Source organism: Streptomyces aureoversilis (assembly GCF_042657885.1).
GTDB classification, from domain to species: Bacteria; Actinomycetota; Actinomycetes; order Streptomycetales; family Streptomycetaceae; genus Streptomyces; species Streptomyces aureoversilis.
This window is the reverse complement of sequence record NZ_JBHSKJ010000016.1, coordinates 1-181,292: the sequence shown is the minus strand read 5'-3', so window position 1 is coordinate 181,292 and position 181,292 is coordinate 1. Positions and strand designations below refer to the sequence as shown.

At 72.3% G+C, this 181,292-nt stretch carries 148 protein-coding genes, 2 tRNA genes, 1 pseudogene and 1 riboswitch; of the genes and pseudogenes, 90 read left to right on the top strand and 61 right to left on the bottom strand.

What is annotated here, in order from left to right; all coding sequences use genetic code 11:
- The first annotated feature begins 395 nt into the window (after positions 1 to 395).
- Complete coding sequence (locus ACFPP6_RS26335; RefSeq protein ID WP_382047106.1) at positions 396 to 1,592, top strand: MarP family serine protease; 1,197 nt, start codon at positions 396 to 398, stop codon at positions 1,590 to 1,592.
- Positions 1,593 to 1,623: 31 nt separating this feature from the next.
- On the opposite strand, the gene ACFPP6_RS26330 is transcribed toward ACFPP6_RS26335, so the two are convergent.
- On the bottom strand, positions 1,624 to 2,472 hold the full coding sequence (locus ACFPP6_RS26330) for an HNH endonuclease family protein (protein ID WP_382047103.1): 849 nt from the start codon (positions 2,470 to 2,472) through the stop codon (positions 1,624 to 1,626).
- Positions 2,473 to 2,615: 143 nt separating this feature from the next.
- Positions 2,616 to 4,664: an MDR family MFS transporter gene (locus ACFPP6_RS26325; protein ID WP_382047100.1), complete on the bottom strand. Its 2,049-nt coding sequence runs from the start codon at positions 4,662 to 4,664 to the stop codon at positions 2,616 to 2,618.
- A 184-nt stretch (positions 4,665 to 4,848) separates the two neighbouring features.
- Here ACFPP6_RS26325 and ACFPP6_RS26320 point away from each other — a divergent pair, with 184 nt between their 5' ends.
- The 5 genes from ACFPP6_RS26320 to ACFPP6_RS26300 all read left to right on the top strand — a co-directional run bounded on the left by ACFPP6_RS26320 (position 4,849) and on the right by ACFPP6_RS26300 (position 9,884).
- Positions 4,849 to 6,024 (top strand): energy-coupling factor ABC transporter permease, encoded by a 1,176-nt coding sequence (locus ACFPP6_RS26320; RefSeq protein ID WP_382047097.1) that lies wholly within the window; start codon positions 4,849 to 4,851, stop codon positions 6,022 to 6,024.
- Positions 6,025 to 6,026: 2 nt separating this feature from the next.
- Positions 6,027 to 6,818, top strand: a complete 792-nt coding sequence (gene cbiQ, locus ACFPP6_RS26315) for a cobalt ECF transporter T component CbiQ (protein WP_382047095.1) — start codon at positions 6,027 to 6,029, stop codon at positions 6,816 to 6,818.
- A 66-nt stretch (positions 6,819 to 6,884) separates the two neighbouring features.
- Positions 6,885 to 7,718, top strand: coding sequence for an energy-coupling factor ABC transporter ATP-binding protein (locus ACFPP6_RS26310; protein ID WP_382047093.1), 834 nt, complete (start codon positions 6,885 to 6,887; stop codon positions 7,716 to 7,718).
- A 100-nt stretch (positions 7,719 to 7,818) separates the two neighbouring features.
- Positions 7,819 to 9,006 (top strand): serine hydrolase domain-containing protein, encoded by a 1,188-nt coding sequence (locus ACFPP6_RS26305; protein ID WP_382047090.1) that lies wholly within the window; start codon positions 7,819 to 7,821, stop codon positions 9,004 to 9,006.
- 65 nt (positions 9,007 to 9,071) lie between these two features.
- Entirely contained in the window at positions 9,072 to 9,884 is an 813-nt protein-coding gene (locus ACFPP6_RS26300) for an SDR family NAD(P)-dependent oxidoreductase (RefSeq protein ID WP_382047087.1), read from the top strand.
- 33 nt (positions 9,885 to 9,917) lie between these two features.
- On the opposite strand, the gene ACFPP6_RS26295 is transcribed toward ACFPP6_RS26300, so the two are convergent.
- The 4 genes from ACFPP6_RS26295 to ACFPP6_RS26280 all read right to left on the bottom strand — a co-directional run bounded on the left by ACFPP6_RS26295 (position 9,918) and on the right by ACFPP6_RS26280 (position 15,974).
- Complete coding sequence (locus ACFPP6_RS26295; RefSeq protein WP_382047085.1) at positions 9,918 to 10,769, bottom strand: EamA family transporter; 852 nt, start codon at positions 10,767 to 10,769, stop codon at positions 9,918 to 9,920.
- Positions 10,770 to 10,818: 49 nt separating this feature from the next.
- Positions 10,819 to 12,207, bottom strand: a complete 1,389-nt coding sequence (locus ACFPP6_RS26290; protein WP_382047083.1) for an acyltransferase family protein — start codon at positions 12,205 to 12,207, stop codon at positions 10,819 to 10,821.
- A gap of 165 nt (positions 12,208 to 12,372) precedes the next feature.
- On the bottom strand, positions 12,373 to 14,013 hold the full coding sequence (locus ACFPP6_RS26285) for a penicillin-binding transpeptidase domain-containing protein (protein WP_382047080.1): 1,641 nt from the start codon (positions 14,011 to 14,013) through the stop codon (positions 12,373 to 12,375).
- A 149-nt stretch (positions 14,014 to 14,162) separates the two neighbouring features.
- On the bottom strand, positions 14,163 to 15,974 hold the full coding sequence (locus ACFPP6_RS26280) for a dolichyl-phosphate-mannose--protein mannosyltransferase (protein ID WP_382047077.1): 1,812 nt from the start codon (positions 15,972 to 15,974) through the stop codon (positions 14,163 to 14,165).
- A gap of 161 nt (positions 15,975 to 16,135) precedes the next feature.
- Here ACFPP6_RS26280 and rsmI point away from each other — a divergent pair, with 161 nt between their 5' ends.
- The 15 genes from rsmI to ACFPP6_RS26205 all read left to right on the top strand — a co-directional run bounded on the left by rsmI (position 16,136) and on the right by ACFPP6_RS26205 (position 34,791).
- Positions 16,136 to 16,990 carry a 16S rRNA (cytidine(1402)-2'-O)-methyltransferase gene (gene rsmI, locus ACFPP6_RS26275; protein WP_382047074.1) on the top strand — a complete coding sequence of 285 codons (855 nt, stop codon included), beginning with the start codon at positions 16,136 to 16,138 and terminating at the stop codon, positions 16,988 to 16,990.
- Between the two features lie 195 nt (positions 16,991 to 17,185).
- Positions 17,186 to 17,698: a hypothetical protein gene (locus ACFPP6_RS26270; protein ID WP_382047071.1), complete on the top strand. Its 513-nt coding sequence runs from the start codon at positions 17,186 to 17,188 to the stop codon at positions 17,696 to 17,698.
- Between the two features lie 30 nt (positions 17,699 to 17,728).
- On the top strand, positions 17,729 to 18,643 hold the full coding sequence (locus ACFPP6_RS26265) for a TatD family hydrolase (RefSeq protein ID WP_382047068.1): 915 nt from the start codon (positions 17,729 to 17,731) through the stop codon (positions 18,641 to 18,643).
- Positions 18,644 to 18,754: 111 nt separating this feature from the next.
- Positions 18,755 to 20,383 carry a ubiquitin-like domain-containing protein gene (locus ACFPP6_RS26260; protein ID WP_382047065.1) on the top strand — a complete coding sequence of 543 codons (1,629 nt, stop codon included), beginning with the start codon at positions 18,755 to 18,757 and terminating at the stop codon, positions 20,381 to 20,383.
- Positions 20,380 to 21,255, top strand: coding sequence for a 16S rRNA (adenine(1518)-N(6)/adenine(1519)-N(6))-dimethyltransferase RsmA (gene rsmA / locus ACFPP6_RS26255; RefSeq protein WP_382047062.1), 876 nt, complete (start codon positions 20,380 to 20,382; stop codon positions 21,253 to 21,255). The genes ACFPP6_RS26260 and rsmA overlap by 4 nt, the downstream gene beginning before the upstream one ends.
- A gap of 64 nt (positions 21,256 to 21,319) precedes the next feature.
- Positions 21,320 to 22,240, top strand: coding sequence for a 4-(cytidine 5'-diphospho)-2-C-methyl-D-erythritol kinase (locus ACFPP6_RS26250; protein ID WP_382047059.1), 921 nt, complete (start codon positions 21,320 to 21,322; stop codon positions 22,238 to 22,240).
- Between the two features lie 51 nt (positions 22,241 to 22,291).
- Entirely contained in the window at positions 22,292 to 22,705 is a 414-nt protein-coding gene (locus tag ACFPP6_RS26245; RefSeq protein ID WP_382047057.1) for a hypothetical protein, read from the top strand.
- Between the two features lie 119 nt (positions 22,706 to 22,824).
- The gene (locus tag ACFPP6_RS26240) at positions 22,825 to 25,356 is read left to right on the top strand and encodes an ABC transporter permease (RefSeq protein WP_382047054.1); all 2,532 of its coding nucleotides are present in this window, start codon (positions 22,825 to 22,827) and stop codon (positions 25,354 to 25,356) included.
- Positions 25,357 to 25,418: 62 nt separating this feature from the next.
- The gene (locus ACFPP6_RS26235) at positions 25,419 to 27,230 is read left to right on the top strand and encodes an ABC-F family ATP-binding cassette domain-containing protein (RefSeq protein ID WP_382047051.1); all 1,812 of its coding nucleotides are present in this window, start codon (positions 25,419 to 25,421) and stop codon (positions 27,228 to 27,230) included.
- A gap of 263 nt (positions 27,231 to 27,493) precedes the next feature.
- Complete coding sequence (locus tag ACFPP6_RS26230; protein ID WP_382047049.1) at positions 27,494 to 29,314, top strand: outer membrane protein assembly factor BamB family protein; 1,821 nt, start codon at positions 27,494 to 27,496, stop codon at positions 29,312 to 29,314.
- 297 nt (positions 29,315 to 29,611) lie between these two features.
- On the top strand, positions 29,612 to 30,313 hold the full coding sequence (locus tag ACFPP6_RS26225) for a response regulator transcription factor (RefSeq protein ID WP_382047047.1): 702 nt from the start codon (positions 29,612 to 29,614) through the stop codon (positions 30,311 to 30,313).
- A gap of 112 nt (positions 30,314 to 30,425) precedes the next feature.
- A complete protein-coding gene (gene galT / locus ACFPP6_RS26220; protein ID WP_382047044.1) occupies positions 30,426 to 31,529 on the top strand; it encodes a galactose-1-phosphate uridylyltransferase in 1,104 nt (367 codons plus the stop codon).
- On the top strand, positions 31,526 to 32,500 hold the full coding sequence (gene galE, locus ACFPP6_RS26215; protein ID WP_382047042.1) for a UDP-glucose 4-epimerase GalE: 975 nt from the start codon (positions 31,526 to 31,528) through the stop codon (positions 32,498 to 32,500). The genes galT and galE overlap by 4 nt, the downstream gene beginning before the upstream one ends.
- Positions 32,497 to 33,687: a galactokinase gene (galK, locus tag ACFPP6_RS26210; RefSeq protein ID WP_382047039.1), complete on the top strand. Its 1,191-nt coding sequence runs from the start codon at positions 32,497 to 32,499 to the stop codon at positions 33,685 to 33,687. The genes galE and galK overlap by 4 nt, the downstream gene beginning before the upstream one ends.
- Before the next feature lie 306 nt (positions 33,688 to 33,993).
- Positions 33,994 to 34,791, top strand: a complete 798-nt coding sequence (locus tag ACFPP6_RS26205; RefSeq protein WP_382047036.1) for a response regulator transcription factor — start codon at positions 33,994 to 33,996, stop codon at positions 34,789 to 34,791.
- Here the strand turns inward: ACFPP6_RS26205 and ACFPP6_RS26200 are convergent.
- Positions 34,750 to 35,247: a MarR family winged helix-turn-helix transcriptional regulator gene (locus tag ACFPP6_RS26200; protein WP_336012083.1), complete on the bottom strand. Its 498-nt coding sequence runs from the start codon at positions 35,245 to 35,247 to the stop codon at positions 34,750 to 34,752. The two genes, ACFPP6_RS26205 and ACFPP6_RS26200, sit on opposite strands and share 42 nt — an antisense overlap.
- Positions 35,248 to 35,335: 88 nt before the next feature.
- Between ACFPP6_RS26200 and ACFPP6_RS26195 the strand changes: the two genes are divergently transcribed.
- Positions 35,336 to 36,127, top strand: coding sequence for a trans-aconitate 2-methyltransferase (locus tag ACFPP6_RS26195; RefSeq protein WP_382047032.1), 792 nt, complete (start codon positions 35,336 to 35,338; stop codon positions 36,125 to 36,127).
- A 677-nt stretch (positions 36,128 to 36,804) separates the two neighbouring features.
- Here the strand turns inward: ACFPP6_RS26195 and ACFPP6_RS26190 are convergent.
- Together ACFPP6_RS26190 and ACFPP6_RS26185 are read right to left on the bottom strand one after the other, a co-directional pair.
- The gene (locus ACFPP6_RS26190; RefSeq protein WP_168093821.1) at positions 36,805 to 37,497 is read right to left on the bottom strand and encodes a TetR/AcrR family transcriptional regulator; all 693 of its coding nucleotides are present in this window, start codon (positions 37,495 to 37,497) and stop codon (positions 36,805 to 36,807) included.
- Positions 37,494 to 38,474 carry an acyl-CoA desaturase gene (locus ACFPP6_RS26185; RefSeq protein WP_382047030.1) on the bottom strand — a complete coding sequence of 327 codons (981 nt, stop codon included), beginning with the start codon at positions 38,472 to 38,474 and terminating at the stop codon, positions 37,494 to 37,496. Before ACFPP6_RS26185 ends, ACFPP6_RS26190 begins: the two co-directional genes overlap by 4 nt.
- Before the next feature lie 194 nt (positions 38,475 to 38,668).
- On the opposite strand from ACFPP6_RS26185, the gene ppc reads away from it, so the two are divergent.
- Positions 38,669 to 41,404 carry a phosphoenolpyruvate carboxylase gene (gene ppc / locus ACFPP6_RS26180; RefSeq protein ID WP_382047027.1) on the top strand — a complete coding sequence of 912 codons (2,736 nt, stop codon included), beginning with the start codon at positions 38,669 to 38,671 and terminating at the stop codon, positions 41,402 to 41,404.
- A gap of 93 nt (positions 41,405 to 41,497) precedes the next feature.
- Here ppc and ACFPP6_RS26175 read toward each other — a convergent pair whose 3' ends face one another.
- The 9 genes from ACFPP6_RS26175 to ACFPP6_RS26135 form a co-directional block, all read right to left on the bottom strand.
- Complete coding sequence (locus ACFPP6_RS26175) at positions 41,498 to 42,208, bottom strand: class I SAM-dependent DNA methyltransferase (protein WP_382047024.1); 711 nt, start codon at positions 42,206 to 42,208, stop codon at positions 41,498 to 41,500.
- A gap of 81 nt (positions 42,209 to 42,289) precedes the next feature.
- On the bottom strand, positions 42,290 to 43,975 hold the full coding sequence (locus ACFPP6_RS26170; RefSeq protein WP_382047021.1) for an MDR family MFS transporter: 1,686 nt from the start codon (positions 43,973 to 43,975) through the stop codon (positions 42,290 to 42,292).
- A 118-nt stretch (positions 43,976 to 44,093) separates the two neighbouring features.
- Positions 44,094 to 45,224, bottom strand: coding sequence for a glycosyltransferase (locus ACFPP6_RS26165; protein WP_382047018.1), 1,131 nt, complete (start codon positions 45,222 to 45,224; stop codon positions 44,094 to 44,096).
- 74 nt (positions 45,225 to 45,298) lie between these two features.
- Positions 45,299 to 45,862 (bottom strand): hypothetical protein, encoded by a 564-nt coding sequence (locus ACFPP6_RS26160; RefSeq protein ID WP_382047015.1) that lies wholly within the window; start codon positions 45,860 to 45,862, stop codon positions 45,299 to 45,301.
- 70 nt (positions 45,863 to 45,932) lie between these two features.
- Positions 45,933 to 46,523: an aminoacyl-tRNA hydrolase gene (gene pth, locus ACFPP6_RS26155; protein WP_382047012.1), complete on the bottom strand. Its 591-nt coding sequence runs from the start codon at positions 46,521 to 46,523 to the stop codon at positions 45,933 to 45,935.
- A 98-nt stretch (positions 46,524 to 46,621) separates the two neighbouring features.
- A complete protein-coding gene (locus ACFPP6_RS26150; RefSeq protein WP_382047009.1) occupies positions 46,622 to 47,194 on the bottom strand; it encodes a 50S ribosomal protein L25/general stress protein Ctc in 573 nt (190 codons plus the stop codon).
- Between the two features lie 222 nt (positions 47,195 to 47,416).
- Positions 47,417 to 48,391 (bottom strand): ribose-phosphate diphosphokinase, encoded by a 975-nt coding sequence (locus tag ACFPP6_RS26145; RefSeq protein ID WP_058046637.1) that lies wholly within the window; start codon positions 48,389 to 48,391, stop codon positions 47,417 to 47,419.
- A gap of 73 nt (positions 48,392 to 48,464) precedes the next feature.
- A complete protein-coding gene (glmU, locus tag ACFPP6_RS26140; protein WP_382047006.1) occupies positions 48,465 to 49,919 on the bottom strand; it encodes a bifunctional UDP-N-acetylglucosamine diphosphorylase/glucosamine-1-phosphate N-acetyltransferase GlmU in 1,455 nt (484 codons plus the stop codon).
- Positions 49,920 to 50,026: 107 nt separating this feature from the next.
- Positions 50,027 to 50,097 (bottom strand) — tRNA-Gln (locus ACFPP6_RS26135).
- 161 nt (positions 50,098 to 50,258) lie between these two features.
- Here ACFPP6_RS26135 and ACFPP6_RS26130 point away from each other — a divergent pair.
- Positions 50,259 to 51,671: a sensor histidine kinase gene (locus tag ACFPP6_RS26130; RefSeq protein ID WP_382047003.1), complete on the top strand. Its 1,413-nt coding sequence runs from the start codon at positions 50,259 to 50,261 to the stop codon at positions 51,669 to 51,671.
- 105 nt (positions 51,672 to 51,776) lie between these two features.
- Here ACFPP6_RS26130 and ACFPP6_RS26125 read toward each other — a convergent pair whose 3' ends face one another.
- Both ACFPP6_RS26125 and ACFPP6_RS26120 read right to left on the bottom strand, forming a co-directional pair.
- Positions 51,777 to 52,286, bottom strand: a complete 510-nt coding sequence (locus ACFPP6_RS26125) for an SUKH-3 domain-containing protein (RefSeq protein WP_058046634.1) — start codon at positions 52,284 to 52,286, stop codon at positions 51,777 to 51,779.
- A 5-nt stretch (positions 52,287 to 52,291) separates the two neighbouring features.
- Positions 52,292 to 52,888, bottom strand: coding sequence for a YwqJ-related putative deaminase (locus ACFPP6_RS26120; protein WP_382047000.1), 597 nt, complete (start codon positions 52,886 to 52,888; stop codon positions 52,292 to 52,294).
- 381 nt (positions 52,889 to 53,269) lie between these two features.
- Here ACFPP6_RS26120 and ACFPP6_RS26115 point away from each other — a divergent pair, with 381 nt between their 5' ends.
- The 3 genes from ACFPP6_RS26115 (at position 53,270) to ACFPP6_RS26105 (ending at position 58,115) form a co-directional block, all read left to right on the top strand.
- The gene (locus ACFPP6_RS26115; RefSeq protein ID WP_382046998.1) at positions 53,270 to 54,247 is read left to right on the top strand and encodes an HNH endonuclease; all 978 of its coding nucleotides are present in this window, start codon (positions 53,270 to 53,272) and stop codon (positions 54,245 to 54,247) included.
- Positions 54,248 to 54,254: 7 nt separating this feature from the next.
- Entirely contained in the window at positions 54,255 to 57,014 is a 2,760-nt protein-coding gene (locus ACFPP6_RS26110; protein WP_382046996.1) for an SUKH-4 family immunity protein, read from the top strand.
- A 207-nt stretch (positions 57,015 to 57,221) separates the two neighbouring features.
- Positions 57,222 to 58,115, top strand: coding sequence for a coiled-coil domain-containing protein (locus tag ACFPP6_RS26105; RefSeq protein ID WP_382046993.1), 894 nt, complete (start codon positions 57,222 to 57,224; stop codon positions 58,113 to 58,115).
- A 311-nt stretch (positions 58,116 to 58,426) separates the two neighbouring features.
- Here the strand turns inward: ACFPP6_RS26105 and ACFPP6_RS26100 are convergent, their stop codons facing one another.
- Together ACFPP6_RS26100 and ACFPP6_RS26095 are read right to left on the bottom strand one after the other, a co-directional pair.
- Positions 58,427 to 60,238, bottom strand: a complete 1,812-nt coding sequence (locus ACFPP6_RS26100; protein ID WP_382046990.1) for a lytic transglycosylase domain-containing protein — start codon at positions 60,236 to 60,238, stop codon at positions 58,427 to 58,429.
- 119 nt (positions 60,239 to 60,357) lie between these two features.
- Positions 60,358 to 62,004, bottom strand: a complete 1,647-nt coding sequence (locus ACFPP6_RS26095) for an MFS transporter (protein ID WP_382047123.1) — start codon at positions 62,002 to 62,004, stop codon at positions 60,358 to 60,360.
- A 475-nt stretch (positions 62,005 to 62,479) separates the two neighbouring features.
- Here ACFPP6_RS26095 and ACFPP6_RS26090 point away from each other — a divergent pair, with 475 nt between their 5' ends.
- From ACFPP6_RS26090 to mfd, 3 genes are all read left to right on the top strand, one after another.
- Complete coding sequence (locus tag ACFPP6_RS26090) at positions 62,480 to 63,268, top strand: ABC transporter ATP-binding protein (RefSeq protein WP_382046987.1); 789 nt, start codon at positions 62,480 to 62,482, stop codon at positions 63,266 to 63,268.
- On the top strand, positions 63,265 to 65,838 hold the full coding sequence (locus ACFPP6_RS26085; RefSeq protein ID WP_382046984.1) for an ABC transporter permease: 2,574 nt from the start codon (positions 63,265 to 63,267) through the stop codon (positions 65,836 to 65,838). Before ACFPP6_RS26090 ends, ACFPP6_RS26085 begins: the two co-directional genes overlap by 4 nt.
- Before the next feature lie 267 nt (positions 65,839 to 66,105).
- A complete protein-coding gene (gene mfd / locus ACFPP6_RS26080) occupies positions 66,106 to 69,639 on the top strand; it encodes a transcription-repair coupling factor (RefSeq protein WP_382046981.1) in 3,534 nt (1,177 codons plus the stop codon).
- A gap of 27 nt (positions 69,640 to 69,666) precedes the next feature.
- On the opposite strand, the gene ACFPP6_RS26075 is transcribed toward mfd, so the two are convergent.
- A complete protein-coding gene (locus tag ACFPP6_RS26075) occupies positions 69,667 to 71,145 on the bottom strand; it encodes a DUF2079 domain-containing protein (RefSeq protein WP_382046978.1) in 1,479 nt (492 codons plus the stop codon).
- A 160-nt stretch (positions 71,146 to 71,305) separates the two neighbouring features.
- Positions 71,306 to 72,025, bottom strand: coding sequence for a hypothetical protein (locus tag ACFPP6_RS26070; RefSeq protein WP_382046975.1), 720 nt, complete (start codon positions 72,023 to 72,025; stop codon positions 71,306 to 71,308).
- A 210-nt stretch (positions 72,026 to 72,235) separates the two neighbouring features.
- Between ACFPP6_RS26070 and ACFPP6_RS26065 the strand changes: the two genes are divergently transcribed.
- The 15 genes from ACFPP6_RS26065 to ACFPP6_RS25995 all read left to right on the top strand — a co-directional run bounded on the left by ACFPP6_RS26065 (position 72,236) and on the right by ACFPP6_RS25995 (position 90,060).
- Complete coding sequence (locus ACFPP6_RS26065) at positions 72,236 to 74,314, top strand: N-6 DNA methylase (RefSeq protein WP_382046972.1); 2,079 nt, start codon at positions 72,236 to 72,238, stop codon at positions 74,312 to 74,314.
- A gap of 124 nt (positions 74,315 to 74,438) precedes the next feature.
- Positions 74,439 to 75,200: a hypothetical protein gene (locus tag ACFPP6_RS26060; protein WP_382046969.1), complete on the top strand. Its 762-nt coding sequence runs from the start codon at positions 74,439 to 74,441 to the stop codon at positions 75,198 to 75,200.
- Positions 75,197 to 76,735: a serine/threonine-protein kinase gene (locus ACFPP6_RS26055; protein ID WP_382046968.1), complete on the top strand. Its 1,539-nt coding sequence runs from the start codon at positions 75,197 to 75,199 to the stop codon at positions 76,733 to 76,735. The genes ACFPP6_RS26060 and ACFPP6_RS26055 overlap by 4 nt, the downstream gene beginning before the upstream one ends.
- A gap of 133 nt (positions 76,736 to 76,868) precedes the next feature.
- Entirely contained in the window at positions 76,869 to 77,489 is a 621-nt protein-coding gene (locus tag ACFPP6_RS26050; RefSeq protein WP_382046965.1) for a SurA N-terminal domain-containing protein, read from the top strand.
- A 130-nt stretch (positions 77,490 to 77,619) separates the two neighbouring features.
- Complete coding sequence (locus tag ACFPP6_RS26045) at positions 77,620 to 78,597, top strand: nucleoside triphosphate pyrophosphohydrolase (RefSeq protein WP_382046962.1); 978 nt, start codon at positions 77,620 to 77,622, stop codon at positions 78,595 to 78,597.
- 142 nt (positions 78,598 to 78,739) lie between these two features.
- A complete protein-coding gene (locus tag ACFPP6_RS26040) occupies positions 78,740 to 79,183 on the top strand; it encodes a DUF6479 family protein (RefSeq protein ID WP_382046959.1) in 444 nt (147 codons plus the stop codon).
- 112 nt (positions 79,184 to 79,295) lie between these two features.
- Complete coding sequence (locus ACFPP6_RS26035; protein WP_382046956.1) at positions 79,296 to 80,600, top strand: cytochrome P450 family protein; 1,305 nt, start codon at positions 79,296 to 79,298, stop codon at positions 80,598 to 80,600.
- Between the two features lie 113 nt (positions 80,601 to 80,713).
- Positions 80,714 to 81,838: a transglycosylase family protein gene (locus ACFPP6_RS26030; protein ID WP_382046954.1), complete on the top strand. Its 1,125-nt coding sequence runs from the start codon at positions 80,714 to 80,716 to the stop codon at positions 81,836 to 81,838.
- A gap of 260 nt (positions 81,839 to 82,098) precedes the next feature.
- Positions 82,099 to 82,279: riboswitch (cyclic di-AMP (ydaO/yuaA leader) on the top strand.
- 3 nt (positions 82,280 to 82,282) lie between these two features.
- The gene (locus ACFPP6_RS26025) at positions 82,283 to 83,038 is read left to right on the top strand and encodes a transglycosylase family protein (RefSeq protein ID WP_382046951.1); all 756 of its coding nucleotides are present in this window, start codon (positions 82,283 to 82,285) and stop codon (positions 83,036 to 83,038) included.
- Between the two features lie 256 nt (positions 83,039 to 83,294).
- Entirely contained in the window at positions 83,295 to 84,584 is a 1,290-nt protein-coding gene (eno, locus tag ACFPP6_RS26020; RefSeq protein ID WP_382046948.1) for a phosphopyruvate hydratase, read from the top strand.
- 163 nt (positions 84,585 to 84,747) lie between these two features.
- Entirely contained in the window at positions 84,748 to 85,212 is a 465-nt protein-coding gene (locus ACFPP6_RS26015; protein WP_058046614.1) for an FtsB family cell division protein, read from the top strand.
- Positions 85,213 to 85,299: 87 nt separating this feature from the next.
- Positions 85,300 to 85,830, top strand: a complete 531-nt coding sequence (locus ACFPP6_RS26010) for a DUF501 domain-containing protein (RefSeq protein WP_168091127.1) — start codon at positions 85,300 to 85,302, stop codon at positions 85,828 to 85,830.
- Positions 85,827 to 86,768, top strand: a complete 942-nt coding sequence (locus ACFPP6_RS26005) for a Ppx/GppA phosphatase family protein (RefSeq protein ID WP_382046945.1) — start codon at positions 85,827 to 85,829, stop codon at positions 86,766 to 86,768. Before ACFPP6_RS26010 ends, ACFPP6_RS26005 begins: the two co-directional genes overlap by 4 nt.
- A gap of 380 nt (positions 86,769 to 87,148) precedes the next feature.
- On the top strand, positions 87,149 to 88,540 hold the full coding sequence (locus ACFPP6_RS26000) for an NAD(P)/FAD-dependent oxidoreductase (RefSeq protein ID WP_382046942.1): 1,392 nt from the start codon (positions 87,149 to 87,151) through the stop codon (positions 88,538 to 88,540).
- A gap of 194 nt (positions 88,541 to 88,734) precedes the next feature.
- Positions 88,735 to 90,060, top strand: a complete 1,326-nt coding sequence (locus ACFPP6_RS25995; protein ID WP_382046939.1) for a class I SAM-dependent methyltransferase — start codon at positions 88,735 to 88,737, stop codon at positions 90,058 to 90,060.
- 55 nt (positions 90,061 to 90,115) lie between these two features.
- Here ACFPP6_RS25995 and ACFPP6_RS25990 read toward each other — a convergent pair whose 3' ends face one another.
- Positions 90,116 to 92,635, bottom strand: a complete 2,520-nt coding sequence (locus ACFPP6_RS25990; RefSeq protein WP_382046936.1) for an ABC transporter permease — start codon at positions 92,633 to 92,635, stop codon at positions 90,116 to 90,118.
- A 73-nt stretch (positions 92,636 to 92,708) separates the two neighbouring features.
- On the bottom strand, positions 92,709 to 93,491 hold the full coding sequence (locus ACFPP6_RS25985) for an ABC transporter ATP-binding protein (protein ID WP_382046933.1): 783 nt from the start codon (positions 93,489 to 93,491) through the stop codon (positions 92,709 to 92,711).
- Positions 93,492 to 93,919: 428 nt separating this feature from the next.
- Between ACFPP6_RS25985 and ACFPP6_RS25980 the strand changes: the two genes are divergently transcribed.
- Positions 93,920 to 94,002, top strand: a tRNA-Leu gene (locus tag ACFPP6_RS25980).
- Between the two features lie 181 nt (positions 94,003 to 94,183).
- The gene (locus ACFPP6_RS25975; RefSeq protein WP_382046930.1) at positions 94,184 to 95,056 is read left to right on the top strand and encodes a Bax inhibitor-1/YccA family protein; all 873 of its coding nucleotides are present in this window, start codon (positions 94,184 to 94,186) and stop codon (positions 95,054 to 95,056) included.
- 167 nt (positions 95,057 to 95,223) lie between these two features.
- Here the strand turns inward: ACFPP6_RS25975 and ACFPP6_RS25970 are convergent, their stop codons facing one another.
- Positions 95,224 to 95,454: a DUF4287 domain-containing protein gene (locus ACFPP6_RS25970; RefSeq protein WP_030365184.1), complete on the bottom strand. Its 231-nt coding sequence runs from the start codon at positions 95,452 to 95,454 to the stop codon at positions 95,224 to 95,226.
- A gap of 98 nt (positions 95,455 to 95,552) precedes the next feature.
- On the opposite strand from ACFPP6_RS25970, the gene ACFPP6_RS25965 reads away from it, so the two are divergent.
- Complete coding sequence (locus tag ACFPP6_RS25965) at positions 95,553 to 95,891, top strand: hypothetical protein (RefSeq protein WP_382046927.1); 339 nt, start codon at positions 95,553 to 95,555, stop codon at positions 95,889 to 95,891.
- 229 nt (positions 95,892 to 96,120) lie between these two features.
- Here the strand turns inward: ACFPP6_RS25965 and ACFPP6_RS25960 are convergent, their stop codons facing one another.
- The 3 genes from ACFPP6_RS25960 to ACFPP6_RS25950 all read right to left on the bottom strand — a co-directional run bounded on the left by ACFPP6_RS25960 (position 96,121) and on the right by ACFPP6_RS25950 (position 99,701).
- Positions 96,121 to 96,987, bottom strand: a complete 867-nt coding sequence (locus ACFPP6_RS25960) for a hypothetical protein (RefSeq protein WP_382046925.1) — start codon at positions 96,985 to 96,987, stop codon at positions 96,121 to 96,123.
- Positions 96,988 to 97,313: 326 nt separating this feature from the next.
- A complete protein-coding gene (locus tag ACFPP6_RS25955; protein ID WP_382046922.1) occupies positions 97,314 to 98,534 on the bottom strand; it encodes an acetyl-CoA C-acetyltransferase in 1,221 nt (406 codons plus the stop codon).
- Positions 98,535 to 98,660: 126 nt separating this feature from the next.
- Positions 98,661 to 99,701 carry an SGNH/GDSL hydrolase family protein gene (locus tag ACFPP6_RS25950; RefSeq protein WP_382046919.1) on the bottom strand — a complete coding sequence of 347 codons (1,041 nt, stop codon included), beginning with the start codon at positions 99,699 to 99,701 and terminating at the stop codon, positions 98,661 to 98,663.
- 220 nt (positions 99,702 to 99,921) lie between these two features.
- On the opposite strand from ACFPP6_RS25950, the gene ACFPP6_RS25945 reads away from it, so the two are divergent.
- Positions 99,922 to 101,325 (top strand): cystathionine beta-synthase, encoded by a 1,404-nt coding sequence (locus ACFPP6_RS25945; protein WP_168091118.1) that lies wholly within the window; start codon positions 99,922 to 99,924, stop codon positions 101,323 to 101,325.
- Positions 101,326 to 101,719: 394 nt separating this feature from the next.
- Here ACFPP6_RS25945 and ACFPP6_RS25940 read toward each other — a convergent pair whose 3' ends face one another.
- Complete coding sequence (locus tag ACFPP6_RS25940) at positions 101,720 to 102,148, bottom strand: hypothetical protein (protein WP_382046917.1); 429 nt, start codon at positions 102,146 to 102,148, stop codon at positions 101,720 to 101,722.
- 129 nt (positions 102,149 to 102,277) lie between these two features.
- Here ACFPP6_RS25940 and ACFPP6_RS25935 point away from each other — a divergent pair, with 129 nt between their 5' ends.
- Positions 102,278 to 103,636 carry an acyl-CoA synthetase gene (locus ACFPP6_RS25935; RefSeq protein WP_382047118.1) on the top strand — a complete coding sequence of 453 codons (1,359 nt, stop codon included), beginning with the start codon at positions 102,278 to 102,280 and terminating at the stop codon, positions 103,634 to 103,636.
- Between the two features lie 161 nt (positions 103,637 to 103,797).
- The gene (locus ACFPP6_RS25930) at positions 103,798 to 104,655 is read left to right on the top strand and encodes a MurR/RpiR family transcriptional regulator (RefSeq protein ID WP_382046914.1); all 858 of its coding nucleotides are present in this window, start codon (positions 103,798 to 103,800) and stop codon (positions 104,653 to 104,655) included.
- A 6-nt stretch (positions 104,656 to 104,661) separates the two neighbouring features.
- On the opposite strand, the gene ACFPP6_RS25925 is transcribed toward ACFPP6_RS25930, so the two are convergent.
- Positions 104,662 to 106,053, bottom strand: a complete 1,392-nt coding sequence (locus ACFPP6_RS25925; RefSeq protein ID WP_382046911.1) for an alpha/beta hydrolase family protein — start codon at positions 106,051 to 106,053, stop codon at positions 104,662 to 104,664.
- Positions 106,054 to 106,273: 220 nt separating this feature from the next.
- On the opposite strand from ACFPP6_RS25925, the gene ACFPP6_RS25920 reads away from it, so the two are divergent.
- Positions 106,274 to 106,876 (top strand): hypothetical protein, encoded by a 603-nt coding sequence (locus ACFPP6_RS25920; protein WP_382047115.1) that lies wholly within the window; start codon positions 106,274 to 106,276, stop codon positions 106,874 to 106,876.
- A 30-nt stretch (positions 106,877 to 106,906) separates the two neighbouring features.
- On the opposite strand, the gene ACFPP6_RS25915 is transcribed toward ACFPP6_RS25920, so the two are convergent.
- Together ACFPP6_RS25915 and ACFPP6_RS25910 are read right to left on the bottom strand one after the other, a co-directional pair.
- Positions 106,907 to 108,253 (bottom strand): type III PLP-dependent enzyme domain-containing protein, encoded by a 1,347-nt coding sequence (locus ACFPP6_RS25915; protein ID WP_382046908.1) that lies wholly within the window; start codon positions 108,251 to 108,253, stop codon positions 106,907 to 106,909.
- Positions 108,254 to 108,483: 230 nt separating this feature from the next.
- Positions 108,484 to 108,855, bottom strand: coding sequence for a MerR family transcriptional regulator (locus ACFPP6_RS25910; protein ID WP_382046905.1), 372 nt, complete (start codon positions 108,853 to 108,855; stop codon positions 108,484 to 108,486).
- Positions 108,856 to 108,914: 59 nt separating this feature from the next.
- Between ACFPP6_RS25910 and ACFPP6_RS25905 the strand changes: the two genes are divergently transcribed.
- Positions 108,915 to 109,820: an aldo/keto reductase gene (locus ACFPP6_RS25905; protein ID WP_382046902.1), complete on the top strand. Its 906-nt coding sequence runs from the start codon at positions 108,915 to 108,917 to the stop codon at positions 109,818 to 109,820.
- Positions 109,821 to 109,873: 53 nt separating this feature from the next.
- Here the strand turns inward: ACFPP6_RS25905 and hutI are convergent, their stop codons facing one another.
- The 5 genes from hutI to ACFPP6_RS25880 form a co-directional block, all read right to left on the bottom strand.
- Positions 109,874 to 111,043 carry an imidazolonepropionase gene (hutI, locus tag ACFPP6_RS25900; protein ID WP_382046900.1) on the bottom strand — a complete coding sequence of 390 codons (1,170 nt, stop codon included), beginning with the start codon at positions 111,041 to 111,043 and terminating at the stop codon, positions 109,874 to 109,876.
- Positions 111,044 to 111,077: 34 nt separating this feature from the next.
- Positions 111,078 to 112,418, bottom strand: a complete 1,341-nt coding sequence (locus ACFPP6_RS25895; RefSeq protein ID WP_382047112.1) for a formimidoylglutamate deiminase — start codon at positions 112,416 to 112,418, stop codon at positions 111,078 to 111,080.
- Positions 112,415 to 113,656, bottom strand: coding sequence for an allantoate amidohydrolase (locus tag ACFPP6_RS25890; RefSeq protein ID WP_382046897.1), 1,242 nt, complete (start codon positions 113,654 to 113,656; stop codon positions 112,415 to 112,417). Before ACFPP6_RS25890 ends, ACFPP6_RS25895 begins: the two co-directional genes overlap by 4 nt.
- Positions 113,653 to 115,311, bottom strand: coding sequence for a urocanate hydratase (hutU, locus tag ACFPP6_RS25885; RefSeq protein WP_382046894.1), 1,659 nt, complete (start codon positions 115,309 to 115,311; stop codon positions 113,653 to 113,655). The genes ACFPP6_RS25890 and hutU overlap by 4 nt, the downstream gene beginning before the upstream one ends.
- A gap of 191 nt (positions 115,312 to 115,502) precedes the next feature.
- On the bottom strand, positions 115,503 to 116,438 hold the full coding sequence (locus ACFPP6_RS25880) for an RNA polymerase sigma factor SigF (protein WP_382046891.1): 936 nt from the start codon (positions 116,436 to 116,438) through the stop codon (positions 115,503 to 115,505).
- 229 nt (positions 116,439 to 116,667) lie between these two features.
- Between ACFPP6_RS25880 and ACFPP6_RS25875 the strand changes: the two genes are divergently transcribed.
- The 5 genes from ACFPP6_RS25875 to ACFPP6_RS25855 all read left to right on the top strand — a co-directional run bounded on the left by ACFPP6_RS25875 (position 116,668) and on the right by ACFPP6_RS25855 (position 120,749).
- Positions 116,668 to 117,036 carry an STAS domain-containing protein gene (locus ACFPP6_RS25875; RefSeq protein ID WP_058046591.1) on the top strand — a complete coding sequence of 123 codons (369 nt, stop codon included), beginning with the start codon at positions 116,668 to 116,670 and terminating at the stop codon, positions 117,034 to 117,036.
- A gap of 256 nt (positions 117,037 to 117,292) precedes the next feature.
- Positions 117,293 to 117,811, top strand: a complete 519-nt coding sequence (locus tag ACFPP6_RS25870; protein ID WP_382046888.1) for an ATP-binding protein — start codon at positions 117,293 to 117,295, stop codon at positions 117,809 to 117,811.
- A 177-nt stretch (positions 117,812 to 117,988) separates the two neighbouring features.
- Entirely contained in the window at positions 117,989 to 118,801 is an 813-nt protein-coding gene (locus tag ACFPP6_RS25865) for an LPXTG cell wall anchor domain-containing protein (protein ID WP_382046885.1), read from the top strand.
- A 20-nt stretch (positions 118,802 to 118,821) separates the two neighbouring features.
- Positions 118,822 to 119,691, top strand: a complete 870-nt coding sequence (locus tag ACFPP6_RS25860; RefSeq protein WP_382046882.1) for a COG1470 family protein — start codon at positions 118,822 to 118,824, stop codon at positions 119,689 to 119,691.
- Between the two features lie 467 nt (positions 119,692 to 120,158).
- Complete coding sequence (locus tag ACFPP6_RS25855) at positions 120,159 to 120,749, top strand: hypothetical protein (protein WP_382046879.1); 591 nt, start codon at positions 120,159 to 120,161, stop codon at positions 120,747 to 120,749.
- A gap of 55 nt (positions 120,750 to 120,804) precedes the next feature.
- Here ACFPP6_RS25855 and ACFPP6_RS25850 read toward each other — a convergent pair whose 3' ends face one another.
- Positions 120,805 to 122,340 carry a peptide MFS transporter gene (locus ACFPP6_RS25850; RefSeq protein WP_382046876.1) on the bottom strand — a complete coding sequence of 512 codons (1,536 nt, stop codon included), beginning with the start codon at positions 122,338 to 122,340 and terminating at the stop codon, positions 120,805 to 120,807.
- A gap of 466 nt (positions 122,341 to 122,806) precedes the next feature.
- On the opposite strand from ACFPP6_RS25850, the gene ACFPP6_RS25845 reads away from it, so the two are divergent.
- Together ACFPP6_RS25845 and ACFPP6_RS25840 are read left to right on the top strand one after the other, a co-directional pair.
- Positions 122,807 to 123,487 (top strand): response regulator transcription factor, encoded by a 681-nt coding sequence (locus tag ACFPP6_RS25845; protein WP_058046585.1) that lies wholly within the window; start codon positions 122,807 to 122,809, stop codon positions 123,485 to 123,487.
- A gap of 103 nt (positions 123,488 to 123,590) precedes the next feature.
- Positions 123,591 to 124,844 (top strand): ATP-binding protein, encoded by a 1,254-nt coding sequence (locus tag ACFPP6_RS25840; RefSeq protein ID WP_382046873.1) that lies wholly within the window; start codon positions 123,591 to 123,593, stop codon positions 124,842 to 124,844.
- Positions 124,845 to 124,860: 16 nt separating this feature from the next.
- On the opposite strand, the gene ACFPP6_RS25835 is transcribed toward ACFPP6_RS25840, so the two are convergent.
- Positions 124,861 to 125,355, bottom strand: a complete 495-nt coding sequence (locus tag ACFPP6_RS25835) for a GtrA family protein (RefSeq protein WP_336005796.1) — start codon at positions 125,353 to 125,355, stop codon at positions 124,861 to 124,863.
- A 148-nt stretch (positions 125,356 to 125,503) separates the two neighbouring features.
- Here ACFPP6_RS25835 and ACFPP6_RS25830 point away from each other — a divergent pair, with 148 nt between their 5' ends.
- From ACFPP6_RS25830 to ACFPP6_RS25820, 3 genes are read left to right on the top strand one after another with little or no spacing between them, the layout of a single operon-like run.
- Positions 125,504 to 126,697: a 5-(carboxyamino)imidazole ribonucleotide synthase gene (locus ACFPP6_RS25830; RefSeq protein WP_382046869.1), complete on the top strand. Its 1,194-nt coding sequence runs from the start codon at positions 125,504 to 125,506 to the stop codon at positions 126,695 to 126,697.
- Positions 126,694 to 127,230 (top strand): 5-(carboxyamino)imidazole ribonucleotide mutase, encoded by a 537-nt coding sequence (gene purE / locus ACFPP6_RS25825; protein ID WP_382046866.1) that lies wholly within the window; start codon positions 126,694 to 126,696, stop codon positions 127,228 to 127,230. The genes ACFPP6_RS25830 and purE overlap by 4 nt, the downstream gene beginning before the upstream one ends.
- Before the next feature lie 14 nt (positions 127,231 to 127,244).
- Positions 127,245 to 128,456, top strand: a complete 1,212-nt coding sequence (locus tag ACFPP6_RS25820) for a dipeptidase (RefSeq protein WP_382046863.1) — start codon at positions 127,245 to 127,247, stop codon at positions 128,454 to 128,456.
- A gap of 266 nt (positions 128,457 to 128,722) precedes the next feature.
- Here the strand turns inward: ACFPP6_RS25820 and ACFPP6_RS25815 are convergent, their stop codons facing one another.
- Positions 128,723 to 130,063: a UDP-glucose dehydrogenase family protein gene (locus tag ACFPP6_RS25815; RefSeq protein ID WP_382046860.1), complete on the bottom strand. Its 1,341-nt coding sequence runs from the start codon at positions 130,061 to 130,063 to the stop codon at positions 128,723 to 128,725.
- Between the two features lie 194 nt (positions 130,064 to 130,257).
- Here ACFPP6_RS25815 and ACFPP6_RS25810 point away from each other — a divergent pair, with 194 nt between their 5' ends.
- The gene (locus tag ACFPP6_RS25810) at positions 130,258 to 131,418 is read left to right on the top strand and encodes an acyl-CoA dehydrogenase family protein (protein WP_382046857.1); all 1,161 of its coding nucleotides are present in this window, start codon (positions 130,258 to 130,260) and stop codon (positions 131,416 to 131,418) included.
- Between the two features lie 199 nt (positions 131,419 to 131,617).
- Here the strand turns inward: ACFPP6_RS25810 and ACFPP6_RS25805 are convergent, their stop codons facing one another.
- Positions 131,618 to 132,793, bottom strand: coding sequence for a tyrosine-type recombinase/integrase (locus ACFPP6_RS25805; RefSeq protein WP_382046855.1), 1,176 nt, complete (start codon positions 132,791 to 132,793; stop codon positions 131,618 to 131,620).
- 336 nt (positions 132,794 to 133,129) lie between these two features.
- On the opposite strand from ACFPP6_RS25805, the gene ACFPP6_RS25800 reads away from it, so the two are divergent.
- The 9 genes and pseudogenes from ACFPP6_RS25800 to ACFPP6_RS25760 all read left to right on the top strand — a co-directional run bounded on the left by ACFPP6_RS25800 (position 133,130) and on the right by ACFPP6_RS25760 (position 139,130).
- Complete coding sequence (locus tag ACFPP6_RS25800; protein ID WP_382046853.1) at positions 133,130 to 133,477, top strand: hypothetical protein; 348 nt, start codon at positions 133,130 to 133,132, stop codon at positions 133,475 to 133,477.
- Positions 133,478 to 133,569: 92 nt separating this feature from the next.
- Complete coding sequence (locus tag ACFPP6_RS25795; RefSeq protein ID WP_382047109.1) at positions 133,570 to 133,728, top strand: helix-turn-helix domain-containing protein; 159 nt, start codon at positions 133,570 to 133,572, stop codon at positions 133,726 to 133,728.
- Positions 133,725 to 134,252, top strand: a complete 528-nt coding sequence (locus ACFPP6_RS25790) for a hypothetical protein (protein ID WP_382046850.1) — start codon at positions 133,725 to 133,727, stop codon at positions 134,250 to 134,252. The genes ACFPP6_RS25795 and ACFPP6_RS25790 overlap by 4 nt, the downstream gene beginning before the upstream one ends.
- Before the next feature lie 250 nt (positions 134,253 to 134,502).
- Positions 134,503 to 134,673: pseudogene (locus tag ACFPP6_RS25785) on the top strand (helix-turn-helix domain-containing protein); the annotation flags it as partial.
- Positions 134,674 to 134,877, top strand: coding sequence for a hypothetical protein (locus ACFPP6_RS25780; RefSeq protein ID WP_382047126.1), 204 nt, complete (start codon positions 134,674 to 134,676; stop codon positions 134,875 to 134,877). It abuts the pseudogene before it with no gap.
- Between the two features lie 52 nt (positions 134,878 to 134,929).
- Positions 134,930 to 135,280 (top strand): hypothetical protein, encoded by a 351-nt coding sequence (locus ACFPP6_RS25775; protein ID WP_382046847.1) that lies wholly within the window; start codon positions 134,930 to 134,932, stop codon positions 135,278 to 135,280.
- A gap of 14 nt (positions 135,281 to 135,294) precedes the next feature.
- Positions 135,295 to 136,203, top strand: a complete 909-nt coding sequence (locus ACFPP6_RS25770; protein ID WP_382046844.1) for a hypothetical protein — start codon at positions 135,295 to 135,297, stop codon at positions 136,201 to 136,203.
- Positions 136,204 to 136,840: 637 nt separating this feature from the next.
- Positions 136,841 to 137,638 carry a hypothetical protein gene (locus tag ACFPP6_RS25765; protein ID WP_382046842.1) on the top strand — a complete coding sequence of 266 codons (798 nt, stop codon included), beginning with the start codon at positions 136,841 to 136,843 and terminating at the stop codon, positions 137,636 to 137,638.
- Positions 137,639 to 137,789: 151 nt separating this feature from the next.
- Positions 137,790 to 139,130, top strand: a complete 1,341-nt coding sequence (locus ACFPP6_RS25760; RefSeq protein ID WP_382046839.1) for a DUF3987 domain-containing protein — start codon at positions 137,790 to 137,792, stop codon at positions 139,128 to 139,130.
- Between the two features lie 56 nt (positions 139,131 to 139,186).
- Here ACFPP6_RS25760 and ACFPP6_RS25755 read toward each other — a convergent pair whose 3' ends face one another.
- From ACFPP6_RS25755 to ACFPP6_RS25730, 6 genes are all read right to left on the bottom strand, one after another.
- Positions 139,187 to 139,849, bottom strand: coding sequence for a class I SAM-dependent methyltransferase (locus ACFPP6_RS25755; protein WP_382046836.1), 663 nt, complete (start codon positions 139,847 to 139,849; stop codon positions 139,187 to 139,189).
- Between the two features lie 84 nt (positions 139,850 to 139,933).
- Complete coding sequence (locus tag ACFPP6_RS25750; protein WP_382046834.1) at positions 139,934 to 140,419, bottom strand: hypothetical protein; 486 nt, start codon at positions 140,417 to 140,419, stop codon at positions 139,934 to 139,936.
- Positions 140,420 to 140,519: 100 nt separating this feature from the next.
- On the bottom strand, positions 140,520 to 140,807 hold the full coding sequence (locus tag ACFPP6_RS25745; protein WP_382046831.1) for a hypothetical protein: 288 nt from the start codon (positions 140,805 to 140,807) through the stop codon (positions 140,520 to 140,522).
- A gap of 62 nt (positions 140,808 to 140,869) precedes the next feature.
- Positions 140,870 to 141,718 carry a helix-turn-helix domain-containing protein gene (locus tag ACFPP6_RS25740; RefSeq protein WP_382046828.1) on the bottom strand — a complete coding sequence of 283 codons (849 nt, stop codon included), beginning with the start codon at positions 141,716 to 141,718 and terminating at the stop codon, positions 140,870 to 140,872.
- A 22-nt stretch (positions 141,719 to 141,740) separates the two neighbouring features.
- Entirely contained in the window at positions 141,741 to 142,265 is a 525-nt protein-coding gene (locus ACFPP6_RS25735; protein WP_382046825.1) for a DUF6879 family protein, read from the bottom strand.
- A complete protein-coding gene (locus ACFPP6_RS25730) occupies positions 142,246 to 142,479 on the bottom strand; it encodes a hypothetical protein (RefSeq protein ID WP_382046822.1) in 234 nt (77 codons plus the stop codon). Before ACFPP6_RS25730 ends, ACFPP6_RS25735 begins: the two co-directional genes overlap by 20 nt.
- A gap of 367 nt (positions 142,480 to 142,846) precedes the next feature.
- Here ACFPP6_RS25730 and ACFPP6_RS25725 point away from each other — a divergent pair, with 367 nt between their 5' ends.
- On the top strand, positions 142,847 to 143,656 hold the full coding sequence (locus ACFPP6_RS25725) for a VOC family protein (protein WP_382046819.1): 810 nt from the start codon (positions 142,847 to 142,849) through the stop codon (positions 143,654 to 143,656).
- 47 nt (positions 143,657 to 143,703) lie between these two features.
- Here ACFPP6_RS25725 and ACFPP6_RS25720 read toward each other — a convergent pair whose 3' ends face one another.
- On the bottom strand, positions 143,704 to 145,020 hold the full coding sequence (locus ACFPP6_RS25720) for an LCP family protein (protein WP_382046817.1): 1,317 nt from the start codon (positions 145,018 to 145,020) through the stop codon (positions 143,704 to 143,706).
- 118 nt (positions 145,021 to 145,138) lie between these two features.
- Between ACFPP6_RS25720 and ACFPP6_RS25715 the strand changes: the two genes are divergently transcribed.
- Positions 145,139 to 145,684: an acyl-CoA thioesterase gene (locus ACFPP6_RS25715; protein WP_058047192.1), complete on the top strand. Its 546-nt coding sequence runs from the start codon at positions 145,139 to 145,141 to the stop codon at positions 145,682 to 145,684.
- Positions 145,685 to 145,858: 174 nt separating this feature from the next.
- Here the strand turns inward: ACFPP6_RS25715 and ACFPP6_RS25710 are convergent, their stop codons facing one another.
- Positions 145,859 to 147,388 carry an LCP family protein gene (locus ACFPP6_RS25710; protein WP_382046814.1) on the bottom strand — a complete coding sequence of 510 codons (1,530 nt, stop codon included), beginning with the start codon at positions 147,386 to 147,388 and terminating at the stop codon, positions 145,859 to 145,861.
- A gap of 208 nt (positions 147,389 to 147,596) precedes the next feature.
- On the opposite strand from ACFPP6_RS25710, the gene ACFPP6_RS25705 reads away from it, so the two are divergent.
- Positions 147,597 to 148,613: a glycosyltransferase family 2 protein gene (locus ACFPP6_RS25705; protein WP_382046811.1), complete on the top strand. Its 1,017-nt coding sequence runs from the start codon at positions 147,597 to 147,599 to the stop codon at positions 148,611 to 148,613.
- A 57-nt stretch (positions 148,614 to 148,670) separates the two neighbouring features.
- Here the strand turns inward: ACFPP6_RS25705 and ACFPP6_RS25700 are convergent, their stop codons facing one another.
- The 4 genes from ACFPP6_RS25700 to ACFPP6_RS25685 all read right to left on the bottom strand — a co-directional run bounded on the left by ACFPP6_RS25700 (position 148,671) and on the right by ACFPP6_RS25685 (position 155,030).
- Positions 148,671 to 150,539, bottom strand: a complete 1,869-nt coding sequence (locus ACFPP6_RS25700) for an LCP family protein (RefSeq protein ID WP_382046808.1) — start codon at positions 150,537 to 150,539, stop codon at positions 148,671 to 148,673.
- Positions 150,540 to 150,691: 152 nt separating this feature from the next.
- The gene (locus ACFPP6_RS25695; protein ID WP_382046806.1) at positions 150,692 to 152,488 is read right to left on the bottom strand and encodes an LCP family protein; all 1,797 of its coding nucleotides are present in this window, start codon (positions 152,486 to 152,488) and stop codon (positions 150,692 to 150,694) included.
- Positions 152,489 to 152,716: 228 nt separating this feature from the next.
- Entirely contained in the window at positions 152,717 to 154,165 is a 1,449-nt protein-coding gene (locus ACFPP6_RS25690) for an LCP family protein (protein ID WP_382046803.1), read from the bottom strand.
- Between the two features lie 112 nt (positions 154,166 to 154,277).
- Positions 154,278 to 155,030, bottom strand: a complete 753-nt coding sequence (locus ACFPP6_RS25685) for a TIGR03089 family protein (RefSeq protein ID WP_382046800.1) — start codon at positions 155,028 to 155,030, stop codon at positions 154,278 to 154,280.
- 128 nt (positions 155,031 to 155,158) lie between these two features.
- Between ACFPP6_RS25685 and ACFPP6_RS25680 the strand changes: the two genes are divergently transcribed.
- From ACFPP6_RS25680 to ACFPP6_RS25670, 3 genes are all read left to right on the top strand, one after another.
- Positions 155,159 to 156,580 carry a peptidoglycan recognition protein family protein gene (locus ACFPP6_RS25680; protein ID WP_382046798.1) on the top strand — a complete coding sequence of 474 codons (1,422 nt, stop codon included), beginning with the start codon at positions 155,159 to 155,161 and terminating at the stop codon, positions 156,578 to 156,580.
- A gap of 81 nt (positions 156,581 to 156,661) precedes the next feature.
- Positions 156,662 to 157,744: a mannose-1-phosphate guanylyltransferase gene (manB, locus tag ACFPP6_RS25675; protein WP_382046796.1), complete on the top strand. Its 1,083-nt coding sequence runs from the start codon at positions 156,662 to 156,664 to the stop codon at positions 157,742 to 157,744.
- 94 nt (positions 157,745 to 157,838) lie between these two features.
- A complete protein-coding gene (locus ACFPP6_RS25670) occupies positions 157,839 to 158,741 on the top strand; it encodes a DNA-3-methyladenine glycosylase family protein (RefSeq protein ID WP_382046793.1) in 903 nt (300 codons plus the stop codon).
- 12 nt (positions 158,742 to 158,753) lie between these two features.
- Here ACFPP6_RS25670 and ACFPP6_RS25665 read toward each other — a convergent pair whose 3' ends face one another.
- The 3 genes from ACFPP6_RS25665 to ACFPP6_RS25655 all read right to left on the bottom strand — a co-directional run bounded on the left by ACFPP6_RS25665 (position 158,754) and on the right by ACFPP6_RS25655 (position 161,731).
- Complete coding sequence (locus ACFPP6_RS25665) at positions 158,754 to 160,103, bottom strand: coenzyme F420-0:L-glutamate ligase (protein WP_382046790.1); 1,350 nt, start codon at positions 160,101 to 160,103, stop codon at positions 158,754 to 158,756.
- Complete coding sequence (cofD, locus tag ACFPP6_RS25660; RefSeq protein WP_382046787.1) at positions 160,100 to 161,071, bottom strand: 2-phospho-L-lactate transferase; 972 nt, start codon at positions 161,069 to 161,071, stop codon at positions 160,100 to 160,102. Before cofD ends, ACFPP6_RS25665 begins: the two co-directional genes overlap by 4 nt.
- A 63-nt stretch (positions 161,072 to 161,134) precedes the next feature.
- Positions 161,135 to 161,731, bottom strand: coding sequence for a cysteine dioxygenase (locus ACFPP6_RS25655; RefSeq protein WP_382046784.1), 597 nt, complete (start codon positions 161,729 to 161,731; stop codon positions 161,135 to 161,137).
- 691 nt (positions 161,732 to 162,422) lie between these two features.
- Between ACFPP6_RS25655 and ACFPP6_RS25650 the strand changes: the two genes are divergently transcribed.
- From ACFPP6_RS25650 to ACFPP6_RS25640, 3 genes are all read left to right on the top strand, one after another.
- Positions 162,423 to 162,686: a WhiB family transcriptional regulator gene (locus ACFPP6_RS25650; RefSeq protein ID WP_004952403.1), complete on the top strand. Its 264-nt coding sequence runs from the start codon at positions 162,423 to 162,425 to the stop codon at positions 162,684 to 162,686.
- A gap of 452 nt (positions 162,687 to 163,138) precedes the next feature.
- On the top strand, positions 163,139 to 167,014 hold the full coding sequence (locus ACFPP6_RS25645) for a glycosyltransferase (protein ID WP_382046781.1): 3,876 nt from the start codon (positions 163,139 to 163,141) through the stop codon (positions 167,012 to 167,014).
- The gene (locus ACFPP6_RS25640; protein WP_382046778.1) at positions 167,011 to 168,603 is read left to right on the top strand and encodes a DUF5719 family protein; all 1,593 of its coding nucleotides are present in this window, start codon (positions 167,011 to 167,013) and stop codon (positions 168,601 to 168,603) included. The genes ACFPP6_RS25645 and ACFPP6_RS25640 overlap by 4 nt, the downstream gene beginning before the upstream one ends.
- Positions 168,604 to 168,657: 54 nt before the next feature.
- Here ACFPP6_RS25640 and ACFPP6_RS25635 read toward each other — a convergent pair whose 3' ends face one another.
- Positions 168,658 to 169,074 (bottom strand): metallopeptidase family protein, encoded by a 417-nt coding sequence (locus tag ACFPP6_RS25635; protein WP_382046775.1) that lies wholly within the window; start codon positions 169,072 to 169,074, stop codon positions 168,658 to 168,660.
- Positions 169,075 to 169,439: 365 nt separating this feature from the next.
- Here ACFPP6_RS25635 and ACFPP6_RS25630 point away from each other — a divergent pair, with 365 nt between their 5' ends.
- The 6 genes from ACFPP6_RS25630 to ACFPP6_RS25605 all read left to right on the top strand — a co-directional run bounded on the left by ACFPP6_RS25630 (position 169,440) and on the right by ACFPP6_RS25605 (position 175,760).
- The gene (locus ACFPP6_RS25630) at positions 169,440 to 169,871 is read left to right on the top strand and encodes a DUF3499 domain-containing protein (protein ID WP_382046772.1); all 432 of its coding nucleotides are present in this window, start codon (positions 169,440 to 169,442) and stop codon (positions 169,869 to 169,871) included.
- Positions 169,872 to 169,979: 108 nt separating this feature from the next.
- Positions 169,980 to 171,338, top strand: coding sequence for a phosphomannomutase/phosphoglucomutase (locus tag ACFPP6_RS25625; protein WP_382046769.1), 1,359 nt, complete (start codon positions 169,980 to 169,982; stop codon positions 171,336 to 171,338).
- A 628-nt stretch (positions 171,339 to 171,966) separates the two neighbouring features.
- Entirely contained in the window at positions 171,967 to 172,152 is a 186-nt protein-coding gene (locus ACFPP6_RS25620; protein ID WP_168091692.1) for a Trm112 family protein, read from the top strand.
- Between the two features lie 102 nt (positions 172,153 to 172,254).
- Positions 172,255 to 173,436, top strand: coding sequence for an SIS domain-containing protein (locus tag ACFPP6_RS25615; protein WP_382046765.1), 1,182 nt, complete (start codon positions 172,255 to 172,257; stop codon positions 173,434 to 173,436).
- 42 nt (positions 173,437 to 173,478) lie between these two features.
- Positions 173,479 to 174,690, top strand: a complete 1,212-nt coding sequence (gene manA / locus ACFPP6_RS25610) for a mannose-6-phosphate isomerase, class I (protein ID WP_382046762.1) — start codon at positions 173,479 to 173,481, stop codon at positions 174,688 to 174,690.
- A 101-nt stretch (positions 174,691 to 174,791) separates the two neighbouring features.
- Positions 174,792 to 175,760, top strand: a complete 969-nt coding sequence (locus ACFPP6_RS25605) for a cation diffusion facilitator family transporter (protein ID WP_382046759.1) — start codon at positions 174,792 to 174,794, stop codon at positions 175,758 to 175,760.
- 530 nt (positions 175,761 to 176,290) lie between these two features.
- Here the strand turns inward: ACFPP6_RS25605 and ACFPP6_RS25600 are convergent.
- Entirely contained in the window at positions 176,291 to 178,261 is a 1,971-nt protein-coding gene (locus ACFPP6_RS25600) for a fructose-specific PTS transporter subunit EIIC (protein WP_382046756.1), read from the bottom strand.
- A gap of 386 nt (positions 178,262 to 178,647) precedes the next feature.
- Here ACFPP6_RS25600 and ahcY point away from each other — a divergent pair, with 386 nt between their 5' ends.
- Both ahcY and ACFPP6_RS25590 read left to right on the top strand, forming a co-directional pair.
- A complete protein-coding gene (ahcY, locus tag ACFPP6_RS25595) occupies positions 178,648 to 180,105 on the top strand; it encodes an adenosylhomocysteinase (RefSeq protein ID WP_382046753.1) in 1,458 nt (485 codons plus the stop codon).
- Positions 180,106 to 180,216: 111 nt separating this feature from the next.
- Positions 180,217 to 180,834 carry a hypothetical protein gene (locus tag ACFPP6_RS25590; protein ID WP_382046750.1) on the top strand — a complete coding sequence of 206 codons (618 nt, stop codon included), beginning with the start codon at positions 180,217 to 180,219 and terminating at the stop codon, positions 180,832 to 180,834.
- 179 nt (positions 180,835 to 181,013) lie between these two features.
- On the opposite strand, the gene ACFPP6_RS25585 is transcribed toward ACFPP6_RS25590, so the two are convergent.
- Positions 181,014 to 181,292 (bottom strand): hypothetical protein (locus tag ACFPP6_RS25585; RefSeq protein ID WP_382046748.1); only part of this gene is annotated, 279 nt, incomplete at its 5' end.

Below are 181,292 nucleotides of genomic sequence, written 5' to 3'. Positions count from 1 at the left end.
CACCCAGGCCATCCTCTGCCTCGCCAGACGACGCGTCGACGTCCTCTTCGCCATGCTCAGAGACGGCACCTTCTACGAGTCACGACCAGCCGTCCCGGCTTGACCAAACCCATAAGGGCACCCCCCCGGGGGCTGGGGGCCCTCCCCCAGGAAACGGTGAAAGGGCGGGCCAGGGGCCTCTTTCCCGCCGCGACGGCGAGCAGCCACCGTCAAGGAGCCCGGCGGTGCCGAGCGCACCGGGGTCGTACGCCCCGCGCCCCAGCGGCAACGTGGCGTACGCCATGAATTCGCCCGGATTGGGAACCGCCGCCCGCCGGAGCCGCGTTTTCCCAAGTCCACGGGCCAACGAACCCGTGGGCGCGTTCGGGGGCGCGCGCGAAGGAAAGGGCTCCGCGTTGAACCTGCTCGATCTGCTGCTGTTGCTCGTCGTCCTCGGCTACGCCGTCTCCGGCTTCCGCCGCGGCCTCGTGGCCAGTGTCGTGCTGCTCGCCGGCTTCCTCGGCGGAGCCGTCATCGGCGTGTGGGCGCTGCCGTTCGCCCTGGAGCCCTTCGAGGCGGGGACCGCCACCGCCGCGGTCGTCGCGGTCCTGGTCGTCCTCGTCCCGGCCGCGATCGGCCACGCCCTGGCCGCCCGCCTCGCCTACGCCCTGCGCCGCCGCCTGACGTGGGCCCCGGTCCGCGGCGTCGACGGCGTCGGCGGCGCCGCCGTGAACTCCCTCGCCGTGCTGCTGGTCGGCTGGGTCGCGGCGAGCGTGCTCGTCTCGGCGAATTCGCCGCTCCTGACCCGGCAGATCAGGGACTCGACGCTGCTGGGCGCCGTCCAGACGGCGATGCCGGAGCAGGCGCCGACCTGGTTCAGCCGCACCACGGACGCCCTGAACGGCGCGGGCTTCCCGCAGGTCTTCAACCCCTTCGAGAACGAGCCGGCCACGAGCGTGCCGAAGCCCTCGGGCGACGCCGTCACCCCCGCCGCGACGAAGGCGGCCAAGGAGAGCGTGGTCAAGGTCGAGGGCGTCGCGGACACGGGCGAGGGCCGCCGCGGCCAGGAGGGCAGCGGCTTCGTCTACGCCGCGCAGCACGTGATGACGAACGCCCACGTCGTGGCCGGGGTGAACAACCCCACCGTGCGGGTCGGCGGTGTCGGCAAGGCGTACGGGGCGAAGGTCGTCCTCTTCGATCCGAGGACGGACGTCGCCGTCCTGGACGTGCCGGGCCTGAGGGCGCCGGTGCTGCCGTTCGACAAGTCCGCGAAGCGCGGGGACGCGGCGGTCGTCGCGGGCTTCCCGCAGAACGGCGGCCTCGACATCCGCGCGGCCACGGTCGCCAACGAGGTCCGGGCGAAGGGCCAGGACATCTACGGCGACGGCGTCACCACGCGCACGGTCTACTCGGTCCGTTCCACGATCCGCCCGGGCAACTCCGGCGGCCCGCTGCTGACGCCCTCCGGCCGCGTCTACGGCGTGGTCTTCGCCCGCTCCACGGCGGACGCGGAGACGGGCTACGTCCTGACGGCGGCCCAGGTCGAGGAGGCCGCCGAGCGCGCGGCGACGGCGACGGCGACGGTGACGACGGGGAGCCGGGCGGCGCTGTAGCACCGCCCGGCCACCTCCGCCCGGCCTCCGGTCACTTCTTGCAGCCGGCCAGCACCTGCTGCAGTTTGGCCTTCTCCTTCCGGGTGACGGACAGCCCGTAGTAGTCCTTCACCCCGATCCACGCCTGGCTGTAGAGGCACTCGGCGCCGGCGACCGGCATCCACTTCTCCGGCCCCTTGTCGCCCTTGCGCCGGTTGGCCCAGGTGGACACCGCGATCAGCTGCGGCGAGGCGGCCAGGTCATTGGCGAACTCCTGCCGCTTCTTGGCCGTCCAGCTGCGCGCGCCGGACCCCCACGCGTGCCGCAGCGGCACGACGTGGTCGATGTCGACGTGCGCCGGGTCGGCCATGTCCCTGTTGTCGTACTCGCTGTGCCACCGCCCGCCGACGACCTTGCACCGGCCGTCGAGCGTCGCCGGGACGACGGACTGGAACTTGAGGGCGATCTGCCGGGTGGTGCACCGGTCGACGCCGTGCGGGACCCAGCAGGCGGAGCCGAAGTGCTTGCGGTGGTAGCCCTTGCTGCTGAAGGGCTTGACCTCCAGCTCGCCCAGCATGCGCACGGCCGCCTTGCGGTCCGGCAGGTTCCGGGGCCACTTCAGGGGGAGGGCGTGGCCGCGGCGGCGCGGGGGCGTGGTCGGCGGGTTCCCGGTCTTGGGGGGCCGCGTGTAGATGTCCCCCTCGTCCGCGGCCGGCCCCTCGCAGTCGTTCTCGTCGAAGTCCATCGGGGCCCGGTGCTGGTGCCGCCCGGTCTGCTGCCCGGCCTGCGGGGTGACGGGGTCCGGCGGGGGCGTGGCCCGGGCGGCGGTCCCGGGGAGGGCCGCCGGAACGACGGCGGCGGCGATGGCGAAGGCGATTCCCAGGCGTCTGTACCGGCGCATGACGCATCTCCTCAGGCTGTGCGCTGCTGTGCTGCGGATGCCGATGTGGCCATCATGAGGAATTGACCAAGAGGGGGTCAAATGTGCGTATATTCTGACTAATTCACCCGTCTGGGGAGGGAAACGCCTGCCTCCAGGGCCGCCTACACGGCGATCCGCTCCAGCCCCTCCTCCTCCGCGGCCTCCGCCTCCTCCAGCAGCTTCTCCGCCACCGCGTCCAGGGCGCGGTCGAGGCGGGCGCGGTCCTCGGGGCCGGCGACGTCCCAGTCCTCCAGGCGCGCGGCCAGCCAGGCGCGCCACGCCGTGCCCAGCCGCTCGATCTCCGCCTCGCCCGCGGACGTCAGCGAGAGCCGGTCGCCCTCCACGCGCGCGTACCCGGCCTCCGCCGTGCGGGCGAAGGCCGGCTTCAGCACCTCCGGCGGCATCCGGTGCGCGGCCGCCACCGACGACAGGGCCGCCTCGCCGCGCACCCGCAGGCGCCAGTGGATCTGGCCCAGCGTCCACGCCTCGGCCGCGCCGAGCGGGCTGCCCGACTCCGCCAGGACCTGGCGGCTCACCGGCCCCTTCGCCTTGCGCATGACGCTCGCCACCGCCCGCTCCAGCTGCCGCTCCGCCTCCGCGGAATCCGGGGCCGCGAAGCCCTCGCCCATGTCGGACGCACCGGCCCGCGCGCTGTCGCGCAGCGGCACCTCCTTGAGGAACCAGGCGGCGACGAAGCCCGCCAGCGCCACCGGCACCACCCACAGGAAGACGTAGTTCACGGTCTCCGCGTACGCGTCGACGACCGGCCGCGCCAGCTCCGCCGGCAGCGAGGCCAGCCCCTGCGGGCTGATCACGGCGGACGGCGGCACGCCGGGCGAGCGGGCCAGCGCCTCCAGCAGATTGGGCTCGAGCCGGCTGCTGTAGAGCGTGCCGAAGATGGCCGTGCCGAAGGCGCTGCCGAGCGTGCGGAAGAACGTGACGCCCGAAGTGGCCGTGCCCAGCTCGTGGTACGGGACGGTGTTCTGCACGGCGATCGTCAGCACCTGCATCGCCAGCCCGATGCCCACGCCCAGCACGAACATGTACAGCGACTCCAGCCACGCCCCCGTCGACGCCCCCATCGTCGACATCAGGTACAGCCCCAGCGCCATCACCGCCATGCCCGCGACGGGGAACATCCGGTAGCGGCCGGTGCGGCTGACGGCGACGCCCGAGAGCATGGACGCGCCCAGCAGCCCCGCGACCATCGGCAGGGCCCGCACGCCCGACATGGTGGCCGACACCCCGTCCACGTATTGCAGGTACGTCGGCAGGTACGTCAGCGCGCCCAGCATCGCGAAGCCGACGATGAAGCTGAGGAGGGAGCAGACGGTGAAGACGGGATTGCGGAACAGGTGCATGGGGAGCATCGGTTCCTTCGCCCGCAGCTCCACCAGGACGAAACCCGCCAGGAGGACGATCGCGCCCGCGAAGAGGCCGGTGATGACCGCCGAGCTCCACGCGTACGTGTTGCCTCCCCACTCCAGGCCGAGGACCAGCGCGGAGGCGCCGGCGGCCACCAGGGCGATGCCCAGGTAGTCGATGACGGGGCGCACCGCGGAGCGGACCACCGGGATCGTGCGGGCCGCCATGACGACCATCACGATCGCGACGGGCACGTTGACGTAGAAGCACCAGCGCCAGGTCGCGTGGTCGGTGAAGACGCCGCCCAGGGTCGGGCCGACGACCGTCGTCACGCCGAAGACCGCGCCCAGCGCGCCCTGGTACTTGCCGCGCTCGCGCAGCGGGATGACGTCCGCGATCAGCGCCATGGCGGTGACCATCAGACCGCCGCCGCCGATGCCCTGCAGGGCGCGCGCGGCGATCAGCATCATCATGGAGTTGGCGACGCCCGCGAAGACCGACCCGGCGGTGAAGACGACGGCGCTGAGCTGGAAGACGACCTTCCGGCCGAAGAGGTCGCCGAACTTGCCGACCAGGACGGTCGAGACGGTCTCGGCGAGCAGGTACGCCGTGACCACCCACGCCATGTGCCCGCCACCGCCCAGGTCCGCGACGATCGTCGGCAGCGCCGTGGAGACGATCGTCTGGTCGAGGGCCGCGAGCAGCATGCCGAGCACGATCGTGACGAAGACCAGGTTCGTGCGGCGGCGGCCGAGCGACGGCGGGGCCGCGGGGACGTCCGCCGGGGGCGCGGGGGCCGTGGTCATACTGCCCAGCATTCGGGCAGGGGGCCGGGGCCGCCACCGGGGGCCGCCGCCGTTGCCGCCGCCCGGGGCGGCGCGCGGGTGAGCGAGGGGCGCGCAGAAGCACTGCACAAGCTCTTGCGAGAGGTTTGCAGTACGCCCCTATCATCGAGCGGTTCCAGCCACGGTGGTGTGAAGGAGCGACGTCATGCACGTACCGGACGGATTCATCGACGCGCCCGTCTCGGCCGCCACGGCCGTGGTCGCCGCCGGCGCCGTCGCCGTGAGCCTGCGCGGCGCCCGGCGCGAACTCGACGACAAGGCCGCGCCGCTCGCGGGGCTCGTCGCGGCGTTCATCTTCGCCGTCCAGATGCTGAACTTCCCCGTGGCGGCGGGCACGAGCGGGCACCTGCTCGGCGGCGCGCTCGCCGCGATCCTCGTCGGGCCGTACACGGGCGTGCTCTGCATATCCGTCGTCCTGCTCATGCAGGGCGTCCTCTTCGCCGACGGCGGGCTGACCGCGCTCGGCGTCAACATCAGCGTCATGGGCGTGGTCACGACCGTCGTGGCGTACGCGGTCCTCCGCGCCCTGGTGAAGCTGCTGCCGCGGGGACGCACGAGCCTGACCGCGGCCTCCTTCGCCGCCGCCCTCGTCTCCGTCCCGGCCGCGGCCGCCGCGTTCACCCTGATCTACGCGGCCGGCGGCACGACGGACGTGCCGGTCGGCAAGGTCTTCACCGCGATGGTCGGCGTCCACGCCCTCATCGGCCTGGGCGAGGCCGCGATCACGGCCCTGACGGTCAGCGCGGTGGCAGCGGTCCGCCCGGACCTGATCCACGGCGCGCGGGACCTGATCCGGCCCCTGGAACTGCGCACGGCGCCGGCATCTTCTCTCCGCCGCGACGGCGACCAGCCCGAGCGGCGCGCTCCGGCGGTGCCGGACGGGCTTGAGGAGGGCGGGCAGGGGTTGGGCGCCGTTGCGGCGGATTCGGTGGGCGCCGGTGCGGAGCCGGCGGGGACGCAGGCGTCCCCCGCGCCCGCCGGCGCAAGGCCCGCCGCGGCGCCCCGGTCCGCGCGGCGCCTGTGGGTCGCCGGGCTCGGCGTCGCGCTCGTCTGTGCCGGAGGCGTCAGCTACTACGCCTCCTCCAGCCCCGACGGGCTGGAAAAGGTCGCGCACGACAAGGGCATCGACAGCAAGGCCGAGGAGCACGCCGCCAAGGATTCGCCCCTCGCCGACTACCAGGTCAAGGACGTCGCCGACGAGCGCATCTCCGGCGGGCTCGCCGGAGTGATCGGCGTCGGCGCGACCCTCGCCGCCGGCACCGCCGTCTTCGTGGTCGTGCGCCGCCGCCGCGCCGCCGCCCCGTCCGCCGAGAGCGCCTGACGATGGGCGCCGGTCACGCGCACAAGCTCTACCGGCACGCGCATTCCCCCGTCCACGCCCTCCCCCCGCACTGCAAGATCGCCGCGGTCCTCGCGTTCGTCCTCACGGTCGTGGCGACCCCGCGCGAGGCCGTGTGGGCCTTCGGCCTCTACGCCCTGCTCGTCGCGGCCGCGGCCGCGACGGCCCGCATCCCGGCCGGCTTCCTGCTGCGCCGCCTGCTGGTCGAGATCCCGTTCGTGGCGTTCGCGCTGCTGATGCCGTTCGTCGTGCCGGGGGAGCAGACGCGCGTGCTCGGGCTGTCGCTCAGCGAGCCCGGCCTCTGGGGCGCCTGGAACGTCCTGGCCAAGGGCACGCTCGGCGTCGCCGCGTCCGTCCTGCTCGCCTCGACGACGGAGCTCCGCTCGCTCCTCCTGGGCCTGCAGCGCCTGCGCATGCCCCCGCTCCTCGTCCAGATCGCCTCCTTCATGATCCGCTACGGGGACGTGGTCACCGACGAGATGCGCCGCATGCGCATCGCCCGCGAATCGCGCGGCTTCACGGCGCGCGGCGTGCGCCACTGGGGTGTCCTGGCCCGGTCCGCGGGCGCGCTGTTCATCCGCTCGTACGAGCGCGGGGAGCGGGTCCATCTGGCGATGGTGAGCCGGGGGTACGCGGGGACGATGCCGGTGCCCGACGAGGTCGCGGCGACCCGTACGCAGTGGGCGTACGCGGCGGCCCTCCCGCTGGCCGGGCTGGCGGTCTCCCTGGCGGCGTGGGCGGCGACGGCCGGCCTGCCCTGGACCGCCGGCGACTGACCCACTCCGTGCCCCGGCCCGTCCCGCCTCGCCCCGCCCCGCCCCGCCCCGACCAGAAGGACCCCCATGACCGCCGCCCCGTCGTCCCCGCCCTCCTCTCCGTCCTTCTCCCCGCCCTCCCTGGAGGTGTCCGGCCTGGCCTACGCCTACCCCGACGGCCACCAGGCCCTCTTCGGCGTCGACCTGGCGGTCGCCCGCGGCGAGCGCGTCGCGCTCCTCGGCCCGAACGGCGCCGGCAAGACCACCCTCGTCCTCCACCTCAACGGCATCCTCGGCGGAGGCCTCGGCCGCGTCAGCGTCGCCGGCCTGCCCGTGGAGAAGCGGAACCTCGCCGAGATCCGCCGCCGCGTCGGCATCGTCTTCCAGGACCCCGACGACCAGCTGTTCATGCCGACCGTCCGCGAGGACGTCGCCTTCGGCCCGGCGGCGGCCGGCCTGCGGGGCGCCGAGCTGGCGGCGTGCGTGGAGAAGGCCCTGGCGCGCGTCGGCATGGCCGGCTTCGCGGACCGCCCGCCGCACCACCTGTCCTTCGGCCAGCGGCGGCGCGTGGCCGTGGCGACCGTCCTGGCGATGGAGCCCGAGATCCTCGTCCTGGACGAGCCCTCGTCCAACCTCGACCCGGCCTCGCGCCGCGAGCTCGCGGACGTCCTGCGCTCCCTCGACGTGACGGTGCTCATGGTCACGCACGACCTCCCGTACGCCCTGGAGCTGTGCGAGCGGTCCGTCGTCCTCAGCGAGGGCGTCATCGCGGCGGACGGCCCGACCCGCGACCTCCTGTGTGACGAGGACCTCATGCGCGCGCACCGCCTGGAGCTGCCGTTCGGCTTCGACCCGCGAACGGTGAGGCCGGCACGGCCGGTACGGCCGGAGGCGGGCGCCCGCGGCGCCTCCGGAAGGTGACGGATCCGCCGGGTCCCTCCCACCCCGGTCTACGCGCATTGACGGACGCGTTGCACCATGGTGGAGGAATTTGCGGCAATCGGCACAGGAGCAGGCAACAGTGGTGGACGTCCAGGGCACGGTGGCGGACGGTTTCGAACCGGTCCGGGACGCCTTCGCGGAGAACTTCGCCCGGCGCGGCGAGCGGGGTGCGGCCGTCGCCGTCTACCGCGACGGGCGCAAGGTCGTCGACCTGTGGGGCGGCGCCCGGGACGCCGACGGCAACGGCGACGAGGAGCCGTGGCGGCGCGGCACCGCGCAGATCGTCCGCTCCGCCACGAAGGGCGTGGCCGCGGCGGTCCTGCTGCTCCTGCACCAGCGCGGACAGGTGGACCTGGACGCGCCCGTCGGCACGTACTGGCCCGAGTTCAAGGCAGCCGGCAAGGAGCGGGTGCTCGTCCGGCACCTGCTGTCGCACCGCGCCGGCCTGCCCGCGCTCGACGTGCCCCTCACCCCGGCGCAGGCCGTCGACGGCGTCAGCGGCCCCGCGGCGCTGGCCGCCCAGGCCCCGGCGTGGGAGCCCGGCACGGCGCACGGCTACCACGCGCAGACGTACAGCTGGCTGCTCGGCGAGCTGGTCGAGCGCATCACCGGGCGCTCGATCGGCCGCTGGATCGCCCAGGAGGTGGCCGGTCCGCTGGGCCTGGACCTGTGGCTGGGCCTGCCGGAGTCCGAGCAGCAGGCGGGCCGGGTCGGGCGCATCGCGGACATCGAGGCGCCGGCGGCCCCGTCGTCGGCGGGGCTCCGGGTGCGCCCGAAGCAGTCCGTCACGGACGCCTACCGCGACCCGGAGTCCCTGACGCGGCGCGCCTTCGCGGCGATATCCCCGGCGGCGGACGAGAACGACCCGGCGTACCGCGCCGCCGAACTGCCCGCCTCGGCGGGCATCGCGACGGCGGACGCGCTCGCCCGCTTCTACGCGTCCCTGATCGGGGACGTGGACGGCGTACGGCGCCTCTTCGCACCGGCGACGCTGACGCTGGCCCGCACGGAGGAGTCGGCCGGGCCGGACCGGGTCCTGGTCGTGAACACCCGCTTCGGCCTGGGCTACATGCTCCACAGCCCGTCCTCGCCCCTCCTGGCCCCCGGCTCCTTCGGCCACCCGGGCCGCGGCGGCTCCCTGGCCTTCGCGGACCCGGAATCGGGCGTGTCCTTCGGCTACGTCACGAACGGCATGCAGAAGAACGTCACGGCGGACCCCCGCGCCCAGTCCCTGGTACGAGCCCTCGCAAAGGCGCTCGCCTCGTAGGACCGCGGGCTGCTCCCGGCCGGTCCTCTTCTCCTCCGGGCGGTGGGCGCCTACGGTATCCACCCATGCAGCCCGTGCAACCCCCGGCGCCCCTGCCGCGCTTCGGCGGCTACGCCGTCCTCGTCACCGGCGCGGGCCGCGGCATCGGTGCCGCCACCGCGCACCGCCTGGCCGCCGAGGGCGCGCGCGTCCTGGTCACGGATCTCGACGGCGACCGCGCCGCCCGTTCCGCCGCCCGCATCCGCGCGGACGGCCTCGCCGCGGAGGCGCTGGCCTGCGACGTGGGCGACCGGTCGGCCGTCGAAGCGGCGGTGGCGCACGCCGTGGAGCGGTTCGGCGGCCTGGACGTCCTGGTCAACAACGCGTATTCGTTCCACCGCGACCCCCCGCTCGTGGAGGACGTCACCGACGACGCCTGGTCCCGGGACCTGGACATCACCCTGACCGGCGCGTTCCGTTGCGTACGGGCGGCCATGCCGCACCTGGCCGCCGCGCGGGACGGCCGCGGGGCGGTCGTCAGCATCGGCTCCGTCAACGGCGAGCAGGACTACGGCAATTTCGCCTACAGCGCCGCGAAGGCGGGCCTGGCGGGCCTGACCCGGACCCTGGCCGGGCAGTGCGCGGCCCGCGGCGTGCGCGTCAACCTGGTCGCCCCCGGCACGGTCCGCACGCACGGCTGGGACGACCGCCCCGGCGCGCTGGAGCGGGCGGCCCCGCTGTATCCGCTGGGGCGGGTCGGCGAGCCGGAGGACATCGCCGCCGCGGTCGCCTTCCTCGCCTCGCGCGACGCCGCGTGGATCACGGGCGTCACCCTCCCCGTGGACGGCGGCATCCTCATCGGCAACATCGGCCTGCAGCAAGCAATCAGAGCGGAGTGACACCCGGAAGAAGGGTCGTCGCCGCCCGCGCCGTCACCTCGCGTGCAGCATCATCCCGATCCCCGCCACCATCAGCCCCGCCGCAGCGATCCGCGGCGCCCCGAACCGCTCCTTGAAGAACAGCGCCCCGATCGCCGCCCCCACCAGGATCGACGATTCCCGCAGCGCCGAGATGGGCGCGAGGTCTGCGCGCGTCTGCGCCCACAGCACCAGCCCGTACGCGGCCACCGACAGCGTCCCGCCCAGCAGCCCGCGCACCGCGAACGGCCTGACCTCCGCCACGAAGACGCCCCGCCGCGCCACCATGGCGTACAGCGGGATGGGCGTCCCCTCCAGGATCATCAGCCACGCGATGTAGCCGAGCGGCGTGCCCGAGGCGCGGACGCCCAGGCCGTCGACGACCGTGTACGCGGCGATGGCCAGCCCCGTCGCCCCGGCGGCCACGACGGCCGCCCACTGGGGCCGGGTCCCGGAGCCCCGGATGCCCCACACCGCGAGCCCGACCAGCCCGGCGGAGGCGACGGCCACGCCCGCCGCCTGCCAGCCGCCGGGCGTCTCCCCGGCGAAGGCGGCGGCGAGGACGGTCACCGCGAGCGGTGCGGTGCCGCGGGCGATCGGGTACATCTGCCCGAAGTCGCCGAGCGTGAATGACCGCATGAGCAGCATCTGGTAGACGACGTGCAGGACGGCGGACGCCAGCAGGTACGGCCAGGCCGCCCCGTCCGGCAGCGGTACGAATCCCGCCATCGCCAGCCCGCACACCGCCCCGCCGGCCCCGACGAGCGTGAAGGCGAGGAGCTGGTCCTTGATGCCGTGCGCGATGGCGTTCCAACTGGCGTGGGTGACGGCGGCTATGAGGACGGCCGCGGCGACCAAAGGGGTCATGACCCTCGACGCTAGCGCTGCGTGCGGGGGGCACGCGATGTTGCGTGCCTCACGCCGTCGTCGCGGCCGTGCTCCGTCCCGCCCGCTCGACGAGCAGCCAGCCGGCGGCGCACATGGCGACGGTGACGGGCGCGGTGACGCGTACGGCGACGAGGACGGCGGAGTGCCCGTCCAGCAGGCCGCCGAAACCCACCATGGACAGCCCGAGCACGCCGAAGAGCGTGAGCGTGACCCCGAGGGCGGCGGCCGGTCCGGTGCCGCGGCGTACGGGGGTGGCGGGGCCGGCGGGGGCCGCGGCGGCAGGGGCCGCCGGAGCCGCCGGGCCCGGCGGCTGCTCGGCCTTGCGGAAGACCGCGACCAGGAGCGCCGTGAGCACCGCGGCGGCCGCGATGCGGAGCGGCACCTGCAACCACCAGGCCGCGCCCGCCGGTTCCGGCAGGGGCACGTGCAGCGCCAGCATCGCCCCGTACACGCCGAGCATCGCCGTGAGGTGCCACAGGAACGCCGTCATCGCCACGCCGTTCGCGGCGATGACGGTGCGCCAGACGCGGGGCCGGGCCACGAGCCGCGTCATCGGGCCGCGCAGCAGCTCGACCGCGCCGATCAGCCACATGCCGTGGCAGAGCAGGGCGGCGGTGGGCGGCGCCATGTTGCTGATCCTCTCGCCCGGCATGCCCACCATGGACAGCGGGTACGGGCCGAGCGCCACGAGGGCGACCGCGCCCGCGAGACCGGCCGCGGCGAGCGCCCACGGCACGCGGAGGCGCAGGCGTCCGTCGGCGCGCAGGAAGCCGAGCTGGTGGACGGCCAGCCAGACGAAGCCGAAGTTGAGGAACTCCACGTACGGGACACCGGCCGCGAACCGCAGCACGTCGACGGCCGCGGCCGCGGCGACCAGGGCGGCGAAGGCGCCCCAGCCGTACCGCTCGTGGAGGCGGAGGAGCGGCGGCGTGAAGGCCACCATGGCGAGGTAGATGCCGATGAACCACAACGGCTGGGCGACGAGACGCGCCGCGACGTCCGCGAGGGCGCCGCCGTGGCCGCTCAGCTGGAGGGCGAGCGCACCGGCGCCCCACACGGCGACGAAGAGCATCGTGGGCCGCAGGAGGCGCTGGAGGCGGGCGCGCAGGAAGAGCGCGTACGCGGGGCCGCCGGCCCGGCGCGCCAGGGAGCGGTAGGAGAGCGCGTGGGAGAAGCCTCCGACGAAGAAGAACACCGGCATGATCTGCAGGGCCCAGGTGAGCAGTTGCAGCTCCGGCTCGACCGCGAGCAGGTTGCCCACGGCGGCGCGGCCGTCGTCGTCCACGGTCACGGCGGCCATGAGCCAGTGCCCGAGCACGACGGTCCCGAGGGAGGCCACGCGCAACAGGTCGATGACGCGGTCGCGCGCCCCGGGCGTGGCCGCGGCGAGCTCTCGCACACTGATCTTCTGTCCCATACGGCCACCATCGGGCGCGGCCGGGCCACGACACCACCGCCGGGGTACTCAGATCGCAACTGAGTACCCCGCACGAAGAGCCCGCCGGTCACGCAATCATCGACCGGGCGCCGTCGCGGCGGAAGGAAAAGGCCCGGCACGAAGGCCCCCGCAGGGGCCGGCGCGCTACGACGCCCTCAGGACCGCCGCCACCACCGGGCCCGCCGAGTCGCCGCCGTGCCCGCCCTGCTGGACGTAGGCCGCCGCGGCCACGTCGCCGCGGTACGCGCTGAACCAGCCGTTCGGCTTGGCCTGGCCGTCGACCTCCGCCGAGCCGGTCTTCGCGCCGATGTCGCCGCCGAGCCCGGACATGGCCCGGGCGCCCGTGCCCGACGTCGCCGTCAGCCGCATCATCGAGCGCAGCTGCTCCGCGACCGGGCCGGGCAGCGCGCGCGGCGCGCGGGCGAGCTGCCTGTTGTCGAGGGACGGGTCGACGATGTAGGGCTGGTGGAAGGAGCCGGCGCGCACCGTGGCGGCCATGGAGGCCACGTTCAGCGTGGACATCTGCACCTTGCCCTGCCCGATCATCGCCGCGGCCTTGCCCGCCCCGGACTCGGCCGGCACGCTGCCGTCGAACGTGGCGAGGCCCGTCTTCCACTCCAGCCCGAGCCCGAAGACGTCCCGCGCCTCCGCCGCGAGCGCCCCGTCGCCGACCTCGCCGGCGAGCGAGATGAAGGCGGTGTTGCAGGAGGCCGCGAAGTCCTGCGCGAAGGTGGCGCCGGGGTTCTCGCTCTCCTCCACGTTGTGGAAGCGCATCCCGTACGTGGCGTACTTCGGGCAGGGCAGCGGCTTGCCGGGCGCGGCCTTGCCCTGTTCGAGCAGCATCGCCGACGTGATGATCTTCATCGTGGAGCCGGGCGCGGTCTGGCCCATCAGCGCGGTGTTGAACTCGGTCTTCCTGGAGTTGGCGACGGCCAGGATCTCGCCCGTGCTCGCCTTGACCGCGACGACGGACGCGTCGGCGTGCCGCTCGACGGCGGACTCGGCCGCCCGCTGCGCACCGGCGTCGAGCGTCGTCCTGAGCGTGGCGGGCTTGCCCCGCGAGACGACGTGCAGGGTCCTGGGGGCGATCCCCGCCAGGGCCGCGGCCTCCGCCCCGCCCTCCGGCACGGCCTGCACCTCCAGGCCGGGCTCGCCGCCCGCCTCCTCGCCGAACCGCTTGCGCAGCTGCGGCAGGACGGACGCGAGCGAGGGGTAGTCCTTGGCGTCCAGCTTCGTGCCGTTCCGGTCGACGGCGTCGACCTGCGGGGCCGCGCCCGCGTCGGTCCTCAGGGTCTCGTTGCGCGCAAGCTTGGGGTGGACGACCGAGGGCTGCCAGTCGACGAGCGCCTGCCCGGTGCTCTTGCCGCGGACGACTTCGAGCGAGGAGTCGTACGTCCAGGTCGAGCGCTGCTTGCCGTGGGAGATCTCGGCGCTCACGGAGAACGGCACCTTGGCGCCCTCCGGCGTGCCCGGCTTCAGAGCCACCTTCTCCACGTGGACGGTCTCGCGGTAGCCGGTGAGCGCGGTGGTCGCCGCGGCCGTGTTGTCGGTGAGGCGGGCGGCCTTGGCGGTGTCGCCGGACTCCCAGGCGGCGAGGAAGTCGCGCGCCGTCGTCCTGATCTCGTCCGCCGTCGGCGGCCCGGTTCTCAGCGGGGCGGGTTTCCCGTGCGCGCCGGTCGAGCCGTCACCCGCCACGGCGTCCACGAGGTTGTACGCGCCCATGCCGGCCGCTCCCACCATGGCCGCCGCCACGACGCCGATGGCGATCTTCGCACCCTTGTGCATGTGTCAGCCCCCTCCGAGCCCCCCGGACCGCCGGGCCCCCCAGGCCCGGGCCTCGGCCCGGTTTAATCATCCGATTAAACCTCTGCGTCGGCACTGTACGGGAAGGGTGGGGCGAGAGGGGGCGAAATGGCTGGAACCGGCCCCTCGGTTCAGATCCAGGAGTCGAACCACATGCGGTTCCGCCACGCCTCTATCGGAATCGCGTTCCCGGTGTAGATCGGCCAGAAGTAGATGAAGTTCCACGCGATCAGCAGCACCAGCGTGCCCGCACCGACCGCGCCCGCCACCCGCCGCCGCTCCGAGGACCCCGGCGGCCCCAGGAGCGCGCCGATCATCATGGCCAGCGCCAGGCACAGGAACGGCAGGAACACCACCGCGTAGAAGACGAAGATGGTGCGTTCCTGCCACATGAACCAGGGCAGGTACCCGGCCGCGACACCGCACAGCACCGCGCCCGCACGCCAGTCGCGCCGCAGCGCCCACCGGTAGAGCAGGTACAGCAGCGCGAAGCACGCCGCCCACCACAGCAGCGGGGTGCCCAGCGCGAGCACCTCGCGCGCGCACTTGTCGGCCGCGTCCGCCGGGCAGCCGTCCTCACCCGGCTTCGGCGACTCGTAGAAGTACGAGACCGGGCGCGCCTGGACCAGCCAGCTCCACGGGTTGGACTGGTACGTGTGCGGCGAGGAGAGCGTGGTGTTGAAGTCCCACACCTCCTGCTCGTACTTCCACAGGCTGCGCAGGGGGTTGAGGACCCCGGCGAGGAAACCGTCCGCGCTGTGGCCGCCGTCGTTCTCGGCCCAGTGCCGGTAGTAGCCGCTGTGCTGCCAGCCGTCCTTCTCGCTGTACGTGCCGCTGTTGACGAACCAGCCCGTCCACGACGCCAGGTAGACGCCGATCGCCACCGGCACCGTCGACAGGAACGCCCACGGCACGTCGCGCCGCAGCGCCGAACGGAAGGGGCGGCGGGCCCCCGCCGCCCGCCGCGCGCCCGCGTCCCACAGGACGATCATCAGGCCGAACGCGGCCAGGTACACCGCGCCGTTCCACTTCGTGGCGCACGCCAGACCCAGGAACACGCCCGCCGCGATGCGCCACGGGCGCAGGCCCAGGCGCAGGCCGTCACCGACCGCGTCGTCCGGGCGCGGCACGCCGTCCTCGCCGGCCGGCAGCGCCGCGGCCAGGCGGGCCCGCGACCTGTCCCGGTCCACCAGCACGCAGCCGAACGCGGCCAGCACGAAGAACATGAGCACCGAGTCGAGCAGCGAGGTGCGGCTCATCACGAAGTGCAGGCCGTCCACGGCCATCAGGGCGCCGGCCAGGCAGCCGAGGAAGGTGGAGCGGAAGAGGCGGCGGCCGATGCGGCACAGCATCAGCACGGACAGCGTGCCCAGCAGCGCCACCATGAAGCGCCAGCCGACCGGGTTCAGGCCGAAGAGCCACTCGCCGGCGCCGATGACCCACTTGCCCATCGGCGGGTGCACCACGTAGCCCGGCGCGTCCGGGACGTCCGTCCAGCCCGCGATGACCTTGTCGTTGATGTCGTCCGGCCACTTCGCCTCGTAGCCGTACTTCCACAGCGCCCACGCGTCCTTGGCGTAGTACGTCTCGTCGAATATCACGGCCTTGGGGCTGCCCAGGTGCCAGAACCGGATCAGGCCCGCGAACAGGGTGACCAGCAGCGGGCCGGTCCACCCCGACCAGCGCGCCAGCCGCTGCGCCGCGTCCGGGCGCAGGCCGAGCGTCGCCCACACCCGCGTCCCCGGCTCGGGAAAGGGCGGTACGAGCCGCGCCCGCACATCCGGCTGCGGCCGGGCCGCGTAGCCGAACCGGCGGAGTCTGAGCTGCCATGGTGGCGGTCGCTCATCTGCCGTCTGGCCCTGCGGGGCGTGGGTCGCGGTGTCACTGGTCACCGCGCCATCGTAGGGAACGACCCTGTCGGACGGCGGATCACGTAGGGGCATGTTCCCGGAGGGCGCGGCGACGAGGCGGGCCGGCCGTCTTCGCCGCCGGGCAAATCGTCCCCGCCGCGACGGCGACGAGCCCCACCGGGGTGTCCGGCGGTGCCGGACCGAGCCGCGGGTGGCCCCGGCGCGCCACCGTGACCCGGGCGCGGCCTGCGAGGATGGGAGGCGTGACTGGAACGCTCGTACTCGCAGGTACCCCCATCGGCGATGTCGCCGACGCCCCTCCGCGGCTCGCCGCCGAGCTCGCCGCCGCCGAGGTGATCGCCGCCGAGGACACCCGCCGGCTGCGCAGGCTGACGCAGGCGCTGGGGGTGCACACGACCGGCCGGGTCGTCTCCTACTTCGAGGGCAACGAGTCCGCCCGGACGCCCGAGCTGGTGGAGGCGCTGGCGGGCGGCGCCCGCGTTCTGCTGGTCACCGACGCCGGCATGCCGTCCGTCTCCGACCCCGGATACCGGCTCGTCGCCGCCGCCGTGGAGCGCGACATCAAGGTCACCGCGGTGCCCGGGCCGTCCGCCGTGCTCACCGCCCTCGCCGTCTCCGGCCTCCCCGTCGACCGCTTCTGCTTCGAGGGCTTCCTGCCCCGCAAGGCGGGCGAGCGCCTGGGCCGGCTCCGCGAGGTCGCGGCCGAGCGCCGCACGCTCGTCTACTTCGAGGCCCCGCACCGCCTGGACGACACCCTCGCGGCCATGGCCGAGGCCTTCGGCCCGGACCGCCGCGCGGCGGTCTGCCGCGAGCTGACGAAGACCTACGAGGAGGTCAAGCGCGGCCCGCTGGAGGACCTGGCCGCCTGGGCCGCCGAGGGCGTGCGCGGCGAGATCACGATCGTCGTGGAGGGCGCCCCCGAGCCCGGCCCGCAGGACCTGACCGCCGAGGAGCTCGTGCGCCGCGTGCGGGCGCGCGAGGAGGCGGGCGAGCGCCGTAAGGAGGCCATCGCGGCCGTAGCTGCGGAAGCAGGTCTACCCAAGCGCGAGGTCTTCGATGCGGTCGTGGCGGCAAAAAATGCGCCATAACAGGCCCCACCGCAAGGTAAAGGGATAATCTGAAAAGCAAAGCTTAGGTCTGGCAGCCTGGCACTTTGGGCAGTGCGACGCCAAGTTTGTCCCAATTCGGGGGATAGGCTGCTGCGTCTTCGCCGGGAAGGGCGTTCCCTGGATGTGGGACGTCCGGTCCCGGAGAGACTTGTCCTCAGGACAAGAGGAGCTGCCATGAGCGAGATCGCAGGAACCTCGAACGGTGTCCACTCGATAGCGGCCACCGCACCCCCCGCCGTGCCCGGGACCGAGACGGCGCACGAGTCGTACTCCTTCGCCTGCATGCGGTGCGGCCACGGCTGGGAGCAGTCGTACGAGATCGAGCACCACACGGACGCCGAGGGTCGGCCCTTCGTCATCTACTACGCGGACGGCGTGCGCGTGCCGTCCCCGCTGACCCGCCCCACCTGCGTGAACTGCGGCGAGCACGTCGTACGCATCATGCGGTCCGGCCGCGTCTCCCTGATCGCGGACGTCCTGCACCGGCCCGCGCACGAGGTTCCGGCCACGCAGCAGGCCCCCGCGGGGCCGCTCCACGCGGGCGGGCCCGAACCGTGGCACCGGGAACGGCTCCCCCGCGCCGAGCACCCCGAGAGCCCCGAGCCCGGTGAGCCCGGACGGGAACACCACTGGCACCTCTCGGATCTCCTCCACCCGGTCCGGGCCTACCGGGAGCACCACCGCTGACGGTCGCGGGCGCTGCCTAGAATCGCTCGCATGGCGTCAACAGCATCGAACAGCAGTGGCAAGGCCGGCGGCGGCAAGAATGACAAGGACGCCCCTCCGCCGCTCCCGGCCCCGCTCAACGTGCCTGTCGCCGATTCGCACACGCACCTGGACATGCAGTCCGGGTCCGTCGAGGACGCCCTCGCCAAGGCCGCGTCCGTCGGTGTGACCACCGTCGTCCAGGTCGGCTGCGACGTGGCCGGCTCCCGCTGGGCCGCGGAGACCGCCGCCGCCCACGACGGCGTCTGGGCCACCGTCGCCCTGCACCCCAACGAGGCGCCCCGCATCGTCCACGGCGACCCCGACGGCTGGTCCCGCCAGGGCGCCCGCCCCGCCGGCGGCGACGCCGCGCTGGACGCCGCCCTCGCCGAGATCGACGCCCTCGCGGCCCTGCCCCACGTCCGCGGCGTCGGCGAGACCGGCCTCGACTTCTTCCGCACCGGCCCCGAGGGCATGGCCGCCCAGGAGTACTCCTTCCGCCGCCACATCGACATCGCCAAGCGCCACGGCAAGGCCCTGGTCATCCACGACCGCGACGCCCACGCCGACGTCCTGCGCGTCCTGGACGAGGAGGGCGCGCCCGACGCCGTCGTCTTCCACTGCTACTCCGGCGACGCCGCCATGGCGAAGGTCTGCGCCGACAGCGGCTACTACATGTCCTTCGCCGGCAACGTCACCTTCAAGAACGCCCAGCCGCTCCGCGACGCCCTCGCCGTGGCGCCGCTCGACCTGATCCTCGTCGAGACCGACGCGCCGTTCCTCACCCCCGCCCCCTATCGCGGACGGCCCAACGCCCCGTACCTCATTCCGGTCACGTTGCGCGCCATGGCGGGCTTCAAGGAGATCGGCGAGGATGCGCTGGCCACAGCCGTAGCGGCGAATACCGCGCGGGCATTCGGCTACTGACGGTCACTCCGCACCCCCTCCCGTCGCGACACCGTGTGATGATCCGACTTTGGAGAGTGATGCTCCCTCCGCTACAGTCCCGGGCCGAAGCCCGACCCAGGGGAGCGTCACGTGACTCATGCACAGGGCAGCCCCCGCGCCGCACGCAGCGGTGCGGCGGAAGCACCGCCGTACGACCCGTATGACCCCTACGGTCCGTATGCGCCGTACGACCCGTACGATCCGCACGACGGCCGCTACGACCTGTACGCCGCCTACGTGGCCCCCGTCGGGCCCTACCCGATATACGAGCCTGTCCCGGTGCCGGTGCCTGCGGGCGGTACGCCCGGCGTCGCCGGTGGCCCCGGCTCGTACGACCCGTTCCTGCCCGAGCCCCGCGAGGGGGTCACCTCGCCGGCCGGCACCGGTCACGAGCGGCCCTACGAGGCGCCTCACCTGCCGCGGCAGCCCGTCAGTCCCGTCGGACCCGCCGGTTCCGTCGGTCCTGTCGGCCCTGCCGGTCCCGCCAGGGAGGCGTACGACGGGGCTGCGGCGGACCTGCTGCCGGACGCGGGCGCAGCCGTGGACGCCGCGGATCCCGCCGCGGACGAGCTCCCCGCCGCTCCCCGCCGCGCCGGCGGCCGCGGCCGCAAGCGCCCCGGCGACCGGCCCGACGCCCTGCGCCGGCTGCTCCCGCAGGCCCTCGTCGTCGCCTTCCTGGCCGGCGGCACCTCCGCCTTCGTCGCGGACGACAAGACCGTCCGCCTCAACATCGACGGCACCTCGCACGAGCTCCACACCTTCGCGGACGACGTCGACGAGCTCCTCGCCGACCAGGGCATGACCCTGGGCGAGCACGACGCCGTCTTCCCCGGCCACGGCCACGACCTCGCCCGCGGCGACGAGATCACCATCCGCTACGGCCGCCCCGTCACCCTCACCCTCGACGGCGAGCACCAGCGCATGTGGACCACCGCCCGCACCGTCGACGGCGCCCTGCGCCAGCTCGGCGTGCGCGCCGAAGGGGCCTACCTGTCGACCGACCGGTCCGCCGCCATCGACCGCGACGGCCTGGACCTCCACGTCCGTACGGAGCGCACCGTCACCTTCATGGCCGACGGACGCGAGCGCACCATCCGCACCAACGCCGCCACCGTCCACGAGGCCATCGAGCAGGCCGGCATCACCCTCCACGGCGAGGACACCACCTCCGTCAGCCCCGACAGCTTCCCCCGCGAAGGCCAGACGATCTCCGTCATGCGGATCACCGGCAGCGAGGAGGTCCGCGAGGAGCCCATCGACTTCACCACCGAGCGCCACGACGACCCGGACCTCTTCAAGGGCACCGAGGTCGTCGCCCAGCGCGGCGAGAAGGGCGTGGAACGCATCACGTACGCCCTGCGCACGGTCAACGGCGTCAAGCAGAAGCCCAAGCGCATCGCCTCCGAGACCGTCCGGCAGCCCCGCACCCAGATCGTCAAGGTCGGCACCAAGGCCCGGCCCGTATCGGTGCAGAGCTCGGACGGCCTGAACTGGGAAGGGCTCGCCCAGTGCGAGGCCGGCGGGCGCCCGAACGCCGTCGACCCCTCCGGCACCTACGGGGGCCTCTACCAGTTCGACACCCAGACCTGGCACTCCCTCGGCGGCACCGGCCGCCCCCAGGACGCGCCCGCCGCCGAGCAGACCCTGCGGGCCAAGAAGCTGTACGTCAGCCGGGGGGCGAGCCCGTGGCCCGTGTGCGGCCGTAAACTTCACGGGTGAGCTCCAGCCCCAGTACAGACGAGTCCGGCGCCCTGCTCGGCCCTGCCGACATCCGCGAGCTGGCCGCAGCCCTCGGGGTCCGCCCCACCAAGCAGCGCGGCCAGAACTTCGTGATCGACGCCAACACGGTCCGGCGCATCGTCCGCACCGCCGAGGTCCGGCCCGACGACACCGTCGTCGAGGTCGGCCCCGGCCTGGGGTCCCTGACCCTCGCCCTGCTGGAGGCCGCCGACCGGGTCGTCGCGGTCGAGATCGACGACGTGCTGGCGGCGGCCCTCCCGTCGACCATCGCCGCGCGCATGCCGGAGCGGGCGGACCGCTTCTCGCTCGTCCACAGCGACGCGATGCAGGTCCAGGAGCTGCCGGGACCGCCGCCCACCGCTCTGGTGGCCAACCTGCCGTACAACGTCGCCGTGCCGGTGCTGCTGCACATGCTCGACCGCTTCCCGAGCATCGAGCGCACGCTGGTGATGGTCCAGGCCGAGGTCGCCGACCGGCTCGCCGCCCGGCCCGGGAACAAGGTCTACGGCGTGCCGTCCGTCAAGGCCAACTGGTACGCGGAGGTCAAGCGTGCCGGTGCGATCGGGCGGAACGTCTTCTGGCCGGCGCCGAACGTCGACTCGGGGCTGGTGTCGCTGGTGCGGCGCGACAAGCCGATCGAGACGACCGCGACGAAGGAAGAGGTCTTCGCGGTGGTGGACGCGGCGTTTGCCCAGCGGCGGAAGACGCTGCGGGCGGCGCTGGCCGGCTGGGCCGGTTCCCCGGCCGCGGCGGAGGCCGCGCTGGTTGCGGCCGGGATCTCGCCGCAGGCGCGGGGGGAAGCGCTGACGGTGTACGAGTTCGTGGCGATCGCGGAGAACAAGCAGGGCTGAGGCGGGTGCCGTCTTCCGGCGGACGCTCGCATCCCCCGTACGATCGTGCGTGACCCCGTCCCGTATGACCCGAGGAGCCCGCTCCGTGTCCGTGACCGTTCGCGTCCCCGCCAAGGTCAACGTCCAGCTCGCGGTGGGCCCGCTCCGCCCGGACGGCTTTCACGACCTGGCCAACGTCTTCCTGGCGGTCGGCCTGTACGACGTGGTCACGGTGACGCCGGCGGACGAGCTGCGGGTGACGTGCTCGGGTCCGGACGCGGACAAGGTCCCCCTGGATCCCTCCAACCTGGCGGCACGGGCGGCGCTGGCGCTCGCTGAGCGGCGTGGGCGCGAGGCGAATGTTCACATTCACATTGAGAAGGACATCCCGGTCGCGGGCGGCATGGCGGGTGGTAGCGCGGACGGTGCGGGCGCGCTGGTCGCGTGCGACGCGCTGTGGGGCACGGGTGCCTCGCGCGAGGAGCTGCTGGAGATCTGCGCCGAGCTGGGCAGTGACGTGCCGTTCAGTCTGGTGGGCGGGACTGCGCTGGGGCGGGGGAGGGGCGAGCTCCTGACGCCGGTCGAGACGGGTGGCACGTTCCACTGGGTGTTTGCGGTTGCGGACGGTGGGCTGTCGACCCCGGCGGTGTACGGCGAGTGCGACCGTCTGCGGGGTGACTCGTTCGTGCCGGAGCCTGACCCGTCCCCTGCGTTGATGGACGCACTACGGGCGGGTGACGCGGTGGCGCTGGCGGGTGCGGTGAGCAACGATCTGCAGGCGGCGGCCGTGTCGCTGCGGCCGTCGCTGCGCGCGACGCTGGACGCGGGCACGGAGGCGGGCGCGCTGGCCGCGATGGTCTCGGGCTCCGGCCCGACGACGGCGTTCCTGGTGAGCGACGAGGCGGAGGCCGAGAAGGTCGCGGAGGCGCTGCGCGTGTCCGGTACGTGCCGGGCGGTACGGGTGGCGGCGGGGCCGGTGCCCGGGGCGACGATCACTGTCGGTTAGGCTCTGCGATTCCGCGCCCCGATGCGGGGCGCCCGAATCGGGGGTTTCACCGTGGCGACTCCGCCGCCCTATCAGCAGCAGAATCCGTACCAGGGCCAGAACCCGTACGGCTATCCCGCGCCGGGACATGCGCCCGCGCCCGGCCCGATGCCTGCGGGGCCCACGTGCCGCATGTGCGGCGGGTTCCCGGCCGTCGAGGCGACGATCCGGCAGCACCAGGGCATCCTCATCATGATGCGCTTCCTGCACGTGAAGGGGCCGTTCTGCCGGAACTGCGGTCTCGCGGTGGAGCGGGACATGACGGGCAAGACGCTGTGGCAGGGCTGGTGGAGCCCGTTCTCCCTGGCCATCTTCACGCCGTTCACGCTGATCTGGAACATGACGGTCCGTTCGAAGCTGAACCAGCTGCCCCCGCCGACTCCTGCACAGATGCCCGCTCAGGGCTCCGGCCAGCAGTGGCTCTAGTTCACCCTCTCACCCGTTCGGGCGGCGGAGCCGCCCTCGGGTAGGGCTACCCCCACCCCCGTTTCACCTGCTGATCCCATGGGGCGAAACGCTCCGCGTCCCTAGCGTTTAACCCCGTGATGGGCAAGCTCGCAGCGCGGTCGCTGCGCTACAGAATCGGCGGTTTCACCGCCACCTTCCTCGCGCTGTTCATCGGCGCCACGCTCGTCATGGCCTGCGGAGGCCTGATGGAGACCGGCATTCGTAATGTCGCGCCTCCTGAGCGACTGGTGGGCGCCGACCTGCTCGTCACGGGGGACCGTACGCACGAGGCCGCGACCAGCGGGAAGCACAAGAACAAGACGCCGCTGCCGGAGCGGGTCGACCTTCCCGCTGCCCTCGTGGACAAGGCGCGCGCCGTGCCCGGCGTCCGGTCCGCCACCGGCGAGCGGACCTTCGACGCCGCCGTGCTCGGCGCCGCCGAGGTCAAGGTCCAGGCCCACGGCTGGGAGTCCGCCGCCCTCACCCCGTACGGGCTGACCGCGGGCAGCGAACCGGTCGGCCGCAACGACGTCGTCCTCGACACGGCCACCGCCCGCCGCGCAGGCGCCACGACCGGCAGCCGTATCCGTATCGCCGCGCACGGCAGCACGGCCACGTACACCGTCAGCGGCATCGCCCGCGCCCGCGCCGCGGTCCCGCAGGCCACCCTGTTCTTCTCCGCGACGGAGGCGGCCCGGCTTTCCGGGCGCCCGGAGAGCGTTGCGGACATCGCCGTCACTCTCGCCCCCGGCGCGCGCCTCGATGACGTCCGCAAGGGCATGGAAGAGGCCTTCACCGGGAATCCCGTCACTCTCCTCTCCGGTGACGACCGGGGTGCCGTGGAGCACCCCGAGGTGGTGCAGGGCGGCGAGGACCTGATCGCCCTCTCGGGTGTCGTCGGCGGGCTCGTCATCCTTGTCGCAGCGTTCGTCGTCGCCGGGACCGTGGCCCTCTCCGCGTCGCAGCGGAGCCGCGAGCTGGCCCTGCTGCGGGCGATCGGTGCGAGTACCGGTCAGCTCCGGCGGATGCTGCTCGGGGAGACGCTCATGGTCATGGTGCTGGCGGGCGCCGCGGCCTGGCCCGCAGGGCCCGTCGTGGGGCGCCGGCTCTTCGACACGCTCGTCGGGAGCGGCATGGTCGCGGACACGGTCCGGTTCAGCCAGGGCTGGATCCCGGCGATGCCCGCGTACGGGGCGCTGCTGCTGACCGCCGTGGGCGGCGGACTGCTCGGCAGCGCGCGGGCGGTGCGGGCGAAGCCCGTGGAGGCGCTCGGGGAGGCGGCCGTGCAGAAGCCGGGCCTGCACCCCGTGCGGATCGCCGCCGGGCTGCTGTTCCTCGCCGGGACGGTCGCCCTGGCGCTCGTCACGGCACTGGTCCTGCGCGGGCCGGTCGCGGCCAGCACCGCAGGGCCGACGGTCATGTGCTGTGCCATCGCGCTCGCCCTCCTCGGCCCCTGGTTCGCGAAACTCGTCACTCTCCTCCTGCACTGGCCCGTGCGGGTCCTGACCGGGCCCTCCGGCCGTCTCGCCGCTCTCAACTGCCGTGCCCGTACGGCGAAGGTCGCCGCGATCGCGACGCCGGTCATGCTGGCCAGCGCCATCGCCACCGGGAACCTGTACCTGCAGACGACAACGGCCGCGATCGCCGACCGGGCGTTCGCCGACAACCTGCGGGCCGACGCCGTCCTCACCTCCGCCGCGGGCGGGGTGGATCCGGCGCTGCCGGCCCGCGTGCGGGCGCTGCCGAGCGTCGCGGGGGCCGGCGCGTACGTGACCAGCAGGGCGTACACCGAGAAGCCGCACGACGGCCAGGAGAACAAGAAGGGCCTGCCCCTGCAGGGCGTGAGCGCGGAGGGCGTCGGGCAGACCCTCGCGGTCAAGGCGAGCGCGGGCAGCCTGGACGGCCTGCGCGGCAACGCGGTCGCCCTGCCGGAGACCGTGGCGCACCGCATGCACCGCACCGTGGGGGACACGATCACCCTGCGTCTGGGCGACGGGGCGCGGGCGGACGTACGGATCGTGGCGCTGTTCAAGGGGCGCGAGGGGTTCGACACGGCGCTGACGAGCGTGGAGCTGCTGGCGCCGCACACGACGGCCGGGCTGCCGGCGCAGCTCCTGGTGCGGGCGGCCGGTGACCGCGGCCGGCTGATGGCCGACCTCGGCGCGCTCGCCGAACGGTACCCGGGGCTGAAGGTCGCCGGGCGGGACGCGGTGACGGCCGCGCAGGCGGAGAGCAACCGTACGCAGGCGTCCGTGAACTACCTGATCATCGGGATGCTCGTGGCGTACACGGCGCTGTCGGTCGTCAACACGACGGCCGTCGCCGTGGGGAACCGCCGCAAGGAGTTCGCGCTGCAGCGGCTCACGGGGGCCACGCGGGGGCAGGTGCTGCGGATGATGACGGTGGAGGGCGCCCTGGTGGCCCTGGTCGGTCTGCTGCTCGGCGGGGCGGCCGCGGCGAGCACGCTGGTGCCGTTCGGGTACGCGCTGGGCGATGCGGGGGCGATCTCGGGGCCGCCGTCGATCGCCCTGACGGTGATCGGCGCGGGGCTCGGCCTCACGCTGGCCGCCACGCTCGTCCCCACGTGGTGGGCGCTGCGGTCCCGGCCGGTGGAGGCGGCCCGGGCCTGACCCGCGGGAGACGTTTCCCGGCATGGGATCCTGGAAGCCAGGAACCCCACACAAGGAGCGGCATGGCAGCCAACCTCGTCAATCTGGAAGCCGTCGACAAGGTGTACGGCACCCGTGCACTGCTCGACGGCATCTCCCTCGGCGTGAACGAGGGCGACCGGATCGGTGTGGTCGGCCGCAACGGTGACGGCAAGACCACCCTGATCCGGATCCTCGCCAAGCTGGAGGAGGCGGACAAGGGCCGCGTCACGCACGCCGGCGGCCTGCGCCTGGGCGTGCTCACGCAGCACGACTCGCTGGACCCGGCCGCCACGATCCGGCACGAGGTCATCGGCGACCTCGCCGATCACGAGTGGGCGGGCAGCGCGAAGATCCGCGACGTGCTCACGGGCCTCTTCGGCGGGCTGGACCTGCCGGGCTTCGCCGACGGCCTGGACACGGTCATCGGCCCGCTGTCGGGTGGCGAGCGCCGCCGCATCGCGCTCGCGAAGCTGCTGATCGCCGACCAGGACATGATCGTCCTGGACGAGCCCACCAACCACCTCGACGTCGAGGGCATCTCCTGGCTCGCGGGCCACCTGCGGGCGCGCCGCTCGGCGCTGGTGTGCGTCACGCACGACCGCTGGTTCCTGGACCAGGTCTGCACGCGCATGTGGGACGTGCAGCGCGGTGTCGTCCACGAGTACGAGGGCGGCTACAGCGACTACGTCTTCGCCCGTGCGGAGCGCGAGCGCATCGCCGCGACGGAGGAGGCCAAGCGGCAGAACCTGATGCGCAAGGAGCTCGCCTGGCTGCGCCGCGGCGCCCCGGCCCGCACGAGCAAGCCGCGCTTCCGGATCGAGGCCGCCAACGAACTGATCGCGGACGTGCCGCCGCCGCGGGACAGCGCCGAGCTGATGAAGTTCGCGAGCTCGCGGCTGGGCAGGACGGTCTTCGACCTGGAGAACGTGACGATCCAGGCGGGCCCGAAGGTGCTCATCAAGCACCTGACCTGGCAGCTGGGCCCGGGCGACCGGATCGGCCTGGTCGGCGTCAACGGCGCGGGCAAGACCTCGCTGCTGCGGGCGCTGGCGGAGGCCGCGGGCAGTGAGGGCGAGAAGCAGCCGGCGGCGGGCAAGGTCGCGGTCGGCAAGACCGTCAAGCTGGCGTACCTCTCCCAGGAGGTGGCGGAACTCGACCCGTCCAAGCGGGTGCTGGAGGCCGTCCAGCAGGTGCGCGACCGCGTCGACCTCGGCAAGGGCCGGGAGATGACGGCGGGACAGCTGTGCGAGAAGTTCGGCTTCACGAAGGAGAAGCAGTGGACGCCGGTCGGCGACCTCTCCGGCGGTGAGCGCCGGCGCCTGCAGATCCTGCGCCTGCTGATGGACGAGCCCAACGTCCTGTTCCTCGACGAGCCCACCAACGACCTGGACATCGAGACGCTGACCCAGCTGGAGGACCTCCTCGACGGCTGGCCGGGCTCGATGGTCGTCATCAGCCACGACCGGTACTTCGTGGAGCGCACCACCGACCGCGTCTTCGCGCTCCTCGGGGACCAGGCGCTGCGGATGCTGCCGCGCGGCCTGGACGAGTACCTGGAGCGGCGGCAGCGCGTCATCGAGGCTGCCGTGCCCGCCGTCGCTCCGGCCGCGGCCGCGGCGAGCGCCGTGAAGCAGAAGTCGGCCGGTGACGCGCGCGCGGCGAAGAAGGAGCTGCAGAAGATCGAGCGCCGCCTGGACCGCATCAGCGAGCAGGAGGCGAAGCTGCACGCGCGGATCGCCGAGCAGGCGACCGACTTCGAGGCGGTGGCCGAGCTGGACGCGGAGCTGCGGGAGCTGGCGGGCGAGCGCGAGGAGCTGGAGCTGCGCTGGCTCGAACTGGCGGAGGACGCGTAGGCCTTGCCGGCGGTCACCCGAGCGGGGCGGTTCCGGTCGCCGGGCATGCCGCCGGGCGCCCCCGGCAGGTCAAGGATGCGTTCGCATCCTTGAATCCGCCGCGGCGGTTCGAAGGGTGGTGTGACCACCCTTCACGTGCCTGGCAGGCGGATGGTTGTGCGGCACCGGCAACAGTCTTGTCACGGCCCGGTATCGAGCCGTGTCCCGTCAGTACCGGGTGATAAAAAGAACATCCGCCAGCCCCGCCGCAACGAGGAAAGCTGATGTCAACACCGCCCCCGCCCCAGCCGCCCAACCAGCCGCCGCAGGGCTTCGGGGCACCCAGCCCCTCGTACGGCTACCCGCCGCAGCAGCCCGCGCCGACGCCCCAGTCCCCGCCGCAGCCGCCGCAGGCAGCCCCGCAGCCGCCCGGCTACGGCTATCCGCAGACGCCGCCCGCACCGCCCGCCGGGGCTCCGCAGACGCCGCCGCCCCCGCAGGGCGCCCCGCAGGGCCCGCCCCCGGGCGGCTACGGCTACCCGGGCCCGGGCCAGCCGCCCGCCGGCCAGCCCGCGCAGGGGTACCCGCAGTACGGCGCGTACCCGCAGCAGCAGCCCGGCCCGTACGGTGCGCCCGGCCAGTACCCCGGCACGCCCGGTGGCAACGGCGGTGACGCCGCCAAGAAGAAGCGCATGGCGATCATCGCCGGCGCCGTGGCCGCGGTCCTCGTCCTCGCCGGCGGTGGCATCTGGTTCGCCACCCAGGGCGGTGGTGACCACGACGAGCCCAACGTCTCCAGCAACGGCCAGACCGGCGGCACCGGCAACAAGGGTGGCAAGGGCGGCAACGGCGGCGAGAAGCCCAAGACCGGCGACGGCAAACTGCTCTTCAACGTCGAGCAGGAAAAAGTCGACGACATGGTCAACATGAAGGGCATGTGGGCCACCGACCAGACGGTGGCCAAGACCGACGTCTACAAGATCGTCGGCTACGGCCTGTCCGGCGGCAAGAAGTGGGAGCTCCCGCTCGACGGCGCCGTCTGCTGGGCCAACCCGAAGGCCACGGAGGACGGCAAGGCCGTCGTCCTGGTCAGCGACGGCAAGCCCAGCTCGGAGAAGAAGTACGGCGGCCCCTGCACCCAGGTCATCGCCTTCGACGTCAACAAGGGCAGCAAGCTCTGGCAGAAGTCCGCCAAGTCCGGTGACCGCGACGTGAGCTTCTCCGAGGTCACCATCGGCGGCGGCACGGTCGCCGCGGGCGGCATCAGCGGCGGAGCCGCCTGGTCCCTGGCGGACGGCAAGGAGCTGTGGGCGCCCAAGTCCGACGGCGACGACTGCCGCGACGGCGGTTACGGCGGCGGCAAGAAGCTCGTCGCCGTGCGCCGCTGCGGTGACATCGAGCGCGGCATCGTCGAGATCCAGACGCTCGACCCCAAGTCCGGCAAGCCGGTCTCCAAGTACAAGCTGCCGCCCGGCCTCTCCTGGCCGCACATCGCCTCCACCGACCCGCTGGTCGTCGGCGTCAACGCGGGCGGCAACAAGGGCAACGGCGCGTCCGACTTCTTCGTGATCGACGACAGCGCCGCCGAGGGCAAGCTCCGCAGCAAGATCTCCACGGACAACGGCAAGTACGAGCCGCGCTGCCCGGCGACCGAGGTCGAGGGCTGCACCAAGCTGGTCATCACCAAGGACACGCTCTACATGCCGACCGAGGATCACTCCTCGGGCGACCCGAACCAGGTCGGCCGCGTCAACGAGATCGTCGCCTTCGACCTGTCCAGCGGCCAGACCAAGGGCAAGACGGACGGCACTCCCGGCTCCAGCCTGGTGCCCCTCGGCGTCGACGAGGACGGCTACCCGATCGCGTACCAGATCCCGACGTACAACGCGGGCGGCAAGGTCATGCGCATCGACCCCAAGACGTACAAGGGCGACGTGCTGCTGAAGAACGCCGACGAGACGTCCCGGCCGGAGCGGGAGCTGTCGCCCGACTTCCAGCAGGGTCTGTGGGCCCAGGGCCGGCTCTTCCTCGGTACGAACTACGCGCACCGCACCACGTCCGGTCTCGGCAAGCAGTACACCATGATGATCTTCGGTGAGAGCTGACGCGCCAAGCTGACGCTTCCGTTGACACCACATGATCACGGCGCCGCCGTGACGGCGGTTTCCGACCGCTTGGCGCCGTGATCAAGCACAATTCTCGTCGTATCCCTGCCCGTCGCGCTGCCGTGCCTGAACGATCCGTTTCAGTCTCGAAGTACACGCGATTGGCAGGGATTTCGGCATTCCGGGGGACTTCTCACCGGTAAGGGGCGCGCAACGTCGAACAAGCGTGTAGCTTCCGGGGTCGAGGGGTCGACAAGGAGACGTAGAGACGTACGCGGGGCGACAGGGGGCAAGCGCATGGGCGTGCGGCTCATGGTGGTCGATGATCACCGACTGCTGGCCGAGGCGCTCGCCTCGGCCCTGAAGCTGCGCGGGCACCGGGTCCTGGCCGCGGCCGCGCCGAGCGCGGGCGCCGCCGACCTGGTGGTGAGCCGCGCTCCTGAAGTGTGCCTGCTGGGCACCGCCACCCCGGCCGAGCCGGGTGTCTTCGATCCGATCGTCCGCATCAAGCGCGACCGGCCGCAGGTGGCCGTCGTGGTGCTCGGCCCCGTGCCGAGCCCGCTCGGCATCGCCGCGGCCTTCGCCGCCGGCGCCTCGGGCTACGTGCGGCACAACGAGCGGATCGAAGGCGTGGAGCGCGCCATGATGAAGGCCCGGGCGGGTGAGGCCGCGGTCGATCCCCAGCTCCTGCAAGGGGCGTTCACGGAGCTCCTCAACCCCGCCGCCCAGCCGGACGACGAGGGCGCGCGGCTCCTGCAGCTCCTCACACCGCGGGAGGTGGAGGTCCTCGTACGGGTCGCGGAGGGCGAGGACACGCGGCTGATCGCGGCAGGCATGGGCATAGCGCCGAGCACGGCCCGGACGCACGTGCAGCGGGTGCTGATGAAGCTGGGCGTGGGGTCGAGGCTGGAGGCGGCGGCCCTCGCCGCGCGCACGGGCCTGCTGGACCGCGCGGCCGCCGGCCCGGTCCCGCTGCCCCCGCAGAGGGGCCCTGCCTGATTCAGCCCGTCCGGCGTTTGAGGACGAGCGCGTTCAGCGCGATACGGGGGTCTGGGGGCTTGCCCCCAGTTACGGGAAGGGGCGGGGTGGGGAGAAGAAACCCGTGAGCCCCGTGAGGAAGACGGCAACCAAGCTCGCCGACGGTCGCGAGCTCATCTACTACGACCTCCGCGCCGACCCCATACGCGAGCCCCCCGACCCCCGCCCCCTTCCCCCCGCCGCAACCACCGTCACCGAAGTCCGCCACGACCAGATCCTCGGCGACGACGTCGTCATCGCCTCCCACCGCCAGACCCGCACCTTCCTCCCGCCCGCGGAAGCGTGCCCCCTGTGCCCCTCAAGTCCCGGGCGCCCCACGGAAATCCCCGCCACCGACTACGAAGTCGCCGTCTTCGAGAACCGCTTCCCGTCGCTCGCGGGCCCCGCAGGCCGGTGCGAAGTCGTCTGCTTCACCCCCGACCACCACGCCTCCTTCGCCGGTCTCACCGACGCCCGCGCGGCCCTCGTCCTCGCGGTCTGGACCGACCGCACCGCCGAGCTGGCCGCGCTCCCCGCCGTGCGGCAGGTGTTCTGCTTCGAGAACCGCGGCGAGGAGATCGGCGTCACCCTCGGCCACCCGCACGGCCAGATCTACGCGTACCCGTTCGTGACGCCGCGCACGGAGCGCATGCTCGCCTCCGCCGCCGCACACGCCGCCGCGCACGGGACCCGCACGGGCGGCGGCCGCAACCTCTTCGACGTCGTCGTGGCCGGCGAGCGCGAGGACGGCCGCCGCATCGTCCTCGCCACCGACCACTGGACGGCCTTCGTCCCGTACGCCGCCCGCTGGCCGTACGAGGTGCACCTGTACCCCCGCCGCCGCGTGCCCGACCTGCTCGCGCTCGACGACGCGGCGCGCACAGAGTTCCCACAGGTCTACCTGGAACTGTTGCGCCGGTTCGACCGGATTTTCGATGGGCGGGAAGGCGGGGACGGGCACAGCACGGCCGTGCCGCCCGCCGTGCCGCCCACCCCGTACGTCTCCGCCTGGCACCAGGCGCCGTTCCAGGACCCCCGCAGGAGTGAATTCGCGCTCCACCTCGAGCTCTTCACCGTCCGCCGGGCTCCCGGCAAGCTGAAGTTCCTCGCTGGTTCCGAATCCGGCATGAACGTGTTCATCAACGATGTGCCGCCCGAGGCTGCGGCGGAGCGACTGCGAGAGGTAGCGAGCGAATGAGCGAGAGCAGCAGGAAGTGCCTGGTCACGGGCGGCGCGGGCTACGTCGGCAGCGTCGTGGCGGCGCATCTGCTGGCCGCCGGGCACGCCGTGACCGTCCTCGACGACCTCTCGACCGGGCACCGGGCCGCCGTCCCGGAGGGCGCCGCCTTCGTCGAGGGCCGCGTGCAGGACGCGGGCCGGTGGCTCGACAGCTCCTACGACGCCGTGCTGCACTTCGCGGCGTTCTCGCAGGTCGGCCAGTCCGTGGCCGACCCCGAGCCGTACTGGCGCAACAACGTCGGCGGCACCGCGGACCTGCTCGCCGCCATGCGCGACGCGGGCGTGCGCACCCTGGTCTTCTCGTCCACCGCCGCCACCTACGGCGAACCGGCCGGCGTGCCCATCACCGAGGACGCCCCCACCGCCCCCACCAACCCCTACGGCGCCACCAAGCTCGCCGTGGACCACATGATCGGCGGCGAGTGCGCCGCCCACGGCCTGGCCGCCGTCTCCCTGCGCTACTTCAACGTGGCGGGCGCCTACGGGCCCTACGGCGAGCGGCACACCCCCGAGACGCACCTCATCCCGCTCGTCCTGCAGGTGGCCCGCGGCGAGCGCGAGGCCGTCGCGGTCTACGGCGACGACTACCCCACCCCGGACGGCACGTGCATCCGCGACTACATCCACGTCGCCGACCTCGCCGAGGCCCACCTGCGCGCCCTCTCCGCCGCCCGCGACGGCGAACACCTCATCTGCAACCTGGGCAACGGCAACGGCTTCTCCGTCCACGAGGTGATCGAGACCGTCCGCAAGGTCACCGGGCACCCCGTCCCGCAGGTCGCCGCCCCGCGCCGCGCGGGGGACCCGGCCGTCCTCGTGGCCTCGGCCGAGCGCGCCCGCGAGACCCTCGGCTGGACCCCGCGCCGCCCGGACCTGGCCGGAATCGTCGCCGACGCCTGGGAGTTCGCGCGCCGCGGGCCGGAGCAGTGAACACCGCGGCCGAGGGCTTCGAGCGCGCCTACGGGTACGCCCCCGGGGGCGTCTGGGCCGCGCCCGGACGGGTCAACCTCATCGGCGAGTACACCGACGTCAACGAGGGCCACGTCCTGCCGATCGCCCTCCCGCAGTGCACCCGGGTCGCCGCGGCGGCCCGTACGGACGGCGTGCTGCGGCTGCGCTCGCGCGAGGCGGCGGGCGCGGCCGAGCTGTCCCTCGCGGAGCTCGCCCCCGGCCGCGTGGAGGGCTGGGCCGCCTATCCGGCGGGCGTCGCCTGGGCGTTGCGCGAGGCGGGCCTTCCGGTGGGCGGCGCCGACGTGTACGTCGAGAGCGACGTGCCGGCGGGCGCGGGCCTGTCGTCCTCCGCCGCCCTGGAGGTCGCCACGGCCCTGGCGCTCACCGAGCTGCACGGCGCCGCCTGCGACCCCCTCGCCCTCGCCCGGCTCGCGCAGCGCGCCGAGAACGCCTTCGTGGGCGTCCCCTGCGGGCTCATGGACCAGGCGGCGTCCGCCTGCTGCACCGCCGGCCACGCCCTGCACCTGGACACCCGCGACCCGGCGCCGCGCCAGGTGCCCTTCGACCTGGCCGCGCACGGGCTGCGGCTGCTCGTCGTCGACACCCGCGTCCGGCACGCCCTGGCCGACGGTGCGTACGCGGCGCGGCGCGCGGGCTGCGAGGCGGGGGCCCGGGCGCTGGGCGTACGGGCGCTGCGGGACGTGCCGTACGGGGAGCTGGACGCGGCGCTGGACGGGCTCGCCGATGCGGGCGTGCGGCGGCTCGTGCGGCACGTGGTGACCGAGGGGGAGCGGGTCCGGCGGGTCGTGGAGCTCCTCGGCGCGGGCGAGCCGCGCGCGGCCGGGCCCCTGCTGACCGCCGGGCACGCCTCCCTGCGCGACGACTTCGCGGTCTCCTGCCCGGAGCTGGATCTGGCCGTCGCGGTCGCGAACGAAGCGGGCGCGCTCGGGGCGCGGATGACCGGCGCGGGATTCGGCGGCTCGGCGCTGGCGCTCGTGGAGGAGCCGGCCGCGGAGGCGGTCCGCGGGGCCGTCACGGCCGCCTTCGCGGCGGCCGGGCACCGTCCGCCGCGGGTCTTCGCAGCGGTGGCGGGCGGCGGTGCGCGGCGGGTGTACCGAGGTGGGGAGCGGACCGGAGCGACGGGAGCGCCGCGGACCCCTCCCTGATCGTGCAGTCGGGCATGGTCAACTTCGCGTCGTTCCATGTCGTTCACTGCCTCAATACTGAACAGAAAGCTCACCATAAACAGGCGGGTCGAGCAGTTTTGCCAATCGGCTTCCGTTGCGGGACCCCCGCCGTACGCTGATGCACAGCGTCGGTGGGGGCCGACGCTGATCAGGGGGCGAGACAGGCAGGTACGACGCCCGGGGCGGGGTGTAAGTCATCAGTGCGGCGGCGGCCGTGCGGCGTGTGGCGGCCCCGGACCGGGCGCCGTACCCGCACTGGCCGCCGCCCGGGATATGGGGGTGGCAGTGGCACGTATTCGGGTACTGGTGGTCGACGACCACCGCATCTTCGCCGAGTCGCTCGCCGCCGCCCTCGCGGCCGAGCAGGACGTGGAGGTCTCCGCGGCCGGCAGCGGGCCGGCGGCGCTGCGCGCGCTGGAGCGGGCGGCAGCGGAGGGGCGCCGCTTCGACGTGCTCCTCATCGACGCCGATCTCGGCACGGTCGTCCAGGACGGCGGCGTGTCCGGGCAGCTCAGGGGCCCGGCCCACGGCTCCGTGCACGAGGGCGGCGGGCCGGGGGAGGGCGCGGTCGACGGTATCTCCCTCGTGGCCGGAGTGCGCAGTGCGCACCCCGCGGTGCGCACGGTGGTGCTCGCCGAGCGCGACGACCCCAGAAGGGCCGCCGCGGCCCTGCAGGCGGGCGCCGGCGGCTGGGTGGCCAAGGACTGCTCGCTGTCGCGGCTGCTGGCCGTCATCCGCGGTGTCCTGCGCGACGAGACGCACCTGCCGCCCGCCCTGCTGACGGGCGTGCTGCGGGAGCTCACGGCCGCCCGCAAGCACCGCACCGAGAGCGAGCGGCTGGTGGAGTCCCTCACGCCGCGCGAGCGCGAAGTGCTGCGCTGCATGGTGGCCGGGCTCGGCCGCAAGGCCGTCGCCGAGCGGCTCTACCTCTCCCCGCACACCGTCCGCACCCACATGCAGAACGTCCTGGGCAAGCTCGGCGTGCACTCCACGCTCGCGGCGGTCGCGCTGGCGCGGCGCGCCGGGGTGGGGCCGGTGGACCTAACCGGGAGTGTTGTCGAACGGGGCGGTCAGCTGGCGTAGCAGATCGGCCAGCTCGCGGCGCTGGGTGCGGGACAGCTCGACGAGGATGGCGCGCTCCTGCTCCAGGAGCCCGGCCAGCGCCTCGTCGGCGCGGTCCCGGCCCTCGTCGGTGAGGCGCACGAGCACGCCGCGGCGGTCGCTCGGGTCGGGCTCGCGTTGGACGAGGCCCTTCTTCGTGAGCCGGTCGATCCGGTTGGTCATCGTGCCGGAGGTGACCAGCGTCTGGGTCAGCAACTGGCCGGGCGAGAGCTGGTACGGGGCCCCGGCGCGGCGCAGCGCCGTCAGCACGTCGAACTCCCAGGGCTCCAGCTCGTGCTCGGCGAAGGCCAGGCGGCGGGCCCGGTCGAGGTGTCGCGCGAGCCTGCTCACGCGACTGAGCACCTCGAGTGGCTCCACGTCGAGGTCAGGGCGCTCGCGGCGCCATGCTGAAACCAGCCGATCGACCTCGTCCTCCATGCTGATCAGTGTAGAGGGTCTGTCGACATGAAGTCTCTTGATGTTAAGTCTCTTGACGTCGAGATATTTGGAGCGTGATGCTGGAAGCATGACGACGACCGCTGCCACGCCTGCCTGGGACCCCGAGCAGTACCTGCGTCACTCCGGCCCCCGGTCCCGGCCCTTCCACGACCTCCTCGCCCGCGTCCCGCTCCGCGATCCCGCGCGGATCGTGGACCTCGGCTGCGGCCCGGGCAACGTCACGGCCCTGCTCGCCGAGCGGTGGCCCGGGGCCCGGATCACGGGGCTGGACAACTCGGAGGCGATGCTGCGGAAGGCGCGGGCCGGGGTGCCGGGTGTGGCCTTCGCCCACGCGGACCTGAGGCGGTGGGCGCCGGAGGAGATGTACGACCTGATCGTCTCCAGCGCGACGTTCCAGTGGGTGCGGGGGCATGCGGAGTCGTTCCCGCGGTGGGTGGAGGGGCTCGCCCCCGGCGGGGTCTTCGCCTTCACCGTGCCGGGGAACTTCGACGCCCCGAGCCACGTGCTCCTGCACGAGCTCTGCGAGAGCGAGGCGTGGCGGGGCCGGCTGGGCGGGCTGTACCGGCCCGGGTGCGTGCTGTCGCCCGCGGAGTATCTGGAACGGCTCGCCGGGCTGGGGCTGGCGGTGGACGCCTGGGAGACGACGTACGTCCACGTGCTGGAGGGCGAGGACGCGGTCCTGGACTGGACGAAGGGCACGACCCTGAGGCCGGTCCTGACGGCGCTGGCGGACGACGCGGAGGCGACGTCGCGCTTCCTCTCGGAATACGCCGCCCTCCTCCGCGAGGCGTACCCCCCGGGCCCGCACGGCACGCTCTTCCCCTTCCGGCGGATCTTCACCGTGGCCCACCACGGCTGACCTCCGGTCCGGTGCGTGACGGGACCACCTGAGCCCGTACGGCGCGTGCGCCGTGAAGGGGCTCGCCCCTTCATTCCCGCCGCGACGGCGATCAGCCACCGCGGCCGGATCCGGCGGTGCCGGGCCCACCTGAGCCTGTACGGCACCGCCGGTCTGCACCGTTGTGGTTGCGCGCCGTGGCGGCGGTTTCAAGGGTGCGTGTGCATCCTGAGCCTGCGCGGCGAGTGCGCTGTGAAGGGGGGCTCGCCCCTTCATTCCCGCCGCGACGGCGATCAGCCACGGTGGCGCTTTCCGGCGGTGCCGGGCCCACCTGAGCCTGTACGGCACCGCCGGTCTCCACCGTTGTGGTTGCGCGCCGTGGCGGCGGTTTCAAGGGTGCGTGTGCATCCTGAGCCTGCCTGAGCCTGCGCGGCGAGTGCGCTGTGAAGGGGGCTCGCCCCTTCATTTCCGCCGCGACGGCGATCAGCCACCGCGGCCGGATCCGGCGGTGCCGGGCCAACCTGGGCCCGTACGGCACCGCCGGGCTTCGCCGTTGTGGTGGCTCGCCGTCGCGGCGGATTCCAGGATGCGAGGCATCCTGGACCTGCGTGGGCCTGCATGCCGCCACCGTGGCGGGTTCAAGGGGGCTCGCCCCCTTGAACCCGGGGTGACGGGGGCGCCGCCCCCGTTCCGTGCTGTCAGGCGCGCCTGTGCCCAACAAGGCGCGGCTTCGGCTCCAAGCCGTCCAGGCCGTGCCACGCCAGATTCACCAGGTGCGCCGCCACCTCCGCCTTCTTCGGCTTGCGGACGTCCAGCCACCACTGGCCCGTGAGGGCGACCATGCCGACGAGGGCCTGGGCGTACAGGGGGGCCAGTTTCGCGTCGAAGCCGCGGGCCTTGAACTCCAGGCCGAGGATGTCCTCGACCTGGGTGGCGATGTCGCTGATCAGCGAGGCGAAGGTGCCGGTGGACTGGGCCACCGGCGAGTCGCGGACGAGGATGCGGAAGCCGTCCGTGTACGTCTCGATGTAGTCGAGGAGGGCGAACGCGGCCTGTTCCAGCAGCTCCCGCGGGTGGCCCGCGGTGAGCGCGCCCGTGACCATGTCCAGCAGCTGCCGCATCTCGCGGTCGACGACCACCGCGTACAGCCCCTCCTTGCCGCCGAAGTGCTCGTAGACGACGGGCTTGGAGACCCCGGCCTTGGCCGCGATCTCCTCGACGGACGTGCCCTCGAAGCCCCGCTCGGCGAAGAGTGTGCGACCGATGTCCAGCAGCTGCTCGCGGCGCTCCGCGCCGGTCATCCGCACCCGCCGGGTGCGCCGGGGCCCCGCAGCCTGGGCCCGGTCCTTGTTACTGGTGGTATTGCTGTCGATCGCCACGCTGTCAATCATGCCGCCTGAGCGGCACTCTCCTTTCGCCGGGATTCCAAGCGGTCCGCCTTCGGCCACCGCACGTCGTACGCCCAGCCTGCCTGCTCGAACCAGCGGATGAGGCGGGCGCTGGAGTCCAGCTGCCCCTTCAGCACGCCGTGCCGGGCGGAGGTCGGGTCCGCGTGGTGCAGGTTGTGCCAGGACTCACCACAGGAGAGGATCGCCAGCCACCACACGTTGCCCGAGCGGTCGCGGGATTTGAACGGCCGCTTGCCCACGGCGTGGCAGATGGAGTTGATGGACCACGTCACATGGTGCAGCAGAGCCACCCGTACCAGCGAACCCCAGAAGAACGCCGTCGCGGCACCCTGCCAGGACCAGGTGGCCAGGCCGCCGACGAGCGGCGGGATCAGCAGGGACACCGACGTCCACAGCACGAACTGGCGGGAGACCGCCCGGATGTCCGGATCCTTGATCAGATCGGGGGCGTACTTGTGCTGGGGGGTCTGCTCCTCGTCGAACATCCAGCCGACGTGGGCCCACCAGAGCCCCTTCATCAGGGCCGGCACCGTCTCGCCGTAGCGCCAGGGGGAGTGCGGGTCGCCCTCGGCGTCGGAGAACCGGTGGTGCCTGCGGTGATCGGCGACCCAGCGGACCAGCGGTCCCTCCACCGCCATCGACCCCATGATCGCCAGGGCGATCCGCAACGGCCGCTTGGCCTTGAAGGAGCCGTGCGTGAAATAGCGGTGGAAGCCGATGGTGATGCCGTGGCAGCCGATGTAGTACATGGCCACCATCAGGCCCAGGTCGAGCCAGCTCACGCCCCAGCCCCAGGCCAGCGGGATCGCCGCGACGAGGGCGAGGAACGGCACGGTGATGAACAGCAGCAGGGCGATCTGCTCGACGGAACGCTTGCTGTCGCCGCCGAGCGTGGCGGACTGGAGCGGGGCTCCCTGGGCCTTCGGCGCGTCTTCGATCACGTCGGGGCTTGCAGTCATGGGTTCCCTCATGGGGGTCGGGGCATGGCTACGGTTCCGTAACCTACGGCTTCGTAAGTATGGCAGGGCGGGAGCGCGGAGCAAGAGGGCTGTGGACAACCGCGCGTCGGAGGGCGACCTATGCTGGTGGGCGTCGGACAGCGCGGTCCGCAACCCCTCCAGACGTGCCGGAAACTCTGCAAGGAGCAGCACCTGTGAGCAGTGCCGACAACACCAACGCCGCCCTGCGCGCCGACATCCGCCGCCTCGGCGATCTCCTCGGCGAGACCCTGGTCCGTCAGGAGGGTGAAGAGCTCCTCGATCTGGTGGAGCGGGTCCGCGCCCTGACCCGCAGCGACGGGGAGGCCGCCGCCGAGCTGCTCGGCGCCACCGACCTGGAGACCGCGGCCAAGCTCGTCCGGGCCTTCTCGACCTACTTCCACCTGGCGAACGTCACCGAGCAGGTGCACCGCGGGCGCGAGCTGGCCGCCAAGCGGGCCGCCGAGGGCTCGATCCTCGCCCGCACCGCGGACCAGCTGAAGGAGGCCGACCCCGAGCACGTCCGGGAGACCGTCGAGCACCTCGGGGTGCGTCCCGTCTTCACCGCCCACCCCACCGAGGCCGCCCGCCGCAGCGTCCTCAACAAGCTCCGCCGCATCGCCGAGCTCCTCGACACCCTGGACTCCCGCTCCGCGGGCGCCACCGGCGACCGGCGCCGCACCGACCTGCGCCTGGCCGAGAACATCGACCTGCTCTGGCAGACCGACGAGCTGCGCGTGGCCCGCCCCGAGCCCACGGATGAGGCCCGCAACGCCATCTACTACCTGGACGAGCTGCACGCCAACGCCGTCGGCGACGTCCTGGAGGACCTGGCCGCCGAGCTGGACCGGGTGGGCGTCGCCCTGCCCGCCACCACCCGCCCGCTGACCTTCGGCACCTGGATCGGCGGCGACCGCGACGGCAACCCCAACGTCACCCCGCAGGTCACCTGGGACGTGCTGATCCTGCAGCACGAGCACGGCATCACCGACGCCCTGGAGCTCGTCGACCTCCTGCGCGGCGCCCTGTCGAACTCCATCCGCAACAGCGGCGCCACCGAGGAGCTCCTCGCCTCCCTCCAGCGCGACCTCGAACTGCTGCCGGAGATCAGCCCCCGCTACAAGCGCCTCAACGCCGAGGAGCCCTACCGCCTCAAGGCGACGTGCATCCGCCAGAAGCTCGTCAACACCCGCGAGCGCCTGGCCCGCAACACCCCGCACGAGGAGGGCCGCGACTACCTCGGCACCACCGAGCTCCTCGCCGACCTGCAGATCATCCAGGACTCCCTGCGCGCCCACCGCGGCCGCCTGATCGCCGACGGCCGCCTGGAGCGCGCCCTGCGCACCCTGGCCGCCTTCGGCCTGCACCTGGCCACCATGGACGTCCGCGAGCACGCCGACGCCCACCACCACGCCCTCGGCCAGCTCTTCGACCGCCTCGGCGAGGAGTCCTGGCGCTACGCGGACATGCCGCGCGACTACCGCCGCAAGCTCCTCGCCAAGGAGCTGCGCTCGCGCCGCCCGCTGGCCCCCAGCCCCGCGCCCCTCGACGCGGCCGGCGCAAAGACCCTCGGCGTCTTCGGCACGATCAGCGAGGCGCTGGAGAAGTTCGGCCCCGAGGTCGTCGAGTCGTACATCATCTCCATGTGCCAGGGCGCCGACGACGTCTTCGCCGCCGCCGTCCTCGCCCGCGAGGCCGGTCTGATCGACCTGCACGCCGGCTGGGCGAAGATCGGCATCGTGCCGCTCCTGGAGACCACGGACGAGCTCAAGGAAGCCGACCGCATCCTCGACGACATGCTCGCCGACCCCTCCTACCGGCGCCTGGTCGCCCTCCGCGGGGACGTCCAGGAGGTCATGCTCGGCTACTCCGACTCCTCCAAGTTCGGCGGCATCACCACTTCCCAGTGGGAGATCCACCGCGCCCAGCGCCGCCTGCGCGACGTCGCCCACCGCTACGGCGTCCGCCTGCGCCTCTTCCACGGCCGCGGCGGCACCGTCGGCCGCGGCGGCGGCCCCACCCACGACGCGATCCTCGCCCAGCCCTGGGGCACCCTGGAGGGCGAGATCAAGGTGACCGAGCAGGGCGAGGTCATCTCCGACAAGTACCTGCTGCCGGCCCTCGCCCGGGAGAACCTGGAGCTGACGGTCGCCGCGACCCTGCAGGCCTCCGCCCTGCACACCGCGCCCCGCCAGTCCGACGAGGCCCTCGCCCGCTGGGACGCGGCCATGGACACCGTCTCCGACGCCGCCCACGCCGCCTACCGCCGCCTCGTCGAGGACCCGGACCTGCCGGCGTACTTCTTCGCCTCCACCCCCGTCGACCAGCTCGCCGAGCTCCACCTCGGCTCGCGCCCCTCGCGCCGCCCCGACTCCGGCGCGGGCCTGGACGGCCTGCGGGCCATCCCGTGGGTCTTCGGCTGGACCCAGTCCCGGCAGATCGTGCCCGGCTGGTTCGGCGTCGGCTCCGGCCTCAAGGCCGCCCGCGAGGCCGGCCTGGACACCGTCCTGGACGAGATGCACGAGCACTGGCACTTCTTCCAGAACTTCCTGTCCAACGTCGAGATGACGCTCGCCAAGACCGACCTGCGCATCGCGCAGCACTACGTCGACACCCTCGTGCCCGACGAGCTCAAGCACGTCTTCGACGCCATCAAGGCCGAGCACGAGCTGACCGTCCAGGAGGTCCTGCGCATCACCGGCGAGGCCGAGCTGCTCGACGCGAGCCCCGTCCTGCGCCAGACCTTCCACATTCGCGACGCCTACCTGGACCCGATCTCCTACCTCCAGGTCACGCTGCTGCACCGCCAGCGCCAGGCCGCCGAGCGCGGAGAGCCCGCCGACCCGCTGCTGGCGCGTGCGCTCCTGCTCACCGTCAACGGCGTGGCCGCGGGTCTCCGCAACACCGGCTGACCGCGGACGGGAGAACAGCGGAGCGGGTCGCCCCTTCATGCCGGAAGGGGCGCCCCGCCGCCGTACGGGCCGGGTGTGCGGACGGGCGGCGGCTCAGCCGCGCACGCCCACGAAGAAGCCCGGCCCCTTCCCCTCGGACTCCACGTACTCCGCCTTCACCCCGGCCCGGGAGAAGGCCTCCTCGTACTGCTCGCGGGTGAACAGCGTGAGCATGTCGACCTCGCTGCGGTGCTCCACGCCGCGGGCGTCCGCCAGGACGTAGTGGAGCTCCATGCGCGTCATGCCGCCCTCCCGGGTGGAGTGCGAGACGCGGGTGATGGTGCGGCCGTCACGGGTGAGTGCGTGGCCGGCCACGTACCCGTCCAGGAACGTCTCCGGGAACCACCACGGCTCCACCAGGACGACACCGCCGGGCACCACCGCGGCCGCCAGCGTCGCGACGGCCCGGTCCAGGTCCGCGGCCGAGCGCATGTACGCGATCGAGCTGAACATGCAGACGGCGGCGTCGAAGCTGCGCTCCGGGCGGAACGAACGCATGTCGCCGGCGTGCAGCGGAACGCCCGGCAGGCGCCGCGCCGCCATCGCCAGCATCGGCTCCGCCAGGTCCACGCCCTCCACGTGCGCGAACAGCTCCGCGAACGCCTGCAGGTGGATGCCCGTGCCGCAGGCCACGTCCAGCAGGGCGGCGGCGTCCGGCCGGTGCGCCCGGATCAGCCGGGCCACCTGGCCGGCCTCCGACCGGTAGTCCTTCTTGTCCTCGTACAGCAGGTCGTACATCTCCGCAGCGCGGTCGTTCTCGTACATGAGTCTCCCCCCAGCTCCGTGACAACAACGACCACCCAGCCTGACGGGCCCGCCTAGGGGCCCACTCGACCCGTGCTCGCGTCAGCCGGCCGCGGCCGGCTCCGCGCCCTTCTCGCCGGCCCCGGCACCCTGCGTCTCCTCCTCCTTCTTCTTCTCCTTCAGGAGGAAGGCCACGAGGAGCGCCACGAGCATCACGCAGCCCGCCGTGATGTAGACCGTGTTCACGGCATCGGCCATGCCTTCCAGGACCGGGCGCGCCAGCCGCTCGTCGGCGTTCGCCAGCCAGGACGAGTCGTCGAGGTCGATGCCCCGGCCGCCGTGCTGCGCGGCCTCCAGCACCTGTGCGTTGGCCGGGTCGGCGACCACCTGCGGATCGCTCTGCGCCGCCCGGAAGCCGGCGTCCCCGGCCGCGGCGCGGAACGCGTCGGAGATCTTGTCGCCCACCACCGAGAACATGATCGACAGGAAGATCGCCACACCCGCCGTGCCACCGATCTCCCGGAAGAACATGTACGCGGCGCTGGCCACGCCCATCTCCTCCTTGCGCGCCCCGTTCTGCAGCGCGATCAGCGTCACCGGGAAGCAGATGCCGATGCCCAGGCCCATGACCGTCGTCATCACCACCAGCGCCCACACCGCCGTGTCCGGTCCGACGAAGCCGAACATGAACAGCGACGCCGTCACCAGGAACAGGCCCAGCAGCAGGAACGCCTTGAACCGCCCGCTGCGGTTGATCACCGGCCCGAGCGTACGGCTCGCGATGATCGTGCCCGCGGTCTGCGGCAGCAGCATCAGCGACGCGGCCGTCGGCGACATCCCCTTGACCATCTGCAGGTACAGCGGCAGGAAGATCAGCGACCCGAAGACGCCCAGGCCGACGATGATGTTCACCGAATTGATCACCGAGAAGGTCCGGGTGCGGAACAGCCGCACCGGGATGATCGCCGCATCGCCCATCGCCGATTCCACCCGTACGAACATCACCAGGCCGATCAGCCCCAGTGCGAACATCGCGAGCGACAGCGGCGTCCCCCAGCCCCACTCGCGGCCCTGCTCCGCCACCACCAGCAGCGGCACCAGGCACAGTGCGAGGGCGAACGCGCCCCAGTAGTCCACCTTCTGGACGGTGCGCACCCGCGGCATCGTGAACTTCGTCGCGACGACGATCAGTGCCAGCACGCCGATCGGCAGGTTCACCAGGAACACCCAGCGCCAGCCGGCGATGCCCGCTATCTCCCCCATGCCGGCGAAGAAGCCGCCCAGCAGCGGGCCCGTCACCCCGGCCAGGCCGAACACCAGCGAGAAGTAGCCCTGGTAGCGGCTGCGCCGCTCGGGCGTCATCATGTCGCCCATCATCGCGAACGCCATGGTCATCACGCCGCCCGCGCCGATGCCCTGGATCCCCCGGAAGGCCGCCAGCTGGTACATCGACTGCGCCATGCCGCACAGCAGCGACCCCGCCAGGAAGACGACGATCGACATCACGTAGATCCGCTTGCGCCCGTAGATGTCGGAGAACTTCCCCAGCAGCGGCGTCGTGATCGTCGACGTCACCAGATAGGTCGTGGTCGCCCACGCCTGGATCGTCTGGCCGTGCAGTTCGTCGGCGATCGTCCGCATCGCCGAGGCGATGATCATGAGGTCGAGCGCGCCCAGGAAGAGTCCCAGCATCAGCCCGACCAGCACGGTCATGATGGCTTTGTGCGTGAGGCCGTCCCCCTCCTCGCCCTGGGAGCTCGCGGCGGCCGGCTGCGCGGTATTCGTCATGGCCTCACACCTGTTGTGGTAGTTGGTCGTTGGCGGTGTTCGCTGGTCGTGCAGCGGTTTTTGCCTATGCTTGAACCTCAACTCGGCTTGAGGTCAAGAGCTGCCGGACGACGGATGGTCAGGCCTTCGCGGCCAGCTCCTCCAGCCGCCCGACGACCTCGGACGGCGCCGGCATCGCCAGCGCCTCCTCGCGCAGCCGCGCCGCGGCCCGCCGGTACGCCGGATCGCCGAGCACCTCGCCGATCGCGGCCGCGATGGTCTCCGCGCCGTCGTCCTCGGCGCGGATCAGCTTCGCCGCGCCCAGCTCCTCCAGCCGGGCCGGGTACTCCAGGCCGCCGATGTGGGTCAGCAGGATCTGCGGTACGCCGTGGGCCATGCCCGTGAGCGTCGTGCTGCCGCCCGCGTGATGCACCATCACGTCACAGGACGGCCCGGCCACGTCGAGCGGGATCCAGCCCGCGTGCGCCCCCGCCGGCAGCGGCCGCAGCTTGCCCGCCACCCCCTCCGGCGCTGCGATCAGCAGGTCGACGTCCAGTGGGGCGACCTCGCGCACCAGGCCCTGCAGGATGTCGAAGTCCTGCTCGGGCGTCACCCGGCTGCCCGCGCTCACCAGGACGCGCGGCCGGCCGTCGCGCCGGTGCATCCACGGCTCGACGGTCCGCTGGGAGGTGTACGGGACGTGGCGCACCGGCAGCGCCGGCGGGGCGTGCACGGGGCGCACGGACGGCGGGCAGGAGGAGAGCGTGAGGTCCGGGGCGGGCAGGGCGGTCAGGCCCGCCCGCTCCAGCTCGCCGCCGAGCTCGATCGTGGCCGCCAGGGTGACGACCAGGGGTTCGCCCATCTCGGTGCCGAAGCGGACGTAGGGCACGCGCGCGTACTGCGCGACGAGCGGCGCCGCGTACGCCAGCACCCCGCCCACCACCAGGTCCGGGCGCCAGCCGTCCACGAGCTCGCGGAGCCTGCCCAGGCAGTCCGCGGCGAAGCGGCCGAACATGCGGCCGATGGAGATCAGGGAATCCAGGCCCGTCCCGGAGACCGGTGCGGTGTTGCCCAGCGGGGGGATGCGGAAGTCGGCCACGGTTTTTGGCGTGACCGCGAAGGCGGGCAGCCCGGCGTCCAGGATCAGCGGGACGACGGGCTCGCAGCCGGTCATGAAGACCTCATGACCGGCGTTACGGGTCGCCTGCGCGAGCGGGACGAGGGGAAAGAGCGTGCCCGCTCCGTTGCCGCCCACAAACAGAATCTTCATGGCCCCGACTGTCGGGTGCGGGCGTCGAGTCGCGCTCGACGACGCCTCGACCGGGCCGGTGCGGGCGCCGTCCGTCAGCCCAGCCGGGCGAGGGCCGCGACGAATGCCTCCGGCGTGTCCGCGCTCAGGTCCGGCCGCGGCAGGGCGTACAGGCCCAGCCCCTCCAGCTGCGGCGTCAGCTCGGCGGCGGCCGCGAGGGCCACGGCCAGTGGCTCGCCCGGGGCGGCGGTGATCTGCACGTAGGGCACCTTCGCGTGCGCCGCCACCAGCGGGCCGGCGAAGGCCGAGGGCACTCCGGCCACCACGCCGGGCCGCCGGCGGTCCGCGAGGCCGGGCAGGCCCTCCAGGCACCACGCGGCGAACCGCCCCAGGCAGCGGCCGCGCAGCACCCGGCGCTCGTGCGGGTCCTGGGGTACGGGGAAGGGGTTGCCCCCGGTGTCCACGAACGCCTCGGCCGGCGTCCGCGCCGTCACCGCCGCCGTGGCGACCCCGGCCCCGGCGGCCGCCTCCGCCGCCCCGCCCAGGTCCGCGGCCCCGGCGAGGACGACTTCGTGCCCGGCCACGAGGGCGGCGCGCGCCGCGGCGATGAGCGGAAGAACCGCCTCCGGCGTGTCCCCGGCTACGAAAAGAATCCTCATGGCGGCCATTCTCACGAGCCGTCATGGAAGGCCGCTCGACGCGGCGTCGAGGCCGCGCCCGAGGCCGGGGTCAGGTGTTGTACGTGCTCTGCGCCCGCTCCAGGCCGTCCACGATCAGCGCCTCCACGGCGTCCGCGGCCCGGTCCACCTGGTAGTCGAGCTCCTTGCGCTCGGTGGACGAGAAGTCCTTGAGCACGAAGTCCGCCACCTGCATCCGGCCGGGCGGCCGGCCGATGCCGAAGCGCACCCGGCAGTAGTCCGGGCCCAGGGCCTTGGTGATCGACTTCAGGCCGTTGTGGCCGTTGTCGCCGCCGCCGAGCTTCAGCCGCAGCGTCCCGTAGTCGATGTCCAGCTCGTCGTGGACGGCGATCACCCGGTCGGCGGGCACCTTGTAGAAGTCGCGCAGCGCGGCCGTCGGCCCGCCGGACAGATTCATGAACGACATGGGCTTCGCGACCACGACCCGGCGGCTGGAGGGACCGGGCGCGCCGAGCCGGCCCTCGACCACCTGCGCCCGCGCCTTGTGCGCCTTGAACTTCGCACCCATGCGCTCCGCGAGCAGGTCCGCGACCATGAACCCCACGTTGTGGCGGTTGCCCGCGTACTCCGGCCCGGGGTTGCCCAGGCCCACGATCAGCCAGGGGCTGGAGTCGTCCGTCATCTGCATGTCTCCTTCATAGCCAACCGCTCAAAGCCGACCGCCGCCCCACTCCGGTGGAGCGGGACGGCGGTCGAAAGAAAAGCCGGGAGGGGCGAGGATCAGGCCTCGGCGCCCTCGGCCGCCGGGGCCTCGGTCGAACCGGCGACGACGTGCAGGACGACGGCGTCGGCGTCGACGGCCAGGGCGACACCGGCCGGCAGGACGACGTCCTTGGCCAGGACGGAGGCGCCGGCCTCGAGGCCCGCGATGGAGACGGTGATGGCCTCGGGGATGTGGGTGGCCTCGGCCTCGACCGGCAGGGCGGTCAGGGTGTGCTCGAGCAGGTTGCCGCCCGGGGCCAGGTCGCCCTCGGTCTGGACCGGGACCTCGACGGTGACGGTCTCGCCGCGCTTGACGACCAGCAGGTCGACGTGCTCGAGGAAGCCCTTGAGGGCGTCACGCTGGACGGCCTTGGGGATGACGAGCTCGTCGCGGCCCTCGATGTCCAGGGAGAGCAGGACGTTCGGGGTCTTCAGAGCCATCATCAGGTCGTGGCCCGGCAGGGTGACGTGGACCGGCTCGCCACCGTGGCCGTAGACGACGGCGGGAACCTGGTTGGCACGGCGGATGCGGCGGGCGGCGCCCTTGCCGAACTCGGCACGGACCTGGGCGGGGATCTTGATCTCAGCCATGGTGCACTCCTCGGAGGTGTGGATCGATGGGCCGTTACCCGGCCACATACGGACCTGCTACGAAGAGCGCGTCGATAACGGACCGCCGCACATGAGTGCGGCCTCCCTCGCCGAGCAACTCGTGGAGTGTACCCGGCGGGGGAGGCCGCTCAGAAATCGATCAGGGCCGTGCGGTCACAGGCCGATCGTTTTTGCAGCCGGCAGGTCAGGGCTGCCGGAGGCTCACTGCTCCTCGAAGAGGCTCGTGACCGAGCCGTCCTCGAAGACCTCGCGCACGGCGCGCGCGATCGTCGGGGCGATCGACAGCACCGTGATCTTGTCGAGCTCCAGCTCACCCGGGGTCGGCAGGGTGTTGGTGAAGACGAACTCGCTCACCTTGGAGTTCTTCAGGCGGTCCGCGGCGGGGCCGGAGAGCACACCGTGCGTGGCCGTCACGATGACGTCCTCGGCACCGTTGGCGAACAGGGCGTCCGCGGCGGCGCAGATCGTGCCACCGGTGTCGATCATGTCGTCGACCAGGACGCAGACGCGGCCCTTCACGTCACCGACGACCTCGTGCACCGTCACCTGGTTGGCGACATCCTTGTCACGGCGCTTGTGGACGATGGCGAGCGGGGCGCCGAGGCGGTCGCACCAGCGGTCGGCGACGCGCACGCGGCCGGCGTCCGGGGAGACGACCGTCAGCTTCTCGCGGTCGACCTTGGCGCCCACGTAGTCGGCGAGGATCGGCAGCGCGAACAGGTGGTCGACCGGGCCGTCGAAGAAGCCCTGGATCTGGTCCGTGTGCAGGTCGACCGTGAGGATCCGGTCCGCGCCCGCCGTCTTGAACAGATCGGCGATCAGACGGGCCGAGATCGGCTCGCGGCCGCGGTGCTTCTTGTCCTGGCGGGCGTAGCCGTAGAACGGCACGACCACGGTGATGGAGCGGGCCGACGCGCGCTTCAGCGCGTCGATCATGATCAGCTGCTCCATGACCCACTTGTTGATGGGAGCCGTGTGGCTCTGCATCAGGAAGCAGTCCGCGCCACGCGCCGACTCCTGGAAGCGGACGTAGATCTCGCCGTTGGCGAAGTCGAATGCCTTGGTCGGGACCAGGCCGACGCCCAGCTGGTGCGCGACCTCCTCGGCAAGCTCGGGGTGGGCGCGGCCGGAGAAGAGCATCAGCTTCTTCTCGCCGGTCGTCTTGATCCCGGTCACAGCACAGTCTCCTTGGATGTCGCTTTGTGTGCGCTTATCACGGTACGCCCCGCACGGCGCACCCGTGTCACGGTCACTGCTCGCCGTCGGTCTCCCGGCGAGCGGCGGAAGCGGCCTGTGCGGCTGCGCTTCCCGGGCGCTTACGTGCCACCCAGCCCTCGATATTCCGCTGCTGTCCACGTGCGACGGCCAGCGAACCCGGGGGCACATCCTTGGTGATGACCGAGCCGGCGGCGGTGTACGCGCCGTCCCCGATCGTGACCGGAGCCACAAACATGTTGTCCGATCCGGTACGGCAGTGCGAGCCGATCGTCGTGTGGTGCTTGTTCACACCGTCGTAGTTCACGAAGACGCTCGCCGCGCCGATGTTGGAGTACTCGCCGATCGTCGCGTCACCGACGTACGACAGGTGCGGCACCTTGGTGCCCTCGCCGATCTCGGCGTTCTTCATCTCGACGTACGCGCCGGCCTTCGACTTCGGGCCGAGCTTCGTCCCCGGGCGCAGGTAGGCGAACGGGCCGACGGTCGCGCCCTCGCCGATCAGCGCCGAGTCCGCGACGGTGTTGTCGACGCGGGCGCCTGCGCCCACGGCGGTGTCCGCCAGGCGCGTGTTCGGCCCGACCTCGCTGCCGGTGGCCAGGCTGGTGGCGCCGGTCAGCTGGGTGCCGGGGTGGACGAGCACGTCGGGCTCGAAGGTGACGGTGACGTCGATCCAGGTCGACGCCGGGTCCACGACCGTCACGCCGCTCATCATCGCCGCGTGCAGCAGCCGCTCGTTGAGCAGTCTGCGGGCCTCGGCGAGCTGGACGCGGTTGTTGATCCCCAGGATCTCCCGGTGATCGCCGGCGACCGCGGCGCCGACGCGGTGCCCGGCCTCGCGCAGGATGCCCAGGACGTCGGTCAGGTACTCCTCGCCCTGGCTGTTGTCCGTGCGCACCTTGCCGAGCGCGTCCGTCAGCAGCTGGGCGTCGAACGCGAACACCCCGGAGTTGATCTCCCGGATCGCGCGCTGCCCCTCCGTGGCGTCCTTGTGCTCGACGATCGCGGTCACGGCGCCGCTGTCGTCACGGACGATCCGCCCGTAGCCCGTCGCGTCGGGGACCTCGGCGGACAGCACGGTGACGGCGTTGCCGTCGGCGGCGTGGGTGTCGCTGAGGGTCTTGAGCGTGGCGCCGGTCAGCAGCGGGGTGTCGCCGCAGACGACGACCACGGTCCCGTCGAGGACGATCCCGCTGTTCGACAGCTCCTCGAGGCCCATGCGCACGGCGTGGCCGGTGCCGTTCTGCTCGTACTGGACGGCGGTGCGGACCTCGGGGTCGATCTGTGCGAGGTGCGCGGAGACCTGCTCGCGTGCGTGCCCGACGATCACGACGAGGTGCTCGGGGTCCAGCTCGCGGGAGGCTGCGACGACGTGGCCGACGAGGGAACGTCCGCAGATGGCGTGCAGGACCTTGGGGGTCGCCGACTTCATGCGGGTGCCCTCACCCGCTGCGAGAACGACGACGGCTGCCGGGCGGTTGGCGCTCACGGGTGTGCCCTTCGGCTTCGGGTGGTGGACATCCGAAGGATACCGGTGCGTTTTACTGCTGAAACGCGGGCGGGTCCCGACCTGGCGGTCAGGACCCGTGCCTCGAGCTCCCGGGGAAGGAATCGAACCCTCATTCAATGAACCAAAATCATTTGTCCTGCCATTAGACGACCCGGGATGGTTCGCCCGTGATGCCCGATTCGCTTGATCGGACGCGCTTGCAGCCAACACTATGCCGTACGGCTGCCCGTCGACGCGACGGTGCCGGGCACGCCGGCCGGGCCGCGAGGGCGGGAACGGGCAGGAAATGGGGTGGCGGGCTTCCGTAGTCTGGGTGGTATGACCACAACGGGGGCAAACGCGGAGGCGGGCGCGCGCGGCGCGCCGGACGGGCCTTGGTGGTGGGCGCGGCGGCGCAGCATGGTGTTCGACGTCGTGCTGGCGCTGGTGTCCGCCCTGGAGTGCGCGGCGGAGGGCGCCGGATTCGCGGACGAGCACGGGGGCCCGGTGGCGCTCGGCATCGTGGTGGGGGCGCTCGTCGGCGGCACGCTGCTGTTCCGGCGCCGGTGGCCGGTGGCCGTGGTGCTGCTGGGCATCGCGATCACCCCGGCCGAGCTGGGCTTCCTGCTCGGCATCGTCGGCCTGTACACGCTGGCCGCCTCGGACGTGCCGCGCCGGCTGACCGTCTTCCTCGCCGGTGTGTCGGTGGCGGGGACGTTCCTCGTGACGTTCATCAAGTTCCAGCGCGACATATCCGCCGGGGAGGGGTACCAGCCGGGCCCCTGGATGATGCTGTTCTTCGCGTCGCTGGTGGCGCTGGGGCTCACCGCACCGCCCGTGCTCCTGGGGCTCTACGTGGGGGCGCGGCGGCGGCTCGTGGAGAGCCTGCGGGAACGCGCGGACGGCCTGGAGCGCGAGCTGTCGCTGCTCGCGGAGCGGGCCGAGGAGCGCGCGGTGTGGGCCCGCAACGAGGAGCGCACGCGGATCGCGCGCGAGATGCACGACGTGGTGGCGCACCGGGTGTCGCTGATGGTCGTCCACGCGGCCGCCCTGCAGGCGGTGGCCCTGAAGGACCCCGAGAAGGCGTCGCGGAACGCGGGCCTGGTGGGCGACATGGGCCGGCAGGCGCTGACGGAGCTGCGCGAGATGCTCGGCGTGCTGCGGACCTCCTCCGAGGGCATGGTGACGGAGGCGTCCTCGGCCGCGGACTCGCGGCGGCTGGCGGAGGTCGCGGCGGCGGCCTCGGCCGCGGCCTCGGCGCGGGTGACCGCGGGCGTGGGGGCCGGTGCCGCGGGCGGGACCGCCGCCCCGGTGAGCGAGCCGTCTGCGTCCGGTGACGGTCCGTGCCTGGACGGCCTGGAGGATCTCGTGGGCCAGTCGCGGGCCGCGGGCATGGCCGTCGAGCTGTCCGTGGAGGGCGTGGAGCGTTCGTACGGCGCACGGGTGGAGAGCACGGCGTACCGCGTGGTGCAGGAAGCGCTGACCAACGTCCACAAGCACGCGCCGGGGGCGAAGGCCGTCGTGCGCGTGGCGCACCGCGGGGACGAGGTCGCGCTGCAGGTGGAGAACGGGCCGTCGGACTGCGGCGCCGCCGCGCCGGGCCTGCCGAGCGGCGGAAACGGCCTGGTGGGGATGCGCGAGCGGGTCTCGGCGCTGGGCGGGGTCTTCGTGTCGGGCGCCACGGACGCGGGCGGCTTCAGGGTGTCGGCGGTGATCCCGGCGATCGCGGAGAGCGGGGCCACGCCGGCCTGAGGTCCGTAGGACGGGCCCGCCGGCCCGAAGCCCGGACGGCGGGGGCCCGCCGGTGCGGACAAGGCCGGTTCTCACCCGGCTTTTGGCCGGTTCGCGTTGCTCCGGTCAGCGGCGTCCCATGCCCGCCGACAGCCGCGAGGGCCGGGTGCCGTTGACGAGCGTGGCGATGGCGTGGTCGATGTCCGAGCCCAGGTACCAGTCGCCGGTGTGGTCGAGGCTGTAGACGCGGCCGTGGGCGTCGATGGCGAGCAGGGCCTGCCCGTCCGCCTCCTGCCCGAGCGGGCACACCTCGGCCCCCAGCGCGCGCCCCAGGTCGGCGACGGTGCGCGCGAGGTGGAGCCCGTGCAGTGGGTCGATGTGGAAGGGCGTGGGGGCGATGTGCCGCCCGGTCCCGGTCCCGGCGATGTGCAGGCCCCCGAACTCCGCCCAGGCCTCGACGGCGGCCGGGAAGACGGTGTGCCGGTGCCCGGCGGGGGAGGTGTGGGCCCGCAGGGCGTCGGCCCAGTTCTCGGCGGCCTTGATGTCCCAGCGCCCGGGCTGCCACCCGGCCTCGCGCAGGGCGGCGTCCACGGCGGCGGGGAAGCGGGTGGCCGCGGTGCGGTCGAAGGCGCGCATGCCGGTCAGCCCCTGTCCTTGGTGAGAGAGGCCTTCGTGGCGGCCTTGGAGATGGCGGCCTTGGCCGGGGAGGCCTTCGCGGGGGCCGCGGGGTCGACGCTGCGTACGCCGAAGTGGCTCAGCAGCGCCGTACAGGAGCGGCAGGGCGGGGCGTACGCGCCGTGCCGCGGGTCGCCGTCCTCGCGGATGTGCCGGGCGGTGAGCTTGGCGTGCTTCAGGGCGCGCCGGGCCTCGCCGTGGGTCAGCGGTTTGCGGGAGGCGCGTTTGCCGCGCGCGCTCTCGAAGGCGCCGAGGAAGCGGGTCAGCAGGAGCGCCTCGGGGCAGCGGCCCGTGAAGCGCTCGCGCCGGTCGCTGGTGAGGGTGTCGAGGAAGTCCTGGACCAGCGGGTGCAGCGCGGGAGGCACCTCGGCCTTGCCCGCGGTGCAGGTCAGCGTCTCTCCGCGGACGGAGAGGGCGGCGGCCACGGCGGGCAGTATGCCGTCGCGGCGGTGCAGCAGGGCGGGGGGCCGGTCGGCGTCCTCCGTGCTCCAGGTGAGCCGGGGATCGCCGGAGGCCGCCGTGCCGTGGTCGTCGGCGGGCGGTCGGTCCTGAGTCGTGTGCATGGTGGTTCTTCCCTCCCTGCAATCCCCCTGTTGCGGAGGTCAGCCTGCCAAACGGGACGGCAGGTGCGGAAGTCAGGTCGGGGTTGGCGGGGCGTCGTGTGATGTTCATGCGTCGGATGACCGGACCGGTGGGGCCGGCGGCGCGGCGTCCGGGAGGGGTTCACGGGGCGTGACGGCCGGGCCGGCGGCGGTGCGGGCGGACCGGGGCGCGGTTCCCTCCTTGCGGTACCGCATAGGCTGTGCCGCACGGGGTGTTCTCGGCCATGGGGACACCGGCCGTCCGGGCCGCCCCGTGGCCCGGACGGGGGTCCGGTGACTCGCGGCGACCGCCGCGTTCGTCGGGGCCTTTCGGAGACACACAGTCAGCAGGGGGCTTCCGCCATGACGACAGGTCGGCTCGGGCAGCAGGCCGCGCCACCGAATGCGGCCTACGCCGGGCAGGTCGTGCACTTCCCGGACCCGGTCCGCGCCAGCCGCTATCCCAAGGGAGTGCGGATGGACGACGAGGGCCGTCCGGACTTCTCGCCGTACGCACGGGCGGCCGCGGAGATCGCGGAACCGCCCGAGGGCTTCGGCGTGGACGAGCTGCGGCTGACCGACTACGTGTCGGCGAACGCGGCGCTGCACGCCGCGGGCCACGAGCTGTGGGCCAGCCTGCCCTCGGTGGCGACGCCGCACGGCTGGACGTGGCACCACGTCGTGGGCACGCGCCGGCTGGAGCTGGTGCCCGCGGAGGTGAAGGCGCTGCTGCGGCACCACGGCGGGCTGGCGACGGCCGCCGTGGACCAGGACAAGCGTGGCACGCGCCCGCTGCAGGAGACCCGGCCGGTGCACTTCGTGCTGCCGCAGCGGGACCTCGCGGTGACCGAGGAGCAGGTGCAGGGCGTCGAGGAGGACCTCGGCTACCGCCTCCCGGGCGCGTACCGGGCGTTCCTGAAGGCCGCGGGCGGGTGTGCCCCCGTGGGCGCCGCGCTGGACGCGGAGCTGGGCCTGCTGATCGACCAGCCGTTCTTCACCGTGCGCGACGAGGCGGCCGTGAACGACCTCGTCTACGTCAACAAGTGTCTGCGCGACCACTTCACCAAGGACTATCTGGGCGTGGGATTCGTCCAGGGCGGCGTGCTCGCCGTCAAGGTGAAGGGCGAGGCGATCGGTTCGGTGTGGTTCTGCCCCTACGACGACGCGCGCGACCGGGACGGCTGGACGGTGCAGGAGCGGGTGGAGCGGCTGCTGCTGCCCTGTGGTGAGGACTTCGACGTGTTTTTGTCGCGCTTGGCGGGTGGTCCGCCGGAGCTGGAGACGGTCGCCGGCCTGATGGTGGACGGCGGCTTCGCCTACGCCGTCCCGGTGGAGGGGTGAGCGCGCGGTGGTGACGTTCGCGCAGGCGCAGGAGCGCGGTGAGCGCTGGGCCAACGGTGACGTGCCGGCGTACCAGCACCGGGAGGTGCGGGTCCGCGAGTTCGACCTGGGCTTCGTGGTGTGGGCCGAGGACCGCGAGGACGGTCCGACGTCCGACGGCGGCCTGGTCCGGCTGGTGATCGCCCGGGACAGCGGGGAGACGACGCTGTGGCCGGGGCTGCCGGTGGGCGAGGTCATCCGGCGCTACGAAGAGGAGTACGGGGCCGTGCCCGTGGAGGAACCGGAACCGTCCGACGCGCCGCCGAAGCGGCTGGACCTGAACGCGACGTCGTTCCTGCTGAGCCCGCCGCAGTGGCTGCAGGACGCGGCGGACGCGATGGGGATCCCGGACCGCAGGACGGACGGGGGGACTCCGGGCGGTACGTCCGGCGGTGCGTCCCGTACGTCCGACACGTCCGGGGGCTCGGCCGCGGCGGCGCGTTCGGGGGCTTCCTCGGATGCGTCGCAGGGCGGGCCGGCGCTCGTGCCGCCGCCTGCGCCCGCGCCGAGCGCGCCGGGTGCGGCGAGTGCCCCGAGCGAGCCGGGGGTTCCTGCGGCGTCGGCTTCGTCCGACGGCCCTGCGGCCTCTCAGGCCCCCGCCGCACCCGTTGCGCCGCCCGCGCCCGTGCCTGCTCCTGCGGTGCCTGCTCCTGCTCCCGCGCCCGCTTCTGCGGCGCCCGGGGAGCCGGAGCCTGCCACGCCGTGGGCGGCGGCCGCCACGCACACCGCGGATGACGACGACCGCTCGGTCGGCCTGCCCGCCACGGTGCTGGCACCTGCCCTGTCGGGCACGGACGAGGACGACACGCCGCCTCCGGGCGTCGGTCCGGAGGCGAAGACGGCCCTGATGGCCTCCGGCAGCGCGCTGCCGAAGACGGCGATCGCGCCCGCGATCGACGACCTGCCGGCGGGCGGGGGAGCGAGCGGTGCGCCCGTTCCGCCGCCTCTCGGTCCCGGTGCGCCCGGGGCTCCGGTTCCGCCGCCTCCGGGGCCGGGTGCCGGTGCGCCTTACGTGCCCGGGCAGTCCGGCGCCCCGGTGCCGCCCGGTGCGCCTGGTGCCGGTGCTCCGCAGGGGCCCGGGGCTCCCGTGCCGCCGGCGCCTCCCGGCGCTCCCGTCGCCCCTGGTGCCGCCGCTGCTTCCGCTGCGCCCGGGATCCCCGGTCAGCAGCAGCCGGGTGCGGGCTCTCCGACGCCGCCCGGTGCTCCTGCCGCGCCCGCCGCTCCGGGGATCCCCGGCCAGCAGGCGGGGGCCGGTGCCCCCACGCCGCCCGGTGCGCCCGCCGCGCCCGGTGGCGGGGTGCACCACGCCGCGACGATGCTGGCCGGTCCCGGTACGCCGGGCATGCCCGGTGCCGCGCCTGCCGCGCCCGGCGCTCCCGTACCGCCTGCCGCGCCCGGTCAGCCCACGCCGCCTCCCGCCGGACCCGGCGGGGTGCACCACGCGGCGACCATGCTCGCCAGTGCGCCCGGCGGACCGGCGGCTCCTGGGGCTCCGGGCGCTCCCGGTGCCCCCGGCGCGCCGGGCCAGCCCCCGGCCGCCCCCGGCCGCCCGGGGACCCCGCCGCAGGCCCCTGGCACTCCGCCCGCGGGCCCCGGCGGGGTGCACCACGCCGCCACCATGCTCGCGAGCCCCGGCGGGCCCGGCATGCCCCCGGCGCCGCAGGGCCCGGCCGCGCCGCAGGCTCCGGCTGCTCCGCAGGGCCCGGCCCCCGCGTACGGCTACCCCCAGGCGCCCACCGGTCTCCCGACCGTCGGCCCGGGCTACATGGCGGTCCTGCGCTACCGCGCGCACGACGGTTCCGAGCAGCAGCTCATCCGGCGCAGCGCGCCGGGCACGCCGCACCCGGAGTGGCAGATCCTGCACGAGCTGATGGGGCTGAACGTGCCCCGCGAGCAGGTGCTGGAGCTGCACACGGAGCTGGAGTCGTGCGACGGCCCCGGCGGCTACTGCGCCCGCATGGTGCGGGAGAACTGGCCGCAGGCGACGGTCAGTCACACGGCCGCGTACGGCCGCGACCACGCCACGCGCCAGCAGGGCGTCCGGCACCTGATCGAGCATCAGGGCGAGCTGCACCAGGTCGCGGACGGCCCGGCCCGCCCGGCGCCGAACCGGGTGCCGCTGCCGCACCCCGGCCAGGTGCAGCAGGCGCCGCCGGTGGGCCCGGACGTGGTGGCCCGGGAGCTGGCCGAGTCCTTCGGCCCGCAGGGCGTGTTCCGGTTCGAGCAGCGCGCGGTGTCGCGCCAGGGCGTGCCGGACGTCGTCGCGCAGACGCTGGTGTGGGCGGGCGTGCCCGTGGACTGCGGGCCGTTCTTCTGGGGCCAGGCGCAGCCGGGCCGGCCGGTGCCGACGCTGGCGGAGCTGGCGGCGGAACGGCAGGTGCAGGCGGCGCCGGACGCGGGCTCGTACCTGGTGATGGGCACGGACTTCGGCAAGCAGCTGTGCGTGCAGTACGGCACGGCACACATCGTGGCGGTGCCGCTGGAGGCGGGGCCGGGCGGTTCGTCCGTTCCTCCGCAGTTCGTCAACACGAGCCTGCCTCAGTTCGTTCGCTCTTTGGCGCTGCTCGGGAAGATGTGGCGCTGGCGCTACGGATTGACGCCGGAGCAGGCGGGCCGCTGGACGGTGGATTTCCAGGAACAGCTGATGGCGCTGGACACGGCCGCGTTGGCGTCGCCGGAGAACTGGTGGTCGGTCCTGGTGGAGCAGATGTGGGACGGCCTGTTCTAGCCGCGGCGGCGGGGCGTTGAGGGCGCGGGGCGTCCGATCCGGGATGAGGGTCGGACGCCCCGTGTCGTAGGTTGGCGCATCCTTGACACAAGAAGCGGGCGGAGTGTCGCGTCATCGGCACTTCCCGTGGTCCGGGGATGATGTGCGCCAGACTGCGTCACATACCGGACATCCGGGATATAAGGGGCTTCAAGGATGAGTGCATCGGTGTCTCCCGACGGATTCTCCGTCGTACGGGGCCGGGGTTACCGGCCCGAGCAGGTGGATCGCGCTCTCGCCGAGTTCGCGCGGCAGCGGGACGCGGCCTGGGAGCGGGTGGCGCGGCTGACCGTACTCGCGCGCGAGATGGAGGAGGAGGCCCAGCGCCTCGGGCAGGTGGTGGCGCAGCTCCCACCCCAGACGTACGAGACGCTCGGCCAGCGGGCGCAGGGCCTGCTCATCACCGCCCAGGCCGAAGCCGCCGGGCTGCGGGAGCGGGCCGAGGCCGCGGCCGCCGAGATGATGGACGCGGCGGAGGCGCACGGGCGCGCCGTCCGGGACGCCGCGCACGAGCAGTCGACCGCCCTGCGCGCCGAGGCCGACGAATGGGCGCGGCAGGCGCTCGTCGCCGCCGAGACCGTCGCCGACGACGTCGTCGCCGTCGCCCGCCGGGACGCCAAGCAGCGGCGCGAGGACGCGGCGGCGGCGCTCGCCGAGATGCGGGAACGTACCGCCGCCGCGCTCGCCGAGCAGGAGAAGGACCACGCCGAGCGCTGGGAGACCGCGGGGCGGGAGATCGCCGAGCGGGAGGCCGCGCTCGACACGCGCATCGCGGCGATGGACGAGTACGCGCGCAACGCCCTGGCCGAAGCGCAGCGGCGCTACGCGGAGGCGGAGGAAGCGGCGCGGCACGGGCAGGAGGACGCCGACGCGCAGGGCGCCGCCCTGATCGCGCAGGCGCGGGTCCGCGAGGAGCGGGTCGTGCGCGACGTGGAACGCATCCTGCGCGAACACGAGGAACGCCGCGAGGAACTGCGCGCCCACATGGCCCACGTCCGCCACAGCCTGGCGGCCCTGACGGGCAAGCCGGTGGCGGAGGACCTGGGGGCGGGGGACAGCTGAGCGCGGCACCGGTGGCTGGGCCGCGCGCATGCTCGACCTCGACCGGGAGGTCGAGGGTGCCTGCACCTTTGAATCCGCCGCCGCGGCGGGGGTGAAGGATGCGGGTGCGTCCTTCACCGGGGCTGTGGGCTGTGGGTCAAGGGCGCCCGCACCCTTGAATCCGCCGCCGCGGCGCGCAACCACGACGGTGGAGTCCGGCGGTGCCTGCCCGGGCGGAGGTGGTTCCGGCACCGCCGAGTGCCGCCGTTGTGGCTGAGCGCCGTCGCGGCGGAGTGGAGGATGCGGCTGCATCCTCCACCTCGGCCCGCGGGCTACGCGGTCGGCTTCGGCGCGGGAGGCGTGGGCGTTGTCGTCTGCGCCGCGACCACCGTCAGGTGGACGGTCTCCACCTTCCCGTCAGCCGTCTCCAGGCGGAGCATGTAGGCGCCTGCCTTGTCGCCCGTCAGCAGCTTCGGGAGCGTCAGGACGCCGTCCTTGTCCGTCGTGCCCGCCTTCACGATGAGCACCGGCTTGTCGTCGGTGCCCTTGAAGTAGGGGCTGCCCTTCTCGGGGACGGTCTTGCCGTCGGTCATGGTCACCGACACGGTGACCTCCGCACCGATCACGTCCTTGCCGGCCTCGCCGAGGACCTTGAACTGGATCCGGTCGGGGAACGCGCTGTTGGGCTCGGCCTTCAGTTTGGAGCTGTCCACAACGACGATCTGCTTCGCAGCCCGCACCTTGACCGTGCCCGCGAACTCGACCGCCGGGATGTCCCGGCCCACGACCTTCGCGGTCAGCGTGACCTTGCCGCTCTTCAGCCCCGCCACGACGCGCGGCGCGGTGGCCGTGCCGTCCTTCGCGGTGGAGACGGTGATCGCGGTGGAGCCGTCCGCGAACGTGGCCCCGGCCCCGGTCCCGCCGCCGATCTCGAACCGTACGCGGGCTTCCGCCACCGGCTTGCCGGACTTGTCCTTGGCCAGGACGCGGGCCTGCTCCTTGAACGCCTCGCCGGCGTAGGTCTCCCAGGCGCGGTTGTCGCCGATGCGCTCCAGACGGCTCGCGGGGGCGGGCGGGACGGGCTTGTTGTCGCCGCCGGGCTTGTTGGTGCCGCCGTCACCGGGCTTGTGCGTGCCGCCGTCACCGGGCTTGCTGGTGTCGCTCCCCGGCTTGCTGCCGCCGCCGGGCTTGCCGGTGTTCCCGCCGTTCGACGGCGGGGCAGGCTTCGAAGGAGGCGCCGGCTTCGCGGGCTTGGGGGACGCCCCGGACGCCGGAGGAGCCGACGGCCCCGACGGAACCGCCGGAGTCCCGCTCCCCGCGGGCGGGTTGCCCGACGGCTTGCCCGGACGGTCCGGCAGGGAGGGCACGTTGCCCTCCTTGTAGGCGCGCATCCAGGACGTGACGGCGTTCACGTACTCGCGCGAGGGGTTGTAGCTGAGGATCGCCTTGTCGAGATCCGCGGCGCTGTTCATGTCCTTGCCGCCCGCGCACAAGTACTTGGCGGTGCCGAGCGCGGCGTCGTAGATGTTGTTGGGGTCCTTCTTGCCGTCGCCGTTGCCGTCGGCGCCGTAGAGCGCCCAGGTGGACGGCAGGAACTGCGTGGGGCCGACGGCCTTGTCGTAGACCGTGTCGCCGTCGAGCGCGCCCCGGTCGGTGTCCTTGATGAGGGCGAAGCCGTTGCCGTTGAGCTGCGGGCCGAGGATGGGCTTGTCCGTGGTGCCGTCGGACGTCATGCGGGTGCCCTGGTAGGTCCCGTGGTGCGTCTCCACGTTGCCGATGCCGGCTATGAGCTCCCAGGGCATGTGGCAGCCGGGCAGGTCGGCGGCCGCGCGCTGGGCGGCCTTGCGGTAGGCGTCCAGGGCGGTCGCGGGGATGCCCGTGGTGGCGTCCTTGGCGTCGTTCTTGCCGTCGCCGCGCGCGCCGGGCAGGCCGCCGGGGCCCTTGGGTCTGAGGTCGGGCAGCGTGAGGTTGGGGGTGCCGTGCGGCAGGCCCTGCGGATTCTTGGGGTCCTTGGCGGGGTCGTCCGAGTCCGCGGTGTTGTGCGCGGGACTGACGCCGACCGCTGCCGTGAGGCTGGCTACGAGCAGGGCCGTGCACAGACCCTGCCGGGAGACGCTGGCAGCGCGCGTAGGGAGAATCTTCACGTTGCTGCTTCCTTCGGAGACCTGCGGCCCGTGCGAAGGGGGTGCACGACTTCCCCCCTCGGCCATGACCCCGAACACTAATTCCCTGTGGCCCCAATTGTCTTGCCCGATGGCCGCCTTCACGTATTATTCGCCCTTCGTTCCTCGTCAACTCCCGCCACTTTGCCCGTTTCTTGGTATTTGTCCGCTGCGGATTCCGTACCGGACTCCGCAGCGGGTTCGCCCGCGTGCACGGGGAAGTGCCGTGGCGCCAGGGTCAGAAGGGCGAGCAGTGCCAGACCGGCCGCGCCGGCGGCCCCCAGATAGACGTGGTCGACCGCCGCGGAGACGGCCTGCCGCAGATATCCGGCCGCTTCCGCCGTGAGGGACGTGCTCGCGTGCTCCAGGGCGCGCGAGACGGAGTCGAGGTCCGCGGGCAGCCCGGGCCGTACGGAGGCCGGGGCGTCCTCCAGGCGCGCGGCGAGCGTGCCGTTGGCGACGGCCCCGAAGAGCGCCGCCCCGACGCTCTGCCCGACCTGCCGGCAGAAGAGCACGGACGCGGTGGCGGTGCCGCGCTCCGCCCAGCCCACCGACGACTGCACGCCCACGATCAGCGGGAGCTGGAACAGGCCGAGGGCCGCACCGAGCGCCAGCATCACCAGAGCCGGCTGCCAGGCGGCGCCCGGGTGCGGGAGGAGGGGGAACGACAGCAGGATCAGTGCGGCGAGGCCGATGCCGAGTGCCGCGCAGCTGCGGAACCCGATGCGGTTGTAGACGTGACTGCTCAGGGCGGCGGAGATCGGCCAGCTCAGCGTCATCACGGACAGCACGAGCCCGGCGGCGATCGGCCCCAGGCCGAGGACAGCCTGGGCGTACGTCGGCAGGAAGACGGTCGGCGCGATGATCAGGAGCCCGAGCGCCCCGAAGGAGAGGTTGACGGCGCAGATGGAGCGGCGGCGCCAGACCCAGCCGGGAATGACCGGCTCGGCCGCGCGCCGCTCGACGACGGCGGTCACGCCCGCGCACACCGCGCTGCCCGCGAAGAGCGCGAGGGAGGGCGCGGAGAGCCAGGGCCAGGCGACGCCGCCCTGCACGAGCGCGCAGAGCAGCAGGCCGCCGCAGGCGAAGACGCCGAGCGCGCCGGGCCAGTCGACACGCGCGCGCGGGCGCGCGTGGGTGCGGGAAGCGGGCTCGTGGAGGTGGCGCCTGACCAGCCAGAGGGCGACCGCGCCGACCGGCAGGTTGATGAGGAAGATCCAGCGCCAGTCGGCGTACCCGGCGAGCAGGCCGCCGAGCGCCGGCCCGGCCACCGCGGCGGTGGCCCAGACCGTCGACAGCCTGGCCTGGATCCTGGGGCGCTCCTTGAGCGGGTAGAGGTCGGCGGCGATCGTCTGCACGGTGCCCTGCAGGGCACCGCCGCCGAGGCCCTGCAGGACGCGGAAGGCGATGAGCGCGGGCATGCTCCAGGCGGCGGCACACAGGGCCGAACCGAGGAGGAAGAGGACGATCCCGGCGAGGAGCACGGGCTTGCGGCCGAAGGTGTCCGAGAGCTTGCCGTAGACGGGGAGGGTGACGGTGACGGCGAGGAGGTAGCCGGAGAAGAGCCAGGAGAAGACGGTGAAGCCGCCGAGGTCCGCGACGATCTGGGGGACGGCCGTGGAGACGACGGTCCCGTCGAGGGCGGCGAGCGCCATGGCGAGCATGAGCGCGGCGACGACGGGTCCGCGGCGGGCGACGGCAGGCGGCGCCGCGCCCGGCGCGGTCGCCTCCGTTCCCGCCCCGGGTATGCCGCCGCCGCCCGTGCAGTCGCCCGTGCCGTTCTTGCCGTTCTTGTCGCCTGTGCCGCCGCCCGTGCCGTTCTTGCCGTCGCTTGTGCCGCCGCCCGTGCCGCCCGTGCCGCCCAACGCCGCCCCCCGAGGTCGTTTCCCCTTGCAAGCATTCGTCGGTCAGGGTCTCACTTGAGCCTTACGTAGCGGCAGGGTGCATGCTCGGGGTCCGTCAACCCCGAGACGGACGAGTCCGGCAACGCCGGATCCCCTAGGGGACGTTCCCGGCTTTCTCCTGCTCGTCCCGCCACCCGGTTCGTACCGCAGGGGGAGGAGCCGGAGTCCGCCGCTGCCTAGCCTTTTCGAGGGCGGCCGGAGAGCGGTGGTGGGGATAGCCCCACCACGGATACACGGACGAGCACCATCGCCGCGGGCCCCCGCCTTCCAGCAGGCTGTGGACCGTACCCCCTCAGTGAGCATGTATAGGAGAACCACCGTGACAACGGCTGTATCGATTCCCAGGACCGGGGGCAGTGGAGGACATGCGGCCGTCGCGGCGAGGGCCCGCGAGGTCGTCAAGGCGTACGGGTCCGGCGAGACCCGGGTCACCGCCCTCGACCACGTGGACGTGGACATCGCCCGCGGGCAGTTCACGGCCATCATGGGCCCGTCCGGCTCCGGCAAGTCGACCCTGATGCACTGCCTGGCGGGCCTCGACACGGTCACGTCCGGCCAGATCTTCATCGACGAGACCGAGATAACCGGCCTCAAGGACAAGAAGCTCACCCGGCTCCGCCGCGACCGGATCGGCTTCATCTTCCAGGCGTTCAACCTGCTCCCGACGCTCAACGCCATCGAGAACATCACGCTCCCCATGGACATCGCCGGCCGCAAGCCGGACAAGGCGTGGCTGGACCGCGTCGTGGAGACCGTGGGCCTCGCCGGGCGCCTCAAGCACCGCCCCAACCAGCTCTCCGGCGGCCAGCAGCAGCGCGTCGCCGTGGCGCGCGCCCTCGCCGCCCGCCCCGAGATCATCTTCGGTGACGAGCCGACCGGAAACCTCGACTCGCGCGCCGGCGCCGAGGTGCTGGGCTTCCTGCGCCGCTCCGTCGACGAGCTGGGCCAGACCATCGTCATGGTCACCCACGACCCCGTCGCCGCCTCCTACGCCGACCGCGTGCTCTACCTCGCCGACGGCCGGATCGTGGACGAGATGTACAGCCCCACCGCCGACGCGGTGCTCGAGCGCATGAAGAACTTCGACGCGCGTGGACGGGTGTCGTGACCGTCCTCAAGACCTCCCTGCGCAACTTCCTCGCGCACAAGGGCCGCATGGCGCTCTCCGCCGTCGCGGTCCTGCTCTCGGTCGCGTTCGTGTGCGGCACGCTCGTCTTCACCGACACCATGAACGCCACGTTCGACAAGCTCTTCGCCAACACCGCGGCCGACGTCTCCGTCGGCCCGAAGAAGAACGACGACGCGCAGCAGACCGGCAAGCCGGCGACCGTCCCGGCCTCGCTGCGGGCGAAGCTCGCCAAGGTCGAGGGCGTCACCAAGGTCGAGCCGTCGGCCGACAGCCAGCAGCTGACCGTCGTCGACGGCAGGAAGAAGAGCCTCAGCCCCACCTCCGGCGCCCCCACCGTGGGCACCAACTGGGACGAGAGCCAGAAGAAGTCCGTCGAGATCACCAGCGGCCACGAGCCGCACGGCCCGGCCGAGACCGTCGTCGACGCCGACACCGCCGACAAGCACGGCGTGAGGACGGGCGACACCCTCCGGGTGATCGCCGCCCCGGGCGACTTCTCCGTCAAGGTCGTCGGCATCGCCACGTTCAAGACCACGAACCCCGGCGCGGCCCTCTTCTACTTCGACACCCCGACCGCCCAGGCGAAGCTCCTCGGCAGCACCGACGAGTTCAGCGGCTACGGGCTGACCGCCGCCTCCGGCGTCAGCGACGAGCAGCTCAAGGAGCGGGTCTCCGCCGCCCTCGGCTCCTCCGCAGGCGACTACGCCCTGCGGACCGCCGCCGAGACCAAGGAGGAGAACAAGAAGGACGTCGGCTCCTTCCTGGACGTCATGAAGTACGCGCTGCTCGGCTTCGCCGGCATCGCCGTCCTCGTGGGCATCTTCCTCATCGTCAACACCTTCTCCATGCTGGTCGCCCAGCGCACCCGCGAGATCGGCCTCATGCGGGCCATCGGCTCCAGCCGCCGGCAGATCCTGCGCTCGGTGCTGGTGGAGGCCGTGCTGCTCGGCGTCGTCGGCTCGGTGCTGGGCATCGGCGGCGGTGTCGCCCTCGCGGTGGGGCTGATGGAGCTCATGGGCTCCATGGGCATGAAGCTCGACATGGGCGAGCTCACGATCAAGGCCGCGACGCCGGTCGTGGGCCTGGCCATCGGCGTGGTCGTCACCGTCCTCGCCGCCTGCCTGCCGGCCTTCAAGGCCACCAAGATCTCCCCGATGGCCGCCCTGCGCGACGCCGGCACCCCGGCCGACGGCAAGGCCGGCAAGGTGCGGGCCGCCATCGGCCTGGTGCTGACTGCCGCGGGCGGGCTGGCGCTGGTCGCCGCCGCCAAGTCCGACGACGCCGCGGCGGGCTCGGGGATGCTCGGCCTCGGCGTCTTCCTCACCCTCGTCGGCTTCGTGGTCGTCGGCCCGCTGCTCGCCGGGTTCGTCGTCCGCGTGATCAGCGCGATCGTGCTGCGGGTCTTCGGGCCCGTCGGCCGGCTCGCCGAGCGCAACGCGCTGCGCAACCCGCGCCGCACGGGCGCCACGGCCTCGGCGCTGATGATCGGCCTCGCGCTGGTCGCCGCCCTGTCGGTGGTGGGCTCCTCCATGGTCGCCTCGGCCACGGACCAGCTCGACAAGTCGGTCGGTGCGGACTTCATCGTCCAGACCGAGAACCAGCAGCCGCTGAACCCGGCCGTCGTCAAGGCGATCAAGTCCGCCGGGCACGTCGAGCACGTCACGGAATACACGATCGTCAACGCGAAGATCACCACCCCGGACGGCAAGACCGCCACCCAGCGGCTCTCCGCGGTGACCCCCACCTACGCCGACGACGTGCGCGCCGAGACGGTCAAGGGCAACCTCAAGGACGCCTACGCCAAGGACTCCATGTCCGTGCCGGAGGGCTTCGCCAAGGACCACGGCATCAAGCTCGGCGACCGGCTGAAGGTCGCCATGGTCGACGGCCGGACGGCCCAGCTGACGGTCAAGGCCGTCACCTCGGACGACACCAGCATCGACCAGGGCGCGATGTACACCAACATCGCCACCGCGCGCAGCTACCTGCCCGCCGACAAGATGCCGCTGGACTTCATGGTCCTCGCCAAGGCCGCCGACGGGCAGACGAAGGAGGCCGCCGCCGCGCTCAAGGCGTCGGTCGAGGACTACCCGCAGGTCAAGGTCCGTGACCAGTCCGACTACAAGAAGCTCATCAAGGACCAGGTCGGCCAGCTGCTCAACATGATCTACGGCCTGCTGGCCCTCGCGATCATCGTCGCGGTCCTGGGCGTCGTGAACACCCTGGCCCTGTCGGTGGTCGAGCGCACCCGGGAGATCGGCCTGCTGCGGGCGATCGGCCTCTCGCGCCGCCAGATGCGCCGCATGATCCGCCTGGAGTCGGTCGTCATCGCCCTCTTCGGCGCCCTGCTCGGCCTCGGCCTCGGCATGGCCTGGGGCACCACGTCCCAGAAGCTCCTGGCCCTCCAGGGCCTCGGCGTCCTGGACATCCCCTGGCCGACGATCACCGCGGTCTTCCTGGGCTCGGCGGTGGTGGGCCTGCTCGCCGCGCTGGTCCCGGCGTTCCGGGCGGGCCGGATGAACGTCCTGAACGCGATCGCCACGGACTAGCAGACTGCTGCCCCCCGCGAGGGGGCGGCGGGGGCGCGGGCCAAGGCCCGCGCCCCCTGAAAAGCCCGGCCCGGACACACCACGGGGGTGTGTGTCCGGGCCGGGCTTCTTCCTGCCCGGGACGTCAGGCGACGCGGCGCGTGGTGCCGAAGCGCCGTCCACGGGCCGGTGTCGGCGTGCCGTCGTAGTCTGGAGACCCCCGGCACGGGCCGAACAGCCCGCGTCGGGCCGTTCGCGTTGTCCACCCCCGGGACGGGAAAAGCCTTCATGAGCCTGCACGGTCTGCTCGACGCCGTCGTCAATGATCCGGCGCTCGCCGAAGCGGTGAAGGCCGCGGCCGACGGCAACCGCCCGCACGTCGACCTCGTCGGCCCGCCCGCCGCCCGGCCCTTCGCCGTCGCCGCGCTCGCCCGGGACGCCAAGCGGCCCGTCCTGGCGGTGACCGCCACCGGTCGCGAGGCCGAGGACCTCGCGGCCGCGCTGCGCTCGCTGCTGCCGCCGGACGGGATCGTGGAGTTCCCGGCCTGGGAGACGCTGCCGCACGAGCGCCTCTCGCCCCGCTCGGACACCGTCGGCCGCCGCCTGGCCGTGCTGCGCCGCCTCGCGCACCCCAGCAAGGACGACCCCGCGGCGGGCCCGGTCAGCGTCGTCGTCGCGCCGGTCCGGTCCGTGCTGCAGCCGCAGGTGAAGGGGCTCGGCGACCTGGAGCCGGTCAGCCTGCGCAGCGGGCGGAGCGCCGATCTCGAGGAGGTCGTCGCCGCGCTGGCGGCCGCCGCGTACGCCCGCGTCGAACTGGTGGAGAAGCGCGGCGAGTTCGCCGTCCGCGGCGGCATCCTCGACGTCTTCCCGCCGACCGAGGAGCACCCGCTCCGCGTCGAGTTCTGGGGCGACGACGTCGAGGAGATCCGCTACTTCAAGGTGGCCGACCAGCGCTCGCTGGAGGTCGCCGAGCACGGCCTGTGGGCGCCGCCCTGCCGCGAGCTGCTGCTGACCGAGGACGTACGGCAGCGGGCGGCGGCGCTGGCGGAGGAGCACCCGGAGCTCGGCGAGCTCCTCTCCAGGATCGCCGAGGGCATCGCGGTGGAGGGCATGGAGTCCCTCGCCCCGGTCCTGGTGGACGAGATGGAGCTGCTGCTGGACGTGCTCCCGGCCGGCGCGATGACGGTCGTGTGCGACCCGGAGCGCGTGCGGACCCGCGCCGCGGACCTCGTCGCCACCAGCCAGGAGTTCCTGCAGGCCTCCTGGGCGGCCACGGCCGGCGGCGGGGAGGCCCCCATCGACGTGAACGCCGCCTCCCTGTGGGGCATCGCGGACGTCCGCGACCGCGCCCGCGAGCTGGGCCAGATGTGGTGGTCGGTGAGCCCCTTCGCGGCGGACGAGGAGCTGGACGGCGACACCCTCAAGCTCGGCATGCACGCCCCGGAGACCTACCGCGGCGACACCGCCCGCGCCCTGGCCGACACCAAGGGCTGGCTGGCCGACGGCTGGCGCACCGTCTTCGTCACGGAGGGCCACGGCCCGGCGGCCCGTACGGTCGAGGTGCTGGGCGGCGAGGGCATCCCCGCCCGCCTGGACGCCGATGTCGCCGAGCTGTCCCCGTCGGTCGTCCACGTCTCCTGCGGCAGCATCGACAACGGCTTCGTCGACCCCGGCCTGAAGGTCGCCGTCCTCACCGAGACGGACCTGTCGGGCCAGAAGTCCGTCAGCAAGGACATGGGCCGCATGCCGGCCCGCCGCCGCAAGACGATCGACCCGCTGACCCTGCAGGCCGGCGACTACATCGTCCACGAGCAGCACGGCGTCGGCCGCTACATCGAGATGGTGCAGCGCACCGTCCAGGGCGCCACCCGCGAGTACCTCCTCGTGGAGTACGCGCCCGCCAAGCGCGGCCAGCCCGGCGACCGCCTCTACATCCCCACCGACCAGCTGGAGCAGGTCACCAAGTACGTGGGCGGCGAGGCCCCGACCCTGCACCGCCTCGGCGGCGCGGACTGGACGAAGACCAAGGCGCGCGCCAAGAAGGCCGTCAAGGAGATCGCCGCCGACCTGATCAAGCTTTACTCCGCGCGCATGGCCGCCCCCGGCCACACCTTCGGCGCCGACACCCCCTGGCAGCGGGAGCTGGAGGACGCCTTCCCCTACGCGGAGACGCCCGACCAGCTCACCACCATCGCCGAGGTCAAGGAGGACATGGAGAAGTCCGTCCCCATGGACCGCCTGATCTGCGGCGACGTCGGCTACGGCAAGACGGAGATCGCGGTCCGCGCCGCCTTCAAGGCGGTGCAGGACGGCAAGCAGGTGGCGGTGCTCGTGCCGACCACGCTGCTGGTGCAGCAGCACTTCGGCACGTTCTCCGAGCGCTACTCCCAGTTCCCGGTGGTCACCAAGGCCCTGTCCCGCTTCCAGACGGACAGCGAGGCCAAGGCCGTCCTGGAGGGCCTGCGCGACGGCTCGGTCGACATCGTCATCGGCACGCACCGCCTCTTCTCGTCCGAGACGAAGTTCAAGGACCTGGGCCTGGTCATCGTCGACGAGGAGCAGCGCTTCGGCGTCGAGCACAAGGAGCAGCTGAAGAAGCTGCGGGCGAACGTCGACGTCCTGACGATGTCCGCCACGCCCATTCCGCGCACGCTGGAGATGGCGGTCACCGGCATCCGCGAGATGTCGACCATCACCACCCCGCCGGAGGAGCGCCACCCGGTGCTGACCTTCGTCGGGCCGTACGACCAGAAGCAGATCGGCGCCGCGATCCGCCGTGAGCTGCTGCGCGAGGGCCAGGTCTTCTACATCCACAACCGGGTCGAGTCCATCGACCGGGCGGCCGCGCGGCTGCGCGAGATCGTCCCCGAGGCGCGCATCCAGACGGCGCACGGACAGATGGGCGAGAGCCGGCTGGAGCAGGTCGTCGTCGACTTCTGGGAGAAGAAGTTCGACGTGCTGGTCTCCACGACGATCGTGGAATCCGGCATCGACATCTCCAACGCCAACACGCTGATCGTCGAGCGGGGCGACAACTTCGGCCTGTCGCAGCTGCACCAGCTGCGCGGACGCGTCGGCCGCAGCCGCGAGCGCGGCTACGCCTACTTCCTCTACCCGCCGGAGAAGCCCCTGACGGAGACCGCCCACGAGCGGCTCGCCACCATCGCCCAGCACACCGAGATGGGCGCCGGCATGTACGTGGCGATGAAGGACCTGGAGATCCGCGGCGCGGGCAACCTGCTCGGCGGCGAGCAGTCCGGTCACATCGCGGGCGTCGGCTTCGACCTCTACATCCGCATGGTCGGCGAGGCCGTCGCCGACTACCGGGCGTCCCTGGAGGGCGGCGAGGAGCAGCCGGAGGCACCGCTGGAGGTGAAGATCGAGCTGCCCGTCGACGCCCACGTCCCGCACGACTACGCACCGGGCGAGCGGCTGCGCCTGCAGGCGTACCGCGCGATCGCCTCCGCGAACAGCGAGGAGGACATCCGCGCCGTCCGCGAGGAACTCACCGACCGCTACGGCAAGCTGCCCGAGCCCGTGGAGAACCTGCTGCTGGTGGCGGGCCTGCGGATGCTCGCCCGCGCCTGCGGCGTCTCCGACATCACCCTGCAGGGCTCCAACGTGCGCTTCGGCCCCGTGGAGCTGCGCGAGTCCCAGGAGCTGCGCCTGAAGCGCCTCTACCCGCGCACGGTCATGAAGCCCGCCACGAAGCAGATCCTCGTCCCCCGCCCGGCGACGCGCCAGATCGGCGGCAAGCCGCTGGTGGGCCGGGAACTGCTGGCGTGGACGGGCGAGTTCCTGACCACGATCCTGGGTTCGTAGGAGGCCGGGGCCGGGGGCCGGGCCGCGCTAGGACGCGGCCGCCCCCGACTTCTTGAGCACCCCGTAACCCCCCTCGCCCCCGAGGAAGACGTACCGCACGCCGGGGTGCAGCCGCTCGCCGTCCGCGACGAGGTCTTCCGGCGTCTTGCCGTCGGCGAGCCGCAGGGCCAGGTAGTCCGGCGTGATGCCGCGGGTGTCGCCGATCCAGAAGACCCTGCACCGGCCGGCGAGGCGGCTTATCGGGGCTATGTCGGCCTCGACGGTCGCGTCGTCCGGGATGCGGTCCAGGAGCCGCTCGGCGGCGCGGACGCTCTGCGGGACGCGGTAGGTGCCGGCTTCGGTCAGGGCGTAGAGGGGCATGGACGAGGTCAGGGCGAGCGAGGCGGCGAGGACCGCGCCGGGCATGTGGTGCGCGGAGGAGCGCAGCCACGGGCGGCGGCTCTCCCGGGCCCGGGCCAGGGCGTCCGCGAGCGCGATGAAGACGACGGGCATCAGCACGGCGTTGTAGTGCCAGTCGGTGCCCCAGTAGTGGTCGTCGTGGGAGGCGAACCGCCACGCCAGGGTGGGCAGGGCGACGATCAGGACGGGGGAGCGCAGGGCCAGCAGCCCGGTGGTGGGCAGCAGGATCCACAGCAGGGTGCGTATCGCGGTGTCGGCGGGGATCGTGGGCGAGGGGCCGGCGCCGCCGTCGAGCTTGTTCCAGTAGTCGTAGGCGCCGCTGGTGTTGAAGGCGGGGATGATCAGTCCGAAGGTGATCGCGGCGGCCGCCAGGCCGAAGGCCACCAGGCCGGCGGCGAGCGGGGTCGCGCTCTGCGGGACGCCCTCGCCACGGGCCTTCGCGCCGCGCAGCCGGATCAGGAGGACCACGCCGATGGCCGCCGCGGTGATCCCCAGGTCCTCCTTGACCAGGACCAGGGGAACGGCCCACCAGACCGCGGCCCGCCAGCGCCCGCGCACCACCGCTTCGAGGGAGAAGGCGAGCAGCGGCATCGCGAAGGCGATCTCGTGGAAGTCGAAGTCGACCGCGCGCTGCACGCCCCACGACAGCCCGTAGGCGATGCCGACGGCCAGCCCGCGCTTGCGGCCGAGGAGCCCGGCGGCGAGCCGGGCGACCGGTATCGCGGACAGGGCGAAGAGCGCGGCCTGGGCGACGAGGAGGGTGGCCGGGCCGGGGAAGAGCCGGTAGAAGGGGGCGAGGAGCGCGGTGACCGGGCTGAAGTGGTCGCCGAGGATGTTGGTGCCGGGGCCCTTGAGGTCGGCTATGGGCGCCTGGAGGTGGGCGTATCCGCGGATGGCCTGCTCGAAGATGCCGAGGTCCCAGGACATCGTGAGCATGCGGCGGTGCCGGCACAGGGACAGCGCGGCGTAGAGGACGAAGAGGATGCCGGCGAGCCAGTAGGGACCCCAGCGCGGGGCCCGGAGGGCCGTGGCGCGGGGCCGGCCGCCGGGCGCTGCCTCGGCCGCGGGCCCGCCCGGTGCCGGAACGGTGGCGGCGGCCGAGTCCATGGGGGAGTCCTTTGTTCCGGGGGCTGGGGGACGACTACGGGATGACTGTCGGAAAAGATACGCGGAGCCTCGCCGGAGCCCGGCCCCCTTTCCGAGAGACGAACGGTCTCCGTGGGCGGTTCGGCTGGAATGTGTCGTACTTCTCTCGGAACCCGTCCGTTCATCCGGTCTTCTTCCAGTCCGTGCAGCCTGCCGACTTGAAGTAGGCGTCGCCGGGGGCGATGGTCACCAGGGCGCTGCCGGTCACGTTCTCGTTGGCGATGATCGAGTCGGCGCTCTCGTGCAGGGCGTCCTTGGCGCGCTCCCAGTAGCAGCTGTCCTGCTTGTTTCCGGTGGACCTGTAGGTGCCGGGGGCTATGTCGACCCCCACCTTGTACATGCCGCTGCCGGGCATCTCCGTCTTCGGGCTGCCGCCGGCTTGGCCGTCGGCGACCGGCTCCCAGCTCTTGCAGCCCTGCGTCTTGAAGACCTTGTCCTCGGCCTTGACCGTCACGTACGAGGCGCCGACGACGTTGTCGTTCGCGAGGATCGCGTCGGCTTCGCCGCTGGAGTCCTTGGCGCGCTCCCAGTAGCACCCGTCCTTGTTGCCGAGGGAGCGGTAGGTGCCGGGCTTGATGTCCGAGCCCACCTGGTAGGTACCGCTCCCTCTGATCGCGCCCTTCGCGGCCTTCTCCCCGGCTCCCTTGCCGTCCTGGCCCGTGCCCTTGTCCTTCTTCTCCGCGGCGCTGCCGGAGGCGGTGGCCTTGCCGTCGCCGCCGTCCCCGTCGCCGCCGCCGGTCATGGCGCCGATGCCGACGATCACCGCGAGGGCGCCCGCGGCCGTGAGGACCTTGTGCCGCGCGAACCAGTTCCGCTGCTTGGGCTGGGAGTGCTGAGACATGACTGACACCTTTCGGCGGGGAATCTTTTCGAACCGACGCGTCAATGACAGCAGAGCTTGTGAACCGGGTCAACCATGTTCACGCGATTCGGTGAGTTCACGACTGTGAAGGGGTGTGTTCGATGCCCGCGGGTATGCTCGGCACCACAGCGAAGGACGAGGAGGGTCCGCTCCGCCCCGGCGGAGGTGAGCCCCGGAGAGGGGAGTCAGGTGCCGGACAGTGCAGCGGAGGTCACCGCGGCCGGGATCGCACGGCTGGCCGGAGTGGGACGCGCGGCGGTCAGCAACTGGCGCCGGCGCCACCCCGATTTCCCCCAGCCCATAGGGGGCACCGAGACCAGCCCCACGTTCGCCCTCGGGGATGTCGAGCAGTGGCTGCGCCACCAGGGCAAGCTCGCCGAGGTCCCGCTGCGCGAGCGGGTCTGGCAGCAGGTCGCGGGCCACCCCGCCGGCGCCGTGACCGCCCTGCGCCACGCCGGCGCCGTCCTCCTCCTCGTCCGCGACCGGCCGGCCGCCTGGCTGGAGCTGGCCGCGCTCGGCGACCTCGGGCTCGCCGAGGAGCTGCCCACGGCCCTGGAGGCCGCGCTCGCCGCCCGCCTGGGGCCGCACCACCCCGTCGGCATCCCCACCACCGCCGAGCTGGCCGTCTCCTCCGCCCTCCTGCGCGGTGCCGCCGAGCTCGCCTCCGGGCGCGGCGCCGCCCACGTCTACGGCTTCCTCCTGGGCCGCCACCTCGACGCCAACCCCCGGCAGCACACGCTCACCCCGCCGGGCCCCGCCGAGCTGATGGCCGCCCTGGGCGAGGGCGGCCCCGCCGACCGGCACCGGCCGCGCACCGTCCTCGACCCCGCCTGCGGCACCGGCGGCCTGCTCCACGCGGCCGCGGACGGCGCGGCCGCCCCCGCGCCCACGCTCCTCGCGCAGGAGACCGATCCCGACCTCGCGGCCCTCACCGCCCTGCGCCTCGCCCTGCACAGCGACGCCCGGGTCCGGGTGCACGCGGGAGACAGCCTCCGCGCCGACGCCTTCCCGGACGCCGCGGCCGACACGGTCCTGTGCCACCCCCCGTTCAACGAGCGCAACTGGGGCCACGACGAGCTCGCCTACGACCCGCGCTGGGAGTACGGCTTCCCCGCCCGCACCGAGTCCGAGCTCGCCTGGGTCCAGCACGCCCTCGCCCGGCTGCGCGACGGCGGCACCGCCGTCCTGCTGATGCCGCCCGCCGCGGCCTCCCGCCGCTCCGGCCGCCGCATCCGCGCCGACCTCCTGCGCCGCGGCGCCCTGCGCGCCGTCATCGCCCTGCCCACGGGGGCCGCCCCGCCCTACAACATCCCGCTGCACGTGTGGGTGCTGCGCCGGCCCGGCGCCCAGTCCTCGCCCACCCCGCACGTCCTGCTCGCCGAGACCGCCGACCTGGCCCCCGCCGGGCGGGACAAGCTGCCCTGGCAGACCGTCCGCGCCGAGGTCCTCGAGGCCTGGGAGGACTTCGAGCGGCACGGCACCGTCGAGGAGAAGCCGGGCCGCTGCCGCTCGCTCCCCGTCATCGACCTGCTCGACGACGACGTCGACCTCGCCCCCGCCCGCCATCTGCCGCCGCCCGCCGCCGGCAGCGGCGCGGCCGGGCTCTCCGAGGTCCACGACCGGCTCCGGGCCACCCTGCGGCGGACGAACGACCTCGCCCCCGCCCCGCCCGCGGAGCCCGGGGACCCGGCCCGCTGGCCCACCACCACCGTCGGCGAGCTCGCCCGGGCCGGAGCCCTCGTGCTGCGCGCCGGCGGCCCGGGCGCCACGCCCGATCCCGCCGCACCCGCCCCGCCGGTGCTCAGCGACTACGACGTCAAGGCCGGCAGCGGCCCCACCGGTGCGCTGCCGGAGGGCCCGGCCGAGGAGCCCGTCCTGGTGCAGGCCGGTGACGTCGTCGTCCCCGTCGTCGGCGATGTCACCGTGGCCCGCGTCATCGACGAGGAGACCTCGGGGGCCGCCCTGGGCCGGGGCCTGTTCCTGCTGCGCCCCGACCCGGCCGCCCTCGACCCGTGGTTCCTCGCGGGCTTCCTGCGCGGCAGTGCCAACCAGCGCCAGGCCAGCAGCTACGCCTCCACCGCCACCCGCCTCGACGTCCGCCGGCTCCAGGTGCCCCGGCTGCCCCCGGCCGACCAGCGGCGCTACGGCGGCCGCTTCCGCGAGCTCGCCGCGTTCGAGGAGGCGCTCCGGGATGCGGAGCGGCTGGGGGAGCGGCTGGTGCAGGGGCTGTTCGACGGCCTGACGGATGGGAGCGTCCGCCCGGAATAGGGGCTTCCGCGCGGTGCGCGTGACTTGAGTGACCTGTCACACCGTCTGATGTGGGCAACCCGGGGGGAGTTGTCCTGGTCGGTATATAGGCTCATGGCACAAACGCGCACTCCAGGAGCGAGGAATGAACGGGCCCGAACCGCACCAGCCCCCACCCGGCAGAGCAAAGATCATCGCCGTGCGGGTGGTCGTGGTGGCGATCACCGTGTGCTCGATCCTCCTGTGCTCCTGGGTGCCGGTCCTGCGCGTGGCCATCATGCGCAGGAGGGGCCGCGACTGGGCCCTGTTCTGGTTCGTCCTCGTGCTGTCCTTCGTCATCCTGATCTGCATTCAGGGCTCCTGGACCGCCACCACTGCGAACAAGCTGGGCACCATCGGGCTGGTCACCACCGGCATCGGGTCCATCTGGTACTACCTCAGGTACGACTCCCGTCACTACCGGGAGCTGGAGACCCGCTACGCCGTCGAGCGGGCCCGCGCCGAGGAGCGGCAAGCCGCGCTGCACCGGGAAGCCGTCGCCCGCAACGAGGCCGCCCTTGCCGGGGCCGCCAAGGCGTCCCCCGTCTTCGTCCCCGAGCCCGCCCCCGCACCTCCGGCCCCCCGGGCGGACGACCCCTTCGCCGATACCCGCTCCTACGTCCGCATGCCGCAGGCGGGCCCAGGCCGGCAGGCCGGTCCGGCACCGGCGCCGTTCCAGGCGCCGCCCCCGCCGCCGCAGCGGGTCGGCCGGCACCGCCGCCCCCAGGCGCCGGCGGCGGTGCCGGCGCCCCCGCGCACCCCCCAGCGCATCGACGAAGTCCGTGCCGAGCTCGACGAGCTCAGTGATCTGCTCCGCAAGGGGCCCAAGGACGGGGCCCGGGGCCGCCGTGAGGAGCAGGAGTGGTGAACGGTCGCATCATCGCCGGGCGCTACGAGCTCGCCACCGTCATCGGCCAGGGCGGCATGGGACAGGTCTGGACGGCCTACGACCGGCGCCTGGACCGGCGCGTGGCCGTGAAGCTGCTGCGCCCCGACCGGATGACCGGCAACGACAGCGCCGCCGACGAGATGCGCCGCCGCTTCGTGCGCGAGTGCCGGGTGACCGCCCGGGTCGACCACCGCGGTCTGGTCACGGTCCACGACGCCGGCAGCGACGGCGACGACCTCTATCTCGTCATGCAGTACGTGGAGGGCGCCGACCTCGCCGACCACCTCGCCGAGCACGAGCCCTACCCCTGGCCGTGGGCCGTCTCGGTCGCCGCGCAGCTGTGCTCGGTGCTCGCCGCGGTGCACGCCGTGCCGATCGTGCACCGCGACCTCAAGCCGCGGAACGTGATGGTCCGCCCCGACGGCTCCGTCATCGTCCTCGACCTCGGCGTGGCCTCCGTCATGGACGCCGACACCACCCGCCTCACCCGCACCGGCTCGCCCATCGGCAGCCCCGCCTACATGGCCCCCGAGCAGGCCATGGGCGGCGCGGTCGGCCCGTACACCGATCTCTACGCCCTCGGCGTGCTGCTGCACGAGCTGCTCAGCGGCACTGTGCCGTTCGCCGGGTCCACGGCGCTCGGGGTGCTGCACCGGCACCTCTACGAGCCGCCCGTCCCGTTGCGGCAGCTGCGCCCGGAGGTGCCCCCGGCCCTCGAAGAGCTCGTCCTGCGCCTGCTCGCGAAGGACCCGGGCCACCGGCTCGCCGACGCCCAGGAGGCCTACGAGGCCCTCGCGCCCCTCCTGCCCGCGCCCGGCTCCCCCCGCCCCCAGGGCCCCATGAACCCCACGCGCCCCTTCCTCCTGCCGCACGCCCCCTGGCCCGAGCGGTCCGCGACCGTCCCCGGCACCCGGCAGGCCGAGGCCTTCGCCCCCGCGCCGCCCGCACCCGGCGGCCCCGATGTCGCCGAGGCCGTGGAAGAGGTCAAGCGCCTGCTCGACCAGGGCGGCATCACCCAGGCCGTGGACCTCCTCGGCTCGATCCTGCCGGCCGCCGCGGCCGAGCACGGCGAGCACTCCACCGTCGTGCGCACGCTGCGCAAGCAGTACGCGGCCACGCTCATGGACGACGGTCAGTACCGGCGCGCGCTGCCCGAGCTGCGCCGCCTTGCCGACGACTACGCCGCCGAGAACAGCCCGCGCGCGGCCCGCCAGATGCTGCGCTGCCAGTACGACGCCGCGCAGTGCCTGGAGCAGCTCGGCGAGGCCGTGGCGGCGCTCGGTGAGTACCGTGCGCTCCTGCCGCGCTTCGAGAGCCACCCCGACGACCCGGCGACCCCGCTCGACATCCGCCGCCGCATCGGCCACCTGCTGCTCTCCCTCGGCGACCGGCAGGCCGCCCACGACACCCTCGTCGCCCTCCTGCACGACGCCGAGCGGCTGCACGGCCCCCACCACCCGCTCCCCGCGGAGATCCGTCACACGCTGCAGTGGCTCGGACAGGTCAGGGCCTGAGCCCTGCGGCGCCACCCGCACATCCCGGCGCCGCGCGAATCGTTGGTCGAATCGGTGGCCCGGGCCACCCGGACTCCCTACCATCGATCAACGCAGGTCGATCACCGTCGCACGACCGCCGCCGGGAGGCTTCATGATCCGCCGAAGGACCGCGCTCTCCGTCACCGCCGCCGCGCTGCTCGCAGCGGCCCCGCTCCTGACCGCCTGCGGGCAGACGGCCCATCCGGGCGCCGCCGCCGTCGTGGGCGACGACCGGATCACCGTCTCGCAGCTGCAGCGCCAGGTGGAGGACGTGCGCGAGGCGCAGCGCTCCTCCCCGCAGGGCGAGCAGCTGACGGCGAACAGCGCCCGGCTCGGCCAGGACACCCTGGTCCGCCTCATCCAGTACCGGATCGTGGAGAAGGCCGGCAAGGACAACGGCGTCGCGGTCACCCGGCGGGAGCTGCAGCGCCAGCGCGCCGACATCGAGGCCGCCAACGGCGGGGCCGCGACGGTGCGCGCCCGGTTCCTCGCCCTCGGCATCGCGCCCGACCAGATCGACCAGGCCCTCTCCGTGGACCTCGTCCGCGCCAAGCTGGACGGCAAGTTCGGTGCCGCCCGCACCAACCAGATCCTGATGCGCACCTCCGACGCCCTCCACGTCGACGTCAACCCGCGCTACGGGGTGTGGGACGGCAAGCGCGGCACCGCGCAGTCCGCGCTGGAGCCGTGGCTGCGGTCCGCCGCGGAGGCCGGGGCCGCACGCCCGGCGTGAGCCGTACCCGTCCTATGCCTGGCTCGCGCCCGTCCCGTACCCGTCCCGTGCTGCCCGGCCGGTGCCCGTCCCGCGCCCCCTTCACGCCCGGCGTGAGCCGCGCCCGGCCCGGTCCCCTAGGCTCGATCGCGTGAACGACTCCGTACCTGGCGACTCCGCACCTGGCCGCATCGTCCTGCTCACCACCAGCCACCGGGTCGCCCCGGGGCTGCTGTCCTGGCCCGCGTGGCAGGCGCTCCGCGCCGCCGACCGGGTGCTGTGCGCCGACGCCGGTCACCCGCAGCTGCCGTACCTGCGGGAGGCCGGCGTCGAGGTCGAGCACGGCTCGGCCACGGCGCGCGAGCTGGTCGACTTCTGTTCGACCGGGCGGCGCAGCGCCGTCGTGCTCACCTCCGCCGAGGGCGAGTCCGCCCTCACCGACGGGCTGGCCCGGCTCGCCGGCTCCGGCCGGGAGACGATGCCCGCGCTGGAGCTGCTGCCCGGTTCGTACGACCTGCCCGGCGCGCGCCTGCTGGACCTGGTGCAGGTCATGGACCGCATCCGGGTGGCCTGCCCGTGGAGCGGGATCCGCACTCACCAGGACCTCGCGAAGTACGCGCTGGAGGAGACGTACGAGCTGCTGGAGGCCATCGAGACCGGTGACCGCGAGGCGCTGCGCGAGGAGCTCGGCGACGTGCTGCTGCAGGTCGTCTTCCACGCCCGGATCGCGCAGGACGACCCGGACGAGCCGTTCTCCGTCGACGACGTCGCCGGCGTGATCGTCGACAAGCTCATCCACCGGCACCCGCACGTCTTCGGCGAGGAGTCCGCGCAGACGCCGGAGGAAGTACGGGCGCACTGGATGCGCACGAAGGACGCGGAGAAGGGCCGCGAGTCGGTCACCGAGGGCGTGCCGCTCGGCCAGCCCGCGCTCGCCCTCTCCGCGAAGCTGGCCTCCCGGGTGCGCTCGCAGGGCCTCGACGTCACCCTGCCCGCCGGCGACGGCATCGGCTACGAGCTGCTGGCGCTGGCCGTACGGGCGGAGGCGGCGGGCACGGACCCGGAGACGGCGCTGCGGGCCGCTGCCCGCACGTACCGCGACGCGATCCGCGCCGCCGAGGGTTTGTAGCGGGCGCGCCATAAGGGGGTAGACGCCCGAGAAGGAAAACGCCGAGGGGGAGCGCGGGGGCAGGGGGCCCAGAGGGAAGCCCCCGGAACCCATTCAGCCTATTTACCGACTTGTCCCGGCGGTCCGCGGGTACCCGCATGGCATGCGCATTCAGTACGTACACCTCGCCGACCTCGCCGCCCCGCACTGGGCCGGCGGGATCATCCAGTTCATCGTCGGCCTCTTCGTCGTCGCCCTGCTGATCGTCGCCGTGGCCAAGGGCTTCCGGAAGCGTGACGAGGAACCGCCGCCACCGTCCCAGCCGCAGCGCAGGCAGGGCGCCTGGCAGACGCGGCAGGAGCACGACACCGGGCCCACCTCGCCGGACCACGGACCGGGGCACAACGACGACGAGGAGAACAGGGTCGGCTACATCACCGAGCACCGCGAAGCGGACGAGCTGCACCCCGAGGCGAACGGGGAGCGGGTGCTGCCGCACGAGGTGCGCAACCCCGGCAGCCACCCCGAGGAGCTCAGCGAGGAGCGCAAGAAGTGGAACCCGGGCGGCAGCGGCGGCTTCGGCAGCGGCGGCCCCGGCCACCACTGAGCGCCGGCTCGCGCCACCACTGACCGGCAGCCCACGCCGGCGCCGGCCCCGCCGGTCACGGAGCCCCGGCCACCACTGAGCCGCCCCGCCGCCCCCCTAGTAGCGTCAAGGGGTGCACGACAAGAACGCCTCGCCGGTCCCGCCCGCCCCGCCCCTCTTCACCTGGGAATTCGCCGCCGACCCGTACCCCGCGTACGCGTGGCTGCGCGAGCACGCCCCGGTGCACCGCACCGCCCTGCCCAGCGGCGTGGAGGCGTGGCTGGTCACCCGGTACGCCGATGCCCGCCAGGCGCTCGCCGACCAGCGCCTGTCGAAGAACCCCGTGCACCACTCCGAGTCCGCCCACGGCAAGGGCAAGGTCGGCATCCCGGGCGAGCGCAGCGCCAATCTGATGACGCACCTGCTCAACATCGACCCGCCGGACCACACCCGGCTGCGCCGCCTCGTCTCGAAGGCGTTCACCCCGCGCCGGGTCGCCGAGTTCGCGCCCCGGGTGCAGGAGCTGACGGACCAGCTCATCGACGGCTTCGCCGGCCGAGGGGAGGCCGACCTCATCCACGAGTTCGCCTTCCCCCTCCCCATCTACGCCATCTGCGACATGCTCGGCGTCCCGCGCGAGGACCAGGACGACTTCCGGGACTGGGCGGGAATGATGATCCGCCACGGCGGCGGGCCGCGCGGCGGAGTGGCGCGCTCCGTGAAGAGGATGCGGGGCTATCTGACCGAACTGATCCACCGGAAGCGGGAGGCCCTGCAAGGAGAAGGGGACGAAGACCTCATTTCCGGTCTGATCAGGGCGAGTGACCACGGTGAGCACCTCACCGAGGACGAGGCCGCGGCCATGGCCTTCATCCTGCTCTTTGCGGGTTTTGAAACAACTGTGAACCTGATCGGTAACGGAACCTACGCCCTGCTGCGCAATCCGGAGCAGCGCGAGCGCCTCCAGCGCGCCCTCGCCGAGGGCGACGAGGGCCTGCTCGCGACCGGGGTCGAGGAGCTGCTGCGCTACGACGGCCCGGTGGAGCTGGCGACCTGGCGGTTCGCCACCCGGGACCTGACGATCGGCGGGCAGCGCATCGCGGAGGGCGACCCCGTCCTCGTCGTCCTGGCGGCCGCCGACCGCGACCCCGAGCGCTTCGCCGGCCCCGATGCACTGGACCTCTCCCGGCGCGACAACCAGCACCTCGGCTACGGCCACGGCATCCACTACTGCCTGGGCGCGCCCCTCGCCCGCCTGGAGGGTCAGACGGCTCTGGCGACCCTGCTGCGGCGCCTTCCCGACTTGCGGCTGGCGGCCGATCCGGAGGATCTGCGGTGGCGCGGCGGGCTCATCATGCGCGGTCTGCGCACCCTTCCCGTGGCCTTTACACCGGAGGGCATTCCGGACACAACCACCCAGGAGGAGTCGCCTGCCTGACCTCGCGTCAGTCGGCGTGATCTCGGCGTGACCTCCGCTACATCGGCTTGTGACTCCGGTGGCCCGTCGCTATCTTCAACCACCATTCGCCGCCGAACGAGAGGCAACCGCCCATGAGACCCGGAAACGGCCGACATCGCCGCCCCCGTCAGATACCCGCCATCGTGGTCGCCGCGGGGGTGACCGCCTCCGGAATCGCCCTGCCGCTGCTGGCGGCCACCGGCGCGACGGCAGCCGACGCCGGCACCTGGGACCGTGTCGCCCAGTGCGAGAGCGGAGGCCTGTGGAGCGCCAACTCCGGCAACGGGACCTACGGGGGACTGCAGCTGACCCAGGACCTCTGGGAGCGCCACGGCGGCCGGGAGTACGCCCCCCGGCCCGACCTCGCCAGCCGTGCGCAGCAGATCACCGTCGCCGAGAAGATCCTCGAGGGCAGCGGCACCAGCCCCTGGTCGAGCTGCGCGGCGAGCGCCGGCCTCACCTCGGGCGGCACCCCGGCGGAGGTCAACCCGGGCGGCACACACGCCCCCGCGAGCGACTCGACGCCTTCACGCGCCCCGGAGCGCACCACTTCGCACTCCACGCCGTCCGAGCCGTCCGAGCCCTCCGGGCACGGCAAGCCTTCTGACGCGTCCACGTCTCCCTCGCCGTCCGGAAAGCCGTCGCCGGGTTCCTCGACGAGCCCCTCGGTCGACCCCTCCACGCAGCCTTCGGGGCAGCCGTCGACCGGCCGGCCGTCGCCGGGTCAGTCCTCCGGTCAGCCGTCCGGCCGGCCCTCCGGCAGCCCGTCGACCGACGCGCCGTCACCCGACGCCTCGGGCAAGCCGTCCGACGGGCAGTCCGGTGAGCCGCAGGAAGGCCGGCACCGCAAGCCCCCGACGTCCCCCACGGACGACCCGACCCGGATCCCGGACGGTTCCGCCACGCCGTCTGCCGGCGATTCCGGTTCGCCCGCGGGGCGGACGCCCGGCGAGGACGGCGCGGGCACGGGCAAGCACCGTGCCGATCCGTCGCGTTCGGAGGACGAGGGCCGTACGTCGCGGGGCGGCGGCGACGCACGCACCGGCAGCCCCACTCCCACCGACTACACCGTGCGCCCCGGTGACAACCTGTCAGCGATCGCCGAGCAGCATGCGGTCAAGGGGGGTTGGCAGTCTCTGTACCAGCGCAATGAGAAAGCGGTCGGAACCGATCCCGACCTGATCCGTCCTGGTCAGAGGCTCGAGGTCGGTAAATAGACCGGCAGTTCGCGGCGAATGTCCGTTCCAGTCGAAAGTGAGACATGGGTCTCTTTGCCTGGTGGCGGAATGCGGTCTTCCCGAAACTGGCAAACCGTCTCTCACCTGCGGAAACGCGTTGTTCCCCTGGGTAACCAGGGGCAACTGTGGCTGGAAAGAGGGGTTTGAACCCTTGCCGTGACTGTGTTTACCGTCGTGTCCGCTCGCCACCGCGGGCACCACGGTCGCCACGCCGAATCCTGCCGGCGATCGGGGGAGTCGTCGCGCAAGCGCCGTAGGCAGGAGCGGGGGAACCAAGGTAGGCGCCGGAAACGGCTCCTCGGCGAAAGCCGCGGGTCCGGGACCGGCTAGGGGTGAAGCCGAGTGTGCTCGCACACGAAGCCGGGCGAACTCACAGCCCGAACCCGACAGCTCACCTCGTAGGCGTCGGTGAGGAAACGACTTATGTCCAAGGGCAAGCACCGTCGTCCGTCCAAGGCCGTCCGCATCTTCACGCTCGCCGGTGTCACCGGTGCAGCTGTCGCCGCCCCGCTGATGGTCGCCACCTCCGCCAACGCCGCCTCCGTTTCGACGTGGGACAAGGTCGCCCAGTGCGAGTCCGGTGGCAACTGGTCCATCAACACCGGCAACGGCTACTACGGCGGCCTGCAGTTCTCGCAGTCCTCCTGGAACGCCGCCGGCGGCCAGAAGTACGCCGACCGTGCCGACCACGCCTCCAAGAGCGCCCAGATCGCCGTGGCCGAGAAGCTGCTCGCCATGCAGGGCCCGGGCGCCTGGGGCTGTGCCGGTCCCGGCGGCCTGACGGCCGGCGGCCCGAAGGCGAACGTCGACCCGTCCGGTTCGGGCTCGGTCAGCAAGTCCACCAAGTCCTCCCGCAGCACCGGCACCGTCTCGGGCAAGTCCCACGCGGACCGCAGCGAGCGCCAGGCCACGCCGAAGAAGGCCACGCCGAAGAAGGCCGCCCCGCAGGCCGCCGAGCGCGACGAGGCCCCGGCCCCGAAGCGGACCGCCCCGGGCCACTCCACGCAGTCCTACAAGGTCGGCGACGGCGAGTACGAGGTCAAGGAGGGCGACACCCTCTCCAAGATCGCCGAGGCCCAGCACGTCAAGGGCGGCTGGCAGAAGCTGTACGACCGCAACAAGGACATCGTCCAGGACGCGGACGTGATCTACGTCGGCCAGAAGCTGCACCTCAGCTGATCCGGCAGGGCGGTCCACTCCGGTGGGCCGCCCTTCTCCGCTCCCGGCGGGACCGCCCCGCTCCGATGCGCCGCCCCGAGCGCGCACCGGAGCGGGGCTCAGCCGTTTCCGGATCCGTCGTTCATACGGTGTTCTGGGCTTTTGTACTGTTTTTTAGGCTTTTCCGGCCCGGGAAGGCGATCCAACGGCGAGGCGAGCCTCCGGGGCCCGTTAGGCTCGTGCTGCAGAACCACAGACACACACGAAGGAGACGCTCGTGCCGTCCATCGACGTCGTCGTAGCTCGCGAGATCCTCGACTCGCGAGGCAACCCCACGGTCGAGGTCGAGGTCGGCCTCGACGACGGCTCCACGGGCCGTGCCGCCGTGCCGTCCGGTGCCTCCACCGGCGCCTTCGAAGCCATCGAGCTCCGTGACGGCGACAAGAACCGTTACCTGGGCAAGGGCGTCGAGAAGGCCGTCCTCGCCGTCATCGAGCAGATCGGCCCGGAGCTCGTCGGCTACGACGCCACCGAGCAGCGCCTGATCGACCAGGCCATGTTCGACCTGGACGCCACCGACAACAAGGGCTCGCTCGGCGCCAACGCCATCCTGGGCGTCTCCCTGGCCGTCGCGCACGCCGCCTCCGAGGCCTCCGACCTGCCGCTCTTCCGCTACCTGGGCGGCCCGAACGCGCACCTGCTGCCCGTTCCGATGATGAACATCCTGAACGGCGGCTCGCACGCCGACTCCAACGTGGACATCCAGGAGTTCATGATCGCGCCGATCGGCGCGGAGTCCTTCTCCGAGGCCCTGCGCTGGGGCACCGAGGTCTACCACACCCTCAAGTCCGTCCTGAAGACCAAGGGCCTGTCCACCGGTCTGGGCGACGAGGGCGGCTTCGCCCCGAACCTCGGCTCCAACCGCGAGGCCCTCGACCTCATCCTCGAGGCCATCAAGCAGGCCGGCTACACCCCCGGCCAGGACATCGCGCTCGCGCTCGACGTGGCCGCCTCCGAGTTCTACAAGGACGGCGTCTACAAGTTCGAGGGCCAGGACCGCACGGCCGCCGAGATGACGGACTACTACGCCGAGCTCGTCGCGGCGTACCCGCTGGTCTCCATCGAGGACCCGCTGTTCGAGGACGACTGGGACGGCTGGAAGACCATCACCGAGAAGCTCGGCGACAAGGTCCAGCTCGTCGGTGACGACCTGTTCGTCACCAACCCCGAGCGCCTCGGCCGCGGCATCGAGGAGGGCGCCGCCAACGCCCTGCTGGTCAAGGTCAACCAGATCGGCTCGCTGACCGAGACCCTGGACGCCGTCGAGCTGGCCCAGCGCAACGGCTTCAAGTGCATGATGTCCCACCGCTCCGGCGAGACCGAGGACGTCACCATCGCCGACCTGGCCGTCGCCACCAACTGCGGCCAGATCAAGACCGGCGCCCCGGCCCGCTCCGAGCGCGTCGCCAAGTACAACCAGCTCCTGCGCATCGAGGAGATCCTGGACGACGCCGCGGTCTACGCCGGCCGCAGCGCCTTCCCGCGGTTTCGCTCTGCGAACCAGTAAGCACCGCAAGGGCTGACACGAGGACACCGCGGGCCGGCACCCGCAGGCCTGACACGGCCTCAGGGGAGCAGCCTCACCACGTCCCCGGCCACGGTCCCGTACCGTGGCCGGGGACGTACGTTCGTAGCGAGGCTGCGGGCGACCAGGACCTCGGGGAGGCGAAGTGGCGGCGGAACGCTCCACCGCGACCAGACTCAGGGCACTCGGCTCGGTGCTCGTCCAGGGCCCCACGGCCCGCGTCTACCGCGCGCGGGGCCCGCGCCGCAGCCGGCTCACCGGCCGTGCGGCGCTGCTGGCGCTCGTCGTGTGCTCGCTGGTCGTCGCCCTCGCCTATCCCATGCGCCAGTGGGTCACCCAGCGCTCCGACATCGCCGACCAGCGCCGCCAGTCCGAGCGCGCCCGCGAGCAGGTGAAGCGGCTGGAGGACGAGAAGGCGCGGCTGGAGGACCCGGCGTACGTCGAGCAGCAGGCGCGCGAGCACCTGCACTACCTGCGCCCCGGGGAGACCGGCTACAGCGTGGTCGACGGCAGTGGCACCGCCCGGCGCCCGCGCGACCAGGGCGCCGCCGACCGCCCCTGGTACAGCAATCTGTGGGACGGTGTGGACGCCGCGGACACCCCGCGCTGACCGCGCCCGCCGGCCCTCCCCTTCTGCACGACCCGCCTCCCGCACGACCTGCCGACACCACCGAGCGAAGACGACACGAGCGAGCACATGGACACCCCTCCGCCCCAGACCGAGTCCACCGAGCCCACCGATGCCGACATCGAGGCGTTCAAGCAGCAGCTGGGCCGCCCGCCGCGCGGGCTGCGCGCCATCGCCCACCGCTGCCCCTGCGGCCAGCCGGACGTGGTCGAGACCGCGCCCCGGCTGCCGGACGGCACGCCGTTCCCGACGACGTACTACCTGACCTGCCCGCGCGCCGCCTCCGCGATCGGCACGCTGGAGGGCTCGGGCCTGATGAAGGAGATGCAGGACCGGCTGGCGACCGACCCGGAACTGGCCGCCGCCTACCGCGCCGCGCACGAGGACTACCTCCGCCGCCGCGACGCGATCGAGGTCCTGGAGGGCTTCCCGAGCGCGGGCGGCATGCCCGACCGCGTCAAGTGCCTGCACGTCCTGGTGGGCCACTCGCTGGTGGCGGGCCCGGGCGTGAACCCCTTCGGCGACGAGGCGCTGGCGCTGCTGCCGGAGTGGTGGGCCAAGGGCCCGTGCGTCACGCCGTGCGGGGGTGACGAGAAGTGACCCGCGTCGCCGCCGTGGACTGCGGCACCAACTCCATCCGGCTCCTCGTCGCCGATCTCGACCCGGCGACCGGTGCATTCACCGAACTCGACCGCCGGATGACGATCGTCCGCCTGGGGCAGGGCGTGGACCGTACGGGCCGGCTGGCGGAGGAGGCCCTGGAGCGGACCTTCGCGGCCTGCCGGGAGTTCGCGGAGGTCATCCGCGACGTGAAGGCCGAGCGCGTGCGGTTCGTCGCCACGTCCGCCTCGCGGGACGCCGAGAACCGCGAGGACTTCGTGCGCGGCGTGGTGGACATCCTGGGCGTGGAGCCCGAGGTGATCAGCGGCGACCAGGAGGCCGAGTTCTCCTTCACCGGCGCCACCAAGGAGCTCTCCGGCCGGGACGACCTGGCCAGGCCGTTCCTCGTCGTGGACATCGGCGGCGGCTCCACGGAGTTCGTCGTCGGCGAGGAGCACGTCCGGGCGGCCCGCAGCGTCGACGTCGGCTGCGTGCGCATGACGGAGCGTCACCTCGTCGCGGAGGGCGCCGTGGTGGACCCGCCGACCCCGGAGCGCATCGCGGCGATACGCGCGGACATCGAGGCCGCGCTCGACCTGGCCGAGGAGACCGTGCCGCTCGCCGAGGCCCGCACGCTCGTGGGCCTCGCGGGCTCGGTGACCACGGTCGCGGCGGTCGCGCTGGGTCTGACCGAGTACGACTGGACGCGCATCCACCACGCGCGGATCTCCCTGGAGCAGGTCCGGGAGATCACCGGGAAGCTGCTCGCCTCGACGCACGAGCAGCGTGCGGCGATCCCCGTGATCCACCCGGGCCGGGTCGACGTGATCTGCGCCGGGGCGCTCGTCCTGCAGGCCGTCATGGAGCGCGTGGGGGCCCACGAGGTCGTCGTCAGCGAACACGACATTCTGGATGGAATCGCCTGGAGCGTCGCCTGAGGAGGCGCCCCGAGGAGGCCCCTTCGGGGGCCTCCGGGAAAAAGTTCGTGAAATCCTTCACATGAAAAAAGGGAGCGTTGGCGGCGCGAAGGGGCCCGTTGGGCCCTTCCGGGGCCCCAGGAGCCCTCTGCGGTGGGATGCCGTCCGGTTTCGGGCGGGTTAAAGAGCCGCTTATGTGATCGTCGGCATGGCAGTGGTCTAGTCAACTTGGGACCCGCAAGGCCAGTTCAACAGGGGTTCACAACGTGCCCGCCGGTCAACTGGTTCCCTTACGGGCGTATGGCATGGGTCACGGTGGCGGCGGAGTGTAGCAGATACCCTCCGACCCCTTGTGAAGGGGCTCACGAGCATGCCCGTGGAGAGTGCTGGATACTCGAATCATGAGCACCACGGAGCGTCCACGGATCCTCGTAGTAGGCGGTGGGTACGTCGGCCTGTACGCGGCGCGCCGCATCCTCAAGAAGATGCGGTACGGCGAGGCGACCGTCACGGTCGTCGACCCGCGTTCGTACATGACCTACCAGCCCTTCCTGCCCGAAGCAGCTGCCGGCAGCATCTCCCCCCGCCACGTCGTGGTGCCGCTGCGACGCGTGCTCCCCAAGGCGGAGGTCCTCACCGGCCGCGTCACCACCATCGACCAGGACCGGAAGGTCGCCACCGTCGCGCCGCTCGTCGGCGAGGCGTACGAGCTGCCCTTCGACTACCTGATCGTCACGCTCGGCGCCGTCTCCCGTACCTTCCCGATCCCCGGCCTCGCCGAGAACGGCATCGGCATGAAGGGCGTCGAGGAGGCCATCGGCCTGCGCAACCACGTCCTCGAGCAGCTCGACAAGGCCGACTCGACGACCGACGAGGAGATCCGCCGCAAGGCGCTGACCTTCGTCTTCATCGGCGGTGGCTTCGCGGGTGCGGAGACCATCGGCGAGGTCGAGGACATGGCGCGCGACGCCGCCAAGTACTACCCCAACGTCAAGCGCGAGGACATGCGGTTCGTCCTCGTCGACGCCGCCGACAAGATCCTCCCCGAGGTCGGCCCCAAGCTCGGCGCGTACGGCAAGGCCCACCTGGAGAGCCGCGGCATCGAGATCCACCTCTCGACGTCGATGGACTCCTGCGTCGACGGCCACGTCGTGCTGAAGAACGGCCTCGAGGTCGACTCCAACACCATCGTGTGGACCGCGGGCGTCAAGCCCAACCCGGCGCTGGCCCGCTTCGGCCTGCCGCTCGGCCCGCGCGGTCACGTCGACACCCTGCCGACCCTCCAGGTCAACGGCACCGACTACATCTGGGCCGCAGGCGACAACGCCCAGGTTCCGGACCTCGTCGGCCGCGCCGCGGGCAACGAGAACGCCTGGTGCCCGCCGAACGCCCAGCACGCGCTGCGCCAGGCCAAGGTCCTCGGCGACAACGTCATCTCGGCCATGCGGGGCTTCTCGGCCGCGCAGACCGAGTACAAGCACGCCAACAAGGGTGCGGTGGCGGGCCTCGGCCTCCACAAGGGCGTCGCGATGATCGTCATGGGCAAGATGAAGATCAAGCTCAAGGGCCGTCTCGCCTGGTACATGCACCGTGGCTACCACGGCATGGCCATGCCGACCTGGAACCGGAAGATCCGCGTCTTTGCGGACTGGACCCTCGGCATGTTCCTCAAGCGCGAGGTCGTCTCGCTGCGCGCCATGGAGAACCCCCGCGAGGAGTTCTACGAGGCCGCGAAGCCGGCTCCGCAGCCCAAGGCCGACTCCGTTCCCTCGGAGAAGGCGAAGGCCTCCTAACGGCGGTCGCGGCTCGGCCGCGGTCAACCAGTCGGCAACGGCGTCCACCAATCCGTGGGGTGGGCGCCTTTGTCGTATGCCCGGCCACCCACAGTTGATCTAATCTGACTGAACGGGACTACCGTGCCGACTCTTGGTGTTTAGGTGTCAGTTGAACGTTTCTCCTGACCTTGCATCATGGAGGTGTGTGCGACATGGCCGACGCCGCTCGACGGCTCACCGCGCTCGCGGAAGAGGTCCTGGGAGCCCCGCTCCCGGTCCGGATCCGCGCCTGGGACCGCAGCGAGTACGGCCCCCCGGGCACATCCGGTGCCCCCGTCCTGGTCATCCGCCGCCGCCGCGCCCTGCGCCGGCTGCTGTGGAAGCCGGGCGAGCTGGGCCTCGCCCGGGCCTGGGTGGCGGGTGACATCGACGTCGAGGGCGATCTCTACGAGGCGCTCGAACTCCTGGCCGGCTCCCTCTGGGAGCGCGGCGAGGAAACGCGCCGCTCCGGCCTCGCCGCCCTCCTTGCGGCCGTGCGCGACCCGCGCCTGCGCGCCGCGGGCGGTGAGCTCGTCAAACTGGCCGGCCCCGGACTGCCGCCCCGGCCGCCCCGCGAGGAGGCCCGCAGGACCGGCGGCCCCCTGCACACCCTGCGCCGCGACAAGCAGTCCATCAGCCACCACTACGACGTGGGCAACGCCTTCTACGAGCGCGTCCTCGGCCCCTCCATGGTCTACTCCTGCGCCTACTGGGGGAGCGACGGGGACGGAGCCTCCACCCTCGAGGAGGCCCAGAGCGCCAAGCTCGACCTCGTCTGCCGCAAGCTCGACCTCCGGCCCGGGCAGCGCCTCCTCGACGTCGGCTGCGGCTGGGGCTCGATGGTGCTCCACGCGGCCCGCGAGTACGGGGTGAGCGCCGTCGGCATCACCCTCTCCGAGGAACAGGCCGCCTACGCCCGCAAGCGCGTCGCCGAGGCCGGTCTGACGGAGCGCATCGAGATCCGGGTCCAGGACTACCGCGAGATCTCCGACGGCCCCTTCGACGCCATCTCCTCCATCGGCATGGCCGAGCACGTCGGCTCCGCGCGCTACGCCGAGTACGCCGCCGACCTGTACGCGCTGCTGAAGCCCGGCGGCCGGCTGCTCAACCACCAGATCGCCCGCCGCCCCCTGCAGGACGAGGAGGCGTACGAGGTCGACGAGTTCATCGACCGCTACGTCTTCCCCGACGGCGAGCTCGCCCCCGTGGGGCGGACCGTCGCCCAGCTGGAGGAGGCCGGGTTCGAGGTGCGCGACGTGGAGTCGCTGCGCGAGCACTACGCCCTGACGCTGCGCCAGTGGGTGGTCAACCTCCAGCAGCACTGGCAGGAGGCCGTACAGCTGACCTCGGCCGGCCGCGCCCGGGTCTGGCGGCTGTACATGGCCGCCTCGGCGCTGTCCTTCGAGCGCAACAGGATCGGCGTCAACCAGGTGCTGGCCGTCCGCACGCCGGAGACGGGGGCGGCGGGGATGCCGCTGCGGGCGCGCAACTGGCGCTAGACGCGCAGAGGCCCCGCGGCGCACTGCCGCGGGGCCCCTCCGCTGTCCGTGCGGGCTACTCCGCCTTGATGGCGGACAGCATGTTCAGCTTCGCCGCCCGGCGGGCCGGCCACAGCGCGGCCAGCACGCCGACCACCGCGGCCAGCAGCAGGAACAGGCCCATCCGGCCCCACGGCAGCACGAGCTCGTAGGTGCTCAGGCCCTTGCGGATGAGGTCGCCCGCGGCCCAGCCGAAGAAGACGCCCAGGCCCACGCCCATCACGCCGCCGAAGAGCGAGATGACCAGCGACTCCAGACGGACCATCCGCTTGATGCCCTTGCGGTCCAGGCCGATGGCGCGCAGCATGCCGATCTCCTGCTGGCGCTCGAAGACGGACATGGCCAGGGTGTTGATGACGCCGAGGACGGCGACGATCACGGCCATGGCCAGCAGGCCGTAGAGCATGTTCAGCAGGAGGTTGATCATCCTGGAGATGCCATCCGAGATGTCCTGCTTGGTCTGGATCTGAATGGCGGGGTTGTCGCCGAGGGCCTTGCGCAGCGAGTCCTTGACGGCCTCGCCGGCGCCGTTCTTGGTCTTGACCATGACCTGGTTGTCGTTGATCTCGCCCAGGTGCGGGGTCAGGGTCCGGTTGTCGACCATGATGCCGCGCATCAGGTCGTTGCCCTTGTAGACGCCGGCGACCGTCAGACGGCCCTTCTTGCCGTCCTCGAAGGTCACGTCGAAGGACGAGCCGGTCTTCCAGTGGTTGGTGCGGGACAGGGCGTCGTCGATGACGACCTTGTCACCGGAGACGGTGAACCTGCCCGAGGTGAAGTCCAGCTTCGTCAGCTTCTCGACGGCCTCGCCGTTGACGCCCCTGAGCAGCTGGTGGTGGTCGCCGTCGATGCGGGCCGGGGACTGGCGCATCGGGCTGGTGGCCGTGACGTCGGGGTGCGCGGCGAGCTTCTTCTCCACGTCCGGGGAGAGCGGGGTCATGCTCGCCATGGAGACGACGTAGTCGGCCTTGAGGGACTCCGTGGCCATCTTGTCGATGGCCTTCTGGACGCTGCCCGCGATCACGGTCAGACCGGTGATCAGGGTGAGGCCGATCATCAGCGCGGAGGCGGTTGCGGCCGTGCGGCGCGGGTTGCGCACGGCGTTCTGCCGGGCGAGCTTGCCGGGCATGCCGAACAGGCGCAGCAGCGGGGCCCAGGCGGCGATCACCGGGCGGGACAGCAGCGGGGTCAGGACGAAGATGCCGATCAGGACGACGGCCGCGCCCAGGCCCAGCATCGTGGAGCTGCTCGCCGTCAGCACGACGGCCGCGCCGAGGGCGGTGATGGCGCCGCCGATGCTGTTGCGGACGACCAGGGACTTGGTGGTGGCCACGGCGTGGATGCTGTTCATCGCGGCGACCGGCGGGATCTTGGCGGCACGGCGTCCGGGCAGCCACGCGGCCAGCATGGTGACGACGATGCCGACTACCAGGGAGACCAGGACCGTGTTCGGGGCGATCACCAGCGGGCCGTCCGGGATGCTGTTGCCCGTGCTGCTGATGAGCGACCGCAGGCCGGCGCCGATGCCGATGCCCGCGACCAGTCCGGCGATGCCGGCGACCGCGCCGACGACGAACGCCTCGATCAGCACGGAGCGGGTGATCTGGCGGCGGCTCGCGCCGACCGCGCGCATCAGGGCCAGCTCCTTGGTGCGCTGGGCGACCAGCATGGTGAAGGTGTTGGCGATGATGAAGATGCCGACGAAGAGCGAGATGCCGGCGAAGACCAGGAGGCTGGTCCGCATGCCGTCCATGCTCTGGGCGATGATCTTCGCCTCGTCGTCGGCGAGCTCCTTGCCCGTGACCGACTTCGCGTCCTTCGGCAGGACCTTGTCGACGGCGGACTTCAGCGCGGCCTGCGAGGTGCCGGCGGCGGCCTTCACGTCGATCTGGCTGAACTCGCCGGGCTTGCCGTAGAGCTTCTGCGCGGTCGGGGTGTCGAAGAGGGCCAGGCTGCCACCGGCGGAGACGGCGCCGTCGTCGGTGGTGAAGATGCCGGTGAGCTTCTGCGGGAGCACGGGGCCGTCGACGGAGATCCGGACGGTGTCGCCGACCTTGTAGCCGGCGCGCTCGGCGGTCTTGGCGTCGAGGGCGATCTCACCGGAGCCCTGCGGCGCGCGGCCGTCCTTCATGGGGTAGCGGGCGTCCTTGCCGCCGGTGCCCGGGTAGTAGTTGGCGCCGGAGGAGGAGAAGCCCTCGCCTATCAGCTTGCCGTGCTTGTCGGCGATCGCCGCGAAGCCGTTGACGGAGCCGGTCGCGGAGGCGGCGCCGGGCACCTTGGCGGCCCGGTCCAGCAGGCCCTGGGAGAGCCGGGGGGTCTCGCCGGGCTTGCGGTCGTCGGCGTCCTGGTGGCGGGGCTGGACGGCGACGTCGACCTTGTCGTAGCCCTTCTGGGAGCTCTTCTGGTACGCGTCGGAGATGGTCGAGGTGAAGACCAGGGTGCCGGAGACGAAGGCCACGCCGAGCATCACGGCGAGTACGGTCATCAGCAGCCGGGCCTTGTGCGCGAGCACGTTGCGCAAGGCGGTACGGAACATGGTCTGTGTGTCCTGGGGGAGTGGGCCCGTGCCGGGCCGTCGTCGGGAGGCTGGGGAGCGGCGGAGCCGTCTCTCAGCTCGTGCGGCCCTTGGCGTCGAAGCGCTTCATGCGGTCGAGGACCGCGTCGGCGGTGGGCTCGCGCATCTCGTCGACGATGCGGCCGTCGGCGAGGAAGACCACGCGGTCGGCGTAGGACGCGGCCACGGGGTCGTGGGTGACCATGACGACGGTCTGGCCGAGCTCGCGCACCGAGTTGCGCAGGAAGCCCAGGACCTCGGCGCCGGAGCGCGAGTCGAGGTTTCCGGTGGGCTCGTCCGCGAACATGATCTCGGGCTTGCCGGCCAGGGCGCGGGCGACGGCCACGCGCTGCTGCTGGCCGCCGGAGAGCTGGTTCGGGCGGTGCTTGAGGCGCCCGGAGAGGCCGACGGTGTCGACGACCATGTCCAGCCACTTGCGGTCGGGCTTCCGGCCGGCGATGTCCATCGGCAGGGTGATGTTCTCCAGGGCGGTCAGCGTCGGGAGCAGGTTGAACGCCTGGAAGATGAAGCCGATCTTGTCGCGCCGCAGCCGGGTGAGCTTCTTGTCGTTGAGCGTGGTCAGCTCGGTGTCGCCGATCGTGGCCGAGCCGCCGGAGACCGAGTCCAGGCCCGCCATGCAGTGCATCAGGGTGGACTTGCCGGAGCCCGAGGGGCCCATGATCGCGGTGAACTCGGCCTGGCGGAATTCGACGGAGACCGCGTCGAGGGCGACCACCTGGGTCTCGCCCTGTCCGTAGACCTTGGTGAGGCCCGTGGCGCGGGCTGCCACTGCCGTGGGGCGGGCGGCGGTCTGGACGCCGTAGGGGGAGGTGGTCACGGGGCGGGCTCCTGTCGGGACGACGGTTTCGGCTACCCCTCCATCGTCCGTGCCGCGCGCCCTCCCGGGATCAGACCCAGCTCCCGTTCCCGGGGCAGACCTCGGTCTGACCCGGGAGGGCGGTTCTCCTCCTTGGGTATGACGCCGGCCACCGCCCCGGAGGCGGCCTCGCGCCCGGGCCGAGGGGCGGCGAGATTGCGACAAATCCGCAGGCCGCCCGGCGTCCCCCGGTGAACGGGCGGTATCGGCCCGTGGCATGTGCCTTTGGCGTCGTTCCTGCACTGATGCACCCTCAGTTGCCAATAAAATAAGACAACCTCGGGTCATCGTTCCGCTGTTTGGGGGGCGCTCCCCGGCTAGGCTCGTCCTGCTCTCCTCTTACCAGGGAGGCTCGCGCGCCTTTCCCTGCCTGTACGCCCGAGAGCGCTGCCCGGATGGTGGAATGCAGACACGGCGAGCTTAAACCTCGCTGGCCCTTCGGGCCGTGCCGGTTCAAGTCCGGCTCCGGGCACTCACCTGCTCTGTGTCCCCCACTCTCCGTAGGGAACCGGGTGCCGCCCGTTTGCGTTCTCCCCCTAGTGATGGGGGCGGGGTGCGCCGGAAAAGATCCTTCCCAAGCACGAGCGCATTCTTTTGCCTACCTATTACTCTTGGTCGCAAGGCCGCGCAGGGCGGCCACGGATGGAGTGAGGATGAGGAGCAGCAACCCGGTCTTCTCGCGGCGGTTCCGCGGCAACAACGGCTACGCGGGCTTCAACGCGGCGCCGCAGGCCGGGACCGCGGCCCAGGGGAACCCGTACGCGAACAATCCGTACGCGCAGCAGCCCGCCAACCCGTACGCCACCAACCCTTACGCCCAGGGCGGCCCGGATCTCCAGCAGGGCTACCCGCAGGCCCCCGCCACCACGGGCCGCATGACGATGGACGACGTCGTCATGCGCACCGGCATGACGCTCGGCACGGTCATCCTGGCCGCGGCCGTCGGCTGGGGCCTGAACGTCCCGGTCGCGGTCGGCTACGGCGCAGGCCTCGTCGCGATGCTCCTGGGCTTCGCCCAGTCGATCTTCCTGCGCAAGCCGGTCCCCGCGGTGATCCTCGCGTACGCCGCGTTCGAGGGCCTCTTCCTCGGCGTGGTCAGCAAGGCCTTCAACCACTACGCGCAGGGCGCCCCGGTCCAGGCCGTGCTCGGCACGATGCTGGTCTCGGTCGGCGTGCTCATCGCGTACAAGACCCGCCTGATCCGCGTCAACCGGCGCTTCACCCGCTTCGTGACGGCCGCCGTGATCGGCTTCGTCCTGCTGATGATGGTGAACATGCTGTTCGCCGTGTTCGGCGGCGGCGACGGCCTCGGCCTGCGCACGGGCTGGCTCGGCATCGTCGTCGGCGTCGTCGGCGTGCTGATCGGCGCGGCCGTCCTCGCGCTGGACTTCAAGCAGGTCGAGGACGGCATCCAGTACGGTGCGCCCCGCGAGGAGTCGTGGTTCTCGGCCTTCGGCCTCACGGTCTCGCTGGTGTGGATCTACATCCAGATGCTGCAGCTGATCGGCATCCTCAACGAGGACTAGCCGGTCGGCAGTGAAATGAAGCCGGTGAACGGCGTCGGTGAACGACGTCCGTGAACGAAGGGCCCGGGAAGATTTCCCGGGCCCTTCGCCGTATGCGCCTTCAGATCTGCATCAGGCGGACGAACGGGGGTGTCGTCCGCCCCGTGCGGAGTGCGGTGTGCGCCGCGCTACAGAAGCTTCCGGGCGGCCCGTCGGAGGTCGTACTCGTGGACGATCGCCTTGGCGTGGCCATATGCGAGGTCGTGCTCTCCGCGCAGCCAGCTGACCTTCTCCTCGAAGCGGAAGAGAGAAGGGCCTTCCTCGACCGTGCGCAGCCAGTCGGCCACTTCGCGGCCGGTGCAATGGGGGATTCGGGAGAGCAGGTTCCGGTGGGTCTCGTCGGAGAAGACGTGGGACATCGGCGCCTCCGGACGCGTCGAATGATGGTCCTTCATGTCACCGTGCCCGACTGTGCAGACGTTGGCAACACTCCGGCAACGGCGCATAGGCTCGCGCTGTGGATGATGTGACGTCTCTTCTGGCCGCCGTGGACGCTTTCGCCGACCGGCTGCGTGCCCTGCCGCAGTCCCGCCTGAGCAGGGGAGCGGCCGCGGAAGCGCTGTCCCTCGCCCGGGAACTGGCGGCGTGGGCGCAGCGGATCGAGGAACCCGGGACCGTGGTGCCGAGGGAAATGCCCGAAGCGGGGATGTTCGCGGTCGCCGACCAAGTGGCGGTGGCCGGTCACGATTTGGCCGAGGCGCTCGCCGCCGGCGGCGCGGAGCAGGCGCCGGCGGGCGTCGGCGCGGCGGAGGCGGTGGCGCTGATCGAGGCGGCGGCGAAGCGGTGCGGGCTGTAGGGCGCGGCCGTACGGGCCCGCTGGGCTCGCCACCGCAGGGTGCCGCTGTCGTGGCCGCTCGCCGCCGGCGGCACGGACCGGCGAAGGGGCTCGCCGTCCTCACCGGCTCGCTCGCCGTCGAGGACGTGCCCGCGTCCTGGAATCCGCCGCCGCGGCGCTCAGCCCCCACGGTGGTTTCCGGCGGTGCCGGACCGGCCTCAGGCCGTCATGGTGCCGGGCGGTCGCCCCGTCACAGCGACGCGATCACGCGGTCGGCCAGGACGTAGACCTTCTCCGTCCCGCAGCCGAAGGTCAGGGCGTACGCGCCGGAGACCCCGGAGCCGCCCAGCAGGACGGGGGCGTCGCCGGCGTCCAGGGCGTCCGAGAGGCGCTCGGCGGTCTCGCGGTGGCCGGGGGTCATGCAGACGGTGGTGCCGTCGGCGAAGACGTAGACGTCGAGCGTGCCGAGCGGGCCGGGGCGCACGTCGGTCAGCGGGACGCGGGCGTCCGCGAGCTCGCCGAGCCGCTCCACCGTGCTCTCGTGGTCGCCGGCGGCCGCCACGGGCGAGAAGTCGGGGTGGGAGGGGTGGCGGCGGCGGGCGGCGGCCAGCTCGGGGGTGTCCGCGGCCTCGGCCTCGGCGGCCGCGGCTTCAGAGAACTCGGCGAACTCGGCGAGCTCGGCCAGCCCGGTGAGCTCGGCCAGCGGCTCCAGGCCGACGAGGTCGGCCTGGCGGGGCAGGTAGAGGCCGCCGTAGGGGCCCTCGGCGAGGTCGTCGCCGAGGCCGGGCAGGCCCGGCAGCGAAGGGACGTCACCGGCTCCGCCGAGCTCGCGGGCCTCCTGGGCGGCCCAGAACGCACGAGCCTCGGCGAGCTCCCGCTCGCGCTCCTCGGCGAGGGCGTCGGCGACGGCCGCGCGTATTTCCGCGAGCTCCGCGCCGGGGGCGGGGCGGGCGGCGGGCACGGTGGGGTGCGCGCGGCGCTCGGCCGTGGCGGCGGCGAGGTCGGCGCGCAGGGCGGTGATCTGGCGGCGCAGGCCGCGAGTGGCGTGCAGGGCGGCGGCGCCCGCGGCCGTCGCGGTGGCCGCGGCCAGCAGCAGGGCAAGGGACATGGCGCTCACTGACGTACTCCCGGTTGCTATGGATCCCCCAGATTCCTACCTCAGCTTGAGGCGTGCTCCCAGGAGACCCCAGTGCAAAACGTCATGAAGCGGGCGGGACTTACGTCCTGGACGTTGTCCCTTCAACATCTCTGACCTGCGGAAACGAATCGCCCCCGGGACGTTGGTCACATCCTGGGGGCGATTCGGTCACGGTTGCGCAAGCGGCTCGTGAGGCCGTTCGTCCTCAGCTCAGCCGCTCGTATTCATGGTCGCGCTGAGCTTCGGCTCCGCTGCGGGCAGGTGCCGTCCTCGTTCCTCGGACGACCCCTACCCTCCGCTGCGCCTCAGCTCAGCCGCTCGATGACCATCGCCATGCCCTGGCCGCCGCCGACGCACATGGTCTCCAGGCCGAACTGCTTGTCGTGCCACTGCAGCGAGTTGATGAGCGTGCCGGTGATCCGGGCGCCCGTCATGCCGAAGGGGTGGCCGACAGCGATGGCGCCGCCGTTGACGTTCAGGCGGTCGATGTCGATGCCGAGCGCCTGGTAGGCCGGGATGACCTGGGCCGCGAAGGCCTCGTTGATCTCGACCAGGTCGATGTCGCCGATGCTCATGCCGGCCCGCGCCAGCGCCTGCTTGCTGGCCTCGACCGGGCCGAAGCCCATGATCTCGGGGGAGAGGGCGGAGACACCGGTGGAGACGATCCGGGCCAGCGGGGTCAGGCCCAGCTCGCGCGCCTTGGTGTCCGACATGATCACCAGGGCGGCGGCGCCGTCGTTGAGCGGGCAGCAGTTGCCCGGGGTGATGCGGCCGTCCGCGCGGAACGAGGGCTTGAGGCCTGCCACGCCCTCCATCGTCACGCCCGCGCGCGGGCCGTCGTCCTTGGAGACGACGGTGCCGTCCGGGGTGGTGACCGGGGTGATCTCGCGCTCCCAGAAGCCGTTCTTGATGGCTTGCTCGGCGAGGTTCTGCGAGCGGACGCCGAACTCGTCCATCTCCTCGCGCGAGATGCCCTTCAGTCGGGCCAGGTTCTCGGCGGTCTGGCCCATCGCGATGTACGCGTCGGGCACGAGGCCGTCCTCGCGCGGGTCGTGCCACTCGTCGCTGCCCTGCTCGGCGCGGGCGGCGGTGCGGGCCTCGGCCTCGGCGAAGAAGGGGTTGTGGCTGCCGGGCATGCCGTCCGAGGAGCCGTTGACGGTCCGGGAGACCGTCTCCACGCCCGCGGAGATGAAGACGTCGCCCTCACCGGCCTTGATGGCGTGCAGCGCCATGCGGGACGTCTGCAGGGACGAGGAGCAGTAGCGGGTGATCGTGCAGCCGGGCAGGTGGTCCATGCCCATCTGCACGGCCACGATGCGGCCGAGGTTGTGGCCCTGCTCGCCGCCGGGCAGGCCGCAGCCGAGCATCAGGTCGTCGATGTCGCGCGGGTCGAGACCGGGGACCTTGTCGAGCGCGGCCTTGATGATCGTCGCGGTCAGGTCGTCGGCCCGCATGCCCTTCAGCGAGCCCTTGAAGGCGCGACCGATGGGCGAACGGGCGGTTGAGACGATCACGGCTTCGGGCATCACGGCTCCAGGGCGTGTGAAAGCAGGACTGGGTGGAAGTTACCCGCCCGTAGGGCCCGGGTCACGGCTTGGTCACTGTGACCCCTCGCACTCTTGCCGTCGCGCGGGCCGGCGGGGCTCCGCGCGTCACGGCCCGCCCCGGGCCGCCCGGGACCACACGTGGTGCGGGGTCGGCTCCGTGTGGGCCGGGAGGCGGCGGCGTTTGCGGTGCTTGAGGAGGGCCCAGCGGCCCCGGGCGGCGGTGACCTCCGTGCCGCCCTCGGCCGCCGCCTCCGCGGCCGCACGGGCGACCGGCAGGATGCCCTCGCGGCGGGCCGCGTCCGGCCGCTCCTCGTCCTCCGGCCACAGCCCCAGCGCCGCGCACAGCGTCGGCAGGACGGCCATCGCCGCGGTGGCGTACCCCTCGGCGGAGGGGTGGAAGTTGTCGGGTCCGAACAGCTCCCGCGGGTTCGCGGCGAACTCCGGGCCCAGGAGGTCGCCCAGCGACACCGTGCGGCCGCCCGCCTCGATCACCCCTATGGTCTGCGCCGCGGCCAGCTGGCGGCTCTGGCGCCGCGCCACCCATCGCAGCGGCTGGTAGACCGGCTCGATCGTGCCGAGGTCGGGGCAGGTGCCCACGACGACCTCGCTGCCCGCCTCCCGCAGCCGCCGCACCGCGTCCGACAGCAGCCGTACGGACCGTGCGGCCGGCATCCCGTGCGTGACGTCGTTCGCCCCGATCATGATCACGCAGACGTCGGGGGCGCGCTCCACGTCGTCGAGCAGCAGCGTGACCTGGCGGTCCAGGTCGTGCGAGCGGGCTCCGGACAGGGCCACGTTGCGCAGCTCCACGGGGCGCTCGGCGACCGCGGCGAGCCCGGAGGCGAGCAGGGCCCCCGGCGTCTGCCGGGGCCGGTGCACGCCCTGGCCGGCGGCCGTGGAGTCGCCGAGCAGGCCGAGCAGCAGCGGCTCGCGCCCGAGCCGGTGGACGAAGGCGGAGCCGTAGCGGCCGTCCGCGTGGGGCGGGGCGTCGTTGGATCCGCCCACCACCCGCCGGGCCAGCCGCGCCTCGGTCAGCAGCACCCCGGCCGCGGTGGCCCCGAGCAGGCCGATGCCGCCGCCTCCGTAGGCCGCCGCGGCGGCGATGCGCCGGGCGACCCTCGCCCGCGACGTGGAGATGGGTGACATGGGCCGGACCTCCTCCGCAGCCGGGTTCCGAGCCGCGTACACGGTTTTACAAACGCTTCATAAAGCATTCATGAACGCCCCGCACCCTTGGCAGAGCGCGCTATGAGCAGGTTGCCCCGAGCGCCCGCATCTGCAACGCGCCGTTGGAGCGGCCGGATGCGTTCTAGGCTGGCCGTATGGGTACGCGAGACCGCTAGTGCCCCCGACCGCGGAGATCACCGTGCAGTATCACGATTCGATGATTGAGCTCGTTGGCAACACCCCGCTCGTGAAGCTCAACAGCGTGACCGAAGGCATCCAGGCCACCGTGCTCGCCAAGGTCGAGTACTTCAACCCGGGCGGCTCCGTGAAGGACCGGATCGCCCTGCGCATGATCGAGGCCGCGGAGAAGTCCGGCGAGCTCAAGCCGGGCGGCACCATCGTCGAGCCGACCTCCGGCAACACGGGTGTCGGTCTGGCGATCGTGGCCCAGCAGAAGGGTTACAAGTGCATCTTCGTCTGCCCGGACAAGGTCTCCACTGACAAGATCAACGTGCTGCGGGCCTACGGCGCGGAGGTCGTGGTCTGCCCGACGGCGGTCGACCCGGAGCACCCGGACTCGTACTACAACGTCTCCGACAAGCTCGTGCGCGAGACGCCCAACGCCTGGAAGCCCGACCAGTACAGCAACCCCAACAACCCCCTCTCGCACTACTACTCCACCGGCCCCGAGCTGTGGGAGCAGACGGAGGGGAAGATCACCCACTTCGTGGCGGGCGTGGGCACCGGCGGCACCATCAGCGGCACCGGGCGCTACCTCAAGGAGGTCAGCGACGGCCGCGTCAAGGTCATCGGCTCGGACCCGGAGGGCTCGGTCTACAGCGGCGGCTCCGGCCGTCCGTACCTGATCGAGGGCGTCGGCGAGGACTTCTGGCCGAGCGCCTACGACGGCACGGTGACCGACGAGATCATCGCGGTCTCCGACAAGGACGCCTTCCAGATGACGCGCCGCCTCGCCAAGGAGGAGGGCCTGCTCGTCGGCGGCTCCTGCGGCATGGCGGTCGTCTCCGCCCTGCGCGCCGCCGAGAACCTCGGCCCGGACGACGTCGTGGTCGTCCTCCTGCCGGACAGCGGCCGCGGCTACCTGAGCAAGATCTTCAACGACGAGTGGATGGCGGACTACGGCTTCCTGGAGGAGGCCGGCGACGCCGCCCGCGTGGGCGACGTGCTGCGTCGCAAGGACGGCGGCCTGCCCTCCCTGGTGCACATGCACCCGGAGGAGACGGTCGGCGAGGCCATCGAGGTGCTCCGCGAGTACGGCGTCTCGCAGATGCCCATCGTCAAGCCGGGCGCGGGGCACCCCGATGTGATGGCCGCCGAGGTCATCGGCTCGGTCGTGGAGCGCGAGCTGCTGGACGCCCTGTTCACCCAGCGCGCCTCGCTCTCCGACCCGCTGGAGAAGCACATGTGCGCGCCGCTGCCGCAGGTCGGCTCCGGCGAGCCCGTCGGGGACCTGATGGCCGTGCTGGGCGAGGCGGACGCGGCGATCGTCCTGGTCGAGGGCAAGCCCACCGGTGTGGTGAGCCGTCAGGACCTGCTGGCGTTCCTCGCGGAGAGCGCCGGGAAGGCCAACGGCGCCAAGTAGTCCCGTCCTTCGCGGTCCCGCCCTTCCGGAGCGGCTTCCGGGTGCGGTCGCGGCGGCCTTGCCGGCTTTTCCGGCTTTCCGGCCGCCGCGTGAACGGGGCGCGGACGGACGGCCCGTAAAAGGTACGTATGCGTCACGCGCCCGCAGCACCGGCTTAACAACCGTCCGGCATATTGGAGGTGTCGGCCCGGGTCATCCCCGGCCGGCACCCGAACGGCGGCGGGAAACTCCGGAGCGGCTCCCGGACTCCACAGCCGTCCGGACGCGGTCCACCGGCCCTGACTCCGGCCCGTGTCCCCGTGGGGGACCGCCGTCGTCCCGACTCCGGCTCCGGCCGGGGTGCGGCGGTCCCTCGCGCATCTCCCCCGAGTGCGCCTTCGGGCGCGGCGTGCCGTCACTCCCAGCCGGACGTGCTCTCCCGCTTGCGCCGCCGCTGCTGCCACGGGAACAACCCCGCCATGTTCAGGGCGTTGACGCCCACGATGCCCGCCCAGGCCACCAGCAGTCCCGGCAGGTGCGCGTTGACCACGGCTATCGCGGACAGCGGGATGGCCAGCACCAGCGACACCGCGGCGAAGCCGAAGCGCTCGCCGAAGCCGCCGGGGCCGTCTCCGCCGAGGTGCGGCCGCACCCCGCGGGCGACCGCCATCTGCATCTCCGCCGACTGCCGGCGCACCCGCCGGTCGATCTCGGCGTCGAGTTTCCGGTCGACCTTCTCCAGGAAGGCTTCCACCAGCTCCGCCTCGTACTCCGGGCCCAGCTCCTTGCGGGTCTCCAGAGTGGCGGCGAGGTCCTTCTTCAGCTCATGGTCGCGGGCCGTCATGCATCCGACGATACGGTCGGCGGTGCCCCGCGTCGGTGGGGCTAGCACCCGTATCCGCCTTAGGGGCAGCCCCGGGACCGCCGGGGCGCCGCTGGAAGGAGCAGTTCCGTGCCCGGACCGACCGAACCCCTGCTGACCTCCCTCGCCGCGCTCGCAGCAGGCAAGGGCGAGGACCGCCCGGACGCCCTCGGTGTCGCGGGGCGGGCCTTCTCCCGGGAACAACTGCTGGGCGCCGCCGCCGCGGTGGCGCACCGCATCGAGGGCGCCCCGGCCGTCGCCGTGCACGCCGACGCGTCGCCGGAGACCGCGGCCGCCGTGGTGGGCGGGCTGCTCGCCGGGGTGCCGGTCGTGCCGCTGCCGCCGGACGCGGGTCCGGCCGAGCGCGGCCACATCCTGCGCGACTCCGGCGCCGCCCTGGTGCTCGGCGGCGACGAGGGGCTGCCCGTCGATCTCGGGGAGCGGCGCGACTGGTCCGGTGCCGAGCCCGCCCCGGACAGCACGGCGCTGATCCTCTACACCTCCGGCACCACCGGTGCCCCCAAGGGCGCGCTGATCCCGCGCGGCGCGGTGGCCGCGGGGCTCGACGGGCTCGCCGAGGCGTGGCAGTGGACCGCCGAGGACACCCTCGTGCACGGGCTGCCGCTCTTCCACGTCCACGGCCTCGTCCTGGGCGTCCTGGGGGCGCTGCGGACCGGCTGCCGGCTCGTGCACACCGGCCGGCCGACGCCGGAGGCGTACGCGGCGGCGGGCGGCAGCCTGTACTTCGGGGTGCCGACGGTGTGGTCCCGGGTGGTGCGCGAGCCGTCCGCGGCCCGGGAGCTGGCCGGGGCCCGGCTGCTGGTGTCGGGCAGCGCGGCCCTGCCCGCGCCCGTCTTCCGGGACCTGGAGGCCCTCACCGGGCAGCGGCCCGTCGAGCGCTACGGCATGACCGAGACCCTGATCACGGTCTCCGCCCGGGCCGACGGCGAGCGCCGGCCGGGCGCGGTGGGCACCCCGCTGCGGGGGGTCCGCACGCGCCTCGCGGCCACCGAGGGCGGCATCGGCGAGCTGGAGGTCTGCGGGCCGACGCTCTTCAGCGGCTACCTGGGCCGCCCCGAGGCGACGGCGGCCGCGCACACGGCCGACGGCTGGTTCCGTACGGGCGACATCGCCGCCGTCGAGGAGGACGGCACGCACCGCATCGTGGGCCGCGCCTCCACCGACCTGATCAAGTCCGGCGGGTACCGGGTGGGGGCGGGCGAGGTCGAGAACGCCCTCCTCGACCACCCCGCGGTCCGCGAGGCCGCCGTGGTCGGGGTGGAGCACGAGGACCTCGGGCAGGAGATCGTCGCGTACGTGGTGGCGGACGGGGTGAGCGAGAAGGTGCTGATCGACTTCGTGGCCGGCCACCTGTCCGTGCACAAGCGGCCCCGCCGCGTCCGCTTCCTCGACGCGCTGCCGCGCAACGCCATGGGCAAGCCCCAGAAGAAGCTCCTGCCTCCGCTGTGACCCGGAGGGGGCCCGCGGACATGACCGGGGTTCCGGCGGATATGACCGAGGTCCCGGCGGATATGGCCGCGGAGGCCCGGCCACCCCTGCATAATTTCATGCAGGGGTGGTGGTCGGTGAATGACCACTGCCGAAGACCGCCGACGACCATGGAGGGCCCGATGAGCGACACCGGGGGCGAACCGGAAGCCACCGCACGGCTGCAGAAGCTCTTCGAAGGGCACCGGCTGACGCCGACTCAGCGCCGCATCGCCCACTGCATGGTGCGCCGCGCGGCCGACGCGCCCTTCCTCTCCAGCGTCGAGCTCGCCGAGCTGGCCGGCGTCAGCCAGCCCTCGGTCACCCGCTTCGCCGTCGCCCTCGGCTTCGACGGCTACCCGGCGCTGCGCCGGCACCTGCGCGACGTCGTCCCCGCGGCGGCCGAGCCGGGCGAGGGCGAGAGCGCGTACAACGAGTACCAGCAGGCCGTCCACGTCGAGATCGACAACCTCCGCCACCTCGCCTCGGTCCTCGCCGACCCCGCCCCGGTCGCCCGCGCGGGCCGGCTGCTCGCACAGTCCCGGCCGCTGCTCGTGCTCGGCCTGCGCGCCGCCACCGCCCAGGCCGCAGGCTTCGCCTACTTCGCCCGCAAGGTCCACCCGGACGTGCGGCTCCTGGACGAGGGCGGCACGCTCCTGACCGACCGCATAGACGCGGCCGTACGGGCCGGGGCGAGCACGCTGCTGTGCTTCGCGCTGCCCCGCCACCCGCGCGAGGTGGTCGAGGCCCTGGAGTACGCGCAGGGCCAGGGCCTGACCGTCGTCACCGTCGCGGACTCCACCTTCGCGCCCGTCGCCCGCCACAGCGATCTGCTGCTCCCCGCCGCCGTCGGCACCGGGCTCGCCTTCGACACCGCCTGCGCCCCGATGCTGCTGGGGCGCATGCTGCTGGAGGCGATGTGCGACGCCCTGCCGGACGCCCAGGCGCGCCTGGAGGAGTTCGACGCCAAGGCGGTGGCGCGGGGGCTGTTCGTGGAGTAGCCCGGCTCAGGAGGCCGGGGCGTCCCGGAAGCGCATCTCCGGGAAGCGCGGCGACGGGCCGTCCAGCAGCCGCCCGTCCCGCCCCTTGAGGAAGCGGTCGAAGAACGCCACCACGTACGCGCGCGTGGCCGCCACCGCGCGCTCCGGGCGGACGGTCCCGATGCCCTGCCGGAGGTCCTCCTCCGACAGGGCGCCCTGCCGGGCGAGGGCGGGCAGCAGCGAGACGCCGTCGGTGTACGTGCCGTGCCCCGCGCCGGCCATCGTCAGCTCGGCCTGCCAGGCGCGCGAGTGCTGCCGGAAGGACGCCCACGACGCCCGGTTGCCGGCCGCGCCGGGGCCGTCGGAGCCCAGCAGGAGGAACGGCCGGTCGACGCCCTCGCGCGCCACGGTGCTCAGCGTGCTGCCCGTGCCGTCGGGGAGGGGGAAGTCCATCTGGCCGTCCATGTTGATCCCCGCCTTGAGACGGCGGTCGTCGTGCAGGGCCTGTGCCGCCGTGAAGCCGCCCGCGGACTGCCCGGCCATGCCCACGCGCCGCAGGTCCAGCGCGTCCCCCAGGCCGCGCGGCAGGTCCCGCCGCCACTGCGCCGAGCCGAGGGTGTCCAGGACGAACCGTGTGTCGTCCACCCGGGCCTTCACCGCCTTGCGGAGCGTGGCGTCGACCTCGGTCACGGGGGCGCCGGCGAGCGTGGGCAGCACCGACTCCGCCAGCTCCCCGTTCGCCAGGCGCACTTCGGAGGAGTCGTAGGTGTGGTCGACCGTGACGACGACGTAGCCGCGGGAGGCCAGCTCCTCGGCCAGGCCGGTGTTCCAGGTGCGCGGGTCGCCCAGCCCGGCGGAGTACAGCACGACCGGCAGGGACCTGCTGCCGCGCGCCACGGGAGCGTCCACGCGTGCGTGCGTACGCGTGGACGCCCAGTCGGCGGCGTCCGGGCGCACGTGGTGGTTGAAGCTGCCCGCGCCCCGGGCGGAGCCGAAGTGGGCGGCCGAGGAGGGGTCCATGTGGGGCGCGGGACCCCTCCCGTCGGCGGGCCGGTCCCGGTCCGCCGGGTAGAAGAGGCTGATCGCGACCTGGCGGTCGCCCCGATCCGGCCTCCAGGGGTCCTTGCGGGCGGTGTCCACCAGGTGGCGGGTGACCGTGCCGACGGCGTGAGGGCCGGTGGGCGCGGGCAGCGCGCCCGGGGTGCTCTTCGCGGTCGCGGTCGCGGCTGTGGCTGTGTCTGTGGTTGTGGCCGGGGCCTTCGCCGTGGCCTGGGCCGCGTGGGCGTCCGGCGGCGGGACGAGCGCGCTCAGCAGCCCGGTCGCGGCCAGTGCCCCCGCCGCGAGGACCGCCCGCCGCCGGAGACCGCTGTCCCGTCGCGCGCGTTCCCGCCGCTCGCCCCCTCGTCCGTGGACAGCCATCCCCGTCTCCTCCCGCTCGTCCCGCCCCGGCAGGGACGACCTTAGGGACCACACGACTGCGCACACGTCATACGGCGGAGCCAAGTCCGGGGTGATACCGGGGTATGACCCCTGTGAGGTACATGCGGCGGATTCTCAGCTCGCACTCAGATTCGTTGGTTAGCCTGCCGCGTGACGGGTCGGGATCGAGTGGATTTCAGAGGGAAAGGCGGGTTTGGACGTGGGGCGCGGTTCGTATGCGCTGGCGCGGGTGGCGGTGGTCGTCAGAGCCCCGGCCGGCTGGCTGTGGTGGCCGGGCCTGCTGAGCGCGGGCACCGGCGTCCTGGTGCCCGGGATCACCGGGCGGCGGATCGGCGTGTTCGCCGGAGCGGCGCTGTTCCTCATCGTCGCGGGCGCGGTCTTCGCGGTGCGCCGCCCGCGGTACGCGGCCCTGGCGCGCGGGGCCTCGCGGGCGGGCCGGTCGGTCTTCCTCCAGGACCGCGCCGTGACCCTGCGGAACTGGCGGCGCGCCCGCCGCTGGTGGCTGCTCCTGGCCTTCCTCGCCGCCGTGGGCTCCACCTTCCTGATCCCGGCCGCCGCGGGCATGGCGCTCGCCGGGGCGGGCGCGGGCCTGTGGGCGAAGGCCCTGTGGCTGGGCGGCCTGGAGCGCCGCAGCGGCTCCCTGCTGTGGGTCCGCACGGAGTGGGCGCAGGCGTCCCCCGCCGCCGAGCCCGTGCGCGGCTACCTGTCCACCGGGCTCGCCGCGGGCGATGCCGCGCCCGGTGGCGGCCGGCGCCGCGCCGGCCGGGTGCCGGCCGGGGCGGCGGTCAGCGAAGCGCGCTGAGGCCCGCTCGGGGCGCGCGCCGCGGCCCGGTCAGCGAAGCGCGCCGAGTTCCCCCGCGTAGGCGCCGCCGCTTTCGGTGACGAGCTCGCCGAGGGTCTGCGGGGCCCGTACGGTCGCGAACCGCACGCCGTCACCCTCCTCTTCTGCGGCTGCGTAGCCGTAAACCCCGGGGCGGGGCAGAGAGTTGTACGCGAAGTGGTTCGAGAAGTAGTACGCGCCGGTGTCGAGCAGGGCCACGTGGTCGCCCGCCTCCAGCAGGGGCAGCGGTCTGCCGACCGCGATCAGGTCGCCCGCGAAGCAGCACGGCCCCGCGACGTCCTGGTCGACCGGCGGTCCCGTCTTCGGCCGCCCCTGCGCGTCGAAGACCGCGATGCGCAGCGGCCAGGACGCCGGCGCGAACACCGTGCGCGTGGCCACCTGGGCGCCCGCGTGCGTCACGGCGATCCGCCGGCCGCCCGCGGTCTTGGTGTACTCGACGCGGGCCACCACCATGCCGCTCTTGGCCAGCAGGGAGCGCCCGAACTCCGTCACCAGCCCGTAGCGCCCGTCGAACAGGCCCGGGGCGGCGGCCGCGAGCAGGCGGGCGTAGGCGCGGAAGGTCGGGGTCACGTCGTCCGACGCGAAGTTCACCGGCAGTCCGCCGCCGATGTCCAGCGTGGTGACCTGCCGGCGCCCCACCGTCCGGTTGATCTCCTCCGCCAGCTCGTACGCGGCCCGCACCCCGGCCGCCATCAGCTCCAGGGGGCAGCCCTGGGAGCCCACGTGGGCGTGCAGCCGGGACAGCCAGGGGCGCTCGGCGTAGGCGCGGAGGAGCCAGGCGCGCGCCCCTTTGTCGCGCAGCGCCACCCCGAACTTCGAGGTGTCCGTCGCCGTGCTCAGCGCGTCGATGCTGCCGCCGCCCACCTGGGGGTTGACGCGGACGCCGAGCGCGGAGCGGGGCGGGCCGGAGGCCTCCCGCAGCAGCCCGTCCAGCCGGGCGAGCTCCTCGCGGCTGTCGGCGTTGACCGCCACCCCCAGCGCGAGGGCCTCGCGGAGCTCCGCCGCGGTCTTGGCGGGGGAGTCCAGCACGATCCGCTCCGGGGCGATCCGCGCCGTCCGGGCCAGGGCCAGCTCCCCGGGGCTCGCCACTTCGGCGCCCAGCCCCTCCTCGGCGAGCAGCCGCAGCACGGGCACGAGGGAGGCGGCCTTCACGGCGAACGCGTGCAGGGTCGTGCCGCGCGCCGCCCCGGCCTCCTCGAAGGCCCCGCGCAGGTCCGCAGCCGCCGCGCGGATCCCCCGCACGTCCAGCAGCCCGGCGACGGGGGACCAGTCGGGCAGCAGTCCCTGCCGGAGCGCGGCCCGCACCACGGTGCCGGGGGAGATGTCGCTGGAGGACATGAAGCCACTCCACCACACCGGGCCGTAAAAATGGCATGCGCTGCGGGCGGTTTCCGCACACGATGAGCCCCAAGTGCGACGGCACGCCCCGGCGTGCGCGGAGCCGCCGCGGGCGGGGACGGGGTGCGAACCGGACCGGCCAGGGGCCGTGGGACGCCTTCGACCGGCTCATCGGTGCCGGTCGATGGGCGCCGCCCCGGAGGCGGGCCGTTCCGCCTGCCTCCTGCGGCCTACGCCGTGACCGCAGCGGGTGCCGCGGCCTCCGTCGCCGTGAGCAGGCCGGCCAGTGCCGCCCGCGTCTCCTGCAGCTCCCCGATGCGTGCGTCGAGCCCGTGCAGCTGTTCGCGCAGGTGCAGGGCCACGCACGGGTCGAACTCCGCCTCCCCCGCGCCCCGCACGCACGGCAGGACGTCCCGGATGACGCGCGTCGGCAGGCCCGCCGCCAGCAGCACGCGGATGCGGCGGACGGTCTCCGGCGCGTCCTGCTCGTAGCGCCGGTGACCGCTGGGCAGCCGGTGGGAGCCGAGCAGGCCCTGCTCCTCGTAGTAGCGCAGCAGCCGCACGCTCACTCCGGTCTCGCGCGCCAGGTCACCGATCTTCATATGAGCTGCCTCACGCGGGGTTGAATCTCACACGGGTGTGAGAATTTAGCGTTCCGGTCATGACGAACACCACCACCGCTCCCGCTTCTTCCCCCGTCCACAGCATCGGCGGCGACCTGCCCGTCTCCCGCATCGGCTACGGCGCCATGCGGCTGGCCGAGACCCCCGACGGGCTCGCCGACCCCATGCAGGCGCCCATCTGGCGCGCTCCGGAGGACCGCCGCGGCGCGGTCGCGCTGCTGCGGCGCGCGGTCGAGCTCGGCATCGACCTCATCGACACCGCGGACGCCTACTCCCTCGGCGAGAGCGAGGCGCTCATCGCGGAGGCCCTCCACCCGTACGCCGGCAGCGTGACCGTCGCCACCAAGGTCGGCGTCGTACGGCCCAGCCCCGCCGAATGGGTGACGCACGGTCACCCGGCCTACCTCCGCCAGCAGGCCGAGCTCGCCCTGCGGCGGCTGCGCGTGGACCGCCTGGACCTGCTCCAGCTGCACCGCATCGACCCGGAGTACCCCCTCGCGGACCAGCTCGGCGCCCTCCGGCAGCTGCAGGACGAGGGCAAGGTGCGGCACATCGGCCTGTCCGAGGTGACCGTCGCCGAACTGCGCGCGGCGCAGGAGATCGCCTCCATCGCCTCCGTCCAGAACGTGTACAACCTCTCGGCGCGCGGCCACGACGACGTCGTCGACTACGCCGCCGAGCACGGCATCACCTTCTTCGCCTACTTCCCGGTGGCCGTGGGCGCGCACGCGGCCCCGGGCGGGCCCGTCGCGGACGTGGCGCGCGAGGTGGGCGCGACGCCCGCGCAGACGGCGCTCGCCTGGCTGCTGCGCCGTTCGCCGACGCTCGTCCCCCTGCCGGGCACGCGGTCGCTCGCGCACCTGGAGGAGAACGCGGGCGCACGGGGCGTCCGGCTCACGGACGCCCAGTACGACCGGCTGGACGCGATCGGCCGGCAGGCCTGAGGCCCGCCGGGCCCGTGGCGGCCGCGGTGCGCGGCGCGGCCGCCGGAAGGGGCTCAGACCTCCTGCACGCCCGCGCGCCACACCGCCGAGACCAGCGGAACGCCCGGCCGGTAGGCGAGGTGGACGTGCGAGGGAGCGTCGAGGAGGGCGAGGTCTGCGCGGGCGCCGGGGGCTATGCGGCCCACGTCCGTACGGCGCAGGGCGGCCGCGCCGCCCGCGGTCGCGGACCAGACGGCCTCGTCCGGGGTCATCCCCATGTCCCGCACGGCCAGCGCGATGCAGAACGGCATCGAGCTGGTGAAGGACGAGCCGGGGTTGCAGTCCGTGGACAGGGCGACGGTCGCCCCCGCGTCCAGCAGACGGCGCGCGTCCGGCCACTGGGCGCGCGTGGAGAACTCCGCGCCGGGCAGGAGGGTGGCGACCGTCGTGCCGTTCGCCAGGGCGTCGACGTCCGCGTCGGTCAGATGGGTGCAGTGGTCGGCCGAGGCGGCGCCGAGCTCCACGGCCAGCTGGACGCCGGGCCCGTAGGAGAGCTGGTTGGCGTGGACGCGCGGCGTCAGCCCGCGGGCGGCGCCGGCCGTGAGGATCGTCCGGGCCTGGTCGCCGTCGAACGCGCCCTGCTCGCAGAACACGTCGACCCAGCGCGCGTGCGGCGCGCAGGCGTCGAGCATCGGCCCGGTCACGAGGTCCACGTACGCGGCCGGGTCGTCGGCGTAGTCGGGGGGGACGATGTGCGCGCCGAGGTAGGTGACCTCGTCGGTGTGCGCCCCGGCGATGCGCAGGGCGCGGGCCTCGTCCTCGACGGTCAGGCCGTAGCCGGACTTGGTCTCCAGGACCGTGGTGCCCTGCCGCAGGGCCTCGTGCACGTAGCGGCGGACGTTGGCGTCCAGCGCCTCGTCGGTCGCGGCGCGCGTGGCGGCGACGGTGGTGCGGATGCCGCCGGCGCTGTAGCTCCGGCCGGACATGCGGGCGTTGAACTCGGCGGTGCGGTCGCCCGCGAAGACCAGGTGGGAGTGGGAGTCGACGAAGCCCGGCAGGGCGGCCCGGCCCCCGGCGTCGACCCGGTTGTCAGTGGCCGGTGCTTTGCTGGACGTGCCGACCCAGGCGACGCGGTCGCCGTCGATGACGACCGCCGCGTCCCGGATCGTGCCGAGGGGGCCTTCGCCGAGGGAGGGGTCGTTCGTGACGAGACTGCTGATGTTGGTGATGACCGTCGTCGCCATGGGCGTGCGGCACTCCTTTGGTCGGTTCGGTGGTTCAGCCTCGTACGGCCGCGATGGACTCCGCCAGCGCCGCCGGCACGTGGGCGACGAGCTGGTGCGTCCCCTCGCGCACGACGTGCCGGCCGCCCACCACGGTGTCCCGGACGTCCGCGGCGCTCGCCGCGAAGACGGCCGTCTCGGCGGCGAGGGCGTACGGCTGGCCCGCGGTGCGCACGGAGTCGAGCGCGACGGCCGTGAAGTCCGCGAGCGCGCCCGGCTCGATGCGGCCCGCCCCGTCCCAGCCGAGGGCCGCGTGGCCGTCTGCCGTGGCCGCGCGCAGCAGCTGGACCGCGGTCCAGTGGCCGCGGGTGCGGCTGTGCAGCCGCTCGTCCAGCTCCATGGCGCGGGCCTCTTCGAGCAGGTCGATGACGGCGTGGCTGTCGCTGCCGAGGGAGAGCGGGGAGCCCGCCTCCTGCAGCGCCCGGGCCGGTCCGATCCCGTCGGCCAGGTCCCGCTCGGTGGTCGGGCACATGCACACGCCGGTGCCCGAGTGGCCCAGGAGGCGGATGTCGCCGGGGGTGAGGTGCGTGGCGTGGACGGCCGTCGTGCGCGGGCCCAGCACGCCGTGGTGCGAGAGGAGGGCGGTGGGTGTGAAGCCGTGGGCCTCCACGCACGCGTCGTTCTCGGCGGTCTGCTCGGAGAGGTGCAGGTGCAGCGGGGCGTCGCGCTCCTGCGCCCACGCGGCCACGGTCGCCAGCTGCTCGGCGGGCACGGCCCGCACCGAGTGGATGGCCGCCCCGATGCGGGTGTTGTCGTCGCCCTTGAGGGCGGAGACGCGCTCGGCCCAGCGCTCGGCGGTGCCGTCGCTGAAGCGCCGCTGGTGCTTGTTCGGCTCGGAGCCGAAGCCGGAGGAGAGGTAGCAGGTGTCGAGGAGCGTGATGCGGATGCCCGCCTCGGCGGCGGCCGCGATCAGGGCCTCGCCCATGGCGTTGGGGTTGTCGTAGCGGGCGCCCCCGGCGAGGTGGTGCACGTAGTGGAACTCGCCGACGGAGGTGATGCCGGCGAGCGCCATCTCGGCGTAGGCCGCACGGGCGAGCGCGAAGTAGTTGTCGGGCGTCAGGTTGTCGGCGACGCGGTACATGACGTCGCGCCAGGTCCAGAAGGTCCCCTCGCCCGCCTGCGTCGCGCCGCGCAGGGCCCGGTGGAAGGCGTGGCTGTGCGCGTTCGCGAGCCCGGGCAGGGTCAGGCCCCGCAGGGTCACCGCACCGGAAGGCGGTGCCGCGGCGCCCCGGCGGACGGCCTTGATGCGGCCGTCCGCCCCGGTCTCGATGACCACGCCCGGCTCGACGCCGGTGTCGAGAAGGGCGTGCTCCGCCCAGTAGGTCTGTGCCGTCAGCGACACGCCAGGCCCTCCAGTACGTCGGCGAGTGCGGTCACCCCGGCCAGGCAGTCGTCCTCGGAGGCCGTTTCGGCGGGTGAGTGCGATACGCCTGTGGGGTTGCGTACGAACAGCATGGCGGTGGGGACGGCTCCGGAGAGGATTCCGGCGTCGTGTCCCGCGCCCGTACCGAGGACGGGGACGTCCCCGCCCAGGATGCGGCCCAGCTCGTCGCGCAGGGCGTGCTCGAATTCCACGACGGGCGTGAAGGACTCCCGGGTGACCCGCACGTCGACGCCGTCGCGCTCGCCGCGCTCCACGGCCGCCTTCTCGATCTCCGCGACCACGAGGTCGAGGGTCTCCTGGTCGGCGGCCCGCGAGTCCAGCCAGCCGCGCACGAGCGAGGGGATGGCGTTGACGCCGTTCGGCTCGACGCCGACCTTCCCGAAGGTCGCCAGGGCGCCGGCCAGCCGGGCCTTCTTGCGGGCCGCGAGGACGGTGTTGGCGTAGGTGAGCATCGGGTCGCGGCGGTCCTCGATGCGGGTGGTGCCGGCGTGGTTGGCCTCGCCGTGGAAGTCGAATCGCCAGCGGCCGTGCGGCCAGATGGCGGAGGCGATGCCGACGGCGCGGTCCGACAGGTCCAGGGCGCGGCCCTGCTCGACGTGGAGCTCGACGAAGGCACCGATCCGGGCGAGGCGCTCGGGGTCCGGGCCGATGGCCTCCGGGTCGTAGCCGGCGCGCTCCATGGCCAGGGGCAGGGAGACGCCCTCGGCATCGCGCAGCGCGTGCGCCTTGTCGAGGGACAGCCGGCCCGCGGTCAGGCGCGAGCCCACGCAGGCCAGGCCGAAGCGGGCGCCCTCCTCGTCGCCGAAGTTGACGACGGCGAGGGGGCGGGACGGCTGCGCCCCGCGGGCGCGGAGCTCGTCCAGCGCGGCGAAGGAGGAGACCACGCCGAGGGGGCCGTCGAAGGCGCCGCCGTTCGGCACGGAGTCCAGGTGGGAACCGGTGACGACGGCGTCCCCGGCGGCCGGGTCGCCGAGCCAGGCCCACTGGTTGCCGTTGCGGTCGAGCTCGTAGGCGAGCCCGCGGGACTCCGCCTGGGCGCGGAACCAGGCGCGGCAGTCGGCGTCGGCGCCGCTCCAGGCGAAGCGGTGGTAGCCGCGGGTGTCCTCGTCACGGCCGATGGACGCGAGGTCGCGCCACATCTCGTGGAACGAAGCCCCTGGCTTCGCCTCGCCCGCAGCCGGGCCGCTCATTCGCCCTCCCGCATGGGAACGCGCACCCCGCGGTCCTCCGCGACCGACTCCGCGATGTCGTACCCCGCGTCGACGTGACGGATGACGCCCATGCCGGGGTCGTTCGTCAGGACGCGGCGGATCTTCTCGCCGGCCAGCGGCGTGCCGTCGGCGACCGTGACCTGGCCCGCGTGGATGGAGCGGCCCATGCCGACGCCGCCGCCGTGGTGGATGGAGACCCACGAGGCGCCCGAGGCGACGTTGACCATCGCGTTGAGCAGCGGCCAGTCGGCGATCGCGTCGGAGCCGTCGAGCATGGCCTCGGTCTCGCGGTACGGCGAGGCCACCGAGCCGCAGTCGAGGTGGTCGCGGCCGATGGCCAGCGGCGCGGCGAGCGTGCCGTCGGCGACCATCTCGTTGAAGCGCTCGCCGGCCTTGTCGCGCTCGCCGTAGCCCAGCCAGCAGATGCGCGCCGGCAGGCCCTGGAAGTGCACCCGCTCGCCGGCCATCTTGAGCCAGCGGGCGAGGGACTCGTTCTCGGGGAAGAGCTCGAGCATCGCCTTGTCGGTCTTGTGGATGTCGGCCGCGTCGCCGGAGAGGGCCGCCCAGCGGAAGGGGCCCTTGCCCTCGCAGAAGAGGGGGCGGATGTAGGCGGGGACGAAGCCGGGGAAGTCGAAGGCGCGGGTGTAGCCCGCGAGCTGTGCCTCGCCGCGGATGGAGTTGCCGTAGTCGAAGACCTCGGCGCCGGCGTCCTGGAAGCCGACCATGGCCTCGACGTGCCGGGCCATGGACTCGCGCGCCCGCGTCGTGAAGTCGGCGGGCTTCTCCGCCGCGTAGGCGGCCATCTCGTCGAAGGAGACGCCGACCGGCAGGTAGGACAGCGGGTCGTGGGCGCTGGTCTGGTCGGTGACGATGTCGATCGGGGCGTTCATCGCGAGCAGCTGCGGGAGAAGCTCCGCGGCGTTGCCGAGGACGCCGATGGACAGCGGGCGGCGGGCGTCGCGCGCCTCGACGGCCAGCTGCAGGGCGTGGTCGAGCGAGTCGGCCTTCACGTCCAGGTAGCGGTGCTCGATGCGGCGCTCGATCGCGCGCGGGTCGCAGTCGATGCAGATGGCGACGCCGTCGTTCATGGTGACGGCGAGCGGCTGGGCGCCGCCCATGCCGCCGAGCCCGGCCGTCAGGGTGATCGTGCCGGCCAGCGTTCCGCCGAACTTCTTGGCGGCGACGGCGGCGAAGGTCTCGTACGTGCCCTGCAGGATGCCCTGCGTGCCGATGTAGATCCACGAGCCGGCGGTCATCTGGCCGTACATGGTCAGGCCGAGGTGCTCCAGGCGGCGGAACTCCTCCCAGTTGGCCCAGTCGCCGACGAGGTTGGAGTTGGCGAGGAGGACGCGGGGCGCCCACTCGTGGGTCTGCATGACGCCGACCGGGCGGCCGGACTGGACGAGCATGGTCTCGTCCTGCTTGAGGGTCTGCAGCGTGCGGACCATGGCGTCGAACGAGCGCCAGTCGCGGGCGGCCTTGCCCGTGCCGCCGTAGACGACGAGCTTGTCGGGGTGCTCGGCGACCTCCGGGTCGAGGTTGTTCTGCAGCATGCGCAGAGCGGCTTCCTGCTGCCACCCCAGCGTGCTCAGCCGGCTGCCTCGCGCAGCTCGTACGGGTCGCGGTCCGGACATGGGGCCCTGCCTCCCTGGCGGCTCTGAATAGAACACTGCACATCTTGGGTGGCTGAATACCTCTAGTCAATGGCTGGCGGCCCGGCGGGATCGCCGGGGCGGCACGGAACGCCGCGCGCCGCACGGGGGAACCCGTGCGGCGCGCGGCGGTGCAAAACGGTGTGAAAGGTGCGAAAGCTGAGGCTCAGGCCTCACTCCTCGCTCAGGAGGCCCCGGCGGAGGCGGACGAGGGTGCGGCCCAGCAGGCGCGAGACGTGCATCTGGGAGATGCCCAGTTCCTCGCCGATCTCCGACTGGGTCATGTTCGCCACGAAGCGCAAGGACAGAATCTTCCGGTCCCGCTGCGGGAGTTCGGCGATCATCGGCTTGAGGGCTGCTACGTACTCGACGCCCTCGAGGTCGTGGTCCTCGTAGCCGATGCGGGCCGAGAGGGCGCCCTCCGCCTCGTCGTCCTGCGCCTGGGCGTCCAGCGAGCTCGCCGAATAGGCGTTGCTCGCGGCCATGCCCTCGACGACCTCGTCCTTCGTCAGGCCGAGGTGCCCGGCAAGTTCGCCGACGGTGGGGGAGCGGTCCAGGCTCTGGGCGAGCTCGTCGCGGGCCTTGGCCAGGTCGATGCGGAGCTCCTGGAGCCGGCGCGGCACGCGCACGGACCAGCTGGTGTCGCGGAAGAACCGCTTGATCTCGCCGATGATGGTCGGCATCGCGAAGGTCGGGAACTCGACGCCCCGGCTGAGCTCGAAGCGGTCGATGGCCTTGATGAGGCCGATCGTGCCGACCTGGACGATGTCCTCCATCGGCTCGCTGCGGGAGCGGAACCGGGCGGCGGCGAACCTCACGAGGGCGAGGTTCAGCTCGACCAGGGTGTTGCGTACGTAGGCGTATTCGTGCGTGCCCTCTTCGAGCGCCTCCAGGCGGGCGAAGAGCGTCTTGGACAGGGCACGTGCGTCGTGCGGCGCCATTTCGCCGGGGGGCGTGGGGCCGGCCCCGTCGTACTCGGGAAGCTCGGAGAGCTCGGAAATCTCGGGAAGCCCGGAATGCTCGGGCAGGGACTGGGGCAGGGGTGCCGACGACGCCGTACGCGGTTCCGCACGCGTTTCGTCGAGCCGGGGTGACATGGTCTCCTCCATCATTCTCGGCATATGGCTGCCGATGCCGTCGCGTCGTGCTGCGGTGAGCGGCGCCTCCAAAGCCGTCCGTGGTGGATGTCGTCCTACTAGCCCTACCTGTCTTCACCCTTGCACCGCAAGTGCGTGATGTCCCTATATGTGCATAATGTCGGACCTTCGGCTACCGGACGCCGTAGGGAAGGCGTAGTGTTCTGGGAGCGCCACGCAGGCACACCGAGAAGGGATGCGCATGGATCGCGGGATGGTCGGCAGCGCAAGCAGGGGCCGGCTGCATGTAGCCGTCCGGCGGGACGGGGCGAGCGCGATCGTGACGCCGGTGGGTGAGCTCGATCACCACACGGCGGACGTGCTGCGCGAGCCCCTCGAGGCCGCCATCGCCGACGGCGGCGCACGCGTGGTCCTCGATTGCTCCGGTCTGGAGTTCTGCGACTCGACCGGTCTCAACGTGCTCCTGGGCGCCCGGCTGCAGGCCGAGGCCGCAGGCGGCGGAATCCACCTGGCTGCGATGCAGCCCGTGGTCGCCCGGGTCTTCGAGATCACCGGCGCGGAAGCCGTCTTCACCGTGCACGACACCCTCGACGCGGCCCTCGCCGGCTGACCCCTGGCGCCCCCGCCTTTCCCTGTGCGTTACTCAGTCGTCACCCGGTCGGCCGGGCTCCTTCGGCGTGGGTTCGCAGGCACCAGTTGCATGCATCACAGGATCGGCACCGAAGAAGTGGGTGTTCTCACGATTCGGTCGGGCAGGAGTCTGCTGAATCCGTTCCATGTGCCAGGTAGCCGTGATCAAGGTATCCAGGTACCCGTCCGTCCCTTCGTTCCGTTCTGAATCGGTGAATCGGTGAGGTGAAGCGCTGATGAGCACCACCCGGCCGTGCCCTCCGCCGGGCGACCCCGGTCCGGGGGCGAACGGCGCCGCCTCTTCCGGTGCGCTGTCGCCGGACGGGTCTTCGCAGGGGTCCCGGCCCGGCGGGACGCGCCGGCTGCACCTCGTCGGGGTCAGCGGCGCCGTGCCCATGTCGCGTGACTTCACCCGGCAGGCGCTCCACGACTGGGGCTGGCTCCCCGCGATCGGCGCGGATCACCGCGCGGCCGCCGAGGACGTCCTGCTCGTCGTCTCCGAGCTGGTCACCAACGCCTGCCTGCACGCCGACGGCCCCGAGGAGCTTCGCGTGAGCTGCACGGGCAAGGTGCTGCGCCTGGAGGTCGTCGACCTCGGCGCGGGGACGCCCGCGCCGCGCACCCCGCACCGCGCGGGGCGGCCCGGCGGGCACGGGATGTTCATCGTGCAGCGGCTCTGCCTGGACTGGGGCGTCGTGCGGAACGAGGGCGGTGCCGGGAAGACGGTGTGGGCGGAGCTGGCTGCGCCGGGCTAGGCCTCCGGCTCTTCCCTCCCCTCCCCTTCCTTTCTTTTCTTCTGTTCTCTGCCTTCTCTTCCTTCCTCAAGGTCCCCGGCGTACTGTCTGCGCCCGATCTGATGTGCCGTCAGCTGGGCTCGGCTCGCTCTGCGCTGCTCTGCTCGGCTGCGGTACCGGACGAGAGGGGAACCAGAGGTGTCCCACATCCCACGCCGCGCAGCCGCCCTCGCCGCGTCCCTGGCCGGCGGGGCCGTCCTGCTGGGCGCTCCGGCCGCGCACGCGGTGACGATCGACGTCGACTACGCGTGCAAGACCCCCATCGGCGACAAGAGCGCCGTCTCGCCCATCGACATCAAGGGCGTCGCGGACGGCGGTGCGTACAAGCTGACGATGTCCTTCGAGAAGGGCGTCTCCTCCAGCCCCATCGAGCTCGGCAAGGGCGCGATGAAGCCGAGCGCCGTCATCAAGGTGGGCGGCGCGGACAGCGGGACGGTCGCCGTCTCCGGGCCCGCCAACACGGAGCCGATACCGGCCAACACCCCGATCAAGATCAGTGACCTGTCGGGGACGTACACCCCGAAGAAGAGCGGCAGCGTGACGTTCACCGCCTCCACGCTGACGATCCAGGCGCTGGGTACGACCACCACCTGCACGCCGACGAACAACCCCAAGCCCTCGCTGACGCTCGACGTCAAGGGGCCCGGCGGGAGTTCCGGTGGGTCCTCCTCGGGTGGGTCTTCCTCGGGCGGTTCGTCCTCGGGTGGGTCCTCCTCGGGCGGTTCGTCTACGGGTGGCTCGTCCACGTCCGGCGGGGCCGCCTCGGGTGGTTCCTCCACCGGCGGTTCTGCCACCGGCGGTTCCTCCTCCACCGGCGGCGGTCAGCTTCCCCAGACCGGGCCCGCCGACTCCGCCATCGCCCTCGGCACCCTCGGTGGCACCGTCCTGCTCACCGGCGTCGCCGGCACGCTCTGGCTGACCCGGCGGCGCCGGGCGGCGACCACGCGCTGACCCACATGAAGGGGCCGCCCGTGCGCCGTCGTCCCGTCCGTCTTCTCCTGCCGGTCCTCGTGACGTCGCTGCTCTGTGCCTCCGCCGTTCCGGCCACCGCCGCCACCACTGCCGGCGACGACGACCGGCCGTGGTCGGCCGCACCCGCGCCCGCCGGTACGGAGGCTCCCGGCCCGGACGGCCGCGCGTCGTTCTACCTGGAGGGCGCCCCCGGCACGGTCTTCACCGACAAGCTGTCCGTCGTCAACCCCGCGGATCGCGAGCGTTCCTTCGCCCTCCGGGGCGCCGGGCCCTGGGTCTCCCTCGCCCGGCAGGAGGTGCGGGTGCCCGCCCGCACCCGGGCGAACGTGCCCTTGCGCGTGACGGTCCCCGGGGACGCGGAGCCCGGCGACCGCTTTGGCGCGGTGGTCGTGAGCGGGGAGGGGCGGGAGGTACGGGTGCCGCTGGTCCTGCGCGTCAGCGGGGCACCGGCGCTGCCGGCGCTTGCCGTCGAGAACGTACGGGTGAGCGGCGCGGGCGCGGGCGGCGGCGCCGTGATCCGGTACGCCCTGGTCAACCGCGGCAACCGGGCGCTGACCCCGCGGCTCGCCATCCACGCCGACGGGGTCTTCGGTACGGTCCTCCGCCGCACGATCGCCGACGCGCCGGGCGAGCTGGCGCCGGGGCGGGTGGTGCGGAGGGTGGAACGGTGGCCGGACGCGCCGCGGCTGGACTCGGTGACGGTGCGGGTGACCGCTGTCGCGGAGGGCGGGGTGCGGGCCGCCGGGTCCGGCTCGTACACGCCCGTGCGGTGGGTTCTGCCGGTGGGTGGCGGGGTGGTGCTGGTGCTTGCGGGTGGGGTGGTGGTGCTGGTGCAGCGGCGGCGCCGCGGTGCGGGGAGCGGCGTATGAGGCGCGTCGTGGTCCGGCGCCGGGGCCTCCGGGGCAGGGCCCTGGACCGTATATTTACGGCGCCCTCTGCCCTGCCGCACGCGCACCCCGCGCCGGGCGCCGCAAATACACGTCAGCGTCCAGGGCCCTGCCCCTGCGGCCCCGGCGCCTCCGCCGGAGTTCTTCTTCCCCTGCTGCTGGTCCTCTTCGTCGCCCTGTTGCCCGCTGCGGGAGCGGCTGCTGCCGATGGCCCTCGTCTCTCCCTGGATCAGTCGGAGGCCGGCAAGGGCAGCACTGTGGTCGTCAGCGGGGAAGGGTGGCGGCCTCGGGCCCTGCTCACTCTGCTCGTGTGCGGGCGGAACATGGTGGGGGGTACCAATGATTGCGTTAATGCGGAGGGCCGGACCGTCACTACGGAGAGTGATGGATCCTTTCGGCGGGAGTTTGTGGTGGGCGAGCCGCCCACGCCTTGCCCGTGTGTGGTGCACGTGGCCACGGTGACCGGGGAAGCCTCGGCGGCGGACGTCCCGCTGGTCGTCGCGGGGCATCCCGTCGCCCCGCTGCCCGAGTCCTCCGGAGCGCGGATCGGCGTGCTGGACGCCCGGCTGGAAGGTTCCGGCGGGCTGCTCACGTGGTTCGGGGCGCCGCCGGTGCGGCGGCTCGTCCTCACGGTCGGGAACCTGGGGTCAGGGGTGGCCAAGGACCCCGTCTTCCGTGTGGGGACCGCGCGGGGGCTCCTCGCGCCCTCCTGGGAGGAGCGGAAGTGGCGCGGGACGATCCCGGCGGGGCAGCGCGCCCGGGTCGCCTTCGACGTGGAGCTCGCCGCGGGCGCCCACGGGCCCTACGAGGTGTCCCTCAAGTACGGCGACAAGGTGCTGGTCACCGAGCCCTGGGACGTGCCCCGGCCCTGGGGGGTGACGCTCTTCTGGATCCTGCTGTGCCTCGTCGTCCCGGCCGGTCTCTTCCGGCTCGGGATGGTCGTCGTCGACCGGCTGCGGCCCCGGCCCCCTGCCGCGGCCGCGGAGCCCCGCGCCCTGCCCTGGTTCACCCCGGAGGCCATGCCGCGTCTGCCGGACTGAAACGCACAGTGCCCCGGCGCGCCATTGCGCCGGGGCACTGTCATTCAGGGGGTCCTCAGCGGACGTCGCCCATCAGGCCTTCGATCCGCTTGCGGGACATCCACACCGCGACACCGGCCAGGGTGGCGGCCGCCGCCTGCGCGAGGATCACGCCGGTGCCGTTGAGGTCGGCACCCGCCTCCGTCAGCAGGGTCATGGTGCAGTCGCCCGCGGTCACCGCGAGGAACCAGACGCCCATCATCTGGCTCGCGTACTTCTGCGGCGCCATCTTCGTGGTGAGCGACAGGCCGACCGGGGAGAGGCACAGCTCACCCATGGTCTGGATGCCGTAGATCATCAGCAGCCAGGCCGGGGTGACCTTCGTGCCGTCGGCGGCCATCGCCATCGGGATGGCGAAGACGAAGAACGAGGCGCCGATGATGACCATGGCCATGGAGAACTTGACCGTGGTGCTCGGCTCGCGGTCCTTGCGGGCGAGCCACAGCCACATCGAGGCGAAGACCGGGGCGATGGCCATGACCCACAGCGGGTTGACCGACTGGAACCAGGTCGACGGGAAGTCGATGCCGAAGACGTTGTCCGCGGTCTTCTTCTCGGCGAAGGTCGACATCGTCGAGCCCGCCTGGTCGAAGATCATCCAGAACACGGCGGCGGCGACGAAGAACCAGATGTAACCGCTGACCTTGGTCTGCTCGGTCGCCGACAGGTCCTTGTCACGCTTGATGCGGGTCAGGACCGTGATCGGGATGACCAGGCCGACCAGGGCGATCGGAATCGTGGCCCACTTCTGCGTGAAGTGGCCGGTGCCCGCGACGACGCCGTAGAAGGCGGCGGCGATGGCCAGCCAGAGGGCGGCCTTCATGAGCGTCGACTTGCGCTCGGCGGCCGTCAGCGGCTTCGGGACGACGCTGCTCTGCGGGCTGAGGTGGCGGGTGCCCCACAGGAAGAAGAGCAGGCCGAGACCCATGCCGGCCGCGGCGATCGCGAAGCCCAGGTGCCAGTTGACCTTCTGGCCGACGGTGCCGATGACGAGCGGCGCGGCGAAGGCACCGGTGTTCACACCGATGTAGAAGATCGTGAAGCCGCCGTCGCGGCGCGGGTCCTGCGGGCCGTCGTAGAGGTGGCCGACCATCGTGGAGATGTTGGCCTTCAGCAGACCCGAACCGATCGCCACCAGCGCGAGGCCGGCGAAGAAGGTCGGCTTGCCCGGGATGGCCAGCGTCAGGTGACCGGCCATGATGACGCCCGCCGCGATGGCGACGGTCTTGCGCGGGCCCCAGACACGGTCGCCGAACCAGCCGCCGGGCATGGCGAGCAGGTAGACCATCGCCACGTAGATGGAGTAGATGGCCACCGAGCTGGCCTCGGGCATCGCCAGACCGCCGCCCTGGCTGTCGGGCTTCGCGTCCGGGCCGCCTGCGATCAGGTAGACGACGAGGAGGGCGCGCATGCCGTAGTAGCTGAAGCGCTCCCACATCTCCGTCATGAAGAGGGGGGCCAGGCCACGGGGGTGGCCGAAGAAGGTCTTGCCGCCGGAGGCCGGAGAGGTCTTCTCCTGCTCGGCCGCACCCTTCGTCAGGCTGGACGCCATGTCGATCCTTGAGTGCTCGGGACGCGCGGCTGCAGCTGCTACGCGCCCGGGTGGGGGTTGGCCGGCACCGGTCACCGCGCCGCCCGCCCCCACGTCCAAGGGGTTCGCTCTCTCCTCCAAGGGAGCGACAGGACAGCCGTCACCGGGATCCACGCCCCCGCGCCCCTTCGCGCGACGGACCCGGCCGCCAGGTCATTCACTGTGAACAAGACTGGGGTATCCAGCCCTGCACACGACAGAGACCTTCGGCGCGCCGAATACGATCCGAAGGTCCCCCTTGTAGCTACAGACGTCTGGTCACCATACGTCACACCCCGCCCGCAAATGGAAGCAGTTGAGATATGGATCACACCGCCTCGGGGAACCGTTTAAGCACCCTCAAAGGTCCGTACCGCGCGGTCAAGGGTTGCCGCCGGTAGCTCCCGCTGGACCTCTGACGTGGGCCCGAGCGGACTACCATCACTCCATGACCCGAGTACTGCTCGCCGAGGATGACGCGTCCATCTCGGAGCCGCTCGCACGCGCCCTGCGCCGCGAGGGGTATGAGGTGGAGGTGCGAGAAGACGGTCCCACGGCGCTGGACGCCGGGCTCAAGGGAGGGGTGGACCTGCTCGTCCTCGACCTTGGGCTGCCCGGGATGGACGGACTGGAGGTCTGCCGCCGGCTGCGCACCGAGGGCCACGGCTTCCCGGTGCTGGTGCTCACCGCCCGGGCGGACGAGGTGGACACGGTGGTCGGCCTGGACGCCGGCGCCGACGACTACGTCACCAAGCCCTTCCGGCTCGCCGAACTGCTGGCCCGCGTGCGGGCCCTGCTGCGGCGCGGCACCGTCGAGGCCCACCAGCAGCCCCCCGCCACCCACGGCGTGCGGATCGACGTCGAGTCGCACCGCGCCTGGATGGGCGAGGAGGAACTGCAGCTGACGGCGAAGGAGTTCGACCTGCTGCGGGTGCTCGTGCGGGACGCGGGCCGGGTCGTCACCCGCGACCAGCTGATGCGCGAGGTCTGGGACACCACCTGGTGGTCGTCCACCAAGACCCTCGACATGCACATCTCCTGGCTGCGCAAGAAGCTCGGCGACGACGCCGCCAACCCCCGCTACATCGCCACCGTGCGCGGTGTCGGGTTCCGCTTCGAGAAGAGCTGAGCAGAGAGAAGCCGGGACCGGAGCGTCCGGAGGGGCCGCGCACGGAGCGGCCCCTCCCGGCATCCGGAACCGCATCCGTACCACCCCGCCCGGAGGGCACCCCGTGCGTCGCCGCCTGATCAACTCCACGCTCGCCGTCGTCCTCGTCGTGATCGCCGTCTTCGGGATCTCGCTCGTCATCGTCGAGACCCGCACGATCGAGAGCAGCGCCCAGGAGAGCGTGAAGTCCGAAGCCGTCCGGCTGGTGAGCATCGTCGACAGCCGCCTGGTCGGGGGCGAGCGGGTCGAGTCCGAGGTGCTCAGCGAGCAGATCACCGACGACCGGTACGCCCGCATCGAGATCCCCGGCCGGCCCGCGATCGAGATCGGCGAGCGGCCCACGGGCGGCGTCATCGTCGCGACCGAGCCGGGCGAGCAGGGCGTGCTCGTCCGCGTCGAGGAGTCCCGCTCCACGGTCAGCCGCGAGGTCGGCCGCACCCTGCTGGTGATCCTCGCCGTCGCGCTGCTGGCCGTGATCGCCGCCGTCTTCCTGGCCGTGCGCCAGGCCAACCGGCTCACCGCCCCGCTCACCGACCTCGCCGAGACCGCCGAACGGCTCGGCTCCGGCGATCCCCGCCCCCGCCACCGCCGCTACGGGGTGCCCGAGCTGGACCGGGTGGCCGACGTCCTCGACTCCAGCGCCGAGCGGATCGCGCGGATGCTCACCGCCGAGCGGCGGCTGGCCGCGGACGCCTCGCACCAGCTGCGCACGCCGCTGACGGCGCTCTCCATGCGGCTGGAGGAGATCACGCTCACCGACGAGCCGGAGACGGTCAAGGAGGAGGCGACGATCGCCCTCGCCCAGGTCGAGCGGCTCACCGACGTCGTCCAGCGGCTGCTCACCAACTCCCGCGACCCCAAGTCCAGCTCGGCCGTCACCTTCGACCTCGACGAGGTCATCAAGCAGCAGATCGAGGAGTGGCGCCCGGCCTCGCGCAGCGAGGGCCGCGCCATCGTCCGCTCCGGCAAGCAGGGGCTCCGGGCCGTCGGCACGCCCGGCGCCGTCGCCCAGGTCCTCGCGACCCTCATCGAGAACTCCCTGATGCACGGTGACGGCACGGTCGCCCTGCGCACGCGCGTCACCGGCAACCAGGCGGTCGTGGAGGTCACGGACGAGGGGCCGGGCGTGCCGCCGGACCTGGGCGCGCGGGTCTTCGAGCGCACCGTCAGCGGGCGGAACTCCACGGGCCTGGGACTGGCCGTCGCACGGGACCTGGCGGAGGCGGACGGCGGCCGCCTGGAGCTGCTCCAGGCGAACCCGCCGGTCTTCGCACTGTTCCTGAGCCGGGAGGCGGAGGGGTCGGGCTCCCACGGGTGACCGTGCGCAAGGGCCGTTACTTGCGTGCTTCCGCCGGCTCCGGAGGCGCGGACAGGAACGATTCGGCGGTCTCCACCGCCTGCGCCCGGAAGACCCACGTGCGGTAGGACCAGAAGCGGAAGACCGTCCCTATCCCGAGCCCGATCACGTTCTTCGCGATGTTGTCCGCGAGCGGGGTCGTCAGGCCGAAGCCGTAGTGCGAGATCGCCAGGATGCCGTTCTCGATCACCAGCCCGGCACCGCTGAAGAGCAGGAACAGGCTCATCTCGCGGCTGCGCCGGCTCCTGTCGGAGTCGCGGTAGGTCCAGTAGCGGTTGCCGACGTAGTTGGTGGCGATCGCCACGGCCGTGGCGATCACGCCCGAGCGCACCACCGCGAGACCGAAACCGTGGACACAGATGTTGAAGACGATGAAGTTGACCACGAACCCGATGGCTCCGACCGCGCCGAACTTGGCGATTTCGCGGGCCACCCGCTCCAGCCGGGAACGCACTGTGCGCCGTTGACTCATGGGATCGTCAGGCTCCGTTGAATGGGCGTCTTGGGGCGTGGGGCAGCTTTCATGCTATCCAGCGGGCCCGGGCACCGACGGACGGAGTCGGTGAACGTGAGGCGAACGCGAGTCATATCGGCCATTGGTGCACTCACTGTCTTTTCGGATGATCCTCCGAACGCGGTCCGGGGCAGTTCGCCCGTACGGATACCCTGGGGGCGTGACGTTCCCGGTAGTCGGCATGGTCGGCGGCGGCCAGCTCGCCCGTATGACCCACGAGGCGGGCATCCCCCTCGGCATCAAGTTCAAGCTGCTCAGCGATACTCCGCAGGACTCGGCGGCCCAGGTGGTCAGCGACGTCGTCATCGGCGACTACCGCGACCTGGAAACCCTTCGTGCTTTCGCACAAGGGTGTGACGTGATCACCTTCGATCACGAGCACGTTCCGACCGAGCACCTCCGGGCCCTGGAGGCGGACGGCATCCCCGTCCGCCCGGGGCCCGACGCATTGGTGCACGCCCAGGACAAGGGCGTGATGCGGGCGAAGCTCGACGCGATCGGAGTGCCGTGCCCGCGGCACCGCATCGTCGAGGACCCCGCCGACGTGGTGCGCTTCGCGGCGGAGGGCGACGGTTTTCCCGTCGTGCTGAAGACGGTCCGCGGCGGATACGACGGAAAGGGGGTTTGGATCGTCCGCAGCGCAGAAGAAGCGAGTGAACCCTTCCGCGCCGGAGTCCCCGTCCTCGCCGAGGAGAAGGTCGCCTTCGTCCGCGAGCTCGCGGCCAACGTCGTCCGCTCCCCGCACGGCCAGGCCGTCTCGTACCCCGTCGTCGAGTCCATCCAGGTCGACGGCGTCTGCGACACCGTGATCGCCCCCGCGCCCGGCCTCTCGCAGGAGCTCTCCGCCCGGGCCCAGCAGCTCGCCCTCAAGGTCGCCCAGGAGCTGGGCGTCGTCGGACACCTCGCCGTGGAGCTGTTCGAGACCGCCGACGGCCGCATCGTCGTCAACGAGCTCGCGATGCGCCCGCACAACTCCGGCCACTGGACCCAGGACGGCGCGATCACCTCGCAGTTCGCCAACCACGTGCGCGCCGTGCTCGACCTGCCGCTCGGCGACCCCCGCCCGCGCGCCAGGTGGACCGTCATGGCCAACGTGCTCGGCGGCGACTATCCCGACATGTATTCCGCGTACCTCCATTGCATGGCACGCGACCCGGGCCTGAAGATCCATATGTACGGCAAGGACGTCAAGCCCGGCCGGAAGGTCGGACACGTCAACACCTACGGCGACGATCTGGCGGATGTGCGCGAGCGCGCGAGCCACGCCGCCGGATATCTGCGAGGAACGATCACGGAATGACTGCTTCCCCCGTCGGCCCCGTCGTCGGCATCGTCATGGGCTCCGACTCCGACTGGCCCGTCATGGAAGCCGCCGCCAAGGCCCTGGACGAGTTCGAGATCCCCTACGAGGTCGACGTCGTCTCCGCGCACCGGATGCCGCGCGAGATGGTCGCGTACGGGGAGCGGGCCGCCGGCCGCGGCCTCAAGGCGATCATCGCGGGCGCGGGCGGCGCCGCCCACCTGCCCGGCATGCTGGCCTCCGTCACCCCGCTGCCGGTGATCGGCGTGCCCGTGCCGCTGAAGTATCTGGACGGCATGGACTCCCTGCTCTCCATCGTCCAGATGCCGGCCGGGGTGCCCGTCGCCACCGTCTCCGTCGCGGGCGCCCGCAACGCCGGCCTGCTCGCCGTCCGCATGCTCGCCGCGCATGACGCCGACCTGCTCGCCCGCATGCAGCACTTCCAGGACGAGCTCAACGAACAGGCCACGGACAAGGGCAGGCGGCTGCGCGCCAAGGTGCAGGGCGCCGGCGGCTTCGGATTCGGCAAGTGACCGCGGGAGCGACGATGACGGACCAGCTGCTGGACCGCGCCCGCGAGCTCCTCGCCGCCCACCCCGTCGTCGACGGGCACAACGACCTGCCCTGGGCGCTGCGCGAGCAGGTCCGCTACGACCTCGACCGGCGCGACATCGCCCGCGACCAGAGCGCCACCGGGCTCCACACCGACCTGCCGCGGCTGCGCGCGGGCGGCGTCGGTGCCCAGTTCTGGTCGGTCTACGTCCGCACGGACCTCGCCGGCGACGAGGCCGTCAGCGCCACGCTCGAACAGATCGACGTCGTCCGGCAGCTCGCCGACCGCCACCCCGGCGCGCTCAAGCTCGCCTTCACCGCCGACGACATGGAGGCCGCGCGCGCCGAAGGCCGCATCGCCTCGCTGATGGGTGCCGAGGGCGGGCACAGTATCAACTGCTCCCTGGCCACGCTGCGGGCGCTGCACCGGCTCGGCGTGCGCTACATGACCCTCACCCACAACGACAACATCCCGTGGGCCGACTCCGCCACGGACACCCCCGCGGCGGGCGGGCTGACCCGCTTCGGCGAGGAAGTCGTGCGGGAGATGAACCGCATCGGCATGCTGGTCGACCTGTCGCACGTCTCCGCCGACACGATGCGGGACGCCCTGCGGGTCACCGAGGCGCCGGTGATCTTCTCGCACTCGTCGGCGCGCGCCGTCTGCGACCACCCGCGCAATGTCCCCGACGACGTCCTCGGCGCGCTCGCCGCGAACGGGGGCGTGGCCATGGCGACGTTCGTCCCCAAGTTCATCCTGCCGGAGGCCGTCGCCTGGACGCAGGCCGCCGACGAGAACCTGCGCGCGCACGGCCTGCACCACCTCGACACCTCGCCGCGGGCGATGGAGCTGCACCGCGCCTTCGAGGCGGAGCGGCCGCGGCCGCTCGCGACGGCGTCGACGGTCGCCGACCACCTCGACCACATGCGCGAGGTCGCCGGCGTCGATCACATCGGCATCGGCGGCGACTTCGACGGCACGGCCTTCACCCCCGTCGACCTGGCCGACGTCGCCGGCTACCCCAACCTCGTCGCCGAACTCCTCCACCGAGGCTGGTCCGACACGGACCTGGCGAAGCTGACGTGGCGCAATGCGGTGCGGGTGTTGCGGGACGCGGAGGATGTGGCGCGGGCGGTTTCCGCGAAGCGGGGTCCGTCGATCGCGACGATCGACGTCCTGGACGGGGTGCCCCCGAGCACCCAGTGAGGCTGCGCCTCACACCTCCGCCGCAGCGGCGCTCAGCCACGACGGCGCATTCCGGCGGTGCCGCTACGGGCTCGGCCCGGCCCGGCACCGCCGGGAGGCGCCGCTTCGGCCGCTCGCCGCCGCGGCGGGAGAAAGGCCCCGGCCCCGCCCTTTCACCGTTTCCTGGGGCGACGCCCCAGCCCCCAGAGGGCGGGTGTGTGTTCAGGGGCGGTGCCCCAGCCCCCCAGGGGCGGGAGCCCCGCGCCCTCGGGGCCCCGGCCCCGCTGCTACGCGCGCGGGCGGCCCATTGCGCGGAACGTCCAGCCCGCGTTCCGCCACGCGGCAGCGTCGAGCGTGTTGCGGCCGTCGATGATGTGGGGGTCCGCCGCGACGACGGCGATCGCCTCGGGGTCGAGTTCGCGGAACTCGCCCCACTCGGTCAGGTGCAGTACCACCCGCGCCCCGCGGCACGCTTCGAGCGCGCTCTCCGCGTAGGCGAGGGTCGGGAAGAGGCGGCGCGCGTTCTCCATGCCCTTCGGGTCGTAGACCGTGACCTGGCCGCCCTGCAGGTGGATCTGCCCGGCGACGTTGAGCGCGGGGGAGTCGCGGACGTCGTCCGAGTCCGGCTTGAACGTCGCGCCGAGGACGGCGACCCGCTGTCCGAGGAAGCTGCCGCCGACCGCCTCGCGGGCCAGCTCGACCATGTGCGCGCGGCGGCGCATGTTGATGGAGTCGACCTCGCGGAGGAAGGTGAGCGCCTGGTCGACGCCCAGCTCGCCGGCCCGCGCCATGAAGGCGCGGATGTCCTTGGGCAGGCAGCCGCCGCCGAAGCCGACGCCGGCGCGCAGGAACTTCTTGCCGATGCGGTCGTCGTGGCCGATGGCCTCGGCGAGCTTGACGACGTCGCCGTCGGCGGCCTCGCACACCTCGGCCATGGCGTTGATGAAGGAGATCTTCGTGGCGAGGAAGGAGTTGGCGGCGGTCTTGACCAGCTCGGCGGTGGGGTAGTCGGTGACGACGAAGGGCGTGCCCTCGCCGACCGGCCCGGCGTACACCTCGCGCAGCAGCTTCTCGCCGCGCTCGCCGGCGATGCCGACGACGATGCGGTCGGGGTGCAGGGTGTCCCGGACGGCGAAGCCCTCGCGCAGGAACTCGGGGTTCCAGGCCAGCTCGACCTCCTCGCCGGCCGGGGCGAGCCCGGTGAGCAGCCGCGCGAGCCGCGCGGCGCTGCCGACCGGGACGGTGGACTTGCCGACGACGAGCGCGGGGCGGTGCAGGACGGCGGCCAGGGAGGTGAAGGCGGCGTCGACGTAGGACATGTCGCACGCGTACTCGCCGTGCTTCTGCGGAGTGTTCACGCAGACGAAGTGGACGTCGCCGAACTCGCCGACCTCCTCCCAGGAGGTCGTGAAGCGCAGCCGCCCGGTCGAGCCCTCCAGCCCGGCGACGTGCTTGCGCAGCAGCTCCTCCAGCCCCGGCTCGTACATCGGGACCTTGCCGCGCCCGAGCATCCCGATCTTCTCGGGGGCCACGTCGAGGCCCAGCACCTCGAAGCCGAGCTCGGCCATGGCCGCGGCATGGGTGGCGCCGAGGTAGCCGGTGCCGATCACGGTGATCCTGGGGGCCATGCGTGCTCCATGTGCTGACGGGCTGGACTGCGGTGCCCGAGCATAGTCGGGCCCCGAGCCGGGAAGGAGCGGGGTGGACGGCAGTCGCGGGGGCGCCTGCCGGGTGCTGTCGGCAAGCTCACGTAGTCCCTGTCCGGGAGCCGCCCCTAGAATCGGGGTTACTAAACGGTAGTTAACTCTCAGGGGAGTGCGCCTTGGCGGGAACAAAGGACTTCGACTTCTACCGGCTCTCCGAGGAGCACGACGAGCTGCGCAAGGTCGTGCGGCAGCTCGCCGAGGAGAAGATCGCCCCGCATGCCGCCGAGGTGGACGAGCAGGCCCGCTTCCCGCAGGAGGCCCTGGACGCCCTCGTCGCCACCGACCTGCACGCCGTGCACGTCCCCGAGGAGTACGGCGGCGCCGGCGCCGACGCCCTCGCGACGGTGATCGTCATCGAGGAGGTCGCCCGCGTCTGCGCCTCGTCCTCGCTGATCCCGGCGGTCAACAAGCTCGGCTCGCTCCCGGTGATCCTCTCCGGCTCCGAGGAGCTGAAGAAGAAGTACATGGGCCCGCTCGCCAAGGGCGACGCGATGTTCTCGTACTGCCTCAGCGAGCCGGACGCCGGCTCGGACGCGGCCGGCATGAAGACCCGCGCCGTGCGCGACGGCGACTTCTACGTCCTCAACGGCGTCAAGCGCTGGATCACCAACGCCGGCGTCTCCGAGTACTACACGGTCATGGCCGTGACGGACCCGGAGAAGCGCTCCAAGGGCATCTCGGCCTTCGTCGTCGAGAAGGGCGACGAGGGCGTCTCCTTCGGCGCCCCGGAGAAGAAGCTCGGCATCAAGGGCTCTCCGACCCGCGAGGTCTACCTCGACAACGTCCGCATCCCCGCCGACCGCATGATCGGCGCGGAGGGCACGGGCTTCGCCACCGCGATGAAGACCCTGGACCACACCCGCATCACCATCGCCGCCCAGGCCCTCGGCATCGCCCAGGGCGCGCTGGACTACGCCAAGGGCTACGTCCAGGAGCGCAAGCAGTTCGGCAAGCCGATCGGCGACTTCCAGGGCGTCCAGTTCATGCTCGCCGACATGGCGATGAAGCTGGAGGCCGCCCGTCAGCTCACGTACGCGGCCGCCGCGAAGTCGGAGCGCGTCGACGGCGACCTGACGTTCTTCGGCGCCGCCGCCAAGTGCTACGCGTCCGACGCCGCCATGGAGATCACCACGGACGCCGTGCAGCTCCTCGGCGGCTACGGCTACACCCGTGACTACCCCGTCGAGCGCATGATGCGCGACGCGAAGATCACGCAGATTTATGAAGGCACGAATCAGGTTCAGCGCATAGTCATGGCCAGGAACCTGCCGAAGTAGCCGTTCTCGCAGGTCAGAGGCCGTTTCCCGTCACTGGTGCAGCTGCCTTGGATTTCGGTCTGCTCTGGTCCGCTTCGGGCTGTTCCTGGGCGTCATGCTGGGGGAATCCTGGGCTGGCGCTGGGGTGAAATAGCCTGCTGACCTGCATAAACGACACAGCCCCCGGCGCCATGCCGGGGGCTGTTCGTATGGGGGCGGGTCAGGCGACCTCGGCCCTCTCTGTGGGGTCGTCGGCGCCGGGCGTCAGCATCGTTGCGATGGCGGCCCTGCCGCGCTGCTCGGCTCCCTCGAAGATGTAGTGGTAGTGCTCCCGGAGCACGTCCGTGCTGCTGTGGCCCATCCAGTCGGCCACATCGTTCTCAGGGACGCCCGCGTAGAGCATGCGGGAGCCGTAGTAGTGCCGGAGGGCGTGGGGCTTGCAGTACGACACCTCACCCTTGGTGAGCGCGGCCAGCCAGATCTTTGGGTAGAAGTACGAGGCATACAGGTAGCCCGACCGGGTGACGTTGGGGAACAGTAAGCCTTCCGGCCCCCACGTTCCGTGGTTCTTGATGTGCCTGCGCAGTTCGAAGGCGACGTTCGGCGGGAGAGGCACGATCCTGCCCGGTTCCTCCGCGTCGCGAGCCTTGATATGTCGACGCTGAAGTGCGCTGTTCTTGCCGGACTCCGTCTCGCCGTCTTCAGTGATCTGAAAGTCGACTCGAAGCGTCTCGGCCTTGAAGTCGATCTGGTCCCGAGCCACGGCCATCGCTTCGCCGAGCCGCAGACCGCAGCCAGCCATCAGCCAGAGCATTGCCCGGTACCGCGGAGGACTGCCGTCCAGAAGGGCTAAGACCTCCCGCGTCTTCAGCCGTCGCGCCTTGGTCTTGTGCTCCCGGATCTCCTTGGCGCGGCTCCCTGCGTGCCTGATCTTCTTACAAGGGTTGCGGCCGATGATCTCGTTGATCACGGCCCAATCCATCATTCCGGAGAAGAAGGAGAAGCGTTGACGGCGTGTCCGGGCGGCAAGCTTCCTGTCCTTCTCCATCCACAACAGCCACTGCTCAATGTCAGCGACCTTGAGCGACACGATGGAGCGGGCCTTGAAGAACGGCTCAATGGTCGTGTTCTGGATTGACCGGTACTGCTTCTTGGTGCTGTTCTCCAGCTTTCTTTGGTGCGTCCACTGCTCCCAGACCGCCGTCACTGGCTGCTTCCCCAGCTTGTCGTCCAGGTAGGTGCCCGCGTCGAGTTCCTGTTCCTTGCGCCTCCGGTGGTCGTCGGCACGCGTCTTGGTCGAGAAGGTTTTCTGCCGCTGCTTGCCGTCGGGGTCGTACCAGTAGGTGGTCCACTTCTTCGGGTCGTCCGTGGACCGCGCTATCCATGCCCTTGCCACTGCCGCACTGGCCTCTCTGGTTCGGTGAGCGAGCCGCCCCCCCCATGTCGTCCTTGGTCGGCCCGTGCCTCAGTCTGCACCGCATCCACCCTTGCTTGTCAACACCAGGGGGACCACCCCGTGTGGTGATACTCTGAAGGCATGCGAGTAGACGAAAGCGGCTTCGAGATCAGCCAGCAGCAAGGGGGCTGGGTAGTTCGAATGTGGTGGCCGACGGGGCCGATCACAGGAGGACCGCAGCGTGTAACCGTTGAAGCGGCGGATGACGCGTCCCCTCGCGACGTTGCACGCGGCATCTCCACAACGGTGCTCCGCAGACTGGACATCGGAGCAGCCATGAACTTGGCCAAGGAGGCACCTGAGGCCCAGCGCACGTTGGAGGACGTGGCTCAGAGGTTCAACGAGGCCGGTGAGGCCGCAGGGCTGCTGTTGGCGAATGAGGGCGTCTCCGAGCGGTACTTGGTCATGCTCGCCGCTACCTACAAGGCCATGGCTGACAGTGGAGCTCCGGCGCCCGTGCCCTGGCTGGCCCGGCTAATCGGGCGACGCCCGGAGACAGTCAAGGATCACCTCAAGAAGGCCCGCCGCGATGGCTACCTGAGCACCTTGGCAGGAAAGGCCGGCGGGGAGCTCACCGAAAAGGCCAAGGCGGTGCTGGAGTCGCCGACTGGCGTGCCGAGCTAGTCAGATCGATCCCAGCTCAACTTCAAATTGCTTCAACAGCCTCCGAGGCCACTCGGAGGCTGTTCTGTTTCGGAGGACGCTTGACCAAGTTGATGACCGTTGAAGACGTGGCCGACTATCTGGCCAAGCCCCGATCTTGGGTATACGGGAACTGGAGACGCGAGCAGATCCCGTTCCGGAAGGTTGGGCAGTCCCTCCGGTGCCGCCCGGTGGACCTGGATCGCTGGCTGGACGAGCAGGGAGCGGAGTGAGTCGCCGGTTCGTCAAGGTCTACCGGCCGGAGTACACGAACCCGGCCATCGGGTGCCCGACGCTCCACTTGGAACTGCGCATGTGGCTGCTGGCCATGGATCGGATGCAACGGGGCGGACATGCCCCGCTCGGCTCCGGCGAGTTGCAGGCCATTCTGACGAACGACAAGGGCGAGCCCTACAGCGCTGGGCGCTATCGGCAGGCACGGCTGTCTCTCATCAAGGCCGGGCAGCTCGCGCCTTCGGCGTCGGCGCGGTGCCTGCTGGTGCCACACGGCGTGGCCTCAATGGACGCCAAGTCGGCCCAAAAGCGGGAGGAGTGCGCTACGCACAAGCACAACATCGCCTGGGACGACGCCCATGGGGACTGGATGTTCCGCACCATGGACGAGGCCCGGCGGTGGGAGGCGGAGTGCGACAACATTGCCAGGGGCGGGAGCGTGTTCCCTCCGGCGTCTTGGGCACGTGAGGTGCGAGAGCGTGCGAGCCAGGGCGTTAACAGATTGAAGCCCTCGGCCGCTTGATGCCAAGGGCGAGTCCTACGGCCCCTCTTTAAAGGGGGATGCCCCTGGGCCGGGCCCAAGGAGGTGGGCCGCTCTTGGGGCGGCCACATGCAGTGACTTACACAACACTTCCAAGTATCGCCGATACAAACATCAGTAGATCACTCCTACATATCTAGTGAAGAGAAAAGTGAGTTCACCCCTCTCTGAGGGGGATCTGACTCAACATCATCCCTCCTGAAGGGGGGTTTTCAACTTCTCTGGAGAGTGAGTGAACCTTTATGACCCTGCGCGCGGTAAGGCGCGCCGTAAGGAACTAGGTCTGTCTGCCACTCGTCTAGCAGACCTGTGTGGCGTCTCGGCGACAGCCATCTACAAGTACGAGGGTGGAGAACTCCGACCGAGCTTTCTCACCTCCATAAGGCTTGCTCACCACCTGCGCGTGAGCATTGCCTCGCTCGTGGAGCAAGCAGCCCAGGACCCGGCCCAGGACGACGACGGCCGGGCTGTGCTCATTAAGGCCATCTACGCCGCCGAGGCGGTGCGGCACGAAACGCAGGGCCAGAGCCGAACCCTGATGACCGAGGCTGATGCCAAGGTGGCAGCCGAGGAGGATCAAGCCGCTTTCCACGCCAGGGGCCACTAGGCCCACATGCCTCAAGAGCGATTCAACTCAAGTTACTTAGGAGGTGTCGCCTATGAGCGACCCCCAGACCGATTCCCATTCCCCGGCCCCAACTCTGGCTGACCCTTCTGATTCCATCCGTGCCGAGGTGGAGCGGGAGTATGCCGCCAAGCTCGCCAAGGCCGAGTTCAGGGCCCAGGCCGCGCAGGAGGGGGCCAGCGTTCCTGAGGGGTTCGTGGAATACCTGGATGCGTCCAAGCTCCTCGGTGAGGACGGATGGCCCTCTGCGGAGATCATCAGTCATGCACTGGAGCCGTACAAGCCCAAGAAGCCGCAGCTGCCTCAGCTCATGGGAGCGGGTTACCACCAAGGCCCCTCGCGGCCCTTTACTCCCCGAGTTTCCCTCGATATCCGTAAGCGCTAACCAGGAGTATCCGTATGGTCTTTGCCTACCAGAATTCTGACACTCACACATTTGTCCCGGAAATTTGGGATGCTGATCTGCTGACGCAGTTCGATCCGCTGTTGGTCTGGGCTTCGCCGATCGTCTCGAACAATAAATATGAGGGCAATATTCGGAAGCAGGGCGATGTTGTCCACATCAACTCGCTGCTGAGGCCCTCGGTTGGGGATTACAAGTTGCCGGAGGGTATGACCGCCCAGCGGCCGGAGGCCGTTGACCAGAAGCTGCCGATCACCGAGGCGAAGTACCTCCAGGTTCTCGTAGAGGACGCGGAGCGTATCCAGCTCGCCAGCGGCAATCTCAACTCGCCGATCAATCAGCAGATGATTCGTTCCCTTGCCCGCGAGGCTGACACCTTCATGGGCGAGGTGATCGCCAAGGGCGCTACAGCTCTCCCCAACATCAAGGCCGGTTCCGCGAACGCCCCTCAGGCCCTCTTCGGCGCCGTCCTGGACATGATGCTGGCCCTGGACGACAACGACATCCCCGACGGCCGTTACGTGGTCGTCTCGCCCCGCGTGAAGCGGCATCTGATCGAGCACCCGGCCATCGCCAACGCTGGTGCCTACGGTGAAGGTGGCGTCACTGCGAACGGTGTCGTGGCCCGCCTGGCTGGGTTTACAGTCCTGTCGACCACAGCAATGCCCAAGGGCGTGGACATCATCGCCGGGCACTCGGAAATGAGCACGTACGCGAGCCAGTTCCGAGGATTCCGCCTTGGCCAGTCGGAGAAGTACCGAGCCGACTACATCGACACTCTCCACCTGTACGGAGGGAAGATCGTGAGGTACCCCGGACTCGACACCAAGAAGGCTGACAACACCTTCGATGAGTCGAAGCCGTCCAAGGGGATCGTGAAGGCCGCCGTGGAGTGGGCGGCCTAGTACTGTGAGCCCTGGGGGCCTCTGCCGATTCGGTGGAGGCCCCCTTCTTTTGCGCTCACCGGTCGTTTCCCCTGCGTTCCTGTGACCCAGAGGTCAGCCGGCGGTAGCTCAGGGCGGTCAGAAAGCCTCCGCCGGACCCACTACAGGAGGCCCCCATCGTCGTGCTGAAACAGCCCCGGAAGTGACTCCGCTTTGCCGCACTAGGTGTGATTCAGCGATTCCGTAACGGTCGGCGGGCAGATTGTTACCCAGCCGAGCACACAGAGGCTCTACCTCAAGGGCTCCAGTGGAAATCGTTACAGGGAGGACCTGGCGCCCAATGTGAGATGCCTGCGAAATCGCTTCATTTGAGCCGCATTCTCGATTATTTGATACCCGTACACGGTCGGAAAGAGGCACCCCCGGTGGGTCCTTTTTCTTTCTTTCTAAGCATTACCTCCGGGGTGCGACACATGCTCTGACCTGCGGAAACGCTGATTTTTAGGGGTTTTGGAATGGGGTCATGGATGGACCCGTATTCATGGATTGTGGCGCGGATCACGCCCACCTTGGCCTTGAATTGATTTACCGATGCTGCAAGATGAGATTAGTTCCGCCGACCGCGAGTCGGGGCGGATGAGGAAGAGCTGTAAGAGCAATGCTCCAGCCGATTACCTATCTCGACTTCAGCTATCTAAGGAATCTCGTGCGTAAGACGATCCTGGTACCCGTTGAGAAGACGTTCTGCGATGCGCATATGGCTCGTGACGGGTCGGAGGTGGAAGCGACGGCAACCCTGACTCTTGGGCGGCACGCTTGGGACCTCTGCTTGGAACACGACGTCACGTTCGGCCGCTACTTGGTGGATGCCCTCGGCGTGCCCGGTGAGGCCGTGGCCGAGCCTGAGGCCGTGCCGGACGATGATGAGCCGTTGTCCGTCGTGGCTGCCGATGAGAAGCACGACGACCAGGTGCAGGAGGAGCGTCCCGACGGCGACGCTACCGAGCCTGATGGCCCGTCTGTGGTGGTCACTGGTGACGTGCCGGGGTACTCGTGGGACGACGCAAGGGATGCAGTGCGCAACGCCGGGTACCGGGTGGTGGGGCGTGCTGACGAGTCCACTGTTCTGATCATCTGCGGTGAGGGGGCGGAGCGGAACGCCACGAAGCTTCGGGACGCTGCGGAACGCAGTCTGCCTGTGATGGACGTCCGCACCCCGGGCCGCTTCCGAGACGCCGTGGGGTCCGGGAAGTTCACCGGTGGTGACCCGCTTCCGGAACCTGCCAAGGTCGGCCCCAAGGTCATGTCCGAGCGTGAGCGCAACCGTGTGATCCGGGCGTGGGCCCGTGAGAACGGCTGGCCGAACCTCTCCGCTCAGGGACGCGTCCCGATGCACGTCCGGCACTGCTGGGATCTCGCGCAGCAGGACGCCGAGGGGAAAGCGGTAGCGGCCTGAGAGCCGCCCGCACCGAGCCGGGCGCACTGAGCGCCCGGCGCCGCCCCCGGCCCTCAGCCACCCAACCCACCCTGTTCTAGATAGAGGCAGCATGAGCACCCCCGTTCTCTACGGTCCGATCGGCCGGGCCGTCCGCAAGATCGCCCCCTTCGTGGAAGCGGACGCCTTGGGGGTCTACGTGGCCGCCCTGTCGATGTGGTCCGCCGCCCTCGGCGGCACGGTCAAGGTGTCCTCCCGTGGCAGCGCCCGGCCCGTTCTGCTGTGGTCCGCCCTGGTGGCTGGCACGGGCAGGGGCAAGGGGACCGCGCTGCGGGCCGCGCTTCACGTCCTTGACCCGTCTTTGGGGCGGTTCCTGGCAACGCACACCACGTCGGGGATCACGTCCGGGGCCAGTCTGGTCAACCACCTGTGGGAACAGCAGGAAGCGACCACGGAGACCGAACGGGGCCGTGATGTCCGGGTCCTGGTGGTGGAGGAGGAGTGGACTGAGGTCTTGAAGCGCGTCAAGCGGGACCCGTCGTTCACCACGAAACTCCGGGCCGCGTGGGACGGGACGACGCTCCGCAACACCACCAAGGAAGAGGCCCAGGAAGTCCCCGACCCTGCCATGGTCCTCCACTCCCACATCACGCCCTCGGACTGGGAGCGGTACGTGGGCAAGTCGGATGCGGCCGGGGGCTCGTACAACCGCATCCTGCCCTTCCTGCTTGGCTCGGTGCCCATGCTCGATGACGACCGGATCGCTATGCCGAAGGTCGATGGTGGGGAACTGTCCGACGCCTACGCCTGGGCCACGACTCGCCCCCGGGTGATTAACCTCGCCGAGGGCGCCCGGCCGCTCTGGCGGATCGTGCGCCGCTACGCCCGGATCCTGGGTGAGACCCTGCCCGGGGAACAGGCCGTCTTCATCGAGCGGACCGCAGAACAGACCCTCAGGGTCGCAGCCTGTCTGGCCGCCTCCGAGTGCTCCGAGACCATCACGGGCGACATGCTGTTCGCCGCCTTCACCCTGGTACGCCGCTCGGTGCAGGACGCGGTCCGGATCACAGGAGTGGGGGACACTCTGTCCCCCACTCGCAAGCGGCAGCCGCTCAGCCTTGCCGACAAGGTCCGGGCCCGGATCGAGATGCACGGCGGCCGGGCAACGTCCTCTCAGATCCTCCCCTTCGTGGGGGCGACGGCCGCCGAGGTGAAGGCGCTGCCGGGAATCGTCGTCACCGCTGATCGGTCGGGGAAGACCGGTCGACCGGCCACCGTTTTCACGCTCGGCGGTGACGATTCCCGTCACCCAGCCCGACAGCCGGCCAGCGCAGACCGTGAGGAGAACCGGCACGCTTTCCATCACGTAGAACCGCAGCCGGCGACTCCGGAGCGCCACGCGAACCGGGCCCGGGTCGTCCGCCTGGACGCCTACCGCCCGGCAACGAAGCGCGCACCCGAACCGAACCGCTCGCAACCGCTTGCGGATAACCCCTTCCGAGCGCTCCTCTAACCAACCAAAGAAACGCCCCGGCCATCACGGCCGGGGCGTTCTTGGTTTGTTTTGGCTCAGCTCACCACAGCGCGAGCGATCAAAGTCCCGATGTGGTCAGGCTCGGGGGCGTCGAGGACCCACACTTCCGCCTTCTCAAATCCGGCTCTCAGGAGGAGGTTCTCCCACTTCCGGGGCGTGTAGCTGTACCGGTACGTGTACATGGCCTTGCCCGCGAACCCTCCCTTGTACATACCCTGTGGCCCGTACGCGCCAGGGATGGCCGGAGGCTGGGAGAAGGCGAGCACGCCGCCCGGGTTCAACCGCTTGGCAGCGAGCGGGAGCAGCTTGGCGGGGTCGGCGAACCAGGCCGCCCCGAAGATCGAGTAAATGGCGTCGTAGGTCTCCGTCGTGGAGCTCAGGTGGTCCAGCACTTCGGCACACACGAACCGCGCTCCCAGTGGCCCCCACCGTTCAGCGGTGTTGGTGACCATGAGAGGAGAGAGGTCCACGCCCGTTGCCTTCACGCCTTGCTGCGAGAGGTAGGCCAGCGCCCGCCCGGTACCGCATCCGATCTCCAGGGCGGTTGCCGGGTCTCCCAGTAGTTCGGGCCCTGGCCCGTGCCCGGCGTACTGCGTCCAGCAGAAGACGGGGTCAGCGTCGAACACCTTGTCCTTGGTGCTCTCCGCGAAGGTGTCCCAGAGTTCGCGTTCGCTTTCGATGTTGTGTCGTGCGGGCAACGGCGTTTCCTCTATGTCGGGGCGGGCAAGAGGGTGCCCCCACCCCTCGTTCGGAGTCCGGGGCGAGGGCACTCTAGTGCCGCGTCAGTGGCTGTCGGGGACCTTGTTGTCACACGGCGAGCAGTCGGACGCGTCCACGGACCACAGCTCCTCATCGACGGTGAAGCCGTTCTGGCGCAGCAGCTCGGCCGTGCGCATCACGGTGCCGTCCCGGCGACGCTCAATGAGCGGGGCGTGGTGCTTGTACCGCCCGCCGTTGTACTCCTCGCACAGGGCGAAGTAGAGGGGCGTGTCGAGGATGAGCTGATGGACGCCGATGTCCACGGTGTACCCGACGCCCATGTCCACGCCGGGGTTCTCCATGGCTGTGATCAGGTAGGCGATGCCCTGTCCGAGGATGCGTTCGGCGAGGCTGCGGACGGCCACGCTGTCACGCAGCAGCAAGCGAACCTCGCGCTCCCACAGGTCCTCTACCCCCACGTCGGTGACCAGGTGCGGTACTTGTTCCTGCACGGTGTTGAGGATGATGCGCGGATCGCGGGTCCGCGTCTGGAGTGCTGTTGCCACCATGTTCCCTTTCCCTCGATGGAGCGGGGTGGTGCGCCGGAACCCGCCCCAGCCGCCGACCGTCACGGAGGCGACTGGACGGGCGCTTCAGAAGGACACTGGGCTATGCGTTGTGGCCCTGGTCGCGCTGGCTTCGCTGCGCCGACTCGGCGTAGATCAGCGCGTTGATCAGCTTTCGCACGGTGGGCAGGGGCACGGTTCCCAGGAAGACCGACGGCTCGCCGGAGAGGGAGGCCCGACCCATCAGCTGGGGCCAGGAGTCCCTGTCACCCACCCGGATGCCCATCTCCGCCAGCACTCGTCCCAGCATGAAAGCCGTGTCGTCGGCCTTCTTCTTGCCTGCCAGGAAGGCGTCGGCTTGCTGTGCGGCTGCTCCGATGTCCGTGGTCATGGCGAAGACGCTAGGAACCCGAGGGGGGCAACTGCCAGAAAGTTGCACGCGGTTGCAGAGATTCAGGCTAGGGAGTCGATGGCCTTGGTGATGTGGGCCCGAGCCTGCGCACCGTGAACGGCGATCTGCGACAGTTCCGCGAAGGCTTTGAGGTACGTACCGACCTCCCCGGGCGCCGCCACGTTGATCTCGGCTGTCAGCGTCTCGACGGCCACCAGCCCCTCGTCGAAGGCGTAGAACGCTTCCAGAGGCCAGATCCTCCGGCGAGCCCCGAAGGGGATCACGCCGAGCGAGACGTTCGCCTGGGCCATGACCGAGAGAAGGTAGCCAAGCTGCCCGGCCATGGCCGCGTCGTCGCACACGCGGTAATAGAGGACGGCTTCCTCTATGAGCAAGGCGAAGCGGTGGTCGCCTTCACGTACGACCCGCGAACGGTCGAGGCGTGCCTTCACCGCAGCCTCGACGTCATCGGGAGTCTGCTGAAACTCCGTGATGGATCGGAGGAGGCCAGTTGCGTACTCGGCAGTCTGGAGCATCCCGGGTATGAGGTTCGAGGCGTACACGCGGAAGTGCCGGGTGCGCTGGTAGAGCGGGGTCGTCTTCTGGTGAACGCGGCGCATCCCGTCGCGGTGGATCTGCTTCCACTGGACGTACATGGACTCGGCGGTCCGGGATGCAGCTATCAGGTCGGCCGCTTGTTCTTCGGCTCCGCAGGCTGCGCACCATGCCCTGATGTCGGCGTCGGAGGGCAGGGTCCTGCCCCGGGCGATGCGTGATGACTTCGACTTGTGCCAGCCGCACCGGGCGGCCAGCTCGTGTCCTGTGATCCCTGCGTCTCTCCTGATCTCGTCCAGGCGGGACGCGATGGCAGCCCGTGCCGCTTGGGCGCTGGAGAAGGGGGACGAAGACATGAGCTGACCGACCCGGCCCGCGTCAGACCGTGTACTTCTCGTGCGGGATGGCGCGCTCCCACACTGCTTCGAAGGCTGACGCGCAGAGCCTCGCCGTAGCAGCGTCCTCCGTCTGGTCCGTCTGCACCCATCGGCCGTCGCCGTCGAAGATGTTGAACTGCACCACTCGACCGTCGAAGAGCCAGAAGTCATTGCCGGGGAGTGCGAGGTCCGATGCCTGCCGTCTCGGCAGCCAACGGATGTCCTCACCGGCTGCGACGTTGGTGAACGTCCCGGAGTGCTCGAAGCGGATGTAGTCGCTGACGGGCTCCGACACGATGCGGGCACGGCGCATGGTCACGCCCTTGCCTGTGACCTCCTGCACCAGGTCCAGCCAGGGCCGCCACCAGGACTCGCGATCTGCTGGATTGAGGCGGTGCCCCGTCTTCCATGCCGCGAAGCCCTCGATCTCGTTCTCCACTCCGTACGCGTCGCGCATCTCCAGATGCACCGCCGAGCGCTCTACGGACCGCAACAGGTCGGCAAAGCTATTCAAGCTCTGCGACATCAAGCGCCTCCCTAAGAAGCGGGATCATCCGCTTCGGTACCCGGATCACTGCCTCGTGGTCGGGCTGCGAGACGTCCGCCGCGCAGGCCCCCCGCGTCTGGTCGTCCGCCTTCCAGCCCTGGAACAGGAGATCCTTCGTGCCCTCGTCGACCCAGACGGCCGGGGAGCCGTGATCTCCTGACTCCGGATCTTTCCCGACGAACCGTAGTGCCATAACGACCTCCGTTGTCGAGCCAGTTGCGATCGGTTGCACGACCCTCGTACTCGCGCGGCCTGCCGTCAAGAGGGCGTGCGACTGGCCCGGAGCCCACGCGGGTGATCATGGGGAAATGCTGGGGAGGGCCCCTGTCAGGTGGTCATCTGTGCAGGTCAGGGCCTTGTTGCCCGTGAAGCACGCAGATATACGAGGGCACGAACCAGGTCCAGCGCATCGTCATGGCGCGCAACCTGCCGAAGTAGCCCGTAGGCGTTGCGGCCGGTGGCGTTCCCCGTACGGGGGAGCGCCACTGGCGTCCGGGCACGGCGGGGCCGATCCTGCTGGGGGGACGTCCGTATCCGCCCGCCGCCTGGAGGCGCCCGTCATGCCCGACGTAACCGGCCCCTACGCTCCCGGTACCCCCTGCTGGGTCGACCTCATGGTCCCCGACCAGCAGGCGGCGCTCGACTTCTACCGCGACCTGTTCGGCTGGCAGGGAGAGGTCGGGCCGCCCGAGACCGGCGGTTACGCGGTCTGCTCGATGAACGGCAAGCCCGTCGCCGGCATCATGGCGGCGATGAACCCCGACGGCAGCAAGCCCGACCCGATGCCGCCCTCGGTGTGGACCACCTACCTCGCGACCGCCGACGTGGACGCCACCCAGTCGCGTATCGCCACCAACGGCGGCGAGGTGATGATGCCCGCCATGGACGTCATGACCCTCGGCCGGATGTCCGTGGCCACCGACCCCACGGGCGCCGTCTTCGGCCTGTGGCAGGCGCGCGACTTCCCCGGCGCGGGCGTGGTCAACGAGCCGGGCGCCGTGATCTGGAACGAGCTCAACACCAGCGACACCGCCACCGCCTCGGGCTTCTACGCCAAGGCGCTCGGCATCAAGGCCACCCCGATGGAGGGCGCCACGGGCTACTTCTCGCTGGAGGTGGACGGCCGCATGGTCGGCGGGCTCCAGGGGCTGGCCAGCATCGAGGGCATCCCCGAGGACGCTCCCTCGCACTGGCTGACGTACTTCGCGGTCGACGACACCGACGGCACGGTCGACGCGCTGGTGCGCGCCGGGGGCAACGTCCTCAAGCCGCCGTTCGACATGATGGCGGGCCGCATGGCCGTCGTGCAGGACCCGCAGGGCGGCGTCTTCGCCGTCATCAACGCGACGCCGCCCGACCAGCCGGCCTGAGCCGACCAGCCGGCCTGAGCCGGCCGGCCGGTCCAGGCCGGAGCGCCTCACTTGTCGGAGACGGTGACCTTCTGGTCCTTCTTCAGCTGCCCGAAGAGCTCGTTGGCCTTGGTCATGTCCCACTTCACGGCCACGCCGTCATTGGGCGTGGGCAGGTTCGCGGTGGCGATGGGCACGGTCATCTGCTGTCCGTCGCCGCCCGTGACGCCCTTCATGGCCCAGAACATGTCCATCAGGTCGAACAGCCCCATGTCCTTGTCGACGATGAGCGTGTCGAGCCCCGAGCCGATCACCGGGTAGAGGCGGAAGGGGTTGAGGACGGTCGAGGGTGAGGCCGCCTGCTTCGCGAGCGTGTTCAGGAACTTCTGCTGGTTGCGCATCCGGCCGAGGTCCTGGTCGGCCTCCTGGTGGCGCTGGCGCACGAAGGCCAGCGACTGGGCGCCGTCCAGCTCCTGGCAGCCCGCCTTGAAGTCCGCGCCCGAGTCCCGGTCCTTCAGCGGCTTGTCGAGGCACATCTCGACGCCGCCCAGCGCGTCGACCAGGTTGCGGAAGCCGCCGAAGCCGATCTCCGCGTAGTGGTCGATGCGCAGGCCGGTGTTGAACTCGATGGTCTGCGCGAGCAGCTCCGCGCCGCCGTCCGAGTACGCCTGGTTCAGCTTGTGGGTGGACTTCGGGAACCGCTTGCCGGACTTCTGGCCCGTGAAGGCGGGGATGGTGACCCAGGAGTCGCGCGGCAGGCTCAGCATCGTGGTGCCGTTGTCGCCGGTGTGCAGGATCATCATCGAGTCGGTGCGCTTGCCGTCCGCCGACCCCGTGTGCAGGTCCTTCTTGTCCTCGTCCGACAGGCCCTCGCGGCTGTCCGAACCGACGATCAGGTAGTTGGTGCCCTCGCCGGCCGGCGGCCGTTCCTTGACCTTGCTCAGGTCCACCTCGTGGCGGAGCTTGGAGTCGGCCCAGAAGTACGTGCCGAGCGAGACAGCCAGCAGCAGGACGACGAAGGTCACCAGACCGATCTTGATGCGCCTGCGCCAGTCCGGGCGGGCGGTGCGCTGCGGGCGGGGGCCGCCCCCGCCGGGTCCGCCCGGGCCCCCGGGGCCGCCGGGACCCGCTCCCGGGCCGTTCGGCGTGCCGCGGCCGTAGACCTGCCCGGTGTTGTACCCGTCACCGGGACCGCCCTGGCCGACGACGCGGTGGCCGCCGGCGACCGGGGCCTCGTCGTAGCCCTGGGGCGGGCTGTACTGCTGGGGCGGCGCCGCACGCCGCACGTGCGGCATGGCGCGCGCACCCTCCGGCTCGGCGCCGGCGCTGCCGCGCCCGTAGGCCTGCCGCCGCTCGTCGCTCCGCCCACCGGACCAATCGCTCATGCAACGAAGTGTGCCTGTCGGCCGCCCGGCACGGAGATCGTCTACGGGTTCCCGGGGCTGCTGTTGCAGACCTGATGCAATCCTCCGGCGTTCACCCACCCGGCATACAGTGGTGGACATGACCATTCAGGACCACCCGGAGCAGGAGACGGCCGGCAAGCCGACGTCGGCCGCCCGTACGACGCTCTCCCACATCATGACCGGCAGTGACACCAATCTGCTGGGCACCGTCCACGGCGGTGTGATCATGAAGCTGGTGGACGACGTCGCCGGCGCAGTGGCCGGCCGGCACTCCGGAGGCCCCGCGGTCACCGCCTCCATGGACGAGATGGCTTTCCTCGAGCCGGTCCGCGTCGGTGACCTCGTCCATGTGAAGGCCCAGGTCAACTGGACCGGGCGGTCCTCCATGGAGGTCGGCGTCCGGGTGCTCGCCGAGCGCTGGAACGAGTCGACGCCCGCGGTCCAGGTCGGCAGCGCGTACCTCGTCTTCGCGGCCGTCGACGAGAACGGCAAGCCGCGGCCCGTGCCGCCGGTGCTCCCGGAGACCGAGCGGGACCGGCGGCGCTACCAGGAGGCGCAGATCCGCCGCACGCACCGCCTCGCGCGGCGGCGCGCGATCAAGGAACTGCGGGACGCCCGGGCCGCGGAGGGCATCGAGGACTGACCCTCCGCGGAGGGTTCCGGGCGCGCCCGGGCGCCGCGTGGTCCCGGCGGGTCCGGCACCGCCGGGCCGTGCCCGTCGTGCTTGCGCGCCGTTGCGGCGGGATGAAAGGCGGTCGGCACCTTCATCCCGCCGCAACGGCGATCCGCCACGACGCCGGTGTCCGGCGGTGCCGGACTACACCAGGCTCTTCTCCGGGCACAGGACCTGGTCGCCGGAGACCGCCCGCTGGCTCGGGCCCGTCCCGCGCCGCGGTGCCTGCGGTGACTGCGGGCTCTGCGGGGACTGCGGCTTCACCGGGGGCACCGGGGTCACCGCCCTGAAGTCCGTGCCCACCGTCACCTTCATCAGCGGGCCCTGGCCCGGCACGGCGCGGAGCTCCGCGTCCGGCAGCGCCGACGCCAGCGTCCGGACCGCGTGGTCCCAGCGCGGGTCGTACTGGATCACCGTGCGCCGCACCGGCGGCCCGGGCGCGTCCGCGGGCAGCCCGGTCGTGGCGAAGCCCCGGTCCCGCAGCGCCCGGTCCGTCTCGCGGGCGAGCCCCCGCCGTCCGGAGCCGTTGTAGACCTGGACGCGGACCTGCCCGGGCGCCGCCTCCGTAGGCGACGGCGCGGGCCGCGGCACCGGCGGCTTCGCGTCGTGCGCCTGCCGCTGCGACCGGGCCGTCAGCGGACGGTCCTCGCGCAGCGCCTCGAAGAGACGGGCGGCCGCCTCGTCGTCCCACTTCACCGTCGAGCCGACCCGCGGCACGGGATAGTCCGCGGACCCCACCGGCACCGAGGCGAACTCCGCGGAGGCGGGCGAGAGGTTCTTCATCGCCCGGCCGAGCCCGATGAGCGTCTCGCCGTCGAAGCCCCGGTCCGCGCGCACCGAGCCCAGCAGCGTCGCGGCGACCTGCTGGAACTTCACCGGGTTCAGCAGCGCCCCGCCGTCCGTCGCCGTGTGCAGCAGCGAGGCCAGGAAGCGCTGCTGCCGCTGCATCCGGCCCAGGTCGGAGGCCCCGTCGAGGTGCCGTGAGCGCACGTACTGCAGGGCCTGCCCGCCGTTGAGGGTGCTCGTGCCGGGCGGCAGGTCGAGCCCGCTGTACGGGTCCCGCAGCGGCCGTGCCGAGCACACCTGCACCCCGCCCACCACGTCCACGGTCCGCATGAAGCTGGTGAAGTCGACCTCCAGGTAGTGATCGACGTGGACCCCGGTGAGCAGCTCCACGGTCCGTACGGTCAGCCCGGGCCCGCCCTCGGCGTAGGCGGCGTTCAGCTTCTGCGCGTGGGCGGGCCGTGGGCGGCCGGCCTCGTCGACGTGCGCGGGAATCTCGGCGTAGGTGTCACGGGGCAGGCTGACGACGGAGACGCGGTCCCGGGCCGCGGACAGGTGCAGCAGCATCACCGTGTCCGTGCAGTGACAGGCCGTGCCGCCCAGGTGGTAGCGGCGCCGCTCCTCGGGGTCGATCCGGTCGCGGGCGTCGGTGCCCACGAGCAGGATGTTCATGCCCTTGCTGACGGCGACGGGCGGCCGGTTCGACAGGCCGCTGAAGGGGTCCACCCGGCCGATCCGGCTGTCGATGTCGGTGACCACCGCGTGCCCGATGCCGCCCGCGGCCAGCACGGCCACGGCGGCGCACGTGGCGAGGCGCAGCCCCCAGCGCGGCCGGCGGGGCGCGCCGTGGCGGGCCCGGCGCGGGTGGGGACTCGGGGCCGGTTCGGTCATGGGCGAGGGCCTCCACGACGGACGGGATGCGGGCGGGACGGGGACGGATAACGTAGGTCAATACGATCAGCGGCCCGCGTCCCCACGCCGTTCCGGTCCCCGCTGCCACCCGGGCGGGAGCGTCCGTTCCGCCATTAGCGGTAACGTGACGGACGACTCCGTCGGCTCCCTCCACCCCGCCGGGGGGACCCCGTATCCCCGAGGAACCATGTCCGAACAGCAGCCGCCCGCCGTTTCCGTGATCATGCCGGTGCTCAATGAGGAGCGGCATCTGCGCACGTCAGTGCGGCACATCCTGGAGCAGGAGTACGCCGGCGAGCTGGAGGTGGTGATCGCCCTCGGCCCGTCCACGGACCGTACGGACGAGATCGCCGCCGAGCTCGTACGGGAGGACCCCCGGGTCCACACCGTGCCGAACCCCACCGGCCGCACGCCCGCCGCCCTCAACGCCGCGATCAAGGCCTCCCGCCACCCGATCGTGGTGCGCGTGGACGGCCACGGGATGCTGTCGCCGAACTACATCGCGACGGCCGTGCGCCTGCTCGACGAGACCGGCGCGCAGAACGTCGGCGGCATCATGCACGCCGAGGGGGAGAACGCCTGGGAGCAGGCCGTCGCCGCCGCGATGACCTCCAAGGTCGGCGTCGGCAACGCCGCCTTCCACACCGGAGGCGCCGCCGCCCCCGCCGAGACCGTGTACCTGGGCGTCTTCCGGCGCGAGGCGCTGGAGCAGCAGGGCGGGTACAACGAGGAGTTCATCCGCGCCCAGGACTGGGAGCTGAACTTCCGCATCCGCGAGGCGGGCGGGCTGATCTGGTTCTCGCCGGAGCTGAAGGTCTCCTACCGGCCGCGCCCGAGCGTGAAGGCGCTGGCCAAGCAGTACAAGGACTACGGCCGCTGGCGCCACGTCGTGGCCCGCTACCACCAGGGCTCGATCAACCTGCGCTACCTGGCCGCGCCGACCGCCGTCGTCGCCATCGCCGCGGGTCTCGTGGCCGGCGCCGCCGTCACCCCGTGGGGCCTGGTCGTGCCGGCCGGCTACCTGGCGGCGATCACCGCCGGTTCGGTGCCGGCGGGCAAGGGCCTGCCGCTGAAGGCGCGGGTGCAGATCCCGGTCGCCCTGGCGACGATGCACATGTCGTGGGGCTTCGGCTTCCTGACCAGCCCGCGGTCGCTGGCGAAGAAGGTCATCGCCAGCCGCCGCGAGCCCGTGCGGGCGGGCTGACCCCGCCGTTCCTCCGCGAGAGGCCGGACGACAGGATCGTCCGGCCTCTTCGCATGCTCAGAAACGATTCAGCGAGTTCACCTTCATGCAGGCGGAGGTGTCGTTGCCGTTGAGGGGGTCCGAGCTCTCGGGGGCCTTGTTGTCGGCGTTGTCGGCGTTGCCGGCATCCTTCTTGGGCTTGTCGTCGCCCTGGGCCTTGTCGTCGCCGGGCTTCCCGCTCTTCTCGCCCTTCTCGCCCGCCTTGTCCTTCTCGCCCTTCCCGGTCTTCTCGTCCGCGGCTGCGGCGTCGTCGCCCTTCGGGTACGTCGTCCCCGTGCGCCAGTCCCCGCCGATCACCAGGGTCAGCCCCTCGACCGCGGTGGACATCCGCACCGCCCGCTCCGGCAGCCCGAGGGCCTTGGCCAGGGCCTCGGCGTCGGCCCGCTGGGACGTCTTGGCGTACCGGAGCGTCGTGTCGGCCTGGGCCTTCGGCGTGGAGTCCGACGTGGCCTTGGTGAAGCCCTGCTTGACGAGCGCCGCGGCGATCTCGGCGCCGCGGCCGGTGGCGACGGGCTGGGTGGCGGTGCCGGTGCCGTTGAAGACCGTCACCTCGACGGAGCCCTTGGGGGAGGCCGGCGAGGTCGGCACGGTGCTCTTGTCGTCCTTCTTCCTGTCCTTGCCGTCGAGCGCGATGTCGCGGCGGACGAGCGAGAACAGCTGCTCCGCGTCGCCCGGCTTGGGGACGACGTGGGCGTCCGGGTTCCAGGGGTCCGACACCCACGGCATGGTGGTCATGGTGATCCGGCCGGACGGCACGCGCTTGAGGTCGTCGGCGAGGTCGTAGAGCTTCTTGACCGAGCCGAGGTCCTTGTCGACGGTGAGCGCCTTGGTGGCGGCCTCGGCGAGGTCGGTGAGCTTGTCCGGGTCGGTGAGCTTGGTGCCGGCCTTCAGCTGGCGGACCATCGCGTTCATGTACATGTGCTGGGCGTGGGTGCGGCCGATGTCGCTGCCGTCCTCGAAGCCGTGGCGCGTGCGCAGCCACTGCAGGGCCTGCTCGCCCTTGACGTTGTGCGTGCCCTTCGTCAGACGCAGGCCGGAGTCCTTGTCGTGGACGTTGTTGTCCACGCAGACCGGGACGCCGCCGACGGCGTCGGCCATGCTCACCACGCCCGCGAAGTCGATCATCATGAAGTGGTCGATGGGGATGCCGGTGAGCTCTTCCCAGGCGGCGACGGTGCAGCCGGGTCCGCCGTTCATCAGGCTGGTGTTGATGATCTGCCGGTTCGTCTCCTTGTAGACCGTCCCGTCGTCGGGGTCGGTGCACTTGGGGATCGTGACCCGGGTGTCGCGCGGGACGCTGATGACCGACATGTTGCTGCGGTCGGCCGAGACGTGCACGAGCATCTGGACGTCGGCGAGGGGCTTGCGCCCGGCGTCCTCGCGGGCGCCGCCGAGGGCGACGTTCTCCGCCGAGTTCCGGCTGTCGGAGCCGAGGAGGAGGATGTTCAGCGGGCGCTGGCCCGCGGCGTTGGCGGCGCTGCGGTCGAGGCGCTTGTCGCCGAGGTTGAGCGGGTCCTTCTTCAGATTGCCGTTGAGGTGCTGGTAGTAGAAGTAGCCGGCGGCCGAGACGCCGAGGACGAGGACCGCGAGGCAGAGCGCGGCCCAGCGGGCTATTCGGGCCGCGCGGGTGCGCCGGCTGACGGGAGCGCCACCCTTCCCGGCCCCGCCGGCCTTCGTGGCTTTCGCGGCCTTCCCGCGTTTCCCGCGCTTTCCGGCCTTCTCCGGCTTTCCGGCGTCTCCGCTCTTCCCGGCTGTCCCGGCTGTCCCGGCCGTTTCGGCCTCTTGTGCCGCCTCGGTGTCGCCGGCCGGTGCGCCCTTGCCGCCGTCTTCACGTGCCCCCGGCACGCTCTTGCGCGCCCGCGGCCCCCGCACACTGCTCTGCCGCATCAGGCCTCCCCTAAATGGTGCGTCCGGCCCGATGGGCAGGCGTGTCGTCTCTCATGGATCGGTGCGCGCCCAGCGGGTCGCGCGGCAGGGCCGGCCTGCTGATCAACAGACCGGCCGCCCGATAGTGAGATGCATGTGCGCGGTGCCTGGGTTCACTTGGCGCAGATGTTCTTGTCGTCCGCTTCGACCTTTTGGATGCCTTCCGGCGCCTTTGCGGGCGCCGGAGCGTTGACGGGGGTGCCCGCCGCCTTGAAGTCCGAGCCCAGGGTGAGGGTCAACTCGGCCGGAGCGGCGCCGCCGGAGGTCTCCTTGAGGGCGTCGGCGGACAGGCCCATCACGTCGGCGACGCGGCGCGCCTGGTCGGCCTGGGCGGGGGAGAACTCCAGGACCGTCTTGTCGGACTTCTTGCCGTTGCCGCCGTTGCTGCTGCGGACGATGCCCTTGCTGTTCTGCATCCAGCGGACGGCCTCCTGGGCCGCGCCGATCCTGCCGCTGCCGTTGAGGACCTTGACCCGGACGGCCGCGGGCTCCGCGCGGGGGCCCTGCAGCAGGGCCGCCTGCTTGGCGTCGGCCTGCTCCTGCTCCTTCTTCTCCTTCTCCTTCACCTCGGTGAGGGAGACGTCCTGACGGACCATCGCGAACAGCGGCTCGGCCTTCGCCTTGTCGAGGACGACGGTCTTGTGGTTCTTGCCCTCGGCGGGGTTGTCGACGACGGGGACGGTCGCGAAGGTGATGTTCTTGAGGTTGACCCGGCTGAGGTCCTTGGCCAGCTTGGTCAGATCGCTGACGGACCCTATGCCGGAGTCGACGGTCAGTGACTTCGTGGCCGCGTCGCCCAGGTTGTAGAGCTTCTTGGGGTTGGTGAAGGTGTCGTCGGACTTCATCTCGCGGATCATCGAGCTCAGGAACTGCTGCTGGAGCTTGATCCGGTCCAGGTCGCTCTCGAAGCCGACGCTGTGCCGGGTCCGCACGAACGCGAGGGCGTCCTCACCCTCGATCTTGTGCCGGCCCTTGCTGAGCTTGAGGTGCGACTTGGGGTCGTCGATGTCCTTGGCCAGGCACACCTCGACGCCGCCGACCGCCGACGACATCCGCTTGACGGCGTTGAAGTCGGCCATCATGAAGTGACTGACCTTCAGCCCCGTGAGGGCCTCGACGGTCCGCCAGGTGCAGCCGGGGTCGCGGTCCTCCTGGCCCAGGCTCTCGTTGAAGCGGACGCCCTTCGAGCCGGGGATGGTCTTGGTCTTCCCGTCCTTCTTGGTGGTGCACTCCGGGATGTCGGTGATCATGTCGCGCGGGATGGAGAGCGCGGTGGCGTTCGACCGGTCCTCGGAGACGTGGAAGAGGAGCGTGGTGTCGGCGTGGCCGACGCTGCCCTCGTCGCCGTAGCCCTTGTTGCCCTCGCCGTCACGCTTGTCGGTACCGATGACCAGGATGTTGACGGGGCCCTTGATGACGGCGCCGTTGTTGATGCCGACGTCGACCTTGTTCAGGTTGCTGTTGAAGTGCTCGTAGAGCAGATAGGCGCCCAGCGAGCCGCCGACCAGGACGAAGGCCAGCGTCCCCCCGGTCCACAGCAGCGCCTTCTTCTTGGCGGACTTCTTCGGTTTGGGCTTGCGCCTGCCCATCGCGGGTTTGACCGACGCCTTGGCTCCCGGCTTGGCCCCGCCGCGCCGGCCGGTGATGCGCTGGCCCGGCACGTCCCGCCGCCCGCCGCCCGCCGTCTTGGGGCGCGGTGCCGGGCCCGGGGCCGCCTTCGAGGACGGCACGAAAGAGCTGGCCGAGCCGGAGGGATCGGTGATGTCCGAGGGAGGAGAGCCCGTGCCGGAGGCCGGATCCGCCTCGTCGGCATGGTCGAGACGCAGCTCGTAGCTGCCGGTTTTGGGGTCGAAGACCCACTGGTCGGCGGGGTCGATACCGCCCGCCCGCCCACGGCCTTGCGCGTCCACGGTCGCTTGAATCCTCCGTCGGTGCCACGCGGCGCCTACCCCCCGAGGCGCTCGGTCACGTCGTCTGTGCAGTGCGCGGTCAGCACGGCCGTGCGCACCGGATCGCTCACACTATCCGCCCAGTTCAGCGTCAAGCGACGCCGGTGACAAATTCCACTCCCCTACAACTGGGCAATCTGCTCAATCCATTCGCCGAACGGGAAGACCCGTTCGCGAGCTTTGAGCGATTCATCCACAGATGCCGCGTGCGGCCGTGGTTCCTTCGTAGGTGGGGGGAGCGGTGCCCGGCGCGGTGCCGGCGGTGCCCGCCGGGGCGCTCGCGGGCGGGGCGGATCCGCCGCCGGAGGGCGGGGCCGTGGCGTTACGGCCGGTGACCCCGCGCGGCGTGCGGGAAGTGCCGGGCGCGGCCGGGCCTCCTCCGGTCCCCCCGGTGCCCGGCGTCCACGCCGGACCCCCGGTTCCCGTGGTTCCCCATGTTCCTGACGGCCCCTCGGGACTGCCCGGCCCCTCCGGGCTCACCTGCCCCCCCGGCCCCTCCGATCCGTCGGGCCCCTCCTCGGCCCCGGGCTTGCCCGCTCCCGGCCTGCCGTCCCCGGGCTTGTTCTCCGCCGCCCGGACGTTTCCGGTCACCGACACCGGCCGGTCCTCGCGCAGTTGCCTGAAGAGCTGGTCGGCGTCCGGCTGCACCAGTTCGTCCCGGTTGGGGTTGTACGGGTACGGGCGGCGCGGCACGGTCAGGAACTGCGCGCGTTCGCTCGGGACGGTCCGCACGGTGCGCACCAGGTCGTACATCTTGCGCAGCGAGTCGAGGCCGGCGTCCGTGGTGAGCGAGGACGTGGCGGCGTCCAGCACCGGGTAGAGCCGGGCGGGGTTGAGCAGCACCCCGTCGCTCTGCATCTCCTTGAACAGCGCGCCGAGGAACTGCTGCTGTCGCCCCATCCGCTCGGTGTCGCTGCCGCCGCCGAGGCTGTAGCGGGCGCGGACGTACCCGAGCGCCTGCTCGCCGTTGAGGGTCTGGCGGCCGGCCGGCAGCTTCAGCCGCGCCTCCTGGTCGTCGACGGCCTGCTTGAGGCACACCTCGACCCCCTCCACCGCGTCGACCAGGTGCTTGAAGCCGTTGAAGTCCACGATCACGTGGTGGGTGATGCGGATGCCGCTGAGCTTCTCGACCGTACGGATCGTGCAGGCCGGGCCCGCCTGCTCGAACGCCCAGTTGAACTGCGCGAAGCGCTTGTTCGTCTCGGTGCCGTCCGGCCGCCGGCACCGGGGGATCATCGACATCAGGTCGCGCGGGAGGCTGACGGCGGTCGAGCTCTTCCGGTCGGCGGCCACGTGCAGCAGGATCGTGGTGTCCGAGCGCTGGGTGCCGCTGTCCTCGCCGTACTGGCCGTTGCCCGCGCCGCTGCGGGTGTCCGAGCCGATGATCAGGATGTTCTGGGCGCCCTTGACCAGGGCCGTGGGGCGCTCCTTCTCCCAGCGCCGCAGCTCGTCCGCGGTGGCCGTGTCCGTCTTGATGTTGCCGTTGAGCCGTTCGTAGAGGTACCAGCCCAGCGCGACGACGGCCAGCACCGCCAGCGCCGTGCCCAGAGCGAGCCAGCGCAGCCAGCGGCGGCGCCGGCGGGGCGCGGGCGGCGGCTCGTCCGGCTCCTCGAAGAAGGCGGAGCAGGACGGTGTCACCGGGGGGCCGGGCCTTCCTGGGCTCTGGGTCACGGTTGCGCTGCGTCCCTCCTCGGGGTGCCGTACTCGGTCCGTACGCCGATCATCGCCCGAGTGCGGCCCCGCGGCAGCGTCAGAGGGCCGTCACGGTGACGCGCTCACTCTCCCGGCGCTTGTCGAGGCCGCCGCCGGAGAGCCGGTCGAGGTGGCGGCAGAGCACCACCGAGCCCCCGGAGGCGAGCGGGGCGAACAGCCCGGCGGACAGTCCGTCCCAGGAGTCGTAGGGCAGCCCGGAGAGCATGCGCGAGCCCCCGCCGAGCCCGTGCTGGTGGGCGTCCGTGCGGGCCCGCTCCACGAGCTGGGCGCCGGTCAGCTCCAGCCCGCCCACGGCGAGCGCCGGGGCGCCGGGGTCGACCGGGGCGTACGGGGCGAAGCGGTCGCCCTGGGCGGGCACCTCGACGGCGTAGTCGGTGAAGCCCGCGGGCGGCTGGGGGAACCGGCCACCCAAGGGGCGCAGGGCCAGCGCCACGCGCTCGCCCGAGCACGCACGCGCCTCCTCCAGCGTGTCGGGCCCGCTGACGACGAGGTCCGCGGCGGCCGGATCGCCGCCGACGTCGGCCAGCACGCCGACGGACGAGCAGGCCAGCAGCCACACGGCCGTCTGCCAGTGGGCGGGCAGCAGCAGGGCGAGCCGGTCGCCCGGCTCGGCGGCGAGATCGCCCTGGAGGAGATTGGCGGTCTTCGCCACCCAATTGGCGAAGGTGGCCACGGACAATTCCACGCGCTCGCCGGTGGCGTCGTCGTAGAAGGTCACGAGCGGGCGGGAGGGATCCGCGGCGAGCGCGGATCGCAGCAGGTCGGCGGGGGTGCGATCGGTGGCGTTCATCGGCGCCAGCGTACGCGGCGGGGCGCGGGCGGGTCAGTCGGAAGGACGATGCCGGAGGGGGACGGGGAGAACCCGTGGGCCACTTGACGAATGGACAGATTTATATAGGTATGCCCAAGATTTTCGGTATGCGTGGAATCCTTGTCTCGACGACCGTGACCGCCTGCGCCGCCGCCCTCACCCTGCCCTTCCTCGCCGCCCCGTCCTCCGCCTCGCAGTCCACCCACGACCCGGGCCTCGCCTCGCGCTCCGTGCCCGGCAGCACCCAGTCGCTGCCGCTGGTCCCGCTGCACGCCAAGAGCCGCACGGCGGGCCCCGAGCCCACCTCGGAGCAGGGCCTGCCCCAGCTGGAGGTCAAGCCCTTCTCGCTGGTCGGCATCGTCTGGGACGACGCCGCGGCGGAACTGCGCGGCCACGCCCAGGTGCGCACCCGGCCCGTCGGCAGCCAGGACTGGGCCGGCTGGCAGGAGATCTCGACCCACGACGACGACCGCCCCGACAGCGACTCGGCCGAGGGCCGCGCGGGACGGCTGCGCGGATCCACCGCGCCCCTGTGGGTCGGCGCCTCCGATGCCATCCAGGTCCGCGTCCGCCCCGAGGCCGCGACGACCGGCCGCACCCCCGCCGGAGCCCTCCCCTCCGGGCTGCGCCTGGAACTCGTCGACCCCGGCGCCGACCGCACCCGCTCCGCCGCGCCCCCCGTCCCCAGCGAGAACGAACTCGCCGCCTCCGCCGCCAACGTCCCGCTCGCGCCCCTCGGCGCCACCGAGATCCCCGCGCTCGGCAAGCCGGAGTCCGAGGGCGACGTCGAATACACCGGCACGGGCGAGCTGCAGGTGGACGACGAGGAGTCCGGCGGGGACCAGGGCGGCGGCGACGGCTACGACCCCGAGGACTACGGCCGCCCCGGCAGCGGCGTCGACGACAGCGGCGTCGACGGGCGCTACGTCGGCCCGCGCCCGCGCATCGTCACCCGGGCCGGCTGGGCCGCCGACGAGTCCCTGCGCGAGTCCGGCTTCTCCTACACCGGGACCGTCCGCGCGGCCTTCGTCCACCACACGGCCTCCGGCAACCGCTACTCCTGCTCGCAGTCCGCGTCCGTCATCCGCGGTATCTACCGCTACCACGTTGTGAGCAGCGGCTGGCGGGACCTGGGCTACAACTTCCTCATCGACAAGTGCGGCACCATCTACGAGGGCCGCGCGGGAGGCGTGGCCAGACCCGTCAAGGGCGCGCACACCCTCGGTTTCAACAGCAGCAGCATGGGCATCGCCGTTCTCGGAACGTACGGAACCACCAATCCGTCCACCGCGGCGGTCGACGCGGTGGCGGACCTCACCGCTTGGAAGCTCGGACTGTTCGGCGCCAACCCGGCCGGCACCGCGAGCCTGGTGTCCGGAGGCGGAAATCGGTTCAAAAAGGGGACCAAGGTCAAGCTCAAGGCCATCTCCGGGCACCGCGACGGCTTCGCCACGGAGTGCCCCGGCGCCCGTCTCTACGGCAAGCTCGGCACCGCCCGCTCCGCCGCGGCCCGCCTCCAGGGCCGCTGACCTGGCGCGGGGGCACCCTCCGGTCTGCATACACTGGCCGCCGATTACGGCCCGGCCCCAGCAGGAAGCAGAGACGACAAGGTGACAGAAGCCATCCTCCTGGTCGGCGGCAAGGGAACCCGGCTGCGCCCGCTCACGATGAACACGCCCAAACCCATGGTCCCCGCAGCGGGCGTCCCCTTTCTGACGCACCAGCTGGCACGGGCCCGCGCGGCGGGCGTGGAGCACATCGTGCTGGCCACGTCCTACCTGGCGGAGGTCTTCGAGCCGTACTTCGGCGACGGATCGGACCTCGGCCTGCACCTGGAGTACGTCACCGAGGAGGAGCCGCTCGGCACCGGCGGCGCCATCCGCAACGTCGCCTCCAAGCTCCACTCGGCCCCGGACGAGCCCGTCCTGATCTTCAACGGCGACATCCTCACCGGCCTGGACATCGAGGCCCTGGTGACGACCCACCGCAGCACCGGCGCGGACGTCTCCCTGCACCTGACCCGCGTCGAGGACCCGAGGGCCTTCGGCCTGGTCCCGACCGACGGAACCGGGCGGGTGACGGCCTTCCTGGAGAAGCCGCAGACGCCCGAGGAGATCGTCACCGACCAGATCAACGCCGGCGCGTACGTCTTCAACCGCGCGGTCATCGACACGATCCCCGCGGGGCGGCCGGTCTCGGTGGAGCGGGAGACCTTCCCCGGCCTCCTCGCCTCCGGAGCGCACCTGCAGGGCATGGTCGACTCCACGTACTGGCTGGACCTGGGGACGCCGCAGGCCTTCGTCCGGGGCTCGGCCGACCTGGTCCTGGGCCGGGCGCCGTCCCCCGCGGTCCCGGGCCGCTGCGGAGACCGGCTGGTCCTGGACACCGCCGAGGTCGCCCCGGACGCCAAGCTCACCGGCGGCACGGTCATCGGCGCCGGCGCGCGGGTGGAGCCGGGCGCCCGGGTCGACGGCAGCACGGTGCTGGACGGCGCGGTCATCGAGGCGGGCGCCCAGGTCCGGGACTCGCTGGTGGGCGCGGGGGCGCGCATCGGGGCGCGTACGGTGCTGGACGGCGCGGTGATCGGGGACATGGCCCGCATCGGGCCGGACAACGAGCTCCGGGCAGGGGCCCGCGTCTGGTGCGACGCGGAGATCCCGGCGTCGACGATCAGGTTCTCGTCGGACCAGTAGGGGCCTCGGACCAGTAAGGGCGTCGGACCAGTAAGGGCGTGGAGCCGGGCGAATCCGGCATAAGCGGGCGAACGGCTGGACGTACCCTGGCAGGATGACCACCCGCACCTGGACCCCACCGGGCCCGTACGACCTGGGCCGCACGCTGGGCGTCCTGGCGCGGGGCCCGGGCGACCCGGCGTTCAGGACGGGGCCGGACGGCTCGGTGTGGCGGGCGACCCGCACCCCGGAGGGCCCCGGCACGCTCCACGTGACCGACCGGGGCGGACGCATCCACGCGGAGGCGTGGGGTCCGGGCGCGGACTGGCTCCTGGAGACGCTCCCCGCCCTCCTGGGCGCCGAGGACGACCCGGCGGCCTTCACGCCCCGCCACCGCCTGGTCCACGAGGCGCACCGCCGCCACCCCGGCCTCAGACTGGCCCGCACGGGCCTGGTCCTCGAATCGCTGATCCCGTCCGTCCTCGAACAGAAGGTCACCAGCGACGAGGCGTACCGGGCCTGGCGCCTCCTCCTGCAGCAGCACGGCGAGCCGGCCCCGGGCCCCGCCCCCCGGATGCGGGTGATGCCGAGCGCGCGGGGCTGGGCGATGATCCCGTCCTGGGACTGGCACAAGGCGGGCGTGGACGGCAAGCGCTCGGCGACGATCGTCCGGGCGGCCCGGGTGGCGGCGCGCCTGGAGGAGGCGGCCGCCATGGACGACGCACAGGCGTCGGGGCGACTGCAGGCGGTCCCGGGCATCGGCCCGTGGACGGCGGCCGAAACCCTCCAGCGCAGCAACGGCTCCCCCGACGCCGTCACGGTCGGCGACCTGCACCTCCCGAAGATCATCGGTTACGCCCTCACCGGCGCCAGGGGCACGGACGACGAGGCCATGCTCGGCCTCCTGAGCCCGTACGAGGGCCAGCGCCACCGGGCCTGCCGCCTGATCCTCCTGACGGGCACGAGACCCCCGAGAAGGGCGCCCCGCTTCTCGGTGAACGACATCAGGGCGCTGTAGGCCCCCGCGGCGCTAGCGGACCTCGATGAACGTGTCCGCGACCCGCGCCGGCCGTTCCCGCGGCGGTGCCGCCGCGTGCCCCACGGCCACGGCGCCCATCGGGTCCCATCCCTCCGGCAGCTCCAGCACCTTCCGCACCACGTCCCGGCAGAACATCGTCGACGAGATCCACGCCGACCCCAGCCGCTCCCCGGCCAGCGCCACGAGGAAGTTCTGCACGGCCGCCCCGGCCGCCACGACGAACATCTCCCGCTCGGAGGCGTTCCGCCGCGCGTCCGGATAGGTGTGCGCCCCGTCCGTCACCAGACACGGCACCACCAGGTACGGCGCGTTCCGCAGCACGTCCCCGCGCCGCACCCGCTTGGCGATGCTCTCCTCGCCGAACCCGTCCCCCCGCAGGTCCGCGATCCACGCCTCCCGCATGGCGTCGAGCAGCCGCACCCGCGACTCCTCGGACTCCAGCAGGACGAACCGCCAGGGAGTCGTGTGGTGCGGCGCGGGTGCGGTGATGGCGGCGGCGACGGCCCGGCGCACGGCGGCGCCGTCCACGGGCTCGCCGGTGAACTCGCGCACCGTCCGCCGCAGCGTCACGGCTTCCCGCACCGCTTCGGACGTCCCGAGCCGGAACATGTCGTCGGCGGCGGAACGCACCAGAGCGCGCGCCCCGGAGTCGCCGTCCTCACCCTCGCCCACCACGTGGGGCAGCCCGCGCACCACGGCGACCGGCAGCCCCGCGGCCTTGCCCTTGACGAGGTCCCCGGCGGCGGCCAGCTCGTCGGCCGTGGCGACGACGGTCGCGCTCAGCGGATTGCCGTGCGCGTCCACACCGCCCCGCAGGTCGTCCAGCACCCGCACCCCGGCCGCGCCGATGGCGACGTCGGTCAGACCGCTGCGCCAGGGCCGGCCGAAGGTGTCCGTCACGACGACGCCGACGTCGACGCCGAGCGCCTCCCGCAGACCGGCCCGCAGGGCGCGGGCGGACGCGTCGGAGTCCTCGGGCAGCAGCAGGACCGTCCCGGCGGCGGTGTTGGACGCGTCGACGCCGGCGGCGGCCATGACCAGCCCCTGCCGGTTCTCCACGATCCGCAGGCTCCCGCGCCGGGCGACGACCCGTACGGTCTCGGCGTCTATGGCCGCCTCGCGGTCGTCGGCCCGGACCAGCCGCCCCTCGGCCTTGCTGACGATCTTCGAGGTGACGAGCAGCACGTCGCCGTCGGCGAGCCCGGGCAGGCCCTCGCCCGTGACCGCCGAGGCGAGGAGCTTGACGAGGTCGTCGCCCGCCCGCACCTCGGGAATGCCCGGCACGGCCCAGACCCGGTAGCCGGGAGCCCGTCCGCCCCCGGAGGGCTCCGGCGCGCTCACGCCCGCACCTCCTCGGCCAGCGCGAGCGCCTGCGCGGCCATGGCGGCCGTGGCCTGCGTGTCCGTCATCATCAGCGGCACGGACCGGCACGGGATGCCCGCGGCCTCGACCTCGGCCACGGCACCGGCGTCGACGGTGTCGACGAGCCAGCCGTCGAGCAGCCCGGAGCCGTAGTGCCGGGCGACGGCCGCGGCCGTGGACTCGACGCCGACGGCGGCCAGCACCTTGTCGGCCATGCCGCGCACGGGCGAGCCGCCGACGATGGGGGAGAGGCCGACGACGGGCGCGGACGCCCCGGCGACGGCCTCGCGGATGCCGGGCACGGCCAGGACGGTGCCGATGCTGACGACGGGGTTGGAGGGCGGGAAGAGGATGACGTCGGCCGCGGCGACGGCCTCCAGCACGCCGGGCGCGGGCTTGGCCTGCTCGGCGCCGACGGGGACGATCGCGTGCGCGGGCACGCCGGCCCGCAGGCGCACCCAGTACTCCTGGAAGTGCACGGCCTTGCGGGCGCCGTCCTCGCCGTCGGGGTCGTCGATCATCACGTGCGTCTCGACCCGGTCGTCGCTCATCGGCAGCAGCCGCACCCCGGGCTGCCAGCGCGCGCACAGCGCCTCGGTCACGGCGCTCAGCGGGTAGCCGGCGCCGAGCATCTGCGTGCGGACGATGTGCGTGGCGAAGTCGCGGTCGCCGAGCCCGAACCACTCGGGCCCGACGCCGTACGCCGCCAACTCCTCCTTCACGGCGAAGGATTCGCCGGCCCGGCCCCACCCCTGCTCCTCGTGGATGCCGCCGCCGAGCGTGTACATCACGGTGTCGAGGTCGGGGCAGACCTTGAGCCCGAAGAGGTGGATGTCGTCGCCGGTGTTGCCGATGACGGTGATGTCCGCGTCGGGGACTGCTGACTTGAGGCCACGGAGGAAGCGGGCGCCCCCGATCCCGCCGGCCAGAACCACAATGCGCTGCATGCGGTCAGTCTGTCAGGACGGGGCGCCGCTCCCGAGGGGTGGTGGCCTGCGGCGTGCGGGCCGTCAGCCCCGTGCGGCGTCCCGGCCGGCGGGGGCCGCGGTGACGGCCGGTGCGGTGACGGCCGGCATGGCGACGGCCGCCGCGGTGACGGCCGGTGCGGTCGCGAGGCGGGCGGCTGCCGACGCGGGCCGGTGCATGGGCATCTCGGTCAGCCCCGGCGAGTAGATGTGGAGGCTCACGGCCGGCGCGAGGGAGTCGTTGACGATCTCATGAGCGTATCCGGGGGCGAAGACGCGCTGCGCTCCGGCGCGCAGCACCTGCCGCGCGCCGTCGAGCGGCCCGGTGCTACCGGTGATCTCGGTCAGCTCACCTTCGAGGACGGTCAGCACGCCGGAGGAGGGCCCGTGGTCGTGGGCCCCGCTGCCCTGGCCGGGCACCCAGCTCAGCAGCCAGACCTCGTAGCCGGGGCCGGTGCGGAGGCGGTGGTACCAGCGGGTGGTGGCGTCGTACCGGACCAGGTGGGCCCAGGAGGCGCGGTCGGCGGCCACGGAGCGGGCCAGCCCGGCGAACTCGGCGACGGTGCGCGGGTGGGCGGGGGCGGGCGGCAGCAGGTGGGGGATGGCGAGCGGGTCGCCGGCGATCTGGACGTCGCTGTTCATGTGCGGAGGTTCCTCGGCGAGGTGCGGGGGAGGGCGCGGTGACAGGCGGAGCGTGGAGGCGCCCGGAGCTACGGGTGGCGCGAGGGCGCGATGCGCCGCGGAGGGCCGGGGTGACGGCCACGCGGGCGGGTGGTGCGGGACCCCCGGAAAGAAGGGGTCAGCCGGAGCTCTGGGGCATCAACAGCTGGAACAGCGACAGCGAGCCTGCACGGCGCAGCGGGACCCGTAGTCACGGGTCAGGCTGAGGGCGGCGTTCACTGGCATGCCCACCACGGTGACGGGACCGGACACGTTGTGTCAACTGCGCGTCCCATTTGGGGGCAATGTTTCACCTCATCCGGTAACTGTGGGTGCTCCAAGGTTTGCGGGGGTGTGACCATGGACAGGTGGCGCTCCAGTCAGGGCCGTAAACATCGTTCGGCCGGACGGTGCAACGGGATTGCCGCGCGTGACGTCCTCTCCTTGCAGAGGGGAGCGGGGCAGCCGTGGTCGGCAGAGGGGTCTGTCCGGACTTGTAATCTTTTGGACACTTTCTGCTTGGCTTTGGTTCCGCAGAGTGAATAAGGGGCCCAATAGCAGATCTCGGCTTGACTGGCCCGGATCGGCACACTTGTAATTTCACCCGTGTCGTTCTGCCGTACTTTGATGAAGGCGGAGGCACGGGGACGTAAATGACAGACGAGGGGCGCACATGACCGAGCTGTTTCAGCAACTGCTGGTCGAGGAGGCGGACGAGGAGCTCGGCTGGCAAGAGCGCGCGCTGTGCGCTCAGACCGATCCCGAGTCCTTCTTCCCCGAGAAGGGCGGATCCACGCGGGAGGCGAAGAAGGTCTGCCTCGCCTGCGAAGTCCGCTCGGAATGCCTTGAATATGCCCTTGCCAATGACGAGCGGTTCGGCATCTGGGGCGGCCTGTCCGAGCGCGAGCGCCGCCGCCTCAAGAAGGCAGCGGTCTGAGCTTCCGATAGGCATACGGATAGGCGCATGCTGCCGCGGTCCTATGAGGCGGATAAGCAGTCTTGTCGAGGGCCGGAGCCCGTGATTCGGTTTCGGTGATTCGGGGGCCAGTGATTCCGCGGGAAATCCCTGAATTCGTGGGCCGATAGTCACTGAAAGTTAAAAGCGGAAGCCAGGGGTTAGCGCCCCGTGGCGCCGGCCGCCGGGTTCGGAGCCGGGCCCGGCCGGGGTTTCCGCCGGTACGACCCTCCCCACCCGAAGACGTACGGGACGACCCACGGTCCGCCCAGCCGCACCCGCGGCGCGAGGCGGACCGCTGTGTGCGCAGCCACTAGTGTGGGGCCGCGTCCGAGACGCACCGCCGCCCCGACGGGCGCACCGCGACCGGCGCAGTCCAGCACAGCACCCATCCGGGGCCCGCCCCGGACCCCGGCCGGAGGGCCCGTACCCCGATGTCCGTGCACAGCAATGCGGCGCACTCGAAGACGGCGGCCGCGTCCGCCGCTCCCGGCCGCCTGCCCGCGTTCGACCCGGCCGTCGCACCGGCCTTCCCGCGCCACGTCGTCACCGCCGTGATCGTCAGCCACGACGGCGCCCGCTGGCTCCCCGACGCCGTCGAAGGCCTCCTCGGCCAGGAGCGCCCCGTGCAGGCCGCCGTCGGCGCAGACACCGGCAGCGCCGACGACTCCGCCCAGCTGCTCGCCGACGCCCTCGGCCCGGACCGCGTCCTGCACCTCGCCCGCCGCGCCGGCTTCGGCACCGCCGTCGACGAGGCCCTGCGCGCCGTCCCCGCACCGGACCCCGAAGAGCTGCCCTACCTCAAGCGCTCCAGCGGCTGGGACCCCGTCAGCCGCACCTGGCGCGAGGACGCCTACGACCAGCCCGGCGACGGCCGCCGCCACGGCGACGCCGACCTCGAACCCGTCCAGTGGCTCTGGCTCCTGCACGACGACTGCGCACCCGAACCCGGCGCCCTCCACGAGCTCCTGCGCGTAGCCGAGTCCGAGCCCCGAGCCGCCGTCATCGGCCCCAAGCTGCGCGGCTGGTACGACCGCCGCCAGCTGCTGGAGACCGGCGTCTCCATCGCCCGCAGCGGCCGCCGCTGGACCGGCCTCGACCGCCGCGAACAGGACCAGGGCCAGCACGACCAGGTGCGCACCGTGCTGTCGGTGTCCACCGCCGGCATGCTCGTGCGCCGCGACGTCTTCGAGGAGCTCGGCGGCTTCGACCCCCGGCTGCCCCTCATGCGCGACGACGTCGACCTGTGCTGGCGCGCCCACGCCGCCGGCCACCGCGTCCTCGTCGCCCCCGACGCCGTCCTGCGGCACGCCGAGGCCGCCGCCCGCGAGCGCCGCCCCGTCGACTGCGCCGGCCGCCGCGCCGTCAACCCGCACCGCGTCGACAAGGCCGGCGCCGTCCACACGCTGCTGGTCAACACCCGCGGCCCGCTCCTGGCCTACGTCGTGCTGCGGCTCGTCCTCGGCACCCTCCTGCACGCCCTCGGCTACCTCCTGGGCAAGGCCCCCGCGCAGGCCCTCGACGAACTCACCGGCCTCTTCGGCGTCCTCCTGCGCCCCGGCCGCATCCGCGCCGCCCGGGCGAAGCGCGGCGCGCCCGCCGTCGCACCGGCCGAGCTGAGATCCCTGTTCCCGCCGCCGGGCGCGACCCTCCGGGCCGCCGCCGAACAGCTGGCGAGCAACTTCGGCGGCCGCTGGGACGACGCCCCCTCCTCCGGCGGGCGCCACGGCGCCGTCGAGTCCGGGCCGACCGGGGAGGACGCCGACTTCCTGGAGATCGAGCAGTTCGCCCGCCTCAAGCGCCTCCTCCGCAAGCCCGCACCGGTCCTCTTCGGCCTCCTGCTGATCGTCTCCGTCGTCGCCTGCCGCCAGCTCTTCGGCGGCGGCAGCCTGGCCGGCGGCGCCCTGCTGCCCGCGCCCGACGGAGCCTCCGCCCTGTGGGCGCAGTACGCCGACGGCTGGCACCCGGTCGGCGTCGGCAGCACCGGCAGCGCGCCCCCCTACCTGGCGGTCCTCGCCACCCTCTCGACGCTCTTCCTCGGCTCCACCGGCTTCACCCTCACCCTGCTGCTCGTCTGCTCGGTGCCCCTGGCCGGCCTCACCGCCTACTTCGCCTCCCGGCCGCTGGTCTCCTCCCGCCCCCTGCGGGCCTGGGCCGCCGTCGCCTACGCCTTCCTGCCCGCCGCCACCGGCGCCCTGGCCGCCGGCCGGCTCGGCACCGCCGTCCTGGCGATCCTGCTGCCGCTCATGGCGCGCACCGCCGTCGCGGCCACCGGCCTGCGCGTCCCGGGCGCCCGCCCCACATGGCGCGCATCCTGGGCGTACGCCCTCCTGCTCACCGTCACCACCGCGTTCACCCCGGTGGTGTGGCCGCTCGCCGCCGTCCTGGGCCTGGGCGCCCTGGCGCTGCACGGTGCCCAGGGCGGGCGCGCACGGCTGGTGCTCCACGCCCCGCGCTTCCTGGCCGTCGTGCTCACCCCCGTCGCCGTGCTGGCCCCCTGGTCCCTGGACCTGTTCGCGCACCCGGGCCGCTTCCTGACCGAAGCCGGGCTCGACCTTGCCGTCGCCGGCGGGTCCTCCCCGCTCCACCTGCTCACCGCGGACCCCGGAGGCGCGAAGGCCGTCGGCGGGCTGCTGCTGGCAGGCGTCGTCCTGGCCGCGCTCGCCGCCCTGCTGCGCGCCGACCGTCAGCTCGCCGTCCGCGGCGCCTGGGCGGCCGCCCTGGCGGCCCTCGCCGCCGCCGTGCTCTCCGCCCGCTCGGCGTGGGCAGGGCCGGCCACGCTCGTCTACGGGCTAGCGCTGATCGCCGCCGCGGTCGTCGGTGCGGAAGGCGCGCGGGCGCGCGTGGCCGCCAGCAGCTTCGGCTGGCGGCAGCCCGTGGCCGCGCTCATCGCCCTCGCCGCGGGCGCCGCCCCGCTCGTCGCAGCCGTGGGCTGGGCCGTCGGCGGCGCCGACGGCCCGCTGAAGCGCCGCGACCCCGCGCAGGTGCCGGCCTTCGTGGCGGAGGAGGCGGCCACCCGCGACCGGGCCCGCACCCTGGTCCTCGACGGCCGCGACGGCCGGGTGGCCTACGCGCTCGTCCGGGGCTCCGGCGCCCGGCTCGGTGACGCCGAGGCCGCCGCGGCCGCCGGGGCGGACCCGAAGCTCGACTCGGTCGTCGCCGGTCTCGTCGCGGGCTCCGGAGCCGACCAGGCGGACCTCCTCGGCGGCTACGCCGTCGGCTACGTCCTCGTCCGCAACAGCGCCCCCGCGGCCATGGGCCGGGTCCTGGACACCACCCCCGGCCTGACCCGGCTCAGCCGCCAGGACGACGCCTCGCTGTGGCGGGTCGACCGCGAGGTCGCACGCGTCACCGTCGTCGCCGGAGAGGCGCAGGGAGGCGCACAGGCGGGCGCCCAGGGCGGCGGGCAGAGGCCCGCGCCCGTCCCGGTCGCGGCAGGGCCCGTGGAGGCCCGTGCCACGCTCCCCGCCGGCCCCGCGGGCCGGGTCCTGCGCATCGCCGACAAGGCGGCCCCCGGCTGGCAGGCCACCCTCGACGGACGCGCCCTCAAGAGCACCACCGTCGACGGCTGGGCCCAGGGCTTCGCCCTCCCCACGAGCGGCGGCAAGCTCGTACTGACCTACAAGGCGCCCGCCGCGCACACCGCCTGGCTGTGGGCCCAGGGCCTCCTCGCAGCCGTCCTCGTGGTGCTCGCCCTGCCCGGGCGCAAGCGCCAGGTCGACGACGACCTCCCGGAAGCGGGGAGCGCACCTGCGGCCGTGTCCGCGCCCGCCTCCGTCCCGGCCCAGGCCGCCGCCGGAGAGGGCCGCCGCGCGCGCAGGCTGCGGGCCGCGGCGGAGGCCGACCGGCCGGACGCCGCCCCGGCACCGGAAGCCCCGCCCGCCGAGCCCGTCGCCGACTCCTACGCCGATCCCTACGCGGCTCCGTACGCCGACGTCTACGCCGATCCGTACGGACAGCAGCAAGTCGCGGATCCGTACGCCGCGGTGCCGCAGGAACAGCCTCAGGCACAGCAGTACGGGCAGCAGCAGTACGGGCAGGGGGCGCAGGAGACGCCCTACGACGCGTACGGCGAACAGCACTACCAGGGCGGCTACGGCGGCACGTACGACACCTCCTACGGCGGCGCACAGCAGCAGGCCCCGTACCAGGACCAGGGCCATGGCCACTACCCGGCGGAGCCCTACGCGACCGGGCCGGCCGCACCGGCCGCGCCCGGGCAGTACGACCCGTACACCTACGGCGGGGCACACGACACGACGTACGGCGGCGGTGACCGGCACCACCGCGACGGGAGCGAGCAGCAGTGAAGCGCACCACCCTGTCCCTGTTCGCCGCCACCGCAGCCCTCGCGGCCCTGGGCGGTGCGGCCGTCCTCACCGCGCCGTCCGGCACCGAGAGCACCGGAGGCACCGGCAGCACGGCCCGTACGGCCGCGAAGGCGCCCGCCCGTCTGCCCGTCCAGCGCTCCATGACCCTCTGCCCGGCCCCGACTTCGTCGGACGTGGGGGAGACGGCCTACACCGCCTTCACCCCGGTCGGTGGCGGGGCGAAGGGCGCGAAGAAGGGCGCGGCCGAACTGCTGTCGGCGGACGGCGCAAAGAAGGACGACAGAGCCAAGAAGGATGAAAAGGGCGCGAAGGATGCCAAGGGCGGCAAGGAAGGGAAGGACGGTAAGGACGGCAAGGGCTCCGCGCCCGCGGGCACTTCGGTGCTGTCCCTGAAGGAGCCCGGCAAGCCCGCCACCGCGACCACCAACCGCTCCGACGCCCCCGCCCTCATCGGCAGCGCCGACGGGACCCTCGCCCCGGGCTGGACCGTGCAGCAGACCACCGTGGTCGCCGCGGGCAGCGGGCGCGGGCTGCACGGGCTGACCTGCACGGCGCCGGACACCTCGTTCTGGTTCCCCGGCGCGAGCACCGTCAAGGGCCGCCAGGACTACGTCCACCTGACCAACCCCGACGGCACGGCGGCCGTCGTCGACCTGGAGCTCTACGGCAAGGACGGCCGGGTCAAGGCCGGTGCGGGCGAGGGCGTCACGGTCCCGCCGCGCTCCACCGTCCCGGTGCTGCTGTCCTCCCTCGCGGAGGCGCCCGAGGAGGACCTGACGGTCCATGTGGCGGCCCGCTCCGGCCGCGTCGGCGCGGGACTGCAGACGGCCGACGACAAGAAGGGCGGCGACTGGATCCCGGCGTCCGCCGAACCGGCCGCCGACGCCGTCCTGCCGGGCATCCCGGGCGACGCGACGTCCGTGCGGCTCGTCGTCTTCGCGCCCGGCCCGGACGACGCCGACCTCAAACTGCGCTTCGCCGGGCCGAACGGCGCGATCACCCCCGCCGGCCACGAGTCGTTGCACGTCCGCAGCGGCATGACCGCGGCCGTCGACCTGGGCGACGTCGCCAAGGGCGAGGCGGGCTCGCTGCTGCTCACGGCGGACGGCAGGAGCGCACCGGTCGTCGCCGCGCTGCGCGTCACGCGCGGCAAGGACGACAAGCAGGAGACGGCGTTCATCCCCGCCGTGGCGCAGCTCGGCGGGCGGGCCACGGTGGCGGACAACCGCCCCAAGGGCAGCACGCTCGCTCTGGCCGCGCCCGGCAAGGAGGCGGCGCAGGTGAAGGTCACCTCGTCCGCGGGCAGCGAGGGCGGTGAGCCGGCGGTGAAGACGTACACGGTGAAGCCGGGCACCACGCTGACCGTGGAACCGCCGCAGCCGGCGGGCGCCAAGGGGTCGTTCGCGGTGACGGTGGAGAAGGTCTCGGGCGGCCCGGTGCACGCGTCGCGGATGCTGGCGCTGCCCAAGGACGGCGTGCCCATGTTCACGATCCAGCCGCTGCCGGACGACCGTTCGTCGGTGGCCGTGCCGGACGCGGGACAGGACCTGTCGATGCTCAACCGCTGACGAACTGCCGGCGGGCGTACGGCCCGCCGGTCCTGTCCGGTCGACCCTGTCCGGTCAGTCCTGCCCGTAGCGGGGGTCGACCGACTCCGGGGCGAGCCCGAGGAGTTCGGCGACCTGCTCGACGACGACCTCGTGCACCAGCAGGGCGCGCTCGTCGCGGTTCTTGGTGCGGATCTCCACCGGGCGGCGGTAGACCACGATCCGGTCGGGGGAGTCGCCGCGGGCGGCCACGTAGCGGCCGAGGGGGACGGATTCGCCGTCGAAGTCGAAGGCGTCCAGGCCGTCGGGGTCGCTCATGGCGCTCCCCGCGTCACTCCTGGTGACCGGTACCTCGCGGACCACGAAGTCGACGGAGGCGAGCTGCGGCCAGCGGCGCTCCAGCCGCTCGGCGGAGTCGTGCACCATGTCGACGAACGCCTCGCCGCGGCTGACCGACAGCGGCACTTGGGGCGGTGCGATCGGCCCGCGCATGCCGCGTCCGTGTCGGTCGCGGTGGCGCGGGCGCGGCCCGGCGTGGCTCGGGGGACCCCCGGTGGTGGCAGGGGGAGGTACGCGGTTGTCCATCACTCTTGAGGGTATCCGTCGGCCGCCCCGTCGTACGCGGCTGTCGCGTATCCCGGGAATGTCGCCTGATGAACATTCCGGCCAGACCTGTGATCAATTATGGTCGGGTACCGGACCGTCCGGTCTGTTCGGGAGGGTCCGGAGCAGGGGCGCCGGTGGCCGGTCGACGGCCTGGTGAGACCCTGTTCACAGCCCTCCGCGCAGGTCAGCGCGGTGGGGAGAAGCAGGCGTCCACGGGACGAACCAGGACGACACGGAGGGGTGAGCCGGGGGTGAGTCGTCGCGGCCCGCTCAAGAGTGCGGTACCGTCCAACGTCGTGAGCCCTGTACGTCGCTGTTCGCGCACCGCGTGCGGCCGCCCGGCCGTCGCGACGCTGACGTACGTCTATGCCGATTCGACCGCCGTCCTCGGACCGCTCGCCACCTACGCCGAACCCCACTGCTACGACCTGTGCGCCGAGCACTCCGAGCGGCTGACCGCTCCGCGCGGCTGGGATGTCGTGCGCCTCGCCCTGGACAGCGGCCCCGCCCGCCCCAGCGGCGACGACCTCGAAGCACTCGCCAACGCCGTGCGCGAAGCGGCCCGCCCGCAGGAGCGCGCCGTCCAGCCGGGCCCGCCGCCCAGCACCGGCGGCCGCGACGCCGATCCCATGGAGGTCGCCCGCCGAGGCCACCTCAGGGTCCTCCGCTCGCCCGACAACTGACGGGGTCACGGCCTGCCCTTCGACCGGGGCTCGAGCGGCCCGCGTCCGGACCGTCGGTCGCTCCCGGTAGGTTTGTCCCCCCGTACCGGACCCAGGAAGGCGTTGGCTGTGGCTGATCTGTCGCAGATCGTGAAGGCATACGACGTACGCGGTGTGGTCCCGGATCAGTGGGACGAAGCACTGGCGGAGCTCTTCGGCGCCGCTTTCGCCCAAGTGACGGGCGCGTCCGCGGTCGTCGTCGGGCACGACATGCGGCCCTCGTCGCCCGGCCTCTCGCGGGCCTTCGCCCGCGGCGCCGCCGCCCGCGGCGTGGACGTGACCGAGATCGGCCTGTGCTCCACCGACGAGCTGTACTTCGCCAGCGGCCACCTCGGCCTGCCGGGTGCGATGTTCACGGCCAGTCACAACCCCGCGCAGTACAACGGCATCAAGATGTGCCGGGCCGGCGCGGCACCCGTCGGGCAGGACACCGGCCTCGCCGAGATCCGCTCCCTGGTCGAGGGCTGGCTCGAGAACGGCGCCCCCGAGCCCGTGCAGACCCCCGGCACCCTCACCGCGCAGGACGTCCTCGCGGACTACGCGGCCCACCTGCGCTCCCTGGTCGACCTCAGCGGCATCCGCGAGCTGAAGGTCGTCGTCGACGCCGGCAACGGCATGGGCGGGCACACCGTGCCCACCGTCTTCGAGGGCCTGCCCCTCGAGCTCGACGCCATGTACTTCGAGCTCGACGGCACCTTCCCCAACCACGAGGCCAACCCCCTCGACCCGAAGAACATCGTCGACCTGCAGCAGCGCGTCCGCGAGGTCGGCGCCGACATCGGCCTGGCCTTCGACGGCGACGCCGACCGCTGCTTCGTCGTCGACGGCAACGGCGACCCCGTCTCCCCCTCCGCGATCACCGCCCTGGTCGCGGCGCGCGAGCTCGCCAAGCACCCCGGCGGCACCGTCATCCACAACCTGATCACCTCGTGGTCGGTGCCCGAGGTCGTCAAGGAGTGCGGCGGCAAGCCCGTGCGCACCCGCGTGGGGCACTCCTTCATCAAGGAGGAGATGGCCCGCAGCGGCGCCATCTTCGGCGGCGAGCACTCCGCGCACTACTACTTCCGCGACTTCTGGAACGCCGACACGGGCATGCTCGCCGCCATGCACGTCCTCGCCGCCCTCGGCGGCCAGAGCGGCCCGCTGTCCGAGCTGGTCGCCGAGTACGACCGCTACGCCGGCTCCGGCGAGATCAACAGCACCGTCGCCGACCAGGCCGGGCGCACGGCGGCCGTCCGCGCCGCGTACGAGAACGTGCCCGGCGTGGAGTTCGACGAGCTCGACGGCCTCACCGTGGCGGCCTCCGACTGGTGGTTCAACCTCCGCGCCTCCAACACGGAGCCCCTCCTCCGCCTGAACGTCGAGGCCCGCGACGCGGAGACGGTGTCCCGCATCCGGGACGAGGTCCTGGCGATCGTCCGCGCGTAGGACGCGCGCCGGGTGCCGGCACGGCGGACGCGGTCCCCATGCCGAACCGGCCCGGCGCCCGCCCCGCCGGCGAGGCCTCGGCCCCTGAATCCGCCGCGACGGCGAACAGCCCGACTCGACCGATCCGGCGGTGCCGTTCCGGCTTGGGCCGGTGGGGCACCGCCGGGCTGCACGGCTGTGGCGGATCGCCGTTGCGGCGGGAGGAAGCCGCCGGGGCCCGGGACGTCGGATGAGGCCTCAGCCTCTGAACCTGCCGCGGCGGCGAGCAGCCCGATTCGACCGATCCGGCGGTGCCGTTCCGGCTTGGGCCGGTCGGGCACCGCTGGGCTGCATGGCTGTGGCGGATCGCCGTTGCGGAGGAAGGAAGCTGCCGGTGCCGGCACGTCGGAGGAGGCCGCCGGGGCCCGGGACGTTGGACGAGGCCTCAGCCTCTGAATCCGCCGCGACGGCGAGTACGCGAACCCGGCCGTCCCGGCGGTGCCGCACCGGCCGCACCGGCGAACCCGGCACGGCACAGCGCCACAGCGAACCGGCACAGCGCCGTAGCGAACCCGCATGCCGCGCTTCCCCCGGCGGGGCGCGAAGGTACCCTGGCCGGACAGAGACGTACATCCGAAGGGAACCCCTCATGCCGCTCGAAGCCGGTCTCCTGGAGATCCTCGCCTGCCCGGCGTGCCACGCGCCCCTGCGCGACGAGTCCGCCTCCGAGGAGTCCCCCGAGCTGGTGTGCGAGGGCACGGGCTGCGGCCTGGCCTACCCCGTGCGGGACGGCATCCCCGTCCTGCTCGTGGACGAGGCCCGGCGCCCGGCCTGACGCCGGAGCGCCCCGCCCGACCCCGCCCGGCGGCCCACCGCACCGTAGGCCCGGCCGGGCACCCGCACGGCGTACACGACGGCGACCGGAGGCTGATCCACGGTGTTCGACGAGTCACTCCTCGATGATCCCGACGCCCTGTCCCGCGCCGACATCCACGGCCTCCTGCGCGGCGCCGCAGAATCCGGCGCCCGGGTCCGTACGGCCGCCCGCAACGCCGCGGAAGCCGGCGTCACGGGCCTCCGCCCCGACGGCCGCCCCCGCGCCGTCCTGATCGCGGGGCCGGGCCCCGCGGCCGGCTGCACCGCCGACCTGCTCACCGCCCTCGCGGACGGCAGCGCCCCCGTCACCCTGATCCGCCCCACCGGCGTCGCCCCCGCGCCCGGCGCCCTGCGCTGGACCCTCCCCGGCTGGACCGGCCCGCTCGACCTGCTGCTCGTCGCCAGCCCGGACGGCACGGAGCCCGGCCTCGCCATCCTCCTCGAACAGGCCTACCGCCGCGGCTGCTCCGTCGTCTGCGTCAGCCCGGCCGGTTCCCCCCTCGCCGACGCCACCACGCAGGCCCGCGGCCTGGCGATCCCGCTGACCACCTCGCCGGACGAAGCCCGTACGGGCAGCGAACCGGGCACTCTCCCCGGCGAGGAGGCCCCGGCAGCGGAGCGCCCCGCGCTGCCCCCCGGCCCCGGCCTCCTGTGGTCCCTGCTCACCCCCCTGCTCGTCCTCGCCGACCGCATAGGGCTCCTCGCCGGCGACGCCTCCGAAGTCGAGGCGCTCGCCGACCGCCTGGACCAGGTCGCCGAGCGCTGCGGCCCGGCCATCGCCACCTACAGCAACCCCGCCAAGACCCTGGCGGCCGAGCTGGCCGACACCCTCCCCCTCATCTGGACGGAGGGCGAGCTCGCCGGCGCGGCGGGCCGGCACTTCGCGACGGTCCTCGCCGCCCTCGCCGGGCGCCCGGCCCTCGCCGCCGAGCTGCCCGAGGCCCTGACCGCCCACGGCACCCTCCTCGCGGGGGCCTTCGCCGCCGGTGCGGACCCCGAGGACTTCTTCCGCGACCGCGTCGAGGAGCCCGAGGCCCTGCACGCCCGCGTCGTCCTGCTCCGCGAACGGGAGCCCGACGTCACCTCGCCCGCCCCCGCCGCCCGCGAACTCGCCCTGCAGCGCGAGACGCCCGTCAGCGAGCTGGAGCCCACCGACGCCGACAGTCCCCTGCAGACCGCCGCTGAACTGCTGGCCATCACGGATTTCGCCGCCGTCTACCTGGCCCTCGCCTCGACCCCGTAGACCCGTAGAAACGCCGTACGCACACAGTCAGGAATCGCCCGCATGGACCGCCTCGTCAACACCGTGCGCCCCTACGCCTGGGGCTCCACCACCGCGATCCCCGCGCTGCTGGGCACCGCCCCCACCGGCGAGCCGCAGGCCGAACTGTGGATGGGCGCCCACCCCGGCGCCCCGTCCCGCGTCGACCGGGGCGGCAGCGGAGGAGGCCTGCGCCCCCTCTCCGACGTCATCGCCGCCGACCCCGAGGGCGAGCTCGGCACACGGACCGTCCACCGCTTCGGGCCCCGGCTGCCGTTCCTGTTCAAGGTCCTCGCCGCCGGCTCCCCGCTCTCCCTCCAGGTCCACCCCGGCCTCGCCGAGGCCGCGGCCGGCCACGCCGAGGAGGAGGCCCGGGGCGTCCCCCTCGACGCCCCCCACCGCAACTACAAGGACACCGACCACAAGCCCGAACTCCTCTGCGCCCTCACCCCCTTCGAGGGACTGTGCGGCTTCCGCGCGCCCGGCGAGACGGCCGGCCTCCTCGCCGCGCTCGACGTCGACTCCCTCAAGCCGTACGCCGACCTCCTGCACGCCCAGCCCGAGGAGGACGCCCTGCGCGAGGTGCTCACCGCCGTCCTCACCGCGGACCACGGCGAGATGGCCCGCACCGTCACCGAGGCGGCCGCCGCGGCCGAGCGGCTCTCAGCGCAGGACGGGCCGTACCAAGACGCCTGCACCGCCTACGTCTCGCTCGCCCGGCACTACCCCGGCGACCCCGGCGTCATCGCCGCCATGCTTCTCAACCACGTGCGCCTGCAGCCCGGCGAAGCCCTCTACCTGGGCGCCGGCGTCCCGCACGCCTACCTCGACGGCCTCGGCGTCGAAATCATGGCCAACTCGGACAACGTGCTGCGCTGCGGGCTGACGCCCAAGCACGTCGACGTCCCCGAACTGCTGCGCGTCGTCCGCTTCGAGAGCACCGCCGCCGCCGTCCTGCGCCCCGAGGCCGACGCCGGGGGCGAGGAGGTCTACGGCACCCCCGTCGAGGAGTTCCGCCTCTCCCGCTTCGACCTCGCCCCCGGAGCCACGACCATGCTGCCCGCCGGAACGCCCCAGATCCTCCTGTGCACCTCGGGCACCGCCGTCCTGCGCACGCCGGACGACGGGCAGGAGCTGCGGCTCCGCCAGGGCGAATCCGCGTTCGTACGGGCGGCCGAGAGCGTCGTGCTCGCCGGTGACGACGCCAGGGTCTTCCGCGCCACGGTCGCCGTCTGACGCCCCTTCCGCCCGGCGGCTGCAACAATGGCCCGCCGTAAAGGAACCGCAAAGCCCGGCGGTCCAGGGCTGGATCAGGGCGGAAGGGATAACCCGCACATATGAGTGCATCAGGCGGAACCAAGGCCATCGTCGCCGCGCTCGGCGCCAACCTGGCCATCGCCGTGGCGAAGTTCGTCGCGTTCGCGTTCAGCGGCTCGTCGTCGATGCTCGCCGAAGGAGTGCACTCGGTCGCCGACTCCGGCAACCAGGCACTGCTCCTCCTCGGCGGCAAGAAGGCCAAGCGCGCGGCCAGCGAGGAGCACCCCTTCGGCTACGGCCGCGAGCGCTACATCTACGGCTTCCTCGTCTCGATCGTCCTGTTCACCATCGGTGGCGTCTTCGCGCTCTACGAGGGCTACGAGAAGATCAAGGAACCGCACGAGATCGAGCACTGGTACTGGCCGGTCGGCGTCCTCGTCTTCGCGATCATCGCGGAGAGCTTCTCCTTCCGCACGGCGATCAAGGAGTCCAACGAGCTGCGCGGCGAGCAGTCCTGGGGCCAGTTCATCCGCACCGCCAAGGCCCCCGAGCTGCCCGTCGTCCTCCTCGAGGACTTCGGCGCCCTCGTCGGTCTCGTCCTCGCCCTCGGCGGCGTCTGCATCTCCATCGTCACGGGCGACGGCGTCTGGGACGGCATCGGCACCCTGTGCATCGGCGCCCTGCTGGTGCTGATCGCCATCGTCCTCGCCTCGGAGACCAAGTCCCTGCTCCTCGGCGAGGCCGCCGGACCGGAGCAGCTCGCGAAGATCCGCGCCGCGGCCGTCGACGGCGAGACCGTCACCCGCCTCATCCACATGCGCACCCTCCACCTGGGCCCCGAAGAACTCCTCGTCGCGGCCAAGATCGCGGTGCAGCACGACGACACCGCCGTGGAGATCGCCCGTGCGATCGACGCGGCGGAGGCGAGGATCCGCGAGGCCGTCCCGATCGCCCGGGTCATCTACCTGGAGCCGGACGTCTACCGCGAGGAAGCGGCAGCGGCCGGCGCCGACCCGGCAGCAACCCCGGGCGGCCCGTCCCACCACTGAGGAAGAACGACGCGGGGGCGGTGCCCGGCGAAGCGTGCTGCCCTCACAGGCTCACGCCGCCTCAGAGCACGGCCCCCACGCCGAACGCGACGCCCGCCGCCACGGGGGGCGTCGCAGCTCCGGCACCCAACTTCCGCCGCCGCGGCGGACAACCAAGAGCGACCGCCCCGGCGGTGCCGAGCCCGTCCCGGCTTTCGGGGCAAAGCCGGCCCCGGGCGTCGGCCGCGGGCGTTGCACCTCCGGCATCCAATCTCCGCCGCCGCGGCGCTCAGCCAAGAGCGACCGCCCCGGCAGTGCCGAGCTGGGCGAAGCCGGCCCGGGGCGGCCGCCGCGGGCGTCGCAGCTCCGGCAACCAACTTCCGCCGCCGCGGCGCTCAGCCAAAAGCGACCCTCCCGGCGGTGCCGAGCCCGCCGCAGCCCCCAGGGGCGAAGCCCGTCCGGACGGCAGTCACCGATGCTGCCGCCCAAGACAGCGACGGCCGCCGCAACCGACCGTCCCCAGGTGCAAGGCACCTGGGGACCCGGTACCGCTACTGAACCTCCCGCAAGATGCCCGCCAGGGCCCCCGCATCCGCCTCCGCCGAGAGCAACCGCTCCCGGAAGCCCGGGTCCATCAGTTTCCGCGACAGCATCGCCAGGATCCGCAGGTGCTCGTCGCCCGCGGCGGCGCTCGGTACGGCGATCATGAAGATCAGCCGGGCCTTCGTCCCGTCCAGCGCCCCCCACTCGATGCCTTCCGAGCGGGCGAACCCGACCACCGGGGCCGACACCGCGTCCGTCTTCGCGTGTGGGATCGCGATCTCTTCCCCGAGCCCCGTCGTGCCCATCTCCTCCCGCGCGAGCGCCGCCGTGACCAGTCCGTCCACGTCGTCGACGTGCCCGCTCGCGGCCAGCAGCCCGGCCATCTCCCGGATCGCCGCCTCCTTCCCGTGAGCCGCGAGCCGCGGCCGCACGGTCCGTACGGTGAGGTAGCCGGAGAGCGCGGAACCGCCGGGCTCGCCCGACGCCTCCGCCGGGGGAGCCGGGGAAACCGTTCCCCCGGCGGGAGCCGGCCGCGCACCCACGGCCATCAGCGTGACCGTCGTCAGCGCCGTCACCACCGTGCCGACGGCGATCGCGACGAAGAACATCGCCACCCCGTCCACCGCCCCGAGCACCGCCACGATCGGCCCCCCGTGCGGCACGTTGTCCGCCACCGCCGCGAGCCCCGCGACCGCCCCCGCCACCGCCCCGCCGCACATGTTCGCCGGAATGACCCGCGCGGGCCGGGCCGCGGCGAAGGGGATCGCCCCTTCGGTGATGCCGAAGAACCCCATGAACAGTGCTGCCAGCCCGGTCTCCTGCTCCTGCTTGCTGAACAGCCCCCGCCGCAGCAGCGTCGCGAGCCCCTGCCCGAGCGGCGGCACCGGAATGGCCGCGGCGCACATGCCCATGATCTCGGGGTTCTTCGAGACCAGCCCGGCACCGAAGAGGAACGCCGTCTTGTTGACGGGCCCGCCCATGTCGAAGGCGATCATCAGGCCGAGCACGACGCCGAGCAGAGCCGCACTCGTCCCGGTCAGCCCGCCGAGCCAGCTCGTGAGGTGCTCGAAGACCCACGCGATCGGCCGGCCGATGACGTAGACGAAGAACAGGCCGAGCGACGTCGTGGCCACGATCGGGATCACGATGACCGGCATGATCGGCCGGACGAACTCCGGCACCCTGACCTTCTTGATCCACAGCACCAGATAGCCGGCCAGGAACCCCGTGGCGATCGCCCCGATGAACCCCGCCCCCGCCTTGCTGTCGTACAGCTCCCCGTGGCTCGCGATCCAGCCGCCGACCATGCCCGGCACGAGGGCCGGCCGGTCCCCGACGGCATAGGCGATGTAGCCGGAGAGCACGGGGATCATCAGCGCGAAGCCGATGGCACCGATGTCGTTGACCGTCTGCCAGAACGAGCTGTCGAAGACGATCCCCTGAGGGGTGGTCCGCCCGCCCAGGGCGAGCGACACGGAGATCAGCAGGCCGCCGACGACCACGAACGGGATCATGTACGAGACGCCGTTCATCAGCGCCTTGTAGACGGTGCCGCGCTCCCGCCCGCCACCGCCCGCCCCGGCGAACACCCCGTCCCCGGCCCCCGCCCCCGCGCCGCCCCCGGGCTGGACCGGCGCGCTCAGCACGTTCCGGATCAGCCGCTCCGGATGACGGATGCCCTCGGCGACACCGACGGACAGCACCCGCTTCCCCGCGAAGCGGCTCAGGTCGACGTCCTTGTCGGCGGCGACGATGATGCCGTCGGCCTCCCTGATCTCGGCGTCGGAGAGGACGTTCTCGGCCCCGATCGACCCCTGCGTCTCCACCTTCATCCCGTAGCCGAGCTCCTGCGCGGCCTGGGCCAGCTTCTCCGCCGCCATGTACGTGTGCGCGATCCCGGTCGGGCAGGCGGTCACGGCGAGCAGCCTGCGTCCCTCTGGCGCGGTGTCACGCTCGGGCGGATCGGCCGGACTGGTCACGTGGATCTCCTCACAACGGATCGCCCGCGGGGCGTGCCGCGCCCTCGCGCTCTCCGCATCCTGCAACACCTGACCTGCACAGGAAACGAGGCCGTTCCGGTGTCAGCGCGCGCGGGCTTTACGGAATCTGACGTTCCGGCGGATAGGGCGCCGATGGGGGTGGGGTTCGGCGGGCCCCCCGGTGTAGATTCGTGAACGAGCCAGACGTCGCTGCTGATGGCGGTCGGGCGGCCCGCGCGACGGACCGGCCGAGGGAGAGAGGGCCTCCGACGGACTGCGCTGTGGTCGGGGCACCGGTATGTCCAGTGTGTCCAGCTGCTCAGGCAGCGCGACCACATGCACGGCCGTGTCCACCCTCGCTCGCCCTTCACAGAGGAGCAGCCCGTATGACCACCACTTCCTCCGGCCAGGACTTCAAGGTCGCGGATCTTTCGCTGGCGGCCTTCGGCCGTAAGGAGATCACGCTGGCCGAGCACGAGATGCCCGGTCTGATGGCGATCCGCAAGGAGTATGCGGAGGCGCAGCCGCTGGCGGGTGCGCGTATTACCGGTTCGCTGCACATGACGGTGCAGACGGCCGTTCTGATCGAGACCCTCGTGGCGCTGGGTGCGCAGGTGCGCTGGGCGTCCTGCAACATCTTCTCCACGCAGGACCACGCGGCCGCCGCCATCGCGGTCGGCCCGAACGGCACCCCGGAGAACCCGCAGGGTGTGCCGGTCTTCGCCTGGAAGGGCGAGACCCTGGAGGAGTACTGGTGGTGCACGGAGCAGGCTCTGACCTGGCCGAACACCGCCACCGGCGGCCCGAACATGATCCTGGACGACGGCGGCGACGCCACCCTCCTGGTCCACAAGGGCGTCGAGTTCGAGAAGGCGGGCAGCGCTCCGGACCCGTCGACGGCGGACAGCGAGGAGTTCGCCCAGATCCTCACCCTGCTGAACCGCACGCTGGGGGAGAACCCCCAGAAGTGGACCCAGCTGGCGTCGGAGATCCGTGGTGTCACGGAGGAGACGACGACGGGTGTGCACCGTCTGTACGAGATGCAGCGTGACGGCACGCTGCTGTTCCCCGCGATCAATGTGAACGACGCGGTGACGAAGTCGAAGTTCGACAACAAGTACGGCTGCCGTCATTCGCTGATCGACGGGATCAACCGGGCCACGGATGTCCTGATCGGTGGCAAGGTCGCGGTCGTCTGCGGTTACGGCGACGTGGGCAAGGGCTGTGCGGAGTCGCTGCGCGGCCAGGGTGCCCGAGTGATCGTCACCGAGATCGACCCGATCAACGCGCTGCAGGCGGCGATGGACGGCTACCAGGTGACCACCCTGGAGGACGTCGTGGAGACCGCGGACATCTTCGTGACCACGACGGGCAACAAGGACATCATCATGGCCTCGGACATGGCCCGGATGAAGCACCAGGCCATCGTCGGGAACATCGGTCACTTCGACAACGAGATCGACATGGCGGGCCTGGCGAAGATCCCGGGCATCGTGAAGGACGAGGTGAAGCCGCAGGTCCACACGTGGACGTTCGAGGACGGCAAGGTCCTGATCGTGCTGTCGGAGGGTCGTCTGCTGAACCTGGGCAACGCGACGGGCCACCCCTCGTTCGTGATGTCGAATTCGTTCGCGGACCAGACGCTGGCGCAGATCGAGCTGTTCACGAAGCCGGAGTCGTACCCCACGGACGTGTACGTCCTGCCGAAGCTGCTGGATGAGAAGGTCGCGCGGCTGCACCTGGACGCGCTGGGTGTGAAGCTCACCGAGCTCCGCCCGGAGCAGGCGGCCTACATTGGTGTCCCGGTCGAGGGTCCGTACAAGCCGGACCACTACCGCTACTGACACCGGCGCACCACCAGCAGCATCAGCACCACCAAGAGCACCAAAAGCAATCGGTAGCAGGCCCCTGCCGGGAAGGCAGGGGCCTGTCCCTGTTCTGTCGAGGACCCCACCATGCCCCGCGGCCGCTACTCGCTCCACGACCCGCACGACCACACCCCCCTCGGTGAAGAGCACTTCCACTGCGCGACCGGCCCCTCCGGCTGGCGGTACGTCTCGCAGATCACCACCCCCGCCGGCGACCACGCCGGCTCCGTCGACCTCACCCTCGACGACCTGGGCCGGCCGATCCGCGTGCAGCTCCACGCCGGAAGCTGGCAGGTGCGCGGTGCGGCCCTCGACGGAGTGACCTGGGTCCGCACCGACCCGACCGGGGACCACGCCACGGAAGGCAACGTCGCCGAGGCCCGCGCCTTCACCGGCGCGTCCCCCGCCTTCTACGTCGCCCTGTCCCGGGCCCTTCGGCTGACCCCCGGCGCGGGCGCGACGCGCATCCGGCTCGTCGGTTTCACCTCCCCCGTCCTCGCCCCGCGGACCCTCGACCAGTCGTGGGCCCTGGTCGGCAGGACGGCACACGCCACCGACGAGGGCCCGCTCCAGGTGGACGCGTACCAGGTCACCGACCTGGAGACGGGTGAGCAGCACACGGTGAACCTCGCCGGCGACGTCGTCCTGTCGGCACCGGGCATCGAGCTGGAGGACCTGGAGAGCCCGCCGTCGTCCTTCGCCTGATGTGCAGAGGGGCTGGTCAGCCTGGTAGTGTCCTCTTCGCCCCACAAGACCTGTTGACACAGGACGCGTGGGGAGGTAGATTCGAACGGTTGCCGGGGAACTGGACAGGTTCCAACGGAACGGTTAGTCTCTACAGAGCTCTGGTGGTGAACGAGGTTCACCCCGAGCACCTTGATCCCTTATCGGACAGCGAAAAGCCGATTAGCTTCGGCCGGAAAGCGTCTGATAAAGTCGGGATCACCGCCGGAAAGCGAAAGCTGAAAGGCGAAACCCCGCTCCAACAGGGGGCCGGAAACGGAATTCGGACCGACTGCTTCATTGAGAAGCGGAGGGACCGGAAAACGGATCTGGTAAGGTTGGAAACAACGAAGGGAAGCGCCCGGAGGAAAGCCCGAGAGGGTGAGTACAAAGGAAGCGTCCGTTCCTTGAGAACTCAACAGCGTGCCAAAAGTCAACGC

What these genes read in the sequence shown, in the direction of transcription:
- ACFPP6_RS26330 (WP_382047103.1), bottom strand. Translation starts at nt 2,472, where the DNA reads ATGCGCCGGTACAGACGCCTGGGAATCGCCTTCGCCATCGCCGCCGCC.
- ACFPP6_RS26325 (WP_382047100.1), bottom strand. Translation starts at nt 4,664, where the DNA reads ATGACCACGGCCCCCGCGCCCCCGGCGGACGTCCCCGCGGCCCCGCCG.
- ACFPP6_RS26320 (WP_382047097.1), top strand. Translation starts at nt 4,849, where the DNA reads ATGCACGTACCGGACGGATTCATCGACGCGCCCGTCTCGGCCGCCACG.
- cbiQ (WP_382047095.1), top strand. Translation starts at nt 6,027, where the DNA reads ATGGGCGCCGGTCACGCGCACAAGCTCTACCGGCACGCGCATTCCCCC.
- ACFPP6_RS26310 (WP_382047093.1), top strand. Translation starts at nt 6,885, where the DNA reads ATGACCGCCGCCCCGTCGTCCCCGCCCTCCTCTCCGTCCTTCTCCCCG.
- ACFPP6_RS26300 (WP_382047087.1), top strand. Translation starts at nt 9,072, where the DNA reads ATGCAGCCCGTGCAACCCCCGGCGCCCCTGCCGCGCTTCGGCGGCTAC.
- ACFPP6_RS26295 (WP_382047085.1), bottom strand. Translation starts at nt 10,769, where the DNA reads ATGACCCCTTTGGTCGCCGCGGCCGTCCTCATAGCCGCCGTCACCCAC.
- ACFPP6_RS26290 (WP_382047083.1), bottom strand. Translation starts at nt 12,207, where the DNA reads ATGGGACAGAAGATCAGTGTGCGAGAGCTCGCCGCGGCCACGCCCGGG.
- ACFPP6_RS26285 (WP_382047080.1), bottom strand. Translation starts at nt 14,013, where the DNA reads ATGCACAAGGGTGCGAAGATCGCCATCGGCGTCGTGGCGGCGGCCATG.
- ACFPP6_RS26280 (WP_382047077.1), bottom strand. Translation starts at nt 15,974, where the DNA reads ATGCCCCTACGTGATCCGCCGTCCGACAGGGTCGTTCCCTACGATGGC.
- rsmI (WP_382047074.1), top strand. Translation starts at nt 16,136, where the DNA reads ATGGGAGGCGTGACTGGAACGCTCGTACTCGCAGGTACCCCCATCGGC.
- ACFPP6_RS26270 (WP_382047071.1), top strand. Translation starts at nt 17,186, where the DNA reads ATGAGCGAGATCGCAGGAACCTCGAACGGTGTCCACTCGATAGCGGCC.
- ACFPP6_RS26265 (WP_382047068.1), top strand. Translation starts at nt 17,729, where the DNA reads ATGGCGTCAACAGCATCGAACAGCAGTGGCAAGGCCGGCGGCGGCAAG.
- ACFPP6_RS26250 (WP_382047059.1), top strand. Translation starts at nt 21,320, where the DNA reads ATGACCCGAGGAGCCCGCTCCGTGTCCGTGACCGTTCGCGTCCCCGCC.
- ACFPP6_RS26240 (WP_382047054.1), top strand. Translation starts at nt 22,825, where the DNA reads ATGGGCAAGCTCGCAGCGCGGTCGCTGCGCTACAGAATCGGCGGTTTC.
- ACFPP6_RS26235 (WP_382047051.1), top strand. Translation starts at nt 25,419, where the DNA reads ATGGCAGCCAACCTCGTCAATCTGGAAGCCGTCGACAAGGTGTACGGC.
- ACFPP6_RS26230 (WP_382047049.1), top strand. Translation starts at nt 27,494, where the DNA reads ATGTCAACACCGCCCCCGCCCCAGCCGCCCAACCAGCCGCCGCAGGGC.
- ACFPP6_RS26225 (WP_382047047.1), top strand. Translation starts at nt 29,612, where the DNA reads ATGGGCGTGCGGCTCATGGTGGTCGATGATCACCGACTGCTGGCCGAG.
- galE (WP_382047042.1), top strand. Translation starts at nt 31,526, where the DNA reads ATGAGCGAGAGCAGCAGGAAGTGCCTGGTCACGGGCGGCGCGGGCTAC.
- ACFPP6_RS26200 (WP_336012083.1), bottom strand. Translation starts at nt 35,247, where the DNA reads ATGGAGGACGAGGTCGATCGGCTGGTTTCAGCATGGCGCCGCGAGCGC.
- ACFPP6_RS26195 (WP_382047032.1), top strand. Translation starts at nt 35,336, where the DNA reads ATGACGACGACCGCTGCCACGCCTGCCTGGGACCCCGAGCAGTACCTG.
- ACFPP6_RS26190 (WP_168093821.1), bottom strand. Translation starts at nt 37,497, where the DNA reads ATGATTGACAGCGTGGCGATCGACAGCAATACCACCAGTAACAAGGAC.
- ACFPP6_RS26185 (WP_382047030.1), bottom strand. Translation starts at nt 38,474, where the DNA reads ATGACTGCAAGCCCCGACGTGATCGAAGACGCGCCGAAGGCCCAGGGA.
- ACFPP6_RS26175 (WP_382047024.1), bottom strand. Translation starts at nt 42,208, where the DNA reads ATGTACGAGAACGACCGCGCTGCGGAGATGTACGACCTGCTGTACGAG.
- ACFPP6_RS26170 (WP_382047021.1), bottom strand. Translation starts at nt 43,975, where the DNA reads ATGACGAATACCGCGCAGCCGGCCGCCGCGAGCTCCCAGGGCGAGGAG.
- ACFPP6_RS26165 (WP_382047018.1), bottom strand. Translation starts at nt 45,224, where the DNA reads ATGAAGATTCTGTTTGTGGGCGGCAACGGAGCGGGCACGCTCTTTCCC.
- ACFPP6_RS26160 (WP_382047015.1), bottom strand. Translation starts at nt 45,862, where the DNA reads ATGAGGATTCTTTTCGTAGCCGGGGACACGCCGGAGGCGGTTCTTCCG.
- pth (WP_382047012.1), bottom strand. Translation starts at nt 46,523, where the DNA reads ATGACGGACGACTCCAGCCCCTGGCTGATCGTGGGCCTGGGCAACCCC.
- ACFPP6_RS26150 (WP_382047009.1), bottom strand. Translation starts at nt 47,194, where the DNA reads ATGGCTGAGATCAAGATCCCCGCCCAGGTCCGTGCCGAGTTCGGCAAG.
- ACFPP6_RS26130 (WP_382047003.1), top strand. Translation starts at nt 50,259, where the DNA reads ATGACCACAACGGGGGCAAACGCGGAGGCGGGCGCGCGCGGCGCGCCG.
- ACFPP6_RS26125 (WP_058046634.1), bottom strand. Translation starts at nt 52,286, where the DNA reads ATGCGCGCCTTCGACCGCACCGCGGCCACCCGCTTCCCCGCCGCCGTG.
- ACFPP6_RS26120 (WP_382047000.1), bottom strand. Translation starts at nt 52,888, where the DNA reads ATGCACACGACTCAGGACCGACCGCCCGCCGACGACCACGGCACGGCG.
- ACFPP6_RS26115 (WP_382046998.1), top strand. Translation starts at nt 53,270, where the DNA reads ATGACGACAGGTCGGCTCGGGCAGCAGGCCGCGCCACCGAATGCGGCC.
- mfd (WP_382046981.1), top strand. Translation starts at nt 66,106, where the DNA reads ATGAGCCTGCACGGTCTGCTCGACGCCGTCGTCAATGATCCGGCGCTC.
- ACFPP6_RS26075 (WP_382046978.1), bottom strand. Translation starts at nt 71,145, where the DNA reads ATGGACTCGGCCGCCGCCACCGTTCCGGCACCGGGCGGGCCCGCGGCC.
- ACFPP6_RS26070 (WP_382046975.1), bottom strand. Translation starts at nt 72,025, where the DNA reads ATGTCTCAGCACTCCCAGCCCAAGCAGCGGAACTGGTTCGCGCGGCAC.
- ACFPP6_RS26060 (WP_382046969.1), top strand. Translation starts at nt 74,439, where the DNA reads ATGAACGGGCCCGAACCGCACCAGCCCCCACCCGGCAGAGCAAAGATC.
- ACFPP6_RS26050 (WP_382046965.1), top strand. Translation starts at nt 76,869, where the DNA reads ATGATCCGCCGAAGGACCGCGCTCTCCGTCACCGCCGCCGCGCTGCTC.
- ACFPP6_RS26040 (WP_382046959.1), top strand. Translation starts at nt 78,740, where the DNA reads ATGCGCATTCAGTACGTACACCTCGCCGACCTCGCCGCCCCGCACTGG.
- ACFPP6_RS26030 (WP_382046954.1), top strand. Translation starts at nt 80,714, where the DNA reads ATGAGACCCGGAAACGGCCGACATCGCCGCCCCCGTCAGATACCCGCC.
- ACFPP6_RS26025 (WP_382046951.1), top strand. Translation starts at nt 82,283, where the DNA reads ATGTCCAAGGGCAAGCACCGTCGTCCGTCCAAGGCCGTCCGCATCTTC.
- ACFPP6_RS26010 (WP_168091127.1), top strand. Translation starts at nt 85,300, where the DNA reads ATGGACACCCCTCCGCCCCAGACCGAGTCCACCGAGCCCACCGATGCC.
- ACFPP6_RS26000 (WP_382046942.1), top strand. Translation starts at nt 87,149, where the DNA reads ATGAGCACCACGGAGCGTCCACGGATCCTCGTAGTAGGCGGTGGGTAC.
- ACFPP6_RS25995 (WP_382046939.1), top strand. Translation starts at nt 88,735, where the DNA reads ATGGCCGACGCCGCTCGACGGCTCACCGCGCTCGCGGAAGAGGTCCTG.
- ACFPP6_RS25990 (WP_382046936.1), bottom strand. Translation starts at nt 92,635, where the DNA reads ATGTTCCGTACCGCCTTGCGCAACGTGCTCGCGCACAAGGCCCGGCTG.
- ACFPP6_RS25975 (WP_382046930.1), top strand. Translation starts at nt 94,184, where the DNA reads ATGAGGAGCAGCAACCCGGTCTTCTCGCGGCGGTTCCGCGGCAACAAC.
- ACFPP6_RS25970 (WP_030365184.1), bottom strand. Translation starts at nt 95,454, where the DNA reads ATGTCCCACGTCTTCTCCGACGAGACCCACCGGAACCTGCTCTCCCGA.
- ACFPP6_RS25955 (WP_382046922.1), bottom strand. Translation starts at nt 98,534, where the DNA reads ATGCCCGAAGCCGTGATCGTCTCAACCGCCCGTTCGCCCATCGGTCGC.
- ACFPP6_RS25950 (WP_382046919.1), bottom strand. Translation starts at nt 99,701, where the DNA reads ATGTCACCCATCTCCACGTCGCGGGCGAGGGTCGCCCGGCGCATCGCC.
- ACFPP6_RS25940 (WP_382046917.1), bottom strand. Translation starts at nt 102,148, where the DNA reads ATGACGGCCCGCGACCATGAGCTGAAGAAGGACCTCGCCGCCACTCTG.
- ACFPP6_RS25930 (WP_382046914.1), top strand. Translation starts at nt 103,798, where the DNA reads ATGAGCGACACCGGGGGCGAACCGGAAGCCACCGCACGGCTGCAGAAG.
- ACFPP6_RS25925 (WP_382046911.1), bottom strand. Translation starts at nt 106,053, where the DNA reads ATGGCTGTCCACGGACGAGGGGGCGAGCGGCGGGAACGCGCGCGACGG.
- ACFPP6_RS25915 (WP_382046908.1), bottom strand. Translation starts at nt 108,253, where the DNA reads ATGTCCTCCAGCGACATCTCCCCCGGCACCGTGGTGCGGGCCGCGCTC.
- ACFPP6_RS25910 (WP_382046905.1), bottom strand. Translation starts at nt 108,855, where the DNA reads ATGAAGATCGGTGACCTGGCGCGCGAGACCGGAGTGAGCGTGCGGCTG.
- ACFPP6_RS25905 (WP_382046902.1), top strand. Translation starts at nt 108,915, where the DNA reads ATGACGAACACCACCACCGCTCCCGCTTCTTCCCCCGTCCACAGCATC.
- hutI (WP_382046900.1), bottom strand. Translation starts at nt 111,043, where the DNA reads ATGGCGACGACGGTCATCACCAACATCAGCAGTCTCGTCACGAACGAC.
- ACFPP6_RS25890 (WP_382046897.1), bottom strand. Translation starts at nt 113,656, where the DNA reads ATGAGCGGCCCGGCTGCGGGCGAGGCGAAGCCAGGGGCTTCGTTCCAC.
- hutU (WP_382046894.1), bottom strand. Translation starts at nt 115,311, where the DNA reads ATGTCCGGACCGCGACCCGTACGAGCTGCGCGAGGCAGCCGGCTGAGC.
- ACFPP6_RS25880 (WP_382046891.1), bottom strand. Translation starts at nt 116,438, where the DNA reads ATGGAGGAGACCATGTCACCCCGGCTCGACGAAACGCGTGCGGAACCG.
- ACFPP6_RS25875 (WP_058046591.1), top strand. Translation starts at nt 116,668, where the DNA reads ATGGATCGCGGGATGGTCGGCAGCGCAAGCAGGGGCCGGCTGCATGTA.
- ACFPP6_RS25870 (WP_382046888.1), top strand. Translation starts at nt 117,293, where the DNA reads ATGAGCACCACCCGGCCGTGCCCTCCGCCGGGCGACCCCGGTCCGGGG.
- ACFPP6_RS25850 (WP_382046876.1), bottom strand. Translation starts at nt 122,340, where the DNA reads ATGGCGTCCAGCCTGACGAAGGGTGCGGCCGAGCAGGAGAAGACCTCT.
- ACFPP6_RS25845 (WP_058046585.1), top strand. Translation starts at nt 122,807, where the DNA reads ATGACCCGAGTACTGCTCGCCGAGGATGACGCGTCCATCTCGGAGCCG.
- ACFPP6_RS25835 (WP_336005796.1), bottom strand. Translation starts at nt 125,355, where the DNA reads ATGAGTCAACGGCGCACAGTGCGTTCCCGGCTGGAGCGGGTGGCCCGC.
- ACFPP6_RS25830 (WP_382046869.1), top strand. Translation starts at nt 125,504, where the DNA reads ATGATCCTCCGAACGCGGTCCGGGGCAGTTCGCCCGTACGGATACCCT.
- purE (WP_382046866.1), top strand. Translation starts at nt 126,694, where the DNA reads ATGACTGCTTCCCCCGTCGGCCCCGTCGTCGGCATCGTCATGGGCTCC.
- ACFPP6_RS25820 (WP_382046863.1), top strand. Translation starts at nt 127,245, where the DNA reads ATGACGGACCAGCTGCTGGACCGCGCCCGCGAGCTCCTCGCCGCCCAC.
- ACFPP6_RS25815 (WP_382046860.1), bottom strand. Translation starts at nt 130,063, where the DNA reads ATGGCCCCCAGGATCACCGTGATCGGCACCGGCTACCTCGGCGCCACC.
- ACFPP6_RS25800 (WP_382046853.1), top strand. Translation starts at nt 133,130, where the DNA reads ATGAACTTGGCCAAGGAGGCACCTGAGGCCCAGCGCACGTTGGAGGAC.
- ACFPP6_RS25795 (WP_382047109.1), top strand. Translation starts at nt 133,570, where the DNA reads ATGACCGTTGAAGACGTGGCCGACTATCTGGCCAAGCCCCGATCTTGG.
- ACFPP6_RS25775 (WP_382046847.1), top strand. Translation starts at nt 134,930, where the DNA reads ATGAGCGACCCCCAGACCGATTCCCATTCCCCGGCCCCAACTCTGGCT.
- ACFPP6_RS25770 (WP_382046844.1), top strand. Translation starts at nt 135,295, where the DNA reads ATGGTCTTTGCCTACCAGAATTCTGACACTCACACATTTGTCCCGGAA.
- ACFPP6_RS25765 (WP_382046842.1), top strand. Translation starts at nt 136,841, where the DNA reads ATGCTCCAGCCGATTACCTATCTCGACTTCAGCTATCTAAGGAATCTC.
- ACFPP6_RS25750 (WP_382046834.1), bottom strand. Translation starts at nt 140,419, where the DNA reads ATGGTGGCAACAGCACTCCAGACGCGGACCCGCGATCCGCGCATCATC.
- ACFPP6_RS25745 (WP_382046831.1), bottom strand. Translation starts at nt 140,807, where the DNA reads ATGACCACGGACATCGGAGCAGCCGCACAGCAAGCCGACGCCTTCCTG.
- ACFPP6_RS25740 (WP_382046828.1), bottom strand. Translation starts at nt 141,718, where the DNA reads ATGTCTTCGTCCCCCTTCTCCAGCGCCCAAGCGGCACGGGCTGCCATC.
- ACFPP6_RS25735 (WP_382046825.1), bottom strand. Translation starts at nt 142,265, where the DNA reads ATGTCGCAGAGCTTGAATAGCTTTGCCGACCTGTTGCGGTCCGTAGAG.
- ACFPP6_RS25730 (WP_382046822.1), bottom strand. Translation starts at nt 142,479, where the DNA reads ATGGCACTACGGTTCGTCGGGAAAGATCCGGAGTCAGGAGATCACGGC.
- ACFPP6_RS25725 (WP_382046819.1), top strand. Translation starts at nt 142,847, where the DNA reads ATGCCCGACGTAACCGGCCCCTACGCTCCCGGTACCCCCTGCTGGGTC.
- ACFPP6_RS25720 (WP_382046817.1), bottom strand. Translation starts at nt 145,020, where the DNA reads ATGAGCGATTGGTCCGGTGGGCGGAGCGACGAGCGGCGGCAGGCCTAC.
- ACFPP6_RS25715 (WP_058047192.1), top strand. Translation starts at nt 145,139, where the DNA reads ATGACCATTCAGGACCACCCGGAGCAGGAGACGGCCGGCAAGCCGACG.
- ACFPP6_RS25710 (WP_382046814.1), bottom strand. Translation starts at nt 147,388, where the DNA reads ATGACCGAACCGGCCCCGAGTCCCCACCCGCGCCGGGCCCGCCACGGC.
- ACFPP6_RS25705 (WP_382046811.1), top strand. Translation starts at nt 147,597, where the DNA reads ATGTCCGAACAGCAGCCGCCCGCCGTTTCCGTGATCATGCCGGTGCTC.
- ACFPP6_RS25700 (WP_382046808.1), bottom strand. Translation starts at nt 150,539, where the DNA reads ATGCGGCAGAGCAGTGTGCGGGGGCCGCGGGCGCGCAAGAGCGTGCCG.
- ACFPP6_RS25685 (WP_382046800.1), bottom strand. Translation starts at nt 155,030, where the DNA reads ATGAACGCCACCGATCGCACCCCCGCCGACCTGCTGCGATCCGCGCTC.
- ACFPP6_RS25680 (WP_382046798.1), top strand. Translation starts at nt 155,159, where the DNA reads ATGCGTGGAATCCTTGTCTCGACGACCGTGACCGCCTGCGCCGCCGCC.
- ACFPP6_RS25670 (WP_382046793.1), top strand. Translation starts at nt 157,839, where the DNA reads ATGACCACCCGCACCTGGACCCCACCGGGCCCGTACGACCTGGGCCGC.
- cofD (WP_382046787.1), bottom strand. Translation starts at nt 161,071, where the DNA reads ATGCAGCGCATTGTGGTTCTGGCCGGCGGGATCGGGGGCGCCCGCTTC.
- ACFPP6_RS25655 (WP_382046784.1), bottom strand. Translation starts at nt 161,731, where the DNA reads ATGAACAGCGACGTCCAGATCGCCGGCGACCCGCTCGCCATCCCCCAC.
- ACFPP6_RS25650 (WP_004952403.1), top strand. Translation starts at nt 162,423, where the DNA reads ATGACCGAGCTGTTTCAGCAACTGCTGGTCGAGGAGGCGGACGAGGAG.
- ACFPP6_RS25645 (WP_382046781.1), top strand. Translation starts at nt 163,139, where the DNA reads ATGTCCGTGCACAGCAATGCGGCGCACTCGAAGACGGCGGCCGCGTCC.
- ACFPP6_RS25635 (WP_382046775.1), bottom strand. Translation starts at nt 169,074, where the DNA reads ATGCGCGGGCCGATCGCACCGCCCCAAGTGCCGCTGTCGGTCAGCCGC.
- ACFPP6_RS25620 (WP_168091692.1), top strand. Translation starts at nt 171,967, where the DNA reads ATGCCGCTCGAAGCCGGTCTCCTGGAGATCCTCGCCTGCCCGGCGTGC.
- manA (WP_382046762.1), top strand. Translation starts at nt 173,479, where the DNA reads ATGGACCGCCTCGTCAACACCGTGCGCCCCTACGCCTGGGGCTCCACC.
- ACFPP6_RS25605 (WP_382046759.1), top strand. Translation starts at nt 174,792, where the DNA reads ATGAGTGCATCAGGCGGAACCAAGGCCATCGTCGCCGCGCTCGGCGCC.
- ahcY (WP_382046753.1), top strand. Translation starts at nt 178,648, where the DNA reads ATGACCACCACTTCCTCCGGCCAGGACTTCAAGGTCGCGGATCTTTCG.
- ACFPP6_RS25590 (WP_382046750.1), top strand. Translation starts at nt 180,217, where the DNA reads ATGCCCCGCGGCCGCTACTCGCTCCACGACCCGCACGACCACACCCCC.